This window comes from Klebsiella sp. BIGb0407, from assembly GCF_024807845.1.
In the GTDB taxonomy this organism is placed as follows: Bacteria; Pseudomonadota; Gammaproteobacteria; order Enterobacterales; family Enterobacteriaceae; genus JGM124.
This window is the reverse complement of record NZ_JANUEQ010000002.1, coordinates 403,700-630,616: the sequence shown is the minus strand read 5'-3', so window position 1 is coordinate 630,616 and position 226,917 is coordinate 403,700. Positions and strand designations below refer to the sequence as shown.

General features: G+C 46.8%; 204 protein-coding genes, 3 tRNA genes, 1 pseudogene and 1 riboswitch (1 of these 209 running past the window's edge). Of the genes and pseudogenes, 103 read left to right on the top strand and 105 right to left on the bottom strand.

Annotated features, from left to right (window positions below; genetic code table 11):
• The 3 genes from M2387_RS10050 to M2387_RS10040 all read right to left on the bottom strand — a co-directional run.
• On the bottom strand, positions 1-1,395 hold a 1,395-nt coding region (locus tag M2387_RS10050; RefSeq protein ID WP_259049011.1), incomplete at its 3' end, for a catalase family protein.
• Positions 1,396-1,834: 439 nt separating this feature from the next.
• Positions 1,835-2,104 (bottom strand): transposase, encoded by a 270-nt coding sequence (locus M2387_RS10045; protein ID WP_259049010.1) that lies wholly within the window; start codon positions 2,102-2,104, stop codon positions 1,835-1,837.
• 415 nt (positions 2,105-2,519) lie between these two features.
• On the bottom strand, positions 2,520-4,088 hold the full coding sequence (locus tag M2387_RS10040) for a catalase family protein (protein WP_259049009.1): 1,569 nt from the start codon (positions 4,086-4,088) through the stop codon (positions 2,520-2,522).
• 1,944 nt (positions 4,089-6,032) lie between these two features.
• On the opposite strand from M2387_RS10040, the gene M2387_RS10035 reads away from it, so the two are divergent.
• The 3 genes from M2387_RS10035 (at position 6,033) to M2387_RS10025 (ending at position 8,261) form a co-directional block, all read left to right on the top strand.
• Positions 6,033-6,293: a YdgH/BhsA/McbA family protein gene (locus tag M2387_RS10035; protein ID WP_259049008.1), complete on the top strand. Its 261-nt coding sequence runs from the start codon at positions 6,033-6,035 to the stop codon at positions 6,291-6,293.
• 249 nt (positions 6,294-6,542) lie between these two features.
• A complete protein-coding gene (locus M2387_RS10030; protein WP_259049007.1) occupies positions 6,543-7,145 on the top strand; it encodes an ester cyclase in 603 nt (200 codons plus the stop codon).
• A 129-nt stretch (positions 7,146-7,274) separates the two neighbouring features.
• Positions 7,275-8,261, top strand: coding sequence for an alpha/beta hydrolase (locus M2387_RS10025; protein ID WP_259049006.1), 987 nt, complete (start codon positions 7,275-7,277; stop codon positions 8,259-8,261).
• Here M2387_RS10025 and M2387_RS10020 read toward each other — a convergent pair.
• On the bottom strand, positions 8,202-8,906 hold the full coding sequence (locus tag M2387_RS10020; RefSeq protein WP_259049005.1) for an NAD(P)H-binding protein: 705 nt from the start codon (positions 8,904-8,906) through the stop codon (positions 8,202-8,204). The genes M2387_RS10025 and M2387_RS10020 overlap by 60 nt on opposite strands.
• Before the next feature lie 142 nt (positions 8,907-9,048).
• Between M2387_RS10020 and M2387_RS10015 the strand changes: the two genes are divergently transcribed.
• Positions 9,049-9,669: a LysE family translocator gene (locus M2387_RS10015; RefSeq protein WP_259049004.1), complete on the top strand. Its 621-nt coding sequence runs from the start codon at positions 9,049-9,051 to the stop codon at positions 9,667-9,669.
• A gap of 82 nt (positions 9,670-9,751) precedes the next feature.
• Here the strand turns inward: M2387_RS10015 and M2387_RS10010 are convergent, their stop codons facing one another.
• Positions 9,752-10,588, bottom strand: coding sequence for an alpha/beta hydrolase (locus M2387_RS10010; RefSeq protein ID WP_259049003.1), 837 nt, complete (start codon positions 10,586-10,588; stop codon positions 9,752-9,754).
• 171 nt (positions 10,589-10,759) lie between these two features.
• On the bottom strand, positions 10,760-11,554 hold the full coding sequence (locus tag M2387_RS10005; RefSeq protein ID WP_259049002.1) for an SDR family NAD(P)-dependent oxidoreductase: 795 nt from the start codon (positions 11,552-11,554) through the stop codon (positions 10,760-10,762).
• 108 nt (positions 11,555-11,662) lie between these two features.
• On the opposite strand from M2387_RS10005, the gene M2387_RS10000 reads away from it, so the two are divergent.
• Positions 11,663-12,709: an aldo/keto reductase gene (locus tag M2387_RS10000; protein ID WP_259049001.1), complete on the top strand. Its 1,047-nt coding sequence runs from the start codon at positions 11,663-11,665 to the stop codon at positions 12,707-12,709.
• A gap of 46 nt (positions 12,710-12,755) precedes the next feature.
• The gene (locus M2387_RS09995; RefSeq protein WP_259049000.1) at positions 12,756-13,346 is read left to right on the top strand and encodes a TetR/AcrR family transcriptional regulator; all 591 of its coding nucleotides are present in this window, start codon (positions 12,756-12,758) and stop codon (positions 13,344-13,346) included.
• A 78-nt stretch (positions 13,347-13,424) separates the two neighbouring features.
• Here the strand turns inward: M2387_RS09995 and M2387_RS09990 are convergent, their stop codons facing one another.
• A complete protein-coding gene (locus M2387_RS09990; protein ID WP_259048999.1) occupies positions 13,425-14,417 on the bottom strand; it encodes an FUSC family protein in 993 nt (330 codons plus the stop codon).
• A gap of 232 nt (positions 14,418-14,649) precedes the next feature.
• Between M2387_RS09990 and M2387_RS09985 the strand changes: the two genes are divergently transcribed.
• Entirely contained in the window at positions 14,650-15,831 is a 1,182-nt protein-coding gene (locus tag M2387_RS09985; protein ID WP_259049040.1) for an MFS transporter, read from the top strand.
• Complete coding sequence (gene yidZ / locus M2387_RS09980) at positions 15,800-16,759, top strand: HTH-type transcriptional regulator YidZ (RefSeq protein WP_259048998.1); 960 nt, start codon at positions 15,800-15,802, stop codon at positions 16,757-16,759. The genes M2387_RS09985 and yidZ overlap by 32 nt, the downstream gene beginning before the upstream one ends.
• A 78-nt stretch (positions 16,760-16,837) precedes the next feature.
• Here the strand turns inward: yidZ and M2387_RS09975 are convergent, their stop codons facing one another.
• From M2387_RS09975 to M2387_RS09960, 4 genes are all read right to left on the bottom strand, one after another.
• Entirely contained in the window at positions 16,838-17,149 is a 312-nt protein-coding gene (locus M2387_RS09975) for a cupin domain-containing protein (RefSeq protein WP_259048997.1), read from the bottom strand.
• 87 nt (positions 17,150-17,236) lie between these two features.
• Entirely contained in the window at positions 17,237-18,220 is a 984-nt protein-coding gene (locus tag M2387_RS09970) for a GlxA family transcriptional regulator (RefSeq protein ID WP_259048996.1), read from the bottom strand.
• 30 nt (positions 18,221-18,250) lie between these two features.
• Complete coding sequence (locus M2387_RS09965; protein WP_259048995.1) at positions 18,251-18,871, bottom strand: LysE family translocator; 621 nt, start codon at positions 18,869-18,871, stop codon at positions 18,251-18,253.
• A 104-nt stretch (positions 18,872-18,975) separates the two neighbouring features.
• Entirely contained in the window at positions 18,976-19,683 is a 708-nt protein-coding gene (locus tag M2387_RS09960) for a pirin family protein (RefSeq protein WP_259048994.1), read from the bottom strand.
• A gap of 105 nt (positions 19,684-19,788) precedes the next feature.
• On the opposite strand from M2387_RS09960, the gene M2387_RS09955 reads away from it, so the two are divergent.
• On the top strand, positions 19,789-20,679 hold the full coding sequence (locus M2387_RS09955; protein WP_259048993.1) for a LysR family transcriptional regulator: 891 nt from the start codon (positions 19,789-19,791) through the stop codon (positions 20,677-20,679).
• Between the two features lie 55 nt (positions 20,680-20,734).
• On the opposite strand, the gene mscM is transcribed toward M2387_RS09955, so the two are convergent.
• The 3 genes from mscM to rsgA all read right to left on the bottom strand — a co-directional run bounded on the left by mscM (position 20,735) and on the right by rsgA (position 26,180).
• Positions 20,735-24,061: a miniconductance mechanosensitive channel MscM gene (gene mscM, locus M2387_RS09950; RefSeq protein ID WP_259048992.1), complete on the bottom strand. Its 3,327-nt coding sequence runs from the start codon at positions 24,059-24,061 to the stop codon at positions 20,735-20,737.
• Between the two features lie 18 nt (positions 24,062-24,079).
• On the bottom strand, positions 24,080-25,012 hold the full coding sequence (gene asd / locus M2387_RS09945; protein WP_259048991.1) for an archaetidylserine decarboxylase: 933 nt from the start codon (positions 25,010-25,012) through the stop codon (positions 24,080-24,082).
• Positions 25,013-25,127: 115 nt separating this feature from the next.
• Complete coding sequence (rsgA, locus tag M2387_RS09940; RefSeq protein WP_259048990.1) at positions 25,128-26,180, bottom strand: small ribosomal subunit biogenesis GTPase RsgA; 1,053 nt, start codon at positions 26,178-26,180, stop codon at positions 25,128-25,130.
• Positions 26,181-26,292: 112 nt separating this feature from the next.
• Here rsgA and orn point away from each other — a divergent pair, with 112 nt between their 5' ends.
• The 4 genes from orn (at position 26,293) to M2387_RS09920 (ending at position 27,330) form a co-directional block, all read left to right on the top strand.
• Positions 26,293-26,835, top strand: coding sequence for an oligoribonuclease (orn, locus tag M2387_RS09935; protein WP_259048989.1), 543 nt, complete (start codon positions 26,293-26,295; stop codon positions 26,833-26,835).
• A gap of 196 nt (positions 26,836-27,031) precedes the next feature.
• Positions 27,032-27,107 (top strand) — tRNA-Gly (locus M2387_RS09930).
• A 35-nt stretch (positions 27,108-27,142) separates the two neighbouring features.
• A tRNA-Gly gene (locus M2387_RS09925) sits at positions 27,143-27,218 on the top strand.
• Between the two features lie 36 nt (positions 27,219-27,254).
• Positions 27,255-27,330 (top strand) — tRNA-Gly (locus M2387_RS09920).
• A 285-nt stretch (positions 27,331-27,615) separates the two neighbouring features.
• Here M2387_RS09920 and queG read toward each other — a convergent pair.
• Complete coding sequence (gene queG, locus M2387_RS09915; protein ID WP_259048988.1) at positions 27,616-28,755, bottom strand: tRNA epoxyqueuosine(34) reductase QueG; 1,140 nt, start codon at positions 28,753-28,755, stop codon at positions 27,616-27,618.
• Between queG and nnr the strand changes: the two genes are divergently transcribed.
• The 17 genes from nnr (at position 28,754) to M2387_RS09830 (ending at position 49,359) form a co-directional block, all read left to right on the top strand.
• Complete coding sequence (gene nnr / locus M2387_RS09910; protein ID WP_259048987.1) at positions 28,754-30,265, top strand: bifunctional ADP-dependent NAD(P)H-hydrate dehydratase/NAD(P)H-hydrate epimerase; 1,512 nt, start codon at positions 28,754-28,756, stop codon at positions 30,263-30,265. The genes queG and nnr overlap by 2 nt on opposite strands.
• A gap of 4 nt (positions 30,266-30,269) precedes the next feature.
• Entirely contained in the window at positions 30,270-30,731 is a 462-nt protein-coding gene (tsaE, locus tag M2387_RS09905; protein ID WP_259048986.1) for a tRNA (adenosine(37)-N6)-threonylcarbamoyltransferase complex ATPase subunit type 1 TsaE, read from the top strand.
• A gap of 13 nt (positions 30,732-30,744) precedes the next feature.
• On the top strand, positions 30,745-32,031 hold the full coding sequence (gene amiB / locus M2387_RS09900; protein WP_259048985.1) for an N-acetylmuramoyl-L-alanine amidase AmiB: 1,287 nt from the start codon (positions 30,745-30,747) through the stop codon (positions 32,029-32,031).
• Between the two features lie 33 nt (positions 32,032-32,064).
• Positions 32,065-33,927, top strand: a complete 1,863-nt coding sequence (mutL, locus tag M2387_RS09895; RefSeq protein WP_259048984.1) for a DNA mismatch repair endonuclease MutL — start codon at positions 32,065-32,067, stop codon at positions 33,925-33,927.
• Positions 33,920-34,867, top strand: a complete 948-nt coding sequence (miaA, locus tag M2387_RS09890; protein ID WP_259048983.1) for a tRNA (adenosine(37)-N6)-dimethylallyltransferase MiaA — start codon at positions 33,920-33,922, stop codon at positions 34,865-34,867. Before mutL ends, miaA begins: the two co-directional genes overlap by 8 nt.
• A 100-nt stretch (positions 34,868-34,967) precedes the next feature.
• A complete protein-coding gene (gene hfq / locus M2387_RS09885) occupies positions 34,968-35,276 on the top strand; it encodes an RNA chaperone Hfq (protein ID WP_259048982.1) in 309 nt (102 codons plus the stop codon).
• Positions 35,277-35,350: 74 nt separating this feature from the next.
• Positions 35,351-36,655 carry a ribosome rescue GTPase HflX gene (hflX, locus tag M2387_RS09880; RefSeq protein WP_259048981.1) on the top strand — a complete coding sequence of 435 codons (1,305 nt, stop codon included), beginning with the start codon at positions 35,351-35,353 and terminating at the stop codon, positions 36,653-36,655.
• Between the two features lie 54 nt (positions 36,656-36,709).
• Complete coding sequence (gene hflK, locus M2387_RS09875; RefSeq protein WP_259048980.1) at positions 36,710-37,957, top strand: FtsH protease activity modulator HflK; 1,248 nt, start codon at positions 36,710-36,712, stop codon at positions 37,955-37,957.
• Positions 37,958-37,959: 2 nt separating this feature from the next.
• Positions 37,960-38,967 carry a protease modulator HflC gene (hflC, locus tag M2387_RS09870; protein ID WP_259048979.1) on the top strand — a complete coding sequence of 336 codons (1,008 nt, stop codon included), beginning with the start codon at positions 37,960-37,962 and terminating at the stop codon, positions 38,965-38,967.
• A gap of 369 nt (positions 38,968-39,336) precedes the next feature.
• On the top strand, positions 39,337-41,340 hold the full coding sequence (locus M2387_RS25815; RefSeq protein ID WP_310572764.1) for a hypothetical protein: 2,004 nt from the start codon (positions 39,337-39,339) through the stop codon (positions 41,338-41,340).
• Positions 41,341-41,345: 5 nt separating this feature from the next.
• Complete coding sequence (locus M2387_RS09860) at positions 41,346-41,726, top strand: CDI toxin immunity protein (protein ID WP_259048978.1); 381 nt, start codon at positions 41,346-41,348, stop codon at positions 41,724-41,726.
• Positions 41,727-41,971: 245 nt separating this feature from the next.
• Positions 41,972-42,169 (top strand): DUF2065 family protein, encoded by a 198-nt coding sequence (locus tag M2387_RS09855; RefSeq protein ID WP_259048977.1) that lies wholly within the window; start codon positions 41,972-41,974, stop codon positions 42,167-42,169.
• A 102-nt stretch (positions 42,170-42,271) separates the two neighbouring features.
• On the top strand, positions 42,272-43,570 hold the full coding sequence (locus M2387_RS09850; protein ID WP_259048976.1) for an adenylosuccinate synthase: 1,299 nt from the start codon (positions 42,272-42,274) through the stop codon (positions 43,568-43,570).
• 595 nt (positions 43,571-44,165) lie between these two features.
• Positions 44,166-46,661, top strand: a complete 2,496-nt coding sequence (gene rnr / locus M2387_RS09845) for a ribonuclease R (RefSeq protein ID WP_259049039.1) — start codon at positions 44,166-44,168, stop codon at positions 46,659-46,661.
• 96 nt (positions 46,662-46,757) lie between these two features.
• Complete coding sequence (gene rlmB, locus M2387_RS09840; RefSeq protein WP_259048975.1) at positions 46,758-47,492, top strand: 23S rRNA (guanosine(2251)-2'-O)-methyltransferase RlmB; 735 nt, start codon at positions 46,758-46,760, stop codon at positions 47,490-47,492.
• Positions 47,493-47,738: 246 nt separating this feature from the next.
• Positions 47,739-48,017 carry a hypothetical protein gene (locus M2387_RS09835; RefSeq protein WP_259048974.1) on the top strand — a complete coding sequence of 93 codons (279 nt, stop codon included), beginning with the start codon at positions 47,739-47,741 and terminating at the stop codon, positions 48,015-48,017.
• A gap of 157 nt (positions 48,018-48,174) precedes the next feature.
• A complete protein-coding gene (locus M2387_RS09830) occupies positions 48,175-49,359 on the top strand; it encodes an acyl-CoA dehydrogenase family protein (RefSeq protein WP_259048973.1) in 1,185 nt (394 codons plus the stop codon).
• Positions 49,360-49,414: 55 nt separating this feature from the next.
• On the opposite strand, the gene M2387_RS09825 is transcribed toward M2387_RS09830, so the two are convergent.
• Complete coding sequence (locus M2387_RS09825; protein WP_259048972.1) at positions 49,415-50,326, bottom strand: LysR family transcriptional regulator; 912 nt, start codon at positions 50,324-50,326, stop codon at positions 49,415-49,417.
• Positions 50,327-50,418: 92 nt separating this feature from the next.
• On the opposite strand from M2387_RS09825, the gene M2387_RS09820 reads away from it, so the two are divergent.
• Positions 50,419-51,390 carry an NmrA/HSCARG family protein gene (locus tag M2387_RS09820; RefSeq protein WP_259048971.1) on the top strand — a complete coding sequence of 324 codons (972 nt, stop codon included), beginning with the start codon at positions 50,419-50,421 and terminating at the stop codon, positions 51,388-51,390.
• A gap of 204 nt (positions 51,391-51,594) precedes the next feature.
• On the opposite strand, the gene M2387_RS09815 is transcribed toward M2387_RS09820, so the two are convergent.
• Positions 51,595-51,870: a YdgH/BhsA/McbA-like domain containing protein gene (locus M2387_RS09815; protein ID WP_259048970.1), complete on the bottom strand. Its 276-nt coding sequence runs from the start codon at positions 51,868-51,870 to the stop codon at positions 51,595-51,597.
• A gap of 612 nt (positions 51,871-52,482) precedes the next feature.
• Between M2387_RS09815 and yjfP the strand changes: the two genes are divergently transcribed.
• The 5 genes from yjfP to rplI all read left to right on the top strand — a co-directional run bounded on the left by yjfP (position 52,483) and on the right by rplI (position 54,851).
• Positions 52,483-53,214, top strand: coding sequence for an esterase (gene yjfP, locus M2387_RS09810; RefSeq protein ID WP_259048969.1), 732 nt, complete (start codon positions 52,483-52,485; stop codon positions 53,212-53,214).
• Between the two features lie 195 nt (positions 53,215-53,409).
• The gene (gene rpsF / locus M2387_RS09805; protein WP_121266840.1) at positions 53,410-53,805 is read left to right on the top strand and encodes a 30S ribosomal protein S6; all 396 of its coding nucleotides are present in this window, start codon (positions 53,410-53,412) and stop codon (positions 53,803-53,805) included.
• Positions 53,806-53,813: 8 nt separating this feature from the next.
• The gene (priB, locus tag M2387_RS09800; protein WP_259049038.1) at positions 53,814-54,128 is read left to right on the top strand and encodes a primosomal replication protein N; all 315 of its coding nucleotides are present in this window, start codon (positions 53,814-53,816) and stop codon (positions 54,126-54,128) included.
• A 4-nt stretch (positions 54,129-54,132) separates the two neighbouring features.
• The gene (gene rpsR / locus M2387_RS09795) at positions 54,133-54,360 is read left to right on the top strand and encodes a 30S ribosomal protein S18 (RefSeq protein WP_000135199.1); all 228 of its coding nucleotides are present in this window, start codon (positions 54,133-54,135) and stop codon (positions 54,358-54,360) included.
• 41 nt (positions 54,361-54,401) lie between these two features.
• Complete coding sequence (gene rplI / locus M2387_RS09790) at positions 54,402-54,851, top strand: 50S ribosomal protein L9 (RefSeq protein WP_259048968.1); 450 nt, start codon at positions 54,402-54,404, stop codon at positions 54,849-54,851.
• A 79-nt stretch (positions 54,852-54,930) separates the two neighbouring features.
• Here the strand turns inward: rplI and M2387_RS09785 are convergent, their stop codons facing one another.
• On the bottom strand, positions 54,931-55,512 hold the full coding sequence (locus M2387_RS09785) for an OapA family protein (protein ID WP_259048967.1): 582 nt from the start codon (positions 55,510-55,512) through the stop codon (positions 54,931-54,933).
• Positions 55,513-55,706: 194 nt separating this feature from the next.
• On the opposite strand from M2387_RS09785, the gene fklB reads away from it, so the two are divergent.
• On the top strand, positions 55,707-56,327 hold the full coding sequence (fklB, locus tag M2387_RS09780) for an FKBP-type peptidyl-prolyl cis-trans isomerase (RefSeq protein WP_259048966.1): 621 nt from the start codon (positions 55,707-55,709) through the stop codon (positions 56,325-56,327).
• A 69-nt stretch (positions 56,328-56,396) separates the two neighbouring features.
• On the opposite strand, the gene M2387_RS09775 is transcribed toward fklB, so the two are convergent.
• The 6 genes from M2387_RS09775 to M2387_RS09750 are packed head-to-tail and all read right to left on the bottom strand — an operon-like array spanning position 56,397 to position 63,581.
• On the bottom strand, positions 56,397-57,488 hold the full coding sequence (locus M2387_RS09775; protein WP_259048965.1) for an alkylhydroperoxidase domain protein: 1,092 nt from the start codon (positions 57,486-57,488) through the stop codon (positions 56,397-56,399).
• Positions 57,485-58,531 carry a putative FMN-dependent luciferase-like monooxygenase gene (locus M2387_RS09770; RefSeq protein WP_259048964.1) on the bottom strand — a complete coding sequence of 349 codons (1,047 nt, stop codon included), beginning with the start codon at positions 58,529-58,531 and terminating at the stop codon, positions 57,485-57,487. The genes M2387_RS09775 and M2387_RS09770 overlap by 4 nt, the downstream gene beginning before the upstream one ends.
• A complete protein-coding gene (locus tag M2387_RS09765; protein ID WP_259048963.1) occupies positions 58,528-60,147 on the bottom strand; it encodes a dipeptide ABC transporter ATP-binding protein in 1,620 nt (539 codons plus the stop codon). Before M2387_RS09765 ends, M2387_RS09770 begins: the two co-directional genes overlap by 4 nt.
• Positions 60,144-61,004 (bottom strand): ABC transporter permease, encoded by an 861-nt coding sequence (locus tag M2387_RS09760; RefSeq protein WP_259048962.1) that lies wholly within the window; start codon positions 61,002-61,004, stop codon positions 60,144-60,146. The genes M2387_RS09765 and M2387_RS09760 overlap by 4 nt, the downstream gene beginning before the upstream one ends.
• Positions 61,001-61,945: an ABC transporter permease gene (locus M2387_RS09755; RefSeq protein ID WP_259048961.1), complete on the bottom strand. Its 945-nt coding sequence runs from the start codon at positions 61,943-61,945 to the stop codon at positions 61,001-61,003. Before M2387_RS09755 ends, M2387_RS09760 begins: the two co-directional genes overlap by 4 nt.
• 10 nt (positions 61,946-61,955) lie before the next feature.
• Entirely contained in the window at positions 61,956-63,581 is a 1,626-nt protein-coding gene (locus tag M2387_RS09750; protein ID WP_259048960.1) for a TIGR04028 family ABC transporter substrate-binding protein, read from the bottom strand.
• A gap of 440 nt (positions 63,582-64,021) precedes the next feature.
• Here M2387_RS09750 and cycA point away from each other — a divergent pair, with 440 nt between their 5' ends.
• Both cycA and M2387_RS09740 read left to right on the top strand, forming a co-directional pair.
• On the top strand, positions 64,022-65,431 hold the full coding sequence (gene cycA / locus M2387_RS09745) for a D-serine/D-alanine/glycine transporter (protein WP_259048959.1): 1,410 nt from the start codon (positions 64,022-64,024) through the stop codon (positions 65,429-65,431).
• Positions 65,432-65,811: 380 nt separating this feature from the next.
• Positions 65,812-66,750 (top strand): Rpn family recombination-promoting nuclease/putative transposase, encoded by a 939-nt coding sequence (locus tag M2387_RS09740; RefSeq protein ID WP_259048958.1) that lies wholly within the window; start codon positions 65,812-65,814, stop codon positions 66,748-66,750.
• Positions 66,751-67,123: 373 nt separating this feature from the next.
• On the opposite strand, the gene M2387_RS09735 is transcribed toward M2387_RS09740, so the two are convergent.
• From M2387_RS09735 to M2387_RS09715, 5 genes are all read right to left on the bottom strand, one after another.
• The gene (locus M2387_RS09735) at positions 67,124-67,966 is read right to left on the bottom strand and encodes a VOC family protein (RefSeq protein ID WP_259048957.1); all 843 of its coding nucleotides are present in this window, start codon (positions 67,964-67,966) and stop codon (positions 67,124-67,126) included.
• Between the two features lie 18 nt (positions 67,967-67,984).
• Positions 67,985-69,121, bottom strand: a complete 1,137-nt coding sequence (locus M2387_RS09730) for an amidohydrolase (RefSeq protein WP_259048956.1) — start codon at positions 69,119-69,121, stop codon at positions 67,985-67,987.
• A gap of 106 nt (positions 69,122-69,227) precedes the next feature.
• Positions 69,228-70,208, bottom strand: a complete 981-nt coding sequence (locus M2387_RS09725; RefSeq protein ID WP_259048955.1) for a DMT family transporter — start codon at positions 70,206-70,208, stop codon at positions 69,228-69,230.
• A gap of 80 nt (positions 70,209-70,288) precedes the next feature.
• Entirely contained in the window at positions 70,289-71,116 is an 828-nt protein-coding gene (locus M2387_RS09720; RefSeq protein WP_259048954.1) for an AraC family transcriptional regulator, read from the bottom strand.
• A 60-nt stretch (positions 71,117-71,176) separates the two neighbouring features.
• A complete protein-coding gene (locus M2387_RS09715; RefSeq protein WP_259048953.1) occupies positions 71,177-72,043 on the bottom strand; it encodes an SDR family oxidoreductase in 867 nt (288 codons plus the stop codon).
• A 91-nt stretch (positions 72,044-72,134) separates the two neighbouring features.
• Between M2387_RS09715 and M2387_RS09710 the strand changes: the two genes are divergently transcribed.
• Positions 72,135-72,533 carry a winged helix-turn-helix transcriptional regulator gene (locus M2387_RS09710; RefSeq protein WP_409039699.1) on the top strand — a complete coding sequence of 133 codons (399 nt, stop codon included), beginning with the start codon at positions 72,135-72,137 and terminating at the stop codon, positions 72,531-72,533.
• Positions 72,534-72,538: 5 nt separating this feature from the next.
• Here the strand turns inward: M2387_RS09710 and M2387_RS09705 are convergent, their stop codons facing one another.
• Positions 72,539-72,973 (bottom strand): helix-turn-helix domain-containing protein, encoded by a 435-nt coding sequence (locus M2387_RS09705; RefSeq protein ID WP_259048952.1) that lies wholly within the window; start codon positions 72,971-72,973, stop codon positions 72,539-72,541.
• A gap of 68 nt (positions 72,974-73,041) precedes the next feature.
• Here M2387_RS09705 and M2387_RS09700 point away from each other — a divergent pair, with 68 nt between their 5' ends.
• Complete coding sequence (locus tag M2387_RS09700) at positions 73,042-74,265, top strand: MFS transporter (protein WP_259048951.1); 1,224 nt, start codon at positions 73,042-73,044, stop codon at positions 74,263-74,265.
• A gap of 67 nt (positions 74,266-74,332) precedes the next feature.
• Here the strand turns inward: M2387_RS09700 and M2387_RS09695 are convergent, their stop codons facing one another.
• The 4 genes from M2387_RS09695 to M2387_RS09680 all read right to left on the bottom strand — a co-directional run bounded on the left by M2387_RS09695 (position 74,333) and on the right by M2387_RS09680 (position 77,166).
• Positions 74,333-75,184 (bottom strand): enterotoxin A family protein, encoded by an 852-nt coding sequence (locus M2387_RS09695; RefSeq protein WP_259048950.1) that lies wholly within the window; start codon positions 75,182-75,184, stop codon positions 74,333-74,335.
• Positions 75,185-75,456: 272 nt separating this feature from the next.
• Positions 75,457-75,792, bottom strand: coding sequence for a hypothetical protein (locus M2387_RS09690; RefSeq protein WP_259048949.1), 336 nt, complete (start codon positions 75,790-75,792; stop codon positions 75,457-75,459).
• 139 nt (positions 75,793-75,931) lie between these two features.
• Positions 75,932-76,120 carry a hypothetical protein gene (locus M2387_RS09685; RefSeq protein ID WP_259048948.1) on the bottom strand — a complete coding sequence of 63 codons (189 nt, stop codon included), beginning with the start codon at positions 76,118-76,120 and terminating at the stop codon, positions 75,932-75,934.
• 152 nt (positions 76,121-76,272) lie between these two features.
• Positions 76,273-77,166 (bottom strand): AraC family transcriptional regulator, encoded by an 894-nt coding sequence (locus M2387_RS09680; RefSeq protein ID WP_259048947.1) that lies wholly within the window; start codon positions 77,164-77,166, stop codon positions 76,273-76,275.
• A gap of 135 nt (positions 77,167-77,301) precedes the next feature.
• On the opposite strand from M2387_RS09680, the gene M2387_RS09675 reads away from it, so the two are divergent.
• The 4 genes from M2387_RS09675 to cysQ all read left to right on the top strand — a co-directional run bounded on the left by M2387_RS09675 (position 77,302) and on the right by cysQ (position 83,415).
• A complete protein-coding gene (locus tag M2387_RS09675) occupies positions 77,302-78,633 on the top strand; it encodes a glycoside-pentoside-hexuronide (GPH):cation symporter (RefSeq protein ID WP_259048946.1) in 1,332 nt (443 codons plus the stop codon).
• 83 nt (positions 78,634-78,716) lie between these two features.
• Entirely contained in the window at positions 78,717-80,396 is a 1,680-nt protein-coding gene (locus tag M2387_RS09670) for a glycoside hydrolase family 43 protein (protein WP_259048945.1), read from the top strand.
• A 477-nt stretch (positions 80,397-80,873) separates the two neighbouring features.
• Positions 80,874-82,454, top strand: coding sequence for a carbohydrate porin (locus tag M2387_RS09665; protein ID WP_259048944.1), 1,581 nt, complete (start codon positions 80,874-80,876; stop codon positions 82,452-82,454).
• Between the two features lie 214 nt (positions 82,455-82,668).
• Positions 82,669-83,415, top strand: coding sequence for a 3'(2'),5'-bisphosphate nucleotidase CysQ (gene cysQ / locus M2387_RS09660; protein ID WP_259048943.1), 747 nt, complete (start codon positions 82,669-82,671; stop codon positions 83,413-83,415).
• Here the strand turns inward: cysQ and M2387_RS09655 are convergent.
• A complete protein-coding gene (locus M2387_RS09655; protein WP_259048942.1) occupies positions 83,402-83,962 on the bottom strand; it encodes a YtfJ family protein in 561 nt (186 codons plus the stop codon). The genes cysQ and M2387_RS09655 overlap by 14 nt on opposite strands.
• A gap of 327 nt (positions 83,963-84,289) precedes the next feature.
• On the opposite strand from M2387_RS09655, the gene M2387_RS09650 reads away from it, so the two are divergent.
• On the top strand, positions 84,290-84,496 hold the full coding sequence (locus tag M2387_RS09650; RefSeq protein WP_259048941.1) for a DUF1107 domain-containing protein: 207 nt from the start codon (positions 84,290-84,292) through the stop codon (positions 84,494-84,496).
• Between the two features lie 52 nt (positions 84,497-84,548).
• Here M2387_RS09650 and paeA read toward each other — a convergent pair whose 3' ends face one another.
• A complete protein-coding gene (gene paeA, locus M2387_RS09645) occupies positions 84,549-85,883 on the bottom strand; it encodes a polyamine export protein PaeA (protein ID WP_259048940.1) in 1,335 nt (444 codons plus the stop codon).
• Between the two features lie 235 nt (positions 85,884-86,118).
• Between paeA and M2387_RS09640 the strand changes: the two genes are divergently transcribed.
• Positions 86,119-86,535, top strand: a complete 417-nt coding sequence (locus M2387_RS09640) for a lysozyme inhibitor LprI family protein (RefSeq protein WP_259048939.1) — start codon at positions 86,119-86,121, stop codon at positions 86,533-86,535.
• 53 nt (positions 86,536-86,588) lie between these two features.
• Here M2387_RS09640 and msrA read toward each other — a convergent pair whose 3' ends face one another.
• Complete coding sequence (gene msrA / locus M2387_RS09635; RefSeq protein ID WP_259048938.1) at positions 86,589-87,227, bottom strand: peptide-methionine (S)-S-oxide reductase MsrA; 639 nt, start codon at positions 87,225-87,227, stop codon at positions 86,589-86,591.
• Positions 87,228-87,429: 202 nt separating this feature from the next.
• On the opposite strand from msrA, the gene tamA reads away from it, so the two are divergent.
• From tamA to M2387_RS09615, 4 genes are all read left to right on the top strand, one after another.
• Positions 87,430-89,166, top strand: coding sequence for an autotransporter assembly complex protein TamA (tamA, locus tag M2387_RS09630; protein WP_409039694.1), 1,737 nt, complete (start codon positions 87,430-87,432; stop codon positions 89,164-89,166).
• Positions 89,163-92,927, top strand: coding sequence for an autotransporter assembly complex protein TamB (gene tamB / locus M2387_RS09625; protein ID WP_259048937.1), 3,765 nt, complete (start codon positions 89,163-89,165; stop codon positions 92,925-92,927). Before tamA ends, tamB begins: the two co-directional genes overlap by 4 nt.
• 2 nt (positions 92,928-92,929) lie before the next feature.
• Positions 92,930-93,274: a gamma-glutamylcyclotransferase family protein gene (locus M2387_RS09620; protein ID WP_259048936.1), complete on the top strand. Its 345-nt coding sequence runs from the start codon at positions 92,930-92,932 to the stop codon at positions 93,272-93,274.
• 383 nt (positions 93,275-93,657) lie between these two features.
• On the top strand, positions 93,658-95,208 hold the full coding sequence (locus tag M2387_RS09615) for a DUF1593 domain-containing protein (RefSeq protein WP_259048935.1): 1,551 nt from the start codon (positions 93,658-93,660) through the stop codon (positions 95,206-95,208).
• A 111-nt stretch (positions 95,209-95,319) separates the two neighbouring features.
• On the opposite strand, the gene ppa is transcribed toward M2387_RS09615, so the two are convergent.
• Positions 95,320-95,850: an inorganic diphosphatase gene (gene ppa, locus M2387_RS09610; protein WP_259048934.1), complete on the bottom strand. Its 531-nt coding sequence runs from the start codon at positions 95,848-95,850 to the stop codon at positions 95,320-95,322.
• Between the two features lie 258 nt (positions 95,851-96,108).
• Here ppa and M2387_RS09605 point away from each other — a divergent pair, with 258 nt between their 5' ends.
• Positions 96,109-97,668, top strand: a complete 1,560-nt coding sequence (locus tag M2387_RS09605; RefSeq protein WP_259048933.1) for a methyl-accepting chemotaxis protein — start codon at positions 96,109-96,111, stop codon at positions 97,666-97,668.
• A gap of 48 nt (positions 97,669-97,716) precedes the next feature.
• Here the strand turns inward: M2387_RS09605 and fbp are convergent, their stop codons facing one another.
• Positions 97,717-98,715 carry a class 1 fructose-bisphosphatase gene (gene fbp / locus M2387_RS09600; RefSeq protein ID WP_259048932.1) on the bottom strand — a complete coding sequence of 333 codons (999 nt, stop codon included), beginning with the start codon at positions 98,713-98,715 and terminating at the stop codon, positions 97,717-97,719.
• Between the two features lie 174 nt (positions 98,716-98,889).
• Here fbp and mpl point away from each other — a divergent pair, with 174 nt between their 5' ends.
• Positions 98,890-100,278 carry a UDP-N-acetylmuramate:L-alanyl-gamma-D-glutamyl-meso-diaminopimelate ligase gene (gene mpl / locus M2387_RS09595; protein WP_259048931.1) on the top strand — a complete coding sequence of 463 codons (1,389 nt, stop codon included), beginning with the start codon at positions 98,890-98,892 and terminating at the stop codon, positions 100,276-100,278.
• A gap of 132 nt (positions 100,279-100,410) precedes the next feature.
• On the opposite strand, the gene M2387_RS09590 is transcribed toward mpl, so the two are convergent.
• The 9 genes from M2387_RS09590 to M2387_RS09550 form a co-directional block, all read right to left on the bottom strand.
• Entirely contained in the window at positions 100,411-100,803 is a 393-nt protein-coding gene (locus M2387_RS09590) for a DoxX family protein (RefSeq protein WP_259048930.1), read from the bottom strand.
• A 205-nt stretch (positions 100,804-101,008) separates the two neighbouring features.
• On the bottom strand, positions 101,009-101,302 hold the full coding sequence (locus tag M2387_RS09585) for a YqjK-like family protein (RefSeq protein ID WP_259048929.1): 294 nt from the start codon (positions 101,300-101,302) through the stop codon (positions 101,009-101,011).
• On the bottom strand, positions 101,299-101,697 hold the full coding sequence (locus tag M2387_RS09580; RefSeq protein WP_259048928.1) for a phage holin family protein: 399 nt from the start codon (positions 101,695-101,697) through the stop codon (positions 101,299-101,301). The genes M2387_RS09585 and M2387_RS09580 overlap by 4 nt, the downstream gene beginning before the upstream one ends.
• 1 nt (position 101,698) lies before the next feature.
• A complete protein-coding gene (locus M2387_RS09575; protein ID WP_259048927.1) occupies positions 101,699-102,004 on the bottom strand; it encodes an ElaB/YgaM/YqjD family protein in 306 nt (101 codons plus the stop codon).
• Positions 102,005-102,056: 52 nt separating this feature from the next.
• Entirely contained in the window at positions 102,057-102,425 is a 369-nt protein-coding gene (locus M2387_RS09570) for a DUF1090 domain-containing protein (protein WP_259048926.1), read from the bottom strand.
• Positions 102,426-102,602: 177 nt separating this feature from the next.
• Positions 102,603-102,977, bottom strand: a complete 375-nt coding sequence (gene mzrA / locus M2387_RS09565) for an EnvZ/OmpR regulon moderator MzrA (RefSeq protein ID WP_259048925.1) — start codon at positions 102,975-102,977, stop codon at positions 102,603-102,605.
• Positions 102,978-102,986: 9 nt separating this feature from the next.
• Entirely contained in the window at positions 102,987-103,649 is a 663-nt protein-coding gene (yqjA, locus tag M2387_RS09560) for a DedA family general envelope maintenance protein YqjA (protein ID WP_259048924.1), read from the bottom strand.
• Positions 103,650-104,425: 776 nt separating this feature from the next.
• Positions 104,426-105,424, bottom strand: a complete 999-nt coding sequence (locus M2387_RS09555) for a Gfo/Idh/MocA family protein (RefSeq protein WP_259048923.1) — start codon at positions 105,422-105,424, stop codon at positions 104,426-104,428.
• A gap of 40 nt (positions 105,425-105,464) precedes the next feature.
• On the bottom strand, positions 105,465-105,965 hold the full coding sequence (locus M2387_RS09550; protein ID WP_259048922.1) for a M48 metallopeptidase family protein: 501 nt from the start codon (positions 105,963-105,965) through the stop codon (positions 105,465-105,467).
• 87 nt (positions 105,966-106,052) lie between these two features.
• On the opposite strand from M2387_RS09550, the gene rlmG reads away from it, so the two are divergent.
• Positions 106,053-107,189: a 23S rRNA (guanine(1835)-N(2))-methyltransferase RlmG gene (gene rlmG, locus M2387_RS09545; protein ID WP_259048921.1), complete on the top strand. Its 1,137-nt coding sequence runs from the start codon at positions 106,053-106,055 to the stop codon at positions 107,187-107,189.
• Here the strand turns inward: rlmG and M2387_RS09540 are convergent.
• Positions 107,186-109,204 carry an oxidoreductase gene (locus M2387_RS09540; protein WP_259048920.1) on the bottom strand — a complete coding sequence of 673 codons (2,019 nt, stop codon included), beginning with the start codon at positions 109,202-109,204 and terminating at the stop codon, positions 107,186-107,188. The two genes, rlmG and M2387_RS09540, sit on opposite strands and share 4 nt — an antisense overlap.
• A 364-nt stretch (positions 109,205-109,568) precedes the next feature.
• Here M2387_RS09540 and M2387_RS09535 point away from each other — a divergent pair, with 364 nt between their 5' ends.
• Positions 109,569-109,946 carry a hypothetical protein gene (locus tag M2387_RS09535; protein ID WP_259048919.1) on the top strand — a complete coding sequence of 126 codons (378 nt, stop codon included), beginning with the start codon at positions 109,569-109,571 and terminating at the stop codon, positions 109,944-109,946.
• Positions 109,947-110,006: 60 nt separating this feature from the next.
• Entirely contained in the window at positions 110,007-110,870 is an 864-nt protein-coding gene (locus M2387_RS09530; RefSeq protein WP_259048918.1) for an enterotoxin A family protein, read from the top strand.
• Between the two features lie 109 nt (positions 110,871-110,979).
• On the opposite strand, the gene M2387_RS09525 is transcribed toward M2387_RS09530, so the two are convergent.
• From M2387_RS09525 to lsrR, 3 genes are all read right to left on the bottom strand, one after another.
• Positions 110,980-111,390 (bottom strand): ASCH domain-containing protein, encoded by a 411-nt coding sequence (locus M2387_RS09525; protein ID WP_259048917.1) that lies wholly within the window; start codon positions 111,388-111,390, stop codon positions 110,980-110,982.
• Positions 111,391-111,520: 130 nt separating this feature from the next.
• Positions 111,521-113,095 carry an autoinducer-2 kinase gene (gene lsrK, locus M2387_RS09520; protein WP_259048916.1) on the bottom strand — a complete coding sequence of 525 codons (1,575 nt, stop codon included), beginning with the start codon at positions 113,093-113,095 and terminating at the stop codon, positions 111,521-111,523.
• Between the two features lie 43 nt (positions 113,096-113,138).
• Positions 113,139-114,110: a transcriptional regulator LsrR gene (gene lsrR, locus M2387_RS09515; RefSeq protein WP_259048915.1), complete on the bottom strand. Its 972-nt coding sequence runs from the start codon at positions 114,108-114,110 to the stop codon at positions 113,139-113,141.
• A 214-nt stretch (positions 114,111-114,324) separates the two neighbouring features.
• On the opposite strand from lsrR, the gene lsrA reads away from it, so the two are divergent.
• The 7 genes from lsrA to M2387_RS09480 all read left to right on the top strand — a co-directional run bounded on the left by lsrA (position 114,325) and on the right by M2387_RS09480 (position 121,283).
• Positions 114,325-115,824, top strand: coding sequence for an autoinducer 2 ABC transporter ATP-binding protein LsrA (gene lsrA, locus M2387_RS09510; protein ID WP_259048914.1), 1,500 nt, complete (start codon positions 114,325-114,327; stop codon positions 115,822-115,824).
• On the top strand, positions 115,821-116,855 hold the full coding sequence (lsrC, locus tag M2387_RS09505; protein ID WP_259048913.1) for an autoinducer 2 ABC transporter permease LsrC: 1,035 nt from the start codon (positions 115,821-115,823) through the stop codon (positions 116,853-116,855). The genes lsrA and lsrC overlap by 4 nt, the downstream gene beginning before the upstream one ends.
• Positions 116,856-117,857, top strand: a complete 1,002-nt coding sequence (gene lsrD / locus M2387_RS09500; protein ID WP_259048912.1) for an autoinducer 2 ABC transporter permease LsrD — start codon at positions 116,856-116,858, stop codon at positions 117,855-117,857.
• A gap of 1 nt (position 117,858) precedes the next feature.
• The gene (lsrB, locus tag M2387_RS09495) at positions 117,859-118,878 is read left to right on the top strand and encodes an autoinducer 2 ABC transporter substrate-binding protein LsrB (RefSeq protein ID WP_259048911.1); all 1,020 of its coding nucleotides are present in this window, start codon (positions 117,859-117,861) and stop codon (positions 118,876-118,878) included.
• Between the two features lie 12 nt (positions 118,879-118,890).
• Positions 118,891-119,775, top strand: coding sequence for a 3-hydroxy-5-phosphonooxypentane-2,4-dione thiolase (gene lsrF, locus M2387_RS09490; RefSeq protein WP_259048910.1), 885 nt, complete (start codon positions 118,891-118,893; stop codon positions 119,773-119,775).
• 2 nt (positions 119,776-119,777) lie between these two features.
• Positions 119,778-120,074: a (4S)-4-hydroxy-5-phosphonooxypentane-2,3-dione isomerase gene (lsrG, locus tag M2387_RS09485; RefSeq protein WP_259048909.1), complete on the top strand. Its 297-nt coding sequence runs from the start codon at positions 119,778-119,780 to the stop codon at positions 120,072-120,074.
• A 480-nt stretch (positions 120,075-120,554) separates the two neighbouring features.
• Entirely contained in the window at positions 120,555-121,283 is a 729-nt protein-coding gene (locus tag M2387_RS09480; RefSeq protein ID WP_259048908.1) for a hypothetical protein, read from the top strand.
• A 116-nt stretch (positions 121,284-121,399) separates the two neighbouring features.
• On the opposite strand, the gene M2387_RS09475 is transcribed toward M2387_RS09480, so the two are convergent.
• From M2387_RS09475 to proP, 3 genes are all read right to left on the bottom strand, one after another.
• Positions 121,400-121,972 (bottom strand): HdeD family acid-resistance protein, encoded by a 573-nt coding sequence (locus tag M2387_RS09475; RefSeq protein ID WP_259048907.1) that lies wholly within the window; start codon positions 121,970-121,972, stop codon positions 121,400-121,402.
• A 42-nt stretch (positions 121,973-122,014) separates the two neighbouring features.
• Positions 122,015-122,443 (bottom strand): TOBE domain-containing protein, encoded by a 429-nt coding sequence (locus M2387_RS09470; RefSeq protein WP_259049035.1) that lies wholly within the window; start codon positions 122,441-122,443, stop codon positions 122,015-122,017.
• A gap of 129 nt (positions 122,444-122,572) precedes the next feature.
• Entirely contained in the window at positions 122,573-124,078 is a 1,506-nt protein-coding gene (gene proP, locus M2387_RS09465) for a glycine betaine/L-proline transporter ProP (protein WP_259048906.1), read from the bottom strand.
• Between the two features lie 610 nt (positions 124,079-124,688).
• On the opposite strand from proP, the gene M2387_RS09460 reads away from it, so the two are divergent.
• Together M2387_RS09460 and cspE are read left to right on the top strand one after the other, a co-directional pair.
• The gene (locus M2387_RS09460) at positions 124,689-126,209 is read left to right on the top strand and encodes a methyl-accepting chemotaxis protein (RefSeq protein ID WP_259048905.1); all 1,521 of its coding nucleotides are present in this window, start codon (positions 124,689-124,691) and stop codon (positions 126,207-126,209) included.
• A 382-nt stretch (positions 126,210-126,591) separates the two neighbouring features.
• Complete coding sequence (cspE, locus tag M2387_RS09455; RefSeq protein ID WP_211992900.1) at positions 126,592-126,804, top strand: transcription antiterminator/RNA stability regulator CspE; 213 nt, start codon at positions 126,592-126,594, stop codon at positions 126,802-126,804.
• A gap of 93 nt (positions 126,805-126,897) precedes the next feature.
• On the opposite strand, the gene M2387_RS09450 is transcribed toward cspE, so the two are convergent.
• The 9 genes from M2387_RS09450 to M2387_RS09410 form a co-directional block, all read right to left on the bottom strand.
• On the bottom strand, positions 126,898-128,241 hold the full coding sequence (locus M2387_RS09450; protein ID WP_259048904.1) for a metallophosphoesterase: 1,344 nt from the start codon (positions 128,239-128,241) through the stop codon (positions 126,898-126,900).
• 460 nt (positions 128,242-128,701) lie between these two features.
• Entirely contained in the window at positions 128,702-129,760 is a 1,059-nt protein-coding gene (locus M2387_RS09445; protein ID WP_259049034.1) for an adenosylhomocysteinase, read from the bottom strand.
• Positions 129,761-129,964: 204 nt separating this feature from the next.
• Positions 129,965-130,957 (bottom strand): glycosyl hydrolase family 8, encoded by a 993-nt coding sequence (locus M2387_RS09440; RefSeq protein WP_259048903.1) that lies wholly within the window; start codon positions 130,955-130,957, stop codon positions 129,965-129,967.
• Between the two features lie 8 nt (positions 130,958-130,965).
• Positions 130,966-131,451, bottom strand: a complete 486-nt coding sequence (gene bcsD, locus M2387_RS09435) for a cellulose biosynthesis protein BcsD (protein WP_259048902.1) — start codon at positions 131,449-131,451, stop codon at positions 130,966-130,968.
• On the bottom strand, positions 131,451-135,473 hold the full coding sequence (locus M2387_RS09430) for a cellulose biosynthesis protein BcsC (protein WP_259048901.1): 4,023 nt from the start codon (positions 135,471-135,473) through the stop codon (positions 131,451-131,453). Before M2387_RS09430 ends, bcsD begins: the two co-directional genes overlap by 1 nt.
• The gene (gene bcsB / locus M2387_RS09425; protein WP_259048900.1) at positions 135,470-137,773 is read right to left on the bottom strand and encodes a cellulose biosynthesis cyclic di-GMP-binding regulatory protein BcsB; all 2,304 of its coding nucleotides are present in this window, start codon (positions 137,771-137,773) and stop codon (positions 135,470-135,472) included. Before bcsB ends, M2387_RS09430 begins: the two co-directional genes overlap by 4 nt.
• The gene (bcsA, locus tag M2387_RS09420; RefSeq protein ID WP_259048899.1) at positions 137,770-139,869 is read right to left on the bottom strand and encodes a UDP-forming cellulose synthase catalytic subunit; all 2,100 of its coding nucleotides are present in this window, start codon (positions 139,867-139,869) and stop codon (positions 137,770-137,772) included. Before bcsA ends, bcsB begins: the two co-directional genes overlap by 4 nt.
• Positions 139,870-139,887: 18 nt before the next feature.
• The gene (gene bcsQ / locus M2387_RS09415) at positions 139,888-140,691 is read right to left on the bottom strand and encodes a cellulose biosynthesis protein BcsQ (RefSeq protein ID WP_259048898.1); all 804 of its coding nucleotides are present in this window, start codon (positions 140,689-140,691) and stop codon (positions 139,888-139,890) included.
• A complete protein-coding gene (locus M2387_RS09410; RefSeq protein ID WP_259048897.1) occupies positions 140,682-141,635 on the bottom strand; it encodes a cellulose biosynthesis protein BcsO in 954 nt (317 codons plus the stop codon). Before M2387_RS09410 ends, bcsQ begins: the two co-directional genes overlap by 10 nt.
• Before the next feature lie 1,011 nt (positions 141,636-142,646).
• Between M2387_RS09410 and murQ the strand changes: the two genes are divergently transcribed.
• Positions 142,647-143,555, top strand: coding sequence for an N-acetylmuramic acid 6-phosphate etherase (gene murQ, locus M2387_RS09405; RefSeq protein WP_259048896.1), 909 nt, complete (start codon positions 142,647-142,649; stop codon positions 143,553-143,555).
• 2 nt (positions 143,556-143,557) lie between these two features.
• Complete coding sequence (gene murP / locus M2387_RS09400) at positions 143,558-145,009, top strand: PTS N-acetylmuramic acid transporter subunit IIBC (RefSeq protein ID WP_259048895.1); 1,452 nt, start codon at positions 143,558-143,560, stop codon at positions 145,007-145,009.
• A gap of 53 nt (positions 145,010-145,062) precedes the next feature.
• Here murP and nepI read toward each other — a convergent pair whose 3' ends face one another.
• Positions 145,063-146,244: a purine ribonucleoside efflux pump NepI gene (gene nepI, locus M2387_RS09395; protein ID WP_259048894.1), complete on the bottom strand. Its 1,182-nt coding sequence runs from the start codon at positions 146,242-146,244 to the stop codon at positions 145,063-145,065.
• Between the two features lie 274 nt (positions 146,245-146,518).
• On the opposite strand from nepI, the gene M2387_RS09390 reads away from it, so the two are divergent.
• Positions 146,519-148,204, top strand: a complete 1,686-nt coding sequence (locus M2387_RS09390; protein ID WP_259048893.1) for a methyl-accepting chemotaxis protein — start codon at positions 146,519-146,521, stop codon at positions 148,202-148,204.
• A 67-nt stretch (positions 148,205-148,271) separates the two neighbouring features.
• Here M2387_RS09390 and ubiK read toward each other — a convergent pair whose 3' ends face one another.
• Positions 148,272-148,538 carry a ubiquinone biosynthesis accessory factor UbiK gene (gene ubiK, locus M2387_RS09385; protein ID WP_259048892.1) on the bottom strand — a complete coding sequence of 89 codons (267 nt, stop codon included), beginning with the start codon at positions 148,536-148,538 and terminating at the stop codon, positions 148,272-148,274.
• Positions 148,539-148,658: 120 nt separating this feature from the next.
• Positions 148,659-148,813, top strand: a riboswitch (FMN riboswitch).
• Positions 148,814-148,906: 93 nt separating this feature from the next.
• On the opposite strand from ubiK, the gene ribB reads away from it, so the two are divergent.
• Positions 148,907-149,560: a 3,4-dihydroxy-2-butanone-4-phosphate synthase gene (ribB, locus tag M2387_RS09380; RefSeq protein WP_259048891.1), complete on the top strand. Its 654-nt coding sequence runs from the start codon at positions 148,907-148,909 to the stop codon at positions 149,558-149,560.
• Positions 149,561-149,744: 184 nt separating this feature from the next.
• Here the strand turns inward: ribB and M2387_RS09375 are convergent, their stop codons facing one another.
• Positions 149,745-150,242 (bottom strand): hypothetical protein, encoded by a 498-nt coding sequence (locus tag M2387_RS09375; RefSeq protein ID WP_259048890.1) that lies wholly within the window; start codon positions 150,240-150,242, stop codon positions 149,745-149,747.
• A gap of 283 nt (positions 150,243-150,525) precedes the next feature.
• Here M2387_RS09375 and ygiD point away from each other — a divergent pair, with 283 nt between their 5' ends.
• Positions 150,526-151,314 carry a 4,5-DOPA-extradiol-dioxygenase gene (gene ygiD / locus M2387_RS09370; RefSeq protein WP_259049033.1) on the top strand — a complete coding sequence of 263 codons (789 nt, stop codon included), beginning with the start codon at positions 150,526-150,528 and terminating at the stop codon, positions 151,312-151,314.
• 104 nt (positions 151,315-151,418) lie between these two features.
• Here ygiD and M2387_RS09365 read toward each other — a convergent pair whose 3' ends face one another.
• The 4 genes from M2387_RS09365 to tolC all read right to left on the bottom strand — a co-directional run bounded on the left by M2387_RS09365 (position 151,419) and on the right by tolC (position 156,519).
• Positions 151,419-152,444 (bottom strand): AbrB family transcriptional regulator, encoded by a 1,026-nt coding sequence (locus tag M2387_RS09365; RefSeq protein WP_259048889.1) that lies wholly within the window; start codon positions 152,442-152,444, stop codon positions 151,419-151,421.
• A gap of 640 nt (positions 152,445-153,084) precedes the next feature.
• Positions 153,085-154,245, bottom strand: a complete 1,161-nt coding sequence (locus M2387_RS09360) for a glutathionylspermidine synthase family protein (RefSeq protein ID WP_259048888.1) — start codon at positions 154,243-154,245, stop codon at positions 153,085-153,087.
• A gap of 6 nt (positions 154,246-154,251) precedes the next feature.
• The gene (locus tag M2387_RS09355) at positions 154,252-154,923 is read right to left on the bottom strand and encodes a DUF1190 family protein (RefSeq protein ID WP_259048887.1); all 672 of its coding nucleotides are present in this window, start codon (positions 154,921-154,923) and stop codon (positions 154,252-154,254) included.
• A gap of 177 nt (positions 154,924-155,100) precedes the next feature.
• Positions 155,101-156,519: an outer membrane channel protein TolC gene (gene tolC / locus M2387_RS09350; RefSeq protein WP_259048886.1), complete on the bottom strand. Its 1,419-nt coding sequence runs from the start codon at positions 156,517-156,519 to the stop codon at positions 155,101-155,103.
• Between the two features lie 214 nt (positions 156,520-156,733).
• Between tolC and nudF the strand changes: the two genes are divergently transcribed.
• From nudF to parE, 5 genes are all read left to right on the top strand, one after another.
• Positions 156,734-157,366, top strand: coding sequence for an ADP-ribose diphosphatase (gene nudF / locus M2387_RS09345; protein WP_259048885.1), 633 nt, complete (start codon positions 156,734-156,736; stop codon positions 157,364-157,366).
• 2 nt (positions 157,367-157,368) lie between these two features.
• Positions 157,369-157,794 carry a DUF1249 family protein gene (locus tag M2387_RS09340; RefSeq protein WP_259048884.1) on the top strand — a complete coding sequence of 142 codons (426 nt, stop codon included), beginning with the start codon at positions 157,369-157,371 and terminating at the stop codon, positions 157,792-157,794.
• Between the two features lie 74 nt (positions 157,795-157,868).
• Positions 157,869-158,696, top strand: a complete 828-nt coding sequence (gene cpdA / locus M2387_RS09335) for a 3',5'-cyclic-AMP phosphodiesterase (protein ID WP_259048883.1) — start codon at positions 157,869-157,871, stop codon at positions 158,694-158,696.
• Complete coding sequence (yqiA, locus tag M2387_RS09330; RefSeq protein ID WP_259048882.1) at positions 158,696-159,271, top strand: esterase YqiA; 576 nt, start codon at positions 158,696-158,698, stop codon at positions 159,269-159,271. Before cpdA ends, yqiA begins: the two co-directional genes overlap by 1 nt.
• Before the next feature lie 45 nt (positions 159,272-159,316).
• Positions 159,317-161,209 (top strand): DNA topoisomerase IV subunit B, encoded by a 1,893-nt coding sequence (parE, locus tag M2387_RS09325; RefSeq protein WP_259048881.1) that lies wholly within the window; start codon positions 159,317-159,319, stop codon positions 161,207-161,209.
• A 70-nt stretch (positions 161,210-161,279) separates the two neighbouring features.
• Here parE and M2387_RS09320 read toward each other — a convergent pair whose 3' ends face one another.
• Entirely contained in the window at positions 161,280-161,792 is a 513-nt protein-coding gene (locus tag M2387_RS09320) for a GNAT family N-acetyltransferase (protein WP_259048880.1), read from the bottom strand.
• A gap of 475 nt (positions 161,793-162,267) precedes the next feature.
• Between M2387_RS09320 and M2387_RS09315 the strand changes: the two genes are divergently transcribed.
• Positions 162,268-164,697 carry a M60 family metallopeptidase gene (locus M2387_RS09315; RefSeq protein ID WP_259048879.1) on the top strand — a complete coding sequence of 810 codons (2,430 nt, stop codon included), beginning with the start codon at positions 162,268-162,270 and terminating at the stop codon, positions 164,695-164,697.
• 80 nt (positions 164,698-164,777) lie between these two features.
• Here the strand turns inward: M2387_RS09315 and M2387_RS09310 are convergent, their stop codons facing one another.
• The 4 genes from M2387_RS09310 to qseB form a co-directional block, all read right to left on the bottom strand.
• Entirely contained in the window at positions 164,778-165,098 is a 321-nt protein-coding gene (locus M2387_RS09310) for a putative quinol monooxygenase (protein WP_259048878.1), read from the bottom strand.
• Positions 165,099-165,128: 30 nt separating this feature from the next.
• Positions 165,129-165,710, bottom strand: coding sequence for an NAD(P)H-dependent oxidoreductase (locus tag M2387_RS09305; RefSeq protein ID WP_259048877.1), 582 nt, complete (start codon positions 165,708-165,710; stop codon positions 165,129-165,131).
• A gap of 114 nt (positions 165,711-165,824) precedes the next feature.
• Complete coding sequence (gene qseC / locus M2387_RS09300) at positions 165,825-167,177, bottom strand: quorum sensing histidine kinase QseC (protein WP_259048876.1); 1,353 nt, start codon at positions 167,175-167,177, stop codon at positions 165,825-165,827.
• Entirely contained in the window at positions 167,171-167,833 is a 663-nt protein-coding gene (qseB, locus tag M2387_RS09295) for a quorum sensing response regulator transcription factor QseB (protein ID WP_259048875.1), read from the bottom strand. The genes qseC and qseB overlap by 7 nt, the downstream gene beginning before the upstream one ends.
• 158 nt (positions 167,834-167,991) lie before the next feature.
• Here qseB and M2387_RS09290 point away from each other — a divergent pair, with 158 nt between their 5' ends.
• From M2387_RS09290 to M2387_RS09270, 5 genes are all read left to right on the top strand, one after another.
• Entirely contained in the window at positions 167,992-168,396 is a 405-nt protein-coding gene (locus M2387_RS09290; RefSeq protein ID WP_259048874.1) for a YgiW/YdeI family stress tolerance OB fold protein, read from the top strand.
• A gap of 210 nt (positions 168,397-168,606) precedes the next feature.
• Positions 168,607-170,877, top strand: a complete 2,271-nt coding sequence (gene parC / locus M2387_RS09285; RefSeq protein WP_259048873.1) for a DNA topoisomerase IV subunit A — start codon at positions 168,607-168,609, stop codon at positions 170,875-170,877.
• 85 nt (positions 170,878-170,962) lie between these two features.
• On the top strand, positions 170,963-171,718 hold the full coding sequence (locus M2387_RS09280; protein ID WP_259048872.1) for a 1-acylglycerol-3-phosphate O-acyltransferase: 756 nt from the start codon (positions 170,963-170,965) through the stop codon (positions 171,716-171,718).
• 104 nt (positions 171,719-171,822) lie between these two features.
• Entirely contained in the window at positions 171,823-173,235 is a 1,413-nt protein-coding gene (gene ftsP / locus M2387_RS09275) for a cell division protein FtsP (protein ID WP_259048871.1), read from the top strand.
• Positions 173,236-173,360: 125 nt separating this feature from the next.
• The gene (locus M2387_RS09270) at positions 173,361-175,532 is read left to right on the top strand and encodes a YgiQ family radical SAM protein (protein ID WP_259048870.1); all 2,172 of its coding nucleotides are present in this window, start codon (positions 173,361-173,363) and stop codon (positions 175,530-175,532) included.
• 60 nt (positions 175,533-175,592) lie between these two features.
• On the opposite strand, the gene M2387_RS09265 is transcribed toward M2387_RS09270, so the two are convergent.
• Together M2387_RS09265 and M2387_RS09260 are read right to left on the bottom strand one after the other, a co-directional pair.
• Positions 175,593-176,918, bottom strand: coding sequence for a type II toxin-antitoxin system HipA family toxin (locus M2387_RS09265; protein WP_259048869.1), 1,326 nt, complete (start codon positions 176,916-176,918; stop codon positions 175,593-175,595).
• 4 nt (positions 176,919-176,922) lie between these two features.
• Entirely contained in the window at positions 176,923-177,219 is a 297-nt protein-coding gene (locus tag M2387_RS09260; protein ID WP_259048868.1) for a helix-turn-helix transcriptional regulator, read from the bottom strand.
• A gap of 438 nt (positions 177,220-177,657) precedes the next feature.
• Between M2387_RS09260 and M2387_RS25900 the strand changes: the two genes are divergently transcribed.
• Entirely contained in the window at positions 177,658-177,867 is a 210-nt protein-coding gene (locus M2387_RS25900; protein WP_409039727.1) for a DUF2798 domain-containing protein, read from the top strand.
• 119 nt (positions 177,868-177,986) lie between these two features.
• On the opposite strand, the gene dkgA is transcribed toward M2387_RS25900, so the two are convergent.
• Both dkgA and yqhD read right to left on the bottom strand, forming a co-directional pair.
• The gene (dkgA, locus tag M2387_RS09255; protein WP_259048867.1) at positions 177,987-178,817 is read right to left on the bottom strand and encodes a 2,5-didehydrogluconate reductase DkgA; all 831 of its coding nucleotides are present in this window, start codon (positions 178,815-178,817) and stop codon (positions 177,987-177,989) included.
• Positions 178,818-179,023: 206 nt separating this feature from the next.
• Entirely contained in the window at positions 179,024-180,187 is a 1,164-nt protein-coding gene (gene yqhD, locus M2387_RS09250) for an alcohol dehydrogenase (RefSeq protein ID WP_259048866.1), read from the bottom strand.
• A gap of 186 nt (positions 180,188-180,373) precedes the next feature.
• On the opposite strand from yqhD, the gene M2387_RS09245 reads away from it, so the two are divergent.
• The gene (locus tag M2387_RS09245; protein WP_259048865.1) at positions 180,374-181,258 is read left to right on the top strand and encodes an AraC family transcriptional regulator; all 885 of its coding nucleotides are present in this window, start codon (positions 180,374-180,376) and stop codon (positions 181,256-181,258) included.
• Positions 181,259-181,313: 55 nt separating this feature from the next.
• Here the strand turns inward: M2387_RS09245 and M2387_RS09240 are convergent, their stop codons facing one another.
• Together M2387_RS09240 and metC are read right to left on the bottom strand one after the other, a co-directional pair.
• The gene (locus M2387_RS09240) at positions 181,314-181,976 is read right to left on the bottom strand and encodes a DedA family protein (protein ID WP_259048864.1); all 663 of its coding nucleotides are present in this window, start codon (positions 181,974-181,976) and stop codon (positions 181,314-181,316) included.
• 163 nt (positions 181,977-182,139) lie between these two features.
• A complete protein-coding gene (gene metC / locus M2387_RS09235; RefSeq protein WP_259048863.1) occupies positions 182,140-183,327 on the bottom strand; it encodes a cystathionine beta-lyase in 1,188 nt (395 codons plus the stop codon).
• Between the two features lie 298 nt (positions 183,328-183,625).
• Between metC and exbB the strand changes: the two genes are divergently transcribed.
• Together exbB and exbD are read left to right on the top strand one after the other, a co-directional pair.
• Positions 183,626-184,360 carry a tol-pal system-associated acyl-CoA thioesterase gene (exbB, locus tag M2387_RS09230; RefSeq protein ID WP_259049032.1) on the top strand — a complete coding sequence of 245 codons (735 nt, stop codon included), beginning with the start codon at positions 183,626-183,628 and terminating at the stop codon, positions 184,358-184,360.
• Between the two features lie 6 nt (positions 184,361-184,366).
• Positions 184,367-184,801, top strand: a complete 435-nt coding sequence (exbD, locus tag M2387_RS09225) for a TonB system transport protein ExbD (RefSeq protein ID WP_259048862.1) — start codon at positions 184,367-184,369, stop codon at positions 184,799-184,801.
• Positions 184,802-184,880: 79 nt separating this feature from the next.
• Here exbD and M2387_RS09220 read toward each other — a convergent pair whose 3' ends face one another.
• Together M2387_RS09220 and M2387_RS09215 are read right to left on the bottom strand one after the other, a co-directional pair.
• A complete protein-coding gene (locus M2387_RS09220) occupies positions 184,881-185,267 on the bottom strand; it encodes a cytoplasmic protein (protein ID WP_259048861.1) in 387 nt (128 codons plus the stop codon).
• Position 185,268: 1 nt separating this feature from the next.
• Entirely contained in the window at positions 185,269-185,658 is a 390-nt protein-coding gene (locus M2387_RS09215) for a hypothetical protein (protein ID WP_259048860.1), read from the bottom strand.
• A 94-nt stretch (positions 185,659-185,752) separates the two neighbouring features.
• Between M2387_RS09215 and M2387_RS09210 the strand changes: the two genes are divergently transcribed.
• The 13 genes and pseudogenes from M2387_RS09210 to M2387_RS09145 all read left to right on the top strand — a co-directional run bounded on the left by M2387_RS09210 (position 185,753) and on the right by M2387_RS09145 (position 199,005).
• Positions 185,753-186,277, top strand: a complete 525-nt coding sequence (locus tag M2387_RS09210; protein ID WP_259048859.1) for an ESA_00282 family adhesion-associated protein — start codon at positions 185,753-185,755, stop codon at positions 186,275-186,277.
• A 298-nt stretch (positions 186,278-186,575) separates the two neighbouring features.
• Positions 186,576-187,664 carry a linear amide C-N hydrolase gene (locus M2387_RS09205; protein ID WP_259048858.1) on the top strand — a complete coding sequence of 363 codons (1,089 nt, stop codon included), beginning with the start codon at positions 186,576-186,578 and terminating at the stop codon, positions 187,662-187,664.
• Between the two features lie 87 nt (positions 187,665-187,751).
• The gene (locus M2387_RS09200; protein ID WP_259048857.1) at positions 187,752-188,270 is read left to right on the top strand and encodes a DinB family protein; all 519 of its coding nucleotides are present in this window, start codon (positions 187,752-187,754) and stop codon (positions 188,268-188,270) included.
• Between the two features lie 252 nt (positions 188,271-188,522).
• Complete coding sequence (locus tag M2387_RS09195; protein WP_259048856.1) at positions 188,523-189,533, top strand: LacI family DNA-binding transcriptional regulator; 1,011 nt, start codon at positions 188,523-188,525, stop codon at positions 189,531-189,533.
• A gap of 317 nt (positions 189,534-189,850) precedes the next feature.
• Positions 189,851-191,437: an FGGY-family carbohydrate kinase gene (locus tag M2387_RS09190; protein ID WP_259048855.1), complete on the top strand. Its 1,587-nt coding sequence runs from the start codon at positions 189,851-189,853 to the stop codon at positions 191,435-191,437.
• A gap of 41 nt (positions 191,438-191,478) precedes the next feature.
• Entirely contained in the window at positions 191,479-193,140 is a 1,662-nt protein-coding gene (locus tag M2387_RS09185) for a signal transduction protein (RefSeq protein ID WP_259048854.1), read from the top strand.
• Positions 193,137-194,069, top strand: coding sequence for a dihydrodipicolinate synthase family protein (locus M2387_RS09180; RefSeq protein WP_259048853.1), 933 nt, complete (start codon positions 193,137-193,139; stop codon positions 194,067-194,069). The genes M2387_RS09185 and M2387_RS09180 overlap by 4 nt, the downstream gene beginning before the upstream one ends.
• Positions 194,070-194,086: 17 nt before the next feature.
• A complete protein-coding gene (locus M2387_RS09175; RefSeq protein ID WP_259048852.1) occupies positions 194,087-195,139 on the top strand; it encodes a sialidase family protein in 1,053 nt (350 codons plus the stop codon).
• Between the two features lie 18 nt (positions 195,140-195,157).
• Positions 195,158-196,135, top strand: a complete 978-nt coding sequence (locus M2387_RS09170) for a tripartite tricarboxylate transporter substrate binding protein (RefSeq protein ID WP_259048851.1) — start codon at positions 195,158-195,160, stop codon at positions 196,133-196,135.
• A gap of 37 nt (positions 196,136-196,172) precedes the next feature.
• Entirely contained in the window at positions 196,173-196,634 is a 462-nt protein-coding gene (locus M2387_RS09165) for a tripartite tricarboxylate transporter TctB family protein (protein WP_259048850.1), read from the top strand.
• A gap of 20 nt (positions 196,635-196,654) precedes the next feature.
• On the top strand, positions 196,655-198,163 hold the full coding sequence (locus tag M2387_RS09160; RefSeq protein WP_259048849.1) for a tripartite tricarboxylate transporter permease: 1,509 nt from the start codon (positions 196,655-196,657) through the stop codon (positions 198,161-198,163).
• 381 nt (positions 198,164-198,544) lie between these two features.
• A pseudogene (locus M2387_RS09155) lies at positions 198,545-198,727 on the top strand (Rpn family recombination-promoting nuclease/putative transposase); the annotation flags it as partial.
• A 116-nt stretch (positions 198,728-198,843) separates the two neighbouring features.
• Positions 198,844-199,005 carry a hypothetical protein gene (locus M2387_RS09145; RefSeq protein WP_259048848.1) on the top strand — a complete coding sequence of 54 codons (162 nt, stop codon included), beginning with the start codon at positions 198,844-198,846 and terminating at the stop codon, positions 199,003-199,005.
• Positions 199,006-199,173: 168 nt separating this feature from the next.
• On the opposite strand, the gene M2387_RS09140 is transcribed toward M2387_RS09145, so the two are convergent.
• From M2387_RS09140 to M2387_RS09090, 11 genes are all read right to left on the bottom strand, one after another.
• Entirely contained in the window at positions 199,174-200,082 is a 909-nt protein-coding gene (locus tag M2387_RS09140) for a dihydrodipicolinate synthase family protein (RefSeq protein ID WP_259048847.1), read from the bottom strand.
• 14 nt (positions 200,083-200,096) lie between these two features.
• Positions 200,097-200,705, bottom strand: coding sequence for a dihydroxyacetone kinase subunit L (locus tag M2387_RS09135; RefSeq protein WP_259048846.1), 609 nt, complete (start codon positions 200,703-200,705; stop codon positions 200,097-200,099).
• 2 nt (positions 200,706-200,707) lie between these two features.
• Entirely contained in the window at positions 200,708-201,703 is a 996-nt protein-coding gene (locus M2387_RS09130) for a dihydroxyacetone kinase subunit DhaK (RefSeq protein WP_259048845.1), read from the bottom strand.
• Positions 201,704-201,852: 149 nt separating this feature from the next.
• Positions 201,853-203,367, bottom strand: a complete 1,515-nt coding sequence (locus M2387_RS09125; protein ID WP_259048844.1) for a tripartite tricarboxylate transporter permease — start codon at positions 203,365-203,367, stop codon at positions 201,853-201,855.
• 15 nt (positions 203,368-203,382) lie between these two features.
• Positions 203,383-203,820 carry a tripartite tricarboxylate transporter TctB family protein gene (locus tag M2387_RS09120; RefSeq protein WP_259048843.1) on the bottom strand — a complete coding sequence of 146 codons (438 nt, stop codon included), beginning with the start codon at positions 203,818-203,820 and terminating at the stop codon, positions 203,383-203,385.
• A 31-nt stretch (positions 203,821-203,851) separates the two neighbouring features.
• Positions 203,852-204,796 carry a tripartite tricarboxylate transporter substrate binding protein gene (locus M2387_RS09115; RefSeq protein WP_259048842.1) on the bottom strand — a complete coding sequence of 315 codons (945 nt, stop codon included), beginning with the start codon at positions 204,794-204,796 and terminating at the stop codon, positions 203,852-203,854.
• Complete coding sequence (locus M2387_RS09110) at positions 204,796-206,040, bottom strand: PfkB family carbohydrate kinase (protein ID WP_259048841.1); 1,245 nt, start codon at positions 206,038-206,040, stop codon at positions 204,796-204,798. The genes M2387_RS09115 and M2387_RS09110 overlap by 1 nt, the downstream gene beginning before the upstream one ends.
• A 387-nt stretch (positions 206,041-206,427) precedes the next feature.
• Positions 206,428-207,201, bottom strand: coding sequence for an FCD domain-containing protein (locus M2387_RS09105; protein ID WP_259048840.1), 774 nt, complete (start codon positions 207,199-207,201; stop codon positions 206,428-206,430).
• A 75-nt stretch (positions 207,202-207,276) separates the two neighbouring features.
• Positions 207,277-207,594 carry a PTS sugar transporter subunit IIB gene (locus tag M2387_RS09100; protein WP_259048839.1) on the bottom strand — a complete coding sequence of 106 codons (318 nt, stop codon included), beginning with the start codon at positions 207,592-207,594 and terminating at the stop codon, positions 207,277-207,279.
• Between the two features lie 10 nt (positions 207,595-207,604).
• Positions 207,605-209,032 (bottom strand): glycoside hydrolase family 1 protein, encoded by a 1,428-nt coding sequence (locus M2387_RS09095; RefSeq protein WP_259048838.1) that lies wholly within the window; start codon positions 209,030-209,032, stop codon positions 207,605-207,607.
• Positions 209,033-209,041: 9 nt separating this feature from the next.
• The gene (locus M2387_RS09090) at positions 209,042-210,376 is read right to left on the bottom strand and encodes a PTS sugar transporter subunit IIC (RefSeq protein ID WP_259048837.1); all 1,335 of its coding nucleotides are present in this window, start codon (positions 210,374-210,376) and stop codon (positions 209,042-209,044) included.
• A 165-nt stretch (positions 210,377-210,541) separates the two neighbouring features.
• Between M2387_RS09090 and M2387_RS09085 the strand changes: the two genes are divergently transcribed.
• The 4 genes from M2387_RS09085 (at position 210,542) to uxuR (ending at position 214,733) form a co-directional block, all read left to right on the top strand.
• Entirely contained in the window at positions 210,542-210,859 is a 318-nt protein-coding gene (locus tag M2387_RS09085; RefSeq protein WP_259048836.1) for a PTS lactose/cellobiose transporter subunit IIA, read from the top strand.
• A gap of 215 nt (positions 210,860-211,074) precedes the next feature.
• The gene (uxuA, locus tag M2387_RS09080; RefSeq protein WP_259048835.1) at positions 211,075-212,259 is read left to right on the top strand and encodes a mannonate dehydratase; all 1,185 of its coding nucleotides are present in this window, start codon (positions 211,075-211,077) and stop codon (positions 212,257-212,259) included.
• A gap of 77 nt (positions 212,260-212,336) precedes the next feature.
• On the top strand, positions 212,337-213,809 hold the full coding sequence (locus tag M2387_RS09075) for a fructuronate reductase (protein WP_259048834.1): 1,473 nt from the start codon (positions 212,337-212,339) through the stop codon (positions 213,807-213,809).
• Positions 213,810-213,959: 150 nt separating this feature from the next.
• A complete protein-coding gene (gene uxuR, locus M2387_RS09070) occupies positions 213,960-214,733 on the top strand; it encodes a Uxu operon transcriptional regulator (RefSeq protein ID WP_259048833.1) in 774 nt (257 codons plus the stop codon).
• Positions 214,734-214,770: 37 nt separating this feature from the next.
• On the opposite strand, the gene M2387_RS09065 is transcribed toward uxuR, so the two are convergent.
• On the bottom strand, positions 214,771-215,664 hold the full coding sequence (locus M2387_RS09065) for an ABC transporter six-transmembrane domain-containing protein (protein ID WP_259048832.1): 894 nt from the start codon (positions 215,662-215,664) through the stop codon (positions 214,771-214,773).
• Positions 215,665-215,755: 91 nt separating this feature from the next.
• Between M2387_RS09065 and M2387_RS09060 the strand changes: the two genes are divergently transcribed.
• Positions 215,756-216,328, top strand: coding sequence for a TetR/AcrR family transcriptional regulator (locus tag M2387_RS09060; RefSeq protein ID WP_259048831.1), 573 nt, complete (start codon positions 215,756-215,758; stop codon positions 216,326-216,328).
• A gap of 56 nt (positions 216,329-216,384) precedes the next feature.
• On the opposite strand, the gene M2387_RS09055 is transcribed toward M2387_RS09060, so the two are convergent.
• The 9 genes from M2387_RS09055 to M2387_RS09015 form a co-directional block, all read right to left on the bottom strand.
• Positions 216,385-218,043 carry an ABC transporter permease gene (locus M2387_RS09055; protein WP_259048830.1) on the bottom strand — a complete coding sequence of 553 codons (1,659 nt, stop codon included), beginning with the start codon at positions 218,041-218,043 and terminating at the stop codon, positions 216,385-216,387.
• A 204-nt stretch (positions 218,044-218,247) separates the two neighbouring features.
• Entirely contained in the window at positions 218,248-219,180 is a 933-nt protein-coding gene (locus tag M2387_RS09050; RefSeq protein ID WP_259048829.1) for an ABC transporter substrate-binding protein, read from the bottom strand.
• Positions 219,181-219,245: 65 nt separating this feature from the next.
• Positions 219,246-219,983, bottom strand: coding sequence for an ABC transporter ATP-binding protein (locus M2387_RS09045; protein WP_409039663.1), 738 nt, complete (start codon positions 219,981-219,983; stop codon positions 219,246-219,248).
• Positions 219,984-220,206: 223 nt separating this feature from the next.
• Complete coding sequence (locus tag M2387_RS09040; RefSeq protein WP_259048828.1) at positions 220,207-221,670, bottom strand: sulfatase family protein; 1,464 nt, start codon at positions 221,668-221,670, stop codon at positions 220,207-220,209.
• 74 nt (positions 221,671-221,744) lie between these two features.
• Complete coding sequence (locus M2387_RS09035) at positions 221,745-223,283, bottom strand: sulfatase (RefSeq protein ID WP_259048827.1); 1,539 nt, start codon at positions 223,281-223,283, stop codon at positions 221,745-221,747.
• A 3-nt stretch (positions 223,284-223,286) separates the two neighbouring features.
• Positions 223,287-224,366 (bottom strand): ABC transporter ATP-binding protein, encoded by a 1,080-nt coding sequence (locus tag M2387_RS09030; RefSeq protein WP_259048826.1) that lies wholly within the window; start codon positions 224,364-224,366, stop codon positions 223,287-223,289.
• A gap of 23 nt (positions 224,367-224,389) precedes the next feature.
• Complete coding sequence (locus M2387_RS09025; protein WP_259048825.1) at positions 224,390-225,235, bottom strand: carbohydrate ABC transporter permease; 846 nt, start codon at positions 225,233-225,235, stop codon at positions 224,390-224,392.
• Positions 225,235-226,152: a carbohydrate ABC transporter permease gene (locus M2387_RS09020; protein WP_259048824.1), complete on the bottom strand. Its 918-nt coding sequence runs from the start codon at positions 226,150-226,152 to the stop codon at positions 225,235-225,237. Before M2387_RS09020 ends, M2387_RS09025 begins: the two co-directional genes overlap by 1 nt.
• 6 nt (positions 226,153-226,158) lie before the next feature.
• Positions 226,159-226,917, bottom strand: the 3' portion of a protein-coding gene (locus M2387_RS09015; protein WP_259048823.1) for an extracellular solute-binding protein. 576 nt of this gene lie beyond the right edge of the window; only the last 759 of its 1,335 coding nucleotides appear in the window; its start codon lies beyond the right edge, outside the window; the stop codon is at positions 226,159-226,161.

The window sequence follows — 226,917 nt, the reverse complement described above, 5'->3', positions numbered from 1 at the left end:
GCCTCCGGTATTGCCGCCGGTATTGCCGCCGGTATTGCCTCCGGTATTGCCGCCGGTATTGCCGCCGGTATTGCCGCCGGTATTGCCGCCAGTATCACCGCCGGTATTGCCTCCGGTATTGCCGCCAGTATCACCGCCGGTATTGCCTCCGGTATTGCCGCCAGTATCACCGCCGGTATTGCCGCCGGTATTGCCACCAGTATCACCGCCGGTATTGCCTCCGGTATTGCCTCCGGTATTGCCGCCAGTATTGCCGCCGGTATTGCCGCCAGTATCACCGCCGGTATTGCCGCCAGTATTCCCGCCGGTATCACCGCCAGTATTGCCGCCAGTATTACCACCGGTACTGCCATCGTTGTTTAAGTTATAATGTAAGAAGCGGGTCGATCGAGGCTGTACGGGTTCTCCGATACTTTCACCATTGACATTACGACGAACCATTGCTGAGCTTTGATATACAACTTTTCTGGCTTCAGCGATGCTACCAACAGGCTCCATTTCAGGTAAGGTTCTAAAAATATTGAATGCTAATGACTCTCCATAAGCGAACTGCTTACGTGTTTGAATATTTTGCCGATATAATGTGAGGGTTGCTACTTTCACTGGTTTAGCTTCTTTTTCATCCCATAAACTACGAGCGCTAATAATCGATTGATTTTCAGGATTATTACGTTTTTGAATGTAAAAATTAAGAATGGCATTTCCATTCATCAGCCTTTCTGATAAGTCTTGAGCGAGATAGTCATTATTTCTTATATTGATAGTAGTGCTAGGATCGCTAGCAGCTTGATATTCTATAATATACTTGCAATATTCATCTCCAAATTTATATGGAATACAACTCCAATATTTTTCTGTTAAAAGGCTGGGAACCTCTTTTTCCATGCTGTCTAAGATCTCGGCTGACTCTGGATGCGCTTTTCGAAACGCCTCTAAATTACCGCTCATTGCAGCAGCTTTAAAGTCAGACATTTCTATTGCATCAGCAGCAAAAAAAACGGGGGTGTTTTGCAAAATAAAATCGACTGTTTTACCATCGGGCTCCTCTTCTAAAACTTTCTTACCAGAAACATTGAATACCTTAATACCCATTCCCACGGTGGTTTCAAAATCAGGATCAGTTTGTGCCGTGTCACTTGAATAACGAGCCCAAACGGTATAGCTCTTGGCTGGTTTAAATATTCCAATTTGATATTCAGTACCAATGTCATCATTAATTTGTAATATACCGTTAACAATACCATGTGTTTTTGCAAAGGCTGCGCGTTTTGCCGGTGTTTGATCTTGGGCAACGATACGCTTTACCTGCGTTTCATCAACGAACATCCGGCGAATATCCTCGATTGCCTCAGACATATTGCCAGCATTTAAAGGAGTTGATTTATGATTTTTCATATTACACCCTATTAAAAACTGTATATCACTAGTTTTTTATTCATTGAATTATAGTTATATATATATCTAAAGACATGCCAGCATAAAAATGTCACATTAACTTTTTTTCATTTCTAATGAAAAATATGTGGTTTGCATCAGGCTGTCCTGGCATGTTTATTCCTTAAGTTTAAACCAAGTTTAAGATAGACTCGGTAAACACGCTTGTTATTGAATAGATATCCTTTTAATCTTATTTGTTTATAACACATCCAAAATCCTGCATTGGGATATGTAATAAGAACTGATTGAATAGCCTCCATAATTTCTTTATCTTTTTCATGCCAGTTTTTGCTTTTACGATAAAAAGTCGCTCGTGATAATGACATTATACTACATGCTGTAATAACAGATAGGCCAAACTCTACTAATAAGATAGCGTAAGATTTTCTTTCAGAAATCAACAACTTTTTTTTTCGAATATCGCCTTCATTGCATTATTCTCAATGCTCATCTCAGTTAGCATTTTTTTTAGACGAATATTTTCAGCCTCGATCTTCTTAAGTTTATTAATGCTGTTAATAGACAGATCTCCATATTTAGATTTCCAATTGTAGTAGGTAGCATTACAAATCCCATGTTGTTCACAGATATCATTAACTTTCATACCTGAACTCACTAATTTTAAAACACTTACTATTTGCTCTTCAGTAAAATGAGTTTTTTTCATATACTCCCTTATTTCTTATGAAATTAAATATAACAGGCAATAAAAATATGTGGCAATACCATTAGAGATTAACAATATAAATAAAGTATCAATATATTAAAGTAAACAGCTATGTGCTGTCGGTATGGAAACAAAAAACTATCCTCATTTTATTAGCAGGCCAAGGACTAAATTTTCTCTTGAAATAAAAAACCATCTAAAAATGATATTGAATCTACATGGATATAAAAATCTATTTTATAGGGTGTAGTGTTAATTTTCTTTTAATAAAAACTAAGATGTCAGGTGTTAAATTTCATGGAGGTGTGTTTTTATGGTTGCTTCAATGTCATTGTATTTTAAATGTATAGAAGTAAACATATTAATATAATGTGCCTTTGTAGGGGAACGACAAAAAACACACCTTGATTAAATATCAGTTTGAAAATTTCATCTTCAAATTCTTTATTGCAAAGGCTACGGTTTGTTGAGTGAAGTTGAATGATAAAACAGTAAATGGAGAAATGTTTTTTAATATGACGGTTTCATTATTACCTGAATAATTAGATGTCTCTAAATTAAACTCGGAGCTCTGATTCTCTCTTGTTTCTCTAACATCTATAGATAAAGAGCCTGATAAGATTAAATCAAAAGAGACTTGTTGAATCGACTTGGGTTCAAAAACAAGACGAACAGCACCTGATGATGAAGCTGTATTTTCATAAAAGATACCTCCATTTATTGATGTGCTTCCTATATTTTTGTTAAATCCAATAAAAATAAATGTATCAGTTTCTATGTCACGGCCACTGACAGTAACATTATTGTAAGAACCATTCCCACCTCTTGCTATTTTATTTTCTCCTTTACTCGAGAAATCTTCTATTAAGTCATATTTAACATTGTCTACATCTGTACCTGTATCCAATATCTTCCCTGGAGGCCAAGGGTTATTTAGTGTCGGTGTAAATGAGTTATGATGTAAAAAACGAGTCGATCGAGGTTGTACGGGTTCTCCGATAGTTTCACCATTGACATTACGACGAACCATTGCTGAGCTTTGATATACAACTTTTCTGGCTTCAGCGATGCTACCAACAGGCTCCATTTCAGGTAAGGTTCTAAAAATATTGAATGCCAATGATTCTCCATAAGCGAACTGCTTACGTGTTTGAATATTTTGCTGATACAATGTGAGGGTTGCTACTCTCACTGGTTTAGCTTCTTTTTCATCCCATAAACTACGAGCGCTAATAATAGATTGATTTTCAGGGTTATTACGTTTTTGAATGTAAAAATTAAGAATAGCATTTCCATTCATCAGCCTTTCTGATAAATCTTGAGCGAGATAGTTATTATTTTTTACATTAATACTAGAACTAGGATTACTGGCAGTTTGGAATTCAATAATATACTTGCAATATTCATCTCCGAATTTATATGGAATACAACTCCAATACTTTTCTGTTAAAAGACTGGGAACCTCTTTTTCCATGCTTTCTAAAATTTCTGCTGATTCTGGATGAGTTTTTAGAAACTCTTCTAAATTACCGCTCATTGCAGCAGCTTTAAAGTCAGACATTTCTATCGCATCAGCGGCAAAAAAAACGGCGGTATTTTGCAAGATAAGATCGACTGTTGTACCGTCAGGCTCTTCCTCTAAAACTTTCTTACCAGGAACATTAAATACCTTAATGCCAATTCCCACGGTAGTTTCGAAATCAGGGGCAGTTTGTGCCGTGTCACTTGAATAACGAACCCAAACAGTATAGCTCTTGCCAGGTTGAAATATTCCAACTTGATATTCAGCATCAATATCATCATTAATTTGTAATACACCATTAACAATGCCATGTGTTTTTGCAAAGGCTGCGCGTTTTGCCGGTGTTTGATCTTGGGCAACGATACGCTTTACCTGGGTTTCATCAACGAACATCCGGCGAATATCCTCGATTGCCTCAGACATATTGCCAGCATTTAAAGGAGTTGAATTATTATTATCCATATGATACCTCGTTAACATGTGGTTATTTTGATAAGTACTATTGGTTATCTTGCCTTGCGGTGCATTATCCAGAATGGATTATTGATCTATCTTTGTTCTTGTTGGTAATAGTTAGTAACCTCTTTACAGCATCAGTCTTTCTTGCTCCAGTATAAAAGAGCATTATATATTCTTTGAGGTCACCTAAAGAATACAATAATTATTTCCCCGCTACTCAGAATTGATCTGTGATAAATGGTGAGATACCACTTCTATTAATTATCCATTTTGTTGTTATATTTAAAATTTAGTGGTTGGTTTAAATAAGATTAATCTGTTTGGATTATGTTAATATATTCAGTACGAGGTTCATTTAAATAAATTCCTTTGCATGCAATAAGCATGAGAGAAATGAATACCACAAATATAATCTTCATACATAGCCTCCTTAAGTTTAAGGGAGAACCGATTGAAATTAATTGGATAGTATCTTTGTATGTGTGCAAAACTATTTAATCACAATTAAAAAATTAGGCAATAATATTATTCAATAAAAATTATCATTTCATTATCTGTTATTTGATTTCTTTTCATAACCTGTTGTTAAAAAAGGATAAAATGTTTTTTTGTTATGATTTTTTTTGAGATCAAGATCAAAAAAATCAATTTATCTTAATTTTATTTTTGTCTAGATAAATGGTTATTTTTTTAATGAAAAATATTTTTAATATACAATGTAAAATGATATAAAAACTCAAGATTATTACCAAAAACAAGAACATTATAATATAGAGTGTTTTTGATGTATCACGGTGCCACCGATTTTATTGTATCCTCTTGATGTTCTATGTTTTTTCTCTTTGTTTTTTTATTTTTTAAAACTAGAATAATCTAATAATGAAAATTATTTTTATTTTTTTTTGTTCTTTATGTCTGAGATATTGATATGTTTTTATTACCATTAATCTAGACATATTATAGTGGAGTATTTGAAGACTTATCACTGATGATAAAAACCAAAGATAATGAAAAGATATTGGAGATATGAGTTACAGACTCTGTCTGTAACTCAGTGATGATGTCAGCAGGCCCGTTTTAGTTACCAGCAAACTATCTCTGTTGGCATAAATGCTCTCAGTGTCAGGACAGCTATGTTAAAAGCGCTGCTGAGTGAGGTACAGTTTGCGACACAAGACAACTTCAGCGCTGTAGGTGCCTGACGTATAGTTGAACGAAGCCGCCTTAACGGTCAGCTTCAACTCATCCAAAAACAATACGTTGGTGTGTCTCAACAGAGGCGCACCAACGGCTGTTCCATTCCGTAGATACTTAAATGTGGCAACCGCTACGACTTCCATTTCAGATTTCCCGTAGGTCGCTTGTTGTTCCGTGCATCTCTTGGTTGTGATTCTGCCCGTGGGGCAAGATTCATTTCCTCTCCATTACCTCTATTTATTTTCCTTATAAAAATATAGTATTGTCTCTATAAATAAGATAAATCCACTAGACAGAAATAATAACCTACTGCAAGGCGGACTCGGTCATTTGATATAAGAAATTTCCCTGAATTTTATATAGATCGTATTAATTACCCCATGAAAAATTAGCATGCTATATATATCTGGCTTTTTTATATGGAAATTATTTTTCTTTGATTATGATCATTAAAAATAAATTTACATCTTAATTTCTTTCTAAAATATAATCTCTAGCTTTCAAAAATATTAAAGGCTGCATTTAAAATATTTAACTGATGAATATATTTATATTTCCAATGGTTTCCAATGATTTTTAAATGTTTGATGTAAAAAATACAACCAATTGATATTTATTAACTAAATATTCGTATTTTCGCATTGTAAATGCGCTACAGACAAAAGATTACATAAACTTGATACTAATTTATTTCATGAGAGATTACTATGGCGGCGTTTATTACACACAACTAAATAAGGAAATTAAATAATGAAAAAGTTATTAATCCCTGCTGCTCTGTCAGTATTAATGCTGTCAAATGCAAGCTTTGCCGCTACTGAAATTGCAGGCTCAGAAGTAAATGGTTTAGCCTATGTTGGTGAAATATCCACCTCTGGCCGTACGTCTCTGTCTTGTACTAATAAACTCTCTAAAATTGCTGACTCTAAGGGCGCTGATTATTATCATGTCACTTCCGTTAGCCATCAAGGCCAGGATAATATTTCTTTCCAGGCTAAGCTTTATAAATAGTATCTGATCTGATATTAATTAAAATCCATAATATACAGTCTATGAAAAGCAATTATTTACATGTGGTTTCTATCTGAGATATAGATCCTTTCTATATTTAATGATAAGTGTAATCTCGTGAAGATAAATAAAATTATTGATGATAGATAATATATACTCCTTTTTATTAAAGGGCGTAACTGTATCTTATGATATCTTACATATCACTTAATACTTAATTGCTATTAAGTGATTATTATGAAAAATATTATGAATATTAAAAACACAATTATTTCAGCGAGTCTTTCAGCATTATTTCTTGTGAGTTTTTCTTCTGTATCTGCAGAGAATAAACCCGATGATTTCTCTTCAATGTCTGATGCTAAATCAGAAGAGCGAATCAATAAGTCATTGAGTGAATTCAAAAAAGAACGTGAAACTGTTGAAAAGAATCTTCGTAATTTTGATGATTTAGACTTCAATATCTATAGCCATCAAAAATGGGATGAAATGCATAAGAGTCATGCTCAGGATATTATTGTTCACTATCCTGATGGCACTGTGACTAATGGGCTCGAAGAGCATCTGGAAAGATCAAAGAAAATATTTGCATTTGCCCCGGATACTGAAAACCCTATTCACCATATTCGTATCGGTCAGGGCAACTATACCGCGGTGACAGGTGTCTGGAGAGGTACATTCACTGAGCCGATGACTCTCTCTAACGGTAAAGTGATCCAGCCTACTGGCAAGCGTTTTGAAATCGAAATGGCAACTATCGGACGCTGGAACCCAGAGGGTACCATGGACGAAGAATGGTTGTTCTATGATGACTATACGTTTATGAAGCAGTTAGGTCTGTTAGATAACTAATTGACTAATCGAGGAGGCCTTAAAAGGTCTCCTCGATTGCTATGTAACTGAATCGTCTGTTGTGTGGAGGGCAGGCCATATTTATCATATAGATTGACTGGTAAGCTTAGTTTTACAGGAGTCTAATTGGTGAATCTTATAGCCTCTGTAGCTCTTTTGAGCGCATGTCCATTTGTCAGTCTGGCGTCAATGTCTGTGACCTTTTCCGAAACCTTGCTGGAGGCTCCCGGGCCAAAAGGCCCTTTGAAAGGCACGTTACTCACCCCAAATTCAAAACCAATCGCAGCTGTCCTTATCGCCCCAGGCTCCGGACCTACCGATCGGGATGGAAACAACCCGCTGGGCGTGAATGCCTCGTCTTACCGGCTGCTGGCTGAAGGCCTGGCTGCCAAAGGCTTTGCAACGCTTCGTATCGACAAGCGTGGAATGTTTGCCAGCACAATGGCTGTCAAGGATGCCAATGCGGTGACGATTACTGACTATGTTGACGACGTTCGGGCCTGGGTAAAAGTACTTAGACGTGAGGTGCAAACTCCCTGTATTTGGGTTTTGGGGCACAGTGAAGGCGGTGTTGTAGCGCTGGTCTCGGCTCAAGAAGAGGATGTGTGCGGGGTGGTTCTTATTGCAACGCCCGCCAGGCCGATGGGCGAGGTGTTAAGGGAACAGCTGAAAGCTAATCCGGCAAACGCACCGTTATTAAAGGAGGCATTGCCGGTAATTGATGCGCTGGAGCATCGGCGGCGAGTCGATACAACGAATATACATCCGGCACTGCAAAGTCTCTTTCACCCTGCCGTTCAGGGATTTTTGATCGATGCATTTTCATATAACCCGAGTCAGCTGATTTCAACTATTTCCAAACCGGTGTTAGTGCTGCAAGGGCAGCGCGATCTCCAGGTATCAGAAGCAGATGCAAGGCAGCTTAAAGCCGCAAATCCTCAAGCGTCCTTGATTATATTGCCCAATATGAACCATGTGATGAAAGAGGTGACTTCGAACGATCCCAAGGCAAATATTGCTTCATACGCGGAACCCTCGCTCCCATTAGCTCCCAGTTTAATCGACTCGATTGGACATTTTCTGATTCACCACTGCAATCTTCCCCATCCTGACTAACTGCTCTGAAATCAGAACGACAACCCCTTCTGCGGCAGGTACACTTTTCACCAGCGCACGAGCAACCGCCAGAGGTTTGACAGGTTTGTAAGCTGCCGGAAGAACAGGGGCGAGCAGTTTAGCCAGGGGAATTGAAATTATCTCACCAAAGCGTATGGGTTGCCCGAGCCCACGACGGTAGTCAAGCAGTATAGAAGGCTGCGCAATGACCAGAGTAGTATAAGTCAACGCTTTGAGTGCTTCTTCCAGTTCACCTTTAACCCGGGTGTAAAATACGGACGATTTCGCATTCGCTCCGCCAGCGCTGACCAGTCCTATACGGCTCACTCCAGCTGAAACAGCTGCCCGTGCAACGGCCAGATTGGCATCAAAATCCACCGCGCGGAAAGCCTCTTTGCTACCCGCGACTTTTATTGTTGTCCCCAGGGCAAGATAGAGCTCATCCGCATGAGGAAGCGGTGGCAATGAAGTAAAATCGACCAAATGGACTTGTAGCTTCTGATGACTGACTCTGAGTGGCCTGCGGCTCAGAGCATGAATCGCGGTTACTTCCGGGTCATTGAGCAGGAGCTGTAATATCTGTCCGCCTACGAGCCCTGTGGCTCCTGCAAGCAATACAACACGGTTCTTTTCGGGATGTGTCATGATTCCTCTCTGAATTAGGGGATAGCTTTCCTGAGCGTTTCAAGGAGCCTTCATGTGTAGCGACTTAATCTATCAGAATGCTAAAAAATAGATTGATTGGGAAGCGACAAGTGAATAGCATCCACTCTTTCGGATAAAGAAAATGTCTGTTACCGATTCACTTCTTGCTTTCTCCTTCGCTGCTCTCTTACTGACTCTCACTCCTGGTCTTGATACCGCGCTGATCCTTCGAACTGCCTGTGCGGAGGGCGGTAAAAAAGCTTTTCAGGCGGCTCTTGGAATTGATACTGGCTGTTTCATCTGGGGAGCGCTGGTTGCGCTCGGCTTGGGGGCGTTGCTGGCCGTCTCAGAAGTCGCTTATACCGTACTGAAAATCTGTGGTGCGGCCTATCTGTGCTGGCTGGGCATAACGCTGCTGATGCGCCCGAGATCCTCTTTCAGCTATAACGATAACAAAACATCTTCACAGGAAAACTGGTTTGTCAGAGGGATGCTTGGAAACGTATTGAACCCTAAAATGGGGATTTTTTATGTCTCTTTCTTACCCCAGTTTATACCTGCCGGGCACTCCCCTTTAATATGGACATTTATACTGGTCAGTATTCATGTGGCTATCGGCACAATATGGTCGCTCACGCTTATTTTATCCACGCATTTTGCATCCGCGGTATTAAAGAAAAGCAGCGTAGTTCGCTTTATGGACAGAGCAACAGGGGGCTTATTTTTATGCTTTGCGGCTAAACTTGCCCTTAGCACGAAATAGCTTTACCGATACGGGTTGTTAGCCGTGCGTCTTGTTTCATTGTGATGAAACGAGACGCACCAATCTGTCACTATCATCACCGTCAGACTTTATTTTTAGCCTGTTCTTTTTCTAGCGCGTTCTTCATAAACAGCAGCTGATATTTTACGGCATTATCCCAGTAATCCCACGTATGGCCGCCAGGGCCTTCCTGGTAAGTATGCTTTATTCTTAAATCGAGTAAGCGTTGATGAAGTTTTCTATTAGGTTCAATAAAGAAGTCATCCACGCCACACTCAATGAAAATGGGTATATTCAGACTAATAAACTCGTGGGCATTATTGATAATTGCTTTTTCATTCCAGAATTTTGCATTATCGACAGGGTCCCCGAAGACTTTTTTTAGCCCCCAGTTTTTAGGGTAGTCACGGGGATCTACGCCACCGCTCATGCTTCCCGCTGCACCAAAAGTATCAGGATAATTTAAGACGATATTGAGCGCACCAAAGCCGCCCATGCTCAGACCGGTAATGGCACGGCCATCTTTGGCTGCAATGGTCCTGAAGTTCTTATCAATGAATGACGGAACATCGCTGCCAATATATTTTTCATAGTTACTTTTGGCGAGTACCGGGCTGTTTATATACCACTTATCATAGTCACCATCCGGCATCACGATAATCAGCTGATAGTCATCGGCAAGGGTAGCGACCTGGCTTTTTTTAGTCCAATCCTTGTCATCGCCGCTCCAGCCATGAAGCAAATATACCGTAGAATAGTTCTTATTCTCTTTAGCGTAGCTGTCTGGCAGGACTACTGTTGCATGTAATTTTTTATCGATATTATCACTGGCGATTTCTACACGTTTAATATCATAAGAGTAAGAGTTGAATGACACGCAGAATAAAAAGGCCAAAGCGATATTTTGTTTTTTTATCATTAAATCAGTCTCCTTACTAAGTATCAGTCCTAAGATATAGCTGATAATATCGAACGGGTCATTTCCCCTCTGTATTTATGTGATAAATATGGCAATAAAGAACGGGATTAATCAAATAATCACGGTCTCCCGTTCTATTTTCCTCAGGGTGAAGCAGTGAGTTTTAGCGCTTTATTTGGCCTCGACCCGGTAACGTGGTGCGGCATGTTCCTGAGCAAATTCACCCAGCATTGCCTGGCGCGACTGTTCATGATGGGTCCATAAAGCTTCTTCGTGCAGGGGAGGGATGGTTACAGGCTCCCGACTGTCAAAACCGCTCAGAGCCGCATCAACCAGTTCTCCGGCATCCATTACACCACTCATGGTATTGATATCTTTTCCAGAGCGCTCCCAGATTTCAGTACGCGTCACGGCAGGCAATACGGCCTGGATATAGACACCCTGCGGGCCAAGCTCAAGACTTAATCCTTGTGATAGGAACAGAACAAACGCCTTGGTCGCTCCGTACAATGCCAGCCCAAATTCTGGGGCCAGGCCGACCACTGAACTGATATTGATAATCGAACCGGTACCTGCTTTCGCCAGTCGCGGAGCAATCGCGCGAGCCAGGCGGGTCACCGCTACCAGGTTAACGGCTATCAGCCTGTCAATATCAGCGGGTGTTTGCGTGGTGAAGGTTCCCGGCAAACTCATACCCGCATTATTCACCAGTATCGTAATTCTGGTGTCAGTTTCGAGGCGTTTTGCAACGGTATCAAGCCCCGTTTCCTGCGAGAGGTCAGCGGGTAATACTTCCACTTCAACCAGGTACTGCGCCCGTAGTCGTGTCGCCAGTGCCTCCATGCGTATGGCATCCCTGGCAACAAGAACAAGGTTATGTCCGCGTTGAGCAAAACGGTCTGCATACACGGCACCCAGACCAGTTGAAGCGCCTGTTATCAGTACTGAAGCGGTTGTGTCAGTCATTTTTATTTCTCTCTAGTCAAAAGTAGTCGGGCTTGTTTTTTTAAATGATGTATGACATATATAATAAATGTCAATCGTCATTTATAAATAAACTGAGTGAGAAACACGATGCGATACACCACATTTGGCCGTAACACAGGTTTACGCGTATCGGAACTGGCACTGGGAACCGGCAATTTTGGTACCCAATGGGGATATGGTTCCGAAAAAGAAGAAGCCCGGGCAGTATTTGACGGATACGCCAATGCCGGCGGAAATTTTATCGATACAGCAGATGCTTACCAGTTTGGCCAGTCTGAAGAGATGCTTGGGGATTTTATTGCCGCCGATCGCGATCATTTTGTTATCGCGACTAAATACACCCTGAGCGCATCGCCGGATGCCGGGATTGGCATTACCGGGAATAGCCGAAGGAACATGATAGCCTCGGTTGAAAAGAGTCTGAGACGTTTGAAAACCGATCGAATTGAGCTTTTATGGGCGCATTTTGATGACCAAATGACGCCACTGGAAGAAATAGTCCGGGCTTTTGATGACCTGATTCGGACGGGGAAGATACAGTATGCTGGCCTCTCCAACTTCCCGGCATGGAAAATTGCACGAGCTGAAACGCTGGCTGAATTACGCGGCTGGTCGCGTATTGCCGGTATTCAGGTTGAATACAGCCTGGCTGAACGTACAGCCGAAAGAGAGTTGCTGCCGATGGCTGATGCTCTGGGTCTGGCTGCCACTATCTGGTCTCCACTGGGCGGCGGAATGCTGACTGGAAAATACCGTACCAGCCAGGAAGGGCGACTAAAAGGTTTCTCTGGTCGACTGGTACATACTGAGCAGGATCCAACGTTGCTCGATGAGGTTTTCAGTATTGCCAAAGAGTTGGATATCTTGCCAGTACAGGTGGCAATGGCCTGGCTTCGTCACAAGTCTGCACAGTTACAGACATCGCTGATCCCGATTATTGGTTCACGTACTACAAACCAATTAGCCGAAACGATTCTGGCGCTGGATATCAGACTCAGTGATGCGCAGGTAGCCCGGCTTGATACCGTCAGCGCTGTTTCCCCTGGTACCCCTCATAAACAGATTTTGGGGACTTTACCTCGTGCGCAGGGTTCAGGTGCTGAATATGTTAAGCTCACACCACCACGAGCCTGAGCAGGCGAGATATTTGTCAGAGCATACATAAGCAGCGAGAGGAAAAATGGCAAGAACCGGGCGAGTTTCCAAAGAGCAAAGTGATATTAACCGTAACAGTATTATCGCTATCTCATCTCAATTGTTCAGAGAGCGAGGCCTCGATGGCGTCAGCCTTAAAGATATTATGTCTGCTGCCGGGCTGACGCATGGAGGATTTTACGGGCATTTTAGCTCTAAAGATGAGCTGGAAGCGCTCGCCTGTGAACAAGCATTTGAGAACAGTCGTGCTGTGTTTGCAGAACAGGTTCCTGGTGATTTTTCACAATTGGTTGAACGCTATCTGTCTCCTGACCACCGGGACAGGCCCGCCAGTGGTTGCACCGTTGCTGCTCTTGCTACTGATATACAACGTAAAGGGCAGGATAAACCGGTTTATAAGACGTATATTTCTGGTGTCAAAGATATGGCTGAACATATCAAAAATATACAAGACAGCAGCTCAGATTCAGCCATGACTGATAAGCATCTGATGCAGTTTGCACTGATGGCTGGGGCATTGATGCTATCCAGGGCGACTCGTGGCGATGATATCTCTGAGCGTTTTCTTACCGCGGCTAAAACAGCTTTACTTGACAGTGAAAGCAACAATTCATAATCGTGAAACAGAGATAGCCAGTATGCTAAATACTGACTATCTCTGTAATGAAAAATGCCATATAAAACCAACTTATTCTCAGTTGGTTTTATGTTCTTCAAATATATCATCTTTCATAATCAATTTAATACAGTAACCAGAAATAATGGCAAATACACCACCGATCAATGTTTCCAGAATACGTTCAGATAATAAATGGTAGTTCGTGTTATTAAAGTAAATAGACATCTCTATTAATGATAACACCAGCCCGGTAAGGCAAACTGTCCCAAAGACGTTGTTTTTCTTCTTATTACTGACAGGAATAAGAAATGAAAACAGAAGGATTAACCCAAAGCCAATATAAGGCATTAACGCCGATGCGTTAAACGAGAAGTATAAGATTAAAACAACAATTAATGTGCCGATGACTCTGTCGCGCGTGAGTGAAACAATATTTTTTAGTTGAGGATTTAATACGAAAATAAAGGTCAATGGCGCCCAGAAGAAATGGTCAACATTTATTGCCCGTGATGATAAAACGCAGGCTAGCAGTCCGGCAGCATAGACAACTGACTGGCTTAGCAGGTTAAAATCCATTTTGTTCTTTTTCAGGGATAAATATTTCTTAATCTGAAACAATGATATCCTCTTACGGGAACTGAAGCCGTAACAAAATAACAAGGTTACCAGAGTACCTATAAGCAACCCTATCATATAGCCGTCAAACCCTGACTTGCTGAGCGTTGACCCGATAATAAAGAAAATCATCGAGTACTTAATCGACATGTCCAGTGAGGAGTCAATATTGTAAAACTGATAATAAAACAGGGGTGAGATAAATAAAATTACGAAGAAAAGTAAACCAACACCAATATAATACCCTAAAGCTGATGCGATAAAAATAAATGCTGAACAGAGTAATGAGTATTTAATATTTCTATACTGACTGGCTTTGTTAAAAATCGTATAACTGTGTAGTGTTGCCAGTGAACTCCATAGTGTTGCCTCGATACCTGCAACATAGTAAGTAATGATGAAGTTAATCATAATATAAAAAGATAAATAAAAGCTTTCTGCTAGCTTCGCCATAAATCTCTCCAGACGACTCAATCCATATGTTACTGATTGACTTTAAAACATTTATTATTTGATTTTAAAAGTATAGTGTCCTGTAGTTAGTTAGTCCAGAAGGAGTGTAATTCCTGTCCTCTCCCTCTTTTCGGTCTTTTCCTTTTAGGAAAAGACTGTTGTCTGAATGGCAATTCGCTCTCCAGGTACGCTTCTCTTATCCTTAGCGCTCTTTATCCCTTCCAGAGATATTATTGTGCGTTTTCTCATTTGTAGCTTTGCTCTCGTTTTACTCTATCCCACGGGTATTGATATGTATCTTGTTGGTATTCCTGAGATAGCACAGGATTTGAATGCCAGTGAGTCCCAGCTACACTTTGCTTTTTCTCTCTATCTGGCGGGTATGGCCTTGGCGATGTTTTTCGCTGGTAAAGGTGCCGACAGGTCAGGACGGAAACCTATCGCTATTGCCGGGGCGCTGATTTTTATTCTTGCCTCTGCGTTTTGTGTATTTGCTCAGTCAGGTTCGGCGTTTATTACCGGTCGTTTTGTTCAGGGGTTAGGTGCCGGGTGCTGTTACGTCGTTGCATATGCCATCATGCGCGATGTGCTTAACGATAAACGTCGTGAAAAGGTATTATCGTTACTTAACGGGATCATCTGCATTATACCGGTACTGGCTCCGGTGCTTGGTTACTTACTGATGCGTCATTTTCCCTGGCAAAGTCTGTTTTGTCTTATGTCCGCTATGGGGGCCATCGTTCTTATTTTGTCTGTTTTTATCCTGAAGGAAACCCGACAGGAACAATCAGTGACATTCATTTTTGAAGGTCCTGAAACAGAATCTCTTTCTGCTCGCTTTTTTATCAGCCGTGTGGTGATAGCAACACTCAGCATTTCTGTCATTCTGACTTTCGTGAATACTTCACCCGTTCTGTTCATGGAAAATATGCATTTTGAACGTAGTGAATATGCCTTGGTTATGGTAATAACCTCTGTCATTAGTATGATTATGTCGTTTTCCACACCCTTTATTCTAAATATTTTGCAACCCCGCACGTTAATGATTGCTTCTCAGGTATTATTTTTGACGGCAGGATTGATACTGATAATCAGCACGACTGAAGTGATGATTATTGTTGGTTTATTTATTCTTTGTGCAGGGTTTCCATTAGGGTTTGGTGTGACAATAAGCCAGTCCCTTGGGCCATTTTCCCGGCGTGCAGGAGCAGCGAGTTCGATCCTTGGCATTGCTCAGGTTTGCGGTTCGTCATTATGGATCTCATTCTCGGCAATGGCAGGTTTTGCATCATTGAATATGTTGATTAGCGTCTTGCTTGGTTGCAGCATTATGAGCCTTTTACTCATTCTTCTTTTTCCCCACAACAGGCCTCTACCTGACAATGAAAAAGCCCATTACCAGCCTCAATCTTAATTTGTTGTTATGTTTACAGCTTTTGATGCAAGAACGTAGCGTGAGTAGAGCGGCAAAGCTGATGAATGTGACGCCTTCTGCAATGAGTAAATCGCTCTCGAAACTCAGGGACTGGTTTGATGATCCTTTATTTGTAAATACGCCTCTTGGGATCTCTCCTACGGCGTTGATGGTGAGTATGGAAAAGGATCTTGCAGATTGGTTACAGAGAGGAAGTCAGCTGATTGATAAAGTAAACCATGATGCACCAAGTGGTCTCAGTTTTGAGATTGCTGCGGAGTCATCATTAATAATGATTATGTTTGGCTCATTATCAACGCAGATCCGTGAGCGTTATCCTCAGGCGGTGATAAAAATACGTAACTGGGATTATGACTCTCTGGATGCGATAACTCGCGGGGAAGTGGATATTGCACTGACGGGGAGAGAAAGTCACCCGCGGTCACGAGAATCACTCAGTTTGCTGCCGTTATCGATAGATCATGAAGTTCTGTTTTCTGATTTGCCTTGTGTCTGGCTTCGGGAAGATCATCCGGCATTACGTGATGAATGGAATCTGGAGACATTTCTGCGCTATTCACACATTAATACCTGCTGGGAACAGAACGATCGTTGGGCTCTGGATTATGTTTTGCAAGAAATGGGGCGCCAGCGACATCTGGCATTGAGTATGCCTGGATTTGAGCAATCTCTTTTCATTGCGGCTCAGCCAGACCATGAATTATTGACGATAGCACCGCGTTATTGTCAGCGCTATAACCAGCTCCACAACCTACCGCTGGTAGCTCGTCCATTACCTCTTGACCCAGAGCTGTCTGATAAATTAAGGGTTCCATTTACATTGCTCTGGCATAAACGTAACAGTCATAACCCAAGAGTTATTTGGTTAAGGAAAACGCTTAAGATGCTCTATAGCAACCTGCTTTAAAACCTATACATCTTGTCTCATTTCCGTGCAGTTTTACTACACGGAATATATTGTTCTCTGTTTTGTCACTACCCGAGCTTAAACAGAACCTTCTTTCTCAATCACCAGAACCCTTGCTGCACCCACCGGGTGGGCGATATGTTCTGTTCCGACGCTGGCATAAAAAATATCACCGGTCGATAACAGGACTGTCTTAATTTCGCCTGCTTCTTTGTAATGCATTTCAACTTCACCATCCATCACGGCAAAAACTTCCTGGCCATCGTTGATATGCCATTTATAGGGCTTATCTGTCCAGTGTAGTCTGACGGTAGTGCCATCAAAATTTGCGATGTCGGTTGCTCCCCAGGCCTTCTCGGCGGTGAAATTCTTACTGATATAGGTTTGCATGACATTCCTTAGCTGATGGATGAGAAAAAACAGCTACAACATATATCAGATGCAACGCCTGTCGCACAGGCGGTCAGAGAGATTTTGTCAGGATAAACGATTTATCTGCCGCCATCGTGCTGGAGGAGTACCGGTTCTGCGACTAAAATGCCGGCTGAAATGGGACGTATCGGTAAAACCGCAGTCTGCCGCAATTTGAGCTAATGTACGGGTTGTCCGTAACATCAGCCAGCAGGCGTAGTTGAACTTCATTTCGCTATAGAACTGGTGAGTGGTAAGCCCTGTTTCAGTAAACAGACAGCGATCCAGCTGTCTCCGGGATAGTCCGCAGCGATCGGCAATATCATCGGCGCTAAGATAAGCGTTAATATTTTTACGCATAAAAATCATCGCGTTTCTTACCGTGGCGGGCATATTCTGAAGATCGGCATGGTTCCAGGTCAGACTTGATGGTGGGGCAAAACCCGCAACCAGCATATCTGAAAGCCCTTTCATCGCTCTGCTACTCCCCAATCTTTTTTCCAGCAGAAAAGTGGCCAGTTCGATGGTCGCATTCCCCCCGGGGCATGAAACTATTGTAGTTTCCTCGTGCACATTTTTATCAGTAACAGGGGTAAGTAAAGGAAAGGCTTCTGTGAACTCGTTAGCATGCCGCCAGTGTACCAGAATGCTCTTTTTCACCATGTCGCAGGCTGCCAGCAAAAATGCCGCATTATCCACGCTAACCAGAGTAATACTTTTATTTCTGAGCTTTCTCAAAGCAGGACGATAAAGCGGCGCCTCTGTTATCACTTTGGCGGGATTATTCCCGCCAAAGATAACAAAGTAGTCGCAGATTTTTTGCGATATGTTCAAGTCATCAAGGGAGCTGTCAGGTAACAATATCGCACCACAGCTGGCCACTACCTGGGTTCCGGACAGCGATGCCAGGCTCCAGGTGCAGGTAATTTGCCGGCTGTAATCTTCATCATCTCCAGAGAATCTCAGCTTATCGAGAAACCCTCCTAAAGAGAGTAATGAGAAGCCAGGCATCAGCAGAAGTATAAATTTAACGGGATCCTGACCAGGCACCTTTTCCTCCCACAAATAATATTTGTACCGCTATAGTAGCCCGGTAAGCAGAACAATAACGCCGATGATGATAAAAAGTGCACCACAGAAAAAGCAGAAATATTGTCCATGTTTAGCCAGACTGGCACGAAAGCGTCCTGCGGTTAAATTAATGGCCATTTCGACAATAAATTCTGCCAGAGCAAAGGTAATGACCATAACAATAAACTGACTGAGCAGATCCTGGTGTGGATTAATAAATTGCGTCAGAAAGGCCGCAAAGAATAAGAAAACTTTTGGATTTGATGCGGCTGAGATAGCGCCCTGGGCGAACAGCGTTAATTTTGTTCCCCCACTTATGCTCGCAACGGGCTGATTGATGTCAATCTTGCGTAGCATCCACTGTCTTATTCCTAACCCAATAAGATAGAGACCACCACCTAGTTTGATATAACTGAGTGCAGCAGGATAGGCCTTCAGTAAAGCATCGATACCAAACAGCGAAATGACCATTAGTCCGATAAAGGACAGAACGCCTCCGGTAACCGTATAAAAGGCCACGGCAGGTCCGAACCTGACGCTGTGAGTCATCACCAGCATTGCATTGGGTCCTGGGGTCAGCGCGAGTCCAAAACAAGCAATAGCGAAGTAAAACCATACTGTAATTTCCACATTACCTCCTTTTTTTAAGGATCATAGAGGTAACGCGCAATCTGCAAAATGTATTATATGGACATAAAACAGCAGAAGCTGGACGTGAGTCCAGACTGCATTAATCACACCGTTAAAGCGGGCAAATCAATCAGCAGCGCTCTTAGCGGGGTGCTGGCTTCCAGAGTTACTTTCTGTTCGTCACAGATAAAAGCGCCATCACCACAGGTTAAATCGATGCCTCTTTCCGCAGCCGTTGCGGTGACTGTGCCATGAATGGACTGAAAATAAGCGTGTGATCCCTGCAATGAAATACTTTGCTGCTGACCTGCTTTCAGGTTCAGGTGATGCACTCTGATATTCTGGCGTAGCTGTAACAGCGTTTTTCCGCCATCAATAGCCGCAATCAGTTGCTGGGACTGATTATTCAGCGTAATTTTTTGGATTAAAGGGTTATCCCCTTCCGGACAGGCTTCCAGCCAAAGCTGCATACGTGTCAGCGAATTTTTCTTACTAATATTATGTTCGCTATAGCTGACCCCTGGCTGGGCTGATAATAATACCGCTTCGCCGGTTTTCACCTGGACATGATTTCCCTCGGTATCCCGATATTCCGCTTCTCCTTCCAGTACCAGGTTGAGGATATCGACTTTAGGATAACTTCTGGGTTGTAACGACGTGCCCGGGGCCAAAACCTCCTGGTTAAGTACACGCAGAGATGCATAGCCCAGTAATTTAGGGTCAAAATAGTGTCCAAAGGAAAAGGTATAGCGCGCTTTTAACCAGCCGTAATCGGCTTCGCCACACTGCTTAGCTGCTCTTATTGTGATCATTATTGATTACCTCTTTTTAAGCTATACTTATGGTAGAGGTATAGACGCCGTATTGTTAGCTAGTTAATCTGCACACTATCGTCAAATTTACTGAATGAGACTCAAATGGCAAAAGAGAGAGCATTAACGCTGGAAGCGCTGAGAGTAATGGACGCCATTGACAGGCGGGGTAGCTTCGCTGCTGCGGCTGATGAGTTGGGAAGAGTCCCTTCTGCACTCAGTTATACTATGCAAAAACTTGAAGAAGAGCTGGATGTCGTGCTCTTTGACCGTTCAGGACATCGAACCAAATTTACCAATGTTGGCCGTATGTTGCTGGAAAGAGGACGTATTTTACTGGAGGCCGCTGATAAGCTGACCACCGACGCAGAAGCCCTCGCGCGTGGCTGGGAAACGCATCTGACGATTGTCACCGAAGCGTTAATCCCGGCAGAGAAACTCTTCCCGTTAGTCGAAAAATTAGCAGAAAAATCGAAGACGCAGCTGTCTATTGTTTCTGAAGTTCTGGCTGGAGCCTGGGAACGTCTGGAACAAGGCCGGGCAGATATTGTCATTGCCCCGGATATGCATTTCCGTTCATCCTCGGAAATTAATAGCCGTAAATTATATAAATTAATGAACGTACAGGTGGCTGCTCCTGACCATCCTATTCATCTCGAACCGGAACCGCTCGCGGAAGCGACCAGAATAAAGTATCGCGGTATCGCGATAGCGGATACCGCTCGTGAAAGACCGGTGCTGACGGTAGAGCTGCTGGATAAACAACCCCGTTTAACCATTAGCTCGATGGAAAATAAGCGCCGGGCGTTGCTTGCCGGACTGGGTGTGGCAACCATGCCTTATGCACTGGTTGAACGTGATATTGCCGAAGGTCGTTTACGGGTTGTCAGCCCTGAAACAACCCATGAAATCGATATTATTATGGCCTGGCGACGTGACAGTATGGGAGAAGCGAAGGCCTGGTGTCTGCGTGAGATCCCTAAGATCCTGAAATAAATACCAGCCCCGATCGGTGACCTTTTAAAGCGTCACCGATCGTTTCTCTATGCCATTAAATACCCGGCATAGTGCCACCTTGAACCACAGATTTCAGCGCCTGAGTACGCAAAGTATCCATACGCATTTGTACCGGTGGGAATGGCATTTCGATATTATGCTCGCGGAACCCTTGCAGGATATGCTCGTGGATTTCATGACGCAGTGGCATACGATGCCCCATTTCCGCTGCAAAGATACGCAAATCGAAAATCTGAATACCTTGCTGAAGATTGACCAGGAAAGCTTCCGGCGGTGGGTTATCCAGCACCAGTGAACAGCGTTCTGCGGCTTGTAGTAAAATTTTTGCCACTTCCTCGGTATTTGCATCTGCCGGAGCCGGAATCGTCAGTACCACACGCGTCACTGAGTCAGAAAGCGACCAGTTGATGAACTGTTCGGTGATAAAGGCCTGGTTAGGTACGATAATCTCTTTACGATCCCAGTCACTGATGGTGGTAGCACGTGTATTAATACGTGCCACTGTTCCGGTTAAGTCACGGATCGTCACGGTATCGCCAATACGAATCGGTTTTTCAAACAGAATAATCAGGCCAGAAACAAAGTTGGCGAAGATCTGTTGTAAGCCAAAACCTAACCCGACGCTCAGTGCAGCGACCAGCCATTGCAGTTTCGACCACTCAATACCCACCAGCGAGAAGCCCACCAGACTGCCTATCAGCATCAGTAAATATTTGGTGATAGTGGTAATGGCATACCCGGTGCCTGGCGTCAGATCCAGATGCTGGAGAATAGCCAGTTCAAGCAAGGCGGGAAGATTACGTACCAGCTGAACGGTGATGATTAAGACCAATATGGCTATTAATACCGAACTGAGGGTAATCGGCTCAATGCTCTCAACCCCCTGTACGCTTGACGTGACATCCCATAAGGTAATATTACCGAGGAAGCCAAAAGCGGAGTGAATTTCCGACCACAGAACAATGACAGACAGCAAGGCAATTAAGGTCAGAATAGATCGAACCAGTTTTAACGACTGAACACTGATGGTATCGAGATCGACTTCTGTTTCATCAACATTGTCGATGGTGCCTTCTGTACTGTGAGAGTGCGTTGGATCTTCTTCACCCCGTGCTCGCTGAGCGAGGATCTCTGCGCGTCGCTGTCTTGCACGATCAAAAGCCAGGCGACGGCGCTGAATCAGCATCCAGCGGCGGATAATATGGTAGATAACCAACAGGGCAAACCAGATGGCGACAGAGGTTTCCATTCGCGCCAGCAGGGCCTGGGCGGTTGCCAGATAACCCACCAGAGAGGCCAGAATAGCGGCCAGCGGCGCGCTGATCATCAGGTTCCACAGCAGGGTGTTGATCAGATTTTCGCCATTCCCCTGTTTGTCGAGATAAAGCGGCAGTCCGGCACGTTTCAGGCTCAGGGTGACCATGGCTAATGCACCGCAGATCAGAATAAAGCATAGCCTGCCGAGCGTAGGCGAAAATTCCCGGTCATTGAGGTTATTGAACATGATAAGCGCCATTATCAGCGGCACAATAAAGCCGATGCTCATAATGTAGTAGCGCATAGCCCGGGCAACGCTTTCACGGCGCCAGCCAAAATGAACGATAAACAGTCCGTTCGGGCGGGCGAAAATAGCGCAAATCATCACGCCCCACAGCAGCGGAACCGTTGCCGTGACGCCTTCACCAATTGCCACCGCAGTAGGATAAGGCCAGGCCTCGCGTAAGCCATGTCCTAATGTTGCCCAGAGTATTGGCAAGGGCAGGGCAACCAGAATAGACCAGAAGACATTACGTAGCGTCAGGCTAAAGTGATCCTGAGTGACTTTACCGACTTTGGCGCTGGAGCGTTCAAGGAACTGGTTGAAATGGCGGCGCGAGCTGACGCTGAAGCCCACCAGAATGAGAGCGCCAAACAGAGGGGCTATCGTCTCTTTACTGGTTACCATCATGATAAAAGCTTTACCCAGCTGGCTGAAGGTATCCAGCGAAACCAGGCTGCGTAAAGCGTGCGCAATATCCAGCGGCCAGTCCAGACCAACGGGCCTGACATCCGATGTCCAGAACAGATAACGGTGAGTGGCTTCGTTGACCTCTTTAAGGGCATCCTCAAGCTGACTATTGGCGACTTTAAGTTTAGTCAGCTCAAGTATCAGGGTATCGCCACCTTTCAGTAAAGAGTCGAGTAGCCCGCGTTGAGTACGCAACTGGGCATTGAGAATACGGTTTTGTTCTGCGGTCAGAGGTTCGCCATCCGGCTGACGAGTCTGGCGTAATTCAGCCTGTTTATTCAGCAAATCTTCATAGTAGAGGCGTTGAACCCTGAGCTGAGCCAGCTCGGTATCTAACTGCTGAGGTTTAGGCATTTCAGGCAGACGTGCCACCTGGGCACGTAAAGCCTCACCTAATACGTTGGACATCCCCAGCCATTGGGCCTGTTCACGTAAGGTATTCAGAGCCTGACGAACCTGAACGGTTTGCGTATAGGCCTGACGCTGCTGGGAAGCGACGAGCTCCATACGCTGAGCTTGCTGATTCAGCGACTGGGAGAGTTCACGGTTAGTTTTAAACTGTTCAGTAATGGCTGGCGGTAAATTTTCACTGGCTTCTGCCAGTTGCTCGGTACTTTCCAGGGCCTGCTCTGCTTCACGCTGGCGCTGAGTATTGAGCTGATTACGCAGAGACTGAAGGTAGCTGTCCAGCAAAGTACTTTGTTTAGTCGCAAGCTCCGCACGCATCCGCGCGAGTTCCTGGCGATTATTGGCTGATAGTTGAGCCAGTTCCAGTTCATCAACCAGGGCTTTCAGGCGAGCCGCTTCTGCCAGCAATGATGTATGCTGGGCCTGAATCAATGCCGAGCCCGTGGCGGGCTGTGAACCGACGCGGCGGTCAATATCACTGAGCTGGCGACGAATATCCGTTTGTTGCTGAGGCAACTGGCCTAACGAGTCCGTGATATCGCGGACTCGCTCTTGTTCTTGCTGTGCAAGGCGGCTCTTATCCAGCAACTGGCTACTGACTTGCAGTATTTCCTGGTTTAAGGCGTCAGTGGACAAATTGGCAGGCGCTTTCTGCGGCTCATCCTGGATAGCTGCAATCTGTTTACGCAGGGTTTGTGACAGTTTTGGGAAATTGTCTATCGCCTGTTGATACTGTTCAGCGCGTTCGAGCGAACCTTTACGCTCTTCAAGCGCATTTTGGGCAGACTGCAGGGCCTCGACTATTTCCGCCTGATTAGGCGTATTATTCGCGGCTTTAGCTTGTTCAAGGTCTTGTGAAACCTGTTTTGAATCGGGGACGACAGCTGCGTGCGCCGCCCCCATACTGAGGCACAAGGCCATCAGGAAAACGATAATCGAGCGCACGTCAGCCTGCCTGTAAAATTATACTTCGCTGCTTTCGGAGGTCTGGTCGAGGGTTTCATCTACCGGAATCGCAGGTTCGCTGATGATATCGGTCGATATCGCCAGCGGCTGGCCAATCAGGGTGGAAGAAAGGCTCGCCAAAGATTCAACCAGATTGACTCTTCCTGGTGCGAACAGGTTAATCACGGTCGATCCTAGCTTAAACCGACCCATTTCCTGGCCTTTCAGTAACGCCACTGAACCTTCACTTTCACCCGCGGGCCAAGTTTTGCGTTTAATCACGCCCTCACGAGGAGGCGTGACGGTACCTGACCAGACGGTTTCGATACTGCCGACAATGGTGGCACCTACCAGAATTTGCACCATTGGGCCAAATTCGGTATCAAATAAGCAGATAACACGCTCATTACGGGCAAACAGGTTAGGGACGTTTTGCGCCGTTAAATGGTTTACTGAGAACAGGTCGCCAGGGACATAAATCATTTCACGCAGGATACCATTACAAGGCATATGAACCCGGTGGTAGTCGCGTGGTGACAGATAGGTGGTGACAAAACTGCCGTTACGGAACAGGTCAGCCATCTGGTAGTTACCTGCCAGCAGAGCCTCCAGGCTATAATCATGCCCCTTGGCTTGTAAAATCTTGTCGTCGTCAATCGGCCCTAACTGACTGATAACGCCATCTGCAGGCATCACCAGAACATTTGGGTCGGTATTCAGAGGGCGAACATCGTCACGCAGCGGGCGTACAAAAAAGTCATTAAAAGTACGATAGCTTGCGGTATCGGGCTTCTGCGCTTCTTTCATATCCACTTTGTAGAACCGAACGAACAGGTCGATAACCAGCTTAGTCAGCCATCCTGCTCGCTTGCTTGCACCCCAGCCAGCCAGGCGAGTCAGCCACAGTTTTGGCAAAATATATTGGAGCGAAAGTTTAATTTTGTTTAACAAAATAGCCTCCGGGCTAAATGTCTCAAATGAGAGAAGCTGGGCGTATACCACCCGTCATACTTCGAATGACTCAAAGTACAAAAGTGCACGATTTTAGTGATGCCCAGCTTAATTGTCAGTCTTTGCTATCAGAAAGGCCTTTACGTGTTTTTACTTCAGCCATGCTTTCCAGAATACGGTGATAGTTTTCAAAACGTATCTCGGCAATATCGCCACGTTCGACGGCTTCACGCAGGGCGCAACCCGGATCATTACCATGGCTACAGTCCCTGAATTTGCAGTGGCCCAGATAGTCACGGAATTCGACAAAACCTTGGGTGATTTGTTCCGGAGCAAGATGCCATAAACCGAATTCACGGACACCCGGGGAGTCAATAACATCGCCGCCGCCTGGGAAATGATAGAGCCGTGATGCGGTCGTGGTGTGCTGTCCGAGACCCGAGTTATCGGAAACGTCGTTGACCAGAATCTGATTTTCTAAGCCCAGCAGATTATTCAGTAAACTGGATTTACCTACTCCGGATTGACCGGCGAAGATACTGATACGTCCAATTAACTCCTGTTCAAGTTCTTTCAAGCCTTCAGCCTGGTAACTGGAAACCATCAGGACGCGATAGCCGATTTTGCGATAGATATCCATCTGCTCATCGACCCATGCACGTCCTTCATCATCCAGCAGATCTGTCTTATTCAGAACCAGCAGAGGTTCAACATCGAGGGTTTCACAGGCAACCAAATAGCGGTCGATAATATTTAAAGACAGCTCTGGCAAAATAGCCGATACGATGATGATTTGGTCGATGTTTGCCGCAATAGGTTTTACACCGTCGTAGAAATCCGGGCGTGTCAGTACGGATGTACGTGGATGAACCGCCTCAACAATCCCTTTCTTAGAGATTTGTTCAGCGTTTTCTTTCGCCGGGCGCCAGACCACTTTATCGCCAGTCACCAGGGAGCGAATGGTGCGTCGAATATTGCAGCGATGAACTGAGCCATCGGCTGACTCAACATCGGCATGCTGTCCAAAACGACTGATTACCGTTCCTTCACGCCCTTCATCAAACTGAGCATCATCCGTCTCGTGTTTCTCCACGGTTTTGACTAAACGGCGCTCATGGTTTGCACTTACCCGTCGTTGCTGGCCTTTGGAGAGTTTATTTTTGCTCAAGCGTACTCACTCCTGGTCGCCCATAATGGGCAAAAGCACTATGATACACACAATCTTACCCGAATTAACCCACCGTCATCGTTGGGTGGCTCACTGAAAGAAGGAAAATAGCATGAGTGGCAATGAAAACAATCTGATTTGGATTGATTTAGAAATGACCGGTCTTAATCCTGAACATGATCGTATTATTGAGATAGCCACCCTGGTGACGGATGCAAATCTGAATATTCTGGCAGAAGGTCCGGTTATTGCTGTACACCAGTCAGATGCTCAGCTCGGGCTGATGGATGAGTGGAATGTCCGTACCCATACGGGTAGCGGGTTAGTCGCTCGTGTGAAGGCCAGTACACTTGATGATAAAGCTGCTGAGCAAGAGACGCTGTCGTTTCTCAAAAAGTGGGTACCCGCTAACACTTCGCCAATTTGCGGTAACAGTATCGGCCAGGATCGCCGTTTCCTGTTTAAGTATATGCCAGAGCTGGAAGCCTACTTTCACTATCGCTACCTGGATGTCAGCACCTTAAAAGAGTTAGCTCGTCGCTGGAAACCAGAAATACTGCCAGGTTTCAAAAAACAGGGAACGCACCAGGCGATGGATGATATTCGTGAGTCGGTAGCCGAACTGGCTTACTACCGCGAGCACTTCATTAAGTAAACGACAATAGCAGATAAACGGTATGCGGGGCGACGAGGTTTTGGTGATTAAACGATCGATTTGTCGGTTAAATCATCAATTGAATAAAATTCTCGAAAAAAAGCGTTTAAAGGCTTGCGACAAAAACGAATTCTCGTATAATGCGCCTCCCGTACCGATGCAGAATTTGTTAAGCAAAAACTGTAGAGATACCAGAGCGGGAATAGCTCAGTTGGTAGAGCACGACCTTGCCAAGGTCGGGGTCGCGAGTTCGAGTCTCGTTTCCCGCTCCAAATTTGATTAGCGTTTGATACCATGCACCACCCAAGCGGGAATAGCTCAGTTGGTAGAGCACGACCTTGCCAAGGTCGGGGTCGCGAGTTCGAGTCTCGTTTCCCGCTCCAAAATTTGATTGGCGTTTGATGCCATGCACCACCCAAGCGGGAATAGCTCAGTTGGTAGAGCACGACCTTGCCAAGGTCGGGGTCGCGAGTTCGAGTCTCGTTTCCCGCTCCAAAATTTTTCCAATAAATAATAACTCATTTCAGCATCGGCTTACCGAACAGGTAACGCTAACTGGCTGGATTTCGTTCGTTATTTTTTTCTGCGCACAGATTTATCCACAGGCAGTCACTGATTTTTAACTTTCACAACAAAACCAACAATATTGATACAAATTAAATAACTTATTGATTTCAAATGCTTTAATTGGAATTTGAATTATTAAATAAGTATTTGTAGATTTCTGATTGCAGTTTGCTAACTGGAACTTTTAAATTTTATTCACAAGCTGTGGACATGTCAGGCATCGCGCGGTAATCCTTTCTCAATCACTCTCACCAGACGCTGTTTTTGCGGCAATTGCACCTCGACGTTTTGCTCTGTACGTCTCTGCAACTGCTGGTTAATGGCCCATTCAATATGCTCATCAAGCAGCGGATGCTCACCTTGTCGTTGCTTAAGCGCATTTAAATTCGCTTCATCCCAGGGAGCGTTACCCAGCGCAACAGCAATATTTCTTAACCAGCGTAAGTGACCAATCCGACGAATAGCTGAACCTTCCGTGATACGTAAGAAATGCGCTTCGGTCCAGGCAAAGAGATCTGTTAGCTGTGGAGAGTGCAGAGCCTGTCGTGGACTAAAATCATCTTCCTCACTGAGCTGTGAAAAACGATTCCACGGGCAGATCAGCTGACAATCGTCGCAACCATAGATACGGTTACCGATCAGAGGACGGAACTCTTCCGGAATCGCTCCTTCAAGCTCAATGGTTAAGTAAGAGATACACCGTCTGGCGTCGACGGTATAAGGCTCAACGATAGCGCCAGTCGGGCAAATTTTCAGACAGGCGACACAGCGACCACACTCTTCCTTCACCGGACCGTCGATTGGCAGTGGAATATCAACTAATAGCTCACCCAGAAAAAAGAATGAACCTGCCTCGCGGTTTAAGATAAGCGAGTGTTTACCCGTCCAGCCGAGCCCTGCTTTTTCAGCCAGTGGACGTTCTAATATCGGCGCTGAGTCAACAAAGGGTCTAAAATTCAGAGTGGTGCATTGTTCTTGAATTTTCTCACCGAGTTTTTTCAGTCTCTGGCGCAATACTTTATGGTAATCACGCCCCAGGGCATAACGGCTGACGTAGCCTGACTGAGGGTTTTTAAGCGTTGAGGCAAATGCAGCGTGGGTTGGCAGATAGTTCATGCGTACACTGATGACTCTGAGGGTACCTGGTTGCAATTCATGCGGGCGGGCACGCATCATGCCATGGCGAGCCATCCAGTCCATTTCGCCATGATATTGCTTATCCAGCCAGGCCTGTAATTTGGGTTCACTGGCAGAAAGATCTGTGTCGGTAATACCGACTTGCTGGAAGCCCAGTTCGATGCCCCATTGTTTAATTAATTGAGCTAACTGATTGTAATCGAGGGGGTGCGACATGACAGGCCATCATCTGAAAAAGTACGCGAAAAGTATACCACATTTAGTCTGGCCAGCCTCAGAGTTACGGCGAACAGAAAAACAGGCTACTGATAGTTTAGGGATAACGCTTTATGAGCTGATGCAGCGTGCCGGACAGGCAGCATTTGACGTCAGTCGTAGCCATTACCCGGATGCCCGTCACTGGCTGATTCTCTGCGGGGCGGGAAATAATGGCGGTGACGGCTATGTTGTCGCCAGATTATGTCGGGAGGCCGGAATTCAGGTCACTCTTCTGGCGCTGGAAAGTAGCAAACCGCTTCCTGAAGAGGCTTGCCTGGCGCGTCAGGCCTGGCTTGGTGTGGGGGGCGTTTCTCAATCCCTGCTGGCTCCCTGGCCTGAGTCGATTGATTTAATTATTGATGGATTGCTGGGGATAGGCCTGACCGACGCGCCGCGCGATGAAGTTACCCGTCTGATCACGCTTATTAACGCGCACCGAGCGCCGGTTGTTGCTCTGGATATTCCCTCCGGATTATTAGCGGAAACAGGTGCGACGCCAGGGGCTGTGGTTGAGGCCACGCATTGCGTGACCTTTATCGCGCTAAAACCAGGCCTGTTGACCGGAAAAGCGCGTGATGTGGTGGGGCAGCTACATTATGCCGGATTAGGACTGGAACCTTGGCTAGAGCAACATCCTGCCTCAATAAGGCGTTTCGATAGCCAGAATCTTGCTGACTGGCTAAAGCCGAGACGGCCCACGTCGCATAAAGGGGATAATGGGCGGCTGGTGATCATTGGGGGTGATAGCGGGACTGCTGGCGCGATTCGTTTAACCGGGGAAGCTTCGGTGCGGAGTGGGGCAGGGCTGGTACGTGTGCTGACCCGAGCTGAAAATATCACTCCCTTGCTTACTGCCAGGCCCGAGCTGATGGTTCATGAATTAACCCCAGAGTCACTGGACGATGCCTTAGCCTGGGCAGATGTTATTGCCATTGGCCCCGGGCTTGGGCAACAACAGTGGGGGCAGGATGCGTTAGAAAAGGTTAAAAAGAGCGATAAACCGATGTTATGGGATGCAGATGCACTTAACCTTCTGGCAATCAGTCCTGATAAGCGTCAAAATCGTATCATCACGCCCCATCCCGGTGAAGCGGCGAGGCTCCTGAAGTGTTCTGTTCCACAAATTGAACAAGATCGTCTGCTGGCAGCGCGTCAACTGGCCAAAAAGTATGGTGGTGTTGTAGTGTTAAAAGGTGCCGGGACAGTTGTTGCCAGTGAATATGATTTGGCTATTATCGATGTGGGTAATGCCGGTATGGGAAGCGGTGGAATGGGCGATGTTTTGTCCGGAATTATTGCCGCTTTACTGGCCCAGAAATTGACGCTATTCGATGCAGCAAGCGCGGGTTGTGTTGCCCACGGAAGTGCCGCAGATGTGATTGCTCAGCAAACCGGAATGCGTGGTATGTTAGCCAGTGATCTTTTTTCAACACTTTATCCATTTATTAACCCAGACTTGAATACCTGAAGCCATGATGAATCGAAGTTTTGAATTACCTGACGAAGCCTCAACATTAGCGCTGGGCGCACGCCTGGCTACCGCCTGTGAAGGCACAACGGTTATCTATCTTTATGGTGATTTGGGTGCCGGAAAAACCACCTTTAGTCGGGGTTTTTTACAGGCTTTGGGCCACAAAGGGAATGTGAAAAGCCCGACCTATACGCTGGTTGAACCTTATCAACTGGATGGCATCCAGGTGTATCATTTTGATCTCTATCGCCTGGCGGATCCTGAAGAATTAGAGTTTATGGGGATCCGCGACTATTTTGCCAATGATGCTATCTGTCTGGTGGAATGGCCGCAGCAAGGTGCAGGCGTGTTGCCCGAGCCTGATTTAGAGCTGCATCTCAGCTATCAGACTCAAGGACGTGAAGCATCGATTAACGCTGTTTCTGCATTGGGTGAGCAGTTATTAGCCCGGCTCGCCCAATAGCAAGGTGGAATGGATGATCTCTCGTGTTAAAAGTGGATTAATAGCGGCTCTGTTATTGGTATGTGCCTTACCCGGGCTCGCGGCAACGTTATCCGATATCCAGGTTTCCAATGGCGATAACCAGGCGCGTATTACCTTCAGTTTTTTAGGTGACCCGGAATATACCTTTTCACAAGACGGTAAGAGAAATGTGGTGCTGGATATTAAACAAACCGGCGTCATTCAAGGGTTACCGCTGGTATTCAGCGGTGCCAACTTAGTGAAAAGCATTCGCTCCGGGCAGCCTAAAGATGACCAGACAATACGCCTGATAGTGGATTTAACTAAAGCCGGTAAAGCGCGGGCGGTAAAGCAGAAGCAAGGCGCCAATGAGCTGGTAGTTTTCACTATCGATGCTGATGTGGTCGTACCCCCTGTTGTCATTCCTGTGGCTCCGGTAGTGGCTCCTCGTAGCAGTGAACCTGCGCGGAATCCGTTTGGTTCACCGAAAACGACGGATGCGATAAGCACTCAAAATACGATTCCAGCACCTGTGGCTCCGCCTCGCAACAGAACGTCTGATACCGTCGTTATTGCCATTGATGCCGGGCACGGTGGCCAGGATCCTGGTGCGATAGGTCCCGGGGGAAGCCGGGAAAAAAATATCACGCTCTCAATTGCGAATAAATTAAAGGCGCTATTGAACGCTGACCCGATGTTTGAAGGGGTGATGACCCGTAACGGAGATTATTTTATTTCCGTGATGGGGCGGTCTGAAGTTGCCCGTAAACAAAATGCTAACCTGCTTGTTTCGATTCATGCTGATGCCGCGCCGAACCGTGAAGCGAGCGGCGCGTCGGTCTGGGTGTTGTCGAACCGTCGGGCCGACAATGAAATGGCGGGCTGGCTGGAACAGCATGAGAAACAGTCCGAACTGTTAGGCGGTGCGGGTGATATGCTTGCCAATAACCAGGCAGATCCTTATCTGAGCCAGGCAGTTCTCGACCTGCAATTCGGTCATTCTCAGCGAGTGGGTTATGACGTTGCGGTACAGGTTCTGTCGAAAATGCAGCGAGTCGGTAGTCTGCATAAACGCCGCCCTGAGCATGCAAGCCTTGGCGTATTACGCTCACCCGATATTCCTTCATTGCTGATTGAAACCGGATTTATCAGTAACACCGCAGAAGAGAAACGGCTGAATAGCGCCAGTTACCAGCAAGAAATCGCTCAGGCGATTTATGAAGGGCTGCGCGCTTACTTTATCGAAAATCCTCTGCAAGCAGCGCCTGGCGGGCAAGCAGTGACAGCCTCGAGACCATAAGTAGCCAGATTACGACGAACTAAAGGAGAGGTTATGCCAATTCAGGTATTACCACCGCAACTGGCGAACCAGATAGCCGCAGGCGAAGTGGTTGAGCGTCCGGCGTCGGTCGTGAAAGAGTTAGTGGAAAACAGTATTGATGCCGGTGCAACACGTATCGATATTGATATTGAGCGCGGCGGCGCAAAGCTAATTCGTATTCGTGACAATGGTTGCGGTATTAAACAAGAAGAATTGGCGTTAGCCCTGGCGAGACACGCGACCAGTAAAATAGCTTCTCTGGATGACTTAGAGGCTATCATTAGCCTTGGATTTCGTGGCGAAGCCCTGGCCAGTATCAGTTCCGTATCACGCTTGATTCTGACTTCACGTACCGCAGAGCAGAGTGAAGCCTGGCAAGCTTATGCTGAAGGTCGCGATCAGGACGTCACGGTAAAACCGGCAGCCCATCCGGTGGGAACAACGCTGGAAGTTTTGGATTTATTTTATAATACCCCGGCGCGTCGAAAATTTATGCGTACGGAAAAAACTGAATTTAATCATATTGATGAAATTGTCAGACGTATTGCCCTTGCCCGTTTTGATATAGCGATTAATCTCAGTCACAACGGTAAAATGGTGCGTCAGTACCGTGCAGTTCAGGAAGGCGCCGGACGCGATCGTCGACTGGGAGCAATATGTGGTAATGCATTTCTTGAGCATGCGTTAGAGATTGAATGGCAGCACGGTGATTTAGCCATGCGTGGCTGGGTGGTTGAACCTGCGGCATCAACTCCTGCATTAGCCGAGATTCAGTATTGCTATGTGAATGGCCGCATGATGCGCGACCGTCTGATTAACCATGCCATTCGCCAGGCTTATGAAGAACAACTGGGCGTGGATCAGCAACCCGCTTTTGTTCTCTATCTGGAAGTGGATCCTCATCAAGTCGATGTTAACGTACATCCTGCCAAGCATGAAGTTCGTTTCCATCAGTCACGTTTGGTGCATGATTTTATCTATCAGGGGGTTTTGAGCGTACTGCAGCAGCAACAGCCGGAACAGCTCTCTGTCGAAGGCTCACCCGCGGTCAGTCCCGCCCGCCCGCCGGAGAATCGTCAGGCAGCCGGGCGCAATCAATTCGCCACCCCGGCGGCAGCGCGTGAGCCCTCTACCTCAGAACCGCGCAATGCATCACCCGCTCCGGGTAGCGGGCGCAGTTCTGCCCCTCCGCTTTGGCCCCATGCCGTTCCGGGCTATCAGAAGCAGCAGGGGGCGTTATATCAGCAGTTACTTGCCACGCCTGAGACCACAGAAACACGACCTGCACGGGCTGAGGAGCCGACCGCTCTGAATGGACACCTGCACAGCTTTGGTCGCGTACTGACGGTTCTGCCGCCGGATATGGCATTGCTGGAGCGCGATGGCAGGCTGACTTTGCTATCACTGGTTATTGCTGAACGCTGGCTTAAGCAAGCTCAGCTATTACCTGCCGGGGAAAGCTTACGTGCCCAGCCATTACTGATACCATTACGGATTAAAGTGACGCGTGAAGAACATGATGTTTTGGTTAAACATCAACCGCTTTTGCTTGGAATGGGTATCGAGCTGGATATTGAAGCCCAGCAGATAACAATTCGCGCTGTACCTTTACCTTTACGTAAACAAAATTTACAAATCTTGATTCATGAACTGACAAGATACTTAACACAACAGTCAGCGGTGACGCCTGACCACCTTGCTAGCTATATTGCACGCCATCTGGCCAGCGAATATGAGCAATGGAGTCAGTCTCAGGCAATTACCTTACTGGCGGAGGTTGAACGGCTTTGCCCGCATCTGGTGAAGTCCCCTCCCGGCGGTTTATTGCAACCGGTTGACTTACAATTGGCGATGAACGCCCTGAAACATGACTGAACTGAATAAAAGCCTGCCAAAGGCTATCTTTTTGATGGGGCCGACAGCCTCAGGTAAAACGGCACTGGCAATTAATTTGCGTAAAACATTGCCTGTAGAGTTGATCAGCGTTGATTCCGCCCTCATCTATCGGGGAATGGATATCGGGACCGCCAAACCGACAGCAGAAGAGCAAGCCCAGGCTCCTCATCGGTTACTGGATATTCTTGACCCGGCTGAATCCTATTCTGCGGCTGATTTTCGGCGTGATGCTCTGGCAGAAATGGCAGAGATTACTGCGGCAGGCAGGATCCCACTACTCGTGGGTGGGACTATGCTTTATTTTAAAGCGTTATTAGAAGGGTTATCGCCCTTGCCGCCAGCGTCCCCTGAGGTGAGAGCAGAAATAGAACAGCAGGCAGCAGAGCATGGATGGGAGTCGTTACATGAGCGACTTAAGGCCATCGATCCGGTTGCGGCAGCCAGGATTCATCCAAATGATCCGCAAAGACTTTCCCGAGCACTGGAAGTTTTTTTCATTTCGGGTAAAACTTTAACTGAGCTGACGCAAACGTCGGGAGAGGCTTTGCCGTATCAGGTGCATCAGTTTGCTATCGCACCTGCTAAGCGTGAACTGCTCCATCAACGGATTGAACAACGTTTTCATCAGATGTTAGCTTCAGATTTTGAAGCAGAAGTACGGGCTCTTTTTGCCCGCGGGGATTTACATCCGGATATGCCATCGATTCGCTGTGTTGGCTATCGACAGATGTGGTCTTATTTGAACGGTGAAATTTCGTACGACGATATGGTCTATAAAGGTATTTGTGCGACGCGACAATTGGCGAAACGCCAGCTAACGTGGTTACGTGGGTGGGAAGGGGTGCATGAGCTGGACAGCGACCTCCCTGAACAGGCCTACCGCAACGTATTACAGGTTGTTAGTGCGAAGCATGAATGAAAGTGTACAATTGATATGTCGACGTGCGCGGATTTTACGCAGTTTTTCTGAGCAAATTGCTCTTGAGTGACAAACAACAAACATATAAGGAAAAGATAGAATGGCAAAGGGGCAATCATTACAAGATCCGTTCTTGAACGCGCTGCGTCGGGAACGTGTTCCGGTTTCTATTTATTTGGTGAATGGTATTAAGCTGCAAGGACAAATTGAGTCTTTTGACCAATTCGTGATCCTGTTGAAAAACACAGTCAGCCAGATGGTTTATAAGCACGCTATTTCTACTGTGGTGCCGTCTCGTCCGGTTTCACACCACAGTAATAATACGGGACCAGGGACGTCTGGTAGCTACAACCAAGGCGCAGGTTCGCAGTCAGGTTCAGCGCAACAAGACGGCGACGACGCTGAATAGCATTGCGTGTTGTTTCCAGACCGGGGAACCAGTTTTGCTGCGTTCCCCACTGCTATTTTTGAGAGGTTATACGTTTGTTTGACCGTTACGATGCTGGTGAACAGGCGGTACTGGTACACATCTATTTTACGCAAGACAAAGACATGGAAGACCTGGTTGAGTTTGAATCCCTGGTCTCTTCTGCCGGCGTTGAAGCTCTTCAAGTTGTGACTGGTAGCCGCAAAGCTCCACACCCAAAGTATTTTGTTGGTGAAGGTAAGGCAATTGAGATTGCTGAAGCAGTTAAAGCCACCGGAGCATCAGTGGTGCTATTTGATCATGCGTTGTCTCCTGCTCAGGAGCGTAACCTTGAAGCACTCTGTGAATGCCGGGTCATCGATCGTACAGGATTAATTTTAGATATTTTTGCTCAGCGTGCACGCACCCATGAAGGGAAATTGCAGGTTGAACTGGCTCAGTTACGCCATCTGGCAACGCGTTTAGTGCGAGGCTGGACTCACCTTGAGCGCCAGAAAGGCGGAATTGGTCTGCGTGGCCCGGGTGAAACCCAGCTTGAGACCGACCGTCGATTACTGCGTAACCGTATTACGCTGATTCTCTCGCGCTTAGAACGAGTTGAAAAACAACGCGAGCAGGGAAGGCGTTCCCGCGCAAAAGCTGATGTGCCAACAGTCTCTCTGGTAGGTTATACCAATGCCGGTAAATCTACCCTCTTTAACCGAATTACCGCGGCTGATGTGTATGCTGCGGATAAGTTATTTGCCACTCTTGACCCTACGCTGCGTCGAATTGACGTTGCAGATGTAGGTGAAACCGTGCTGGCAGATACTGTCGGTTTTATTCGTCACCTACCGCATGATTTGGTAGCAGCGTTTAAGGCCACCTTGCAGGAGACACGTCAGGCAACGTTGTTGTTACACGTGATCGATGCGGCCGATTTTCGGCTTCAGGAAAACATTGCAGCAGTGGATACCGTACTGGAAGAAATTGAAGCGAATGAGATCCCAACGCTGTTGGTCATGAATAAAATTGATGCACTGGAAGATTTTGTGCCGCGCATCGATCGTAATGATGAGAATTTGCCTATTCGGGTCTGGCTTTCAGCTCAGACCGGGGTTGGTGTCCCACTGCTTTTTCAGGCTTTGACAGAACGTCTGTCTGGTGAAATTGCGCAGCATGAGTTGCGTTTACCTCCTAAGGCCGGGCGACTTCGGAGTCGTTTATATCAGCTTCAGGCAATAGAAAAAGAGTGGACAGAAGAGGATGGTTCCGTTGGGCTGGAAATTCGTTTGCCTATCGTGGACTGGAATCGTCTCTGTAAACAAGAACCGACATTAGTCGACTATATCGTCAATGCCGTCGGGTCACCCTTATCCTGAAGACTATTTCCCCATTGAGGGGATATCACCGCACAACAATTATGGAGCATAAACATGGCGTGGAATCAGCCCGGTAATAACGGACAGGACCGCGACCCGTGGGGAAGCAGCAAGCCTGGCGGCGACTCTGGGGGAAACAAAGGAGGTCGTGATAAAGGACCACCTGATTTGGATGATATCTTCCGCAAACTGAGTAGTAAGCTCAACGGATTTGGTAAAGGTGGGAAAAGCGGTGGAACCGGCGGCGGCTCATCAGAACCTAATAAGCCGGTGAGTGGACGTCTTCTCGGGATAGCTGTTGCTGCTATCGTTATCCTGTGGGCTGCAACCGGTTTTTATACTATCAAAGAAGCCGAACGTGGTGTTGTGACCCGCTTCGGTAAGTTCAGCCATTTGGTTGAGCCTGGTTTGAACTGGAAACCGACCTTTATTGATAGCGTAAGACCTGTCAACGTTGAAGCGGTACGTGAACTGGCGGCGTCTGGTGTCATGCTGACATCTGATGAAAACGTGGTCCGTGTCGAAATGAACGTACAGTATCGCATCACCGATCCTGAGCATTATCTGTATAGCGTGACCAGTGCAGATGATAGCTTGCGTCAGGCAACGGATAGCGCATTACGTGGCGTTATCGGTAAATACACCATGGACAAGATCCTGACTGAGGGACGTACGATCATTCGTAACGATACCCAGCGTGAACTTGAAGAGACCGTGCGTCCTTATAACATGGGTATTACCTTACTTGACGTCAACTTCCAGACTGCTCGTCCGCCTGAAGAAGTAAAATCTTCATTTGATGACGCGATCGCTGCTCGTGAAAATGAGCAACAGTACATCCGTGAAGCAGAAGCTTATACCAACGAAGTTCAGCCACGTGCTAACGGTAGAGCTCAACGTATTCTGGAAGAAGCGCGTGCTTATAAAACGCAGACAGTTCTCGAAGCTCAGGGTGAAGTTGCTCGATTTGCGAAACTGTTACCAGAATATAAAGCAGCTCCGGCGATTACCCGTGAGCGTCTGTATATCGAAGCCATGGAAAAAGTCCTTAGCAACACGCGTAAAGTGCTGGTTAACGATAAAGGCAATAGCCTGATGGTTCTGCCGCTTGACCAAATGTTGAAAGGGGGCGCTCAGGCACCTGCTGAGAATACCGGTAGCAGTGCGACAGAAAGTCTTTTACGTCTGCCGCCAGCATCCACATCAAGCACCAGCACTCGTGCCAGCACGACTTCGCAAACCCGGAGCGGCGATATCATGGATCAGCGTCGCGCCAATGCACAGCGCGCAGGGAGTGAATAACAATGCGTAAGTCTATAATTGCACTGATTATCCTCGTGCTGTTCGTACTCTTTACTTCGGTATTCGTGGTACATGAAGGCGAGCGCGGTATTACTTTACGTTTTGGTAAAGTGGTCCGTGATGACGAAAACAAACCTCTGGTATTCGAGCCGGGCCTGCACTTTAAAGTCCCATTCATCGAGTCAGTTAAAACGCTTGATGCGCGTATCCAGACTATGGACAACCAGGCCGATCGCTTTGTAACCAAAGAGAAAAAAGACCTGATCGTTGACTCCTACATCAAATGGCGTATCAGTGACTTTAGTCGTTACTACCTTGCTACCGGTGGCGGTGACGTTTCTCAGGCTGAAGTGTTGCTGAAACGTAAGTTCAGTGACCGTCTGCGTTCTGAAATTGGTCGTCTGGATGTTAAAGACATCGTTACTGATTCTCGTGGCCGTCTGACTCTGGACGTTCGTGATGCCCTGAACTCAGGTTCAGCAGGTACTGATGACGAAGTCGCGACACCAGGTGCTGATGACGCGATTGCCTCTGCAGCTGCTCGTGTGATGAAAGAAACTAACGGTAAAATTCCGGTAGTTAACCCGAATAGTATGGCTGCACTGGGTATCGAAGTTGTCGATGTCCGTATCAAGCAGATCAACCTGCCAGCTGAAGTGTCCGAGGCTATCTACAACCGTATGCGCGCTGAGCGTGAAGCGGTTGCACGTCGTCACCGTTCACAAGGTCAGGAAGAGGCTGAGAAGCTGCGCGCAACGGCTGACTATGAAGTGACGCGTACTCTTGCAGAAGCCGAGCGTGAAGGTCGTATCACTCGCGGTGAAGGTGATGCTGAAGTGGCTAAGCTGTTTGCTGAAACCTTCAGTCAGGATCCGGACTTCTATTCTCTGGTGCGTAGTCTGCGTGCCTACGAAAATAGCTTCAAGTCGAATCAAGACGTGATGGTTATGAGCCCGGATGACGATTTCTTCCGTCATATGAAATCGCCGGAAAAAACCAGCGGTCAGTAATTCGCAACAGAATAAAAAGAGCCGGGAAACCGGCTCTTTTTTTTGCCTGTCGGAAAGCAGGTGAAGTATATTGTTTTAAATAATTCAGATTAGTGAAATGATAAAGTATTTATTATGATGCGTGTTATGAATAATGGGGTTTGTCCCAGTTTAAATGTATTTGGTTCTCATCAGAAGTCCGATGATTAATAAGTTTTAAAAGCGAAAAGAATAATAAATAATTATTAATATAAATAAAATAATCCTGTGTGAACATCTTGTTATTACCTGACGGGAACTCAGGCGGGAATTAAACTCACCGAGGGTTTAAATAAAATATAGTCTGGAAGATATATAGCGGAATTGGACTCAGCTATTTAGGGATAAAATATGAATAATGGATTTCCAGGCAGTTTCACGCCTATGGGCAATAATATGGGTTTAACTTGCCAGCCTAATTTTAATAGCTCACAACCTGGGCATTGTGTGTTGCATCATGTGAATGCCGTACCTACTGCTAATATCAATCAACACATCGCCTCTGCACAAAATAGTGCGATGGCTTTTATGAGAGCGAATCAGGCTCAAGAGCAACAGGTTATAGCCAGAGTGGTGGCACAGCCACCTACTGCTCCAAAGGCAGTCCAAAACGAACCCGCTACTCCATTACCCCTCCCAACCAGGGGGCTCTTTTTGAAGCAACGGCGTGAGTCTATCATGAAGTTCAATCGTCAGCTTGAGCTGGAGCGACAGTTGTCTGAGGCTGCTGCCAAGGCTCAGGCAGCAAAGCCTGCTGCTAACAGCTCTGCCCCAGCGGCAAAGCCCGCAGCTCAAACCCCGGCATCCGCGCCCGCTGCTAAAGCACCAGAACTAGCAGCAAAGCCAGCTACCCATCCCCCAGCCCAACAGAGTGATAATTCTCTCTTATCCACTCTTGTCAACCATGACTTCCTGAGCAATGAACAACGGGTTCAGAAAAGTAAAGAGCTGGCTGAATGTCAGACCGCCCTGTGCGAAATTGGCAAAGAGGCGCAGTGGGCAATCACCGGCCTGACTCAGGGAACCAGCTTTGCGGCGGGAATGGTTGCCAGTGTTCCGGCCGGGCTGTATGAAACGGTCGACGGTATTGTAAAAACAGCCAGTAATCCGACTGAAGCTTATAGCGCGCTTAAGGCCTTGGTTCAAAATGGAAATATACTGGATAACCTGGACTCTGCAGTCAAACAGTCCTGGACAGACAGTATCGATCGCATGGAAGCGGAGTATCAAAAAGGCAGCATCAGCGGCTCGTTTAATGCTGGCGTTGAGGGCGGTAAACTCGCAACGGATATCGGCGGGCTGGTAATGGGGGGTGCCGGGCTGTTAAAAAGCGGCGTAGCCGCCACAGAGAAGGCCGTTGTTAAAGCCGCCAGTAAGGCTGAATCAGTAGCCAAAACGGGAACTGATATCGCTCTGCCACCCGTCGGTACTCCCGATCGTATGGCGGGGTATATGGCACCTAAAGTGGTTCCTGATACTTCTGAAGCCGCCAAGCTTGCCAGCCAGCAGACACTGAAAAACGCCCAGTTTATGACAATGCCGCCACTGGAGAACCCTTTCCTTGGTAAGGGGCTGGTGGAAAAATTGATGCTAGCCACTCCACAACAGACGAAAGTTGCTGAACAGTTGCTGGATATCGGTATCAAAGCGAGCATCACGGGTGTTACGGCGATGACGCTTAAGGATGTCGCAGACAGAGCTACTGCCGACGAACTGAACCATATTACTGCCCTGAGCGTTGCCGGGGATCATGTCATAACCGGTCGCTATCTGAGTTCACTGCAAGATAAGTATGCGCCAGCACATACTGGGAACTCTCAGCCAGCGGATACGACTCTGCGCAATACCGGTGGTAATCTGCCGTTAGCTCCCCAGGCGCCAGGGCATACCGGTAATAGTCAGATTCCAGTCTCGGGAGTCACCCATACCGGGAATACGGCGGGTGTGACGGATACCGGGATAAAGACTACAATAACCCCGATCCCGCTTGGGCCGAATATGGATGATTTGGCTTATGTTCAATCAAGAAGTAAGATTGAAATAACGCTTAAACCTGAAAAAAATTGGGAAAGTGCCCGAAATAAAGCGTTAGAAACAGTGGGTAACTTGGGGGCTGATTCTAAACCTGTTATTGGTAGATTAGAAGTGAGTGTAGGGAATGGGAAAGTTATCGGACGACAATCTAGCGATGGTAAAATTGGCTGGCGCGTTGATTATGATCCAAACCAAGGTACTCATATTAATATATGGGATTACTCTCAAGGAAAGGGGCCTGGTAAAGCAGTTAAGCGAGTCATACCTTTTGATGGTAATGAAGATTCTTTTGAAAAAATAATCAAACAGTTAAATAGGTAACGACAATGACTTTATTTGATGAATGTAAAAATGCATTGGATGCAGATTTTTCTTTAGTCGAAGGGCTGCGTGAAAGACAAGCTATGGATATATTAAAAGAATATCCTTTTCATTCAGGAAGTATTGAATGGAGTAAAATTTGTTTCACGGATTACGATGTTTTTGATGATGTATTCAGTAAGAAAGAAATAATAAACAATATGGTTTTCGTTTTTACTGATGATTCAAGTATTCCTATTTTTAGAAGTAATTTGAATCTTATTGCTGAAAATATTTATGATGTCACGGCATTATCACCAAAATTATTCATATTTAATAATGAAATAATTATACAACCACTATTCCCAACAGAAATATTTCGATTCGGTACAAAAGTTGATAGTTGATACATAGTTTCTTGATAAATATTATCTGTCGACTGTTTATGGTGAGGAGCGAGGGTGCCCACCCCATCCTCATCGCCCCTCAGTCTGAGTCTAGCACTCCGCCAGGCTCAGACTGGTTAGTTTCATTCTCAGATGGACATACCTGTAATAATTGAAAACGATAAAAATGTCGTGATTAAGGCTGGAAAGGGTACTATCAGCGCCGGAATAACTCTGTCTCCTTCTTGATGCAGGAATAACCTCATATGAATTCGACAATTTGGCTGGCACTGGCCTTAGTTTTGGTGCTTGAAGGACTGGGGCCGATGCTTTATCCCAAGGCATGGCGGCGTATGATCATCGCATTTACACAATTACCTGAATCTATGCTGCGTCGTTTTGGCGGTGGTCTTGTGGTTGCTGGGGTCGTTATCTACTATATGTTGAGTCGCAGCGCTGGTTGACTAAAAATCATTCATAAGAATACTAATTAGTGCACTAAAGTGGCTGATCATCATGGAAACCGGTGATAGAATCCATTTTTAAGCAAACGGTGATTTTGAAAAATGGGTAACAACGTCGTCGTACTGGGCACCCAATGGGGTGACGAAGGCAAGGGGAAGATTGTTGATCTCCTGACTGAACGGGCTAAATATGTTGTGCGCTACCAGGGTGGACACAACGCAGGCCATACTCTCGTAATTGACGGTGAAAAAACCGTTCTCCATCTTATTCCATCAGGCATTCTTCGCGACAATGTGACTAGTATCATCGGTAACGGTGTTGTACTGTCTCCTGCTGCGCTGATGAAAGAGATGACACAGCTTGAAGACCGCGGTATTCCTGTCCGCGAACGTCTGCTGTTATCTGAAGCTTGCCCGCTGATCCTCGATTATCACGTCGCGCTTGATGTTGCACGTGAGAAAGCGCGTGGTGCCAAAGCTATCGGTACTACCGGTCGTGGTATTGGTCCTGCTTACGAAGACAAAGTTGCTCGTCGCGGTCTGCGCGTTGGTGACCTGTTCGATAAAGCAACCTTTGCTGATAAACTGAAAGAAGTTCTGGAATACCATAACTTCCAGTTAGTGAATTATTACAAAGCAGAAGCGGTTGACTACCAGAAAGTACTGGACGATGTGATGGCGGTTGCCGACATCCTGACCAGCATGGTTGTTGATGTTTCTGATTTGTTAGACCAGGCACGTCAACGCGGCGACTTCATTATGTTTGAAGGCGCGCAGGGTACGTTGCTGGATATCGACCACGGTACCTATCCGTATGTAACCTCCTCTAACACCACCGCGGGTGGCGTAGCGACAGGTTCTGGTATCGGTCCACGTTATGTGGATTACGTTCTGGGTATCATTAAAGCTTACTCTACTCGTGTGGGTGCAGGTCCATTCCCAACCGAGCTGTTTGATGATATCGGTGAGTTCTTGTGCAAGCAGGGCAACGAGTTCGGTGCTACCACCGGTCGTCGTCGTCGTACCGGCTGGCTGGATATTGTTGCCATCCGTCGTGCTGTGCAAATTAACTCCCTGTCTGGCTTCTGTCTGACCAAGCTGGACGTACTGGACGGTCTGAAAGAAGTTAAAATCTGTGTGGGTTATCGCATGCCTGATGGCCGCGAAGTCACCACTACTCCGATGGCAGCGGATGACTGGGCAGGTATCGAGCCGATTTACGAAACGATGCCAGGCTGGTCTGAAACCACCTTTGGAGTAAAAGAGCGCAGTGGCTTGCCACAAACGGCTCTGGACTATATTAAGCGTATTGAAGAGCTGACAGGTGTACCGATTGATATTATCTCAACCGGCCCGGATCGGACTGAAACCATGATTCTGCGTGATCCATTCGACGCATAACATGTAAGGGGTGTGCTTTGCGCACCCCATTCACTGTATTCCCCACCATTTCCCCCTTCTTCCGTAAATAAATTAGCGGGTAACGTCCGGCTGGTTTATCATCAATATAGCTAACAGATAATTCTGTATCATGCGTTTATCCATCTAAGAAGCTGATGGTTATCTCTTTTTTTACCGGTTATATGTGTCAGATTTGCTTTATAAACGTTGTTACTCACCGCAAAAATGACTGGTAAGACTAAGATTAAAAAGACCATGACGTTTGGCTCACCCCAGTACAAGGGTGACATCATTAATCAACACGCCACCAGGGCTATCGGATACCGATACCTCGTGCGGGCAAATTTCCAGCCTTACCATTGAAAATGCTGAGGCTCAAAACCAAAAACTTCGCTTTAAAGCGAACAACAGCAATACTTTAGTCCTAAGATTTCAGCGTAATGTGTGAGACAGGACAGATGTAGGGGATGAGCGGTTTAGCGCTGCCGGCTAAAAGTAACCCGGCCCAAAATTAACCGACACCCATTGCTTGACCCATTTTGCTGGAACTGGCGCGATGCGCACCAGTCATCCAGATGACAACGGAGGAACCGCAATGTCAAAAGATCCTTTTCAGGAAAGAGAAGCCGGAAAATATGAAAATCCGATCCCAAGCCGGGAATTTATTCTCGATCTTCTTTCCCAGCGTGAAAAACCCGCCAGCCGAGAAGAGCTGGCAGAAGCACTAAATATTACTGACGAAGAGCAGCTGGAAGCGCTGCGTCGCCGTCTGCGCGCTATGGAGCGTGACGGACAACTGGTCTTTACTCGTCGTCAGTGCTACGCCTTGCCAGAGCGTCTGGATTTGCTCAAAGGCAAAGTTATCGGCCACCGTGATGGCTTTGGCTTCCTGCGCGTGGAAGGACGTAAAGACGACCTTTACCTCTCTTCCGAGCAGATGAAAATGTGTATGCACGGCGATATTGCTCTGGTACAGCCTTTAGGCGCTGACCGCAAAGGCCGTCGTGAAGCCCGTATTGTCCGAGTTCTGGAAACCAGAACCGGGCAAATCGTCGGACGTTACTTTACCGATGCCGGCGTCGGTTTTGTAGTACCGGACGACAGTCGCCTGAGTTTCGATATCCTGATCCCGCCTGAAAATATCATGGGCGCGCGTATGGGCTTTGTGGTGGTGGTGGAACTCACCCAGCGACCTACACGTCGTACCAAAGCTATCGGTAAAATTGTTGAAGTATTAGGCGACAATATGGGAACCGGTATGGCCGTGGATATGGCACTGCGTACCCATGAAATTCCTTATGTGTGGCCACCAAAAGTCGAAGAACAGGTAGCGGGCCTGAAAGAAGAGGTTCCGGAAGAAGCGAAAATCGGACGAGTCGATTTGCGTGATTTACCGCTGATGACTATCGATGGCGAAGATGCCCGCGACTTCGATGACGCCGTATTCTGTGAGAAAAAACGCGGTGGCGGCTGGCGCCTTTGGGTTGCTATCGCCGATGTTAGCTACTATGTACGCCCGCCAACCCCGCTGGATGATGAAGCACGTAACCGCGGAACCTCGGTTTACTTCCCATCGCAAGTGGTGCCGATGCTGCCGGAAGTGCTGTCCAACGGACTGTGTTCCCTGAACCCGCAAGTCGACAGACTCTGTATGGTTTGTGAGATGACGGTTTCAGCGAGCGGCCGTCTGACGGGTTCTAAGTTCTATGAAGCGGTGATGCGTTCCCATGCCCGTCTGACCTATACCAAGGTCTGGCATGTATTGCAGGGTGACGAAGAGTTGCGTGAGCAATATGCGCCGCTGGTGAAACATATTGAAGAACTGCATCATCTCTATAAAGCGCTGGAAGTCTCGCGCGTACAGCGCGGCGGGATCTCTTTTGAAAGCGAAGAAGCTAAGTTTATCTTCAATGCTGAACGTCGTATCGAGCGTGTAGAACAAACGGTACGTAATGATGCGCATAAGCTGATCGAGGAATGTATGATCCTCGCCAATATTTCAGCCGCGCGTTTTGTTGAAAAGAACAATGAACCTGCGCTGTTCCGCGATCACGACAGGCCTGGCAATGATGCTATTACCGCGTTCCGTTCGGTACTGGCTGAGCTGGGGCTGGAACTGCCGGGTGGGCAGAAACCAGAACCGCGCGACTACGCGGAGTTACTGACCTCAATTGCCGATCGCCCGGATCATGAAATGCTGCAAACTATGCTGCTGCGTTCAATGAAACAGGCGATTTACGACCCGGAAAACCGCGGTCACTTTGGCCTGGCATTGCAGTCCTATGCGCACTTTACCTCGCCAATTCGTCGCTATCCGGATTTACTGCTGCATCGCGCCATTAAATATTTACTGGCGAAAGAGCAGGGCCATCAGGGGAATAGCACCGAGTCAGGTGGCTGGCACTACAGCATGGAAGAGATGCTGCAACTGGGTCAGCATTGTTCGATGGCTGAACGCCGGGCTGACGAAGCCACCCGGGAAGTCTCTGACTGGCTGAAATGCGACTTTATGCAAGACCAGGTAGGTCAGGTATTTAACGGTATTATTGCCAGCGTCACAGGCTTTGGTTTCTTTGTACGTCTCGACGATTTATTTATCGATGGCCTGGTACACGTCTCTTCGCTTGATAACGACTATTACCGTTTCGACCAGGTCGGTCAGCGGTTGATTGGCGAATCAGGCGGCAAAACGTATCGCCTTGGCGATAAAGTCGAAGTGCGCGTTGAAGCCGTCCATATGGATGAGCGTAAAATCGACTTTGCTCTGATTTCCAGCCAGCGTGTACCTCGTGGTGAAGGGAAAACAGAAAAAGACCGGGCGAAGAAAAAACCAGCAGGTGCATCTTCAAAACGCCGTCAGGCCGGTAAGCGTCAGAACTTTGAGCCCGATAGCGCATTCCGTCCTGCGAAAGGAAACGGAAAAGGAAAATCTGAAAAAGCGGGTAATAGCGAGAAGGGCAGCGCAAAAGTGAAGCCTGAAAAAACGGGCAGCAAGCCGAAGAAAGCAAAAGCACCTTCGGATAAAACCCGTAAAATAGCGGCGGCCACTAAGGCTAAACGCGCAGCGAAAAAGCAGGCTACATCCGAGTAGCTTGACGTTATGATAGGTGTATCGTTATCCCTGCCAGAGCGTCTGGCAGGGTATAAATCAACACAGACACACCATGGTCTGAAATGAGTGAAATCAATGAGTGAAATTATTTACGGCATCCATGCGGTTCAGGCTTTGCTTGAAAACGCTCCACAACGTTTTCAGGAAGTGTTTATTCTGAAAGGACGTGAAGATAAGCGCCTGATGCCGCTTATTAAGGCTCTGGAAGCGCAGGGTGTCGTGATTCAAGTTGCTAATCGTCAGTGGCTTGATGACAAAGCAGAAGGTGCGGTGCACCAGGGTATTATTGCGCGGGTAAAACCGGGTCGTCAGTATCAGGAAAACGATCTACCTGATCTCCTGGCAGAACATGAACGTCCTTTCTTGCTGATCCTTGACGGCGTGACCGATCCACATAACCTCGGTGCTTGTCTGCGTAGTGCGGATGCAGCTGGCGTACATGCGATCATTGTGCCGAAAGATCGTTCTGCTCAGCTCAATGCCACCGCGAAGAAAGTTGCCTCTGGCGCTGCAGAAAATGTGCCGTTGATTCGGGTCACTAATCTGGCAAGAACGATGCGTCTGTTACAGGAAGCGAATGTCTGGATAGTCGGCACTGCCGGTGAAGCCACGCACACTCTGTTTGAGAGCAAATTTAACGGACCCATTGCTTTAGTTATGGGAGCAGAAGGTGAAGGTATGCGCCGACTGACCCGTGAACACTGCGATGAACTGATCAGCATTCCAATGGCAGGAAGCGTTTCTTCGTTGAACGTTTCGGTTGCTACCGGGGTTTGCCTGTTTGAAATTGTACGCCAGCGTATTTTATAGTTAATCGTACAGGGGTTCGGTAACTGAGCCCCTGTAGTACCGCCCATCTTCCCGCTATACCCTCAGACAGCAGATACCCTTATTTCTGTTCTGATATTCCACACTGATAGCTATTTTGGCTTACAACAATTCTGATTTTATAAAGCGATATTTCATATTTGTACTAAATCAAAACCGTATTAGCATAAATTGTTTCTATGAGCTATTCACAATAAAAAGCGCAATTTATCAGGTCCGGAGTTTACTATGCAAAACCAGCATGTACTTATACAAAATATGCAAAAAGATGATTTTTTTGTAGGGCTGGAGTTGCTTAAATCTTGCTTTCATTTAACTGCAAATAATGAACAGTACGATACATTAAAAACTCACTTTAATAGTGAAGTCCGCTATGGTGATTTTACTGTTTCAGATAACACGGCTGAGTACCCTCCCGAAGTCGGGAATCAAAGAGATATTAACCCTTTATTTATCGGAGTATCTGTCCCGATGATACTGCAAGTCGCCTGGGTATTACTTTCATGAGATACCTGAAAAAAGGTTAAAGTATTAATTTCAACCGAACCTTTCTCCGAAGTGAAAACTCTCGGTAAAAATAACTGAATAATAACTATATTGGCAAAGAAGCCTTAATTTCTGTCTGGTACTAACGCTGGCTTGAATAATAATGGAGAGTTTTACCGTGAACGATAAAGTGACGCCTTACAGTCATTATTATGAGATAGCCCGGCAGCTTGCAGCAAGCTTTATGCTTGATGCCGCAGAGCGAGATAAAGCAGGCGGTATTCCGTACGCCCAACTGACATTACTACGTGAAAGCGGCTTGCTGCACCTGGTAGTACCCAAGGTTTATGGCGGAGAGGGAGTACCCTGGTCAGTGTTATTACGCCTAGTGCGCATTATTTCACAGGCGGATTCCGCTCTCGGGCATCTGCTTGGTTATCATTATCTTGCTATTGCCTCAGCTAGCTACCGTTCTCATGCTAAACATGCTGAGTACTATTATATCTTGTCTAATAACCCGCAGATTTTTTGGGGCAATGCGGTAAATGCTGCCTCAAGAAGTTTAAAAGGAAAGCGCCAGTCCGACGGCGGTTATCTGCTCAACGGGGTCAGACCTTATTGTTCCGGTGCTCCGGGGTCAGATAATTTGATGATCTCCTGGGAAGATGACGAAAACGAAGTGCTATTATTTGGATCGATCCCCACTTCTCGCCCGGGCGTAAAGGTCAATGACGACTGGGATTCATTTGGTCAGCGCCAGACGGGCAGTGGCACTACAGAATTTACCGATGTGCGCGTTGAGCCGAGTGAAGTATTTGACGGAGAGGCCAATAGTGAACGGGCTTACGGTACGATAGGCCCTCTGCTATCACAAAGCGTCTTGCTCAATGTCTTTATTGGTTCAGCCCAGGGAGCTCTGGCTGAAGCGCGGGAATATGTCCGTGAGCATGCGCGCGCCTGGGGGACATCCGGGGTTGAAAAAGCGACCGACGATCCGGGTATCCAGCGTCAGTTTGGTGAGCTTTATACCCAGGTTGCCGCGGCAACAGCGCTGGCTGATAACGCTTTGGTTGCTCTGGATAATGCCTGGAGTCAGGGCGTGGAGCTGGGCGCCGAAACGCGTGGAGAAGCTGCCGTTGTTATTGCTACAGCCAACGTATTTGCTGGAGAAGTGGCACTCGAAGTGAGTAGCAAAATCTTTGCTATTATGGGAACCCGCTCGACGTTGCGTGAACGCGGGCTCGATCGTTTCTGGCGTAATGTACGCGTTCATACTCTGCATAATCCGGCGGAATACAAATTACGTAGCGTAGGCCGCTGGTATGCAACGGGTGCATATCCTGAACCGGGCCATTACTCATAACTGCGGGTATAAATCCAGAAAACGGGGCAGTCAATCTGCCCTGGTTCAAAATATGTCAGACACCACAGTTCTCTGCTATACGGGCAATTATTAACTCCCTCAGCCAGCGATGACCCGCATGATTATGGCTGCGTTCATGCCAGATCAGGCTCACTTCAAAACGCTCTTTAAGCCAGGGAAGTTCAGCAACAGATAGCTGGTTAAAGGGGGGCTGTATCAGTCGCCCGGGTACCAGGGCGACTAAATCACTGATAGCCACCATACCGGGAATAAACAGAAAAGATGCCGCAGAGACCGCTATTTCGCGCTTGAGGCCCGCTGTCGCCAGAATACTGTCAACCGGGGTGGTAAACCCGCCTCCGGAAGGAGAGACGATAATATGTTTCAATGTTGCGAAATCAGCCATCGTCAGATTGCCTTGCAGGCTGGGATGACCAGCACGCCCGACTAATACATAGCTTTCGTAAAACAGATGATACGCCCGTAAATGGGGCTGCATCGCCGAAGGGGTGGCAATCACCGCATCTACCTGACCTTCAATCAGCTGCTGTTCTACCCGGTCTGGATCATAGTGTTTGATAGCAGCACGTACGCCTGGTGCTGCTTCCTGTAGCTCTGCTACCAGCTGCATCATCACAGCCGCTTGTATATAGTCAGTACCCGCTAGCGTCACCGTCAGGCTGTCAGTTTCCGGCACAAACCCTTGGTGAGATTGCAACGTGACACGTATCTTCCCCAGCGCTTCACTGAGCGGAGCGACCAGTTCCAGGGCTTTCGCCGTGGGAGCCATACCGCGTCGGCCAGCAATAAACAGCGGATCCTGGAAGAGATCCCGCAGTCGATTAAGCTGAGCGCTGACTGCGGGCTGGCTCAGATGAAGGCGTACTGCGGCTTTCGTTACGTTTTGTTCAATCAGCAGCGCTTCCAGAGTCAGTAGCAGGTTCAAATCTATTTTTCTGGTATCCATAGGATGGATTCCTTGTCATAAAAGAATCGATTTCACTTATCTCTCAGCCATTTTGATAATGGTATCTCCACAGTTTAGAAGAGAAAGTGAAGATGTTATCTGACAATAAACTCCGTATTACGGTTTTTGGTGCCACGAGTAAACAAGGGCGCAGTGTGACCCGTACCCTGTTGGCAAGTCAGCGCTATCGGGTTCGAGCTCTGACACGTAATAGCCATTCTCCTGTAGCACAGGAACTGGTTCAGTTGGGCGCTGAACTTAAAGAGATTTCGCCGACAGCTGATAGCCAGCAATTGACTGAAGCCTTGAGCGGCTCTGACGGTGTATTCCTGATGACGCCGGGCTTTGCTCCAGAAGCGAGTGGCGCAGAAACGCCAGAAGCGGCTTTGGGATATCAGATGGCTGATGCGGCAGTGAAAGCAGGTGTAAAGCACATTGTTTTCAGTAGTCTGGAAAATATCGAAAAAATTACCGGCGGCCAGCTATGGGCTCCTCATTTCACGGATAAAGGTAAAATCGAGGACTATATTCGTACTTTACCTGTTAGCAGTTCGTTTATTCAGCTCGCCTTTTTCTACACTAATATTATTGAATATTATCAACCTTATCTGGATGGTGACGAGCTGATTTTCCCTCTCTATCTGCCGGAAGATTTTCGGGCCCCTTTCGTTGATCCGCTTACTGCAACCGGGCCAGCAGTACTCGAGATCCTGGATAATCCGAAAAAATATGCCGGACAGACATTACCGGTCATCGGCGAGTTTCTCTCCCCTCGCGAAATTGTTGAGATATTCTGTCGTGTTACCGGCAAAAAAGCCGTTTATCGTTCCGCTTTCACGCGTGATGAACTATTACATCATTTCCCGAGTTTTGTGGGCAGTGATGGCGTAGTGGATGAAATTAACGGCATGACCGAATATGCGGTTCGCTATGGCTACTACACAAAAGAGCGCGACGTGCGATGGAGTAGAGAAATTAACCCCAACACGCTTAGCTGGGAACAATTTTTACAGCAAACTGGCTGGCAGGGGGAAGGGCATTCTTTTTCGCAATCGGAGGATTAAAGGGTTGTGAGATAAGGCCGCGAGTTTGAATTAAATTAATATTCGACAGGCGCTGGAGGGCAACAGGCTGGTATAACCAGTGGGACATAAAGACTTAAATCGCTTACACCACCGATGGCCGGGACCGGTATTAAATGATGTTTAATCGGTTAATATCATTAAATACCTGTCTGACCGTGCCATGGGTGATGAAGCTGAAATTTTTCAGGCATAGATAATCACTTGTGCTTGCCAGCTTTCAGTCGGTAAATCTTCTTCAAGCTGGATAATACGGTAATAGGATGCCCCTTGTTGACTGGCTTTCAGGGCGATAACCTTTTCCACATCATACGGACTGCCTGTCATGTCATTGACAGACATTGTGCCAATTTCATTTAACCCGGTGACGCAGTCTGCAGCGACATCTTCAGCAGAACGAGCCATGGGCGGGAGTAGCCTCATAGATGAGAGCAAGGTCGTTAAGGCATTTGATCGTTTCATTGTCGGCTCCTTCTTATTCATATCCCGATAGCGCTGGACATTCCTTTGCAGAATTAAACTACGGTTCTTTCCTGAGCTCGCAGTTCATTGTGCACAATAAAGAATAAATCTGTGAAAGCATGTGTAAATATCAATAAATAATGTTTATTTATTAATAACTCACAGACATATCCATCAGAAATAAAGGCTTATCAATAACAGGGATAATGCTCGAAATGATACTGGCATCATTGCCGGTAAAACTTCTATCCTTCATTTTTCACGTTATTTAAATGTGAATAACGACAGATAGATTCGTTATATCTTTGTTAATGTATTCGGCTATATGTGACTTTCAATTAACATTTTTATTACAATTCAAGTTTAATGGCTTAAAATATAACGCTATTAATCAGTCAGCGATAACCGAGAGAGTTGCCTCTTCAGCCCCATTTCATCATGTTTTTATTATAGTTTGAATGTGTTTCCTGGGAGGATAAATGCCCGTTATTTGTTATCTTCGACACATTTTTTGATGAGTGAAAAATGAAAATTGCAAGCCAGATCTCATCCTGCTAATAATCGGTGGTGACGTTTGTTATTTTTGACAGCAAATATTGAGGATGGTGACCTGTGATAGAGATTAATCTCGATAAAATTGGCGGAAGGGAGTTTTTACACGCGACACCCTCCGGGTTACGTGAAACACCTCTACCCACCCTGTTTTTTTATCACGGATTTCTTTCATCGAAGCTGGTTTACAGCTATTTTGCCGTTGCCTTAGCGCAGGCAGGGTTCAGAGTCATTATGCCGGATGCCGATGAGCACGGTGCGCGCTTTAGCGGCGATGAAAATCGTCGTCTGGAGCAATTCTGGTCGATTCTGCAAACAAACATTGATGAATTCCCTGAACTTCATCAACTGGCGTTAGAAAAATCATGGATTGCGGACAATAAAATGGCGGTTGCCGGCGCGTCAATGGGGGGAATGACGGCGCTTGGCATTATGGCGCGTCATCCTGAGGTGCGTGCCGTTGCCTGTCTGATGGGTTCGGGCTACTTTTCTTCTCTGGCACAAACGCTGTTTCCACCGCTCCTGGCGGAGAATGACAAGGTGATAGCTGCATTAGCGCCTTATGATATTGAACACCAGCTTGCCAGACTAGGTAATCGCCCCCTGTTATTGTGGCATGGCGAAGACGATGACATGGTTCCTGTTACTGATACCCAGCGCCTGCAACAGGCACTCACCGCCAGGCAACTGGATACACAGCTGACCTGTATACTGGAGCCTGGCGTAAAACACCGCATTACTCCCTCGGCGCTGAGCGCAACCACGGCTTTTTTCGAACAGAATTTGAAATGATTTCTTCTTTAATTCAAAGCATTAAAGAATAGCCCCCGTTTTGCACAAAATTAATCCACTCAGACCTTGAATTTAGTCAGTGGTATAAGTATTATTACGCGTCAATTTTTCAGCCGCATTTCAAACAACGTTCCTTGCTTCCATGGGCCGCGGCTGCCCTGACAGGAGGCTGAATAATCCGTAAGGAGCAATTCGATGCGTCATTACGAAATCGTTTTTATGGTCCATCCTGACCAGAGCGAACAGGTTCCGGGTATGATCGAACGTTACACTGGTGCAATCACTGCAGCAGAAGGTACGATCCACCGTCTGGAAGACTGGGGCCGCCGTCAACTGGCTTACCCAATCAACAAACTGCACAAAGCTCACTACGTTCTGCTGAACGTTGAAGCTCCGCAGGAAGTGATTGATGAGCTGGAAACTAACTTCCGCTTCAACGACGCCGTTATCCGCAGCATGGTTATGCGCGTTAAGCACGCGGTTACCGAAGCATCTCCAATGGTTAAAGCGAAAGACGAACGCCGTGAGCGTCGTGATGATTTCGCTAGCGAAACCGCTGACGATGCAGATGCTGGGGATTCTGAAGAGTAATTCTGATGATGGCCAACCGGTTAGTGTTGTCTGGCATAGTGTGTAAGACACCGCTTCGTAAGGTCAGCCCCTCAGGAATTCCTCATTGTCAGTTCGTGCTTGAGCACCGTTCTGTACAAGAGGAAGCTGGTTTTAACCGGCAGGCGTGGTGCCGAATGCCAGTGATCGTTAGCGGGCGGACGAACCAAGCCATTACTCACAGTATAACGGTCGGCACGCAATTAATTGTTCATGGTTTTATCAGTTGTCATCAGACAAAAAATGGCCTGAACAAAATGGTATTGCATGCCGAGCAGATTGATTTGATAGATTCTGGAGACTAGCCATATGGCACGTTATTTCCGTCGTCGCAAGTTCTGCCGTTTCACCGCGGAAGGCGTTCAAGAGATTGACTATAAAGACATCGCTACGCTGAAAAACTATATCACCGAAAGCGGTAAGATTGTCCCAAGCCGTATCACCGGTACCCGTGCTAAGTATCAGCGTCAGCTGGCTCGCGCTATCAAACGCGCTCGCTACCTGTCTCTGTTGCCGTACACTGATCGTCATCAGTAATCGGTCACGGTCCATTAATACGACTTTGAGAGGATAAGGTAATGCAAGTTATTCTGCTTGATAAAGTAGCAAACCTGGGTAGCCTGGGTGATCAGGTTAACGTTAAAGCGGGTTATGCTCGTAACTTCTTAGTACCACAGGGCAAAGCTGTTCCTGCTACTAAGAAAAATGTGGAGTTTTTCGAAACTCGTCGTGCTGAACTGGAAGCTAAGCTTTCTGACGTTCTGGCTGCTGCCGAAGCACGCGCTGCGAAAATCACCGCACTGGAAACCGTAGTTATCGCTTCTAAAGCGGGTGACGAAGGTAAATTGTTCGGTTCTATCGGTACACGTGATATCGCTGATGCAGTTACTGCAGCTGGCGTTGACGTTGCTAAGAGTGAAGTTCGCCTGCCGAACGGCGTTCTGCGCACCACCGGTGAGCACGAAGTGGACTTCCAGGTTCACAGCGAAGTATTCGCTAAACTGACTGTAAACGTTGTTGCTGAATAATTAATTATTCACACCGTTTTTAACGCCAGCCTCGTGCTGGCGTTTTTATTTGTCGCGTAGTCAGAAAAAACCGTTAAGACTAACGTCCTAGCCTGAAACTACCGTCCTGCTGGCGAGTGAAATGGACTTGTCTGTTGTCTTTTTCATTTTCAATCGTTAATCCTGTCACCACCCCATCTTCATTCTCACGAATACGAACCGTCTGACCCGCTTGCAGATTGCTCAAGGCTTTATCACTTCCTTCGACTTGTGCCATGGCGTAGACATCTGTGGGAGGTAAATTATTATCGCGGAATAATTGTGCCATGGTTTGCCCCGGCGCAATCTGATAGGTACGCCATTGACTCTCTTCGTCATTATTCTGAAGGGCCGCTTCTGCTGGTGGAGTGGAAGTATTCTCTTGCGGTATCGACTGATTTTCACTGCTATCGTAAGAAGGCACCACCAGATTTGCCTGTAATGGCAGAGCTGCGTCGTTATTTAGCGTGATAGCCTGAGGCTTAGGAGGCGGTGCATCATCCGGCCATAAGAAGCAGACAGAGATAACTATCGCACAGGCAATTATCCCGCGACGGTGCGCCGGAGGGAGGGGATCCAGAATTCTGAAATATTCAGGTGCGTGCCAGATCTTTATCAACCAGGGTTTCACGGCGAATCGCATCGCTAACCTCCTCATATGCTCATAAATCCATTAAATAGTGCTGACTGCCTTATGCATTTTAAAAAATTTAAACGCACTGAGCCTGTAGAACACATTGTTCCTGTTTTAGCACCTGCGGGTCAATTGCATTTTACCGGGCAGGTATAACGCTGTTATGCTTGCCGCTGATATTCAAACCCTCAAAAGGATAATTCATGACAACTCCTGCTTTTGACAGCGTTGAAGCACAAGCAAGCTACGGTATTGGTTTACAGATAGGTCAACAACTGAGTGAATCTGGCTTAGAAGGTTTACTGCCAGAAGCTCTGCTGGCTGGCCTGACTGACGCACTGGAAGGTAATACTCCAGTAGTACCAGTAGACGTGGTTCATCGCGCTCTGCGCGAAGTGCATGAACGCGCTGATGCAGTACGTCAGGAACGTCAAAAAGAGCTAGCTGTTGAAGGCCAGAAGTACCTGGAAGCTAACGCGCAGAAAGAAGGCGTGAACAGCACTGAATCAGGCCTGCAATTCCGCGTGCTGACTCAGGGTGAAGGCACTATTCCTGCCCGTACCGATCATGTCCGTGTCCACTACACAGGTAAACTGGTAGATGGCACCGTATTCGACAGTTCTGTACAGCGTGGTGAGCCTGCTGAGTTCCCGGTTAATGGTGTTATCGCTGGCTGGATTGAAGCGCTGACATTGATGCCTGTTGGCTCTAAATGGGAACTGACTATCCCTTATAACCTCGCTTATGGCGAGCGTGGTGCCGGTGCTTCTATCCCACCATTCAGTACCCTGGTATTTGAAGTTGAACTGTTAGATATCGTCTAGCCTTTCATTTTCAAACGCCCAATAAAAATGGCCCTTTTGGGCCATTTTTATTGAATAAAACGCAGAATATTAATTAAAGGGTTCGCCCAGAGTCAGCATCAGACGGTTAGCCCAGGCAAAAAATGCCGTCGACTGTACTAAATCCAGCAGTTCTAACTCACTCAGACCTTGTTCTCTCAGAACCGCTACCTGTTGTGCGCTGGCCGTGGCTGGGGTTGCTGAAAGTGCGGCTGAAAAATTGATTTCTGCCTGCCAGCGTAAAGACTGGCCTTCACTTAATTGCAGGCCCGGCTGAATCGCCAGCAGCTTATCGATAGCCTCGCTCTGCTTGGCCAGTTGTCCTGCTTTTCGGGCGTGTACCGAGGCACAAAAGATACAGCCATTGATCTTGCTTGCGATAGTTGCGGCAAGTTCTCGCTCAGCCCGTGGCAGGCCGCCTGGCGTAAAGAATATGCCTTTATCGGTCAGGGTTCGTTGTTCCAGTACCGGGAGGTTACGCCCCAGTAAGCGGAAATAATCAGAGTCCTGATGGCCAAAACGCTTCAGGGTTTCTTGTTCATCAGGATTAAACTCGCTAAAGGCTTTTGCCGGTAACCAGGCTTCCCAGCCTAATTCGGCCTGAGTAAATGCCTGGGGTGCTGATTTGTCACTCAGAGTATGGGGTTGGTGATGCCATTCTCCTGCACCGGGAATGCGTTCTTGTTCACCGCTAACCGATTTGCCACCGAGTAAACGCAAACCGCGTAGCAGACGGCTCTGGAAAGCCACAAAACCAATGATCTGCGATAAGGTGACTATCTCTTCTTCATTGAACCCGGCTTCGAGCAAGGCTTCTATTCCTACCGAACTTGCCTGCACCGGCTGAAAGCTCAGGCGCTCTGCATGGTCGAGCAGGGCCGCAAAGCGACTGCTTGCAGGCTTTCCTGCAATGCGCTGATGATAATGTTCGGCAAGCTGGGTATCTTCATGCCACTCAGCAACCTGTTTTGCCAGAAGCAAACGTTCAGTGAGGGTCAAACCACTGACGCTGTCCTCACCAAATAAAGCCTGATAGCTTCCTTGTGCATGTATCGTAGACGCATGACGGGTTTCACGGGCCTCCAACAGAGCGCTGCCGGGGATAATTTCTGCCAGTTGGTTGAGTAAATCTGGGTGACTCATGCTGTCTCCTTAGTGGGTGTCGGCGTACGGGTGGAACGTGTCCCATGACTTGTCCAGCCGAATGCCGGGGCTACCTGCTGTGCCAGCAGTTCGATGGATCGCAAAATATAAGCATGGGGCGGATCGATAGAGTGAACCTGAAACGATAAATCGGTGACTCGGGATAAAGTACTGTCCCGCTCTAATGAGGCGATAACCTGTCGGGCATCACCGAGATGCACATCAAACAGGGCAATATGATCATCGAGGTTATTTCCTGAAAGCCTGTATCCCTGAAGCTGGAACTGTTCTGCCTGCTGGCGCAAACCCGGCACCGCTAATTGCCGTGCCAGTTCGCCGTCGTCAGTCACAAACCCGGTACGTGAGGCGAGGATCCGGGGCTCAACACCCTCAGGAAGGGCATCAAGATAGGCATCAATGATCGGGTTCTGAATAAAATCGAGCGGTGCATCGAGGGCATCAGCCGCGCGCGGCTGAGTTCGGGATAGCATTAAGCCGTCGCCAGCTTTACCTGCCCGGGCACCGCCATCAACCGAAAAGGTTGCCTGCCAGATACGTCGTGCAAGCTGAGGCGAGGATGGATAGAGATGATTATCTGTGCCGGACAGAGGTTCATCGTTCAGCGCCGCGCGCAATAGCGTCAGATTTTCAGCGTATGCTGTGCCACGTTCACTGCTTTGTAGCCCAAATGCAGGAAATGAACTTGGAGTGCCGCCCGATCCCACGCCTAGCTCCAGACGTCCTTTGCTGAGTAAATCCAGCACCACAGAGTCTTCTGCCACGCGCAGTGCGGACTCCATTGGTAGTGTGATAATTCCTGTTCCAAGGCCTATTTGCTGAGTTTGAGCCGCAAGGTAGCTTAAAAATACCAGTGGAGCAGGCAGTCCGCCTTCCGCTTCGTGGAAGTGGTGCTGAGCCACCCATGCGGTATCAAATCCTTGCCGTTCAGCGTGGATAATTTGCTCTGCGGCTAAACGGTAACGCTCACTGGCAGGAACATTGTCCAACAGGCGAGTAAAGAAACCGAGTCGTTTAATGGTCATGCGACGCTCCTTTCAGTGACTGATATCGTGGGAATAGCATTCAGTAATTGTCGGGTGTAATCACTGGCTGGGGAGTTAAAGACATCCGCTATCTGGCCGCTATCGACTAATTTTCCGGATTGCAGTACCGAGACGCTGTGTGCCAGCTGACGTACTGTTGCCAGATCGTGGGAAATAAACAGATAGCTCAAGCCCAGTTGCTGCTGAAGATTGTCGAGTAATTGCAGGATCTGAGCCTGAACCGTGACATCTAATGCAGAGGTCGCTTCATCGAGCACTAAAATTTGCGGTTCAAGTATCAGTGCCCGGGCTATCGCCACGCGCTGGCGTTGTCCTCCAGAGAGCTCACGTGGTTTACGCGTTAGAATCTCAAGCGGGAGTGCAACCCTATGGGTAATGGCTTCAACTTTTGCACGACGTTCAGCCTTCGATAACTTTCCGAAATTTTTCAGCGGTTCTTCAATCACCTGGAATAACGTCTGGCTCGGATCAAGCGAAGCAAAGGGGTTCTGATAGACCAGCTGAATTTTCTGCCGTAGCTGACGACGGGCTTCTGAACTGAGATGTGTGGTGTCGATACCATCAATTAACACACGACCGGCATCCGGTCTCTGAAAGCCGAGCAGAATACGAGCCAGAGTCGACTTACCCGAACCGGACTCACCGACTAAGGCATGAGTCGTACCTCTCTCAACGCGAAGCGAGACGCCATCCAGCACTTGAAGCGTTTGTTCATTGCCTTTACCGAGTGAAAAGCTCTGACTGAGGTTATCAATTTCAATCGCGGCGGTATGTGAGGCTGTTACCGGCCAGGGACGAAGCGTTTGCGATAATCCCGGTGCATCAGCAAACAGTTGTCGGGTATAGGCGCTCTGTGGGCGTAATACCACTTCAGCAGTCGGCCCTGCTTCCTGAATTCGCCCATCCCGGAATACCATTATTCGGTCAGCTCGTTGAGCTGCCAGCGCCAGATCATGGGTAACAAATAACACCGCAGTGCCGGACTCACGGCGCAAATTATCCAGCAAATCGAGGATACGTTTTTGAACCGTGACATCCAGTGCGCTGGTGGGTTCGTCGGCAATAATCAGTAATGGCTTGAGGGCGATGGCCATAGCTATCAGTACCCGTTGTTTCATGCCGCCGGAAAGCTGGTGCGGATATTGATTCACCCGTTGGGCGGGGTGGCTCAGGCCGACTTTTTCCAGCAATGATACAACCTGTGCATCGCGCAGCGATTTCGGTATCCGGGTATGAAGTTTCAAAACCTCAGCCACTTGCTCGCCTATGGTTTTGACCGGGTTTAATGCACTGCCTGGATCTTGTGGGATCAGGCTAATACTGGCACCGCGTAAGCCATCAAGCTGACGCTCGGACCAGCGGCTAATTGGCTGTCCGTTAAGTTGAATTTCACCTGACTCAATAATGCCGTTTTCACCGAGTAAGCCAATAATAGACTGAGCAAGCGTTGTTTTACCTGAGCCGGATTCACCGACCAGCGCCAGCACTTCCCCGGCATTGAGCTCAAAGGAGACATCATGTACCACCCGTTTGTGGGTTCTCTGTTGTCGCCAGGCAATATTCAGATCATTAATTTTCAATAGTGGCGCTGTCATGGATTTCTCCTGGCAAAATGGTGACTCAGACGATTAACCGCTAATACCACCGCGACGACGACCAGACCCGGGAAAGTGGATAACCACCATGCGGTTGCCAGATAGTTACGCCCTTCAGCTATCAGTAATCCCCATTCAGGCGTTGGGGGAGGTGTGCCATAACCGAGAAAACTTAAGGTGGACAGTGCCAGAATCGCGCTACCGAATTGCAGGGCTGCAAAGGCAAATACCGACGTCATGGCATTGGGCAGAATATGCCGCCACAGGACCTGGTAAAAGGTGGCTCCACTGCCAATGGCCGCTTCGACATAATCGAGATGGCGTATACGCACCACTTCCGCCCGTGCCAGACGGGTGAAGTTAGCGACTGAGGTAATCCCTACCGCAATCGCCGCATTCACGGTGCCAAACCCCAGCAGAATAATGATACTCAGAGAGAGTAACAGGCCTGGAATAGCGAGCAGGACATCGACACCACGCATCAGAATATTTTCTGTTTTACCACCAGTTGCACCGGCAATTAAGCCAAGGGCAACGCCGACAATCAGGCCCAGAGCAACCGCGACCAGAGCACCGGAAAGAGAATGGGAAGCTCCCCAGACAATACGTGCATAAAGGTCACGCCCTAACTGATCGGTGCCTAACCAGTGCCCTGCCTGAGGCGCAAGTCGTTGCGCGCCGGGCAGACCTTCTGTCGGGCTATAGTGGGTAAATAACCCAGGGAATAGAGCCCAACTGGCAACCAGCAGGACGATAAACCAGGCCAGCCATAAGCCGGGTTGAACCTCGAGATTTACTCTTAATAAGCGGCGCGAGGAGCGGCTGGCGAGTGGGGTATTAATATCAACGGTGCTCATGCGGTTACTCCCCGAATAGACTTGAGACGCGGATCGAGTAAGGGATAAATCAGATCAACCAGTAAATTAATCACTACAAAGCTCAGGGCTGAGATCATCACGACGGCTTGTAACACCGCACCATCCTGATTATTCACCGCCCGTTGCGTCAGTTGCCCCAGTCCGTTTAAACCAAATACGGTTTCGGTGACTAACGCTCCGGCAATTAATTCGCCCAGTAATAATCCCGCTACAGTCAGCACCGGTAATAAGGCGTTACGGGCGACATGTCGCCATAATACTCCGGCATGGCTTCCTCCTTTGGCCCGGGCAACGGCGACATAGGGTTGAGTTAATACCTGATCGATACTGCGCATTAATAGCTGCGCCAGCGGGGCACTGATAGGCACGGCCAGTGTGGCAACCGGCAGGACGAGCCCTTGCCAGAAACCCGGGTTAATCACCGGAATTAGCCGCCAGTGGAAGGAAAACAGTTGAATCAGGGCAATCCCCAGCCAGAAGGTGGGTACGGCAATAAACAGCGCGGGAAGATTAGCAAACAGAGACCGTAGCCAGCGCAGGGGTGTCAGGGTTGAAGCGGCTGCAATAATCACGGCCAGCACAATAGCTGAGATAAAACCCAAAGCTGCCAGCCGCAGTGTCGGCGGCAGATTAGTACTGATAAGCTGGCTGACAGAGACGCCTGCTTCAACGGAATACCCAAAGTCTCCGCGCAGCATATTGCCAAGGGTAGTCAGATATTGCTGCCAGACCGGGGTATTGTCGCCATAGGCGGCACGAATATCCTGAATTTGTGCCGCACTTAGCCCTAAGTCCGGGCTTTGAAATTTAATCAAAATCGCATCAGCAGGCAAAAACTGTAGCAGGATGAACGACAGGCTATAGGCCGCCCATAACACCAGTATTGCCTGGCCCAATCGGCCAGCCAGATAACGTATCATTCATCGCTCCCTAGTTTTTCTCAAGCCAGGCGGTATAGAAGGACGGGCGACCGACGGCTTCAAAGGCAATACCTTTTAACGCAGGGGAGCCGGCATAGACCTGAGGTTCTTCAAAAATAGGAATGACGTAGGCCTGTTCCAGCAGATAGCGTTGAGCATCCCCTGCCAATGTCAGTCGTTTCTGCGGATCGACTTCAGAAGATATACCGACCAGTAGGTTATTCAGCTTGTCATCACTGAACTGCGAACTACCGCTGAGCCCGCCTTTTTGCAGTAACGCGTCGCGGTTAGCGGGGTGAAACTGACTTTTAATCACATCAGGATCGGCACGCCCCACCTCAATGACATGGACCGGCGTTTTTTGTGGATCGACAGTATCAATCGCATGGCTACCGGCGTCTCCTGAACGAATAGTCAGACCGACACCCAGGGGTTTCCACTGCTGGGCAACCAGCTGTAAGACTTCTTTATTCTGTGGCTGAGGCAGGGACTCATAGATAGTCAGGCTCAGAGTCTTACCGTCTTTTTCACGCAGGCCGTTGCTGCCTTTTTTCCAGCCAGCTTCATCCAGGAGTTTATTGGCGAGAGCCGGATCGTATTTCAACTGGTCGCGCAGATCGACATAGCCTGCCGCGGTGGTGGCTACAACAGACGTGGCAACCGGATAGTTGGGTGAGAAGAGGGTATCGGCAATTTGCTGGGCATTGGTGCCGTGCAACAGGGCCTGACGTACACGTAAATCAGAGACTAATGGGTTATCAGGGCGTAAAGCGATACCATCATTAATCCCACGGGTCGGCGCGGCATAAACTGGGAAATTTTGATCGCTGGCCTGTTTTTCATCATAAGCCTGGATCTGACGAATAAAATCGGCTTGTCCTGCGAGTAAAGCGCCAATACGTACACTGTCTTCCGGCGTCACGAGGATCTTGATGCTATCGAGGTTAGCCGGGCCTTGCTGAGGACTATTTTTCGGCCCCCACTGGTAGTCTTTACGGGCCGCTAAGTCCACTTCTCGTCCCAGTACTTCATTTTGAACCACAAATGGGCCGGAGCCGATAATATTGCGGGCATCACCCAGCTCATCAAAACTGCGGCCGAGAGTTTTTACTGACACTAGTCCGGAACCGATAGTTGCAGTTCCTTGCAGGAAACCGGGTGAGGGTTTTTTAAAGTAGAACTTCACCGTCAGGGGGTCGATAACTTCACTGTGGTCATAGTTATTAATCACTTCGGAAACGGGTAAACGTAGTGCCTTATTACCCAGCCCGTAGGTATCAAAGTTTTTTGCAACCGCAGCGGCATCCAGCGGGGTGCCGTCAGAGAAAGTGACCCCCGGACGTAATTTAAAGGTGTATTCCGTTTTATCCGGGTTACTGGTCCAGGACTCTGCTATCCAGGGCTCAACCTCGAGTGTTTTTGGGTTTTGCCAGGTCAGCTTGTCAGTAATTTGGTTCAGGATCCCGCCGTTAGGATAAAACCCGCCGGCAGGCGGGTACAGGTTGGTATGTGCCTGCTGTTCCAGATAAACCAAATCCCCCCCTTTGACTGGGGCGGCAAAGCTATTCAATGTCGTTAAAGTGGTAGCCAGCGCCAGACTATGGGCCAGCAGGTTACGACGAGGGAATAATGGCATGGTATTTTCCTTTATATGATCCGGCGAGTTACGGCGCTATCTGCGACTTGAGTTCCATAACATCGCAATCGATAAAGGATGAGAACTAAGAAAAATGACTAACGATGTTTAAAAATTAACTTAACTTGGTGAATTGTTCGCAAATTGATACGGAAGTGTTACTGGCAGGGGGCGGCTGTCATATGAAAAATAGCTTATAGATTCAGAGAGGTTAATTTGTTTTGACTCGTTATCTTTTATGCTGAAAGATTCTATAGCTTGCAATGCAAGTGAGAACCCGTAGCCAGAAATAACAAAAAATTAACATTCCGGCTTGTTATCAGTATTCAACTTGTCGATTACTACCTACTATCAACAGGGTTTAATCCTTAATACAGCGATAAAAACCGTAATAATAAGGCCATCAGAGCCTGAAATCAGACAGGTACAGGGAAACAAACATGGGAAACCAGATAAAAAGCTCGAGTGAAGCGGGAGCTTCCGCCGAGCCATCGCTACAACGTAATCTTACTAACCGGCATATTCAGCTGATTGCTATTGGTGGAGCCATTGGTACCGGGTTATTTATGGGGTCAGGCAAAACGATTAGCCTTGCCGGGCCGTCGATTATCTTCGTGTATATGATAATCGGCTTTATGCTGTTCTTTGTGATGCGAGCGATGGGGGAGCTGCTGCTCTCCAATCTTGAATATAAGTCATTCAGTGATTTTGCCGCAGATTTACTCGGGCCTTGGGCGGGTTACTTTACCGGCTGGACCTATTGGTTTTGTTGGGTGGTAACCGGAATGGCGGACGTTGTCGCGATTACCGCCTATGCGCAGTTCTGGTTTCCCGGGCTGTCGGACTGGATTGCTTCTTTAGCGGTAATATTACTGCTGCTGGGCCTGAATCTGGTCACCGTGAAGATGTTCGGTGAGATGGAATTCTGGTTTGCGATGATCAAAATTGTCGCCATTGTCGCCCTGATAGTTGTCGGGCTTACGATGATCCTGACGAGTTTTCATTCGCCATCAGGGGTTGAAGCCTCTGTCGCTAACCTCTGGAATGATGGCGGCTGGTTCCCGAAAGGGCTCAGCGGGTTCTTTGCTGGCTTCCAGATAGCCATCTTTGCCTTTGTCGGTATTGAGCTGGTGGGAACGACCGCCGCTGAAACCAAGGATCCGGAAAAATCGCTGCCACGCGCGATTAACTCGATTCCATTACGCATCATTATGTTCTATGTCTTTTCACTGATTATTATTATGTCGGTGACGCCATGGAGTTCAGTGGTTCCGGATAAGAGCCCGTTTGTTGAGCTGTTTGTGCTGGTGGGTTTACCTGCAGCGGCAAGTATCATCAATTTTGTGGTTCTGACATCAGCGGCCTCTTCAGCCAACAGCGGTATTTTTTCTACCAGCCGTATGCTCTATGGCCTGGCGCAGGATGGCGTAGCGCCGAAAGCCTTTGCCAAGTTATCTAAACGTTCTGTCCCGGCAAAAGGGTTAACCTTCTCCTGTATGTGTTTACTGGGCGGCGTGGTGATGCTGTATGTGAATCCAGACGTTATCTCCGCATTCACGATGATAACCACCGTATCCGCGATTCTGTTTATGTTCGTCTGGACTATCATTCTGTGTTCGTATTTGGTCTACCGTAAACGCAGGCCTCAATTACACGCCAGTTCTATCTATAAAATGCCGCTTGGCAAACTGATGTGCTGGGTCTGCATGGTGTTCTTCGCGGCGGTACTGGTGCTCTTAACCCTGGAAGATGACACCCGTGAGGCACTTATCGTGACACCGATATGGTTCATTATATTGGGGATAGGCTGGTTCTTTTTATCGAGAAAAAATCAGCGTTCAGTAAGATAGGGGCGAAAAGCAGAATAGTGAATTCTATTCTGCTTCAGACTGACTCCAGAAGTTCTGGCCTGCGGGCCAGAATTTATTTCTGGAAAGTAAAATTAATATCTATGATATTAATCGTTTTTATAATTAAATATAAAAATTATATCTTAATGACTCCTTGACATTTAATGCTCGGAAAGATTATATGTTGCCTCTATTTCATCTCAGTACAATCATCGTAATATAACTATTTGAATAATATCCGGCATAATTAAAATACCTGGTTTTTTATCGCTAATTAATAGAGCTCTTTATTTGAAGTCGTAACTGTCTTAATAGATTTAATTTATTCGGGCTGGCATTTTGATTTAATCCGGGTAATAACTGAAATAATGGAGAAAGAGATGGCTGCAAGGAAAGCAAAGGGAAGAGCGCAGGGTGCTTCGACCCCACATGACTTGATATTTAAACAGTTTCTGACACATCACGAAACGGCACGGGATTTCATGCAATTACATCTGCCAGCAGAATTGCAGGCTGTCTGTGACTTCAGCACTCTCAGGCTGGAGTCAGGAAGCTTTGTCGAAGAGAGTCTGCGCCCCTACTTTAGCGACGTGCTCTATAGTCTGAGCACCATAACCGGTGATGATGGTTATATTCACGTACTTATCGAACACCAGTCCACTCCTGATAAACATATGGCGTTCAGGCTGCTTCGTTACTCTGTTGCCGCCATGCAACGCCACCTGGATGCAGGACATAAAAAGTTGCCGCTGGTGATACCCGTATTGTTCTATACAGGAAGGCGCAGTCCCTATCCGTATTCAACTCGCTGGCTGGACGAGTTTAACGATCCCGGGTTAGCCGAAAAGCTATATAACGGTAATTTTCCTTTGGTTGATGTGACTGTCATACCCGATGAAGAGATTATGGAACACCGGCGTATGGCGGCCTTGACGCTGCTACAGAAACATATTTATCACCGAGATCTGTCAGAGTTGCTGGATAATCTGGGCGCCTTATTGCTGACAGAAAACATGACGGGACAGCAACTGGCTTCACTGATAAACTATCTTATACAGGTAGGAGAAACCTTAGATGGAGAGGCCTTTGTGCGTAAACTGGCCCAACGGGCACCACAACATGAGGATCAACTTATGACCATCGCAGAACAGCTTGAACAGAAGGGCATGGAGAAGGGCATGGAGAAGGGCATTGAAAAGGGTGGGCGTGAAGCTACGCTTAAAATTGCCAGTACTATGCTGCAGAAGGGCATTGACCGCGATAGTGTTATGGAGATGACCGGTTTGGCTGAAGATGATATGGCGCAAATAAGCCATTAGTGAGTCATTTTTTCCGGTACTCAGTAAAATAATTTCATAAATAATAAAAACACTCACATCTATTATCACATTAGTTAATAGAGCCTGATTTAAATAAATTCGGCATAATAAATAGTTATTGATATGCTTAATTATAAGCACTCCGGTAATCAATAGAATAACTAGAAAGTAAACAGAAGGTATTAAAAAAGGTGAGCGTAAAACCACCATTAATAATCCTTTTTTGATATTTCGTAAATGCTGGTGTGGCAGAGGAATATCGCCCTCAGACTCTGTCTGCCACATTCACCAGATCACCCAAAAAATAGGGTTTGTCATTACACTGAAGCAGAATAGTTAATCCTATTCCGCTTTTTTATACCTGAGCCTCAATTTAGATATGGAACCGCAGCGCCAGGTTAAACGCCTGGTCAGGAGCAACAATAATATCCCCCTCTTCTTCACGGAAGGGGATATCTCCGTGAAGCAAACTGGTTTTCACCTGAGCCAGACTCTCAACCAGAAAACTCAACCCCACCATACGCGGCGTGCCGTCGTAATCCTCAGGCAGCGTGCCGAAACGCCGACGGGCATAGTCTTCTGAAGCGATACGAACCGTCGCTTTACCTGCTTTAAGAACTAACGCACCGTCATGGGATGCCTGGATACGATGTTCGCCAAATAGCTGGCTATATACCCGTGTCGCTCGGGCAGGGTTTTGCGCGGAAATCACAAATTCACTGATATTTTTCACCCCGTTAGGATGCCTTTGCCAGTCAGCCTGCCAGACAGCCTCTGGCGTTTCGTGCTGACAGAAAAAACTATAACCATTGGGAATAAGTGAACGACGCAGTTTTACCGTTTTGAATCGTGCCTGGGTCTCATGACCCTCCGGAAGACGGACAGGGCGATGAAACGAGGCCGGAGGGGCTTCATCCAGCCCTTGTTGCTCAAGATGGATAAATTCATCAGCAGCACTTTGTGTTTTCCATACTAATCCGCTCAGCCCTAAAGGTGCGTCCCAGATATTCTTTCGTTTATCTCCACGTCCTTGTTCGAAACCCAATAATTCAAGGTAGTTTTCATTAAAAATGGCCAAGTGATTACTGGAGCCCAGACTGTGGTGACCACGCTCTGAGAGCTGAAAACCCAGTCTGCGATAAAGCGCGCTGGCTTCATCAAGCTGATTCGCGACATTAATGACTACATGATCGAGTACAGGTACAGGGAGCGTCATTGCATATATCCTTTTTTCTCAAAGGCCTGCCACCAGATTAAGCGCACGGGGTGCGAGCTCGGTAAAGTAATTGACGGCGGGTTCGATAAGACCCTCATCAGGGCAGAATTTGGGATGGTGTAACCCGGCGTCGCTGGCACTGCCAATATTGATAAAAACGCCCGGAACATGATGTAAATAGAAGGCAAAATCTTCGCCCCCCATTCCCGGTGAGGAGAGGGCGGTGCTATAGCCGCTATTCTGCGCAAGCTCAAGAGCAAAATCAGCCCATTGCGGCGTATTGATCAGTGCCGGAGGTCCGGCAATCCATTCAAGAGAAGCAGTCGCGCCAAAACCTGAGGCGATGCCCTGAATTAAGGCGCGTATCTTCTCGGGGATAGCGCCACGAATAGCGGAGTCATGGGTTCGTACGGTTCCTTCCAGTTCAATCGTATCCGGTAGGACATTCCAGGTATTGCCAGCACTAAAGCGCGTGACGCTGACAACCACTGAGTCGAGTGAGTTGAACATGCGTGCAGGGATAGTTTGCAGGGCGAGAACAATTTGACTCCCGACGACGATACTATCGACGCCTTCCTGTGGTTTTGCTGCATGGGCTCCCTTACCCTGAATGCGAATGACAAAGCGGTCAACATTGGCGTAAAGCGCTCCGCCTCGGGTGCGAAAATCACCCAGCGGAAGCTCCGGAGCATTATGCATTCCAAAAATCGCCTGAACATCATTTAGCGCGCCCGCATCGATCAGCTGCTGCGCGCCGTTAAAGGTTTCTTCGGCTGGCTGGAATAAAATGCGTACCCGGCCGGGCAGATGTTCTTCTTGTTGCTTCAAGCGATGAGCAACGCCAAGCATCACGGTAGTATGGATATCGTGGCCGCAGGCATGCATAACGCCCGGGGTCTTTGAGGCCCACGGACGCTGGGTTTCTTCAACGATTGGCAAGGCGTCGATATCAGCGCGCAGGGCAATAAGGGGTTCGCCGTAGCCGATTTCAGCGACTACGCCGGTCTTTAAATTCAGCGGCAGTAGACGGATATCTCCTTGTTGCAGCCAGCGGGTAATACGTTCGGTGGTGGCAAATTCCTGATTGGAAAGTTCCGGATTCTGGTGCAATTCACGTCGCCAGTTAATCAGTTGTTCTGTATTGCATGGGTGCATGAGGATAAGTTTCTTTGTTATTAGACCTTATCGTCGATCATCCTATGAGTGCTTCCTTGCGTGAACTAACGATTTGAGAAAAGCTTATCCGCTGAGAATAAATAGATTAACGCCTGCCCGGTGATTCGGATGTCAGGGCTATATCCTGTTTTTCGGGTTTGGCGGTAATTGCCAGTATTACACCAATAATCAGGCATAAAATACCTGTTAGTGTCAGTAGAGGTGGAAAGCTTTGGCGCAGTATAAAGGCATAAGCCAGACCGGTCAGGATCTCAAATACCATCAGCGGCCCGGCAATAACGGTTGGCAGACGCTGACAGGCGATATTCCAGCACAGGTTTCCGACCCAGGAGCAGAGTATCGCGATGGCCAGCATCAGGCTGATAAAGACCAGTGGGCGTGGGCCAAAAGGCAATGCAAAACCACTGTTATCCTGTGCGGTCCAAAGGCATACCGCAATATAGCCAGCCAGTGATAAAGGCAGGGTCGATAATCCTTGAGCGGTTGCCCACATCATCGGATTTTTGTCCGGATTCTCTCGTAGCCAGCGGGCATTACGTAGTGCATACCATGCCCAGCAAACCACCGCCACTAGCGCCAGCAGGATACCGCTGATATAACTCCACCAGCTAAAGTCAGGCGACTCATCACCGTCCAGCTCGGCGACATTGACCATAATAAGCCCGGCAGCAATAGCGACAAGGGACGGGGCAAGACGACGCCAGGGCAGTTTGCCATCACGTTTGCTATACAACAGATTGGCAAAAATAGGGATAACCACTGGCAGAGTACCGATAATCATGGTCGCAATCGGCGCGCCGGTACGCTGAATCGCACTGGCGAGGCAGAGGTAATACACCAGATTACCAAAGGTCGAGAGTTTCATGGCCGTCCACCAGTCTGCGCGGTTTAGGGTGCGCAGACGCTGGCGTCCCAGCCAGGCGATGGGAATGGCAATCAGGCCGAGTGCCAGATAACGACCGGTAGACTGAAAGGCAGCTGAGTAGTCCGGGACTATCACCGGGCCGACAAAGATAAGTCCCCACATCACGCCCGCCAGCAGCGCGTAGAGTACGCCAGTTAACATCTTCTTAATCCAGAATAATGACAATATAGCGCTAGTGTAGGGGGGAAGGTGTCAGAGATATTGTACCAGGTTGCGCTTTTCTATGTGCGGGCGACCTGTTTTTGATAGCGCACCGGAGTAATACCGTAACGTCGGGTAAAGGCTTTCGTCAGATGTGACTGATCCGTCAGCCCACAGCGAGCAGCAACTTCGGCCGCAGGCATGCCGGTGGTGAGAAATTGTTTCGCGTGCCAGAGCCGAATCGCCATCAGCATCTGGTGCGGTGTCACATGATAATGGGCTTTAAACTGGCGCTGAAAGTGATAGGGGCTGAGAGAGAGCAGAGCGGATAGCGTCTCCAGAGTAATGGTATGCATATAGTTATCGTACAAATATTCCCGGACTCGCAGAAAACGGTTTGCCGCATCTCTTACATGTCCTGGCGAATGACGAGCATATGGACGGAAGGTATCAACCAGATGGAGCAGCAGACCTTGCTGGGCGAGGGTATCCGGAACCTGCCATAAACCGCCAATAAGCTGAGAAATCTGCCGCGCCCGCAGCGGGTCATGGTTAACGGCGGCATTAAACCACCAGTTTCGTTCCCCGGTCAGGGATTCCAGAAAGTCTGGCTCAAGATAAATCATCCGGTACTGCCAGCCATCATCGCTGGCGGACTCACCGGTATGCAGTTCATCAGGATTCATCAGTACCAGAGAATCCGCAGGAGCAACCAGCTGCTCGCCGCGGTAACGAAAACGCTCCGCTCCCCCTGTAATCGCTCCAATACCAAAAGCCTCATGGGTATGAGGCTCAAAAGCATATTTGGTGATATGGGCGTGATAAAGCTCAACGCCAGCCAGCTGTGGCAGATGGCGGAATTGAGCGCTGTCTCGTTCATCACTGAAAGACGCAGGAACACCTTGCACTATATATCTCCTCTGGGCTCTTCCCCACAGTGTAAGGATATCCGTGGGGAGAACCAGAGATTAAGCGCTTTTCAGTGCAGATAATGCTTCTTTAACGCTGACGCTCAGTGGGACGGTTGGACGGCCAATTAACTGACTAAGCTGACGTTTATCATCAAACAAGCCGCCTTTTGACGCTCCGGTATCGGAATCAGCCAGCACGCCCGCCAGTCCTTCAGGTAAACCTGCATTCAGTAATGCCGCCTTAAAATCAGCCTCACTCAGATTCTGATAGTGCAGCTCGCTTGCGGTTTGCTTAGCCACTTCTGCGGCCAGTTCGCTTAACGTCCAGGCATCATCACCTGCCAGCTCATAGACTTTACCTGCCTGGTCATCCAGAGTCAGGACTTTAGCGGCAGCAGCGGCATAATCCGCACGCGGCGAGGCGGAGATTTTGCCTTCACCTGTGCTACCAATAAATACGCCATGTTCCAATGCCGGTGGCAGGGAAGCGAGATAGTTTTCGGTATACCAGCCATTACGCAGCAAGACGAAGGGAATACCTGAGTCAGCCAGCAGCTGTTCGGTTTCGATATGTTCAGCGGCGAGTGCCAGCGGAGAATCAGTCGCGTGCAGCAAGCTGGTATAGGCGATCAGTTTAACGCCTGCCTGTTTTGCAGCCTCAATCACCTTGCGGTGTTGTGCTACGCGCAGCCCGACTTCACTGGAAGAGATCAGCAGCAGTTTTTCTACGCCCGCAAAGGCGGCTGTCAGTGCTGTCTGATCATTATAATCTGCCGCCCGAACCACGACGCCGGATTGGGAAAGATCTGCCACTTTGGCCGGATTACGGACTACAGCAACCAGCTTTTCAGCTTCAACATAGGTAACTAACTCTTCAATAACCAGACGGCCTAATTGACCGGATGCACCTGTGATTGCAAACATTTTGACTCTCCTGCGTGATGTTTTAGTGATGTTGTGTCACACTAACACCCTAGCTAACTTTTAGTAAGTACGTACAAAAAGGTAAGTATCAATGAGTGATTTAATGGTGCGACCCCGTCTGATATCTGAACTACAACGTGATGGTGATTTATTTGCCGCAGCCTGCCCTTCCAGGGAAGTACTAAAGCATGTCACCAGCCGCTGGGGGGTTCTGATCCTTATTGCTTTACAGAGTGGAACCCATCGCTTCAGTGAGCTAAGACGTAAGATGGGCGGAGTCAGTGAAAAAATGCTGGCGCAAACTCTGCAATGGCTGGAGGCGGATGGCTTTGTTACCCGTCATTCTTATCCGGTTGTTCCTCCTCATGTGGAATATACTTTAACGCCATTGGGAAATGAGGTGGCCGAAAAGGTGGAAGCATTAGCCGACTGGATAGAAATTAACTTACCGAAAGTGATGGCTTCCCGTAAGCAGCCAATTGATGAATAACTGCATTATTTCGATGTTGAGCCGGGAGTTTTGCTACGTGGCTTACGGCGACTTTTTCCTGTGACTTCAACCAGCCGTTTAAAAGTAGGGCACTCCATATGGGAAGGCGCAGGGCAGTCTGCTACATGACGTAACGTGTCTCGCAGTGCGGCAAGTTTATGGATTTGCTGGTCTATTTGATCGGCTTTTTGATGCAGCAGGTCACGCGGTAACTCAGGTACCCCCTGGTGACCAAACATACTGGCAATTTCTTCCAGTGAGAAACCGGCGGATTTGCCCATAGCAATCAGTTTTAGCTGGAGTACAACATGGTGCGGGAATTGCCGACGCAGCCCATGACGAGAGCCTGAAGAAATCAGTCCTATTTTTTCGTAATAGCGTAACGCCGAAGGTTTCATCCCTGTTTGCTTAGCCACTTCACCAATATCGATAAATTTCATACTTGACCTCAAGCTGACTTTAACTTGTATCATCTACCCGGACCCTATTTCAGGCAAGAGAGAAAAACATGCAGCAGGCTGAAATCCCTTTAGTCGACAAGAACCAGGCTGGGATCACTATTACTTTAGCACTATCCATGCTACTGGCATCCCTCGGCACCAGTATTGCGAATATTGCCTTACCGACATTGAGTATTGTGTTCTCTGCACCTTTTGCTCAGGTGCAGGCGGTGGTGGTGGCCTATCTTGTCGCTTTGACTATTACTGTCGTGATTGCCGGTCGGCTTGGTGACCGTCATGGACTAAAGCCTATGCTGATGACAGGTCTGATCATTTTCGGTATGGCTTCGCTACTCTGTAGCATTGCATCGAATTTATGGTTACTGGTGGGAGCAAGGGCGCTCCAGGGTATAGGCGCTGCTTTTTTGATGACGCTGGCGATGGCGCTTGCTCGACAGACGGCAGGTAAAGAACGGATCGGACGCGCGATGGGGTTACTCGGTACCGTTTCGGCATTAGGGATGGCTATCGGCCCTTCACTGGGTGGATTACTGATTGAACTGGCAGCATGGCGTAGCCTGTTCTGGTTGCAGTTATTATTAGCCGCAGTGGCCTTTATCTTTGCAACAGTGACGTTACCTGGGCAACAGGGTAAGTCTGGGGTGGCTAAAGTTACTCTCTGGTCAGTACTGGACCGACATCTGGCACCCAGCCTGGTGCTTAACTTACTGGTATTTGCGGTTATGATGACCACCCTGACGGTCGGGCCTTACTACCTGAGCCTGGGTCTGGAACTTCAGGCCACGCAGGTCGGGATGATTATGGCAGCAGGCCCGGTTATCTCTATTTTAAGCGGCATTCCTTCCGGGCGACTGGTGGATCGCTGGGGAAGTCATCGCGTACTGCTTCTCGGACTTGGCCTGTTAACCGCAGGTGCCTTCCTTTTCGCATTTCTGCCCAATATGCTGGGGGTCAGTGGTTATGTGCTGGCGATTATTGTTCTGACACCGGGCTATCAGCTGTTCCAGGCGGCCAATAATACCGGCACATTGCTAGCTATTCCTAAAGAACAACAAGGAACGGTATCAGGGCTGCTTAACCTGTCCCGTAATACTGGTGCTATTCTCGGAGCTGCCGGTCTGGGAGCGGTATTTGCATCAGGCGTCGGGACGGCTGAATTAGCTGAGGCCAGCGCAGTGGCTATTGCTAACGGGCTGCAACTGACGTTTCTGGTGGCTGGTTGTATGATGATTTGCGCTATTGTGATGGCGAGGAGCTCGGGGAGGGTATAAAGCAGTAACCGTTTCCCCGACCAGGATTAATCAACAAGTCATATCTGCTATGAACAATAATAGACTTTTATTGTTGTTCAAGCAGAGAAAGAATTTTCCTGCGTAAGGGAATATCATAAATAACACGTTTAATATTCATATGTAGATCCGCCGGGCAGGTATCATTTGAAGATTCATGTCGCATACTATTAGGACCTAGCATATCCAAAGCACTACATGTGAATCTTAAGTCAATCTCGGATAGCTCTCGTTCAACTACGTACATTGTCCCATTAAGCCTTACAATGTCTTCATAAAACTGATTATTCCCGGTATCAGAGTCATAGGCAGGATTGTACCCGCTATAGGGTTCCCAACGAGACTCCCAGAAATTTGCATCAAATATTTGGTTGCCAAATGTTTGATACATTTCATACGTTAAGTTGATATGCGCCATTATCCTTTGCTGTGAAAAACCGCGCCATGCCACCCATTCTTCCCAATCAAGGTAATGATCGATAAGAGTATTTAACCTGGATGTTCGTATCAGATCTGTGGAGGTATTTCTGGCATGTCTAAATGATTCATCAAGGTCGTAAAAATTTGAGTTTGGTCTAATCATATAGATACTGGCACTAAAATCTGGACGATAATTGCCATCCGCACCAACGAGCTCCCCCTGTATGTGGTCAATAGCCAGTTGCAATGATGTTGTTGTTGATACAAAGTTGCTTACACGGCCAATAATTGCCTGACCGCTAAAGTGATTTGCTAAATCATCATCAGGAATACCAGTTGAAAATGGCCACATCCCTTCAGCCTCTTCAATTTCAGTAATACTTCTTAAATCCGCACGATAAACAATATTAGCTGGATTAATTCCCCATGATATTTGTATGGAAGAAAATAACAATAGAATTATATAAATAACATTTCGCATTAAACACACTCCCTTCTCAATTTTTTTTGGCGTGAAGTTATCTTTTAATTGCTCTGATGAACCTCGGTGAAAAATTAATTTTTTATTAGGGTGGGAACTAATTAATATAATTAAAAAATCACTGTTTCTATCCATTTAATAAAATAAATATCGACGTGGGATTTAAATGTTCAATGAATAATCTTATTAATTTTTATTAATGGATTTTGGATGCATCCAGATATCTTTGAGGTTTTATTGACGAACATTATTATTATTCATATTGATGAATATTAACTTGACGGTATGGCTATACTATCAAGGAAGTGATCATTAACAACACGAATTGTCACTGTTTGCCCTAAAATAAAGGCACCATAAATAGCGTTCATCTTGACTGTTTTGGCTTCCTCGACTTGAACGCACGCTTCACGACGTGTTGTAGAGTCTCTAAATACATAGTTTATTCTATGATAATCATCGGTGTGGATTAATCTTGTAAATACTCCTTCGTAAATACCATTGTTCATAAGAGCGGGGCAATGCAGATCGTTTGCGATGGCAGGGGAAGTAACAATACTCAAAGCATATATAGATAAAGTTAATGTTTTTTTTAAATATTTGGTCATATAATATTCCTCACTGTTTTTATAACTCAAGTCTATTTGATATCATCCCCGATGATAATTTCTTGAATTATATAGTCTATTTATTCCTACTGACCCTATGAGTTGATTGTTTACAGGAAACTTGAATTTTTTATATATGCTATTTAGCAATGTAACTTTTATTAAACTCAGTACGTAAAGCTTTATAGGTTGTTTCAAACATATCGCGGATGACCGTTTCAGGTGATTCTTTTGGGTTTGCTGCTAAGTATCCAGATAATAAATTCGTGGTTTGGCTAAATAATAATGTAATTTTTTCGTCAGCATACATTTTATCTTCAGTAGACATAATATCACCTCATGTATTAATTTTATTTGATGTTATGGATATAAATCAGAAAGCTAAGTATGCACTTATCTCTAAGTACATATCTATTCGCAGTGAAAAAAATATCATGCTCTTTTTTATTTTAATGTGATGTTGCTGGCAAATATTTCATTCTATGAAATACTATTACTGGGATGGACCATATCAGGTAGGATTTGCCCCTGCAGGGTATCATGGCGGAAGGTTAACGGGCTGTATCCCATTACCCGTTTAAACTTCATACAGAAGTAGGCGCTGTCGGTAAATCCTGCTGTCAGCGCAATATCAGAAATGCTCATATCAGAGGACAGCAAGAGTCTGATTGCATATCTTATTTTTCGTAATAAAAGATATTCTTTAAAGGTCATAGAGAAGTGTTTTTTAAAGGTTCGGGCGAAATATGACGTTGACCATCCGCAGAGAGAGGCGGCATCTACAGTAGCGACTTCATAATGGCTGGTATTTTCTAGATGGTATAAATACTTAATAAGCGTATCGATATTCGTATCGGGCTGATGTTTTATCTCAGTATCTTGATGATATTCACGAGAGAAAACAAATTCCAGTAATACTGAGAGTAATTTCATTCCTAGTGCAGAATATTTATTCTTCTGACACTCTTCAATACTCCATGCGAATGCGCTATTTATTCGCTCAGCAGTGGTATCGTCTAAATAACAAACTAAGGGTGAACTATGTTGCGATGATAAAATAACGTCACTATTCTGCTGAAGGAAATAGGGCTCAAACTGAAAAAGGTAACGATCGTGCTGCGATTCTGAGAATAATAACATATCGTGAATCATCAGTGCCGGAACAAAAATAAGAGTATTATTCTTTATTTCATACTCTTTATTATTAATAGTGAAAACCCCGCAGCTTTCTCTGAACCACATCACTTCATGCATAAAATGATAATGGGGTACCGCGTAACAACCGATGAAGTCGTTTATTTTATCCCGCCTGAAATTATATAGCTCAGTTACCGGTGTGCCGATAATTTCATAAATGGGACGCTCATCACTCATGTTGTTCACTCTAGTTATATTTTATATTTGAATTTATACATACCTGTTTAAAGCATATCAATACAATTAATTTCTCGGTACTCACATTATGTGATCTGAATCTCCTAATAATAATTGTAGACAGGTGGTAGTGATATGTCTGAAAGTGTTGTTTCCACACGTGAAAAAATAGGCTATGGCCTTGGGGATACTGCGTGTAATTTAGTCTGGCAAACGGTCATGTTATTTATGGCTTATTTTTATACCGATGTATTTGGTCTTTCCCCGGCACATATGGGGACAATGTTCCTTGCCGTGCGAGCTATTGATGCCGTACTCGATGTTTGTATTGGTGCCATTGCTGACCGTACCCGTACTTCGCGAGGCCAGTTCAGACCTTATATTATGTGGTTTGCGATTCCCTTTGGTGTGGTCTGTACGCTGACCTTCTATACGCCTGACTTCGGTTATACCGGAAAACTCGTGTATGCCTATGTTTCATATGCTCTTCTTTCCATCATCTATAGTGCTATTAATGTTCCCTATTGTGCGATGATCAATAACATCAGCAAGGATTCCCGTGAACGTGTCTCACTGCAATCATGGCGCTTTGCCTTCAGCGCACTCGGAGGACTGATCGTCTCAATCGCCGCACTCCCCCTGGTTAAATACATAGGAAAAGGCAATATTCAGGAAGGCTATTTCTATACCATGATGATTATTGGCTCCCTGAGCATCGTCTTTTTCTATATCTGTTTTTCCACGACGCATGAACGTTATATTTCCCCTCTTGATGAAAACAAAACCAGTATCTGGGCAGATTTAAAGACGCTGTGTAAGAACAAAGACTGGCTGATTATGTTTATCCTGAATATTGTTAACCTGGTAGCCGTGTTATTTAAGGGCGGGAGTATTATTTACTACTGTAACTATGTTCTGAAATCTCCGGAGTTAAGTAGCTGGTTTATGTCCGCAATTATCATTGCCAGTTTCTTTGGCGCCGTCTGTTCCAGTCAGCTATTCAAGGGTATTGATAAAGTAAAAGGCTTTAAATATGCCATGCTGCTTGAAGCCCTGCTCTTAGTTTTGATCTACTTTATTCCGCCGACAATGATCTGGCTTATTTTCGCCTTAGCAATCGCGATTAACTTTATTCAGGCGGCCGCTACGCCATTGCAGTGGAGCATGATTTCAGATGTGGTCGACTGCCTTGAAAAGGAAAGTGGCAAAAAACTAAGCGGCATCGTCTTCTCCACTAACTTATTCGCTATCAAGCTGGGTATCGCCATCGGCGGGGCACTTATTGGCTGGATACTGGCATGGAATGGCTATATCGGTGGCGTTACCGAGCAGTCCGAACAGGCAAGCCAGGCCATATCACTGCTGTTTACCGTTTATCCGGCAATTCTGGTCGCGCTGCTGGTACTGATAATGAAAAAGTACTCGCTGAATGACCTCAAAGTTAATGCTTTGGCCAAAGCATTATAGGCCATCGCTTTAGTCAGATTACTCAAAATGAAACGGGCTGGTGCTCTTCAGCCCCGCTATTGGACTATTCGTAACAGGAATCCATGATGATCCAGAATCCTATTTTTAAAGGTTTTAACCCCGATCCGTCCATTTGTCGCCGCAATGATGACTATTACGTTGCCGTCTCCTCGTTTGAATGGTTTCCTGGCATTCCTATTTATCATTCGAAAGACTTAACGCACTGGGAGCTGCGTACCCACGCACTCAATGACGATCGTGCCGTCAATCTCAGAGGTTTGCCCTCGGCCAAAGGAATTTGGGCACCTTGCCTGACCTGGTGCGAAGAAGATCAGCTGTTTTATGTTATCTATGGCGTTATGAACTCCATGCACGGACGTTATTTTGATGTTGATAACTACCTGATAACGGCTCCTGATATTACCGGCCCCTGGAGTGAGCCTGTTTATCTTCACTCTTCAGGCTATGACGCCTCTATTCTGCATGATACTGACGGCAAAAAGTGGATAGTCGCGGTGGACTGGGAAACCCGTGAAAACCATAGTGGGGGTATCTGTCTGGTGGAATATTCGGTTGAGCAGCGTGCAGTGGTGGGATATCCGAAACGGATCTGGTCCGGAGTGACGGGGCTTGGCGCTGAAGGACCTCATCTGACACGTAATGGCCGTTACTACTACCTGATGGGCGCGGAGGGAGGCACCGGATACGGCCACTGCGTGACGATGGCGCGTGCAGAAAATATTTGGGGCCCGTATGAAAATGACCCGAATAACCCGATTCTCACTTCTGTGGGTGCCGATGATTTTGACAAAAAACTCAGTGATTATGAACACCCTGACTTCTCTGTGCTGAACGTAAAAGACTATCTGAGAGTTGAGTGTTTTAACCCGGATCTGCTGCTACAAAAAGCCGGTCACGGTAGCTATGTGACAACGCCTGAGGGTGAAGTTTATATGGTACATCTCTGTGGTCGTCCGCTGCGACCGGAGCTGTGCTGCCCACTGGGGCGTGAATCTGCTATTCAGAGGATGCGCTGGACGGAGCAGGGCTGGCTGCGCATGGATGCCGAGGATAATCTGCCGAAAACCTATGTTGAGCCGCCCCGTCTCCCGGCTCATCCTTTTGAGATTGAACCTGAGGTGGACAACTTTGACTCCACCGTTCTACGCAATAGTTATTACGCCCCGCGTATTAGTCCGACCTCATTCACTGATTTAGCTGTCCGCCCCGGCTATGTGCGACTGCGTGGCCAGGAATCGCTGAGTTCTGTCAATCAGGTCAGCCTGTTAGCCAGAAAGCTGACCTCGGTGTATGCCACGTTGAAAACCAAACTGGACTTCACGCCTGAGGTCTTTCAGCACAGCGCCGGGTTAGTGCTCTACTACGATAATATGAATTATCTCTATCTGTGTAAGCATTACGATGAGGCGAAAGGAAGCGCTGCGCTGTCAGTTATCCATATGGATAATGGATTTAAGCGCGAGGATCACAGTGCCGATGTGTTGCTGGATCCGCGGGAAGTGTATCTGGCGCTGAATATTAGCGGGCGTTCGATTACTCTGAGCTGGTCATATCAGGACGTTGACTATAAGCCCGTGGGCAAATCCTATGAGACCTGGCGATTCTCTGATGAATATAGCGAGCATGGTGAGTTTACCGGATGCTTTATCGGTATAGCCTGCGTTGATAGCCTGTTGCACCGGCATTCAGCAGATTTCGATTTCCTGAGCTATCAGGCCGATGAAATGCGTGAGATAGACTGAAGTCTCATGAACGCGTGCTGACCTGATATTTGCAGTGAAGGGTTTTTCACAGAAATTAATCAGGTCACAATGAATTAAATGTAAGTTACATCACAGATTACTCATTGAGAATAAAAACTGATTGCAGTATCAGCCGCTAGTAAGACAGAATTAGTTCGTTATGAAATGGCTCGATGCTTATTTCGTTAATATGACCATAGGATTGCTACTGTTTTCCAGATTCTGGATAACAGGCAAAACCTGAACAGGCTCCCTTCGCATTGTTTAATGCCCGGGAATCGGTTCAGGTTTTTTTTTGCTTGAAATAAACCTATCCGTGAATGGGATAAAGGAACGAATAACAGAACCAAATAAATGTATTAGTTAATAACATCGTGCTGATGAAAATCATCAGTACCTAATATTTGCTCGTTATTAATATAACCGGCAAGGACTCAGTTCGCTTAAATATAATAATATTATCGGGGATAACTCATAATGAAAAAACATTCTCTGAAACTGATAGTAGTTTTAATGAGTGCCGCACTTTTCTCAAATCATGCTATTGCTGCTAAATTAACCCTTGAACAACGTCTGGAATTACTCGAACAAGAGCTACAGAAAACTAAAACAGAATTCAGCGAGTATAAGGCACAGCATCAGGTTTCAGTGGCAACCCAACCTGAAGTGGCACAAAATTCATCGACTGCAGCGAGCGCAGTTCCGGTGACTGCCAGCTCGACGATTAATGTTGCCAGTACTACTGCCGCGGGTAACAGTAACCAGGCTGTCAGTATTAAAGATCTCAGCCAGTATGTTAAAGACGAGATTGGTTTCACCTATTCGGGCTATTTGCGCAGCGGCTGGGCAACCAGCAACCGGGGTGCACCGCAGTCCTATGCTATCGGTTCAGTCGGTCGTTTTGGTAACGAACACAGTGGCTGGTTCGATCTGCTGTTAAAACAGCGAGTCTATAACCAGAACGGCAAATCGGCTGAAGCGATTGTCCAGTTAGACGGTAACGTGACCCAGCAGTACGGATCGGGCTGGTTTGGCGATAATCCCGGTAACGAAAATTTACTCCAGTTCTCTGATATTTATCTGAATACCAAAGGCTTCCTGCCGTTTGCACCGGAAGCTGACTTCTGGGTTGGTCGCCATGGTTTAGTGAAGTATGAAATTCAGATGCTTGACTGGAAAGCGGCGGTGTCCACCATCGGCGCCGGTGTGGGTATCGAAAATCTCGACGTGGGTCCTGGTAAGCTCGACCTGTCACTGACGCGTGAAGATATGGATGTTTACTCACGTGACTTGGCCAGTAAGACCCAAACGAATACCAACGTTATCGAGGCTCGCTATAAGGATCTTCCTCTGTGGGATACCGCCTCACTGACTCTGATGGGAAAATATTCGGCAGCTAATAAAACCGATACCCAAAAAGAGAACGAAAATAATAACAGTTTCTATAACCTGAAAGATGCCTGGCTGGGTACCGCTATCGTGCGTCAACAGCTGAGCAACAAAGGCTTTAATGATTTTGCTCTGCAAGCGGGTAATAACTCCTACGCCAGCAGTTTTTCTAACTACAACGGCGCCAGTTCTAACGTCAGCAACAATGGCTACTATTATGGTGACCATACCAATGGTACGGCATTCCGCCTGATATCCCAGGGGGAAATGTACTTTGGTGAGAAGATTATCATGGCTAATGCGCTGGTCTATTCACATGGCAGCGATGTCTACAGTTATGAGAGCGGCGCGCACAGTGATTTTAACAGTATACGTACCGTAGTACGACCAGCATGGATTTGGGATAGCTACAATCAGACCGGTGTTGAACTGGGCTGGTTCACGCAAACCAATAAACCTCAGGCAGGTGAGGATCTGAAAGAGTCTGGTTATAAAACCACGCTGTATCATGCGCTGAAAGTGGATACCAGTATCCTCAATTCACGTCCTGAGATCCGTTTCTACGGCACCTACTTGCATATACTGGATAACGAATTGTCCAAATTCAACTTCCAGGATCAGAAGAACGATCAGTTCTCTCTGGGCGTTCAGGCAGAAGTTTGGTGGTAATTTTTACTCTCTAAAACGATGCTAGTTATCAGGCAAGATATTTCCTCTCTATTGGGGAATATCTTGCTGTAAGTATCAAATTCCGCACCATTATTCATACTTCCTGATTCTGAAAGCAGCATCTCTGTGCTCACCGATAGCGTATCCTGGCGCGATGGGTTATAAATAAAAAATCGGATAAATACGCGATACCCGGACATTACAGAGGTGAACAATGCTAGATAAAATTTGCCAGTTGGCCCGAGAAGCAGGCATTGCTATTATGCAAGTCTATGATGGGAAATCCCCACTCGACGCCGTTAAAAAGTCAGATGACTCACCTGTGACTGCGGCAGATATTGCTGCTCATGGCATTATTGTCAAAGGACTACAGGAACTGACACCTGATATCCCCGTATTATCAGAAGAGGATCCCCAGGACTGGGAAACCCGAAAAAACTGGCAGCGCTACTGGCTGGTTGACCCCTTAGACGGGACGAAAGAGTTTCTCAAGCGTAATGGTGAGTTCACCGTGAATATTGCGCTTATTGATAAAGGTAAAGCGGTACTTGGCGTGGTGTATGCTCCGGTACTGAATGTCATGTATAGCGCGGCGGAAGGTAAAGCCTGGAAAGAAGAACAGGGACTTCGCAAAGCGATTCAGACCAAAGATGCTCGTCCTCCTTTAGTGGTGGTGAGCCGCTCGCATTCGGATAGCGATGCAGAACTGAAAGAGTATTTACAGCTGCTGGGTGAGCACCAGACAACTGCTGTCGGTTCTTCACTGAAGTTTTGTCTGGTTGCTGAGGGTCAGGCTCAGCTTTATCCGCGCTTCGGACCGACCAATATTTGGGATACCGCCGCCGGTCATGCCGTTGTTGTTGCCGCTGGTGGTCATGTTCATGACTGGGAAGGTCGCGTGCTTGACTACACTCCTCGCGAATCCTTCCTCAATCCTGGTTTTCGCGTTACGGCTTATTAAGTAAATCATGCAGCAGGCTCATCACCTGCTGTATCTCTTGCGGGCTCAACGCTCCGTCTTTAGCAAACTGAATACGCCCGTCTTTACCCAGAACGACAATGGCTGAACCTGCTGGTATTAGCTTCCAGGCTTTAGCGGCAACGCCTTGGTCATCAACAATAAACTGGGACCAGGGGAACTGCTTCTTACTGTCCTCAATACTATTTTTCACAAAAATACCGCTACCGATAATGGCATCATCCACATTAATGATGGTGGTGGTCTGGTATTGGTCATGGGGCAGGTTAGCGGCTTTTATCGCTTCAATTAACGGCGCATTTTGCTCTTTAGCGCTTGAGCGGCCAGCGATGTGCTGTAAAACCCGTACCTTTCCGGGTAACTGGGCCGTATTCCAGTTTTTATAGCTCAGCTCATTATTATCCAGAATTAACTCACCCTTATCCGCAATGCCAACAGGGAGTAAGCGTTGTTTTTCTTCAAAATTATGGGCTGAAGCGATAAGCGGAGCCAGTAATATCAGTATTAACATGGGGTTACGTAGGTACATATGTTACCTCTTATCGGAGTGAAAAGGTTCCCGAGTACTGAGTGTGACTATGTTAACAATATGTAGAAAGTTATCGCAGATAGCGAATTGGACTTACCAGTTTGTGGGCAACAGCACAGGTCGATGAGTGATTAGTCTCTATATTGAGGCTCGGCGATTTTTCGTGAAGATTTTTGACACTTTGTCATCATTAAGTAAAAAAACTTATACACACTCGATGCCGACTTGTTTCTGAACTATAGTTTTCGTGCATCAACTTTTTCGTCTCATCTCGTTGGACCAAGTGTGGTCTGCGGAGACGACAATATTGCAGGAGAGAAAGATAAAATGAAAATTTTCCAACGCTACAACCCCCTACAAGTGGCTAAGTACGTTAAGATCCTGTTTAGAGGACGGCTGTATATCAAGGATGTCGGTGCATTTGAGTTCGATAAGGGCAAGATCCTTATCCCAAGAATTAAAGACAAGCTGCATTTGTCAGTGATGTCTGAAGTTAACCGCCAGGTTACGTTAATGCAGGCTGAGGCTGTGTAGTGATATGAAAAACGGCCCGTAGTGGGCCGTTTTCGATTGCAGAGTAAGACGATTATTCAGTCGGGGAAGAGGCATCCGGCAGCTTAGGCATCGCTGAACCCGTCTTAGTATCAATTCGTGTAACCAGTAGCTGATCAATTCGGTAGTTATCAATATCAACTACTTCAAATTTATAACCCGCCAGTAGCACTGAATCAGTACGTTTCGGTATCTTACGCAGAATAAACATCATGAAACCGCCGATAGTTTCATAGTTACCTGACTGCGGAAACTCATCGATATCCAGAACACGCATCACATCTTCTATCGGTGTACCGCCTTCAATCAACCATGAATGTTCATCGCGAGCGACAATCTGCTCTTCCATTCCCTGACCGACCAGGTCACCCATTAGCGTCGTCATTACATCGTTTAAGGTAATGATCCCGACCACTAAAGCGTACTCATTCATGATGATGGCGAAATCTTCAGCCGCGCTTTTAAAGCTTTCCAGCGCCTCTGAGAGCGTTAGCGTATCTGGCACAATCAGAGCATTATGCAGAAGTACTCCACTATTGAGCGCCATACTTTGATTAGCCAGTACGCGATTCAGTAAATCTTTGGAGTCAACATAGCCCAGGACATGATCGATATCGCCGTTACAGACTAAAAATTTTGAATGGGGATGTTCAGCAATGGTTTCTTTCAGATGTTGCTCATCAGCATGCAAATCGAACCAGATCACATTTTCACGCGCGGTCATTGATGAGGGAACGGTACGGGATTCCAGCTCAAACACGTTTTCGATTAACTCGTGCTCCTGTTTACGCAGTACACCCGCCAGCGCGCCCGCTTCAACCACGGCATAGATATCATCTGAAGTGATATCTTCTTTTCGTACCATCGGCAGTTTGAAAAGACGAAAAATTGAATTAGCTAAGCCATTGAAAATCCAGACTAATGGCTTAAATACATATAAGCAAAAACGCATAGGATTGATGATGCGAAGCGCAATCGCTTCCGGGGATACCATTGCAATACGTTTTGGTGTCAGGTCGGCAAACAGAATAAACAGGCTGGTTACTAAGGTGAAAGATAAAATGAAGCTCAGCTGTTCAGACAGTTCGGGTGATAAAAAGCGTTCCAGTAACATTTGGATAGCGGGTGAAAAAGCAGCATCACCGATAATACCACCAAGAATAGCCACGGCATTCAGGCCAATCTGTACCACGGTAAAAAAGGTACCCGGTGTTTCCTGAATTTTGAGCACGTGTCTGGCATTGATATTGCCTTCATCGGCCAGGAGTTTAAGTTTTATTTTGCGAGATGCGGCAAGTGAAATCTCAGAGATTGAGAAAAAGGCACTGATGGCGATCAGAATAAGTATTATCAAAATACTGTTTAACATAATTTATCTGACTATTGGGGTCAGATCCTCTGGAAGATAATGGATAACTAATAAGTTAATATTTGTCTAACTACGTTTTACTGGCTCAAGGTGATAATTTTAACCATCCAGAGTATAGCCTAAAGAACAAATTCGTCGCTACCGTTCAGATATGATGTTTTTCTATCCATTTTGACCGAATCTGTTGAGGAGATTACTCTTCTTTCTATAACTCTTCTTTTATACGGGAAATCCTATGCAGCTGAAACCGGTCTTTTTTTTGCTCTTAGCCAGCTACACTTTGCCGGTGTTTGCAGAGTCCCCGGCAGATAAAATTGATGCCGCGCTTGAGCAATGTCAGAACAAGGCACAGACCACAATCGATTCCAGTGAGTGTTATGGCCAGGCGATGGCCGCCTGGGACAGCGAGCTGAATACGCAATATCAGGCATTACTGAAGGATAATCCTGAAAGCGTACGCAAGGCGCTACGCGCTTCACAGCGCCAATGGATTAAGTATAAAGATTCTTATAATGAAGCGACTAATGAATTCTATCGCCAGGAGCAGGGCACTATCTGGGGGATTATTGCTGCCGAAACCAGGATGAATGTCATCAAAGACAAGGCGTTAAGCCTGTATCGTTTACGGCAAAGCACTCAATTAGGTAACTAGCTTGAAGCAGTAATAGCCCGGTAGGGCTATTACTTTAAAAAGCGATGCTGAAATTAACGTTCAAGCGGCAAGCAAATACCGATACCGCCCAAGCCACAGTAGCCAGTCGGGTTCTTGTAGAGATATTGCTGATGGTCGTCTTCTGCATAGTAGAAGGTGCTGGCCGGGGTGATTTCAGTGGTTACCTGACGGACATCACCTGACTCTTTCATCGCGGCCTGGAAACGTTCTAAACTGGCGCGTGCAGTCGCATCCTGCTCGGGGGTCAAAGGATAGATAGCTGAGCGGTACTGGGTACCGATATCACCACCTTGACGCATTCCCTGGGCTGGGTCATGATTTTCCCAGAAAGCTTGAAGCAACTGTTCAAAGCTGACAACTTGCGGGTCATAAACCACTTTGACGACTTCGGCGTGACCGGTCTGGCCAGTACAGACTTCGTGATAGCTTGGATTGAGCGTATAGCCGCCGGAATAGCCTGCTGCTGTGCTATAAACACCGGGTATTTCCCAGTATAAACGCTCTACGCCCCAGAAACATCCCATAGCAAACAGGGCAGTTTCCATGTTATCTGGTACATTTGTCATAGAATGACCATTTACAGCATGGATCCCGGCAACAGGCATAGGATCATTCCGGCCTGGTAAGGCGCTGGCCTGTGATACGGCTTGCGTTTTGTCAAACAAAGGCATCTGTCTGTGTCTCCACTATAATGGAATGAGTCTATCAGGGTTGCCATAAAGGGCGTAATGGCTGACGATATATGTGAATGATAAGATTTTAAAGAGATATTAAGGCGAGTGAGCCATTTTCAACGTCTCTGCTGACGCGTGAGGACTCCGCGAAGTAGCGTGAATGTTTCCGTTCAGGAAAATAAGGAATTCAGGAGGAAACGTGCCAGCTATCCGTATCTTATGTATTACCAGTCTTTGCATGGCAAGTGCATGGGCTACTGCAGCAAATATCCGATTACAGGTTGAAGGGTTGAGCGGCGAATTACAGAAAAACGTACGTGCTCAGCTATCTACCATTCAAAGTGATGAAGTGACCCCCGATTTGCGCTTCCAGTCTCGCGTTGATGATTCTATCCGCGAGGGTTTGAAAGCCCTGGGCTATTTTGAACCGACCATCAAATTTACGCTTTATCCGCCGCCGGTGGGTAAAGGTCGTCAGGTTTTGCGTGCTGATGTCTCACCGGGTGAACCTGTGCTTATCGGTGGAACCGATGTGGTATTAAGTGGCGGTGCGCGAACTGACGAGAAATATCTCGCACTGCTTAAAACCCGGCCGAAAATAGGCACGATACTGAATCAGGGTGATTACGACAGCTTTAAGAGTGGGCTTTCAAGCCTGGCATTAAGTGAAGGCTATTTCGACAGCGAGTTTATTAAAAGTCAGCTTGGCGTGTCGCTGGCAAGACATCAGGCATTCTGGGATATCGACTTCAACAGCGGTGAGCGCTATCGCTTTGGAAAGGTCACCTTCCAGGGCTCGCAGATCCGTGATGATTACCTGCAAAGCCTGATCCCCTTTAAAGAGGGGGATGTCTATCAGTCAAGTGACCTGGCAGAATTGAACCGTCGTTTGTCGGCCACAGGCTGGTTTAACTCGGTCGTTGTGGTACCTGAATTTGATAAATCACGTGAAACCAAAGTATTACCACTTGATGGCGTCGTGACGCCGCGTACACAAAACTCAGTCGAACTGGGGGGCGGGTATGCCACTGACGTCGGGCCTCGTTTGCGAGCTTCGTGGAGAAAACCCTGGGTTAACGAATATGGCCAAAGCCTGACGGCCACGACTACGCTGTCGGCGCCCGAACAAACGCTTGATTTTAGCTATAAAATTCCACTGCTTAAAAACCCTATCGAACAGTATTACCTGGTACAAACAGGTTTTAAACGTACTGATTTAAACGATACCCGTTCAGATTCTACCACTACAGTTCTCTCACGTTACTGGGATTTATCGAGCGGCTGGCAGCGCAATATTAACCTGCGCTGGAGTCTGGATCACTTTACCCAGGCAGATGTCACTAATACCACTATGCTGCTCTACCCGGGCGTAAACCTCAGCCGTACACGTTCCCGTGGTGGCCTGATGCCGGTATGGGGTGACTCACAGCGTTATTCGATAGATGTTTCTAACACTACCTGGGGCTCTGATGTCGATTTCGGTATCTTCCAGGCTCAAAACGTCTGGATCCGTACGCTTGCGGAAAAAAATCGCTTTGTGGTTCGCGGCACCGTTGGCTGGATAGAAACCAATGATTTCTCTCGTGTTCCACCGGATTTGCGCTTTTTTGCCGGCGGGGATCGCAGTATCCGTGGTTATAAATACAAATCTATCTCACCACGTGACGATAACGGAAAGCTGATAGGCGCCTCAAGAATGGTGTCGGGTTCACTGGAATATCAGTACAACGTCACCGGGAAATGGTGGGGGGCGGTGTTTGTTGATAGCGGTGAAGCGGTTGATGACTTTACCCAGAGCGACTTCAAAACCGGTGCCGGGATTGGTGTCCGCTGGCAATCGCCGGTCGGGCCAATTAAGTTAGATTTTGCAGTGCCCGTCGCAGATAAAGATGAGAAGGGTTTACAGTTTTACATCGGTTTGGGGCCTGAACTATGAGTCGCTGGAAAAAGATAAGCCTCGCAGTATTGATTGTGGTGTTAGTTCTTGTTGGTTCGGTGGGCTTCCTGGTCGGAACCACATCGGGCCTGCATCTGTTATTTAATGCGGCTAACCGCTGGGTACCAGGTCTGAATATCGGCCATGTTGACGGGGGGTGGCGTAATCTGACGATTAAGGATTTACGCTATCAGCAACCAGGCGTCGATGTTAAAGCCGGGACTGTCCATCTGGAGGTTGACCTGGGATGCCTGTGGGACAGTAGCCTGTGTGTGAATGATTTATCCCTGGCAGATGCTGATATTGCTATCGACACCAGCAAAATGCCACCGGCTGCACCGGTTCCGGAGGACGATACCGCGCTTAACCTGTCTACCCCTTATCCCCTGAAACTCAGTCATGTCGGGCTGAAAAATATCAGTCTGAGTATCGACGGCACCTCTGTCGCACTCAGCGAGTTCTCTTCAGGCTTGCAGTGGCAAGACATTAATTTGACCTTACTGCCAACCACCCTGCAAGGCCTGCAAATAGCACTGCCAAAAACGCCGGTGGTGGAAACGGCTGAAGAGCTTGAGCCGCCAGCGGTTAGTGAAGAAGAGCCACTGAGTGAAACGCTGAATAAACTATTTGCCGAACCTTTTCTACCGCAGATGGCTGATGTTAACCTGCCGCTTAATCTCGATATTCAGCAGTTTACTGCCACAGATCTGCGTCTGAGGGGCGACACTGAACTTACCGTTCACTCTCTGTTGCTCAAGGCCAGCAGTATCAATGGTGATATCAAGCTTGATACCCTCAGGGTTGACTCGTCTCAGGGTAAAGTTGATGCCACAGGAACCGCCAGATTACAGAACAACTGGCCGGTTAATCTGAGTCTGAACAGCACGCTAAATATCGAACCTGTTATCGGTGAACAGGTCGCGCTCCAGGTCAGCGGTGCGCTGCGTGAAACACTGGATATTGACCTGGCGCTATCCGGGCCCGTCAATGTGAACCTGAAAGCGCAGACAGAGCTTGCCGAGGCAGGATTGCCGCTTAATCTTGCTGTCGACAGCAAGCAGTTGTACTGGCCACTAAGCGGAGATAAGGCCTACCAGGCTGATGATTTTAAATTCCGTTTTAGCGGCAAAATGACCGACTATAAACTGTCCTTGAAAAGCGCTCTCCAGGGTAAAGATCTCCCTGAAGCGACTCTGTTCCTTGATGGTCAGGGTAATACCGAACAATTTACTATTGATAAACTGCGTCTGGCTGCCTTGCAGGGTAATACCGAGTTAACGGGCATTGTTGACTGGTCGAAAGCCATTAGCTGGCGTGCTGACCTGACTCTGGCAGGTATTAATACCGCCAAGCAGTTTCCTGAATGGCCGGCAAAACTCGACGGAAAAATTAAAACTACCGGTAGCCTCTATGGCGGAAGCTGGCAGATAGATATTCCGGAACTGAAACTGGCAGGTAACGTTAAAGAGAATAAAGTTAACGTTCAAGGGCAGATTCGGGGCAACAACTATATGCAGTGGAATATCCCGGATTTGCGTTTAGAGCTGGGACGTAACAAGGCAGATATCAAGGGTGAATTTGGCCAGAAAGATCTCAATCTGGATGCTATCATCAATGCCCCTGGTCTCGATAATATCCTGCCAGGACTGGGCGGGGCGATTAAAGGCTCAGTTAAAGTTCGTGGTGAGGTAGATGCCCCGCAAGTACTGGCTGATATTAATGCCAGTAACCTGCGTTTTCAGGATTTCTCGGTTGCGCGTATTTTAGTGAAGGGTGATGTCGTTTCTCACGATGTTATTCGCGGTGATATGGATCTGCGAATGGAGCGGATTACGGTTCCTGACCTCAATGTTGCCCTGGTGACGGTGGGTATTAAAGGGGAAGAGAAGAACCATAGGTTACAGCTCCGTATTCAGAGTGAACCGGTATCCGGACAGCTAACATTGTCAGGTAACTTCGACAGAAAACTGGAAACCTGGACCGGGCAACTCAGCGATACCCGTTTTGATACACCTGTCGGACCATGGCGTCTAAACCGGGCTATGTCGCTTGCGTTCAGTAATGAGAAACAGCAAGTGGAGATAGGCCCTCATTGCTGGATTAACCCGGACGCTGAACTTTGTGTGCCACAACCGATAGAAGCCGGGGCTAAAGGTCATGCGGCGGTTAATCTCAACCGTTTTAACTTGAACATGATCAAACCTTACTTGCCGGCAGAAACTCAGGCGGCAGGCATCTTCTCTGGTAAGGCGAATGTGAGCTGGGACAGCGAAGCCGGTGGCTTACCTCAGGGTAAAGTGACGCTGAATGGCCAGGGCGTAAAAGTAACCCAGGACGTCAATGGACAGTCTCTGCCATTGGCTTTTGAGCAATTAAATCTGAATGCTGAGATTAAAGATAATCTTGCCCAGGCAGGCTGGTTTATCAAGCTAGTCAATAATGGCCAGCTTGATGGTGAAGTGAAGGTAAGTGACCCTCAGGGGAAACGTAACCTCGGCGGAAATGTGAACATCCGCAATCTCTCACTGGATATGGTTAACGCAATCTTTACCCGTGGCGAGAAAGTTCAGGGCCTGCTGAATACTAACCTGCGTCTGGGCGGTAACCTCCAGCGTCCGCAAGTCTACGGCCAGTTACAGCTGAATAATCTGGATATTGCGGGTAACTTTATGCCAGTTGAAATGCAACCTAGCCAGATGGCGGTTGAATTCAATGGCATGAACTCTGTGCTACAAGGTACGCTGCGTACCCGTCAGGGGCAGATAGTCCTTAACGGTGATGCTGACTGGACTGTCATCGATAACTGGCGCGCACGTATTGCTGCCAAGGGTGACAAACTCCGTATCACTGTTCCGCCAATGGCGCGTCTTGATGTTTCACCGGATGTTGAGTTTATAGCAACGCCAAGCGCTTTTACCCTCAATGGCTATGTCGATATCCCTTGGGCGCGAATTACGGTTCATGACCTGCCGGAAAGCGCAGTCGGTGTCTCCAGTGATGTGGTGATGCTGAATGAGAATTTGCAGCCGATAGAGACTCGTACAGCCTCGATACCTATTAACAGCAATTTAAAAATTCGTATTGGGAATAATATCTGGCTGAATGCGTTCGGACTCAGGGCGCGCTTAACCGGTGATCTTGCTGTCACTCAGGACAAACAGGGGCTGGGTCTCAATGGGCAGATTTCAATTCCTCAGGGCCGTTTCCGTGCTTATGGTCAGGATTTGATAGTCCGTAAAGGTGAATTATTATTCTCCGGCCCACCGGAGCAACCCTATGTTAATATCGAAGCTATCCGTAACCCACAATCGACTGAAAACAATGTTATAGCGGGTGTCAGAGTGTTAGGACTGGCTCCGGAACCTTCGGTGCAACTGTTTTCAGTTCCGGGAATGTCACAGCAAGAAATTCTGTCATATTTACTGCGCGGACAGAGTTTAAGTAACTCCGGGGGTGACGGCGATGTGATGACCTCAATGTTAGTGGGCCTGGGGGTTGCACAAAGTGGTCAGATTGTGGGTAAAATCGGAGAGACGTTCGGTGTCAGTAATCTGACGCTGGATACCGCAGGAGTCGGAGATTCTTCTCAGGTGGTTGTCAGCGGCTATGTACTACCGGGTCTACAAGTGAAGTATGGCGTAGGTATTTTTGATTCTTTAGCGACGTTAACCCTGCGCTATCGCTTAATGCCTAGGCTATATCTGGAAGCGGTGTCTGGTATTGATCAGGCGCTAGATCTGCTCTATCAGTTTGAGTTTTAGCAATGCGAATATTTGTTTACGGTAGTTTACGACGCAAGCAAGGCAATAGTCATTGGATGACCAATGCTCAGTTGATGGGCGAACATACGGAAAAAAACTTCGTGTTATATAGCCTTGGGCACTACCCGGGCGCCGTACCTGGCGAAGGGGGGGTCATTGGTGAAGTCTACCGAATTGATGCATCAACATTGTCGGAGCTAGATGCGCTTCGTACCCAGGGAGGGGAATATAAGCGCCATCTCATTCAAACTCCTTACGGGAGTGCATGGATGTACGTCTATCAGCGTCCGGTGGACGGGCTGACAAGAATTGAGAGCGGAAACTGGCTGGATAAAGACAAGTATTGATGTTGTTATGCCGGGAATAGTCCCAGCGGCTGCGTGATAAATAAAAACGCCGCCATCTGGCATAATGCTTGTCAGTCAAGCTCTTACAGGAGGCCGCAACGGTTAACGTTGCGGCCTCTTTTTTGCCCGTACCATTGGAAAGTGGTCGTGCAAACTGTCCGGGAAAGTAAGAGTAATCCGCCAGGCCTGGAGCGATGTCACATTTACAGGCCATCACTCTTGTAAATAAAATTATCCGTGTTGTACATTGGTTTTAGTGGATTGCTACTGCTTTCGCAGGCAAAACCTGGTTTCTGAAATTTGAACTTTGTTCTTTTTTCAGAGCCAGGTTTTTTTGTTTTTGGGGAAAGTACTCTATAAAAAGAACTATTGAGGTCAACATTGTGAATTTACATCGCAGTAGATTAGTACAAAGTATCTGTCTGGCTTTAACGGGTGTTCTGGCAATATCCGCACCCTTAGCCGTCGCTGCCGCTAGTGCTGATACCGCAGCCAGCCAGATGGCAACTAAAGTTCTGCCCTATCAGGCTAAACCACGCGTATTCGTCCTGACCGACATTGGAAATGAGCCTGACGATCAGATGTCGCTGACCCGTTTTCTGCTGTACGCCAATGAGATGGATATTGAAGGACTGGTGGCTACCACCTCGACCTGGCAGAGAGAAAAGATTAATCCGGATATGATTAACCTGGTGCTGGGTCACTACGGTGAGGTGCAGCCGAACTTACTGAAACACTCAGCAGATTTCCCAACAAAAGCCCAGCTGGCCACCGTCGTTGCTCCGGGAATCGCCGGGTATGGACTGGCGGCGACTGGCAAGGGTAAACAGACTGCTGGCTCCGACTTGCTCGTCACTGCGATAGAAAAAAGCACCGATCCTAATCGCCCCTTGTATATCAACCTGTGGGGTGGGGCCAATACACTCGCCCAGGCACTAAAAGATTTAAGCGCCAAACATCCGGCTGGTGCCGTGAAAGCTTTGAGTAAAAACCTGGTTGTCTATGCTATTTCCGATCAGGATGATGCCGGTTTTTGGGTACGTGAAAATTATCCTGAAATCACCTGGATCGGCGATCCTTCCAGTCAGAATGGCGAAGACTATGCCCGCGCGACCTGGACGGGTATCAGCGGCGATCGCTTCTATCGTAATGCGCCAGGCGCTGATTTCACGACGGTATCCCAGAGCTGGCTGGATAAAAATATCCGTAGTAAAGGGCCCTTGGGTAAAGGCTATCTGCAATATCTGTTTATCATGGAAGGCGATACGCCTTCGTTCCTCGGACTGATTCGTAACGGCCTTAACAGTGAGCGTAACCCGGGCTGGGGCGGCTGGGGCGGACGCTATATTGTGCGTCAGCCACAACATGAAACACGACCATTTTGGAGCAACGGCGGCGATTTTTATCCCGGAAACCTGAACGCCGCTGACACTGTAAAGGGTATCGATGGTCAACAGTACACCTCTAATCAAGCAACCGTCTGGCGCTGGCGCGATGCTTTCCAGCATGACTTCGCGGCAAGAATGGACTGGAGTATTAAGGATTATGCCTCGGCCAACCATAATCCAGAGGTAGTGGTGAACGGCGATAAGGGGCAGGAAGCGATTTTCCTTACCGCGAAAGTCGGTGAAACACTCACCCTTGATACCGAAGGCAGTAAAGATCCTGATGGGGATAAGCTCAGTTACCGCTGGTTCCTCTACCCGGAGGCAGGAGCGACTCAGGCGCAGCCCGTTCCGTTTAACGAAGTGCAGGGACGTCTTGGTGAAGATTTCCTGCAGGCGCCGCCAATGCTTGAAATTGTCGAAAACACGCAGTCTAAAGCTGAAGTTAAAGCACTTCGCGCAGGAACCATGCACCTGATTCTTGCTGTGACCGACAATGGTCAGCCTTCATTAACCTCTTACCGGCGGATTATCATTAACGTCAAATAATGTTCATGGGGGGGAGGAAAGCATAAAAAAATCCGTAATCTCTGAGAGATTACGGATCCTTATAAAACAACCGGGAAGTTCAACCGATCGTTTTTATCTTAACGGGCAAGACTATTTTTTAGCCGCGCGCTCGAAAGAAGCGATAATTTCAGCTTTAGCAGCTTCAGCATTATCCCAGCCGTCAACTTTAACCCATTTGCCTTTTTCGAGATCTTTGTAATGTTCGAAGAAGTGAGTGATCTGGGCTTTCAGCAGTTCTGGCAGATCGTTCACATCTTTAATGTGTTCGTACTCTTTGCTCAGTTTGCTATGAGGAACGGCAACCAGCTTAGCATCTTCACCTGACTCATCGGTCATTTTCAGAACGCCAACTGGACGGCAACGGATAACGGAGCCAGGCTCTAACGGGTATGGAGTCGGGACTAAAACGTCAACCGGATCACCGTCCAGAGACAGAGTATGGTTGATATAGCCATAGTTGCATGGATAGAACATAGCACTGGACATAAAACGGTCAACAAACAGCGCACCGCTATCTTTGTCCACTTCGTATTTAATTGGATCAGCGTTAGCAGGGATTTCAATTACGACGTAGATATCTTCCGGCAGGTCTTTTCCAGCAGGAACGTTGAGTAAACTCATGTCTGTTTCCTTTAATCAGGTCTATTTCAAGTGTCGGCTATTATAGCCAACTGGACTTAAATGTCTTTTGCTCTTTTTATCCTGGTGATGGTGTGAACCACGTAGCCAGTGCCCTCTGGCTTTATAAGTCTATTTAAATTAATTATTTATTAACAATAAGTTAAATTTATTAAAACTAAATTTGTCTAAATATTCTTCGTCAGATGCCGATAAACAATCCACTTCTTTTTTCAGACGATATGAAACCAGGGCTTGAGCATGTTGAAGAGTTTGTCTATTCGTACCGGATTGCTGTCGCTATTAGCCGTAATGGCATTTCTGTTACTGGTTGTGAGTAGCTTAGGCCTGTATGCCTTGCAACACAGTACTTCCTCGCTGGAAAGAATGAATCATCTGCAAAGTGGACAGATAGCACGCCTGAATGAAGGGTATATTTCTTTACTACGCGCGCGTAATGAGGCCGGGCAGGCTGTTCGACAGATGGAAATTGGCTTACTGGATGATGCCCAGACTACCGTAAGAAACATTGAGATGGGCGTTATGCGAGCCCGTCAGGAGATAACTGAGGCAATTCTTAGCGGCGCAGAAGGGGATGATGAGACAGGTAAGCAGTTACTGACCAGTCTGATTAGCGACTACAATACCTTTATGGCAGAGGGTATTGAGCCGATGATCGTTGTGCTGGCAAATAATAATGTTGACGGCTATTACGACCTGCTGGAAAGTCATCTGACGCCTCTGGGAAAACGACTGGATGATTCAGTACAAACTTTCCAGAGCTGGGGAGATGAGCGTGGTAGTAATGATGTCGCAGAGATCCAACTGCAAAAAAATATTGTGTTCGGACTGATTGTTCTGGTTGCCGCTATTGCTGCCGCGGTCATTGTTATGGGCTGGCTGGCATTACGCCATTTACTGCTAAAACCGCTTAATAATTCGATTGCCCAACTGGAGTTTGTCGCACAGGGCGATCTGACTCAGGCTTTACCTCCGGCCGGGAAAAATGAGTTCGGTCGCCTGACCGGGGCGATTACCACGATGCGTAATTCTCTGGTGGAGTCTATTAGCCAGGTACGGGATGCCACCTCACAGATTGATATTGGTAGCCGGGAACTGGCGACAGGCAATCAGCACCTGTCGAGCCGCACTGAGTCAACGGCAGCATCGCTGGAACAGACCGCTGCAAGCATGGAGCAAATCACCGCTACGGTACGACAGAATGCGAGCAATGCCGAACAGGCCCATCAAATGGCGGGGACGGTATCATCGACGGCCGATAAAGGCAGCGAAATCGTCTGCTATGTGATTGAAAAAATGCGTGATATCTCCAGTAGTTCTGACAATATCGCAGATATTCTCGGCGTGATTGATAGCATTGCCTTCCAGACCAATATTCTGGCATTAAATGCTTCCGTTGAAGCAGCTCGTGCTGGTGAACAAGGCCGCGGGTTTGCCGTAGTAGCGAGCGAAGTCCGTACCCTTGCCAGCCGTAGTGCCGATGCTGCGAAAGAAATTCGTGCCTTGATTGCCAGTTCCCGCGTTCACGTTACCGAAGGCCATAAACTGGCTAATCAGGCGGGTGAGACAATGGATGAAATTGCTGAGGACATCATGCGGATGACAAAAATCATGCGGGAAATTTCCCAGGCATCTAATGAACAAAGCAGCGGAATTGAGCAAATCAGTATTGCTGTCAGTCAGATGGATGAGGCGGCCCAGCAGAATGCGGCGTTGGTTGAAGAGTCTGCGGCGGCGACGCGTTCACTTGAAGATCAGTCCCAGCACTTAGTCAGGGCGATAGCCTCCTTCCGCTGTTAGTCCCCGTCACTAAAAGGATAGCCCGTTCAGGGCTATCCTCACTAAGCTTTACGCGTCAGGATATTCGCGGATAAAGCGTTCTACATCTTCGACCATTTTCGCAGTACCCACGAAGAATGAACGACGCTGATGCAGCTCGGTCGGGATAATATCCATAATACGTTCTTTACCGTCGCTCGCCTTACCACCCGCTTGCTCAGCCAGGAATGCCATTGGGTTACCTTCATACAGTAAACGCAACTTACCATCAGGATGGCTTGCGGTACTTGGGTAAAGATAGATCCCGCCTTTCAGTAAGTTACGATGGAAATCTGCAACCAGAGAACCAATATAACGTGAAGTATAAGGACGAGAGGTCGCCGCATCTTCTTCCTGACAGTATTTAATGTACTTCTTCACACCGTTCGGGAATTTAATGTAGTTACCTTCGTTGATAGAGTAAGTATTCCCCTCTGCCGGGAAACGCATACGTTCCTGGCAGACACAGAACACACCTAAAGAAGGATCGTAGGTAAAGGCATGCACGCCACAACCGGTGGTATAAACCAGCATGGTTGAAGAGCCGTAGACCACATAACCCGCAGCAACTTGTTTATTACCCGGTTGCAGGAAGTCTTCTTCAGTTACCGGCTGACCAACAGGTGTGATACGGCGGTAAATAGAGAAAATAGTCCCAACAGAAACGTTAACGTCGATATTTGAAGAACCATCCAGCGGGTCCATCAGAACAACGTATTTTGCGTTCTCACAACCGTCAAAGGCGACAAAATCGTCTTCTTCTTCGGATGCGATACCCGCCACAATCCCACGAGCCTTCAATGCTGCTTTTAGTTTTTCATTCGCAAACAGATCAAGTTTTTGCTGAACTTCACCCTGAATATTTTCAGCCCCGCTGGCTCCCAAAATATCAACCAGACCGGCTTTGTTGATATCACGATGGATTATCTTGGCGCCCAGCTTTATTGCCGACAGTAAAGCAGTGAGTTCACCTGTTGCATGAGGAAACTCGTGTTGCTTCTCGACAATAAATTCACCTAACGTTTTCATGTCTTTTTTCCTGGATAGGGATGTTGGTTTCAAAAACTAAAACAATACTAACAAAAATTCAAAACATTGTGCCTAGGTGAATCGCGCCAGCAAAATAACTTATCTCCAGAAAGGCGTTTCTTACCACCCGAGCATGCGGTTAGAATATACAGCAAATTGAGAAAGGATTTTTTTATGCGCATTCATATTCTTGGGATTTGTGGCACTTTTATGGGTGGACTGGCACTACTGGCGCGCTCTTTAGGCCATGAAGTGACGGGCTCTGATGCTAATGTTTATCCACCGATGAGTACCTTGCTGGAAAAACAAGGGATAGCTCTGATAGAAGGTTACGACCCGGCTCAGCTCGACCCAAAACCCGATTTAGTGATAATCGGCAATGCGATGACACGCGGCAACCCTTGCGTGGAAGCGGTGTTAGAACAAAATATCCCTTATCTGTCTGGTCCTCAGTGGTTGCATGATTTTGTCCTGCGGGATCGCTGGGTGATTGCGGTGGCAGGAACGCACGGTAAAACAACCACTGCCGGTATGGCGGCCTGGATCCTGGAAGCTTGCGGTTATAAGCCTGGCTTTGTGATTGGCGGCGTACCGGGCAATTTTTCTGTTTCGGCACGTTTAGGTGACAGCGACTTCTTTGTTATTGAAGCCGACGAGTATGACTGTGCGTTTTTTGATAAGCGTTCTAAATTTGTTCATTACTGCCCGCGTACCTTAGTCCTCAATAATCTTGAGTTCGATCACGCCGATATTTTTGATGACTTAAAAGCGGTACAGAGACAATTCCACCATCTGGTTCGCATTGTTCCAGGTTCTGGCAAAATTATCTGGCCAGAAAATGATACCAACCTGAAACAGACCCTGGCGATGGGTTGCTGGAGTGAGCAGGAGCTGGTGGGCGGAGAACAAGGTCACTGGCGTGCCGAAAAGCTGACGACGGATGCTTCTTCCTGGCGCGTCTATCTTGATGGCGAGGCGGTAGGTGAAGTGAACTGGCAGCTGGTCGGTGAGCATAATATGCATAACGGCTTGATGGCTATTGCGGCAGCCCGCCATGTGGGCGTGATGCCCGCGGACGCAGCAGCAGCACTGGGTCAGTTTATTAATGCCCGGCGCCGTCTTGAATTACGGGGTGAAGCATACCAGGTAGCGGTCTATGATGACTTCGCCCATCACCCAACAGCGATTTTAGCCACCCTGGCGGCTCTGCGTAGCAAAGTCGGCGGTACCGCGCGTATTCTGGCTGTGCTGGAACCACGCTCAAATACCATGAAAATGGGTGTCAGTAAGGACGATCTCGGGCCATCACTCGGCCGGGCAGACGAAGTGTTTATTCTGCAGCCGCAAAATATCCCCTGGCAGGTGATTGATATTGTGGAAACCTGCGTTCAGCCTGCTCACTGGAGTGCGGATATCGACACTCTGGTGGATATGATTGTAAAAACAGCCCTGCCGGGCGATACCATCTTAGTGATGAGTAACGGCGGTTTTGGTGGTATTCATCAGAAGCTACTGGATGCGCTGGCGCGTAAAGAAGAGCTGCAGAAAGCACGAGAAATATAACGGTTGATCGGTAACTCGTTATAGAAGTTAAGTTTTATCAATAGCAAAGAGGGAACACATTGTGTTCCCTCTTTGCTTTATCGGCCAGGTCAGTTAAAACGATATTTGACCTTTTAAGATAGTAATTTCAACTTACCAGTTTTTCTTCAACAGACGGTCGATACTGAACGCACCTGGACCAATCAGAGCAAGCAGTAAGTAGCCACCTGCAATGGTCATATTTTTCATGAACATCAATGAGTTCATGCCTTCAGCGAAGTTGCTGTGGAATAAGACTGCGGTCAGTAAAGTAAAGATTGCGGTAATCAGCGCGGTAGTACGAGTCAGAAGACCGAACAAAACTGCCAGACCACCACCAAACTCAAGCAGAATAGTCAGGGGCAGCAGTGCTCCCGGAACACCCATTGCTTCCATATATTGCTGAGTACCAGCATAACCGGTGATTTTCCCCCAGCCTGCGCTAATGAACAGAATTGGCATTAAAATACGAGCAACCAGGATGCCGATATCTTCTAATTTTTTCATCTTACTCTCCAACGATGTTTTTTTGATTTGATACGGCTTGGGCAAAATATGTCTGAAATTCAGCGCAAAATTGGGCGGTTACCGTCGATGGAGAGAAGAATAAAGCTGAACGGAGATAATTGTAAGCAAGGAAAATTGTCAAACTTGTTCAAATATATTGTTTTAAGGGGGGGAATAAAAACGCCGCTTAAGCAGCGGCGTTTGATTATTTAAATAATGTTCTGTTGAGACTGGTGCGAACCACACGCCAGGTACTCCAGACGCTGAATCCACGTTTTACCAGCCGCATCATTTTGCCCGGACGGCGAACATTCCAGACGGCAAGGACGCTGCCTGCCACAACAAAGTAACGACGCAGGCTAACCAGAGTATGCCAGCCCTTGTCATAGGGTGCTGTAACCTCTAACCATTGATATTTAGCAATAGAGAGGCTGAGCCGTTGCTGCTGAATCTGATTGAGCAATTCCGTTTTGCGCTGCTCACGCTCGATGTCCTTCACGACTTATCCTCATCAAGCAAGGCTCTGTCACTGGCTAATTCATTACGTGTATGGCGTAGCAGTGTGGATTCCCGTGATTTTTTCAGTGTCCACAAACCGCATACCAGTGCACAGAACAGCAGTGTCACCGTCGTGCCTATCATTACGTGTAGCCGATACTCAGCATCAACAACCCAGATAACGAGTATCATCAGGCTCATTAAGCCAAACGCCATGAACAGCATCGTCAGTCCCAGCATCAAGAGTAGCTGGATAAGATTTGCTTTTTCTTCTTCAAGTTCAACGACGGCAAGGCGAATACGAGTTTCGACCATGCCGACGATGATAGTTATCAGTCGCTGGCCCATGCCGAGCACACTTTTGCCCGGCCCTGGGGTTTGACGAGAGTCATTCATATTAGCGACGTGCGAGCAGGATACCCAGCACGACACCAACAGCAGCACCAATACCTACGCCAGTCCACGGATTATCACGTACATAGGTATCCGCTTTAGCGGCCGCTTCACGTGTCTGCTGGCTAATGGCATCACCTGCGTTATTCAGGCGAGCACGGCTGTCGCGTAGTGTTTGCTCTGCTTTGCTACGTAGCTTGTCCAGCTCAGTTTTTGACTTTTCGGTGGAGGTGTCCAGGACATCTTCCAGGGTATCTGCAAGGGATTTCAGTTCTGCGCGCAAATGTTCTGATGTGTAATCTTTAGACATAATTCTCTCCGAATAGTTGAGGATGACCTTTAAGATTTCTTGGCCTTCGCGGTTAGTACTGCCGCTTTTCCAGTGATTTCAGTTCAGATTCTGCTTCAGCAAGTTTCTGTTCACGCTTTGCTATTTTATCAGCATCACCTTTCAGACGGGCTTCTTCGAGGTCTGATTGACGCTCAATAATTTCCCTTTTCTGACTGGCGATTTTCTCCTGATGGTCGGCAATCAGTTTGCTATCAGTACAGTGTGCCTGCACTTCACTCAACGCTTTCTTCAGGCCAGCAACTCGATGTGGGTTGTTGTGCTGCTCAGCATGGCTTATCTCGCGTTGAATATTTTGCTCTTTTTCAGCGCAAAGTGAGCTAGCTTGCGCGGCAGGTACCAGAATCAGCAGAGAAAGAGCGAATGCAGCAACATGTTTCATGACAGTAAACCATCCCATAGTTTTAGCGTGACACAAAGCTTTACTGAGAGAGACCTTATTTGTGCAACGACATGAAAAATTTAACTTAACTTTCAAGTAACGCTTTTACAGCATAGCCAGGAATTCACCAAAGCCCAAGTGATGTAAGCAAAATTCAGATAGTTTGAAGTTTTGCCCTTAAGCGTGGTTGTGGTCAGAACGCAAAATAGAAAGCCACGTCATAGCATTCTGATTGTTACTCTCTTGCTGATCGATAACATAGCCACCAGGTAAGGCGCGATGGAGTACCTCTTTCGCAGCATTACTCTGTGCACTGGATGCAAAAGTTATAAGTAAGTTGTTGTTTTGAGGCGTAATGCTTTTGAATCTTATACCGTGAGCATCCAAGTGATGCCATACATAAAAGCCATCAGGCAGGCTATTACCCTGCCGGGCAACGCTAATCTCTATCGTGGTATCTTTTGATGGTATACCTGACCAGATGGTGAGAGAAGCGATAGCAATAATACCGAATAAAAGTGCCGTCCGGAGATGGCACGAAAAAAATTTCATTTTGTACTCCTAACCGCGTGAGCTGCGTTTTTTACGCCAGTACACAATTAATGACCCGACCAGACCAATAACGAGCAGTACCACTGGTAACAGCATCAGACAGGACATTAGCGCCTGTTCATACTTCATGAAAATTGACGTATTTCCTAACAGATAACCAAGTGTAGTCAAAATTATGATCCACAGGAATCCGCTCATCCAATTGAAGAATTGGAAACGTGCATTACTCAAGCCTGATAGCCCGGCAATGGTGGGAAGCAGGGTACGTACAAAAGCGATAAACCGGCCAATAAGCAATGCGGACAGGCCATGTTTATGGAATAACTGGTGCGCGCGCTGATGGTAGCGTGGTGGCAGATGCGAGAGCCAGTTCTGAACCGTGGCTGAATTTCCAAGCCATCGTCCTTGAACATAACTCAGCCAGCAACCTAGGCTGGCTGCGACCGTCAGAAGAATCACGGTCTCAGGAAAGCCCATTGCTCCCTTGGCAATTAATACCCCAACCAGCACTAACAGGCTGTCACCCGGCAAAAATGCTGCGGGAAGTAATCCATTTTCCAGAAAGATAATCATGAATAAGACGAAGTAAAGCATGCCCACCATCGAAGGGTTAGCAAGCGTTTCGAAATCCTGGCTCCAGAGAGCGTTAAGCAGTTGCGTCAGTAGTTCCATTCAGTGTTCCTGGCACTTCGTTTAGCGGCCACCGTATTAAAAACGGATGAGTAGAATGCCGTACTGTTTTTTGTAATGTATCAATGACAACTCACTACCCATTTTTCAAAGTCCTGGCAAAATCTGGCGATAAAGCATCAAGACAGGCCTGTCGGCTGTAGAATTGCATTTAATTGTAACAAAGCTCCGCGCAGTACGTCACAGAATTTGCATCTATCATCACGTGATTTTGCTCATTGGAGGTAGTGCTGGCGAGGGTATTTACACACTCTGACACTATTCCTTGTTTGCTTACCCTCGGGGGAGAAAATGACTTTTTTTGACTATTCGCAGTGCTATCGATATGAACATGCGAATTTTCAGAGAATCGCGAGGTATAAGTTTGCTCCTGCGCCACCACGTGCTGCATTACTGCGCAGGAGTCATTGCTCTTTAATATACGCGGATATTGTGATTTTACAATGTTAACTCATATTGAAATCAACAGCTTGGTAGTTTTTTGTTATAGCTGTCCGGCAAATATGTTAAGGCTATTAAATAATTCGGCAAAGTAACCCTATAAATGACTCTGAACGGACTAATATCGCCTCTTTTGATACATTTGTTGTTGAGTATTTATCCTCATCTGGCAGGGAAATTATTGACGCATTTTTGCCGCCAGTCATTATCCTGGTTTCGCTGTTACTGCCCTTGATGCATAATTTATGTCTTGAAACAAAAAACGGCTGACGTCAGAAGACGCCAGCCGTTTTTGCTTACAACTGGAAGCAAAAATTTTACCTTGCCGGGTCTTCGGCTAACTCATCGGCTGGAAATTTTACCCCCGTTTGGCGGCGAATCTCTGTTGCCAGCGCAGAGGTAATTCGTGAAACCTCCAGTGCCGGGTGGCTGATATGCTGGTTTTCTATCAGGTCAGCAAAAACTTCTGCTTCGTACAGCATCGTATTGATGTGCTGGGTCTGAGTCAGATTTTGCGGTTTTTCACCTCGTGGTATAAACGTAATTTTCTGACATTCAGATACTTTTTCGATAACCAGTGAACCGGCTTCGCCTTGAATTTCACTGGCCAGCACGGAATCGCTCACTTTCGAGTGCAGCAGAGTGACATCAAAGTCGCCGTAATTCAGCAGCACTGAGCCATGGGCATCGACACCGCTATCAAGTAACGAGGCGCTGGCCAGAACGGTTTTAGGCTGGCCCCAGAGAGTGACCGCAGAAGCCAGAACATAAAAACCAATATCCATAATTGAGCCATTTGAGAAGGCCGGATTAAAGGTATTTGGGTTCTCGCCGTTCAGATACCGTTGATAGCGTGATGAATACTGGCAATAACTTAGCGAGACCTTACGAATTTTACCAACTTTAGGCAGCGCCTGCTGCAAGGCAATAAAGTTTGGCAGGCTGGCAGTTTTAAAGGCCTCAAATAATACCACCTGATTTTCACGGGCACAGGCTATAGCGGCCTCGGCTTCACGCAAATTAGAGGCAAACGGCTTCTCACAAATCACATGCTTTTTGTGACGCAGGAATAGCATGCTTTGTTCAGCATGAAATGAGTTCGGGCTGGCGATATAGACCGCATCGATAGCGTCGCTGGCGGCCATTTCTTCCAGAGAGGTGAACAGATGCTCCACCGGATAGTCGCTGGCAAAGGCTTGTGCCTGCTCCAGACTGCGAGAATAAACTGCATTAAGTTTGTACTTGCCACTTTCATGGGCAGCATCAACAAACTGGCGGGTGATCCAGTTTGTGCCAACGACAGCGAAACGTATCATAGACTGGGATATTCTCCGTAAGATTGAAAATAATGAGTCATCAGGCCGTACTATTTAACGATAACTGAGTGAGCCAAAGACGTGTATCAAACTCTAACTGGTGATACTGCGGTTCCATATGACAACACAAGGAGTAGAACGCTTTGTTGTGATCTTTCTCCTTAAGATGTGCTAATTCATGTACCACAATCATTCGCAAGAAGGGTTCGGGTGCCTGACGAAAAATGGTCGCCACGCGAATTTCTGCTTTTGCTTTTAACTTATTACCCTGAACTCTTGAGAGAGCAGTATGCAGGCCGAGTGCATTCTTTAATACGTGGATTTTACTATCAAAAACCACTTTATTAATCGGGGATGCATTACGCAGATACTGACTCTTTAGTGTCTGAGTATACTGGTAAAGCACTTTGTCGGTCGTAATATCATGGCGTTCCGGATAACGTTTATCCAGTACCGCACCAAGACGCTGTTCGGCAATAAGCGTACGAACCTGAGAAAGTAACTGTTCAGGGTAACCATTCAAATAGATCAATTCGCTCATGCTTTTCTCAGACTAAGAGGGAAAAAAGGGTATACTCTCGCCCCGTTCCAGGGACATATATCCAAACTTTACCATCCAGGAGGGCCGATGAGCCAATTAGACAGCGGTTTTCGTTCACTAACGCTAAAACGTTTCCCGCAAACGGACGACGTTAACCCATTGCAAGCATGGGAAGCCGCAGATGATTACCTGCTACAGCAGGTGGACGAGCTTAAACCTGTCGGTCCGGTACTCATTTTTAATGATACTTTCGGGACACTCGCCTGTGTGCTGGCCGACTACCAACCTTTCAGTATCGGTGACTCTTATCTTAGCGAGCTGGCGACCCGACAGAATCTGAGCGGCAATGATATTGCTGAAAATAGCGTAACCTTTCTCGATAGCACTGCCCAGTATCCGGCAGCTCCCGAGCTGGTGCTGATCAAAATACCCAAAACTTTGGCTTTGCTAGAGCAACAGTTACGCGCATTGCGTAGTGTGATTACGCCAGAAACGCGGATTATTGCCGGGGCTAAAGCGCGTGATATTCATAACTCCACGCTGGCACTGTTTGAAAAAATCATTGGCCCTACCACCACGACACTGGCGTGGAAAAAAGCTCGCCTGATTAATGCAACTTTCAGTAATCCTGAACTCAAGGATGCACCAGAGACGCTGAGCTGGCCGTTAGACGGCACTTCATGGACGATTCATAACCATGCTAACGTCTTTTCCCGTACAGGACTGGATATTGGCGCGCGTTTCTTCCTTGAGCATCTTCCCAAGGATCTGGAAGGTGAGATTGTTGATTTAGGCTGTGGCAATGGCGTTATTGGCCTGACTTTACTGGAAAATAGCCCTCAGGCTCAGGTGGTATTTGTCGACGAGTCGCCGATGGCCGTGGCATCCAGCCAGCTGAATGTTGAAACTAACATGCCTGACGAAATAGACCGCTGTGAATTTATGATTAACAACGGACTGTCAGGTATTGAGCCTTTTCGTTTCAATACGGTACTGTGTAACCCGCCATTCCACCAGCAACATGCGCTGACGGATCAGGTTGCCTGGGAGATGTTCCACCATGCCCGCCGCTGCCTGAAAATCAACGGCGAATTGTATATCGTGGCCAACCGTCACCTGGACTATTTCCGTAAACTGAAAAAGATTTTCGGTAACTGTGACACCGTCGCCAGCAATGCAAAATTTGTGGTACTGAAAGCGGTGAAGGTCGGACGTGCTCGCTAGATAGTCAGTGCCAGATGGGTGCCCTGCGCAATCGCTCGCCGGGCATCTATTTCTGTCGCCACATCTGCCCCGCCAATAATATGCACCTTTTTCCCCATCGCACGTAACGGCTCAGCGAGCTCGCGTCTTGGCTCCTGCCCGGCACAAACAATAATATTGTCCACCGCCAGGCACTGTGGCTCACCGTTCACCAGGATATGAAGCCCCTCGTCGTCGATACGCTGATACCGCACACCGCTGACCATTTTCACCCCACGGACTATTAGCGTCGCACGGTGGATCCAGCCGGTTGTTTTACCGAGTCCTTCTCCCGGGCGGCTATTCTTGCGTTGTAATAGCACTATCTCGCGTGGGCTGCGTGCTGGTGAGGGCTTCTGTTTACTCAGGCCGCCAGCCTGTTGCAGGTCAGTATCAATTCCCCATTCTTCACAGAATTGATGAATACTCTGGCTGCTGGACGTACCGCTCTGACTTAAATACATGGCGATATCAAACCCGATCCCTCCGGCCCCAATAATAGCGACCCGCTGGCCCACCGCCGCTTTATTCTGTAATACCTCAGGATAGCTCAGTACCTTAGAGTGGGTGATGCCTTCAATATCGGGCAGGCGAGGTTCAATACCGCTGGCGAGGATCACCTCATCGAAATTCGCCAGCATCGGGGCGGTAACATACCGATTTAACGCCAGGGTCACACCCGTCTTAGCCAGCATCTGGCGGTAATAACGCAGGGTTTCAGCGAACTCCTCTTTACCCGGAATCTGCATTGCCAGAGTAAATTGCCCGCCTATCTCGGATCTGGCATCAAACAAGGTGACGTGATGACCGCGAGCTGCAGCATTAATCGCGCTTGCAAGGCCCGCAGGCCCGGCACCAATCACCGCCAGTCGTTTCGCCTGTACCGTTTGTTGTATCGGCATCAGGGTTTCATGGCAGGCGCGCGGATTAACCAGACAAGAGGTCACTTTCCCGGCAAAAATCTGATCAAGGCAGGCCTGATTACAGCCGATACAGGTATTGATTTCATCGGCCAGTCCGGCGGCGGCTTTGGTCATAAACTCCGCATCAGCTAAAAAAGGGCGGGCCATAGATACCATATCCGCATCACCTGAGGTCAGAATATCTTCAGCAGTGGCGGGCGAGTTAATGCGATTAGTGGTAATTAAGGGCAGGGAAACATACTGTTTTAGCTTCCGGGTCACCCAGCGAAAGGCACCGCGTGGAACCGAGGTGGCAATGGTGGGGATGCGTGCTTCATGCCAGCCGATACCGGTATTAATTAATGTCGCACCTGCCTGTTCAATAGCTTGCGCCAGCTCTACGGCCTCTTCAAAATTGCCGCCACCTTCAACCAGGTCAAGCATCGACAGACGATAGATAATAATAAAATCATCGCCTGTCTGTTCTCGCACCCTACGGACTATCTCAACGGCAAAGCGCATTCTCTGCTGATAGCTTCCGCCCCACTCATCGTCCCGCTGATTGGTACGCAAGGCTAAAAACTGATTAATCAGATAGCCTTCAGAACCCATAATTTCCACACCGTCGTAACCCGCATCACGGGCGAGGCTGGCGCAATGAGCAAAATCATCAATCAGCGTCAGGATCTCTTCATGGCTCAGAGCATGGGGCGTAAAAGGATTGATTGGGGCCTGGATCGCAGACGGGGCAACCAGCTGAGGCTGATAGCTATAGCGCCCGGTATGCAGAATTTGCAGGGCAATTTTACCGCCTTCGCGGTGTACCGCATCGGTCACAACACGATGCGATGCCAGCTGATCTTTATTATTGAGTACTGCCCCGTGGCTCACCGTGACGCCAGAAGGAGAGGGCGCAATCCCCCCGGTAACAATCAACGCAACGCCATGACGCGCACGCTCGGCATAGAAAGCGGCCAGCCTTGTTTCACCCCCAGCCAGTTCTTCCAGGCCAGTATGCATTGATCCCATCAGCATGCGGTTCTTGAGCGTTGTGAAGCCTAAGTCCAGCGGAGCAAACAGCGATGGATAGCGCATAGTCCCTTCCTGTAAGTTAAATTATTGTTATGTGGTCGGATGAGTTGCTAATTTAGCTTGCGTACAGAAAAAGGGAAAAGAAGAGTGCGCTGAATGTGATGGGATTCAAATTTAGCACGAATAAATCGCGCTATGTTCTCAGTTTACGACGGATGTCGGTTGACGGGTATTCGCAATTGACGAACCGTATCGAATAATCTTTGATACAACATATATAATACAATTTTTTTTGTAACTAAAGAAAACTATTAATTAAATATGAGGTGTATTATTTTTAATATTGAATAGATATTCGTTTTACAGGCAGCTATATCATCTCTATTTTTAGATAAAAACCTCAGGAAGATAAAAACAGGAAAAATTAATGCTAAATAAAACAATTACAACCTTATTTTTTATATTGTTATCGACATGCTCATCTGTGTCTATTGCATCAAATCCAAGTCTACGTGACGTATGTAAAGCAAATAATGGCATAATAGTTACTGGGTATATTGCTCAGGCTGGTTTAAGTCATGGCAAAGATAATACATGGCCAGCCCTGCATATTAAATTCCATGATACTAATGGAATTGATAGTTATTATTTTTTTACGGAAGGGAAAAATGGTAGAGGGGACGGGCTACTTCAGTCGTTCTACAATTTAACATCTCAATCACGCTATCTTCGTGAGAAGGTTGATTTATGTATTTCGGCAGATGATAAGAACGAAATATTAGGAATAGAAAACTACCCTCTCTGAGATATGCCGTCAAAGATAGATATCATTATAAATAATAAAATTTTATGAAGAGTATATTTAATGCGATTAAGAATATTTTCTCTGACTATCTGCATGTTGTGTATGGTAACTACGAGTTACGCAATTGAGTCTGTAAAGGTTGTTTATCGGGTAGATGACAGACCTATAGATGCCATCGCTGCTACGGGGGGGATGCATCCCTGGGCCGGAGAAAGAGATACTGACCTTATGCATCATTTTGAAGGTGAATCTATTGAGCATAGAGTGAGTTCTTTCGTCTCTACTAGCGCGAGTTTAAGGCAGGTAATTGAACATGCCGCGTCTTTAGCAAGATCTAATAGTGAAGAACCCTTTAATAATGAATATATAACCTATATATATGCTATAAGGCCAAATGAACAATTTTATGACGTCAGGCATTCACTGCTGGAGGCGAGAGAAACTTCTCAGGATGATATTCAAAGAAACCGACTTACTCGTTTGATTCATGACTATGCAGACATGGACGAAATTGTCGCAGTCAACGGTTTCAGAGCTGACAGATTGATAAGATACGCTGAGTTGACAGGTAATATGTTAAATACGTTCTATGATACAGGTCAGCTATTTTCGGAAGTGTTCTGGAGTGGAAGGTGGACAGATAATACTGCATATAATCATGCCTATGATACAGGTGCAAGTAACACAGAATCTTATCGGAATATCGGTAGTGCTACTGGTAGTATTACCCTTGTATCAAATAGCAATGCATCTTCTTCACTATTAGGTATCACTTGTCTGGGTGCACCAGCTTCGTCATCAGGATCCAGGGCTGAGCGTTCAATTGTTTCAGTCTCAAATTCCTGCATATCGTATAAACTGGCTAATACCAGGAGAGTTATTTATGATAGAAAGATACTGGCAATGGTATTTTTTCTGATTTAATTTGTATTAGCTCAGATAATCCGTGGCTGGCATAAATAAAAATGTTATCGCTTTTTCTTAATGCGATAACATTTCTGTTTTTACGAAGACGTCAGGGAAGCTGAGGACGTTAAAATACTTCAATCAGCTCAAATTCTTCAGCTACCAGCTCCATCGTCTCGCTAAAGTTGCCTTCTCTTTGAAAAAACTCTTGATGAACTTGCTGCCAGTAACGAAGGCTACGGTCTCCTTCACCTTCTTTCCGGGCGTGATCTTCAGTGACATCACAGAAGCGAACCAGACGTAAAGCGACAAGTCGGATAACGCAGACCGGGTTACCCTGGCCATCGAGGATAATGTTGTAGCAGCCAACTGAAGGCGGCTGTTCTTCACTTTGCAATGAGGCGAGCGATCCGCAGCTGGCCGTTTTGATCCCTTTACTCACCAGTTCAGCGAGTTCGTTTGCCAGTTCAGGGCTGTCACCAAATGCCCATGCAAGCGCGCCTGGGTATTTAATTTTTACGTTATCAATAGTGCTCACAATGAAATCCAGTCAGAGAGATCTTAGGGTACGGCGCTAGCATATAAAAAAACAGCACCTCAATCTACTGACAGAGCAGCCTTTGATATGCCGTTGATTACACAGAAATTAGACTGTTTTCAATATGCCATCAGGCTCGGCGTATAAGCCCTGGCGCCTGCCACATCGAGGTGGTTAAGCCACTGTCGACCAGCGAAAGCTGCCCGGCGTAGACTTTAAGCCACTTCTGCTTCATTTCATCATAGAGTTCACGATGTGCCGGGTTCGGCTGGTACTCACGTTCCCACTGCACCAGCTGCTCGCCACTTTCGGCCAGTGAGCTAAATAAACCAGCCCCCACACCGGCGGCAATAGCACAGCCCAGAGCGGTGGCTTCTTTTACCACCGGAACGCGTACCGGGAGTCCGGTGACATCACTGAGGATCTGGCTCCATAAACGGCCTTTTGAACCTCCTCCGGCAAACACCAGTGAGTCAAACTGTACCCCGGAGAAGTTAGAAATTAATTCAAGATTACAGGCCGAGACGATGGCAGCATTCTCTTCCAGCGCCCGGAATAGCGCCGCTTTATTGCATTTCTCAGGGTCAATCGAGAGGTTAATAAACGAGGGTGCTGCGTGATACCAGTGTTTAAAATGCATCGCGTCAGAGAAAATCGGCATAATGCCGTGTGCGCCAGCGGGAACCCGACTGGCCATATCTTCCATCAGGGCATAAGTATCCACCCCCAGCCGTTCGGCGATAAGTTTTTCTTCAGCGCAGAATGCGTCCCGGAACCAACGCATTGTCAGGCCTGTGAAGAAACTGATCGATTCCGCTTGTACCATGCCTGGAATAACATGCGGATTAACGCGAATATTCATCTCAGGATCGGTTTTGATCGTGGGCAGGTTAACCACTTGCTGCCAGAAGGTTCCTCCCAGCACTGCGGTTTGCCCCGGACGCACCACCCCTAACCCTAAGCAACCTAACTGTACATCACCGCCACCCATTACGACCGGAGTACCCACCAGCAACCCGCTTTCTTCGGCGGCTGCCGGGGTGATATATCCCAGCACTGTTCCGGTTTCTTTCACCGGGGAGAGCATATCAGCTCGCAATCCGGCCATATCCAGCAGGGAAGGTCGCCAGTCGCGGGTGGCGAGGTCAAGCATACCGGTTGTACCGGCATTGGAAGGATCAACCGCCAGTTCACCAGATAGTCGGGCTGCCAGCCAGTCACTGATCATCGTCATAGTGGCAGCTTTACGGTAAATATCGGGGCGATGGTGCGCCAGCCATAACAGGCGAGGCATGGCACTTAAGGCCAGGGTCTGGCCAGAAATATGGTAAACCTCTGATTCAAACTGATAGTCGTGAATTTCTTTTAATTCACTGACTTCCCGGCTGGCACGAGCATCAACATTAGCGCAGGCCCAGATAGGTTCGCCGCTGGCATCATATAACACGATACCCTCGCGCATTGAACAACAGGCGACAGCTTTGATGTCTCTGGCACTAATCGCGGCTTTTTGCAGTGCCTCACGAATACAGTGGCAGGTAAGTTGCCAGTTAATATCGAGAGAGAACTCCATGGATCCCGGAACATCTTTGATGCTCAAATGCTTCCATTCCGCCTGGCCCACTGCTATCTGCTGGCCATTAGTATCAAAGATAACCGCCCGGATACTGCCTGTTCCGGCATCTAACGCAAGGAGATAACTCATTTGCTGACCTCTTATGTTTTGCGCAGCGAGCCTGAAGTTTGTGTTACTCCATCAATGCCAGTACCGCCCGCGCCGTTTCTTCTTCCGTCACTAATCCGTTGATATAACGCCCGGTCAGTGCAGCATAGATAGCATTCGCTTTATCTTTACCGCCTGCGACACCAATAATGGTCGGAAGCTGCGCAAGGTCATGAAGCCGAACACCCAGTAACTCACGATGAATTTCCAGTCCTTCCACCAGACTGCCGTCAGCTTGCAAAAAGTAGCCGAGGATATCGCCGACAGCACCCTTGCGGGCATACATCAGTTGCTCTCCTTCGCTGATATATCCTGAACGTAAAATAGTGGCATCACGCCGCTGATCGATAGCGCCGATCCCGACGACGGCAACATCTGCCGCCATTGCAGCCAGAATAACGTCTCTGACGCTGGCCTCTTTTCTGAGGATCTCTGCCACATCAGGCGAGGAAACGCGTAATGGAGCCGGGATCATGCTGACGCTACAGGCAGCATCCAGCTGACTGACGCCTGTCATATAAGGGCCGACACCGCCGGAAAGCGTCACCAGCCGAATTTGCTGCGAACCGATAAAACCACTCAAATGCTGCAGACAGTTCATGGTGGTTTCACCAAAGCCGACAGCTAATAGCTGACCTGGCTCCAGGACCCCCATCAGTGACTGAGCTGCACCAATCCCAAGCCTTGTACTCATTGGTGGCGTATTGTGAGCAGGTAATACGCGCGCCAGCTTGAGGTTAAAGCGTTTTTGTAGTTCGGTTTCCAGCGCCAGGCAGCCTTCATAGCGCGAGTTTATCTGGACCCGAATCACCCCGGACTGCCGTCCTTTCTCCAACAAGCGAGAAATTTTAAGTCGTGGCAAACCAAGCCGTTCACCAATGTCATTCTGAGTTAAGCCGTCGTGGTAGTAAGACCATGCCACCCGTGCCAGTAACTCTTCTTCTGCCATTGGTAGCCCATAAAGATGACTCTCTTCCGTTGCTCTTTTATCGCTCATAGGTGAACTCTTATCTTAATCTAGAACAATTGTTCTAAATAGTCTGGGAATAAAATGTGAAGCTTGTGGCAAAAAAGATCTTTTTAATCTCAATGAATCGTAGATTATTTTTTTAAAAGATTTGTGATCCTTGTCCGGTTGTAATTATAACTCTTAGCCTACTATTTTGAACATTATTAATTTAAAAATTCTTTTGTTCAAATGCGGAGGCGAGATGCCCAGCACCATTCCACTGATTCAGGTACATAAGGTCGGAAAGCAATTCTCCGGCGTCAGTGTATTGAAAGGTATAGATTTTATGCTGCTTCCTGGTCAGGTTCATGCCTTGATGGGTGGGAATGGCGCAGGAAAATCAACGCTGATGAAAATCATTGCCGGGGTTGAAACCCCCGACAGCGGGGAGCTGGAGCTCTTTGGTAAACGTTACTCACGTCTGAAACCGGGTCAGGCCCATGAGCTGGGGATCTATCTGGTTCCGCAAGAGCCGATGCTGTTTCCCAATCTTACGGTGCAAGAAAATATCTTATTCCGCCTGCCGCGTGCGGCAGATTTGGTGCAACGGTTAGAAGAAAAAATGCGTCAGTTAGGGTGTGAGATAACGCTCAGCGCTGCAGCGAGTACGCTTGAGGTGGCCGACCAGCAAATGGTGGAAATTCTCCGTGGCTTGATGCGTGACGCCCGAATCTTAATCCTCGATGAACCTACAGCTTCGCTCACCCCTGGCGAAACTGAACGTCTGTTCCGCCAGATCCGCGCCTTACAGGCATTAGATGTCGGCATTATTTTTATCTCACACAAGCTGCCGGAAATTCATCAGATAGCCAGCCATATCTCGGTAATGCGTGACGGCGCGGTCGTGCTGCAGGGTGAAACGGCTTCTTTTAGTGATAAAGAGCTGATTAATGCCATGACGCCGGCTTATCGCCAGCATGAATTAAGCGATACCCAAAAACTGTGGCTCGGGCTGACAGGCAATCGTCGTACTGAACCGCAGGACTTTCCGGTGCTGCGCGTAGAAGAACTGACCGGTGAAGGGTTTATTAATCTCAGCTTTGAACTGCATGCCGGTGAAATAGTGGGGCTGGCCGGATTAGTAGGTTCCGGTCGGACCGAACTGGCGGAAACCCTCTATGGCCTGCGTCCGGTACGTCATGGACGGGTATTTCTTGAAAGTAAGGAGATAACCCATAGCAGCACCAAATCCCGGCTGGATAGCGGGCTGGTGTATTTACCCGAAGACAGACAGGTTTCCGGGCTGTTTCTCGATGCCTCTATTCGCTGGAATACCGTTTTACTCAATGAGCCGGATCTGTGGCTACAGCCTAAGCGTGAAGCCGCCGTGGTAGAACGCTATCACCGGGCTTTGGGCATTAAATTAAATCATGCGGATCAGCTGGTACGTACGCTTTCGGGAGGCAACCAACAGAAAGTTTTGCTGGCACGCTGCCTTGAAGCGAACCCGCTATTGCTGATTGTCGATGAGCCAACGCGCGGGGTCGATGTTGCCGCCCGGGCAGATATCTATCAGTTAATCAAAAGTGTCGCCAAACAAAACGTTGCCGTCCTGATGATCTCAAGCGACCTGGACGAGTTCTCCCCGTTAGCCGACAGAGTTTTTGTCATGCATCAAGGGGCGATGAACGGCGAGTTACAACGGGCAGATATCACGGTCGACAGCATGATGGCGATGGCATTTGGTGGAGGTAGTGCATGAAAAAATGGCTGAAAAATCGTGAACTCAGCGCATTTCTGGCAATTATGGCGCTGTTTGCCGTGCTGGTGGCGATAAACCATAGCTACTTCAGCGCCGAAACCCTCGGCATGATCTTTAACAGTGCGCAGATCCTGATTTTGCTGGCAATGGGTGCCACCCTGGTGATGCTGACTCGTAATATTGACGTCTCAGTCGGCTCCACCGTGGGGCTCTCCGCGATTGCTGTCGGAGTAGCACTTAATGCCGGTTATAGCCTGCCGCTGGCGATGTTATTTGCTTTAGCGATTGGCGGGCTGGCCGGTTTTTTCAACGGTGTTTTGGTGGTCTGGCTGCGTATTCCCGCCATTGTTGCCACGCTGGGTACGCTCGGTTTATATCGCGGCGGTATGCTGCTATGGACCGGTGGTAAATGGATTGAAGGGCTTCCCGCCAGCCTGAAATCACTCTCTGAGCCCCTTATTTTTGGCCTCTCACCTTTCGGTATTCTGGTCATTATTATCCTCGGCATTGCGACCTGGCTGCTGGCCAAAACCGCCTTTGGCCGTGATTTTTATGCGGTTGGTGATAACCTGGCGGCAGCGCGTCAGCTGGGTGTGGCGGTCAATCGCACCCGTTTACTGGCCTTCACTTTTAATGGTCTGTTTGCTGCCCTGGCTGGCATTTTGTTTGCTTCACAAATTGGTTTTGTTCCCAATCAGACCGGTAGCGGGCTGGAGATGAAAGCGATTGCTGCCTGTGTACTGGGGGGCATTTCATTATTGGGGGGAACAGGCACGGTTATCGGTGCTTTCCTCGGAGCCTTCTTCTTAACCCAAATCGATACCGTACTGGTGTTGTTCAAACTTCCGGCCTGGTGGAACGACTTTATCGCCGGTCTGGTACTGCTGGGCGTGCTGGTGCTTGATGGCCGTTTACGTCAGGCCTTGGTGCGTAACCAGCGCGCACAAAAGTATAGCCGTTTTGTTCCCCCGCAACCGGAGGCTAAGAGCGCGACATCCTTTCCTCCAGAAAAGAAAAAGGAGGTCGCGTAAATGAAACGTCGTCTTAACTGGGAAACCACATTACTGCTGTTGCTGGTCGCTGAAATTCTGTTATTCGGTGCGCTTAATCCACGCATGCTGGATATCAATATGCTGCTGTTTAGCACCAGTGACTTTATCTGTATTGGCATTGTCGCCCTGCCGCTGACGCTGGTGATTATTAGCGGTGGGATTGATATTTCACTCGGTTCGACCATCGGTCTGTGTGCTATCGGACTGGGCGTGATGATGCAGGCGGGATGGCCGTTACCGGTGGCGATTATTTTAACCCTGGTGCTCGGTATGCTGTGCGGTTTTATCAACGCCGCCTTAATCAACTACACCGGGATCAGTCCGCTGGTTATCACGCTTGGCACGCTGTATCTCTACGGTGGCGCTGCGTTGTTGCTATCCGGTATGGCCGGTGCAACGGGTTATGAGGGCATTGGTGGGTTCCCGGAAGCCTTTACCCAGTTCGCTAATTTCACTCTCTTGGGGCTGCCGGTTCCGCTGGTGATGTTCATGGTCATTACCTTGTTATTTTGGCTGCTGACTCATCGTTCACGTTTTGGGCGTCATATCTTTCTGATTGGCCAGAATGCGCGTGCCGCCCGCTATGCCGGCATGCCGGTCAACAACATGCTGTACGGCATCTATGGGCTGGTGGGGCTGGCATCGGCCATTTCGGCAGTCATCCTCGTTTCTTACTTTGGCTCGGCTCGCTCCGATCTCGGACGCGATTTGCTGATGCCTGCGCTGACCGCGGCGGTATTGGGTGGGGCAAATATCTACGGCGGGTCAGGGTCAATTTTAGGAACCGCACTGGCAGCACTGCTGGTGGGGTATTTACAGCAGGGACTACAAATGGTTGGCATCCCTAATCAGGTATCGAGTGCGTTGTCCGGTGCGTTACTGATTGTGGTGGTCATAGGTCGTTCGGTGAGTTTACACCGCGAAATGATTCGGACGGCCTGGCGCCGTCTGCGCGGGCAAAGAAAATTAACAGGAGCTTAGTATGAAGCAAACAGCAAAACACGCACTGAAACTGAGTGCACTGATTTTGGCGACCCTGGTGACCTCTGTGCAGGCAGCGGACAGAATTGCTTTTATTCCCAAACTGGTGGGTGTCGGTTTTTTCACCAGCGGCGGTAATGGCGCACTGCAAGCAGGAAAAGATTTAGGCGTGGATGTGACCTATGACGGCCCGACCGAACCCAGCGTGTCAGGCCAGGTTCAGCTGATTAATAACTTCGTAAACCAAGGCTATAACGCAATTATTGTCTCGGCAGTATCACCGGATGGCCTTTGCCCGGCGCTGAAACGGGCGATGCAGCGTGGCGTTAAAGTCCTGACCTGGGACTCAGATACTAAACCAGACTGCCGCAGTATCTACATTAACCAGGGTACGCCGCAGCAACTGGGTAGCATGCTGGTCGAAATGGCCGAAAAACAGGTCACCAAGCCAAAAGCAAAAGTCGCATTTTTCTACTCAAGTCCGACGGTAACAGACCAGAACCAGTGGGTTAAAGAAGCCAAGGCGAAGATAGAAAAAGATCACCCAGAGTGGGAAGTGGTCACCACGCAGTTTGGCTATAACGATGCCACTAAATCGCTGCAAACCGCTGAGGGTATCCTGAAAGCTTATCCGGACCTGGATGCGATTATTGCCCCTGATGCCAATGCGCTCCCGGCCGCAGCACAGGCCGCAGAAAACCTTAAGCGTAACGATGTCGCTATTGTCGGTTTTAGTACGCCAAACGTGATGCGCCCTTATGTGGAACGCGGGACCGTGAAAGCGTTCGGCCTGTGGGATGTAGTACAGCAGGGGGAAATTGCCGTCAACGTGGCGAATACTCTGTTGAAAAAAGGCGACCTTAGCGTCGGCGATGTAGTCGAAGTTGAAAAAATAGGGCCACTGAAAGTAGAGCCGAATAGCGTACAGGGCTATGAGTATGAAGCTAAAGGTAATGGCATTGTACTGTTACCAGAACGTGTCGTTTTCACTAAAGAAAACATTGATAAATATGACTTTTAAGAGGATGAGTTAATGGCAGATCTTGATGATATTAAAGACGGAAAAGATTTCGGTATTGGTCGTCCTCAGCAGAACGGAGCATTTTATCTGAAAGGCTGTGGTGCGCTGGACTGGGGAATGCAGTCCCGTCTGGCGCGCATCTTCAGCCCGAAGACCGGACGTACGGTGATGCTGGCTTTTGATCACGGTTACTTTCAGGGGCCGACCACCGGGCTTGAGCGTATCGACTTGTCGATTGCACCACTTTACCAGGAAACCGATGTTCTGATGTGTACGCGCGGTATTTTGCGCAGCGTGGTTCCGCCAGCGACCAATAAGCCGGTGGTACTCCGTGCTTCCGGGGGGAACTCTATTCTGACTGAACTCTCCCGGGAAAGCGTTGCGGTGACCATGGAGGATGCACTGCGCCTGAATGCCTGTGCGGTTGCTGCTCAAATTTATATTGGTAGCGAATATGAGCATCAGTCGATCAATAACATTATCAAGCTGGTCGATGAAGGTTCACGGTATGGTATTCCGACCCTGGCGGTCACCGGGGTAGGTAAAGATATGGCGCGGGATGCCCGTTATTTTTCGCTAGCCAGTCGTATTGCCGCTGAAATGGGGGCGCAGTGCGTTAAGACCTACTTTGTTGATGAGGGTTTTGAAAAAGTGGCCGCCAGCTGTCCGGTGCCGATTGTGATTGCCGGAGGCAAAAAACTCCCGGAACTCGAAGCCCTGGATATGTGTTTCCGGGCAATAGATCAGGGAGCTGCTGGCGTTGATATGGGACGGAATATTTTTCAGTCAGAAGCGCCGCTGGCGATGCTTCAGGCGGTGAAAAAAGTGGTCCATGAAAATATCTCTGCTCGTGAGGCTTACGAATTCTGGCTCGAGGCTAAACATCAGGAAGGTTAAATATGAATGTGACGCTGGTAGAAATTAATATTAAGTCTGAATATGTCGATGATTTTTTAGATGTATTCCGTGCTAATCATGAAGGGGCGATTAAGGAACCGGGCAACCTACGCTTTGATGTTTTGCAAGACCCGGATATTGCTACTCGTTTTTTTATTTATGAGGCGTATCAGGATGATGAGGCGGTACTGGCTCATAAAAAAACGCCGCACTATCTGGCTTGTGTTGAAAAACTGGACCATATGATGTCCTCGGCACGCAAGAAACAAAGCTTTATTGGTTTATTGCCGAAGTCATAAGCTGGGCTATTAACTAAGGGGAAACAGGTTCTTTCCCCTTGTTATACCGCCTATGGCAAATAGCACTGCCAGCATCATCGACATCGTCATAATGCTGACCACCGGCTCAGTGATAAACACATAACCCAGAATAAACAGGACCCCCACCAGAGTACTCAGTGCGGCACCTGAGGCTATTTCTGATATCTCTGCTCTTATTTTTCTTCACTATTAATTCATCAGCAATATAATAAAAACCTATTCGAGTTTCTTATAGATAAAATATAGGGATATCGATAAGTTGAAATAATATATGATTTTATTAAATAGCATTGTAATTAATCAGGAGTAAATCTCGATTGTAAATGCAAATATCTTTTTTTGATAGATTAAATAGCATTTTATCTACAAGATAAAAATACTCCACGCTCTTACAGTTTATGTGGGGTTCGGCCATGCTGGCTAACAAAAAGTGCTACTTTAATTAAAATAGGTTTTATAATGCTAAATAATGTATCGTTCAACATGACCTCTCCTGTAATTACACCACCTTATACCCAGCAACCTCCTGAAGATAACCACCAGAAGATTATCAGTAATTTAACTAAAATATATAACCAACCGTTACAACTCAATATGACTTCGACCGAAACAGGCTCATGCACCGCATCTTTACTTAATTCTGTTCATGGTGAAGCAAATGGAAACAGTAGGTTAGATAAGGCTTCAATTATTCATCAGCTTGAAAGTAAAACAGATAATAACTTATTAAAGACGCTAAGAGATATTTTGGTCGTTGGGCCTGGTAAGCACTCAGACTGTCGCAAATACGGAGTTTCAATAGAATACACGATTCACAATTTATCGAAAGATGATAAGGATATATTGTCAAAATTTTCAGATTTAATGTTTTATTCTCCACTTAATCATCATCATCACATGATATTCGACACATATCGTGGTGGTGGTGATGAATCTATCACATGGCTCTCAAATATAACAACAAAAGAAAATTTAGATACGTTTATGAAGTCATTGGATGCCATGTTTAATAAATCTAAATATGAGCATAAGTTTGTGTTATCAGTAATAGCCTACAGATTGATAGAAGAGTTTAAGGTTAATACACCTGAACCTTTAATGAACGAGGATCTTACCCCGTATAAATCTCAATACCCAAAGCTGTTTAACACGGGTGAAATTATTCATAATCACTTAACCTCAGGGTAACCGGCTTTTGGTCTCTGTAGTCGTCATGTGGTATTTGAAAGAAAGGGCTGCCATAAAGTAGTTCAGGGTTATTACCAAGGGGAAAACAGGTTTTCCCCTTGGTATTATCGCGTTGATTAACGATTAGAACGGAACAGGCTGGCAATCTGGAAGATAGCAAAAGAGCTGAACAGCAGTTCGATACCGACCACGACAGTGACCAGAGTAAACGACATTTCCGGATTAGCGGTTATCAGCATCATAGCAATCACCAGGTCTAAAGCCCCGATGATAATCTGCAGCCATGAGCCATTTGCTCCTTTCATCTTAAAGCCGACAGACAAACGAAGAATACCGCCGATGGCAAATAATACAGCCAGCATCATCGACATCGTCACAATGCCGACCACCGGGTCAGTAATAAACACATAACCGAGAATAAAGTAGGCTATTCCCAGCAGAATACTTCCCAGCATCGGCAGAAAGTTATGGCTGCGGTTAATGACCATACCGCTAATTAACGCCACGCCGCTCAGAATAAACAGGAACCCTACCAGAGTACTTAGCGCGGCACCGGAGGCAAAAGGATTAATCAGACAGAAAACTCCGCCCAATAGCAGCAGGAAGGCAAGCACCAGCATTAAGGTGCGTTGTTTTTTTATAAAGTCTGGATCCAGGTTAAGGATTTTTTTGCGATCGATATTTAGCATAGGTAGTACCTTATTATTATACGGCCTGTAGCCCTAAAAACGTTAAACGCGCGTCGCCAGAATCACGCTGGATGCTTTCACCAAGGCAATGACTTCATTACCTTCATGCAGTTCCATTTCATCGCGACTTTCGTTGGTAATAACGGCTGTTAGCGCTAAACCTTTTTCTGTTCTGAGGTGAACGGTACTGTTAATCGCACCGTTAACGATTTTACTGATTTTGCCACGGAACTGGTTACGGGCTGAAAAACGCAGACCACTATCAACACTTGCCAGAACAACCCAAGGCGCTTTGATAATCGCTACGGCCTCTTTGCCTTCGCGAATATCTAAAGTTTCACAGCTCTCTTTAGTGATAACGGTCGTTAATACTTCACCCTGCTGGAGGGTAATTTCAACTTCATTATTAACCGCACCGGTTACGATACGCGTCACTTTACCGTCGAGTTGGTTACGTGCAGAAACTTTCATCATTTGAACTATCCTCTGTGGAGATTATGCTTACAGGATAGTCGCTTTGTCTTATAACAGCCTTGCGCTGTGATAAATAAATGACAAAGCCTGAGGAAAACTCCCCAGGCTTTGATTTCAGACGGTGATTTATTCGTTAATACGCGGATGTTGATCGACTAAATTGGTCCGTTTTTTCTGTAGATCTTCAATTTCTTTATCTAAATCTTCGATCTTCTGCTCGATATTGTCGTAATGCTCCTGCACGATTTCACGTGCTTCGGCAATATCTGACGCCGCAGGCGTGGCCCCTTTTAACGGTTTGTTGGCGGTTTCTTTCATGGTGATGGCGGTGATAAAACCAATAACCGCGACGACCATCAGGTAATAGGCAGGCATCAACAAATTATTGGTTGCTTCAACCAGCCAGGCTGCTGCAGTAGGCGTCAGACCAGCTACCAGTACCGAGATATTAAAGGCACTGGCCAGGGCACTGTAACGGATATGGGTCGGGAACATAGCAGGCAAGGTTGAGGCCATCACCCCAGTGAAGAAGTTAAGCAGTACCGCCAGCATTAACAGACCAAAGAATATCAGGACAATAATGTCACTGTTAATCAGCATAAAGGCTGGAATCGCCAGGAAGAACAGACCAATACTTCCCATAAACACAAAGATTCGGCGACCAAAACGGTCACTGAGCAGCCCGATGATTGGCTGTACAAACAGCATACCAATCATAATGGCGATAATAATCATCACCCCATGATCTTCGGAATAGTGCAGGTTATGAGAAAGGTAGCTTGGCATATAGGTGAGTAGCATGTAGTAGGTGACGTTGGTGGAAATCACCAGACCTACACACACCAGTAAGTTACGCCAGTGTTTTGTCACTATCTCTTTAAAGGAGACCTTAGGTCCTTCTGCCAGTCCCAGGCGATCATCTTGCTCCATTTTCTCTACATGCTGCTGGAACGCAGGGGTTTCTTCCAGAGCGTGACGGAGATAAAGGCCAATAATACCCAGTGGCAAGGCGAGGAAGAACGGAATACGCCAGCCCCACTCGAGGAAGCTTGCCTCACCGACAATCGATGAAATCAGAACAACAACACCTGCCCCGCAGACAAATCCGGCAATCGAACCGAAGTCGAGCCAGCTGCCCATAAAGCCACGTTTTCGGTCAGGTGAGTATTCTGCGACAAAAATAGAAGCGCCTGTATATTCACCGCCAACCGAGAAGCCCTGAATCATTTTTGCCACTAACAGCAAAATCGGCGCCCAGATGCCAATGGTGGCATACGAGGGTATCAGGCCGATGGCAAAGGTACTCAGGGACATAATAATAATGGTTATCGACAAGATTTTCTGACGACCATATTTATCGCCGAGCATGCCGAAGAACACACCGCCGAGTGGGCGGATCAGGAAGGGAACAGAGAAGGTACCGAGGGCGGCAATCATCTGTACACTCGGGCTGGCATCAGGGAAGAACACTTTCCCCAGCGCAAAGGCGACAAAGCCATAGACCCCAAAATCGAACCACTCCATCGCATTGCCTAAAGAGGCTGCGGTGATAGCTTTTTTCAGACGAGCATCATCAATAATCGTAACGTCACTGACCTTAATAGGTCTGACTTTCTTTTTTCTTCTTAGCATGTTTTATCCTCAATTATTCTCCGGGCAAGGCCAATCCTTGGAATTCCTTACTAAGTGTAGCGTGATGCGGATGAAGTGCCGTATGAATATCTGCATCGAGTGAGGAACAGGGAGACAATAAGTTTAAAAATGGTAACAACATGAAACTATTTGCTATGTTGTTAAGTTCGAGCATCCAGGACGTTATATTAGTAAGTCTAAACTGTGATGGCTATCAAAGTTTTGACTTAAGATAAAATTTTGCCATATGAAATCTTTAGTTTTGAAGAGTGATTCACTGAGTAAGGTCTTATGGATAGCGGTTATAGCTGCCTGAAGGTTACAAGATACACCATGAATATATTTTAGCTGATGGCACGATTTTAGTTCGGCTACAGACCTGAAAAATTCTCATTATTTGATATTAACGATGCCCACTGCAGCGATGAGTTTTTTGCATCATACCAATGCGGTCACCTGCAATTTTGTTAATTGGAAACACTGGTAATGTTATGGTTATTGGTCAGAAATGTGACAGTTATCGACATTTTGACTTAAAGTAAAATTTTTCTATGCCGAAATACCTAACTCCGAAGAGTAAACCATGGATAACCTCTTAAAGGGAGTTGCTATGCCTGCCCGCCAATCTGTCACACAGTATGAATTTATGCTGGATGATGACACGACTTTAATGTCAACCACTGACCTGAAAAGCTACATAACACATGCTAACGACGAGTTTGTTCAGGTGAGTGGCTATGAATTACATGAACTGCAAGGTTCGGCACATAATATTGTGCGACATCCGGATATGCCGAAAGAGGCATTTGCAGATATGTGGTTCACCTTACAACAAGGAGAGCCATGGACGGGAATTGTCAAAAATTACCGTAAAGATGGCGGCTACTACTGGGTAAGAGCAAATGCTGTGCCTTTGGTCCGCCTGGGAAAAACGACGGGTTATATGTCGATTCGAACGAAAGCAACCCGTGAAGAGATTGCCGCTGTCGAACCATTATACCAGGCCATGAATGAAGGCCGCAGTAAGCGAAAAATCTTTAAAGGCTTGGTTTTACGTAAAGGCCTGCTTGGTAAGTTGCCAGCGATGTCACTTCGTACCCGTATTCGTAGCATCATGAGTTTTTTGCTGATGATGTTACTGGCATCAGCCTGGCTCTTCCAGTTACCCCTTCAGCATTGGCTGATTAGCGGATTTGCTACAGTACTGATAGGCGGGCTGTTGGAATGGCAGGTAGTTCGCCCGCTGGAAAACATCGCCCGGCAAGCGCTTGAAGTTGCAACAGGTAATCGTCATCGCGTGCAGCATTTGCAACGTAGTGATGAAATTGGAATGATTTTACGTTCTGTCGGTCAGCTAGGCTTGATGTGCCGCTGGCTAATTAATGATGTCAGTGGTCAGGTTGCTAATGTTCACAGTGGCAGTGAAGCCATGGCTAAGGGAAATGAGGATCTGAATACCCGTACCCGCCAGACGGTCGAGAATGTCCAGCAGACGGTCGCCACGATGAACCAGATGTCTGCTTCGGTACAGGCCAATTCAGATACGGCATCGGCCGCAGATAAACTCTCCAGTTCAGCCAGTGAGGCTGCTTCTCATGGTGCTGATGCTATGGAAACGGTTGTCACTACGATGGACGATATTTCTGACAGCACCCAACGTATCGGCTCGATAACGACGTTGATTAATGACATTGCCTTCCAGACCAATATCCTGGCGTTAAATGCCGCCGTTGAGGCAGCCCGTGCAGGCGAGCAGGGTAAAGGTTTTGCTGTTGTCGCGGGTGAAGTGCGTAGCCTGGCTCAGCGGAGTGCCAGTGCTGCGAATGATATTCGTAAATTGATTGATGCCAGTACCAGTAAAGTGAAGTCGGGCACAGTTCAGGTTCATGCGGCGGGGCAAACAATGCAGGATATTGTCGCTCAGGTACAGAATGTAACTCAGTTACTGGGGCATATTAGTCAGGCAACGGCAGAACAGGCGGATGGTCTGGCTGATGTCACTCGCGCAGTGGCAGAACTGAGTGCTATCACACAAAAAAATGCCGAACTGGTAGAGAATGGAGCCCGGATTTCAGCGATGGTAAAATATCGTGCAACCCGTTTACAGGATGCAGTGACAGTCTTAGGCTAGGGCTTGGACAGCAAAAGCAGATTGGCGATCGGTCTGCTTTTAAAAGATCTTCCATTTTTATTTTTAGTGATTTTCGCCTCATTTATGCCCCTTATTACTATTTTTTTCGACAGTTAACCGTTAAATTACTTCCTGTTATATCTCTTATGTTGTCAGTTCGAAAAATTAGCATTGCTAAAAGCTTAGAGATATGAGTAAATAGCGGCGGTTTGGAACACAGACCTTATGAAAGCAGTTTTAGTAAAGCAGTCCTCAGTTCAAGCGCTATCTTAGATATCCCTTTTTCTCGAGTCTCCTCCTAAGTGCCAGATTAAGTCCAACTCTGCTGAACAGACCGTGTTCGCCGCGTATAGTGGCTAAGAAAATGAAAAAGGTAATATTTATGTCTAACAAAATGACTGGTTTGGTAAAATGGTTCAACGCTGAGAAAGGTTTCGGCTTCATTTCTCCAACTGATGGCAGCAAAGATGTATTCGTACATTTCTCTGCAATCCAGAGCGACAGCTTCAAAACTCTCGACGAAGGCCAGAAAGTTGAGTTCACCATCGAGAATGGTGCTAAAGGCCCTGCTGCTGCTAACGTTGTTGCGCTGTAATTCAGCCCTCGTTAAGTAAGCTAAAAACCCGCCAAGGCGGGTTTTTTTGTATCTGTGATTTGGCGAAAAGCTGCTTCTCTCAACATCTGACCATTAACCACATATACCATATAAATCTTTTATTTTTCGAGGATCGCCAGACAGACCGTTATAGACTGATACATCAATACATTTTCCCTTAACTTTTACGAACAAATAATCCCCTTGATATAAAGCCCCGCTATTATAATGTTTTACTCCAGATAGAAAATTATCCGTCGTTTCGCTAGCGTGATGGGAATGTCCGGAGAATATGGCGATAACATTATATTTCTTTATTATTTCTTCTAATCTAATTTTGTCTCTTTCATTTGTATTTTTTCTAAAATGATGATAGGCATCATGAAAATTTAAAATGGTTGCTTTTCCTCGTGAGAAGGCCTTTTTTAAATCCTCTTCCAGCCAATCTATTGACGGAGTAATATAGATACTTTTATTTGCATAATGGTCAAGTTCCACCTGATAGGTTGGATAATTATTCAACTGAACAAAGTGCATAGGACCTATACTCCAGGAATATCCAAGGCTTCCTGTTTGATTCTTTTTATCATAGTCGGAAGAGAAATCACTTAATAGGTGCTCGTATTTATCAATCCTCTTACTGAGGTCAAAGACAGAGTCTCGTGCACAAGCATTCATACTAAAATTGGACATCAGGGGGTCTGCACAATCATTAACATTATTGGCATAATCGTGATTACCTAACCCTATAAGTAACGGGAAAGGAATTTTATGAGTATAGACCGCATCGAAACTACTTCGTGTAGCTCTTCTGCCAAACTCAGTGATGTCGCCATTGACGATACCAAACATGAAATGATTAGTACTATTTAGTAAATTGATACTCTTTACGACTTTTTGATTTACCGATTCCCATTGAGACTTGTCTTTATTAGGATTATTACCGGCTATATCTAATCTCCAGGCCTGAGGGTCTGACATGATAAGAATATTATAATTTAAAGAGTTTGTTTTTTGATTTACATAGATAGTGAAATCATTTGTATTACAACCATAGCAATATATATCATAGAGTTGTTTTTGGTCATTTGTCACAACATAATGGTTTCTCCGGCCCCAATGAGTATAATCCCAATAGATTTTGAAAGAACCGGCGTAAATAGAGTATTCAACGGTTCCTTCTGTACCTGCCAGAGAGGTTCCCCTGCTGATAAAGTGGTCTCTGCCATATTCAGGAATAACAGAAGATGGCTGTTTCACCCATCGCCCCCACGAAAGATTTTTATTTATTACCGCAAGGCTATATTCCGTGTTATTGACAACGGTGGTTCTTACCTGTTCTTTTGTTCTTAATTCAGGATAGTTATCATCAAGAACACTACAGCCAGATAAAAGTGTAATATTTATAAATAAAATAAAGTGGAGTAATTTTTTCATTGCATTCCCCATTATTAATTGTTTTAGTAATAAAATAAGAATATATCTATGATAATGAATTTTTTAATTAAATTATTTTATAAATGGGAAGAGATTATTGATAACAACTTTTTTTGAAAGAGAAACTTCACGAAATATATTAATAGTTCCAGCTCATCAGAAATCGATGCTGAAATTATAGAGTGATAATAATGTTACTGGCGAATGGGAACAGTGTAGCCATACTATTTTGACTAACCTTATTTTGGGATTGTAGGAGCCTTATGGAAATTATCAAGCGTTTTTTTGAGGATAAAGACAATAACTACAAAGTTGCTGTTAAATTGAGATGTTGTTCAAAAAACGCAGGGCTGCCGGGTTTGCTTGCGGAAAATGACAATTTCAGAAGCAAGTGATTATCGCTTCTGAAATCTCTATGCCGCTCTCGTTTTATGAAGGGACAGTCAGGCTTGGAATAATACTAAAGCGCCTTTTCCCAGACCCCTTGGGGCAGTAAATAGACAGCAGGTTCTGCCGTTTGCCCTTCGGTAACGATATGTTTGATGCCGCTGGCCATAACGGCAAGTGTGACATCAAAAGCATTCAGGCTGTCACCAAATCCGGCGGTAAGGTTCAGCATTGAGCCGTTAGCCATTAAATACAGCGTCTTACCCTGCAAGCTATAAGCATTAATAAACGGCATCACTTCCTGGTTGGGATATTGCTTCAGGTATTCACAGTCAATCTCTTCGGCAACATGACCGACGTTCAGTATGAAGACGCCGTCTTTTGCCTGGTCGAGCAACGTGGCATTCAGAACCTTTTTAGCGCCGGTCGCGGTCGCTATGACATCGGTTGTGGTAATCACGTCTTCTATTTCAACCACATGCCAGCCATCGTATGCAGCCTGTAAGCGACGGGCCGGGCAACGCTCTGCCACCATCACCTGTCCTCCGTAGGCTTTCGCCGAAGCGGCAACGCCTTGGCCTACCAGACCATAGCCAATCACCAGGACTCTTTTTTCATGAAGGGTCAGGTGCGTGGTCTGGAAGAAGGTTTGCCAGGCGGTTAAACCGACCATATGGCGGTTATGCAGGCCTTCTTTAACCGGTAAATCATCCCAGTTAAAGATAGGGTAGCCTGGACGTGAAGAGGGCAGGCGGCTGACCCCGGAACCTGTCGCTTCCAGGCAGGCAACAACATCGCCAAACTTGCCACGCTGATGTAGCAGAGTCGTGATATCAGCTCCCATTTCACACAGATGCGTTGGACGCCAGTCAATCGCTTTTTCCCAGGAGTCATGCCAGTCAGCATCGCTCATATTACGCCAGGCGCAGGCTTCAGCGCCTGCAGCAACCAAATAAGCCACGACATCGTCTTGTACGGTGGTTGGGTTGCAGGTCGTTAAAAAGACACGTGCATTTTTCTTCAGTAATCCCTCTACTAACGGGATCATTTTTAAGTCGAGATGCATGTTACAGGCGATACGGACATGGCTAAGGTCGGGGAGCGATTCAACTTGTTTCAGGGTGCGGGTCATATGCAGGCAGGACCACTGAATCTCTTTGATAAACTTCTCGTTATGGGTGCTCAAGGTAATTCCTTACAATATGTTATTTGCAGAAGTGTTGATGCGAAGAATCAGGTCTGGATGGCTGTGCAGGCTGGCATCATTGATGACAGGTGAGCGAACGCTATCAGATGATAGCGCAGCTCATATCAAGCGGAAAAAGCACTGAACACGTTATTGATAAGCCAGCCATACCAGCATACTCAGGCTTGCTGAGTAATAGTCTTCTTTAGTGGTGATTACTGGTTCAGTTAAACTTTCACCCATGGTTAAGTCACGTACTGCTAGCAGTCCGCCAGCCATCATATAAGGGGCTTTTTCGTTATTGACCACGTTCACCCAGGCCGGTGTTTCCAGACGACTGAACTGACCGAACCAATTACGCCATGGCTGGAGTAGCGGGGACTGTTTATCATACCAGTAGAGGTAGAGCGGGATACGTATCGCATCGTAACTCATCCGCGGTGGCCAATCTTTCGCGGGTGATAGCTGTCCGTCAGCGCGCAATGCTACCCAGTCAGTCGGTAAATTAGCCACACCCAGTCCCATATGACCTAACAAGGTCTGGCTGTCTTTCATCAGCGTTTGCCAGACTTGTAAATGACTACGTTTTGCAAAGGCATTCCAGGCCGGGAAAACAAAATAGGATGGATTAAGAATCACTTCACTGTTGTGATTAAAGCCGTCTTTACCAGGAAGCATTACCTTATAACCCGCGTAATCAATAACCATATGCGCCAGCAGAGATTTGGTTATTTTATCTGACTCTTTGCCATATTGCTTATCATGCCAGCGAGCTTCCGCCTGCAATAATGCCCAGGCAATCAGGGTATCACCATCAGTGGCATTATTTTTATCAACAATAGGATCGGCAGAGGCGGGATTATAACGCCAGTAAAACAGACCACTGTCTTTATTCTGAAGCGTTTGCTTGGTCCAGAGCCATAACTTATCAAAGGCTTCTCTGTCGTTATTGGCAACGGCACCCAGCATGGCAAAACCTTGCCCTTCACTGTGCGAAATATTTTTATTACCCGTATCAACTATACGCCCGTCAGGCATTAAAAAACGGGCTTTATAGACATCCCAGGCGGTGCCAGCCTGGGCAAATACAGAAAACAGAAGCGTCATCACCAGGATTAATGCAGTCCGAAACGGGGTTCGCATAGTCAGGCTCATTGTGGATTATGATAGCGGAATTGAATCTCAGATAATGAAAGTACGCTATCACGTGTAACAATGACGTGAGCTTCTCCCCCTTGTTGCTGTAACCAGCGCGAATAAACACCTTCCAGAATGGTACTGAACGCATTACACCAGCGATTTAACCGCTCTTCGTCCTGGTCATGGCTGACAGGTAGAGCCTGGTGATGCAGCATTAATGCGGTTTCTGTCGCCGTAATATCAACACAACCCCAGCCAAAATGACTTAGATGCTGGTTGATATTGTTTTCCAGTTCAGCAACGGTTTCCGAGGTGCTTAACGGATAGCGCTGAGCTAACTTATCGCCCATTTGCAATAAGAAAGGGCGGCTTTGTTGTTCGCTGGCGTTATCAGCCATGGAATCAATCATAATTGTTAATAGATCGAACCAGCCTGGTGGCGTTTGCTGGCGCTGGATCCATGCCAGTAATGCACTATTATCAATATTCAATGTCATTAATTTCTTCCCAGCATATAACGGAAATAAACACCCGCAGTGCTCTCGTTATAACTACCAAAGGTGTCATAGCCGACTTCACCGCCGATTGTCATATCTTTATTCAGGTTGTAATCCAGCCCTGCTTTCATTGAGTATCCCATACCATTTTGTGTGGTGCCATTATGGCGAGCTTCCTTAGCGAAACCGCTTTGAGCCGCACCCTCTAGCGTATCCTGCCAGACTTTATTCGTCGGGAAGTAATCACTGCCATCCTGAGTATAAGATTGATAGCCCAGAGAGCCGCCTAATCTTGCTTTTACGTTATTGAAGGTTTGGCTGTACTCCACAGGAAACGCAATACTGATATAGTTTTGCGGGCTGAAATAACCGCCCTGACCAAAGGTAAAGTAGCTCAGGTCTTTAGAGTAATTCATCCAGCTTACGCTTAACCCGGTTTGTAACTGGCGATAATTATCATGATATGGGCGCAGATAAACCCCCGCCCCGGCATCGACACTGGTATTGCTGGCGACATTTTCACCCTGATAGCTGTAGCCGCCGCCACCCGCATAGAAACCGGCATCGCCATCATCATAACTGAGTTGCAGACTACCGCCGTTTTTGGTGACACGACCCCAGGTTTTACCAGAGTAGCTATCTTCCAGACCCACATAAGACAACAGGCTGTCTTTTACTGCCCGTCGTTCAGCAGTGAGGATCAGCGACAGGTAATCAGTGAGTTTCGGTGCCCATCTTATTCCACCGACTACGGTATTGAGATCTTGTCCTAATGGCGTAGTCCCGATATCCGCCCGGTAATTATCGCCGGTTAAGGCCATGCTCAATTCGACGCCGCTGGCATTTTTTGAGTCAGTTGATGAATCCCCAGGCTGATTCACATTAGGCTTAAGGTTTGAGGCTTTCAGATACTGGGCGACTCTACCTTCATCATACCCGAGCAGATTTCTCAGACTATTTAAACCATCTGCGCTGGCCAGGTTGAAGTCTTTGTTGTCTATTGGTGCCATTTCGGATAGGGCTTTCGCACCAGGATTTGCAGCAAAATACTCTTCTCGCTGCACATCCGTCATGGTTGCGGTAGCTGTTGCGATAGCTTTCTGTTCACTCGTAATGGTAGTTAGCATGTTCGATGCTGCATTTGACAGCGGGTTGGAACCATAACGGCGCCAGGCATCACCGGCCGCATTACCACTACTGAGTACCACTGGCGTGGCCGTGAATTCAAAGCGTGACTCACCAAAGGGAACCGCCGACCAACTGATAGGCGCTCTGGCTTCCGTCAGTTTACTGGTGCCGGACTCACCATCACGCCCGCGAACATTGATACCACCCTGGAGCCACATTCCCGTTGTTTGGTCGAGTTCTTTCATCATCTCGTCGACCTGGCGTAGCATGCGATTCTGAGCAGTATCCAGTGGCAGGTCAGGACGCATAATGCCCGGTAATACCGTGCCAGGATCCGCGGCTTTCTGTGTAACTTGCCATGGCAGGGCATGGGTTACCGGTAGACTGCTACCAGGACTATTGCCGATAAATGGATTATCTGCCAGTAGCACTCCGTCGACCATTGGCGTGGCATCGCTGCCGCCTAATTGCATACCTAACAATCTGCCACGAGCGCTACGCAGATAGGTCAGTGCCTGCTGGTGATTACCTGTGGCTTCAGCCAGGCGAGCTAACAGGAACAGGCGCTCGGGCGATTGGTCTGTTTTTAAACCTATCGACAGTTGTTTGGCGCGTTCAATGTTATTTTCAGCTAATGCGATATTTATCGCTCCCACACGGGCAGCTTGATCCGGAGTATCGTGGGTCATCAGGTAGTCATAGACGACACCCGCTTCTTTATTCATTTTCCCGGACTGATAGAGTCGCGCCATGGCAAACATCAAGTCAGTATTTTTCGGATCGTTTTGCAGGGCACCGATCAGCTTATCATAGGCCGCAGCATAGTTACCCTGTTCACGCAGGGTATCAGCTTCGTTAATAACATAGCCCATACGTGCATCGGCCAGCTGTGTTGGCGTACTACGCGCTTGTAATGCCGGATTAGAAACAAAGCGCTGGGCTTCACTGGTCAGGCCAGCTTGGTTAAGCACCGCTATCTGATCGGCATAATCGCCGACGTTACCCTGTACGCCTTTTTGCATATTACCGCGAACCACTGCGATAGCACTGGTTACATCACCACTCTTGGCTAGCAATTTAGCCAGTTTACCCGCATCAACCGGACTCTGTGGCGGGCGGGATGCTAGTGCTTTCAAGGTATTGGCTGCCGCAACAGTATTACCCTGAGCAAGGTAGTTTTCTGCGGTGGCAATATTCAGGTTGTAGTTAACGCGTTGTGATAGCTCACGCATCTGCGCACTTTGTGCCGAAGCCGGGATCCTGGATAGCAGGCCCTGTGCCTGCGGCCAGGATCCATTCTCACTGGCAAACAGCGCTGAGGCATATAACGAATTGGTATCTGCGCCGACACGAGATGCGGGCTGCATAATGGTCGCGGCTTCACCGTCATAACCTGATTTTTGTAATAAGCGGGCGAGACTCAGACGCATCCAGGGATCGTTAGGGTAACGTGTCACGCCTTGACGTAGCGTAGCAATAGCCTCAGTGGTATTACCCGCAGCGGCCAGACGTTCACCTTGTTGACGAATAGGGTCACTCGGTAAGCCGGTTACTACCCGAGGCTGGAGTCTGGCTTGCACTGTTGCAGGCAGAGTCCGTAATACGGTATCGGCTTCGGCGGTTTTATTTTGCTCTTTAAGCACGTAATACAGGTTTTCACGTGCCTGGGCATTTTGCGGCTGAAGACTGATAATATCGCGAAACGCCAGCTCGGCTTGCGGGTAATCTTTACTCTGGCGTAAGACATCGGCACGAAACAGTTTCGCCGAGACGCCTTGTTCTCCTGCGGCCTGTGTCAGAGGGGCCGACAGCGTTAGTGCCTGGCTGACATTACCCGCCTTGAAAGCTTGCTGAGCCTGGGATAACTGGCCATAGAATAATGCGTCATCAGCCTGTTTCTTACGTTCTGCGGAAGCCTCTCCCCCGAGGCTGGCTGAACGGCTTAAATATTGTGAGGCAGCCTGATAGTCACCGCTACGCTGGGCGAGATAACCCATACCTGCCAGGGCATCAGCATCTTCTGGGTTACTCTGAAGTGCTTGTTCAAACTGGCTCTGTGCCTGGGCATTATCCCCGCTATTGAGGGCATTATAGCCCTCAGTTTTAGCGGCAGCGCCCAGCGTATCACGGTAGTGCGCCTGCACCTCTTTATCTTGCGGATGTCGCTGGATAAAGGTTTCATAGGACTGAGTGTCGTTGGTGGTCGGGGCCAGCCAAAGCAGCGCCTGGCGCAGGCCATCGTCTGCCTCTTTATTGCCGCTGGCCGTTTGCTCGAGCAAAGAGATACCGTCGCGTCGCGTTCCTTCCCGCCAGGTCAGCATTTTACCCAGGGCGACACGGGCAGATAGATCGCCTGGATTCTGCGCTGTAAAGCGCTGTAACTCTGCAACCGCCTCGGAATAGCTCGCGTTATCACTCCCCTTGGTGAGGTAATATTCTGCCGCCAGACCAGGAGGGGGAGTATCGCCAGTAAACAGAGTATGCCAGGTTGCCATCGCCGCTGGAATATTACCGCTGCGTGCTTGTTGGCGGGCAAGAGCAAGGGATCCGGCTGGAATTTGCTCTATCTGTTTAGCATTGTCGAGCTCTTGTAACAGCGAGCTATTAGGATCGGTTTTTGCCAGGCGAGTACGCCATTGGCTGGCTTCCTGTAGATTGCCGTTTTGCTGTGCCCAGAGCGACATTAAGTAGAGCGCCTGAGTATTATTCGGGTCAACCATTAGCACTTTATTCAATGACTCGCTGGCCCGGTCATTATGTGCTTTTTCATGCCAGTAATTAGCCTGATCAAACAGTGCCTTAAGCGCAGCATCGTTTTGTGACGTTTGAGCCGAAGCACTAAACCCTATCATTCCGGAGATAAGAATGGCCGACGGTACGGTTATTTTTTTCATTTATTCTTTCCCTCGCCCTGGCTCAGACGCTCACGTGCACGTTTCTTCAATCCTGCATACATAAATAAGCCAAAAATGGTGCTGAATATAAGCGCGGCAAATGCCAGTAACACCGCATGCTGGTTGGCATACCAGACAATCATCATATGACCCGGCATTTCTCCACTTGGATACTGCCCTCCGACGCGGAAACTACGCACACCATTCTCATCGGTAATGATTGCAGCATCACCCCGGATACCTGCGTTGATTTTTGCTGAGTTTAAATCAACAGGCAGACGTGATAGCTGATCATCATTGCTGCCAACTATCAGTACTACCAGACGATCGCTGTTCCATTGAGAAGGGAAACTAATAAATCCACGCCAGTCAGCATTCGATGAGAAATAGCGGTCTGCTTCTATATTGTCAGCACTCCAGTCTCCTCCCAGCCAGCGCAAGGTTTTTTGCCAGAGAGTGGGCTTGTTCGCCATCAGGCTATTATCCCGGGTTCCGAACGGCGAGCGGCTTAATAGCGTCTGATTAAACAACGATTGGGTCATATTACTGACCGCCAGCACATCACGGTTACGCAGCATTTCCAGACCTGAACCCCCGGCTGGGATACCGAACATCACGCGGTTATTCGCCAGTGCAGTACCGGTCGCATTACCTGAGCGTGCCACCATATCAAGCACAGTAGTTATCTGGGTCTCGGTTGGGTTATCAGGAAACAGCAGTACCGTTTGTGAGAAGTCAGCCAGGCGTGTGAAAGGGAATGACGCGCCGACAAAAAACGATAAGTTAGGTAACAGCGCAAAGTGACGGGTATGGCTCAGGTCGATGGTCGAGGTATCGTCAATCCGGCTTTTAATATTATTATTCAACAGCACGCTACAAGGCGCATCTTCCTGTGGAGTGATATGAAAATAGAGTGACAGCTGGTTATCACCATAAATCTGGTAAGGTTCAATAGGAATATCAGCCTGTTCCTGACGCGCATCGCCGCCCATTTTACGCCATAAGGTTTCCAGTGCACCTTGTTTATTGATTGGCAGATTCAGCAAGAAGTTACTGTTCAGCGTCACACTCAGCCAGGAGCGGCTTTCATCGATCCAGTCTTCGGCTGGAAAACGATAGTTGATATGCATAGGAATGCTTCCGCCATCCCATAAAAACAGATCGGGTGCAGCGCGGAAGGCGATATTCAGAGGTTCATGCCAGATCCCGGTTGTCGTCAGGGTTTGATCTTTGCGTAGCAACTCGGACAATTTTACCGGACGATCGGTTGGGATCCAGCGCGGTGCGTCATAGGGTTGGCTGACGGGAATCGCTTTAGTTTCAACCTTCAAACTGGCGGTTTGTGGCTCGAACTTATTCTGTGTCAGACGCCAGGCGGCCATACGCAGAGCCGTTTCATCTCTTCCGACGACCAGCAATAATTTATAAACCGGGTTAATCGGATTATCGATATATTGCAGGAAGGGTCCGTCACTCTCAGGTAAGGTGACACCGCCAATGGTTTCACCCGGATGGCCTATCAGAATGCCGTTTTTTTCTGGCAGTACGTTATATCTGGTATCGAAATTGATGCCACGATAGTCAGCCTCAATACCCAGCCAGGAGGCCAGTAATGCTGCGGCACTGACGGCATCGCTGCTTACTGTTTCCGGGAATGAAAATGACACCGTGGTGGCTGACATCTGCATGCTATCGAAGAATGGGCGAGGGAAATTAATCAGCTCATTACCGATATTTAACTGCTGTCCTTCAAGCTCAAAATGAGAATCTGGCAGAATGGTGACCCGGTATTCTCCATCAGGATCGCGCCGGCACTGTAGCGCATTCGCATCGCTGATTTTAAAGCTCAGGTTATTGACCGAAACCAGTAAGGCTGCCGGAACATCAAGCTGAAAACGAGATGTATCGCTATCTGCGGCACCCAATGGCACTGAGCCTAACGGCTGTCCATTGAGCATTAATTCCAGGGTAGTATTCTGCTCAGCCATAGCTGGAGAAACGTTTAAATTCAGAATCAACCGTGCGTTTGTTATTACCTGGTCGAGAGGCAGGGTAAAGGTTATCCCGCCTTGTTGCTGGCCTCCGCCCATCACAACACCGCCAGGCTGTCCCATTTGTGCCACTCGTAGATTACTGACTAAAGCGGGTGTCAGAGTCGGAGGTGCTACAGCTGCCGCTACCGGTGAAACCGGAGCGGGCAGATTAAAGGGCAGCAATGCATCGATAGTTGCTTCTTCCCCATAAAGTGGGGAGGTAAAGAATACGCCTGCAAGTAAAGCCGTCGATATCAGTTGCTTCATGCATTGCCATCCTGTTGAGCCTGAGCGCGAAGACGACGATTTTCACGGCGTGACTTCCACGTCAGCCAGAACAAATCAAAGACACACTGGATAATCATCATCATCGAACGTAATGGATTATCTTGTGGTTTAGGCGGATGGATCCAGGCATCAGCACGGGCCAGTACTACACGAACCAGTTCACGACGGCGAGCCAGAGGGATATCTTCAAACATTAACCTGATTGAATGTTCATCTGCAGCGATGAAGGTGACCGGAATACTGATACCACCTGATTCCAGCAGTAATTCAACCTCTTCAATTGGATCGTTCAGGTGCCTGTCATCGGGTGGCGTGATTTGGCAGCCACCCATAGATAAGTCGATTGACTGGCTACGTGAGGAGATACCGCTGGCATAGTGAATAATCACCGGAATAGCGGCATCAATACGAATGCTTTTACGTGTCTGTCGAGTTTCACGTGCTACTGCTATCGCGCCCAACAGGAATATCAGGCTGTAGACACCCCAGCCGACGTTCAAGGCCATAACTTTCGGGTCGACGCTGTAATAGTCATGGGCAAAGGCTCGGACAATACCGGCAATAATCCCCGCAACCAGCAATAGCGCAACAATAAGGTGAGGTCTTACGACAGTGAAGTCAAAATACCCGACATTCAGTAAGCCGCCTTTATCGGTCACGTTAAACTTCCCGCGTTTTGGGAACAGCATCGTGACTGCGGTAGGCATCAGGATATGGAATGCCAGTACCAGGTCGTATATCTCACCCCAGAAGCTATAACGATAACGTCCGTTTAAGCGTGAAGTAACATAAATAGCGACGAACAAATGCGGCAAGGCATAGGCAAATACCAGGCCTGCGGAAGAGTAAATAATATTCAGGTTAAACAGCAAATAGGCCAGCGGTGCCACCAGGAAGATGATGCGCGGTAAGGCAAACTGGTAATAGAGCATGGCGCTTAAATAGCATAGCCGCTGTGGAAAAGTGAGCCCTCGCCCAAATAGTGGGTTATCGAGACGGAAAATCTGCGTCATTCCCCTGGCCCAGCGAGTACGCTGAATCACATGGAGAACCAGACGTTCCGTTGCCAGACCAGCAGCCAGTGGAATTCCGAGGAATGAGGTATTCCAGCCACGACGCTGTATCTTCAGAGCGGTATGGGAGTCTTCGGTGACGGTTTCAACCGCAAATCCACCAATCTCTTCCAGCGCGGTACGGCGAATAACGGCACAAGAACCACAGAAAAACGCAGCATTCCAGTAATCGTTACCTTGCTGAAGCGGGCCGTAGAACAGAGCCCCTTCATTAGGAATATTACGCCCACCAGACAGGTTACGTTCAAAGGGATCGGGTGAGTAAAAGTAGTGAGGTGTTTGTACCAGAGCCAGTTTTGGGTCAGTCAGGAACCCCCCGACCGTCGCTTGCAAGAAGATACGGGTGGCAACGTGGTCACAGTCAAAAATGCACAGCAGTTCACCCTTGGTCACTTTCATCGCATGGTTGAGGTTACCGGCTTTGGCGTGGGAGTGTTCACTACGCGTGATATAGCCTACCCCGACATCAGAGGCGAAAACCGCAAACTCTCGTCGCTTACCATCATCAAGGATATAGATATTAATTTTATCAGCAGGATAGTCGATGCATTGCGCTGCCAGTACGGTATCGCGAACCACATCCAGGGATTCATTGTAGGTCGGAATATAGACGTCAACGGTTGGCCATTTCGACATATCCTCCGGAAGAGGAATAATTTCACGCTGGAGTGGCCAGAGACTCTGTAAATAGCCGAGGATCAGCATCACCCAGACGTAAACTTCGGCGCAAAACAGCGCCATACCCAGAATAGTTTCAATTTCTGAGTTGAAGTGCAGGGTTTGTGTCAGCCGGAAGTACATATAGCGGGTTGACATCAAAAATGACATCACCACCATGATTACCGAAATACTCCGCTTCTTACTCCAGCCCATTAAGAAAAGCAGACCGATACTGATCAAGCCAAACATATACTGCTTTTGGCTATCCATTGGCGTGATAATCACCAATACGGCGACAGGAAGAATGGCCAATGCCATGAGAACGTAAAGCATCTTTTTCATAATTAGGGCCGAATTAGATTAAGTTCCCGACATCCGCGGAACAGAGTGAACGGTGCCGTCGCCGACTTGAACGCCGAGGATCCCAACGACTTTTTTAGCGATAAGCTCAATATCAAAAGCCGCGGCAGATACCGGGTTAAAATCGAAGATGGATTGTTGTAGAGCATTTGCTTCAACGACGCTTTCATCACGATGCACCATGCCGAGCAGCTGGTCGCCAAGACGCTGTTCCATAAAACCAGCGACATCACGACTCACCTGACGGCGGTTATCACTTTTGTTCAGAATAAAGAAATGGCCAGCTTTTTGATTTAATACTTCCCCGGTCAATCGCTGATTCTCGATATAGGGCAGCATCGAGAGTGAGGCGGTATCAGCCTGAAGTACAACAAGGTGTAAGTCAGCAATCGGGGATACGGCTTTCAGTGCCGGAGAAGGCCCTGGCGGACAATCCGCGATAATGATCAACCCCGGATAGTTCAGTAGCGTGTTGATCCCGCGGCTCAGAAATTGTTTATCCTGAGTGAGTGCATCTGAAAATAATTGGCTCTGCATCTCGGTCGCTTCGCCGTAAGGGAGCAAAAACAGATTGCTTCCTATCGTCAGCACCGACTGACTCCAGTCAGAAAACTCGGTTGCTTTAGCAACATAACCACGAGTTTCAGACAGCGGGACACCAAAATGTAAGCGCAGCGCATTTTGCACATCAAAATCCAGCGCCAGAACTTTATAGCCTGCGCGTACAAGAGTATGGGCAAGGTTCGCGGTCAGAGTGGTTTTGCCGACTCCTCCCTTAGGAGAACAAACGCATATTAACGGCATGTTGCGATTCTTTTTAACAGTGATTGCAGAGGAGCCTCTTTTTCCACCACTGGCGTATCATCCACTGGAGCGGCAAAGAGATGCGAAAAGTTAGCCTGTGACTGAGCTACAGGTTGCGACTGAACAGCGGGCTGCGGCTGATATTGTGGCTGTGCCTGAGAAGCGGGCTGCGGCTGATATTGTGGCTGTGCCTGAGCTGCTGGCTGCGGCTGATATTGTGGCTGTGCCTGGGCCGCGGGCTGCGGCTGATATTGTGGCTGTGCCTGAGCTGCTGGCTGCGGCTGATATTGTGGCTGTGCCTGAGCTGCTGGCTGCGGCTGATATTGTGGCTGTGCCTGGGCCGCGGGCTGCGGCTGATATTGTGGCTGTGCCTGAGCAGCGGGCTGTGGCTGATACAGTGGCTGTGCCTGAGCAGCGGGCTGCGGCTGAAATTGTGGCTGTGCCTGAGCAGCGGGCTGTGGCTGAAATTGTGGCTGTGCCTGAGCAGCGGGCTGCGGCTGATATTGTGGCTGTGCCTGAGCAGCGGGCTGCGGCTGATATTGTGGCTGTGCCTGAGCAGCGGGCTGCCGCTGAACCTGTGACTGCATTTCTGCCATGATCGGTGATAATGACTGAACTTCAGTCTGGAATGTTTCCGGGCGATTAAGCTGCATGCCCACATCTTTGAGTAATGACATCGTACTAGCCGTAGGGTTAGCTCCGGTCGTCAAGGGGGCTAAATGAACAGGATCCGGAGCCTTGTTCATTACTGACGGATTGAGGACCTGAGAAGGTTGGTCTGGAGTTGTATTGTTAACCAGCGGAGCATTGTCACTGGCAAGTTGTTGCACAATAGACCATTGCCCATGATTCACTTCTTTATTCTGTTTCGTGAAATCAACAAAACGTATTGATTTCATACGGGTTTTTTCACGAAACTTTTGCAGATCTTCATACTGGTCCATACTTGTTCTCACATTATTCAGAAGTTTTATATCAACAAGTCATATACCAATAAAGCTGTGAGCTACAATAATTTTAGTATCAACTTCATGATAAATATGGTTTTTATGACCAACTCAGGAAGATAAGAACGGATATCTCATATACTATACGGGAAATATTCTCGCGTTGAATCATATTATTTTTCAAGTTGAGAGACTATGATTCTTAACACAATTAAGCACTTTTCAGTTATATCTGACCACAATTATTATGTGGATTTAGCTCATTGAGTTCAGATCATTTTTCACGTATGTCCAGATTCTGCCATTCGGTTAGTTAGACAGGTAACACACCTGACTAAACTAAGACTTAAAGAGTGAGCTCACCGTTTCAGTCCGTTCGTATAGTGTCTTATCCTGCCGCACGAAGAGCACTCTACCCCGCGTTAATACATTATTTAACAATATAGCTAAAAATTTTGATTTTTTTCTAAAATTAAAGACATTTTGACATACACAGCACTTACATTTATTTACGCAGTAAATGTCTCTGAAATTCATGGGTTACCATGGGGTATTAACGTCAGTATCAGTAATGAGATATTTTGTCGTTAAATAGTATTTAAAATACAATAAGTAAGGCTATATAAAGATTGTTTTTATATCTTTTTTAAGTGGTTTTTAAATTATTAATATTTCTTAAATGCTACCTGCATAATTCACATCTATCATCATTCAACCTATTGAATCATCGTGTTTGTATGACATCGTCGATGAACTGAACCCTGTATGAATAAGCTATTTGACCTGTTTAAGTGGTTTATCGGAAGTTTTTATAAACTAGATATCATCAGCTAATAATTTATTCCTCTACTACTCCCATTTATGTTGCGAATTTATTGTTTTTTTTATTTAAAGTCGTGATTTTTGTTCTTTAAATTAATGTATTTAATGTTCTTTGTGATAAGTGTCACATCAATGGAATAAAATATTCCATATTGTTACAAAATGTACAAACTGATGGATATTTCCATGAAAATTAATCTTAACCAGATGGTGACAGAAAGCCGTAATCCGGCTAGTGAGCAGATAGATACTTTATCAACATTAGAAATGCTCACTATCATCAATGATGAAGATCAAAAGGTTCCTCTGGCAGTCAAAGCGACTCTGCCGCAACTGGTTGAGCTCGTCGAAAAAGTGGCTGTGGCTTTTTCTCAAGGTGGAAGGCTTATCTATTGCGGAGCAGGCACTTCGGGTCGATTAGGTATTCTTGACGCAAGTGAGTGCCCGCCAACTTATGGTACACCTCATGAGCAAGTGATAGGGCTCATTGCGGGTGGCCATCAGGCCATTTTAAAAGCAGTTGAAAATGCAGAAGATAACTGGGAAATGGGCGAACAAGATCTCCGTAATATCCATTTCAATAGCCTGGATGTATTAGTCGGTATTGCAGCGAGCGGACGTACTCCTTATGTCCTCGGGGCGATAGCCTATGCCAAAAGTTTAGGTGCAACAGTGGCCGCTATTTCCTGTAATCCAGGAAGTGAAATAGGGAAGGCCGCAGATATTGCGATTGAACCCGTAGTCGGGCCGGAAGTGGTGACGGGATCATCCAGAATGAAAGCCGGAACCGCTCAGAAACTGGTACTTAACATGATAACCACCGGAGCCATGATTCGCAGTGGCAAGGTGTATGGCAATTTGATGGTCGATGTTGCTGCTTCCAATGCCAAGTTATTACAGCGTCAGGTCAATATTGTGGTTGAAGCGACCGGATGCAGCCAGGAAGAAGCTGAAAGCGCGCTTAATGACTGCCAGCGGCATTGTAAAACGGCCATTTTAATGGTGTTAAGCGGTTTGCCTGCCGATAAGGCCAGCGCATTACTGACTGAACATCGAGGATTTATTCGCAACGCATTGCAGGGGATAAATAGATAATCATGGCAAAAATTACCGACTCGATGATAGAGCAAATTCTGCACCTTACCGGAGGCCGCGACAATATTCTGGTCTGTGGCAACTGTATGACCCGTTTACGTTTGACCTTAAAAGACAGGGATCGCGTTCAAAATGATGAATTAAAGAAAATTCCCGGAGTTATGGGGGTGGTCAATGGTGACACGCAGCTACAAATTATTCTCGGTCCGGGTAAGGCACAAACCGCCAGCGATATGATGAATGAGTTGCTGAAGTCTGACGCTCAGCCGAGCTCCTCCTCAGAAAATGATGCCGATCTGCGTACGCTTGCCAGTCAGAATAAAAAACAGATGAAAGCAAAGCAGAATAGTGCGGTTCATAACTTTCTGACCAAATTTGCCACCATCTTTACCCCGTTGATCCCGGGGTTTATTGCGGCAGGTTTATTACTGGGGATAGCAACGCTTTTACAGCAAACGCTGATTGTTGAGGGTATGACGCCTGCTGTCTGGCTGACTCAACTGATAGCCTATATGAAGGTATTTAGTATCGGGTTGTTCACCTTCTTAAGTATTCTGATTGGTTTTAACACTCAGAAAGCCTTTGGGGGAACCGGTGTTAACGGGGCGATTATTGCCTCACTCTTTATTTTGCGTTATGTCCCGGAAGGTACCGTTGGCTATTACAGCGGTATGGAAACCTTTTTTGGATTAGCCATAGATCCGCGCGGCAATATTATCGGTGTTTTACTCGCTTGTATGGTGGGTGCCTGGGTTGAACGTCAGGTTCGACGGGTTATTCCGGATAATCTGGATATGATCCTGACCTCAACCATTTCATTACTGATTACCGGGGCAATTACTTTTGTCGCCATCATGCCGATTGGCGTGGAACTGTTTAAAGGAATGTCGTGGCTGTTCTTGCACCTGAACGGTAACCCGTTTGGTACTGCGATTCTGGCTGGGTTATTCCTGATTGCGGTGGTATTTGGTATTCATCAGGGCTTTGTACCGGTTTATTTTGCGCTGATGGATGTTCAGGGCTTCAACTCCCTGTTCCCCATTCTGGCGATGGCTGGAGCTGGGCAGGTGGGTGCTGCGCTGGCATTATTTGTTCGTTCACCGCGTGGTTCAGTACTGAGAACACAAATTAAAGGCGCTATCATCCCTGGTTTTCTGGGCATTGGTGAACCCTTGATTTACGGTGTCACGCTCCCACGACTTAAACCATTTATTACTGCTTGTCTGGGTGGTGCTGCGGGTGGATTCTTTATAGGACTGGTCGCCTGGCTTGGTTTGCCGGTGGGGCTGAATACCGTATTTGGTCCGTCAGGACTGGTGGCTATTCCGTTAATGACATCAGGTCAGGGTATTTTTGCCGGTATGGCGGTTTACGTTGCCGGTATCATTATTTCTTACCTGGCGGGTTTTGTGATGACCTGGTTCTTTGGCAGCAAAAATGTTGATTTAAGCTAAGCGAAAGTACGTCACCTGTTCGGCTATTCAGAACAGGTGACTCAGACTTTCAGCTAAGCACGTACTTTCGATGCCACTAATATTGCCGTCAGAAGCATTAGCGTTCCGGATAAAATCAGAGGTGCCAGTAAGCCAAGGCTATCCAGAGCTAGTCCGCCGACAGCAGCCCCGCAAGTATTTGCTAGCTGAATCACGGCAACCTGGATAGAACCTGCCTTTTCAGCCTGATCGGACAGGGAACGGGTAATCCAGGTTGACCAGCCGACCGGAATAATCGCAAAACAGAATCCCCAAATAATTGCCACAGCACTGGCAACTCGCTGATCGCTTCCCCATAAAATTAACGATAATGCACTGAGCGCTAGAATAAAGGGTGCCACGGTTAAGACGTATTTTAGCGAACGTTTTAAAAAGACGGAGGACAGTGATGTTCCGACAAAGCTCGCGATACCAAAACTTAACAGGACTAATGTCAGACCACTGACATCGAACCCGGCCAGAGTCATATAAATCGGGCGAATATAGGTAAAGAAGGAAAACTGTCCGGCAAAGGCCATAAAGATGGCCAGCATACCGGCCATCACTCCCGGGCGTTTGAGCAGGCCAAACATATTTTGTTTTTTCTGCTCGGAGGTACCGGGGAGCGAGGGTAGAACCCGCCAAATCCAGACAATACAAATAACGCCCATCAGCGCCGCGCCATTAAACACATTACGCCAGCCAATGATACTCCCCAGAAAGCTTCCCAGAGGAGCCGCTATTACCAGAGCGATAGAAACAGCGCCAAAAATTACCGAAAGTGCCTTAGGGACAGTGCGTGTCGGTACGAGGCGTAACGTGAGAGAGGCCGACATTGCCCAAAAACCACCGAGAGCCAGACCAAGGCAGGCACGACCCAGCAGTAGCAGCATAAAGTTATTAGAGAATGATACCAGCACACAGGAAAGTGTCAGCAGTACGGCAAACAGCAATACCACATGGCGTCGGTCGCGGGTGCCGATGATATGTGTCACAAACAGGCTGCTAAACATGGCAACAAATGCGGTAACTGTAACGGTCTGACCGGCAAGCCCTTCTGAAATACCTAAATCGATGGCCATCGGAGTCAACAGACTGACTGGCAGAAACTCAATAGTGATAAGACAGGCTACGCAAAAAGCGATTGCGAAAACGGCTGACCAGTTTGGTCGGGTAACGGCATCATTTATAGGAAGGTGATGCGATGCATTATCCATCTTTTATGTCCTGATCTGCGGGTTATAGGAAGCCGAGCAGTCTATCATCGTCATCAACAGGGGTTTAACTTTTTTAGCGCTTTCAGGTAACAGTGGCTTATTGAGAGCACGAATTTCATATTCAGATGAAAAAAAATTTAAAGATAGGGGCGATCGATAGGAGGGCCCAGGTGCCTGGTTTTGCCCTGAACCACGAGTTTTACCTGCTAAAAATGAGTAAAGTTTTCTTGGCGCTAGCCGATGATCCGGCATCTTTCCCGGGGAATCAAAGGTCATGTTAAACCGTATGAAAATTGTTAAAAAAATACTGATAGTACTTGGGTTGTTTGGTCTGCTGCAGATAGCCTGCGGCGGTTTGTTCTTTAATGCCTTGAAACAAGAGAAAGATAATCTCCATGTACTGAAAACGCTTCGGGAAAAGCAAGAATCCCTGAATGATAGCTGGATTGCATTACTGAGTACCCGGAATACCTTAAACCGCGCGGGATCCAGCTATGTCATGCTACAAAGCCAGATGGATAACAGTATGGCTAATACCAGAGCGGCTGATGATCTGACATCGATGGCAGCCACCTCTCTGGCTATCGCAGAGAAGGAGTGGAAAAACTATGAAGCCACCCTTACGACGCAGGATAATGATGCAGACAGTAAATTAATCAGACAAAAATATGATGCGCTTTATGGGGCATTGAGCGCGCTGGTGAAAATGTTAAAAGAGGGCGATCTGAAGAGTTTTTACGATCAGCCGACTCAGGCTATTCAGGATGAGTTTCAGAAGCAATTTGGCCTCTATACCGATAAGCATGCTGAGCAGTATCAGCTTGCCATTGATAACAGTGAAAGCTCCTACCAGATGGCCATTGGGGTGCTCGCGGGCGTTCTGATAGGTTCCATCATACTGATTCTGTTTGTCTGGATAGGTATTCGTACCACGCTGATTAACCCGCTGAATCATCTTATTGAAACTATCCGTCATATCGCTGGTGGCGACTTGATGCGTAAAATTGATGTTCATGGTACCAATGAAATGGGGCAACTGGCTGAAAGCCTGCGCCATATGCAGGGCGAACTGGCGCGTACTGTCGGTGATGTGCGTAATAGCGCAAATTCTATCTACAGCGGAGCCAGTGAGATTTCTATTGGCAATAACGATCTCTCTTCACGTACTGAGCAGCAGGCTGCCTCTCTGGAAGAAACCGCAGCCAGTATGGAACAGCTGACTGCCACGGTTAAGCAGAATGCTGAAAATGCGCGTCAGGCAAGCCAGCTGGCACTCAGTGCTTCTGAGACAGCTCGTCGTGGTGGCAAGGTAGTGGATAACGTGGTGCAAACCATGAATGAAATTGCCGGAAGTTCTCAGAAGATTGCCGATATTACCAGCGTGATTGATGGTATTGCCTTCCAGACCAATATCCTGGCGTTGAACGCGGCTGTAGAAGCTGCGCGCGCAGGTGAGCAGGGACGTGGTTTTGCCGTGGTAGCGGGAGAAGTGCGTAACCTTGCGCAGCGTAGTGCTCAGGCGGCGAAAGAGATTAAACTGCTGATTGATGACTCTGTTAGCCGGGTTGATACCGGTTCTACTCTGGTTGAGAGTGCCGGAGAAACGATGGGCGAAATCGTTAATGCAGTTACCCGTGTGACTGACATTATGGGAGAAATTGCTTCGGCTTCAGATGAGCAAAGCCGTGGTATTGACCAGGTTGGTCTGGCCGTCGCTGAAATGGATCGCGTTACACAGCAAAACGCAGCGTTGGTCGAAGAGTCAGCCGCAGCCGCAGCTGCACTGGAAGAGCAGGCCAGCCATCTGACACAAGCGGTATCCGTATTCCGTATTGTGGCAGACCAGCAGCCAGCACAACGTCAGGAAGTGGAAACCAGTATAGCTCCACGCGCTCCTGTGGCGGTGGTACGTAAAGCACCTGTGGAATCGACATCAGACGATAACTGGGAAAAGTTCTGATTCAGTTACTGATTGATAACTAACACAGTAGAACAAACTTATCCTCCCGGGACGGGAGGATAAGTCATTATTCAGAGTCAGAGGATGTTTGTACCGTACGGCTTTCCAGTTCGTTCAGACGCTGTTCCAGCAGGGCGAGTTTTTCACGCGTACGTAGCAAGACCTGCGTTTGTACATCAAACTCTTCCCGACTGACCATATCCAGACGTGTCAGTTGTGACTGAATCACCTGACGTACTTTCTTTTCAACATCATCCCCTAAGTCACGTATACCCTTCGGCATGGACTCATGGACCTGACGAGCGATCTGTTCAATTTTCTTTGGATCAATCATGGCGCTTTCCGTTATCTGGGTTATTGAATTGATTGTAATGCCAGAATCGCAGGGTATAAACCAGAAATGTTATATGCGATGACGTTGCCGGACGAAATTATTAGCGGTATAGTAAATACGCTTTATTCTCAGGGCGGGGTGTAAGTCCCCACCGGCGGTAAATCAGTAACTCAAATTACTGAAAGCCCGCGAGCGCTTCAGATAACCTCTGAAGGTCAGCAGATCCGGTGTAATTCCGGGGCCGACGGTTATAGTCCGGATGGGAGAGAGTAACGGTATCGTCAGGCCACGGCCTGTCCGCGTTATTTTTTTAGCTCCTAAGACTGCCCTGATTCTGGTAACCATATATTTAATGAGGTTTTATTACCATGAATCAGACGCTCCTTTCTCCATTTGGCACATCTTTAGAACGTGTCGAGCGCGCACTTGAATCCCTACGTGAAGGCCGCGGTGTTATGGTTCTCGATGATGAGAATCGTGAAAACGAAGGCGATATGATTTTCCCGGCAGAAACCATGACGGTTGAGCAAATGGCTCTGACTATTCGTCATGGCAGCGGCATTGTTTGCCTGTGCCTGACGGAAGAACGTCGTAAACAGCTGGACTTGCCTATGATGGTCGACAATAACACCAGCGCATTCGGTACTGGTTTTACCGTCACTATTGAAGCGGCAACCGGTGTAACTACCGGCGTTTCTGCTGCCGACCGTATCACCACCATCAAGACGGCGATTGCCGACGGCGCTAAACCTTCTGACCTGAACCGTCCCGGACATGTCTTCCCACTGCGCGCCCAGCCTGGCGGCGTATTAACGCGTGGCGGACACACCGAAGCGACGATTGACTTAGTCACTCTGGCCGGTTTCCGTCCTGCTGGCGTATTATGTGAACTGACCAATGATGACGGCTCTATGGCCCACGCGCCAGAATGCGTCGAGTTCGCTCAGAAACATAATATGGCCGTTGTGACTATCGAAGACCTGGTTGAATATCGTCAGCTGCACGAGCGTAAAGCGAGCTAAGATCTTTTATAGATTCTGAGTCGTTTTAAGTGATAAAACCCGGTGAAGTGATACCGGGTTTTTTATTGGATATTATCATGCTTCATGACTGAATTTTTCCGGGATTTTTTTCTGAAAAAAGTCATGGCTCTCTTTCATACGGGCAGCTTTCAGTTGAAGAGCCTCTTCTAATGTTAAAGGTTTTTTACGCGTTCTTTTTGGCTTTGAATTTAATAGCATACCCTCTTCCTTCTGGTTCCAAATGCGTGTGAACTTTATCTATTCTGTCACTAAATCTCAATTTTAGAGTGATAAGTATACGTCTATAAAGTCTTGATAAAGCTGGAGTATGGGCTAAAAATGAGTAGCAATACGGTTGATGTCTATTGTAGTGGTAGAGAATAGCCTGGTCAATTATCGTACTTAACTTGTCAGGATTTTGTGATTTGGGTGCTTTGAAGCTTTTTCCTGTTTTGATGTTACTGACAAGATCGAAGGCTATCTCATAGCATCCCCCTATTTGATTCAGGAGCATTGGTCTCACGCCAGTGAGAATGCCGTCTGGAATCTCTAAAAGAGAATCATCATAATCAACAATTTCATCGAACTGTATTTCATAAACTTCAGGTGGAGTTCCTATGGCATACAACATTCGATGCCTGCCATCAGGCATGATTGCTTGTAGTTTATTGATAAAATTCATTATTTGTAATTTTTAACGCCCAAGATAATTATATTATGGTGTTCCATCAGACACATCTCTTTGTAATACATATGAAATGTGATGCCAGAATGAGGGAGAAGTATTGGCCAAGTGTCATTATTCTATTTCAATCCGTTCAGGAATCTATCAGTAAACGGTAGTGAAATTTTTCGTTATTCATCAAAATTCCTGAATAACTACATCATGTTTATCCCGGTTATTTCTGCGACAATTAAGCGTAATCTACAGACAGAAAATAATAACCCTCTTTAAGGATTCCATGATGACAAACCAGCGTATGCCTGCGTTGTTTCTTGGGCACGGCAGCCCAATGAATGTTCTGGAAGATAATCTGTATACCCGTTGCTGGCATCATTTAGGTGAAATACTACCGCGCCCGAAAGCGATTGTTGTGGTCTCTGCCCACTGGTTCACTCAGGGTACCGGCGTTACGGCAATGGAAAAACCAAAAACGATTCACGACTTTGGTGGTTTTCCTCAGGCGCTATATGACACCCATTATCCGGCACCTGGCTCCCCTGAGCTTGCTCAGCGTTTACTTGAGCTACTGGCCCCGACGCCTGTGGCATTAGACAAAGAAGCCTGGGGCTTTGACCACGGCTCCTGGGGCGTATTGATTAAGATGTACCCTGATGCCGATATCCCAATGGTACAGCTCAGCGTTGATAAAACCAAACCAGCCGCATGGCATTTCGAGCAAGGGAAAAAACTGGCAGCATTACGTGATGAAGGCGTGATGATCGTTGCCAGCGGCAACGTAGTGCATAACTTACGTATGGTGCGCTGGCAGGGTGATAGTCAGCCTTACCCGTGGGCAGAATCTTTTAACGATTATGTGAAAGAGAATCTGACCTGGCAGGGACCTGTGGATCAGCATCCATTAGTAAACTACCTTTCCCATGAAGGTGGATTACTGTCGAACCCGACCCCGGATCACTATCTGCCGCTACTGTATGTTTTGGGTACGTGGGATGGTAAAGAACCGGTGACGCTTCCGGTGGACGGGATAGAGATGGGTTCTCTGAGTATGCTGTCTGTGCAGATAGGCTAAGTGCAAAAAAGGGAAAACCAATGCGTTCTCCCTTAAGGCAGATGAAAAAGTCCTGACCCTGAGATCAGGACTTTTCTCCAATAAGACATAAGGCTAAAAAACAATCAACTTGCCTCCTTCGGCTTTTGGCGACGGAGTGCCAGGGCTGGTAAGGTCTGAACGATCAGCATTCTTATAATATGGTTCGCCATCACAAATCCAGCGTCGGCTTTTAAGGTTAATGCTGCGAAAGACATTGATTCCACGCTGCCAGGTACCCATGAAAGTATCAATAAATACAGTGGATAACCGAGCAAAGTAGATGTACCAAAAGCTATAACGAATGTTACCGTCAGACTTAGAGCTATAAGTTGAAGCGATGCCCATAGGTGACGCATAAATTCGGTTATTGAAAACGCGATAAAATGACATCCAATAAGGATTCCCATTAATCCCATGCTCAGTTGATTCACGATATCCGGGAAATGTAGCGGTTGAGGTGCCAGGGTATGAAAGTATGCTGAACAAATAAGCGAAGTCATCATAAATGGAGCCGGGAGATGCCAGCGTTCCAGATACTTACCAGAAATAAAGCCTGTTATTCCTATGCCTGCCAACCATATCGTATTTTGCGTGGAACCAAAATCTGGCCATGATAAGGAAAGACTGGGATGCATCTTACCGCCTGCAATAAAGCCTGCAAGCATGGTCAGTGTAATCAGTCGTAAGGCGTGAGAGATAACTATTTTCTGTGGCGGTGTATTGATATGGGTCGCAAGGGCTAGCACTGCAGCCATTGCTCCCGGAACTGAGCCCAAAATAGCTTCGTCTTTGCTCCAGCCTAAGTGGCGGATACACCATTGATAATTGGTAATAAATTGCAAAAATAAACATAAACACAATAGGCTGAGTAGCGCAAACAGACTGCCAGTTTCCCCGAAAGACATTCCGCGAAACATCAGACCGATAGAGATGCCAAGTGATAGCTGGATAAAGGTAATACTGCCGGGTATGGCACGTATGGATATCCCCCAGCGTTTGAGTATCATCACCACGATGAGAGGACCGAACATCATACCTAAAGGTACGCCGCATAGTGTTAAAAACCAGCCAGTTACTATACACAGCAGAAAGCCGACTATAAATTTCATGCTACTCTCCCACTATAACCATCCTGAGGAGGCATCGTGCCAGCGGCTTTCCACTGCCAGCTGGCCCGACTATGAAACACATCAATATTTCCTACCCTGCATTCAGGAGACATAGCGAATAAGGGTAAATAAAATATATAGCTATAGAATACATTAAGATAAAGTAAATTATTAAAATAGAGGAAGGTTAATAGCGATTTTTATAAAAGCCACAGCGACATAATTCTTAAAACCTATAAACCGTTACTATTAATAATAAAATTAAATTCATATTTCTATACTAGAAAACTCATGTGTTAAGTGTCAATGAAATCCAATCCTGACAGTTTATTTAGGATTTTACGCAGGTATCTATTCCCGGCAATTAATATACCTGTAATTATTGGGTATACTTTATTTTATGAATCATAAGGATCATGCTTCTCGTCATGAAAATATATCTGACTTCGAGCAAGTTGCTGTTCAAATTCTTTAATACGTTGTTCTGGGGAAAAAGGAATTGAACATCTTGGTTCATCACATTTTCCTCAGAGTTTGAGTTAAATGTGTCAACGCTATTTAGGACGGGTCAGATACAAAAAGGGAAAACCGTTAAGTTTTCCCTTTTTACGTTGTTCACTGTTAGCGAGTGAACGCTGTCTTATTCGACAAAGACATGCGGATAGAAGCGAGAGAGATCCTGAGTGATCAGCGCTTTATCTTCTCGAATACCAATGCCTGCGGGCTGGTCGTTGATAAGCCAGCTGCCTATTAGCGTGTAGCTATCACCGAATTTCGGTAACTGCCAGAACTGCTGGACTATCATGCCTTCTTCGCCATAAGGTCCTTCTGCGCGGGCAATTTCTTTACCGTTTTCAACTATCGTCACGTTAGCACCTTCACGTGAGAACAGAGGTTTAACGACGTATTTATCCATTGGTGGATAGTCGTCTTCGGCAAAATAAGCCGCAAGCAGGTTAGGATGATCCGGGAACATCTCCCATAACATCGGCAATAATGCCTTGTTAGAGATAATGCTTTTCCAGGCAGGCTCCAGCCATCTGACGCCAGCATCTTCCAGCTTAGTGGAGAACACTTCACGCAGCATATATTCCCAGGGGTAGAGCTTAAACAGGCTACTGATTACCTGATCCTGAAGATCGGTAAACTGTCCGCGCTCGCCCAAGCCGATATCTTCGAGATAGAGGAAATCACTGGCTAAATCAGCTTCTGCCGCGCAGTCTTGCAGATACTGAACCGTGCCTCTGTCTTCCACGGTATCTTTGCAGCAGGTAAAGTGCAGCAGGCTGAAACCGTGCTGTTCTTTAAGCTCGGCAAAGCGCTCAATAAGCTTTTCTTGCAGGCTATTGAACTGATCCGCGCCTGCTGGCAGGTTACCCGCCTGGAGCTGATCTTCGAGCCAGATCCACTGGAAGAAAGCCGCTTCATATAAAGATGTCGGGGTATCTGCGTTATTTTCCAGCAGCTTTGGCTCGCCAACTCCGTCCCAGGCAAGATCAAGACGGGAATAGAGCGACGGTTGCTGGCTGCGCCAGGACTGACGAACAAATTCCCAGGTGTGCTTTGGAATACGAAAACGGGTCATCAGCTCATCGCTGGCAACCACTTTTTCTACCACCTGCAGGCACATCTGATGGAGTTCGGCAGTCACATCTTCCAGACGCTCAACCTGAGGCAATGTCAGCTTGTAGTAGGCATCCTCACACCAGTAGGGCTCACCATACATAGTGTGAAAATTAAAGCCGTACTCTGTTGCCTTCTCGCGCCAGTCCGGGCGCTCACTAATATTGACTCTTTCCATTATTTATCAGCCGCCCATTGAACGGTTGCTATTGGTACCAGATGCGCTGCTACGCTGCATGGCGGATTGTTTGGCAACAGAATCGCCAAATCCACCACGGGTCACCGTTGAAGTGGTCGCAGGTTTAGGTGCCATCGCGGTTTTTGGTACCGTCATAGAACGGCCTGGAGTTGCTGCACCATAGCTTTTACCGCTGGCATCGGCATATTTGCCGTAAGCCGGGCTGGCTGGGTTTTTGGAAGAGAACAGCGGTTGCTGGGCACCACCGCTCATCATACGACCCATCATATAACCGGCCATCAGAGGCATCCAGAAGCTACCGCTGCTCTGACCCTGAGCCTGGGTTTCACCGCTGCCACCCAGACTTGCCTGAGCTGGAGCCTGCTGGCACTGGCCTTCGCCAAATTCAGCAACACAGGCTTCGCGTGAATCATATTTTGGTGCAGTGCGCTCTGCTTCTTTCAGCGCATTGTTATATACGGTAGTACATTCTGCACTTTTGCCCGGATGCGCTACAGAACAGTCATCAGCATTCTGGTACATGGAGACTGTTTCATCACTTTGTTCACAGCCTGACAGCATAAAAACTGCCGAAATAGCGATGGCTACCGGCGTTAAGTGGCGTGCATTCCAGCTTTTGCGGAACGATGAATGATTTATTTGTTTTGTCCGTTTCATTTTATCAGTCCTGATCCCAGTAGGTTTGTTGCTAAGAGTAAGGTATGAATGGTCGAAATTAAAGCAAACTGGCGCATTTGGCAGGAAATCTTTACGTTGCCTTACGTTTAGTGCCAAAGATAAAAGAAAAAAGGCGCAAATTGCGCCTTTTTAGCTATCGATAATTAATATCGATTCCTATCTGCTGGCTGCTGGAGTGGCAGCGTAACCATCAGCACGTGCATTCTGTTCTGGCGTTAAGGGAGCTGTGGCATCAGGTCGGGTGGAAACCGCTTTACCCAGCGTGTTGTTCAGCGCGACCAAATCTTGCTCATTCAGCGTACCCAGCGCAGATTTGATATTTAGCTCATTAATTAAATAGCTATAACGTGCATTGGAAAGCAGCTGTTTGGAGTTATACAGCGAGCTGGTTGCCGTCAACACATCAACAATGGTACGGGTACCGACCGAATAACCGGCTTCCATCGCATCTAAAGAGCTCTGCGCAGAAATTACAGCCTGCTTATAGGCGTTAATAGTACTGATGGAGGCGTTCATATTGTTAAATGACGAACGAACGGTTTGCACAACGCTACGGTGCGCGCCTTCCAGCTGCTCACTGGCACCGGTAAAGTTATACTGGGCTTGTTTGACCTGGGAGCTAACTGACCCACCCTGGTAAAGCGGCAGAGAGAAATTCAGACCGACTTTGTTCTGGCCCGCGTAGGAGTTATTGTACTGATTATTTCCTGACGTTTTAGAACCGCTATAGTCGGTGTTAGAGACGCCGGTAGACGCTGTCAGACTCAGTGTTGGCAGATGACCATCCTGTGCCAGACGAATTTGTTCCCGAGCTAAGTCTTGACTCAGACGCGCCTGCAGCAGTGACAGGTTACGTTTTTCTGCATCTTTCAGCAGGTTACTGACCGCATCAGGCTTATTAGTTTTAAAACCATCAACATTCAGCGACGCCAGACTCAGATAATCGTTACCGGTGATCTGACGTAACGCTTCAACGGTATTATCGACGTTATTACGTGCGGTCACTTCGTCTGCCAGCACGGTATCGTATTGTGCACGGGCGTTCTGGACGTCAGTGATAGCGACTAAACCGACGTTAAAGCGCTGTGTTGTCTGGTCTAACTGGCGGTATACCGACTGCTTTTGTGCTTCAGTAAACGACAGTGAGTCAATCGCATTCAGAACGTTGAAATAGGCGGTTGCGGTATTTAAAATCAGCGCTTGCTGGGCATTTTGATAAATGACGTCCTGAATACCTGCGGTTTTTTCTTGCAGGCCAAGGGCACGCCATTTTGACATATCAAAAATACTTTGCGTTAACTGTAACGAAGCGCTGGTAGCATTAGAGTTAACGCCATTGCTGTCACGGTAACCGTTGCTGTAAGCGTAGTCAGCACCTAAACCAAGCTGTGGCAGCAATGGGCTACGTGTTTCGTTGATTTTTTCGAATGCAGAATCACGGTCAGCGGCAGATTTACGCAGGTCCGGGTTACTGGTACGGGCCTGTTGATAAACCTGTAAAAGGTTTTCTGCCTGGCTCATGGCGCTGAAGCCTGTCAGGCTAAGGCCGATAAGGATGGGGAGCAGTTTCTTCATTTGCATTCCTTGTTGTGAAGCAGAATTATTTTATTTAACGCTGACAATGAGTCGAAAAATGAATGCTGATTCTACCGAGTCTGTAAGCCAGCCAGATTGGCGTAATGTGCCATCGGTGCCAAATTTGCACCAATCTATCATATCAAACACCAAACGGCAGTCCGTGAGCGGATAATTTCCTCAGGTTCCATGCAATGATTATCGAGGCATCATTATGAGTCAGTCAGAAAAACAAAACGTTACATTTACCAAAAAAGATGTAGAAATTATCGCACGGGAAACGCTGTATCGTGGTTTTTTTTCTCTCGAATTGTACCGTTTTCGCCATCGCTTGTTTAATGGTGAAATGAGCGGTGAGGTAAAACGAGAAATTTTTGAACGCGGCCATGCTGCCGTGTTATTACCCTATGACCCGGTTCGTGATGAAGTGGTACTGATTGAGCAAATTCGTATTGCTGCTTTTGATACCAGTGAAACACCCTGGCTGTTAGAAATGATCGCGGGCATGATTGAAGAAGGTGAAAACGTCGAAGAGGTCGCACGACGCGAAGCTCTGGAAGAAGCAGGTTTGCAAGTGGGACGTATTAAACCGGTATTAAGCTACCTGGCAAGCCCTGGCGGCACCAGTGAAAGATTATCGATTGTGGTTGGTGAGGTTGATGCTACTCTTGCCGAAGGTATCCACGGCCTTGCCGAAGAGCTCGAAGATATTCGCGTGCAGGTGGTCAGCAGGCAGCAGGCTTATCAGTGGGTCGAAGAAGGGCAAATTGATAACGCAGCTTCGGTTATTGCTCTGCAATGGCTGCAGTTGAATCACGAAAAGTTACAAAAAGAGTGGAATCATTGATAATGAAGCGCTACGTACCTGATTTTCCGGAAATGATGCGTTTGTGTGAAACGAATTTTGCACAGTTACGCCGCTTGCTACCAGGTGATGATGTACCGGGAGAGAGCATCACTTATCAGGTTAATGGCGCTCATTACCGGCTTACTATTGCGGAATCTACACGTTACACGACACTGGTTAAGATAGAACAAACTTATCCGGCCGTTAGTTACTGGAGCCTGCCTTCAATGACTATCAGACTATACCATGATGCAATGGTGGCGGAAGTGTGTTCAAGTCAGCAGATATTTCGTTTCAAAGCGAGTTATGATTATCCTAATAAAAGGTTGCATCAACGCGATGAAAAGCATCAAATTAATCAGTTTTTAGCGGACTGGTTGCGCTACTGTCTGGCACATGGCGCAATAGAGATTCCCATTTATATCTAATTTTCAAGAGTGTAAAATACAACGCTCTGAATGATGGAAGGCGTGTAAGTGTGCGTTAAACCTAAGGATATCCTTTGGAAAGCCTGTTAAACCTTCCTGTGACCGCTGATGGTCGAGTCAGGATACTGCAAATAACCGATACCCACCTGTTCGCAGGAAAGAACGAAACACTGCTTGGTATCAACACATGGGAAAGCTATCAGGCAGTGCTTGCCGCGATACTTGCCGGGCAGTGTCACTACGATCTGATTGTGGCAACGGGGGATTTATCACAAGATCATAGTGTGGAGGCATATCAGCATTTTGCTGAGGGCATCTCACAGCTGGCCGCACCTTGTGTGTGGTTGCCGGGTAATCATGATTTTCAGCCCGCGATGTTTGATACACTCTATAAGTCCGAAATTTCACCGGCTAAACGCGTTTTTGTCGGTGAACACTGGCAGATACTGTTACTGGATAGCCAGGTGTTTGGCGTGCCGCACGGCGAGCTGAGTGAGTATCAACTGGAATGGCTGACGCGTCATCTGGAAGCTAATCCGGAACGACATACCTTGGTTCTGCTGCACCACCATCCACTTCCTGCGGGTTGTAGCTGGTTGGATCAGCATAGTCTGAGAAATGCAGCAGCACTTGATGAGGTTCTCCAAAATCACCCGCAGGTAAAAAACCTGTTGTGTGGTCATATTCATCAAGAGCTGGATTTAGACTGGAATGGCCGCCGGATGATGGCAACGCCTTCTACCTGTGTGCAATTTAAGCCCCACTGCGCGAATTTTACCCTTGATACCATTGAACCCGGGTGGCGCTGGTTAGAATTACATCCGAATGGTGAACTGACGACGCAAGTATGTCGCCTGAATGGCACGGTCTTTAACCCTGATACTGATTCTGAGGGATATTAATGACCCGGCTACTGTATCTACACGGGTTTAATAGCTCACCACGTTCAGCGAAGGCCGTTGCCTTGCAGCAGTGGCTGGCAGAACACCATCCGCAGATTAACTTGCTGGTACCGCAACTGCCCTGTTATCCGGAGCAGGCGGCAGAGCTGCTGGAGTCTCTGGTTCTCAAGGGCGACGAAAGCATAGCTGGTGTGGTTGGTTCTTCACTGGGAGGGTATTATGCGACCTGGCTATCCCAGCGTTTCATGTTGCCTGCGGTGGTTGTGAATCCAGCAGTACGTCCCTTTGAGCTGCTGGTGGATTATCTCGGTCACAATGAGAATCCCTACACAGGGCAGCAATATGTGCTAGAGTCTCGCCATATTCGCTTTCTGAAAGAAATGCATATTGACCCGCTGGAAGCACCGAATCTTATTTGGTTGTTACAACAGACGGGAGACGAAGTGCTTGATTATCAAGAGGCAGTCGATTACTACGCCGCGTGCCGCCAGACGGTTGAAACTGGGGGTAATCATGCTTTTATCGGTTTCGACAGTTACTTCACACAAATTGTCGATTTCTTCGGCCAGCCTTAAGGCCTGATGGCCGATTCCTGTTTTTTATCTGAATGAATAAGAGCTATGACTCAATCTTATAATGCCGATGATATAGAGGTACTCACCGGGCTCGAACCTGTTCGCCGCCGCCCGGGAATGTACACTGACACCACGCGCCCTAACCATTTAGGGCAGGAAGTCATCGATAATAGTATCGATGAAGCGCTGGCCGGACACGCGAAGCGTGTCGAAGTTATTCTGCATGCCGATCAGTCGCTGGAAGTGATTGATGATGGCCGCGGAATGCCTGTGGATATCCATTCTGAAGAAAAAGTCCCGGCTATCGAATTGATCCTTTGCCGCTTGCATGCGGGTGGGAAATTCTCCAACAAAAACTACCAGTTCTCTGGCGGCTTACATGGCGTTGGGATCTCGGTGGTCAATGCGCTGTCCAAGCGTGTTGAAGTCACGGTTCGCCGCGACAGTCAGGTGTACCGTATCGCTTTTGAAAATGGCGATAAGGTTCAGGATCTTGAAGTGATTGGCACCTGTGGCAAACGTAATACCGGAACCAGCGTCCATTTCTGGCCGGATGAAAGCTTTTTCGATAGCCCACGCTTTTCGGTCTCACGCCTCAGCCACTTATTGAAAGCTAAGGCTGTACTATGCCCTGGTGTTGAAATTATCTTTACCGATAAGGTCAATAATACCGAGCAACGCTGGTGCTATCTGGACGGGCTTAATGATTACTTGTGCGAAGCGGTAAATGGTCTTATTACCCTGCCAGAAGCACCTTTTATTGGTAATTTCTCCAGCGATACTGAAGCTTTAGACTGGGCGTTATTATGGTTACCTGAAGGCGGCGAGCTATTAACGGAAAGCTACGTTAACCTGATCCCGACTATGCAGGGCGGTACCCATGTTAATGGTTTGCGCCAAGGCTTGCTGGACGCAATGCGTGAGTTCTGTGAATTCCGCAACATCTTACCGCGTGGCGTGAAGCTCTCAGCAGAAGATATCTGGGAACGCTGTGCTTATGTGTTATCAGTCAAAATGCAGGATCCGCAATTTGCCGGGCAAACCAAAGAGCGCCTCTCTTCTCGCCAGTGTGCGGCCTTTGTTTCTGGTGTAGTAAAAGATGCCTTCAGTCTGTGGCTGAACCAAAACGTTCAGGCAGCAGAACAACTGGCAGAACTGGCTATCTCCAGTGCCCAGCGCCGGATGCGAGCTGCCAAAAAAGTGGTCCGTAAGAAGCTCACCAGTGGCCCGGCATTACCAGGTAAGCTGGCGGATTGCTCGTCACAAGATTTAGCCCGGACAGAATTGTTCCTGGTGGAAGGGGACTCAGCGGGCGGATCTGCCAAACAGGCGCGCGATCGTGAGTTCCAGGCGATTATGCCGCTTAAAGGTAAGATCCTTAATACCTGGGAAGTTTCATCCGATGAAGTGCTGGCTTCGCAAGAAGTGCATGATATCTCTGTGGCAATAGGAATCGACCCGGATAGTGACGATCTCAGTCAGCTGCGTTACGGTAAAATATGTATTCTGGCTGACGCCGATTCGGATGGACTGCATATTGCAACGCTGCTGTGTGCCTTATTTGTGCGCCACTTCCGTAAGCTGGTTGAAGATGGCCATGTCTATGTTGCTATGCCGCCGCTCTACCGTATTGATCTCGGCAAAGAAGTGTTTTATGCCCTGGATGAAGAAGAGAAAGCGGGCGTACTGGATCAGCTAAAACGCAAAAAAGGGAAACCGAACGTACAGCGCTTCAAAGGCCTGGGTGAAATGAATCCGCTGCAATTACGGGAAACGACGCTCGATCCTAATACTCGCCGTCTGGTACAGCTAACGCTTAGCGATGAGAGCTATCAGCATACTTTTGCCAAAATGGATATGCTGCTGGCGAAGAAACGTTCTGAAGACAGGCGTAACTGGTTGCAAGAGAAGGGCGATTTAGCGGATATCGAAGTATAGATCTGCAATATCCTCGAGTATTAATAATAAGGCCCTGTTAAGCAGGGCTTTATTATTTTAGCTACGGGCACTAAATATTCATACCCATCACATGTATTGTTGATTGTTGTGATTCAGTTTTGAATAGGGTGTCCTTAATAAACGTCATCCCCTGCTGTTCATAGAACTTACGTGCCCGTGGATTCTGCTCCAGTACTTCCAGCCAGAAAAAAGTCTGCTTCTGTTTTTTGGCCTCTCGAACCAGATATTCAAACATCACTTTGCCGTACTTTTTACCCGTCACAGCTGCGTTCAGATAGAGTTTATTGAGTAATACGCCTGACAGGTTAGTATCGGGTATAACACTGTCTCTGGTCAGTTTGGCAAAGCCAATAGGGGCGTTATTATACGCTACAAACCAGCCTACAGCAGGATCCTTTAAGCTTTTGGTCAGGATCGATTCAGAGTATTCACTCACGAGATAAGCCTCCATCTCCTCGGCTGAATACCACAGATGGGAAAAATGTTCGCGATAAATGTCGGGTGCTAATTGGCTCAGTAACGGGATATCGTTAATGGTAGCGGGTCTGATACTAATAGTCATAAGAGATTTATTCATATTCAATTAATTATTCTAATAAGTATTTAATTTTGATGAATTACAATTCAGTAAGATAAATATTCAATTTTTTCTTGGAATTAAAAAGGTTAAACTAATTATTTTTAATAAACTGGTTTTTTATTTTTTATTTATTTTCTCTGTTGTATTTGGTAATAATTGATATAGTATCGAAACATACAGAAGTATATCTTATTTGGTCAGTGCTGCCAATATCACTTCTATTTTTCACGAGAAAAATAATAAATATTTACCCGAGCGATTTCTTGTTTTTTTATCCGTAATAATTGTCGTTATTTCAATATGCCTTTCTTTCTATATATTGAAGATATTTTCAATTCTGGTTATGTGCTGACAAAGTAATCTATTTGAATATTGTGCATGATAATATTATTAACTGTATTAATAATAATGAATTTTCTCACTCCCATTTATTCTTAATAAAATCAGGATGTGTATTATGGACGGTAATGTTTATACTATTTACGCTCGTGGTTATCCAAGAGTGCGTGCTGATAAAGACAAGCGGAATCATACCTGGAGCCCATACCAATTTGTTCCTTTTTATATACAAAAAGGACAGGTTCTGAATATTGTTGTCTCTGGAAAAACAGAAGAGAACGTTTTTTCGGTTATAGGAGTACCGAGTGATAGCGAAAATTTTTCTACCTATTCTTTAGTTGAGGGTAATAATACATTCTCTGCTAAAAATGATGGAGTGTTAAGCTTTACTAATCATAATGAAAGTAATGATGTTTTTCTTGAGGTTAAGTCATCCCATCAACGAATCCCTTCATTTGAATTATATAAAAATTCAAATGAAGATTGGAATAATGAAATGGAAAGATACGATAATGCACCCTATGTCATTTTAAGTAATAGGCTGTCAGATATAGTTGTGGCGTATTCAAGCGCTAAAGAATATATTAAAGATGTTTATAATTTGATGAAAAACAATGAACTTGTTATTAATATACAAAATAGTGTAGCAGGTTTGATTGAGAATGGTAGAGCTGACTACAAATTAGATAATAATCGAAATTTGCATCTTGAATCCAATAAATATTATATGTATGCCACAAATGAATATACAGGTTATAACAGAGCTAATGGGGCAATGCCTCAGCTATTAGGTTTTTCAAACGATCGGTTTGGAATATGGCATGAGAATGGACATCAGAGACAACAATTTCCATGGCAGTGGTCAGCAGGCTCGGGACTAACGGAAGTGACAGTTAATATTTTCTCTCTATTTACACAAGAGCAAATTATGGGCAGAGCGACTAACTTTGATGATCATTATTCTAAAATGAAAGCTTTTCTCGCTAAGCCAGTAAAGTCATATGATGATGCAGATTTATTTGTTAAGCTGGGGCCTTTCTGGCAATTAAGGCTGGCGTTTACCGATCAGTTCTACCCCCAGCTTTTTCAACTTTACAGACTTATGAATGATACGCCGTCACAAAATGAGCATCATAAACAAAAACAATTATTTATTCTCACTGTTTCTCATTTAGTTAATATTAATCTTGAACCATTTTTTACCATGTGGGGAATTTATTCTGATTTAAATACGTTGGTACAATTATCTTTTTTACCGACTTTAACCAAGCCTATCTGGGAATATAATAATGATAATTATATTCGATTGCCGATACCAGAACCTAAATATATTCCTGAGTTAATATATTTGAAAAATAGCATTAGCAATGTCGTGATAAAAAGTGATTTTATCTCATTTACAATTGATAAAGATTGGTATAGTCCTTATCATTATGTGTTTATGATTAGAGGGAAGTATTTTGGTGAAGTTAAAAATGGTAAAGTATATTACGCCTCATCAACATTAACCAGTCAAGGCTATAAGATTGAGAGAGTGCTGGATGAAAGTGATGGTGCACCTTTTACCGATGACGATATATTAAGCATAGAAGTTCGTCATCAAGGTGAATATATTGCATACTTTTCTAGTAACAGGATTAACACTCTTTTTGACGATGTTTGTAAAATATACGTTGATGATAGTTTTACGTCATTATCACCAGCAACGAATCAGCGTACTTTAGATGATTTATGGCAAAGATATCATCAGTCTAAAAATGAATATACTACTTTTATAAAAAATAAAATATTATTGGCTCAGCAATTATTACTGCATGAGACAATTAAAAATGATAAGCGAAATGAAACATACTACACGGTTGAGTTTGCTAATGCATCATTCAAGGATTATACCTATTTAGCGCGTTCATCTGGTCAGTTACTTGGAGAGCTAAAAAATGGCCAGCCTGTACTCTCGGATACGATAAATGGAACCGCGTGGAAAATTCCTGCGGATAGATATAAATACGAAGGAATCGATATTATAGCTATTTTTGATGGGGGCGAATTTCTAATCAGAAGAGTTTTCTGGGAAGACTTTGCCCTGAGAAATAAAATAGGATATTTATCGGGTGATGGCGATGGTCGATTTGACGAAAATAATATAAGTCAGAAGGATATAGATAATCTAAGAAACGATATTTTAAATAGTGACTTACCCTACTGGACAAGAATGTCCCTGATAAGTGATTTAGATATTATTCAGCAGCAATATTTAACAAATACAATATCGCATACTTATACATCTGATAAAGATGTCAATATTGTTTTTAATGATAATACAATATTCCGTAATTACAGATATATGCTAATGTACGATGCGGGATATATCTCTGAGGTGTCTTATGGGAATGCTTATTATTCCTATTTACGCAATTATACTTGGGTAAGTAAAGTCACTGAGGAACAGTTAAATTCTTTATATATAACCGCTTATGTAAATGATATCTGGTATACGATCTATAAATTTTCAGATAAAACAGACAGGATTATTTTTGACTGGCCATAAGATTTTTTAGAACTACATTCGGTATCTTATTCAGCCTGAGCTCGATGGGCTATCGGCTCAGGTTATTTAATTTCTTACTCTTAAGACTTCACTGCATCTTCCAGAATACGGATATGTACATCCAGCACGCTGTCTTTTACACGTTCGCTATGTTCTTGCATATGAACAGTTTTCAGATGTGCTTCTAAATGGGCAACAGTTTCCCATTGCTCTACCATAAAAATGGAGTCCGGGGCGGTTGCCTGAAATGCCACGTGAGCGGCATGGTCAACCAGCGGCTGATAGCCGTGGCAGCCTTCTTCTTCTAATACCAGAGGCACTGCTATAGCAAATGAATCAATCACCGCCTGGCGATGGTGGCTGCCAGGGCGGGTACGTATTTCAGCGAGTACGGTTAACATGGTTTACTCCTTTTATTAGCAGATAACCAGTTAAGCAAAAATTTGCCCGAGGTGCTTGCGATATTCTGCTAAATAATGCGGAACGTCGGGTTGCTTCATCACATCGTTAGCAATAAATGTCGGCAAGGCTTCCATACCCAGGAACTGGTTCGCTTTATGGAATGGCAGATAAACACCATCGACGCCTACGCCATGGAAAAATTGTTCGCGGTCGGTAAAGGCTTCCAGAGGTGCATTCCAGGTAAGAGACAGCATATAGGTTTTGCCCTGAATCAGGCCGCCTGAGCCATATTTTTTGCTGTCATCAGAGCGCGTTCTGCCATCGCTGCCATACAGTTTTCCGTGACCAACGGTGAAAACGTCATCGATATATTTTTTAACAGTCCAGGGTGCACCCATCCACCAGCCGGGCATTTGCCAGATAATGGTGTCGGCCCATAAGAATTTTTCCACTTCGGCTGAAGCGTCATACTCACTATCGGCGCGGGTGACCTGAACATCATGGCCAAGCTCGCGTAACGACAGTTCGGCTGCCTCTGTCAGAGTGTCGTTTAGCTGACCGTTAGAGTGGGCAAATTTCTTCCCACCATTGATAATAAGTATTTTGCTCATAATTAGCCTCTGATAATGATATGGACTCACTATAGCCAGAGACGATGAGTAGAAAAATAGTCAAAATGTACAAAGACTTTTGCTTTTAAAGCAATAATCCTTCCTTTTCCAGAATTACCAGTTCAGGCGGACTTCAAAACCACCTTCCTCAGTATTACTGAAACTCGCCCGCATATTGTGCAAGGCTGCAATACGGCGAACAATTGACAGCCCTAAGCCGCTGCCGGTTTTCACCTGACCCGGTGGACGGAAAAAACGTTCTCCGAGAGAGGTTAAATATTCCTGACTGACGCCCGGGCCATTATCAATAAAGGTAAGCATGTTATCCGCTAAGGTTATCGTTACCATGCTGCCAGCAGGGCAGTAGCGAATGGCATTATCGAGAATATTGCGTAGCATGACCTCAAGCAGTAAAGACTGTCCGTGAAGAGTCACCGGGGCATCTTGCATCTCAAGGTGAATATCAATGCCTGCTCGTTGTGCCACATGCCAGACATTCATCACGCTTTGTTGCAGCAGACTCTGAAGTGGTACCGTTTGCATATCATCCAGTCTGGCCGAAGAGTCCAGGCGCGACAGCATTAATAGCTGTTCAACCAGACGTGATACACGGTCGATTCCTAAGTGAAGATTGGCCAGCGCAGCCTCCCGCACGGGGACATCATTTTCTGCCAGTTGAGCAACCTCAGCCTGAACTTTTAGTGCAGCCAGCGGGCTACGCAATTCATGGGCAGCATCAGAAATAAAGCGCCGTTCGTGTACCATTAATTCATGAGTACGGGCAAAAAGCTGATTGAGGGCATTGATCAGCGGGAGGACTTCTTGTGGCAGAGATTTTGTTTCTAAAGGGCGTGAATCATCAGGTGCACGATGGCGGAGCCTTTGAGCCATGTTTCGTAAAGGGCGCAGTTCATAACTGACCAGCCAGATAAGCAGCACTAGCATGAGCGTCAGAACTATCAGCCATGGCATTAGCTGGGAATAGACAATATCCAGGGCTAGATCATCGCGATATTCCCATTCCTGTCCCACCACAATACGATAACGACCATCTGGCGTCGTTAGCCAGACCAGTCGCCATAGTTCATCGTCCAGTTTTCTATCAACGAATCCATCTCTTTGCCAGCTATAACTGAGATCTTTACCATTGTCTCCGTCGTTTAATACCTGGCGTCCATCAACGTTAAAAATAGCAAAGGCAAGGGTGTCGTCATCCATTTTTCCACGGTGTTTTTTCAGTAAACTTTTACTGCGGGGAAGCTGGGTATTTTCATGTGGGATGATGTCAAAATTCAGTATGCTTAATCGTTTGGCGAATAATAATTGTTGAGTATCGAACAGTTTGTTTAATGACTTGCGTGACTCATGCCAGGCGAAAGTACCGGCGCAGACGGCAGCAATTATCGTCAGAATAATAAAAGCCACACTGAGGCGGGCACGGAGGCTTTTTGCCAGGATATTTAGCATGGCTCACCCAGGGTATAACCAATACCGTGGACGGTACGAATAAAATCACTTCCCAGTTTTTTACGCAGATGGTGAATATGAACCTCTAAGGCGTTACGCGATACCTCTTCATCCCAGTTATAGAGTTTTTCTTCAATTAATGTTCGTGGCAGGACGCGATCTGCGTTACGCATGAGCAGTTCCAGCAATGCAAACTCTTTGGGTTTAAGCGCCACGGGTTCTGCGTTTAGCATCACGGTATGGTTAGCGGGATAGAGAATAACGTTACCATGTGTCAGTTCTGGCTGGGCGTGACCGTGGGTTCGGCGAATCAGAACTTGCAGGCGTGCCGATACTTCGGCCAGAGCAAAAGGTTTACACAAATAGTCATCGGCACCAGAGTTTAGCCCGGTGACACGTTCATCAAGAGAATCCCGGGCAGTTAAGATCAAAACAGGTTCACTGCGCCCTGCTTTTCGCCACTGTCCAAGGATATCCAGCCCGTCGATACCGGGCAAGGTTAAATCCAGTATGACCGCATCATAGGGGGCCTGAGCGAGGGCATTTTTACCGACGATGCCGTCATTGAACCAGTCAACGGTATAGCCCAGCTTAACTAAACCTACTTTGATCCCATCGCCAATCAACGGGTCATCTTCAATTACCAGTATTCGCATCTCTTTTCCCTTATATGCTCCAGGGTAAAGTAAATACTGGAAATGTCGTGGTGTACAGGCGTTCTTTGCTTCAGGAAACATAAAATAAGTTCTTAAGATTTCGTTAAGCTTTATGGTGTTTACTAGACTTAGTAATCCATATTGAGGAGATAAAAAGAATGAAAAGAACAGCAGCATTGTTAGCTATTATGGCATTAACTACAGGCCCGGTATTCGCAGCGCAAACCGGCGGTTTTGTTGACCCGAATGCGAAAACTACGGTGAGTGAGACGGCACCGGCCGCCGGCGGTTTTAACGGACCTTCGGGTAATAAAGCAACCGTTAAAGAAGCGAAAGAATTTTCTGATGATACCTGGGTGACGCTGACTGGGAAAATTGAAAAACGTATTGGCGGGAATGATTATATTTTTCGTGACGGTACCGACAGTGTCAATGTTGAAATAAGCGATAAACGCTGGAATGGCCAGACAATCACGCCGCAAGATACCGTTGAAATTCAGGGTAAAGTGGATAAAGACTGGAATTCCGTTGAAATTGAAGTGAAGAAAATAACCAAGCAATAATGGGTTAGCTATAGCCTTGATAATTTGCATGGTGAGTGCTGAATTGCCATAAAACCCCGTCCTTTTGCACTGCCCCCTATAGTTAGTAACTTAACTGACGGGGGCAGGCTGCAGTCAACTGTATGACTCTACCGTTCAGATAAGGTACTATCGCCTCCAATTACGTCGACTGTAACGCAGTTGACTCGTCAGTTTGAGGATGAATGAGTAATGAGCGATTTAACTCATGATGGTGCTGAGCGCCTTGCGCTGCACGAATTTACGGAAAATGCGTATCTCAAATATTCCATGTACGTCATCATGGATCGTGCCTTGCCGTTTATCGGTGATGGCCTTAAACCGGTCCAGCGTCGTATTGTGTACGCAATGTCAGAGCTGGGCTTAAACGCCAGCGCAAAATTCAAGAAATCAGCGCGTACGGTAGGTGATGTGCTGGGTAAATACCATCCACATGGCGATAGCGCATGTTATGAAGCGATGGTTCTTATGGCCCAGCCGTTTTCATATCGCTATCCGCTGGTTGATGGCCAGGGTAACTGGGGTGCTCAGGATGATCCTAAATCCTTTGCAGCTATGCGTTATACCGAATCACGCCTGTCAAAATATGCAGAATTACTGTTGGGTGAGTTAGGGCAGGGGACGGTTGACTACGCGCCAAACTTTGATGGCACGATGCAAGAGCCTAAGATGCTCCCAGCGCGGTTACCCAATATCCTGCTTAACGGAACCACGGGTATTGCCGTCGGTATGGCGACCGATATTCCACCGCATAACTTGCGTGAAGTTGCCAGTGCGGTCATAACCCTGATTGATAAGCCAGAAACTACTCTTGATGAGGTTCTGGATATCGTGCAGGGGCCGGATTACCCGACCGAAGCAGAAATTATTACGCCACGCACTGAAATCCGTAAAATTTATCAGAATGGTCGCGGTTCTGTTCGTATGCGTGCGGTCTGGAAGAAAGAAGAGGGTGATGTGGTTATCACCGCCCTGCCACATCAGGTTTCTGGCGCTCGCGTACTAGAACAAATCGCTAACCAAATGCGTGCCAAAAAATTGCCGATGGTGGAAGATTTACGCGATGAGTCCGATCACGAGAATCCTACCCGTCTGGTGATTGTGCCGCGCTCTAATCGCGTGGATATGACTCAGGTCATGAACCACCTGTTTGCGACCACGGATTTGGAAAAAAGCTATCGTATTAATTTGAATATGATAGGTCTTGATAGCCGCCCGGCAGTGAAAAACTTGCTGGAAATCCTCAATGAGTGGCTGGTTTATCGCCGTCAGACGGTGCGTCGTCGTCTTAATTTCCGTCTGGAGAAAGTGCTTAAGCGCCTTCATATTCTCGAAGGTTTACTGGTAGCGTTTCTCAATATCGATGAAGTGATAGAGATAATCCGTACTGAGGATGAGCCAAAACCCGCTTTGATGTCACGCTTTGAAATCAGCGAAACCCAGGCTGAAGCCATTCTTGAGTTAAAGTTACGCCATCTGGCTAAGCTTGAAGAAGTGAAGATCCGCGGTGAACAGGACGAACTGGCGCAAGAGCGCGATCGACTACAAGGTCTTCTCGCTTCAGAGCGTAAAATGAATACGCTGTTGAAAAAAGAGTTACAGGCTGACGCCGAAGCTTATGGCGATGCTCGCCGCTCACCGCTGCAAGAGCGTGAAGAGGCGAAAGCCATGAATGAGCACGATATGCAGCCTTCTGAGCCAGTCACCGTCATTCTGTCGCAGATGGGATGGGTGCGTAGTGCCAAGGGCCATGATATTGATGCAGAAGGGCTCAGCTACAAAGCCGGAGATACTTATCTGGCAGCGGCGAAAGGAAAGAGCAATCAGCCAGTTGTGTTTATTGACTCAACGGGACGCAGCTATGCTCTGGATCCTACCACCTTACCTTCTGCGCGTAGCCAGGGAGAACCGTTAACCGGTAAACTGACGCCTCCACCTGGAGCGGTGGTTGAACATGTGCTGATGGCCGCAGAGGACAGAAAACTGTTGATGGCTTCTGATGCTGGCTACGGTTTTGTCTGCACCTTTAATGACTTGATCTCACGTAATCGCGCCGGAAAAGCGCTTATTTCACTGCCTGAGAATGCTCGAGTTCTGCCGCCGATTGAAATTAATAGCGCTGATGATATGTTACTTGCCATTACTGCTGCGGGAAGAATGCTGATGTTCCCGGTGAGTGATTTGCCTGAACTTTCAAAAGGGAAAGGAAATAAAATTATTTCTATTCCTTCTGCGGAAGCGGCAAAAGGCGAGGATAAACTGGCGCATCTCTATATTCTGCCAAAACAAAGCACGCTGACCTTACATGTTGGTAAACGAAAAATAAAACTGCGCCCGGAAGAACTCCAGAAGGTACAGGGTGAACGAGGTCGCCGCGGAACCTTAATGCGCGGTTTACAGCGTATTGATAGTGTCGATATAGACTCACCTGTATCTGCGGGCTCCGCAGACAGCGAAGAATAATCGTGACGGCGGCTTATGCTGCCACCACGATAGATATCCACGCTAAAGCCGGCAGTGATTGTCGGCTCAGGCTTAAGAGGTCGTTATGTTAGCTATTGTTCGTTTTATTATCGCGATTATTTATTGCATTCTGGTCTGTATTTTAGGATCGATTTATTGCCTGTTTAGCCCGCGAAATCCACGTCATGTGGCCACTTTCGGTCACCTTTTTGCCCGTCTGGCACCGGTTTTTGGCCTGAAGGTTGAGTATCGACTACCTGCAGGTGCAGAATCACATCCACCGGCTATCTATATTGGTAACCATCAAAATAATTACGATATGATCACCGCTTCGGGCATGGTTCAGCCGCCAACCGTGACTGTAGGAAAGAAAAGTCTGTTATGGGTTCCTTTTTTTGGCCCGCTGTACTGGATAACCGGAAACCTGCTTATCGACCGTGAGAATCGTGCCAAGGCTGTAGGTACTTTGACCCAGGTGGTGGAGCAAATACATAAGCGCAAGATTTCTATCTGGATGTTTCCTGAAGGAACAAGAAGTAGAGGTCGTGGTTTGCTGCCATTTAAAACGGGTGCATTTCATGCGGCGCTTGCTGCAGGTGTACCCGTTATTCCGGTATGTGTGTCTTCCACCCACAATAAAGTGAAGTTGAATCGCTGGAATAATGGCCTGGTGATTGTTGAAATGCTGCCGCCTGTTGATATTAGCGGTTATGATAAAAACGAAGCCCGTAAACTGGCCACCTATTGCCGTGATTTAATGAGAACGAAAATTGAGGAACTGGATAAAGAAGTTGCGGAACGGGAAGCACAGAATAAAGTGACGAAACATCAGGCTAATTAAAGCCGATACCCAATATTATTCGAGTTGTCGCGAAGTTAACGCATAAGCTTGAAATATGACGGGTATATGCCCGATTACGCTATTCAGTATTACATGGAGCAATTATGTCATTCAGTCGCCGTCAGTTTATTCAGGCATCCGGACTGGCCATTTGTGCCAGTGCATTGCCAGCGAGGGCTAACGCGGCAGGACAGCAACAGGCCTTACCTATTCCGCCCTTGCTTGAATCGCGGCGTGGTCAGCCGCTGTTTCTGACGTTACAGCGTGCTCACTGGTCATTTAATGGTGGTCCTAAAGTCCCTATTTGGGGCATTAATGGTCATTATCTTGGACCGACCATCCGTGTCTGGAGTGGCGACGACGTTAAAATGATTTACAGCAACCGTCTGACGGAAAGTGTCTCGATGACGGTAGCTGGGCTTCAGGTTCCTGGAGCATTAATTGGCGGTATTGCTCGTATGATCCCCCCTGGAGCTGACTGGGCACCTATCTTACCCGTTCGCCAACCTGCGGCGACGCTCTGGTATTATGCTAATACACCCAACCGCACGGCTCAGCATGTCTATAACGGACTGGCAGGGATGTGGCTGGTTGAAGATGACATAAGTAAATCGCTCCCCATTCCTAATCACTATGGCGTCGATGATTTCCCTGTCATTATCCAGGACAAACGCCTGAATAATTTTGGTGCACCAGAGTACAAAGAGCCCAGCAGCGGTGGATTACTCGGTGACATCTTACTGGTCAACGGTGCGCAAAGCCCTTATGTTGATGTTTCGCGCGGCTGGGTACGTCTGCGTTTGCTGAATGCGTCTAATGCCCGTCGTTATCTGTTACAGATGAGCGATGGGCGAAAAATGCATGTTATCGCTGGCGATCAGGGTTTCTTACCGGCACCAGTTTCAGTTCAGCAGCTATCTCTGGCGCCTGGGGAACGACGTGAAATTTTGGTAGATATGTCCACCGGTAAAGAAGTCTCTATTACCTGTGGCGAAGCTGCGGGGATTATGGATCGTATTCGTGGTCTCTTTGAGCCCTCATCTATTTTGCAATCCACGCTGGTGCTCACATTACGCCCGACCGGGTTATTGCCGTTAGTCACGGACCCTTTGCCAGCTCGTCTGCTCTCAGAAGAAGTGATAGCAGGCAGTCCGGTGAGAAGTCGTGAAATTACTCTTGGCGATGATCCTGGCATTAATGGTCAGCTCTGGGATATCAGCCGGACGGATATTCACGCGCAACAAGGTACCTGGGAAAGATGGACGGTACGGGCAGATATGCCGCAGCCATTCCATATTGAAGGGGTGCGTTTCCTGGTGCGTAATGTCAATGGCGCGATGCCATTTGGTGAAGATCGTGGCTGGAAAGATACCGTTTGGATAGACGGCCAGGTTGAGTTACTGGTCTATTTCAACCAGCCATCCTGGACCAATTTCCCCTTCCTTTACTCCAGTCAGACTCTGGAAATGGGCGATCGTGGCTCTAAAGGTCAGTTAGTCGTTCAACCCGCGCCTTAAATATTCACCCTTTCCTATTCGGGAAAGGGAAAAGACCACTTCAAATAAAAGCCTTTAGCTTATTGTGGCTAAAGGCGTATAATCCGCCCCCCTTGTTCACTTAATAATCGCTATTACGGAATACTATGTCTGTCAAAAGTTTGATCCAGCCTGATCGGGAACTGTTTGCATGGCCGCAATACTGGGCTGCCTGCTTCGGCCCGGCTCCTTTTTTACCTATGTCTCGTCAGGAGATGGATGAGCTTGGCTGGGATAGCTGCGACATAATTCTGGTTACCGGCGATGCTTATGTCGATCATCCCAGCTTTGGCATGGCGATTTGTGGGCGAATGCTTGAAGCACAGGGTTTTCGCGTGGGGATCATTGCCCAGCCAGACTGGACCTCAAAGCAGGACTTTATGCGCCTGGGTAAACCTAATCTGTTTTTTGGGGTGACTGCGGGCAATATGGACTCGATGATCAACCGCTACACCGCGGATCGTAAATTGCGCCATGATGATGCCTATACGCCAGATAACGTTGCCGGCAAGCGTCCGGACAGAGCCTCGATGGTCTATACTCAGCGCTGTAAAGAGGCCTGGCGTGATGTCCCCGTCATTTTGGGCGGGATTGAAGCCAGTTTGCGGCGTACCGCGCACTATGACTACTGGTCTGATACCGTACGTCGTTCGATTCTGGTTGATGCCAAGGCCGATATGCTGATTTTTGGCAATGGCGAACGCCCGCTAGTGGAAGTGGCGCACCGTCTGGCTGGCGGTGAAGCAATTACCGATATTGATGATGTGCGTAATACCGCGATGATGCGTAAACAGGCTCTACCGGGGTGGAGTGGGGTGGACTCAACCCGACTGGACTCGCCGGGGCGCATTGACCCTATTCCGCATCCTTATGGAGAAGATCTCCCTTGCGCTGAAGGGACTAAATTTGACGCCTCAGAGCAGCAGATGAAAGTTCAGCAGGTGGTCGTTCAGCCACCCAAGCCTAAGCCATGGGAGAAAACCTATGTGTTGCTGCCCTCGTTTGAGAAAGTCAAAAACGACAAGGTGCTGTACGCTCACGCCTCGAGAATTTTACATCATGAAACCAACCCCGGCTGTGCACGCGCTTTGATGCAGAAACACGGTGACCGCTATATTTGGATTAACCCTCCTGCGATCCCTCTGTCGACCGAAGAGATGGACAGTGTTTTTGCGCTGCCTTATCAGCGTGTACCGCATCCTTCCTACGGCAAAGCACGTATTCCTGCCTATGAGATGATCCGTTTCTCGGTCAATATCATGCGCGGTTGTTTCGGCGGCTGTTCATTCTGTTCTATCACTGAACATGAAGGACGTATTATTCAGAGCCGTTCTGAAGAGTCGATCATTCAAGAAATTGAAGCGATGCGCGATACTGTTCCTGGTTTTACCGGCGTCGTGTCAGATTTAGGCGGACCGACGGCCAATATGTATATGCTACGCTGTAAATCTCCGCGCGCTGAACAGACCTGCCGCCGCCTTTCCTGCGTCTATCCGGAAATTTGTCAGCATATGGATACCAATCATCAGCCGACGATCGACCTTTATCGCCGGGCACGTTCTCTGAGCGGGATTAAAAAGATCCTTATCGCTTCCGGAGTGCGTTATGACCTCGCTGTGGCTGACTCTCGTTATATCAAGGAACTGGCGACTCATCATGTCGGCGGTTATCTGAAGATTGCGCCAGAGCATACCGAGCAAGGGCCGCTGGCGATGATGATGAAGCCAGGTATGGGGAGCTATCAGCGTTTTAAAGAGCTGTTTGATACCTATTCTAAGCAGGCAGGGAAAGAGCAGTATCTGATCCCTTACTTTATCTCAGCTCATCCCGGAACCCGGGATGAAGATATGGTTAACCTGGCGCTCTGGCTGAAACAGCATCGTTTCCGTCTCGATCAGGTGCAGAATTTCTATCCTTCGCCGCTCGCGAACTCGACCACCATGTATTACACCGGTAAGAACCCGCTCACTAAGGTGAGTTATAAAAGTGAGGATATCGTGGTACCTCGCGGGGATCGTCAGCGCCGGCTGCATAAAGCGTTATTACGCTATCACGATCCTGCCAACTGGCCGTTGATCCGTGAAGCATTGGAAGCTATGGGCAAAAAACACCTGATTGGCGGACGCCGTGAATGTCTGGTTCCCGCCCCCACGCTGGAAGAAATCCGCGCGGCGCGCAGAAATAATCGTTCAATGCGCCCGGCACTGACGCGACATACTCCGCAGGCACATCAGCGTGGAGCAAGCACTGGCGTTAAAGGTAAATCAACTCAGAAGTAACCCGCAGACTGCCACTAAAGAGAAGCTATCAGGATTGGATAGCTTCTCTTTATGCTCTGACTATTTTCTTGCCAGACGTTCACACTGCTGCTTCATGCCATTAAAAATACATTCAGCCAGTTCTTGCGGGAACTCAGTCGGAAGCATTGAGCCAGCACGTTCAATGACGTGAGGTGTTTCGGATATGACTTCATCAATAATTAACTCAATCTGTCGTTTATTCAGTCCGGTCAGCTCTCCATGTTTAATCCAGTGCCGTCTTTGTATTCTGCTAAGAAGGTAGTAATTACTGCTGCCGCGGACAGCCATCGCCAGTTTGCCTTTCTGCCAGGATATCTGATTGTATCCGTTGCCGATGAGCGGCCATGCCGATAAAACATCATAAAGAGGGGTAAGATGATAATGACCTTGAGGTCCTATCGAGATACTGAAATTTTTGGCATGACCATCTGTGGCTGCCAGTAACCAGAAAATAATCTGTGCTTTGAAAAACCGTCGTCTGTCATCTTCGGCGTTGTCTGAATGACTCAGAATTTGCATGATATCAGAGATCCCTGGCCCACCATCGGCCTGGTATTTTCGTAATGGAGAAACCCCCATAGCCTGACACATATCCTCCTGAGGTAATCGAATGATCCATTGCCGGTTTGTAGACCATTTTCTATCAAAACGTTCAACCACCAGTGCCTTCTGATCTTCAAATTGGGCTATCTGCGTTCTTGCTACAGGAATGTTGTAGTGCTCAAGAAGTACTGAACAGAGCCATTCGTTTTCAACGGACGTGCTCATGTCCGCTTTCATATTTCCGACTAGCCCCAGCGGTAACTTGAAGATATGTGTCGTCGGCGTATGACCTTCAGGTAAGCACCACTGCTCATCGCACCATAATAAAGCTGTTTTTTCCTGTGCGCCTGCAATCGATAAACGTAAGTCATCATTATCATCCTGCCTGCCGGGTAACAATGCCTCAGTTGTGTTTCGCAATGTTGTCGCAATTTCTGATTCAGAAAGCGGGCGATATTTTACGGAATATAAATCTGTGGGCTCTTCGTCAGTATTCAGTAGCTGTATAGCACCTACGCAGTCTTTTCCCAGTTCAGTTAGTAGATCAAAAGGATCCAAGCTTTCGGCCTGGTAACGCATTGCCAGACGCCGACGGATCCCTTCACTGTCCGGTAATAAATTATCAAAATAGTCACGTACAACATTTCCGCGCCAGGTCTGGTCCCCAGGGGTGAAAGGCAAAGACAGCGATAAAGGTCTCCCTTGCTCATCAGAGCTCCATTGCGGAAGATATCGCAATGAATCTTCTCCTTTACTCTTTTCCCAGAATCCAACCAGGATGCCGTTCATCCAGATTGCTAAACGCTGTTGTTTTCGACTCATATCGTCACCATTTCTCACGTCTGGCAGGCGAGCTTGCTAGCTTATCATTTGCTTCAGTCGGCTCCATTGCTGATGAGAATGATGCCGAGGAGAGATTGATTTCTACTCCAAGCACGGTAAACACTCTAAACAGACGTTCAATGCTGGCACTGGAAGGGTTAGCCTCGAGGCGAGCATAAGTTTGCTGGGTTACGCCTAGCCTTTCAGAAACGTCTTTTTGTGTCAGTCCATTTGCTTTGCGAAAGCCAATGAGTAAGGGACGCAACTGACCGAGCGTTTTTACCGGATAAAGAGATTTCATAATGATCCTAACTGTTATAATTGGCTACAACACACCCTGTGAGCTGTATTTTCAAAATACACCCGATAGGTTGTAAAATCAACAATACAGCTTATAAGCTGTTAATTGTATTTAACAGAATCAATGGCGGACGTAGTGAATGTAGGGTTCCTGAGCTGGAACAGAAAGAAATCTACACTGCATACAGAGATAACGAGCGGGTTTCCCCTAAGAGGAAGCTACCAGAGCTTAATGATTTTCCCTTCGCGATTAACCGATTTCATCCATTCTCTCTTCTCTGTTTACGCGGATCTTTGACATTGCTGAAAAGAAAAAATAATGTATATTATTTCCCCGCTCGTGTTGCGTTTTTGTTAAATCTCGACATGTAAAAGACACTATTTTTTGCAGTATGTTTTGGAGTATTTTTTGAAAAGAGCCAAGCTTCATCCCAGATTTATGAAATTTGTTATGCCGGGAATAACCTCATTTTTTATGAGCGGTGTGATTTCAATGATCAATTTATTAATGAATATTGGGTTTACCACGAGTGTTTTTAAATTATGGCCTGGTTCCTGGTTAATATCATGGATGGTCGCATTCCCGGTGATTGTTTTTGTTTTGCCGTTATCACGAAAAATTGCTTTATTTTTTGTCAGGGAACACTGATTTTATGAGGGTGTATATTAATTAATATTCTAATAACTGACATATCTCTCAATAAAAAAAGAGGGAGATTCATCCCTCTTTTTATCTGATACTCAATCCTGAATTAACAGACTGTTAGCTTACACTCTTTCATAGGTATCAGGGTTAGGTCCCAGGCGTTTTCCGATATCCAGACCCGCGATTTCATTCAGTTCGTCTCTGTCGAGGCGGAAGTCAAATACGGCAAAGTTTTCTGCAATACGTGACGGAGTGACGGATTTAGGGATCACTACCAGACCACTATCCAGGTGCCAGCGAATAACAATCTGTGCCGGGGTCTTGCCATATTTATCCGCTAAATTACGAATAATTTTTTGGTCAAATACGCCTTCGCCACCCTGAGCCAGTGGGCTCCAGGACTCTGTCTGAATTTTATGGGTATTATTCCAGGCATGTAACGGGCGCTGTTGTAACAGAGGATGAAGCTCAATCTGATTGATAACAGGAATGACGCCTGTTTCATCCAGCAGACGCTGGAGATGGCTTTCATGGAAGTTACAGACCCCAATACTTTTGATTAGTCCCTGTTTTTGCAGCTCGATTAGCCCTTTCCAGGCATGAACATAGTTATCGGCTTTAGGGACTGGCCAGTGGATCAGGTACAGATCCAGATAATCCAACTGGAGTTTCTTCAGGCTTTCTTCTAGCGCTTTTTCCGGATGCAGGTGCGAGTCATTCCACAGCTTAGTGGTAATAAACAGATCTTCACGCGGTACGTCAGTTTGCACTAAAGCATGGCCGACGCCTTCTTCATTCTGGTAAATGGCAGCGGTATCGATAGAGCGATAGCCGACGTCCAGTGCTGTTTCAATTGCGCTCTGAGCCTGCTCATTAGTGGCTTGCCAGACACCCAGTCCCAGCTGTGGTATCTGGTTTCCATCATTCAGGGTAATTAAGGCCTGTTGAGTCATAATATCTCCTTTAAAGCGTAGGGTTCAGAAAGAGGCCGGCGGTTAGCGCGGCAAAAGAGAGTACTACGTCCTGGTGAGGACATCCTGATTACAGCTTGCAAGCAGGAGAGACTGCGAAAAAAGAACTTAACACGCTGTATATCAGACAGACGACAGCGTATTAAGTTTAGTCAAATCAGCATTAACAGGGTAAAAGAAACCGAACTTTACCGTGCAGCTTCATAGATGCGACGGCTGACATCCAGGGTAATGTCCTGATGTTCGCCCAGTTTAGTCAGACCTTTTTCCTCAAGTTTAGCCAGTAAACCTGGGATTGAGCTGCCATCCAGACCATAAGCAGAGAAGCGCGTTCCGGTTCCCATTTGCTCAAAGAAGTTACGCGTTGCGTTAATCGCAGCGTCAATACGTTCTTCTTCGCTGCCTTCAGTGATATTCCATACTCGCTCACCATACTGCAGCAGTTTGGCGTGTTTCTCATTACGCTTTTCATTCAGCAAAGCAGGTAACACGATAGCCAGAGTCTGAGCATGATCAAGGCCATGCATTGCGGTTAACTCATGACCCAGCATATGGGTTGCCCAGTCCTGAGGCACACCGGCACCAATCAGGCCATTGAGCGCCATAGTTGCTGCCCACATCACGTTAGCACGAACATCATAGTTTTCTGGCTCAGCTAACGCTTTAGGGCCTTCCTCAACTAAAGTTAGCAGCAAACCTTCAGCAAAGCGGTCCTGCACTTTTGCATTAACCGGGTAGGTTAAATACTGTTCTATGGTATGAACAAATGCATCAACCACACCGTTCGCCACCTGTACAACAGGCAGAGTATAGGTATATACCGGGTCGAGGATGGCAAATACGGGCTGTACGAAATCAGACATAAATGCCTGTTTATCACCTGTCGCACGACGGGATACGACTGCGCCAGAGTTAGACTCTGAGCCAGTTGCCGGAAGTGTCAGTACAGAACCCATAGGAATAGCGCTGGTTACATCATTTCCGCGAGTCAGTAAGATATTCCACGGATCTTTATCTTCAGGATAATGAGCGGCTGCGGCAATAAATTTGGTGCCATCCAGCACTGAACCACCACCAACAGCGAGTAAGAAAGTGACTTTTTCAGCGCGAACGAGCTCAACCGCTTTCATTAATGTTTCATAAGCCGGGTTAGGTTCGATACCGCCAAATTCCAGGACATCAAGACCTTCCAGTGCCTGATAAACTTGATCCAGAACACCGGTTTTTTTGACGCTACCGCCGCCATAAGTAATCAGCACACGGGCTTGTGCGGGGATCTGTGCACGCAACTCAGCAATTGCCCCTTTACCAAACAGAATACGGGTAGGGGTATGAAGGTTGAAGTTATTCATAATAGTTTTCCTGTTCTTCAAATGGACAATACGACACATTGCAATGGCAGTTATTTTGGTAGCTACCCGGCAATCTCTCAATGCTTATTCCTGCTTTTGTCTTGCCTATTTCTCTCGAGCTATGGAGAAATAAGGATATCGAGCGCACAATGCTAAAGATGAAAGTGAGAAGAGGAATTATTGCCAATGAATCGCCAGACTGTCTGTCAGCAGCTTACGAATAAGATTAAGTTACTGACTTCAAATGAAAATAATAAAATATCTATTCCGGGTATTCATCTTTTATACGGCACTACACCTCGAGAGCGGTCTCCTGTGATGTATGAGCCGGGTATAATATTTCTCTTTTCAGGTCATAAAACGGGATATCTTAATGGTCGGGTATTTCACTATGATGCCAATGAGTATCTACTCCTGACCGTCCCGTTACCTTTTGAATGCGAAACCAGGGCGACACCTGAAGAACCCCTGGCAGGGATGCGCATTAACATCGACTTGCTCCAGCTTCAGAACCTGGTGATGGATATTGGCGAAGATGACAGTTTTTGCCCGCAGGCATCGGCAGACGGCATTAACTCGGTCGAACTTTCAGAAGATATCCTTTGTGCAGCCGAGCGTTTACTGGATGTGCTTGAGCACCCGCTGGACGCTAAAATTCTGGGTAAACAAATCATTCGTGAGCTCCTGTACCAAGTATTAAGAGGGCCACGGGGTGGGGCATTATTAGCCCTGGTCACCCGACAGACGCATTTTAGTCAGATAAGCCGGGTTATCAGGCGTATAGAAACGCGATACACGGAAAACCTTACCGTGGATCAACTGGCCGCCGACGCTAATATGAGTGTCTCAGCCTTTCATCACAATTTTAAGTCAGTCACCAGTACTTCGCCACTTCAGTACCTGAAAAGCTATCGCCTGCATAAAGCACGCTTATTAATGCTACATGATGGTATGAAGGCGAGTACTGCTGCGATTCATGTCGGCTATGAAAGTGCGTCACAGTTTAGTCGTGAATTTAAACGCTATTTTGGCGTGACGCCGGGTGAGGAGTCGGCTCGTATCAGAGCCTGATAATCGTGCGGCATAGTCTGGTGTAGCTTTACACCAGACTATTGAACATGATGAGTCACTTACTGGTGGAGAACTTTTTTCTTACCACCATGATGATGGTGCCAGTTAAACCGATCGCCAGCAATGCCATCGGGAGAATAACCAGAAAGGTCATTACCTGGTCTTCATGGCGTTTAACGAAGGGGATCATACTTAATATATAGCCGAAACTGGTTATCAGTAATACCCAAAGGAAGCCACTCAACCAGTTAAAAAATTGAAAACGACGGTTACTTAAACCTGAAAGACCGGCAATGGTCGGCAGCAATGTCCGTACAAAAGCAATAAACCGCCCGGCTAATAAGGCGACCAGACCATGACGGTTAAACATATGATTGGCTTTGTCATGATAGTGTTCAGGAAGCTGATGTAACCAGCCTTTCACCACCCGTGTGTTGCCCAACCAGCGTCCTTGAAGGTAGCTTAACCAGTAGCCAAGGCTTGCGGCAATCGTCAGAAGAACTAATGTCGGAACAAATCCCATTACCCCCTTGGCTATGAGTGCACCGGCAAGAACGAGTAAGCTATCGCCGGGTAAAAAGGCTGCCGGAAGTAAACCATTTTCAAGAAACAAGGTAACGAACATCACGAAATAAACAATGTTAATAACGTGAGGGTCGGATAACGCAGCGAAATCATTATTCCACAGCGCCTGAGCAATCTCGTGTATCACAGCCATGACGGATCCTGTTGAACCACTAATTCGTGAGATGCCGGATGGTGTACCCATCACTTCGACTTATCTCTGTAGATCTTATTGTAACTAAAAATACGCGTAACATCTCAAATGGTGATTCAACAATATGTATCTGAGGTCAAAAAACTCACGATTTTAGGCTTTTTTAAGTAATCCTTTGGAAACCAGACTCCAGATCGGCGATTAAATCATCAACATTTTCCAGACCGATATGAATACGTACCAGCGTACCGGTAAAATCGACGCCACTGACCGGGCGAATGGCTGCCAGCTCTTCTGGCTGGCTGGCAAGGATCAGTGACTCAAAGCCACCCCAGGAATAAGCCATACTGAAGTAGTTAAAATTATCGAGGTAGTCAGCATACTCGGTACTATTAAGACGTTTTTTGAGTATGAAAGAAAATAGCCCGCTGGAACCGGTAAAGTCACGCTGCCAGAAGGCATGTCCTTTACTGTCAGGAATAGCCGGGTGGTTTACTCGTTCAACCTGCGGATGCTGAGCAAGCCACTGAGCTACCTTCAGGCTACTTTCCTCGTGCTGGCGTAAACGTACTCCCAGGGTACGTAAACCACGGCTGGTCACATAGGCCGTATCAGCATCAACCATTTGACCCATTAAATAGGCATTCTCACGCAGCGTATCCCAGCAGCGTGCATTGGAGACAGCTGTACCTATCATTGCATCTGAGTGACCGACCAAATATTTAGTACCAGCCTGAATAGAAATATCGATATCAAAATCCAGCGCTTTAAACAGCACGCCAGCCGCCCAGGAGTTATCAATCATGATAATAACGTCGGGTGCAACGCTTCGTACTGCTTTAACGATGGCAGGGATATCGCAGAACTCCATAGTAATTGAACCGGGAGATTCAAGAAAAACTATCCTGGTATTGGGCTTAATCAGATTTGCTATACCAGCACCTGTCATCGGGTCGAACCAGGTGGTGGTGACGCCAAGTTTAGCCAGAATACCGCGGCTAAAATCCTGGGTCGGTTCATAAGCGCTTTCCGTGACCAGAATATCGTCGCCTTGTTCAACAAATGCCAGAATAGTATTCGCGACAGCAGCAGCCCCGCAGGGAAACAGTGCACAACCGACACCACCTTCCAGTTCACACATGGCTTCCTGAAGAGAAAAATGCGTCAGCGTACCCCGGCGACCATAAAACAACTCACCTTTAGCCCGGTTTTTAGTGGCCTGTTTCTTATCAGCAACGCTATCAAAAACTAAAGATGACGCTCGCTGGATAACGCTGTTAACCGAACCATGAGTGAATTTTTTTCTGCGTCCGGCGTGAACCAGCGTTGTTTCGATATGCTTTTCTGTCATCTTTACTCGTCCTGTTTAACCATCTGGATGTCCAGACATAACGTATCATGATTATTATCGGTTTCATCATGGCGTTTTTTCAGTTTGCTAAAATAATGTCACTTGCTGACGTATCTCCCCGTGATACTTCAATTTATCGAATTAGTAGGGGTATAACCCATTAAGGTATAATCCTATTAAAAGTAAGGTTAATAACTGTTAGTATGCAAATAGTAATGAGAACTACTATCAATTCGGTGTTTTTTTGCTATTATTATCGTCAGTATTTGTATCTATTTTTGCTGGAGCGTAAGACGTGGTGACAAATGATTTGATGCAAACGGATCTGTCCGTTTGGGGTATGTACAGCCATGCCGACATCGTCGTTAAGCTAGTGATGATTGGCCTTGTTCTGGCCTCTGTGGTGACCTGGTCTATTTTCTTTAGAAAAGTAACGATGCTGATTGCTTATAATCGGCGATTAAAGCGTGAACAACAGCAACTGGCTGAAGCGCGCACTCTAAATGACGCTAGCGCCATTTCAAAAGCATTCGGTGCAGGCAGCATCACTGTAGGATTGATTCACGAAGCGCAAAACGAGCGTGAGTTGTCTGAAGGTAGTGAAGATAACGAAGGAATTAAAGAACGTACTGGTTTCCGCCTTGAGCGCCGAGTGGCAAGCGTAGGGCGCTATCTGGGACGTGGTAACGGTTTCCTGGCAACTATTGGTGCTATCTCTCCCTTTGTCGGTCTGTTTGGTACCGTCTGGGGCATCATGAATAGCTTTATCGGTATTGCACAGTCGCAGACCACTAACCTTGCAGTCGTTGCTCCCGGCATCGCCGAAGCACTGCTGGCAACCGGTATTGGTCTGGTCGCTGCGATCCCAGCTGTTGTTATCTACAACGTCTTCTCACGAATGATTGGTAACTATAAAGCAGGTCTGGGTGATGTTGCTGCTCAAGTTCTTCTGCTCCAGAGCCGTGATCTTGACCTGGAAGCCAGCGCAGAGGTTCGTTCAGTAAGAACCGCTAAACAATTACGAGCAGGTTGATACGTTATGGCCATGCGCATGAATGAAAACCTCGATGACAACGAGGAAATGCATGAGATTAACGTCACACCCTTTATCGATGTCATGCTGGTGTTACTGATAATCTTTATGGTGGCCGCTCCGCTGGCAACGGTTGATGTTAAAGTGAACCTTCCGGCATCGACCAGTGAGCCACAGCCGCGTCCTGAGAAGCCGCTCTACCTGTCGGTAAAAGCAGATCGTGAGATGTTTATAGGTAACGATCAGGTGACAAAAGAGACCTTGGTTGATGCGCTTACTGCTGCAACCGAAGGTAAAAAGGACACCACCATCTTCTTCCGTGCAGATAAAACGGTAGATTATGAAACGCTGATGGATGTGATGGATATACTGCATAAAGCAGGTTATCTGAAAATTGGCCTTGTTGGCCAGGAAACCACTGCTCCAGCTCCAGCAAAATAACTGCGTTCTCCTCTCCTTCACCGGAGAGGAGCTTACTTTCTAATCCCCTTAATACCACCCTTGTTCAATCCTCTCTTGATTACAGAATCGAACCCTGCCAGCAGCCCTCAGCCAGACTTCGGGTTATTGAAAGCGTCTGTGCCTCTTCTGCTTTAATACGCTGATAATGCTGTTCAAGTCGTTGGTTAATCTGATGCTGAAGCTGTGGATGCCTTTTGACGATTTCAGCCAGCACCGTGCCATAGATTTCTTCTTTGACTAACCATGGGTGAAGATCCTGGCGATTCATCCACTTTAAGTTCACTAGCGCTGAGGTAATATCGGTTGTTTCCTGCGTTTGTCTGGTGATATTTATATTTTTAATTTCAATTAAAGCAGCAATATTTTCACTTAAATGAAATTTTTGGTTTTTATTATCACCAGAGTCAGATTCTGCAGAAATATTGTTTATTGTATTGCTCATCATTTTATCCTTCAAATGAGTAATATAGCGGGCCATTTATTTCCTGGGTGAGTTGATTCAGCCAGATAGCCTGTTGTTTAGCAGTGATAAAATCAGTTTTATCATTGAGTAACTCTTGCAATTGTAGCTGGTTGATAACCTCTTCATTTACCAGCTCATTAATAAGATTATGCAAAACTTCTATTCTAATTGCGCATAATAAACGAGCCTTTATATGCCTGTCTGTTTCTTCAAGTAGCCTGTTGCGAGACTGCCCCGCGTAATGGCTTCCACTCAGAATTTTTTTCTCTAATGCTGATAATTTATCGTTAACAGCGTTGAGCGAAATAGATTTTTCCGCATCATTCAGCGCTGCAGGAGCAAAATCTTTGCTGATAAAGGAGTCAGGTAACATTGAATGTAATCCTTTGCTTTCTAGAAAAAACTCAGTATCGTCATGCCTGTGATATGATGCCCGAAAGATTAAATAAAAAAAACAGGCTTTGTTTATGAGCACTATATTTGACGTTATGCTGATAGTTTTAGTCTTGCTCTGTATTGTGTTGCTTTTTCGCGGTCTGCATAGAAATAAGAAAATTTCTGACCAACAAGATGATGCATTATCAGCTAGCAATAATGAAGATCATTTTGGTTTATTAATTTCTAAAATTACGCCGCCATTCTACTGGCGAGTGCATAATGAATATAATGATTTTGTCCAGGCGACAATAAAAAAAATGACGGTTGATGAAATTATTTCACAATCAGCATTATTCAATGCCCAGCGTCGCTGTAGTGACTTAAATTCAGCGGTATATCGATACTATGAAAACATTAAGAAACGTTGCGCTGAGGGGGAAAAAGTCTCTACCTCTGATATCGAGGTCATTAATCTTCGGCAATGTTTTAATGAGCTGAGTTGTCAGGCTTATCCTGAGTTAGTGGCGTTAATCTGGCCCGAATATCAGTGCCCGGAGATTAAACGTGAGAATGTCATGAGTATGCAACAGGTACTCCAGTTGGATGCGAGATAGAATCACGTCATTTCTCTGTCAGCAAGGCTGTGAGGTGCTTCTCAGCAATTCATGGGGGAAGCGTCATACTTGAGACTGTCGGGCATTGCTCTGGTTTTGTACCTGTTCCTAATATCCATCCGTTATTCGAATCAAAACAAGTTCTTGATATTTAATTTTTTCAGCGAGATAACAATAACTGTACTAGGCTGGAAGGAGTTAAAGGCCACATATCATAGCAAAATTTATATTGTCACTATCAGCAGACATATTCGTTATTAAGGTGAAATTTGCTATACAATAATTGAGGAAATGTAAAATGAAGTTAAACAAGATATTGAATTGCATGCTGTCGGCACTATTAGTTACCTCATTATCTAGCGCGGCATGTTCCAGCTTAGCTATCACCGATAAACAGAATAACATCTACCATGGTAGAACGCTGGAACTAACAGCCGATCTTCCTTCCTGGATAACCTACTACCCTAAAAATACCCATTTCCAAAAGAAAACACCAAACGGGAAAGAGGGGATTAGCTATGATGCAAAATATGAAATACTGGCTATTAGCACAGAAATCTATAATGACGGTGATGACCATAATATTTTCCAGGGGCTGAATAGCGGCGGATTATCATTTAGTGCCAATATGGTACCGGAAGCCAATTTAACCACTCCGGATGAAAAATATTACGATAGAGCAATTCCGGTCACTGCGATAGGCGAGTGGGCATTAGCCAATTTCTCAACGGTTGAGGAAGTTAAGCAGGCTGTAGAGAATGGCTATTTTTGGTCACCTGTGCTGAAAAATTTCGGCGATTTAAAATCACCCCTTCACTATGCTTTCTATGATAAAAAAGGGGGCAGTATCGTCGTTGAGGCGCTGGATGGAAAACTTCATGTCTATGATAACCCAACCAGGGCGATGACCAACGGTCCTGATTTCCCGTGGCATTTGAAAAACCTGAATAACTACAGTCAACTGACTAACGTGGACAGATCATCGGCTAAACTTGGAAATATTCAGGTAACACAGCCAGATAGCGGTATCGCAAGCGCTGACTTACCTTCTTCTGATACCTCTGTAGGGCGTTTCGTTCGGGCAGTATACTATTCATCTTACGCCATTAAAGGTGACTCTCCAGAAGAGTCGATGAATACCTTAGCGCATATCATGAACCGCTTCGACCGCACTAAAAATATTACCGTAGATGTCATGGGTGAGAGCCAGTCGGCCAGCAAGGTACCTCAGTCAGAATACACCGTCTGGACCAGTATGTCTGATTTGAGTAATGGTATAATGTCCGTCCGTGGTTATAACGATATTAATTATAGCGAATATTCACTGGCACAGTTTAAAGACTCCAGTAAACCAGTATTCCAGCAAATAAATACCATTAAAAAATAACGTTAATTGCTTTTAAAAAAGGGCTGAAATATTTCAGCCCTTTTTGTCAGATAATCATGCTGATTGTTTTTCACTATGGATGAAAATATGAGTTCACTCAAAATTCATTTTAATATTCTGGCAGGCTACAACGCGTGGGCGAATGAGTGTTTATATGCCTGCGTTGGACAGATCGATTCAGATGCCTATCGTAAAGACTGCGGTGCTTTTTTTGGGTCTATCGAAGCAACGCTGAATCATCTTCTTGTGACGGACAAGATATGGCGACATCGGTTAAGCGTATTACCCGAACCAGGATATCGCCTGGACCAGATCCTGTTCGATAATGATTTTTCAGGTTTAGCGCTGGCACGAAAAGAAGAAGATGAAAAGATCGTTAATTTTATCCTCGGGCTGTCAGAAGCCGACTTAGATAACACTATTTCCTATCGCCGAGCTTCAACGCCAGAACTTAAGCAGCAGGTAGTCTGGTCTGCTTTAGCTCATTGGTTCAATCATCAGACCCATCATAGAGGGCAGGTCCACGCGATGTTATCTCGTGTTTCAGGAAAAGCCCCCGAACTGGACTTACTGATATATCAAAGGCTACAGACAAGCAGCCATTAGCGCTATATGCATTAAAGAGTTATACGGAATTGAGCCATTTCCGTTACCTCATGGGAAGGAGAGTAATATGGATATCTTCCCCATTACGTATATATTCCCTCTACACCTCGGTACTTTGAGTACGTCAGCCGGACTGCAACGTATTTTCTGTTCTTTCCGATCGCTTACTGACCCATCATAGATTAAAAATGTATTGCTAACTCGAATTAGTTTATGATTGTTGAGTATGGATTGTGATGAACATGAGGACGTATGGCCAAAACCGTTGAGCAAGTCGCTAAGGCACTGAATATATCGATTACTACTGTCCGCCTGGTGCTGGGAGGAAAAGCTGACCAGTACCGCATCAGTACCAAAACTCAGCAACGCATCAATGACTATGTTGCTGAAAATGGCCTGGTTGTTAATCATATTGCCCGTAGCCTTAAGCTGAATAAAACGGAAACCTTAGGTCTGGTTATTCCTCGTTTATCTAACTTGTTCTTTTCTACGCTGGCTGAAAAACTCGAGGCCTGCTGCCGGCAGGCAGGCTATCAGCTGATGATTGCCTGTACCTACAGCGACAGTGAACACGAAAATAGTCTGGTGGAAGGGTTACTGGCACGTAATGTCGACGGGCTGTTTGTTGTGCCCTCAAGTCTGCAGACACAACTGCATCATCAGCAGGTTGCACGCAAGCGGCCGCTGATTATTCTGGACCGTGATTTTGGCGAAAATGATGTTTCGCTGGTTGTCAGTGATAACTATAACGGCAGTAAAAAACTGGTCCAGGCGATGACGCAGTCTATTGATACATCTCCCTTTTTCTTTATTGCCGGTGATACGCAGCAACCCTCGATTCAGCGCCGCTTACAGGGTTATCTGAGTGAGTTTCCTGATGCACAGGAGTGGATCCTCTCTGCCAGCCATAACCGTCAGGAGGAGGGGAGACAGCTGATGCTTAACTTCCTGAAACAACATCAGAAGCCGCCAAAAGCTTTCATTGCGTCCTCACTACCTATCCTTGAAGGAACCCTCAGTGCTCTCAGGGAAACCTACGGTTTTATTCCCTCAGATATCCCGATAGGCACTTTCGATGAACATCAAATGCTCGGTTTTTTACCTAATGCGGTCTGGTCTATGCGTCAGGATGAAGATTCCTGGGCACAACATGCATTTCACCTGATGAACAAGAAGCTTCAGGGAGAGCATGCGGATGTAAAAATTACAGTGCCAATGACCCTGATTCATCGTCCTTTGTCAGTAGAGCAACGAAAAGGTTGAACCACAGAAAATAGACGGCTGGGTAACTCTGCCCCGCTGTCTGTCTACCTGACTTATCTCGCACTAAAACTGATTAGCAAAAACATGCCATTTTCGGCATGGCCCCGACTCTCAATCGCTGATATCTTCGCCGTTATGCTGTTTTTATATTCAGAAAAAGGCTGAAATTCACAAAAAAAATGCCATTAAATATCAAATAATTAACATTATTGAATTCGATCTGTATCACAATACCTCATTGAGACGATTGTTTTTACCTCATGGACTATTTATTTTGCTAACTCGAGTTAGCATTTTGAGTGATGAGGCGATTTTCCATGGAAGAGCAATATTTTATTGGTGTTGATGTGGGTTCAGCCAGCGTCCGTACTGCTGTGTTTAACAAAACGGGTCAGCGTTTAGGCTTCTCTGTACTGCCTATTTCGCAATTCAGACCAAAAACGGATCATGTTGAACAATCGGCAACCGAAATTTGGGCGCAAGTATGCCAGTCTGTTCGTACTGCAGTTCAGCAATCAGCCATTAACCCTCTCCATGTAAAATCTATTGGCTTCGACGCAACCTGTTCTCTGGTCGCCGTGGGGGCTAATCACGAGCCGGTCTCTGTTTCATCAAATGGGCAGCCTGAACAAGATATTATTATGTGGATGGATCACCGGGCAGCCGTTGAAACCACCACCATCAATCTCACCAATGATCCCGCACTACGTTATGTCGGCGGCGAAGTGAGTATTGAGATGGAGTTACCCAAGATCCTGTGGTTGAAGAATCATTTCCCTGAGCGTTATAACGATGTCTGGCGTTTCTTCGATTTAGCCGATTTCTTAGTCTGGAAGTCGACTCAGGCCGATGTTGCCAGTGTCTGTACACTGACCTGCAAATGGAACTATCTGGCTCATGAAGCAGAGTTCAGCCAGGGCTTATTAGCAGATATCGGCCTCGATGACTTATTAGCTAAGATCCCAGAAACCATTTTAGATTTAGGTAAACCTGCGGGTTATCTGACAACTGAGACAGCCGATGCATTTGGCCTTCATAGTCAGGTTGTAGTGGCTTCCGGTATTATTGATGCCCATGCCGGTGGGCTGGCGTTAACCGCTGAACAGCCGGAAGGTAGCCTGGCGATTATCAGCGGTACCTCTAACTGTCATATGATAGTCAGCCGGGATCCGGTGATGGTTCCAGGCGTTTGGGGACCCTATTTTGGTGCCATGTTACCGAGCCTGTGGCTGAATGAAGGTGGGCAAAGTGCAGCAGGATCTTTGGTTGAGTGGACTCTCCGTCAGCATGAAGCCTGGTCTGACTTGCTGGCTGAATCCACTGCCAAAGGCATCAATTACTATCAGTTACTGAACGAAGCTGTTGCCGAATTACGTTTAACTGAACAGCATCCTACGGCCCGTTTTCATGTCCTTGCCGATCATCATGGCAATCGTTCACCTCGCGCTAATCCTGATGCCAGAGGTATGGTCAGCGGTCTGACGCTCGAAAATGGGCGAATTTCCCTTGCTCGCTACTATCTGGCGACTTTGCAATCCATTGCCTATGGCACGCGACATATTATTGATTCTCTTGAAGAAGCCGGACACAAGATTAACCGTATTGTGATGTGCGGCGGCGCGACCAAAAACCCTCTCTGGCTTCATGAATACGCCAATGTTACTGGCCGGGAAATTCATCTGGTAGAGGAAGAAGATGCGGTGAATCTGGGGGCGGCATTATTAGGTGCTGTCGCTTGCGGTGCGTTTAGTCACTTTTCTCAGGCAGCCAATGCGATGGTACGCGACGGCGATATTATTCGTCCTGATACCTCAAGTTATGCATTCCATCAGGCGAAGTATCAGGTCTATCTGCAAATGTATCAGGATCAGCAGAATTATAACGACGCCATGTCCAACTTTTAATCATTGCCATATTAACTACCCTTTTTTGACTGGAGATATTTATGTTGCAAGTGAATTTACCTGAGTTACCTGTCAAATATCACGCTGCTGAAAATGAAATATTACTGGTTGCTAATGCTGACTTGCGTGAGCCTGCAAACGTCACCTGCTGGCCGGTACAAAAACAATTTGAAGATAAACTTGCCGTCGCGTTAGAAAAACTCGGTTATAACCTTAAGCGCGCCCATGATATTAATGAGTCACGCGGACATGGTTTTATTAGCAGCCAGCGTGAAGGAAGCGATATATTTGCCGAAATAGATCCTGATGCGCCGGTGATTGTATTGCTGACCGCGTGGCAATATTCTCACCATATCGCCCCTTCACTGACTCATCACCGTGGCCCTATTTTATTATTAGCTAACTTTGATGGTACCTGGCCGGGCCTGGTAGGCATGCTCTGTATGGCAGGCACTATGACCAGCCTGGGTAAAAACTATTCACGCCTGTGGTCGGCTAACTTTGACGATGAATTTTTCGAAAATGGCCTGGCAACATGGCTACGTTACGGTTCACTTCAGCATGATTTAAGTTATCTGAAAGATGTTCCGGCAACTCACCCTGTGATGGCAACTGAAGCCGGTGCTGTGGGTCGTCAGGTGGGCGAGTTTATCTTAAGAAAAAAAGAGATCATCGGCTTATTTGATACCTTCTGCATGGGCATGATTAACGGCGTATTCCCTCAACAAGCGATGGTGAATATCGGTATGCCGATTGAATCACTGTCACAGTCAGCCTTGTTAGTTGAAATGGCAAAAGTGCCTCAGGAATTACGTGAAGCGTGTCTGAACTGGTATGAAAACCAGGGAATGACATTTATGTTTGGCGAAGACGGTAAAACGGAATTAACCCGCGAGCAGGTATTAGGCCAGTGCGCAATGATGATTGCGATGGCGCGTTTTGTGAAACGTTTTGGTTTATCTGCCGTCGGCGTTCAGTATCAGCAAGGCTTAAAAGATTGTTGTCCGGCTTCTGATTTTGCCGAAGGCGCGATTGGTTCAACGGCGCGTTTCCCAATCCCTGATGAAAACGGTGAAATTATCTGGCCTGATGCCCCTATCCCTTGTATCAACGAAGTGGATATGGGAACCGCGATACCGCAAACCATGTTGTGGCGTCTGCTGACTACATTAGGACTGCCAGCGGAAACGACGCTGCATGATGTTCGCTGGGGCAGTGAATATGACGGCACCTTCTACTGGGATATGGAAATTTCTGGCGCAGTGCCTTTTGAGCATCTTAAAGGCGGTATCAAGGGTGCTACCGGATACCGTCAGCCAGCGATGTTCTTCCCGTTTGGTGGATCGACGATTGCCGGGCAGAGTAAAGCAGGGCGTCTGGTATGGGCTCGCGCGCACTATGAAGGAACCGAGGTTATCATGCATATCGGAACCGGAACTGCGGTGGAGTTACCTGAAGCTGAGTTTGAGCGCCGTCGCCGGGGTACGAACTATGAGTGGCCACTGCTCAACTGCGTCCTGGATGGCGTCACACGGGATGATTTAATGGCCGGGCATCAGAGTAACCATGTTACCCTCGCCTATGTTGATGAAGATAAACTGGAATTTGTGCTGCAAGCTTTCGTCGCACAAGCACTGACCCAAGGCATCCGCGTGAAAGTTGCTGGCGATGCTGCTCAACACTTACAAGGGCAATCATCATGAGCCAACAAAAATATGGCGGCGTCTGGCCGGTAATGCTGACGCCATTCGACTCACGCGGTGAAATTGACTGGCCGGCATTAGCCCGTTTGATTGACTGGTATATTGATTCGGGCGTGCACGGTTTATTTGCGGCCTGCCAGTCCAGCGAAATGTTCTACCTGAGCGATGAAGAGACACAAACCCTGGTGAAATTTGTCGTGCGCCATGTTAATGGGCGGGTGCCGGTTGTTGCTTCCGGCCATACGGCAACCGGTTTAAGCCAGCAAAAAATACAGTTACGAGCGATTGCTGATACCGGTGTTGACGGTGTGATTATGATCAGTAATCGCCTTGCGCTGGCCGGTGACTCTGATGCCCAGGCGCTGGCAACATTACAGGAGCTTACTGCAGCACTGCCTGCCAGCGTTGATTTGGGTATCTATGAATGTCCGTATCCGTACAAACGTCTGTTATCAGATGAGATAGTCAAATGGTGTGCGGACAGCCAGCGTTTTACCTTTATTAAAGATACCTGCTGTTCATTACCGGTCATTGAGCGTCGCCTTGCATTAACCGAAGGCAGTCGTTTAAATATCGCTAACGCCAATAGTCAGACATTATTAGCATCCTTACGTGCAGGGTGTACGGCATATAGCGGTATCATGGCTAACTTCCATCCTGAGTTATATGTCTGGTTATATGAAAACTGGAAAACTGACGGTGAAAAAGCAGATAAGCTCGCTAATTATCTGTCCACTTCAGCCCTGGCTGAAACATTAGATTATCCGGTCTGTGCCAAATATCATCAGCGTAAAATCAATAATTTTACTTCGATCTATAGTCGCACACGTAATAGTCAGAACTTTGACTCTTCATTTTTCCCTGGAGCGATCGATAGCATGATCGAATTAGGTGAAGAAATGAAAAAAACGCTCTCTTTATCCCGATAATAGTTAAGGATCGTGCAATGTCTTTTATCGCCCAAAAAATGCAATTTATTCTGGCTGAAGATCATACTCTTTTCCATAACTGTCATGCTTCAACAATTGTTAAAGTCCCAGGAACAGAGCGGCTGCTGGTAGCGTTTTTTGCAGGCGATAAAGAAGGTAGCGGGAATACAGCTATCTGGCTGGCAGAGAAAGAGAGGAATAACTGGGAAAATATCCGACCAATTGTTGAAAAACAAGACGTTGCGCACTGGAATCCTGTCCTACATGTGGATAATGTAACCGGAAATATTTGGTTATTTTATAAAGCAGGACCCGATGTTCATCAGTGGACGACCAGATATGTTATCTCAACCGACGGAGGAAAAAATTGGAGCGAATCTTATCCTCTGGTGGCTGGCGACAATACGCCTCGTGGCCCGGTAAAAAATAAAGTGCTGGTAATGAGTAACGGTGAATGGCTGGCGCCGGGTTCGGTTGAAGATAATCAATACTGGGACGCTTTCGTTGATATTTCAAACGATCGCGGTGAGCACTGGCAGCGGGTTGATATCCCACTGGTTCATCGCCATGAGGCGAACAGTAATCAGGATGTCTGGCAGGGTTTAAAAAACGATGCGCTGTGGGAAACCGATCTTACTACAGTATTTCAGTGGGACGGGGTAATACAGCCAACGTTGTGGGAATCAAAACCCGGACATGTGCATGCGATGATGCGCAGCAGTCGTAATTATATTTATCGTAGCGACTCTGAGGATTATGGCCGTAGCTGGTGCCCGGCGTATCAAACAGTATTACCTAATAATAACAGTGGCATTGATATTATTACCTTGGCAGATGGATTATTGGTACTTGTTTATAACCCGGTATCAGGGAACTGGAGTCGGCGTTATCCAATATCTGTCAGTACCTCATCTGACAATGGTAATACCTGGTCTGAGCCATTAGATTTATTAGATGGTGAAGGCGAATTTTCATATCCGGCCATAATTGCTGAACAGGGAACCCTACATATTACTTATACATGGAATAGAAAAAATATTGTCTATCAGCAATTATCGGTAAATAAATAATTTGTGGAGAAAGGTCTGATGAAAAAGAATCTACTGGTAGCCTTAGCCATCACTGCAACTCTGGGCATGAGCTATTCAGCAATAGCTGAGCAATTAACCTACCCGAAAAAAAATATAGACGTTGTTATTCCTAAAAATCCAGGTGGTGGTACTGATACTTCAACCAGAACAGTACTTGAATACGGTAAAGATATGATGCCGGAAGGCCGTATTTTTGTTCCGGTAAATAAACCTGCCGGTAATGGTCTGACCGGATTAATTGAAGTGGCGAAAGCCAAGCCGGATGGTACTAAATTAGTGATGACGACCGTTGAGCTGGCGATGTTCCCTCATCAGGGTAAATCACCGGTGACCTATAAAGATTTTACCCCTATTGCCACAACGATTGCCGATCCTGTGGTATTGGTGGTCAATGCGGATTCACCTTATAAAACGCTGCAAGAATTTATTGATGCGGCAAAAGCTAACCCAGGTAAGCTGAAAGTGGGTAACTCTGGGATGGGGGCTATTTTCCACCTGGCAGGTGTTAATATTGAGCGTTTGACCGGAACTAAATTTAACCATATTCCATTTAATGAAGGCACCGGGCCTTCTATTGCTTCCCTGGTAGGTAATCATATTGATGCGACCCTGACGACTCCAGGTTCAGTAAAGGCTCAAGCTGACGCTGGAATACTGCGTATTTTAGGCGTAATGGATGAGCAGCCTTTCCCACTGTTCCCATCGGTTCCGACTTTTAAAGAAGCGTTAAATTTAGATACTAACGTAAAAATGCGTGCCTGGGCGGTTCTGGCAACCACTGCTGGCGTGCCTGAAAATGTGAAAAAAGAACTGGTTGATGCCTTTACCGTCGTAGTTGAAAAGCCTGAATATCAGGAAGCGTTAAAGAAACAAGGTATTATGCCAACGGTCATTGTGGGTGAAGATGCGTATAATATGATGAAAGAAGATCACGATATGTATGCAGAATTAATTGCTGAAACATTAAAGAAATAGATAATTATGAGGCCATGGACGGCTCAGGATATAAAAAATGAATAAAATCAATATGATCATTGGTGTTATTTCAATTGCATTCGGACTACTCATTATTTATTTCTCACGTAATATGAGTATGTTCGATGAATATGGTGTTCCTGGTGAACGTTTTTGGCCATTTGGGGTGGCGCTATTATTTATATTTTTAGGTGTGCTGCAATGTCTTAATGCGATTATAGATAAAATGAAGCATGTTGTGCAAAGCGTTGATTTATCTTCAACTGCAGTGACACGTTCCTATTTTCTAAGTGGGCTGACTGTTATATATGCAATTGGTCTCTATTATCTTGGCTTCATTATTTCATCTCTTATTTTTATTCCTATTATCATGTGCATGATGAATGAGCGGAAAATTAAAATGCTGGTGCTGGCTTCCGTTGGCATTGTCAGCTCAGTATATGTATTTTTTGATATCGTTTTTAACTCTTCACTACCTGTTTCTATTTTTCTGGACTAAAGCAACAAAGGAGACGTACGATGGAAGTTTTAGACGCTTTTCTTATTGTTTTTAGCCCGGAAACAATAACGATAATATTTTTAGGGGTATTTGGTGGTATTATTATCGGTGCTCTGCCCGGCTTAACGGTCAATATGGGGATTGCATTGTTGCTGCCACTGACATATTCCTTTCAGGGAATGACAGGGATCCTGTTATTGCTCGCGGTATATTGTGGTGCTGTATACGGTGGGTCGATTACCGCGATACTTATCAGTACACCAGGTACTCCTGCATCAGCGGCAACAGTACTGGATGGCTACCCGATGGCGAAAAAAGGCCAGGCAGGAAGAGCGCTTGGACTGTCGACAATGGGCTCCATGTTTGGCGGTATTTTCAGTACCATTGCGCTGATTTTTATTGCCCCACAACTGGCTAAAGTCGCTACTGGATTTTCTGCCGCCGAGTATTTTGCCCTGGCGGTCTTTGGGATCAGTATTATTACCAGCGTATCATCCCACTCAATAATAAAAGGACTGATGGGCGGCGCTATTGGTTTGGCTATAGCGACCGTTGGTCTGGATCCCATGACATCGGGTATGCGCTTTACGTTTGATTCAATTTATTTAATGGGTGGAATATCATTTATCCCCATCCTGGTAGGGCTGTTTGCATTCTCGCAAGGGTTGATTAGCTTTGAAGAAGACTATCGTGAGCGCAGTCAGAAAACATTAAATAAAATCAAGGCAAATATTGACCGCATATTACCCACTAAGGCTGATTTTAAACGTGTATTACCCACTTTCTTACGGTCATCAGCAATAGGAACGGGTATTGGTACCATTCCTGGGATTGGTGGGGATATCTCCTCGTTTATTGCTTATAACGAAGCAAAACGTTGGTCTAAACATCCGGAAGAGTTTGGGAAAGGTTCACCTGAAGGTGTGGCTGCACCTGAGGCTGGGGCTAATTCAGTCACTGGCGGATGCATGGTACCGCTTATGACATTGGGTATACCAGGCGACGGTGCCACGGCGATTATTATGGGTGCCTTTATGGTGCAGGGGCTGGCACTCGGACCTCAGATGTTTACCAATAATCCTATTGAAGTAAATAGTATTTTTATCGGTCTGATGGTTGCCAATATCTTACTGGGGATTTTAGGTTTCCTCTGTATGAGAGTCTTTGTCAAAGTCATGGATGTGCCAAGACGTCTCCTGGTTCCGATCATTCTGCTGCTGTGTTGCGTGGGCGCTTATTCAGTCAACCATGACATCACTGATGTATTTGTTATGATTGGTGCCGGAATACTGGCCTATATATTGATAAAACTTGATTTCTCCATGTCGCCGATTGTTATCGGTATTATTCTCGGGCCGATGGCAGAGTCTAATTTACGCCGGGCATTGACCATGTCTCAGGGGGATTTATCGATTCTCTATACCCGCCCTGTGACTGCGACCTTTTTAGCCATTGCCTTACTGACGCTGTTGTTACCGATCATTGGCCCGGCAGCGAAGCAGTTATGGAAAAAACTGAAGAATAAATAATCCTCGGCGTATTACCGTTTAATCTCCTGCTAATTAGGTTAGCAGGAGATTTTTTGCTTTTAGTTCTCATGGGATTAATATCAATGATATTGATTGTGATGTGATTAAATATAAAAATAATATCTCAATGAGATGTTGATGTTTTATTTTAGGAAAATTCATATATTGTCTCTGGTTTCCCTTGGTGCAATTATTGTAATGTAGCTGCCTGAATTAGATGTGGTAGCATTAAAATACTTGGTTTTTTATCGCTAATTAATGGATGTGTTTATTTGAAATGGTAGTTTTCTTAATAGAAGTTAGCATATCAATATAGATTTAATTTATCCGGGTTGGCATTTCGATTTAATCCGGGTAGTAACTGAAATAATGGAGAAAGAGATGGCTGCAAGGAAAGCAAAGGGTACTCCGACCCCACATGACCTGATATTTAAACAGTTTCTGACACATCCCGAAACGGCACGGGATTTCATGCAATTACATCTGCCAGCAGAATTGCAGGCTGTCTGTGACTTCACAACCCTCAGACTGGAGTCAGGAAGCTTTGTTGAGGAGATTATGAGGCACCGGCGTATGGCGACTCTGACGCTGTTACAGAAACATATTCATCACAGGGATCTGTCAGACCTGATGGACAATATGAGCCCCCTATTACTGACAGAAAACATGAGGATCAACTTATGACCATCGCAGAACAGCTTGAACATAAGGGCATGAAGAAGGGCGAGCGTGAAGCGACTCTTAAAATTGCCAGTGCCATGCTGCAGAATGACATTGACCGCAACGCCGTTATGAAAATGACCGGTTTGATTGAAGATGATATGGCGCAAATCAGCCATTAGTGAGTCATCTTTTCTGGTACTCCGTGAATGATGATATAGCAGAGGATATCGCCCCCAGATTCTGTCTGCACATTCCCTAGAGCACAAAAAAGTGCGGTTTAGCATCACTCTGAAATGTCCGGTAAGTTGAACTTACCGGACATTTGATCTGTTACAGCCAGTTGTAGATTAGGCGCTAAAACTAATTCCCGTGCTCTCACACAGTTGCTTCAGTGACGCTTCCAGCTCTGCATACTCTTCTGGTAACAAGTCCAGCTGCGGTAAACGCATATGGCTTTCAGTCAGGCCACGCATTTTCAGCGCCGCTTTGAAAATAGCCATATTAGAGCCTGATTTTAAGGCATCGCTGAATTTGACGCACACTGTCTGCCAGTGTTTCGCCGCTTGCAGGTCATTGCTAGTGTAGGCGCTGTACATATTCACGAAAGGCTCCGGGAATACGCAGGCACAGCCTGATACGGTGCCATCACAGCCGGCATCCAGCAGGCCCATAAACATCTTGTCGTAGCCATGCAATACAGAGAAATTATCAGCAACAGCGATATAGCTCAGAGTGGTATTGTTGTCAGCGAAGCTGTATTTAATGCCAATCACGTTTTTGCATTGCTGCTGAACGCGAGCGGCGAGTTCTGGTTTGATATTATTCGCGGCGCATTGTGGAATATTGTACAGATAGACCGGGAAGCCAGCCGGTACGCTATTCGCAACAGTAACAAAGAAGTTCTCTAATTCACGGTCATTGGCAGAGAAGAATTGCGGGGTCACCACACCAATACCATCAGCGCCAGCGCTGGCAGCGTGTTGTGCTAAAGCGATGGTATCTTTTAATGTCATGGCTCCGACATGAATAAAGACCGGTAAACGACCTTTGGCGGTGTTAATCACGGTTTCGGCAACGGTTTTTCTTTCTTCGACGGACAAACGCAGCATTTCGCCCGTAGTGCCGCAAGGGTACAGACAGCTAACGCCTTTAGTGACCAGCATCTCTGTTAATTCAGCCAGGGCTGCTACATTCACATTATCATCTGAATCGAAAGGTGTGGTCATTGCCACGGTAACACCGAAAAGTTTTTTCATAATCAGGCCTTTAATTAAATAGCTTCAACAATAACTTTAATGGCTAACATGCCAGGATCGTCTAACCCAATGGATTTTTCAGGGAACATACGTGCTCGCCCTAATAAATTAGGTTTTTGACGGAATTCATCCAGCGTATTATTTACGCTGGTAATAGCGGTGGTTTTTAATTCACTGGCAGAAAGCGCTGGAGCCAGGGCTTCAGATAACTGATAGATAATATCCAGCACTGATTTTTGCCCTAATTCCCCTTTACCACGCGCCATCATGCTCTGATAAGCAACCGTAAGCAGAGGGGCGATATCGCTGGTTGAAATCTCGCTCAGCTGTTTTTCTTTGCAATATTTCGCCATTGCCATAAATGCGGTGGCTTGTAAGGTGCCGAATGAGGACGCGCAGGCTTTTTGCAGGGATTTACTGCACTGAAATAACGCCTGGCTTATATCATCCGGCCAGTTTTCGGAATCCTCAGCAATTTGTCGCCAGCCTTTATCCATGGTCAGGCCTAAATCACCGTCACCCAGACGACTATCTGCTTCACACAACATCTCTTGTGATTGCTGGCAAGCGGCAGCAATACGCTGGCCTGCTAGCTTTAAATCATTAACGGTAAAAGTGGTCATGATTACACTCTCCAGAAAGCACAGTGAGCAGGGGCATTCATCAATTGCTCAAGCTCGTTATCGAGTTTGCACAGTGTCAGGCTGGCACCGGTCATTTCCATTGAGGTGGCATAACGGCCAACCAGAGGCTGAACAATGCGAGCCCCTTTCGCCAGGATCAGTTTTTCGATTTTCTGATAGAGGATGTAGAGTTCTTCAAGCGGTGTGGCACCCAGCGAGTTAACTAATACGGAAACCGCATCACCTTCTGTTAACTGGAGTTCACTTTGCAGGCGCTCGAACATCTCTTCGGCAATTTCATCAGCTGTGCGTAACTCGGCGCGCCAGATCCCCGGTTCACCGTGGATCCCCATGCCCATTTCCATCTCATTTGCGCCAATATCAAAAGTCGGGCGGCCCACGGCAGGTAAAATACAAGAAGTCAGGGCGCAGCCGATGGTGCGGGTATTATTCATGGCTTTACTGGCAACACGGGCGACTTCATCCAGCGATGCGCCTTCTTCCGCTTTGGCTCCGGCTAATTTGAAGCCGTAGATCATGCCGGCAACGCCGCGGCGTTTGGTTGCTTCTTCCGGGGAGGCTGAGGCGACATCATCGGCTGCCAGAACGGTGGCACAGCGGATATCGTCTTCAAAATCGACGGTTTCGGATGCCATATCGAAGTTCATAACATCGCCGCCGTAGTTGCCATACAGCAATAACACGCCTTGCCCGTTATCTGCGGCACGGATCGTTTCTGCCATCAGTTCCGCTGAAGGGGAGGCAAATACATCACCGACGGCAGCAGCGTCCAATAGGCCTTCACCCACATAGCCGGTAAATACCGGTAAATGACCAGAACCGCCACCGGTAACAATACCGACCTTACTGGTATTTGTTTTTTGAGCTCTGGTAATTAAACGCGGCTGTGGCTGATGATAAATATGGCTATGAGCAGCACATAAACCCGCTAACGTTTCATCAACATAAGATTCTGGTTTATTCAGTATTTTTTTCATGCGTATTTCCCGACGTTAAATCAACCGATGAGAGGTATCATAATTAAAGTTATTGATTCGAGGTTCACCGAATCACATTATCTGATTCGGTGAACTTTATTCCGTAATTACAAACTTTTTGTGCAGTATTGTCTTTTATTCATCTGATATTATGGCTGGTGGCTATGCACTGGTTTTTTATCTTTAAATGCCGTCCTGATTTGCATAATCACAATACACAGGAAGGCGGTCGCCAGAACCATAGATACCGGGCGGCTGACAAAGTTAAGATAGTCACCATCAGATTTCATCAGGGATGATAATAAATTTTTTTCTAACATTGGCCCCAGTATCAGACCGAGTATTATCGGTGATATCGGGAAGTTTCGTTCCTGTAAGAAATAACCAATAACGCCCATTACCAGCATCACGACAACAGAAGAGATAGTATTGGTAATCGCATAGGAACCGACAATACTGAATAAGATAATAACCGGGTAGATAATGGCGCTATCGATAGCGACGATTTTCTTCAGTAAATTAACAACGAAAAAGGCAACCGGTAACAAAATAATATTGGCGATAAAGAAGATGATAAAGACGGCATACAGTTTATCCGGGTTGAATAAAAACAGCGTTGGTCCCGGTTGCATATCTTTCATATACAGCACACCGATAATAATCGCCGCAGCTGAATCGCCAGGAATACCGAATACTAAAGTGGGGATCCAGCTTCCCGCCAGGCTGGCATTGTTACTGGTTGAAGCACTGACAATCCCTTCTTCCGATCCTTTGCCGTACTCTTGAGGTTTTTTCGAGAATTTTTTCGAAACGGCGTAAGAGATCCAGGCGGCAATATCAGCCCCGGCACCCGGTAAAGCACCAATTAAGGTTCCGATCGCGCCGCCGCGCATAACGCTGGTTTTACGCTTAAGAAGAACGCCGCCGACACCTTTAAATAAGTTATAAGAACGTTCATCACCTTCGACAACTTCTACTGACTGCCCTTGAGTTTTACGGCGATCAACATAGTATTTAATCGCACCTGAGATGGCGAACAGACCGATCATTGCCGGAATAAAGCTGACGCCCTGCATCAAAGATACTTGATCAAAGGTGAAGCGTGCCTGGCCGGTGAACTCATCAAAGCCGATGGTTGCCAGGGCGATACCAAACAGCATTGCCAGAATACTTTTGCTGATATTACTGCCAGAAACGATGGTTGCGCAGCTTAAGCCAATTAATGACAGCCACATATATTCATAAGAACTGAAGTTTAAGGCAAAATCAGCCAAAACCGGGGCAGTAAAGGCCAGGACAATGGTACCAATCACACCGCCAATGACGGAGGTGGTCAATGACAGACCCAGCACGCGGTTGGTTTTACCCTGTTTTACCATCGCATGCGCATCATTCGTGTAGGCTGCTGATGCAGGGGTACCTGGAATATTCAGTAATGCGCCAGGTATATCGCCGGCAAAAATAGAGGATGCGCCGAGCGATATCATCAGTGCCAGAGCCGGGATAGGGTCAAGAAAAAAGGTAAATGGCACCATTAATGCGATGGCCATTGTCGATGTTAATCCAGGGATAGCACCAACAAACAGACCGAATAAGCACGCTCCGATAATCACCAGAAATGTCGTGTAATCAAGGTAGGCAAGTGCACTTATTAATATGTCCATACTATTTTTCCTGCTCTATGAGAAAAACTGCGGTAACGGGACTAAAAGCACAGCGGTAAACAGATAGTACACACCTACTACAACCCCTAATGAAATAATCAGACTATATATCGCTTTGGCTCTGGCATATTTCATCATTAACGGCGCAGTGATAATCAGCCCGGTCAAAATAAAGCCTAAGTAGTCGACAAAAAGTATGTAGAAAATAATTAATCCACTAACGATTAAAACAAACTTAATTTCATGCCAGGTCACTAATGGAACATCATCTTCATTCTTACGTGACAGCATATCGGTAAGTGAAAAAAGAATAATTCCGGCTCCGACTACGGATGGCATAAAGGCAGCACCATACTCACTAAAATCACCTAATGAATAGGTACTGTAGCCAATAAGAAACAAGCCGAAAAAGAACATGACTAAAGAAACAATATGACGATTTAGCATAGGCATTTAACGGCCGGGTTAGCGGCCGTCTCCTTCATTATTTCTTCAGGATTTCACCGAACTTTTTGTCTTCGTCTGCCATAAAGGCATGAGCATCATCACCGTATAACTCAATGACCTCAAAACCTTGTTTATTAGCAAATGACGCTAATTCACCTTTGGCATACACCTTCTTCATTGCTGCCATCAGTTTGTCCTGAACATTTTTATCAAGCCCAGCCGGCGCAACCAGCATATTCCATGCTTGCAGTTCCCAGTCATTAGGCGTGGCTTCTTTAAATGTCGGGATATCGGCATAGAATGGCGATCTCTCGGCTGACATGATGGCAAGATTATTTACCAGGCCTGCTTTTACCATGCTGTCAGCTTCACCCGGTGATGAAGTCACAATATCAATACCGCCGGAGGCCAGTTCTTGTAAGGCCGCGCTGGCTCCCTGCGTTGGGATAAAGCGAATCGCATCATCTTTTAAGCCCGCTGAGCGCAGCATGCCAATATTGTTCAGATGCCAGATGGAGTTGAGGCCGCTGCCTGACGCTTTCAGTTTGCCCGGGTTCGCTTTAGCGAACTCAATCACTTCCTGGGCATTTTTAAACGGTGAGGACTTACTAACTTGTAATCCACCATAGATAACCGCCAGGCGAGTAATCGGGGTGTAGTCTTCATAAGTGAGCTTAGTCATACCCTGATGGTGCATTAAGGCAATTTCTACTGTTGCGATACCCAGCGTATAGCCGTCGGGTTTAGCGCTTTTTACTGCATCATGACCCACAACGCCGCTACCGCCCGTTTTATTGACGACGTTAACGTTCACACCCAGTTCTTCTTGCAAACCTTTTGCGGCAAGTCTGGCGACAGTATCGGTATTACCACCGGCAGCCCATGGAACGATGATAGTGATGGGTTTTTCAGGCCATTCAGCTAAAGCTACGCCTGGAATTAATGTGCCACATAGGGTAAATGCGAGGAGGACTTTTTTCATTATAGGTACCTTTTCTCATTGCTGATAACTTGAGGTCTAGAGTGTTTTATGTAGGAATCTAAACGTGCCTGTACTTGGGTTAAATCAGGCATAGCGGTAACGCCTTTCTTTTCAATAAAGGCAGATAAAAACGCATTGGCAAATTGAACGCTGTCATGCAGGGTACAGCCTGCTGCTATTTTAGAAACAAAAGCGCCATTAAAGGCATCGGTTGCCGCCATGGTATCAACGCGCATAGAGGGCATCGGCGGCAGGTGGAATGATGAATGGCCATCATGGAAAACAACACCAAGGAGATCTAAACAAATGATGACTTTCTTATTTTCATCACCGGAAATTATCTTCAATGCTTGCTGAGCATCGTTAATATCGCGAATAGATATTTCTGCCCAACTTGAAGCCTGGTGCAAATTCAGCGTAATAATATCAACATAAGGATAGAGCGATTTTAATGACGGATGATAAGGGGCGACATTTAAGATAACCGTCTTTTTAATTTCATGGGCAAACTGCGCCGCCCGAAGATTAGCATCAATATTGATTTCACCTTGCAGCAGTAAAACGTCTGCCTCTGCAACATAAGGTAAAGAAATACCAATCTCTTGCTCGCCAAAAGTATTGTTGGCACCCAGATAGGTAGCTGTAATATTGTTATGTGTTTCGTTAGCTAAATAGCTAATAGAGCTGCCGGTTGGTTCTGCTTCCGTCTGGAAGACAGTAAATGATTCAATGCCGCTAGCTTGTAAGTATTTATAGGCATATTTACTGAAATGGTCTTCACCGACTTTAGTCAGTAAGTGGACTTTAGCAGAGCAACAGGCTGCCGCCGTCGCTTGGTTAGTACCTTTTCCGCCAGGACTAAAGTTGTTACTGGTGGAGTAAATAAGCTCACCAACCTGCGGAAAAGATTCCACATTAGCAATAATATCGACGACAAAAGAACCCAGCACACAAACCTTACCCATCATGGTTTTTTGCTGTGGTTTTTGCATAACCAAAAAGTCATGCAATAAACAGGAGATATCAAAATTATCGCTAAACTTACTGAGCTTTTTGATCTCTTGCTGGCCCAGAATAGCACCACCATGGCAGCGCTGAATCAGGCCTTCACCCTCAAGATATTTTAAGTCGCTGCGGATAGTTTCCAGAGTGACACTAAATTTTTCAGCCAGTTGCGCCACTTTGACTTTTTTCTGTTCCCGGATAACCGAGTAAATTGCCTGTCGACGCTCTTCTGAAAACATGAATAAATCCCTCCGCAGTAATGTTGATAAGGATAGAGAGTGTCGGGGTCTGAATCTGCGATTGCATTCAAAACAAAAATCAAAAAACAAAAACAAAACCAAATTGGGGCTACTTAAATCACACTTTTTAACATGGAGACAACATATTGATGCCGGAAGTGTGAAACAGCGGACACAAATAGCTGATTCAGCCACCTTAATATGACTTAAGTCACTGAATTCATGGGGAGCTAAGGATTAGAGGTGAGGTCAGGCGAGATGTTGAGTTGTAAAGATAGTTTCATAGCGCAGGATAAAATAATCTGCTGCGCCAGAATCAGTTCAAGCTATCAGAGCAGAAAGAAAGCATAAATACTTAATCAGAGTGATGACCGAATTGAATCAGTATTACATCAGTTTTCCTTTGAAAATTGTCACTGATTCAAACAGATAACCGTCGAAGTTAGGGTCATTAGAATCGGATAGTTCAAGAAGCGTATTTTTTACATTTTCTAAATGTTGCCATGTCGCTTGCCATGCTCCTATGGCGTCTCTACGGCGAAGTGCGGCAAGGATAGTCTGATGATCGCCCAGCCACTTAAGACGATAGGCCCGGGTTTCAAACTGGGCACGCAACTGCTGCCATACCGGGTTGGCATCGTGATGGTGCCAGATACTTGTCACGGTATTCAGCAGCATTTGATTATGCGTCGCGCGGGCGAGGAATAAATGGAACAATTTATCGTTGTCCTGGCTATTGTCGCTCAGCGCAATGGCGCGTTGTTCTTGCTCCAGAGTACGGCGTAAGTTCTCAATGTCCGCTTTTGTTGCCATCTTGGCGGCAAAAGCGGCGATATTGCTTTCCAGTAGCTGTCGGGCTTGTAACATCTCGAAAGGGCCGACGTCACTGTGAAAAAACTCCTCTTCTGAATCGTTGCTTTTGGAAGGGATTTGTAAAACATAAACCCCTGAACTTTGGCGGATATCGACCGTTCCTTCCAGCTCCAGCATCAGTAAAGCCTCACGTACAATCGTTCGGCTTACACCCCAGGCCTCTGCCAGTTGCCGTTCTGGCGGTAGGCGTGAACCAATGGGGTAATGACCGTCGATAATCTGCTGGCGTAGATTATGACCAATTTCCTGATACTGTTTTTTTTCTTGTGATATATCGGCCTTTTCCACACTCTAATCCTTTCATATCATGGCGCAAAGGTTCCAGCTTCCAAGTGCAAGCTGAAACCTATCTGTAATCTATTTCTAGTTTACCAAAGCCAGCGCCTGATCGAGTACCTTTCCACCATTCAATGTTCCATATGCCAGGGTATCAATGACAGCAATAGGTAATTGATAGCTGTCGGTCAGCTTTTTATTTTCCTCTAATTTAAAGCGAACCTGTGGGCCGAGCAGGACAACTACAATTTCATTGCCATAATTCTGTAATTCTTCGCGCAGATTCTGTTCCGGAATCGCATAAATTTTATATTCAAGACCACGCGATGCGGCTTCTTTTTCCATCCGGGTCACGACCATTGAAGTAGACATTCCTGCGGCACAAGCGAGTACGATTCTTTTCATATCAACCACCTTATTTAAATTCATCATCAATGCTGACGGTTAGTTGCTGGCTATCACGTAATTGACGAAACCAGTGCGCAGACTTCTTCATGCGGCGGTTACGCTTATCCTCAAGATCAATTTCAATCAATCCATAGCGATTTTTAAAGGCATTCATCGGAGATACGTTGTCAGTAAAAGCCCAGAGCATATAGCCCTGACAATTACAGCCAGCCTGACTTGCGAGTAGGGTCTGGTGGATATGCTCGGCAATAAAAGTAATGCGGTAGTCATCCTGAATCTCACCTTGTTCATTCTTAAAGCGAGCTTCGTTTTCAATTCCCATACCACTTTCAGCGACAAACCATGGCAGATTGCCATATTCTTCTTTCATCCTCTGAGCCATATCAAAAATGATACGCGGCTGAATTTCCCAGCCGCGCGAGGTATTCACGCGGCGTCCCGGAAGGTCGAAATGTTCATAATAATAAGCAGGATGAAACGGCGTATCCGGGTGCCAGGCGCGTGAGGGCGCTTTTACCCGGTGTGGATAGTAGAGATTAAGCCCTACTTCATCGACAGTGTTAGCGGCGATAATCTCCAGTTCTTCGGGGGTGGCTACCCATTGAATCTGATGTTTATCAAGCAGCTGCAATAGCTCAGCGGGATATTCCCCTTTAATCGCCGGGTCGAGAAAGACGCGGTTATAAAAGAGATCATAAATTCTGGCAGCATTAACGTCATGTATCGCCGTGGATCGAGGATAAGTGACCTCAGGATTAAGAATAGTGCCAACGGTTCCCGGATAGCCTTGCTGGCGGAATAGCTGAACAACTTTCGCCGTGGCAAGATTTTTATGATGATTCCACTGCATCCATTTATGGGTATTTTGCTCATACGGCCAGCGTAATGCATCCAGATAAACGCGGGTTTGCACGACTACTGGCTCATTGAAAACAAACCAGCGATTAACTTTCCCGGCATAACGGGCAAAAACCTGAGCGGCATAGCGGGTAAACAGTTCCACGACATGCTTTGACTGCCAGCCACCATACTGCTCCAGTAATTGAGCGGGCAGTTCGTAATGTTCCAGACACAGCATCAGTTCAATGCCGTTGCTATGCAACTCATCAATTAACTCATCATAATAGCGGGCATATTCTTCATCGACTGTCGCATTTTCATAGTCAGTCAGGAAACGTGACCAGTTAATTGAGGTGCGATAATGCGTCAGACCCGCCGCTTTCATTAAGGCGACATCTTCGCGGAAGCGATTGATAAAGTCGGTAGCAACGGCGGGGCCATAGCCGTTATGCCAGACATGCCTGTCATTTTTGTACCAGAGATCGAGATAGGAATCCTGGCCTGCTTTTTTTCCGCTCCACCCTTCGGTTTGCCAGGCTGAGGCGGCCGCACCGAGAATAAATCCTTCGGGTAATTGCAGGTGATGAATGCTCATAGCGGTTCCTTATTTTGCTGATAAGTTCTGTTGAATATTTTTCTGATCCATCGCTTCAGCACGGCGTGCCGCTATTTTGACAAATGGAAAGTAAATTAAGACCGAGACACAAATACAGATAATTTGCGTGACCACCGCACCCATCGAACCTGCGGTAGAAAGCCAGGCATTGATAATAGGTGGCGTTGTCCAAGGCACCATTACGACGGCTTTACCGGCAAAGCCCATCACGGTGGCGAAATAACCAATTGAGCCCGTAACCAACGGAGTAATAATGAAAGGGATAGCCAGAATAGGGTTCAGCATAATTGGCATACCAAATATAACCGGTTCATTAATATTAAAGATCCCCGGCCCGAATGACAGTTTAGCGATTTCCCGCATTTCTTTACGCTTAGTTGCCAGCATCACCGCAATCAGAAGACCGATAGTCAGCCCCGATCCGCCGATACTCATATAGACATCCCAGAATGGCATAGTGATGATATTGGGTGCTTCCAGACCCTGTTCGAAAGCATTCATATTGACCAGAATTGCGCCCAATAAGAGTGGCTCGCGAATCGGCTTTATCATCTGATTACCGTGTATGCCGATAACCCAAAAAAGCTGGGCGACAAACATTAATAGCAAGATTCCCCACAGGCTCTGCACCACGGATTCTAATGGCTGCTGTACCACTTTATAGACGGCGTCATAGAGGTACATTCCGGTGACTTTATGGAAAATAAAGCCGAAAGAAGCGATTAAGGTCACGGTGAGAATTGACGGGATTAGGGCTGAAAACGAAGCCGATACGTTAGGTGGAACGGTATCGGGCATTTTGATCTTCAGTCTGTCGACATTCTCAAGCCGGCAGTATATTTCCACGGATAAAATGGCAATAAACATACCTAAAAACAGACTCTTAGTATCTGAGAATTGTTTCGCCAGTACATCGGTCACCAGCATCATCTGACCATCGACCATCAACTGAAGTGTCGTCGGTGTCACTGAGATAAAGCAGATAATCGCCAGCAGGCCGGGGAATAAGGTTTTGACGCCGTTGATTCGTCCCAGCTCAATACCGATAAGAAAAACGGCACCAATGTTAAGGAAGCTTAACGTCGCGTAGCTAATGCTACTGGTGATGACCTTTAAATCTGCCAGGAATGCCAGGGACTCAAAGCTGGCAAGACCGTTCTTGGCATCGAACACCATATTCGAAATTAATACAGAAAAAGCACCTACGATAATGACGGGCATTAACGTAATAAAAGAGGCTTTGATCGCCATGATATAGCGGTAGCTATTAAAGCGAGTGGCAAAGCTACCTAAAGAATCGATAAGACGGTCCTGTAGAGACATAGGTCAACCCTCAGCAGTTTAGATGGGTGTTTCAGGGCACTTTATTTGGTATGCCAAAATGACGGTAATTAGAGTTTATTTCTGTGATCTTATTCTCAGAACTCTTTTTTGGTATTCCGGTAGCATTAAAAATGTGAATTTGGCATACCAATAAGAGGGTTTTGTATGGATTTTGAACAAACAGTGATGGAACTATTAATCAATGCCGGTGAAGCAAGATCCCAGGCCATGATTGCTATCCAGCAGGCACGTGAGGGTAAGTGGAGCGAGGCTGATGCCGCTTTAGCCGCATCAGACGAAGCCATCAAAGCCGCACATAAGGTCCAGACCGCGTTGATTAGTGAAGATGAAGGAGCGGGTAAGATCCCTGTGACACTGATCCTGGTTCATGCTCAGGATCATCTGATGACAGCCATGCTGTGCCGGGATTTAGCGGGTGAAATGGTGCTATTGCGCAGGGAAATACAGGGCCCAAAAGGATAATAACCCCGGTCAGAGATGACCTGTTTTGGTTAATTGATATAAGTCACAAGCATGTCAACCAATTTGATTATTTTGGTTGACATGCGGTAGGGGAAGTAGGAATTTATACCGCATACAGTCAGCGTGGATGTGCATTCAGTCCGCCAGATAATCACTATCACTCAGGTTATGGCCCATGTGTCAGTAAACCTAAAATCGAATAATGAGGTAAGGGTATGGAGCAGACATGGCGCTGGTATGGCCCCGATGATTCAGTGACGCTGGCTGATGCCCGCCAGGCTGGCGCAACCGGTATTGTCACGGCATTGCACCATATTCCGAACGGTGAAATATGGCCAGTTGCAGAGATTCAGCAGCGCAAAGCGATAGTAGAGCAAGCGGGGCTGGTATGGTCGGTTGTCGAAAGTATTCCGATTCATGAGGATATCAAGACGCACAGTGGTGAGTACGCTAAGTGGATAGCTAATTACCAGCAAAGCCTGCGTAATCTGGCCCAGTGCGGGATTAAGACGGTCTGTTATAACTTTATGCCGGTACTGGACTGGACGCGTACTGACCTGGAATATCTTCTGCCGGATGGTTCCAAAGCTCTGCGTTTTGATCAGATTGAATTTGCTGCATTTGATATTTATATTCTGCAACGACCAGCCGCTGAAGCAGATTATACTGAAGAGGAAATTGAGCAGGCGAAACAGTGTTTCATTATTCTGGGTGAAGAAGGTAAAATGCGTCTCACACGCAATATCATTGCTGGTTTGCCAGGTGCAGAAGAGGGTTACACCCTGGAAAGATTCCGTGCTCATCTTGCCACTTATCAAGAGATTGATAAGGCAAAACTGCGTGAGAATTTTGCCTTTTTTCTGAAAGCCATTATTCCTGTTGCTGAAGAAGTCGGTGTGCGAATGGCGGTGCATCCTGATGATCCACCGCGCCCAATCCTCGGTTTACCGCGGATTGTTTCCACTGCAGAAGATATGCAGTGGATTGTCGATACCCTCAGCAGCCCGGCAAATGGTTTTACTCTGTGTACCGGCTCTTATGGCGTGCGTGCGGATAATGATTTAGTGGCAATGATTAAACGATTTGGCTCACGTATTTATTTTACCCATTTACGCTCTACCTTACGTGAGGCAAATCCGAAGACCTTCCATGAGGCCGCTCATCTGAATGGTGATGTGGATATGTATGAAGTGGTTAAGGCGATAGTTGAAGAAGAAGTGCGCCGCGAAACCGAAGGCCAGGCTTCTGCTATCCCTATGCGTCCGGATCACGGCCACCAAATGCTTGATGACCTGAAAAAGAAAACCAATCCTGGCTATTCTGCCATCGGTCGCCTGAAAGGGCTGGCTGAAGTGCGTGGTGTTGAGCTAGCGGTACGACGGGCTTTCTTTAATCAGTAAGCTGACTGATATGACATTGGTTGTATGAGTTTTTTCTCTTTTCTGTCCGCGTGCTGCGGCTGACCCTGGAGTTTTTGATGACCACCACTATTGCCAACGGCACCCTCTCTGTCTCTCGTCCTTCATGGGATAATACGCGTCTGGAATCCCGTATTATTCATCTGGGATGCGGGGCATTTCACCGTGCTCACCAGGCAGTCTATACCCACCATCTGCTGGAAGTGGCAGAGGGTGACTGGGGACTTTGCGAAGTGAACCTGATGTCGGGTAACGGGCAGAAGTTGATTGAAAACCTGAAAAAACAGCAGCTGCTCTATACCGTGGTAGAAAAGGGTGCTGAGACCACTGAATACAAAATTATTGGTTCAATAAACGAAGTTTTGCATCCAAAAGCCGATGGTATTGATACCGTCCTGAAAGCGATGGCGCGCCCACAAACCGCAATTGTCTCATTAACCGTGACCGAAAAGGGCTATTGCATTGATGCCGCCAGTGGTCAGTTCGATATTAATAACCCTCTGATTCAAAATGATTTGGCCAATCCACACGCACCAAGCTCAGCGATTGGTTATATTGTTGAAGCTTTACGTCTGCGTCGTGAGCAAGGGTTGAAAGCTTTTACCGTGATGTCCTGTGATAACCTGCGTGACAACGGTCATTCGGCTAAAGCCGCGGTGCTGGGACTGGCATTAGCACGCAGCCCGGAGCTGGCTGAGTGGATTGAAGCTAACGCCAGTTTCCCTTGTACCATGGTTGACCGTATTGTCCCGGCAGCGACTCCTGATACTTTGCAAGAAATCGCTGACAAGCTTGGCGCTTTTGATCCCTGTGCTATTGCCTGTGAGCCATTCAGCCAGTGGGTGATTGAAGATAATTTCGTTAATGGTCGGCCGGAATGGGACAAAGTTGGCGTTCAGTTTGTTGCTGACGTTGTGCCTTTTGAAATGATGAAATTACGCATGCTGAACGGGAGCCACTCTTTCCTGGCCTATCTTGGATATTTGGGTGGATATGAAACTATCTCCGCCACGATGGAAGATCCTGCTTACCGTAAAGCCGCATTTTCGATGATGTTGCAGGAACAAGCTCCGACCTTATCTATGCCAGAAGATATCGATCTTCGTGCCTACGCGACCTCACTGATTGAGCGTTTCAGTAACCCTTCCTTATGTCACCGTACCTGGCAGATTGCGATGGATGGTAGCCAGAAATTGCCACAACGCATGCTGGACTCCGTACGTTTTCATCTGAATGCAGGTAGTAACTGGCAGCATTTGGCTCTAGGTGTGGCAGGGTGGATGCGTTATACCCTGGGTGTTGATGAGAAGGGACAATCTATTGAGGTTGTCGATCCTTTATCAGCGGAGTTCCAGCGTATTAATCAGCAATATCAGGGTGTCGACCGTGTTGCCGGATTACTGACCCTAACGGCTATTTTTGGGCAGGATCTGCCACAGAATGCGGCATTTGTATCTGCTGTAACTCAGGCTTATCAGCAGCTTATTGAGCAAGGGGCTCGCGCTTGTGTCAGTAGTTTAGCTGCGGTCTGAGCTTAATCAATATATCGCGCGATTTAGCGCGGTATATTTATGCCCTTTGGTTAACCACTTCTCTATTTGTCGGTATGATGGCTGTTTATTCTACCGGCAAATATGCTAGTTTATGACTATTAACTCACTGTATTGTATGGGCGTAATCAAATGAAACCTGAACCATCTCAGCAAAGACCCTATCAGGATGTGGGAATGATGATCCAGGATTTGATCATCCAGACTCCTTATCTGCCAGGCACGCGTTTACCCCCTGAGCGTGAAATTGCCGAGATGCTTAATGTGACCCGCACCGTAGTGCGTGAAGCTTTGATTATGCTGGAAATTAAAGGCTTGGTTGATGTTCGCCGTGGTGCGGGTATCTATGTTCTGGATACCCTAAACGAACCCGCCAGTGAAGGAATAAATAACCCGGCGTTTAATGACGCGGGTCCGTTTGAAATGCTACAGGCGCGTCAGTTACTGGAAAGCAATATCGCTGAATTTGCAGCGCTCCAGGCAACAAGGGAAGATATCATCAAAATGCGCCAGGCACTGCAACTCGAAGAGCGAGAGCTGGCATCCAGTGACCCGGGCGGTACTGAAAGTGGTGATATGCAGTTCCATCTGGCGATTGCTGAAGCGACCCATAACAGTATGCTGGTTGAGCTGTTCCGCCAGTCCTGGGAGTGGCGTGAAAATAACCCGATGTGGAGTCAATTACATCGCCATCTTCATGATACTGATTACCGCAAAGAGTGGCTGGTTGACCATAAACAGATCCTCGCTGCCCTGATAAAGAAAGACTCGCGCGCCGCTAAGCTTGCGATGTGGCAGCATCTGGAAAACGTTAAACAGCGCTTACTGGAGTTTTCAAATGTTGATGATATCGACTTTGATGGCTATCTGTTTGACTCCTGGCCGCTCAATTCCTCCCTGTCCTGATTGAGCTAAGATCCCCTTATGACTAAGGGGATTACCATTAAATCATCCCGGTATTAACGCGACGACCCACTTCTTTCAGCTGAGAATATTTTTCCAGCAGTGACGGCGTATCATCGAGACTCATGGCAAACATCCACAGATAAGTCATGACCGAATAGATGTGCCCGGCGCTGATCCCTTCTCTGCCTGCCATCATAAAAATAGTCATGCCAAAAAGTAGTGCTGCGGCAATGCCTATCAGTAAAAACCCAATCGCTTCACGGTCAGACAGGCGGATACGAACCTGCGCCAGGAACTGATAATGGCGATGGAGTTTCTCTTCTCGGGCACTGCTGACAAACGCCACTTCTTTTTCCAGTCTGTCATTAAGTCGTTCAATTAGCTGCTCATTCTTGCGGGTATAGCCGGGCAGTAAGCAAAAGAAAAAAATCAAAATCGCTAAACAGATAATACCGGCTATGGGTTCGATAGTGATAAGCATCACTACCGCACCACAAACAGAAGCGACAGAGGTGATAAGCATCGGCAGATGGGTTTCAAAAAAATCGACAAATTGCCGCGAGAGTGTCACCCGGGCAGCTATCGTTGAATGGCTGTTTTCCTCTCTGCGTTGAGCGAGGATCAGCGGTACTGCCAGTTTGGCATAAATGCGGGCAAAGGTTCGGGTATCCACGCTGCGACGAGCAGCACCAATAACCCACATTCCCAGTACTAACATGGCGTAAAACAGCGCATGTAGCGTGTTTCCTTGTAAGATGGCGTTGATCGCAAAACCCGCCAGCAAAGGATAAAGCAGGTACACGACATTCTCGGCAATCACTAATAACAGGGTAAAAATCAGCCTTTTGTTATTACGCCGGGCTAATGTCTTGAGAGTATTGAGTGCGTTAGGTGAGACTACAGGTGTTATTTTTTCAGGTATGATTTGCATGAGATTATTCACAACGAAAGAATTTGAGCAAATGCTCAAAAATCATAAAAATTCTAATTGAGCGATTGCTCAAAGTCAACGAGAGTCAGAGATGAAAGAGACCCGTTCGGCGCTAAGGGAGAAAATCCTCGAAGCGGCTGTCGCGTTGTTTATTGAGAAAGGGCTGGAGAATGTTAAAACTCGGGAGCTCACGACATCCTTAGGGCTTGCTCGCAGCCATATTTATCACTATTTCCCTGACTGGGCGAGTTTGTGCCTTGAAGCCTGTCACTATTTTGCCAGCAAAGATTTAGCTGCATCTAAGGCTGAGATCCAGCATTTACTGCCCCGGGAACGGTTAAATGCTTCTGTCAGTAATTACCTGACTGTTGAACCTGATGCCACCTGGCAGCTTTACAGTTCGATCTGGAATAAAGCGACCGTTGAACCGGCTTATGGGGAACTGGCAGAGAATGTCGGTCAGCAGTGGGTTGACTGGAGCGTGGATATCATCAACGAGGGGATCAGTTGTGGTGATTTTCGTCAGGCAGATAGCGAACAGGTTGCCCGCCAGCTGGGAGCAATGTTAAACGGTTATGCCGATAATTTGATTGTGTCTCAAAGCCTGGAAGAGCGGGATCAATCGATTGCCGATATAAAGAACTTTCTTAAGCTGGTGTTATGAACTCTGACCACAGAAATGTCAGATACACCCCATCGTCGGGTGTATCTGACCGACGCTTATTGATGCTGGGTGCGTTGCTGCAATAGCTGTGCTGTGAGCATCAAACTCAGGCTTATTAAAACTGCCAGACAGGCCATCGCCATACCGCTGCCAATCGATCCCTGCTCAAACTGCCGCCAGACATAAATAGAGACGGTTTGCATGCCCGCCGGAGCCAGTAACAGAGAAGAAACTAGCTCTCTTGAGGCTACAGCAAAAACCAGCATCATCGCAGCCAGTAAGCTGGGCATCACCAGCGGGAAGAGAATCAGGCGTAATGTGGTGATAGCGCTGGCTCCGTGCACTCTTGCCGCATCCGCTAAACTATCGCCTATTTGCGTCAGGGCAGCGCTGCAATAACGTACCGGATAGGGCAGTAATAAGCAGCTATAGGCCAGCAGCAGGATCCACCAGGTATGGTACGGCGTGACCGGCCAGAAGGGCTGATTCCAGGCGAGGATCAGGCCAACGGCGATAACAATCCCCGGAATAGCGACCGGCAATAAAGACAGCGCATCAATAATAACGGCTCCTCTGATACGCTGCGAAACCACCAGCCAGGCAGATAAAAAGCCCAGAAGACCTGTCAGAATGGCGGTTGCTGTCGCCAGTGATACGCTGGTGAACAGAGCATCCAGTGCCTCTGTCTGGGTATCAACCAGTCCGGCAAAGTGGCGTAAGGTTAAGTTATCAAATGCCAGTCCACCGGAAACGGTTGAGGTAAATGCGGTTCCGAACATCGCCAGCAAGGGAATGCCTACGGCAAAAAAGGCCACCAGGGCAAATACACCTATCACCGGCCAGCGCCAGTGACCGAGCGAGCGGGTAACCACTGCCGCAGCTTTACCTGTGGTGGTGGCCACATTACGCCCTGAGACTAACGATCGTTGAAGCGTGTAGGCAAATAGCGCAATACTCGCCAGCAGCAGTGAAAGAGATGCCGCTCCGGGTAAATCAATCGGCCAGTCACCTAATCGTTGCTCAATGGCGGTGGTAAACACGCGGATACCATTGGGTGTGCCCAGCGCGGCTGGAATGCCGTATTCCTCAATCGATAAGGTGAAGACTAATAAGATTCCAGCGGCAATTGACGGTAAAGACAACGGAAAGGTGACTCTGAAGAAGGCTTGCCAGGCTGAGGCCCCATGAACGCGAGCCACGTCAGCGAGACGGTTACCATTGGCTGCCATACTGCGCGATACCGCGAAGTACAGCACCGGGAATAAATTGAGCGCCATAATGCAGATTATGCCACCCAGTGAAAAAATAGCTTCACCGGGACTTATCCTTAACAGCTGCCAGGAATAACCGTTGGGCTGGAGCGTGAGCATCCAGGATAGCCCGGCAATATAAGGTGGAATAAGAAAGGGGATAAGGAACAGCAAATCCCAGAGACGAGCAAAAGGGAGATTAAATAATCCTCTTAATGCCCCTAAGGGAATAGCGATCAGTGCACTTAGCGTCGCAACACCGAGGCCCAGTAATAAAGTATTTCCTAATAGCGGCGGTAACTCAGGGTCGCTAAATAAGTTTATTATCGGTGCGAATGGCTGGCTAAAACCTTCGGTGGCTAATGACGGGAAAATCGATTGTAATATAATGAAAAATAATGGAATCAGAACAAGAATAGTTAATGCGGCAATAATAATAAACGGAAGAAAGCGAATTCTTATCATCAGAATCAATGCTCCTGCGGGATATTTATATACCCAGCGCGGTCTTATTAAGAGCCAATCCCATAGGCTATTTTATTTGCCATTTTGGCCCAGGGCAGTGCTCAAAATCCCCACGTACTGGTGGTACGCTCCGGTTTTTCCGCGCTGTCCTGCTCCAAACTGGCTGCAATAATGTACGCCTGGTGGGATAGGCTCTAAAAAATATTAGCGGAAAATAGCATTAAAACGTGACAAGACGTCATTACGTTCAGCGCTGTCAGTGGTGGCTTCAGGCAGAATCGTTAACATGGAGAAATCCGGGCGTTTACCCTGAATATCTGTTCTGGCGGGCATTAACCAGGCATTGGCAACAATGGTCTGTCCTTCCGGGGACAGGACATAATCGACAAAGGCTTTCGCTTCGGCTTGCTGCTTACTGCTGTTTAAAATCATCATTGGGCGTGGAGCAATAGCCGTGCCGCTTTTCGGGAAAATAACCTCGATTGATTCACCGCTGGCAATACTGCTATAGGCAACATAGTCCACTGCGCCAAATACTGCGGCTTTGGCGCCTTGTAATACTGGCGTCAGAGCCTGTGCGTTGGGGCCGGAAATCACCATGCCATTCGCTTTTAAATCCGTGAAGAGTTTCCAGGCTTCAGCTTTCTTGGCGTTTTCCAGACCTAATACTAAGTCAAGTGAGGCGCCTGATAATGCAGGATCGGGCATCGTGACTTTATTTTGAAATGCCGGTTTGGCCAGGTCACTCCACTCAGCCGGTTTCGGGGTGTCACTTTTGGTATTCCAGACAATACCTAAGGCTGAGATCCCTTGGGCGACATAATAAGGCGTTTTAAAACGCGTGGGCACTTGAGCGGCATTCGGGCTTTCATAAGCCAGTAACCAGCCTTTTTTCTGCAAATCAACCGCGGTATCCCAGGAGGCTGAAATTAGCACATCGGCACGAGGATTAGCTTGCTCTGCTTCCAGGCGCGCCATCACCTTTCCGGTGGTGGCCTGGAAGACATCCACTTTTACGCCAGTCTGCTGCTCATAACCCGCAGCCAGTTGTTTTGCCATAGCACCAGGGCCTGCGGTATATACCGTCAGAGCATGTGATGATGCTGAAAAAAGTGCACAGGAAAGACCCAAAGTCATCGATATTCCTTTCAGTGATGGAGTAGCAAACTTCTTCATTAAATTTGGCATCAGATTATCTCTCTTCATAATGTTGTCAGACTTTCAATTTTCCCGGACTGCATATGCGCAATCTGATGGGCGAGTGCAGTGGCTTCCGCAGGATCATGGGTGACATACACTGCGGTAATACCTAATGTTCTTAATAGCTGGGCCATTTCTTCACACAGCGATTTGCGCAGTGCGATATCCAGGTTTGAAAGCGGTTCGTCAAATAACAAAATTTCTGGTTCAGCAATAATGGCGCGCGCCAGAGCAACACGTTGCTGCTGACCACCTGATAAATCTGCTGGTTTTCGTTTTGAGAAATCCGCTAAGCCAACGCGTTCTAGCGCGGCATCAACCCGTTCCTGTATGGCATGTCGAGGAGTGCCCCGCATACGCAAAGGAAACGCGACGTTCTGGGAAACGGTCATATGAGGCCAGAGGGCATAATCCTGAAATACCATGCCAAGATTACGTTGCTCCGGAGGAACCAAGTGATGCGAACTGGCCACTAAGCGGTCGCCGAAATGAATCGTACCGTCAGTCGGTTGTAACAGGCCGGCAAGTAATTTAAGCAGTGTGCTTTTACCGCAACCTGAAGGGCCTAGTAACGCCAGAATGGTGCCTTTTGATACCTGAAGATCGATACCATTAAGGACATATTGGTTTGAAAAAGCCTGAGACAAATTCTGTATTGAGATCATGGGTGGGCTACCCGCAGCGGAAGCTGCCGGTAATTCACCCACGCTCCGGTTTAATGGAGAGAGAGCTTGTTGCATAAATTGTTATCCTCTTTGGGACTTAATCGCTGCCGAGGATACTACGAGACAAATAAGACAGATTTATTACGGTTTTGTGATGGCAGGGTGAAAGGATAAACTAATGGAAACTCTTTATTCTAAAATGGCGTTAGTACTATGACTTATTAAAATAGAAACTAACGCAATTATATTTTTTATTGGACTGGCATGAAAAAAGATATTCAATCTGAAATTCTACTGATTAAAAATCACTTATTCTCTCAGAACCAGTGCCGCTAATTTTCATCATTGCGGCAAAATGCTGATGAATTAATTCGGCTTTTTGTTGTGTAAATTGCGGATCGTGCCAGCGATCGTGAAACTCACCAGGATCGGTTGCTAAATCAAATAACTCACCCTCTTCGGCATCATGATAGACATTCAATTTAAAGCGGCCATCATAGTACATACTGCCTCTGGAACCGACGCTGTTAGAGAAAGAGAGAGCATCAAAATATTCAGATAAGATATAGGGCTTATGCTGGTGTAAGTCGCTCTTGCCTGACAGTAAAGGATATAACGATTTACCCTGATTTTGACTCGGGATCTTTAGTTCTGCCGACTCTAGCAGGGTGGCAGGTAAATCGACTAACTCTACCAGGGCAGTTGAACGCCTTGCCGGCGCAAACTGTTGAGGCCAGCTAATAATTAATGGCACATGTACCAGCCCCTCATAGAAGCGGCATCCCTTGTAGAGTAAACCATGATCGCCCAGCATCTCTCCATGATCGCTCATAAACAGGATCAGCGTATCTTCACGTTGCCCGGTTTCATCTAATCGGCTCAGTAAGTTACCGACAAAATCATCTATCTGCGTGATCATCGCAAAATAGGCCGCTCGGATGGCTTTAATATCATAAGAATCCGGCGGCGTATCATGGCTGCCATGTAAAACTTCTCCCGGTTCATTTCTCGGTGTCAGAGTGGGATCAACGGCTTTTTTGGCTTGTTGATCGACACCGTGAAAACGTGCCTGATGAGCGATATCACTTTTAGCAAACAAGGGTGGGCTAATGGCATCGGCATCAATACGTTCTAAATAGTGAGCGGGTGGATCAAACGGAGGATGGGGATCGAAGAGATTTATACTGAGAAACCAGGGCATATTTTGGTGACGGGAAATAAACTGCTCTGCGCGTTGAGTCGCCCATGTTGTCTGGTGATAAGCAGGGTCTACTCCGGGATAGATTGCACCCTGTGCATGGGCGTATAACTTTTGTGGATCAACACCTTGCTCAGTCAGCCAGTTCTGATAATCATGGCCCTCAGGCCAGTCAGGGTGTGGATGCTGGCTCCAGTAGAACTCATCATAGCCATCATTGGGCCGCTTTTCTACACCATGCTGGCTCGCGGAAAGATGCAGTTTACCTATCAATCCGGTTCGATAACCTGCTTGCTGGAATGAATGCGGAAGTAAATCTAAATGTGTCGGAAATTGTGCATTGCCATTACGTTGTACCTGATGTGCAATCGGATACATACCGGTCAAAAATGACGCCCGACTAGGCGTACATATTGGGCTTTGAGCATAAGCGCGTTCAAATAATATTCCGCTCTCTGCAAGGGCATCAATATGGGGCGTTTGAGCTCCAGGATAACCAAGGCATGACAGGGTATCCCATCGCTGCTGATCGGTACAAATCCATAATATATTTGGCTTTTTCATTATATGTCACTTTGGTTTAATGAAATATTGATACGGGCTATACGCATTAATAACCCGTATCAAAAGAGCAAAAATTAGTTACTGGTTACCAGCCGCGTATCCACGTCTAGCCCAAGCCTGTCAAAAGCTTCTGCTGGAGCATCATTAGCGCTCATCAACCCGGTCATTAACGTCGTTAGCTGTTTCTCAGTCTGCGGGGAATTAAGCGGAGAAAGTTGTCCGGGATCTTCGGCAAGGTCGTAAAGACGCGTCTCTTTTTCTAATAAACTACCAGGGCCATAATTGTTATACATGGGAGAAGTGTTGATAACCGGGACTTTTAATAATGGAACGCCTTTCGTGAAAGGAAAGGGGGCTGACAGGCTGGCATCGGTCAATTCTTCGGTACTGAAGCGGGAAGTAATATGTGTCGGCATCAAAGTGTATTGGTAGATTTCCTGCTCACTGAGATTTTCAGGGTAGCGATGGTAGGTATAGCGCCCATCGGTGACATTAACGGCTCCACCAAAATAGCCAAACAGGATACCGTCCCGCAGAGGTTTATCTTCTTTTAATATAGGTAATAGTGAGTGTCCCTGCATTTCTTTCGGGCGTGGGGCGCCATAAATATCAAGGAAAGTTGCGGCCAGGTCTGGCGTTTGCGTGAGCGTCTGACGCCGCTCACCGGAAACATTGGCATAGTCCGGATGATGGACAAAGAGAGGAATATGCGAGACTTCTTCATACATATTCATTCTGTTTTTTGCCCAGAAATCATGTTCTCCCAATAAGAAACCATGATCGGTCGAGAGAACGAGTGCGGTGTCTTTCCACATATCATGTTTATCAAAATAGTCGAGCACATCGCCAAGCAGTGAATCGCATAAAGCTACCAGCCGATAATAGTTGGCGCGGAGCTCCTCGCACTCCTCCGGCAATTCATCGACACGGCCGTAGCGAGGCCAGTCCAGTACCGGACCATTCCAGTCGGTATTCACTGAGTTATAAAAACGTTCAGGAGAAGTAAAAGGTTCATGTGGATCGAAGGTTTCAATTTGCAGGAACCAGTTATCCGCATGGCGGTTTGTTTCCAGAAACTCCAGACCCAGAGCAAAGCATTGCACTGACGGGAAGTCTTTTTCTTCGCGAATGTATTCGCGGTTAATGATATTTTTTGCCTTTAAATCACGACGACCGTCAGAGAATTGCGAAGGATGATACTTCTCTCTGAGCCTTTCCCAGTGCGGTTGAACCATCGCTTTCCATGGGTCTCCTTCCTGACCACGGACAAATTCAAATGAGTCATAACGGTTATGATAGGTGCCACCGCCATCCTCAAAATAATGGTTATGGTCGGTGATTAAATGGCTGTAGATTCCTTGCTGATAGAGTAATTCCGGGAAGGAGTTATCGAAAGGTTCCAGCGGACCCCAGCTGCGATGTAAAAAACTCAGACGCCCGGTCTGCATATCCCGACGGGCAGGCATGCAAGGCATACTGCCGACATAATGCTTATCGAACGTGACCGTGCGACGAGCCAGACGATCAAAATTAGGCGTGGGGACATGCTTACCGCCGTAGGGAGATAAGGCCAGACGATTTAATGAATCAAATAATAGAAATACTGTACGCATGATTTATTGCTCCTCAGAAAAGGAAATTCGCTGACCACTGGTAGCATCAAACAGGTGAATATGTCGGCTATCTGGCAAGATTGAGATCCTGTCTCCTGGCTGTAGCTCGAGTCGTTGTCGGAAGGTACAGGTCAGGCTCTCTTCGCCTAATTTAAGTGCGAGTAGTGTTTCAACCCCGGTAGGTTCAGTTACATCGACCACCGCCGTTAAGCCATCGGCGCTATCGAGAAGAAAGTGTTCTGGTCTTACGGCATACACCAGCCGCTGCCCGGCAAGATGTATAAGATTTTTTCCAAGCGGTAAGATGACGCCGCTGGTGCAGGCAAAATGATGGCCATCCGTTGTAACGGTTCCATGTAGTCGGTTGATTTCTGGTGAACCAATAAAAGAAGCAACGAAAAGATTATTGGGGCGGTCATAGAGCGCTAAAGGTGTATCAACCTGTTCAATACGTCCATGATTCATAATGGCAATACGATCGGCCAGAGTCATGGCCTCGATTTGATCATGAGTGACATAAATCATGGTGGCATCAAGTTGCTGATGCAGCTTCTTTATCTCAAGACGCATATCAACCCGCAGTTTGGCATCGAGGTTTGAAAGTGGCTCATCGAATAAGAAAACTTGCGGATTGCGTACCATTGCCCGACCTATAGCAACCCGCTGACGCTGTCCTCCAGAAAGCTCTTTCGGATGACGAGCCAGCAACGGCGTTAACTGCAATGCCTCGGCGGTAGCATTTACTTGCTCAGCTATCTCTTGTTTGGCAAGGCCTTTGACTTTGAGCGAGAACCCCATGTTTTCCGCCACATTCATATGGGGGTAGAGCGCATAGCTCTGAAATACCATGGCGATATCACGTTCACTGGCAGGAAGCGTATTGATATCACGACCCTGTAAGAGAATTTGTCCGTTTTCGATATCTTCCAGCCCGGCTATCATTCTCAGTAGCGTTGATTTCCCGCAGCCTGACGGGCCAACCAGTACGATAAATTCCCGTTTTTCAATAAGCAGGGAGATATTCTGTAGCACCTGAGTGTGACCGTAGGTTTTGTTGACACTTTCGATAGCAACTGCACTCATTGATATATCCTTTTGAATAAGTCTTACTTCACCGCACCGGAGAGTAGGCCTTTGACGATAAAGCGCTGACCCACGATGAGCAGCAGCAGAACCGGGAGCGAAACCAGTAATGACGAAGAAGCCATTTCCGCGTAACGGATTTGTTCATTTTGCGAAAATGCGGTGATGTAAACCGGTAGCGTTCGAGCCTGTTCCGAACTGAGGATCAGTGCGATAGGAAAGTCATTCCAGACAAACAGTAAGACCAGGATAGTAGTCGCAGTCATACCTGATTTTATCAGTGGAACAAAGACATAACGGAATCTTTGCCAGTGCGTACAGCCGTCAACGGTTGCCGCATCAAGTAACTCTTTGGGGAGTTCTCGTGCAAAGGTAACGCCGAGCCATAGCGCCATGGGTAACCATGCTGCGATGCTGGCAATAATGATGGCTATTCTGGTGTCATAGAGCCCTAACTGGCGGAATAGGTTGAACCATGAACCCACAAAAGTGATAGCGGGTAACAGGTTAAATAGCAGACACCAGCCAAGTAAAATGGCGCCTAACGCTGCGGGGAGCTGGCGTACGGTGGTTAGGGCATACGCGGATAATAAAGTGACAACTACAATCACTGCGGTAGTTGCCAGGGTGATGACTACGCTATTAATAAAATAGGTGCTAAACATGGAGCTGGGATCAAATAGCAATTCATGCAAGGTATCGAGCGTTGGTGTAAAGATAAATCGCGCCAGTAAAATATCGATTTGTTTCTTAAATGCAGTACTGAGTAACCATAAAAAAGGGAACAGTACGATGGCTGCGTAGAGAATAATGACGGCGCCACGGCTGACGATATAAAGTCTGTCGCGCCCGGGTGATGATCGCAGCATTAGTTTTTCCTCCGCTTACGAAGATTGGTAAGTACCACCAACAACAGTGCGACAATAAAAAAGGTAAACAGCGACATGACTGCGCCTAGCCCTTCTCTGTCCTCAATGAAAAAGGCACGATAAATCGAGTAGCTGACCATCTCAGTTGCAAGCCCTGGTCCGCCTTTCGTCAGAAGATAAATTTCATCGAAGACTTTGAACGAAAAAATGATGCGTAACATCAGGGTGATGAGTAGAGCAGGCCACATCATCGGCAGCGTGACAAAACGAAAACGCTGCCATCTTGAGCAGCCATCCAGCTGTGCGGCTTCGAGAACTTCATGCGGGAGCGCTTTGAGACCCGCTAATAACAACAGGAAAGAGAATGGTGTCCAGTGCCAGACATCAACAACAATCACGGAAAGAAAAGCGAGTGATGGCGTACCCAGCCAGTCTGGGGGTAAAATATCCAGCTGGCTTAAGACGACATTTAAAACACCTGAATCATTGTTCAGAATAAGTCGCCACATAGCACCAATAACTATCGGTGAGATAACAATGGGCAGCAGTAAAATAGCAGTAAGTAAACGCTGCTCCTTTTTCATATCATTGACGGCCAGTGCCAGTGCGAATCCAATCGCGACTTGCAGTAATACGGCAATAACAGAAAATATCAGCGTATTAATCAGACCTGGCCAGTAGTAAGGATTGTTGATAAAAGCACGGATATTATCCAGCCCGACAAACTTAGTGACGGCTTGTCCATCCTGCCAGCTGACTTCCCGGGGAACTAAACTAAACAGGTTAATAACGGGCATCACCATCAGTGTTAAAACAATGATGATTAATGGTGCCAGGGCTAGCCAGGGCCACCAGTCGCCGCGTTTGCGGCGAGCAAGTGTCGAGGGTCTGGCAATAAGCAGATCCTGGTCAGACATCAGCGATTATCCTTTCTTACCAGTATCAGCCGGGAGATCGGCCAGAAGCTTTGTCTGATAGCCAGCGCCGGACATAATCTCATGTACCTGATGAGCTGCTGTGTTGAGAGCTTGCTCAGCAGACTGCTCGCCAGTGAGTGCCTTATAGAGCTGCAACCCTAAAAGAGCATTAATTTGTGCAGCTTCTTTTACCGGGCTGATCACTTCTGCACTGGCTGTGGCATCTCTCAGGGCAGGTAAGAAGTTTAATGGGTCTTTGGCGACACCGACCAAGTCTGAGCGTACCGGAACACCACCTGCCTCATAGAGATAGACCTGGTTTGGCTGCTCTTCGTACCATTTAAAAAAGTTCAGTGCAGCTTGCTTGTTAGCAGCTGGAATATTTTGTGGGATACCACCAACCCAGTGACCCGCAGCATAAATACCTGTTTTTTCTGCAGGGTGTGGGATCACGGTAACGGCGTACTTATCGGTAACAATGGAGCTATCAGGATTACTGAGTGGACCACGTGCAGCGGCAACAATATTGGCCTGAGCAGCTTTTCCTGTTGAGAACAGTTGAATTAACTCGCCTTGAGTTAATGCACCGGGATTACTATAGCCAGATTTTGCCAGGTCAATATATTGCTTCAGCCCATTAAGTGTTTCCGGGCTATTTAAAATAATATCAAAGTTACCTTCTTTCGGATCTTTAAAAATCCCGCCACCTGCGGAGAGTAAGAAGGGAGAAATATCAAAGACAATATCTTGTGGGCCACCGCGGAT

Bases quoted from the DNA above. Each gene is read 5' to 3' on its own strand.
- M2387_RS10045 (WP_259049010.1), bottom strand. From the start codon at position 2,104: ATGAAAAAAACTCATTTTACTGAAGAGCAAATAGTAAGTGTTTTAAAA.
- M2387_RS10040 (WP_259049009.1), bottom strand. From the start codon at position 4,088: ATGGATAATAATAATTCAACTCCTTTAAATGCTGGCAATATGTCTGAG.
- M2387_RS10035 (WP_259049008.1), top strand. From the start codon at position 6,033: ATGAAAAAGTTATTAATCCCTGCTGCTCTGTCAGTATTAATGCTGTCA.
- M2387_RS10030 (WP_259049007.1), top strand. From the start codon at position 6,543: ATGAATATTAAAAACACAATTATTTCAGCGAGTCTTTCAGCATTATTT.
- M2387_RS10020 (WP_259049005.1), bottom strand. From the start codon at position 8,906: ATGACACATCCCGAAAAGAACCGTGTTGTATTGCTTGCAGGAGCCACA.
- M2387_RS10015 (WP_259049004.1), top strand. From the start codon at position 9,049: ATGTCTGTTACCGATTCACTTCTTGCTTTCTCCTTCGCTGCTCTCTTA.
- M2387_RS10010 (WP_259049003.1), bottom strand. From the start codon at position 10,588: ATGATAAAAAAACAAAATATCGCTTTGGCCTTTTTATTCTGCGTGTCA.
- M2387_RS10005 (WP_259049002.1), bottom strand. From the start codon at position 11,554: ATGACTGACACAACCGCTTCAGTACTGATAACAGGCGCTTCAACTGGT.
- M2387_RS10000 (WP_259049001.1), top strand. From the start codon at position 11,663: ATGCGATACACCACATTTGGCCGTAACACAGGTTTACGCGTATCGGAA.
- M2387_RS09995 (WP_259049000.1), top strand. From the start codon at position 12,756: ATGGCAAGAACCGGGCGAGTTTCCAAAGAGCAAAGTGATATTAACCGT.
- M2387_RS09990 (WP_259048999.1), bottom strand. From the start codon at position 14,417: ATGGCGAAGCTAGCAGAAAGCTTTTATTTATCTTTTTATATTATGATT.
- yidZ (WP_259048998.1), top strand. From the start codon at position 15,800: ATGAAAAAGCCCATTACCAGCCTCAATCTTAATTTGTTGTTATGTTTA.
- M2387_RS09975 (WP_259048997.1), bottom strand. From the start codon at position 17,149: ATGCAAACCTATATCAGTAAGAATTTCACCGCCGAGAAGGCCTGGGGA.
- M2387_RS09960 (WP_259048994.1), bottom strand. From the start codon at position 19,683: ATGATCACAATAAGAGCAGCTAAGCAGTGTGGCGAAGCCGATTACGGC.
- M2387_RS09955 (WP_259048993.1), top strand. From the start codon at position 19,789: ATGGCAAAAGAGAGAGCATTAACGCTGGAAGCGCTGAGAGTAATGGAC.
- orn (WP_259048989.1), top strand. From the start codon at position 26,293: ATGAGTGGCAATGAAAACAATCTGATTTGGATTGATTTAGAAATGACC.
- nnr (WP_259048987.1), top strand. From the start codon at position 28,754: ATGACAGGCCATCATCTGAAAAAGTACGCGAAAAGTATACCACATTTA.
- queG (WP_259048988.1), bottom strand. From the start codon at position 28,755: ATGTCGCACCCCCTCGATTACAATCAGTTAGCTCAATTAATTAAACAA.
- tsaE (WP_259048986.1), top strand. From the start codon at position 30,270: ATGATGAATCGAAGTTTTGAATTACCTGACGAAGCCTCAACATTAGCG.
- amiB (WP_259048985.1), top strand. From the start codon at position 30,745: ATGATCTCTCGTGTTAAAAGTGGATTAATAGCGGCTCTGTTATTGGTA.
- mutL (WP_259048984.1), top strand. From the start codon at position 32,065: ATGCCAATTCAGGTATTACCACCGCAACTGGCGAACCAGATAGCCGCA.
- miaA (WP_259048983.1), top strand. From the start codon at position 33,920: ATGACTGAACTGAATAAAAGCCTGCCAAAGGCTATCTTTTTGATGGGG.
- hfq (WP_259048982.1), top strand. From the start codon at position 34,968: ATGGCAAAGGGGCAATCATTACAAGATCCGTTCTTGAACGCGCTGCGT.
- hflK (WP_259048980.1), top strand. From the start codon at position 36,710: ATGGCGTGGAATCAGCCCGGTAATAACGGACAGGACCGCGACCCGTGG.
- hflC (WP_259048979.1), top strand. From the start codon at position 37,960: ATGCGTAAGTCTATAATTGCACTGATTATCCTCGTGCTGTTCGTACTC.
- M2387_RS25815 (WP_310572764.1), top strand. From the start codon at position 39,337: ATGAATAATGGATTTCCAGGCAGTTTCACGCCTATGGGCAATAATATG.
- M2387_RS09860 (WP_259048978.1), top strand. From the start codon at position 41,346: ATGACTTTATTTGATGAATGTAAAAATGCATTGGATGCAGATTTTTCT.
- M2387_RS09855 (WP_259048977.1), top strand. From the start codon at position 41,972: ATGAATTCGACAATTTGGCTGGCACTGGCCTTAGTTTTGGTGCTTGAA.
- M2387_RS09850 (WP_259048976.1), top strand. From the start codon at position 42,272: ATGGGTAACAACGTCGTCGTACTGGGCACCCAATGGGGTGACGAAGGC.
- rnr (WP_259049039.1), top strand. From the start codon at position 44,166: ATGTCAAAAGATCCTTTTCAGGAAAGAGAAGCCGGAAAATATGAAAAT.
- rlmB (WP_259048975.1), top strand. From the start codon at position 46,758: ATGAGTGAAATTATTTACGGCATCCATGCGGTTCAGGCTTTGCTTGAA.
- M2387_RS09835 (WP_259048974.1), top strand. From the start codon at position 47,739: ATGCAAAACCAGCATGTACTTATACAAAATATGCAAAAAGATGATTTT.
- M2387_RS09825 (WP_259048972.1), bottom strand. From the start codon at position 50,326: ATGGATACCAGAAAAATAGATTTGAACCTGCTACTGACTCTGGAAGCG.
- M2387_RS09820 (WP_259048971.1), top strand. From the start codon at position 50,419: ATGTTATCTGACAATAAACTCCGTATTACGGTTTTTGGTGCCACGAGT.
- M2387_RS09815 (WP_259048970.1), bottom strand. From the start codon at position 51,870: ATGAAACGATCAAATGCCTTAACGACCTTGCTCTCATCTATGAGGCTA.
- rpsF (WP_121266840.1), top strand. From the start codon at position 53,410: ATGCGTCATTACGAAATCGTTTTTATGGTCCATCCTGACCAGAGCGAA.
- priB (WP_259049038.1), top strand. From the start codon at position 53,814: ATGGCCAACCGGTTAGTGTTGTCTGGCATAGTGTGTAAGACACCGCTT.
- rpsR (WP_000135199.1), top strand. From the start codon at position 54,133: ATGGCACGTTATTTCCGTCGTCGCAAGTTCTGCCGTTTCACCGCGGAA.
- rplI (WP_259048968.1), top strand. From the start codon at position 54,402: ATGCAAGTTATTCTGCTTGATAAAGTAGCAAACCTGGGTAGCCTGGGT.
- M2387_RS09785 (WP_259048967.1), bottom strand. From the start codon at position 55,512: ATGCGATTCGCCGTGAAACCCTGGTTGATAAAGATCTGGCACGCACCT.
- fklB (WP_259048966.1), top strand. From the start codon at position 55,707: ATGACAACTCCTGCTTTTGACAGCGTTGAAGCACAAGCAAGCTACGGT.
- M2387_RS09775 (WP_259048965.1), bottom strand. From the start codon at position 57,488: ATGAGTCACCCAGATTTACTCAACCAACTGGCAGAAATTATCCCCGGC.
- M2387_RS09770 (WP_259048964.1), bottom strand. From the start codon at position 58,531: ATGACCATTAAACGACTCGGTTTCTTTACTCGCCTGTTGGACAATGTT.
- M2387_RS09765 (WP_259048963.1), bottom strand. From the start codon at position 60,147: ATGACAGCGCCACTATTGAAAATTAATGATCTGAATATTGCCTGGCGA.
- M2387_RS09760 (WP_259048962.1), bottom strand. From the start codon at position 61,004: ATGAGCACCGTTGATATTAATACCCCACTCGCCAGCCGCTCCTCGCGC.
- M2387_RS09755 (WP_259048961.1), bottom strand. From the start codon at position 61,945: ATGATACGTTATCTGGCTGGCCGATTGGGCCAGGCAATACTGGTGTTA.
- M2387_RS09750 (WP_259048960.1), bottom strand. From the start codon at position 63,581: ATGCCATTATTCCCTCGTCGTAACCTGCTGGCCCATAGTCTGGCGCTG.
- cycA (WP_259048959.1), top strand. From the start codon at position 64,022: ATGGGAAACCAGATAAAAAGCTCGAGTGAAGCGGGAGCTTCCGCCGAG.
- M2387_RS09740 (WP_259048958.1), top strand. From the start codon at position 65,812: ATGGCTGCAAGGAAAGCAAAGGGAAGAGCGCAGGGTGCTTCGACCCCA.
- M2387_RS09735 (WP_259048957.1), bottom strand. From the start codon at position 67,966: ATGACGCTCCCTGTACCTGTACTCGATCATGTAGTCATTAATGTCGCG.
- M2387_RS09730 (WP_259048956.1), bottom strand. From the start codon at position 69,121: ATGCACCCATGCAATACAGAACAACTGATTAACTGGCGACGTGAATTG.
- M2387_RS09725 (WP_259048955.1), bottom strand. From the start codon at position 70,208: ATGTTAACTGGCGTACTCTACGCGCTGCTGGCGGGCGTGATGTGGGGA.
- M2387_RS09715 (WP_259048953.1), bottom strand. From the start codon at position 72,043: ATGTTTGCAATCACAGGTGCATCCGGTCAATTAGGCCGTCTGGTTATT.
- M2387_RS09710 (WP_409039699.1), top strand. From the start codon at position 72,135: ATGAGTGATTTAATGGTGCGACCCCGTCTGATATCTGAACTACAACGT.
- M2387_RS09705 (WP_259048952.1), bottom strand. From the start codon at position 72,973: ATGAAATTTATCGATATTGGTGAAGTGGCTAAGCAAACAGGGATGAAA.
- M2387_RS09700 (WP_259048951.1), top strand. From the start codon at position 73,042: ATGCAGCAGGCTGAAATCCCTTTAGTCGACAAGAACCAGGCTGGGATC.
- M2387_RS09695 (WP_259048950.1), bottom strand. From the start codon at position 75,184: ATGCGAAATGTTATTTATATAATTCTATTGTTATTTTCTTCCATACAA.
- M2387_RS09690 (WP_259048949.1), bottom strand. From the start codon at position 75,792: ATGACCAAATATTTAAAAAAAACATTAACTTTATCTATATATGCTTTG.
- M2387_RS09685 (WP_259048948.1), bottom strand. From the start codon at position 76,120: ATGTCTACTGAAGATAAAATGTATGCTGACGAAAAAATTACATTATTA.
- M2387_RS09680 (WP_259048947.1), bottom strand. From the start codon at position 77,166: ATGAGTGATGAGCGTCCCATTTATGAAATTATCGGCACACCGGTAACT.
- M2387_RS09675 (WP_259048946.1), top strand. From the start codon at position 77,302: ATGTCTGAAAGTGTTGTTTCCACACGTGAAAAAATAGGCTATGGCCTT.
- M2387_RS09670 (WP_259048945.1), top strand. From the start codon at position 78,717: ATGATGATCCAGAATCCTATTTTTAAAGGTTTTAACCCCGATCCGTCC.
- M2387_RS09665 (WP_259048944.1), top strand. From the start codon at position 80,874: ATGAAAAAACATTCTCTGAAACTGATAGTAGTTTTAATGAGTGCCGCA.
- cysQ (WP_259048943.1), top strand. From the start codon at position 82,669: ATGCTAGATAAAATTTGCCAGTTGGCCCGAGAAGCAGGCATTGCTATT.
- M2387_RS09655 (WP_259048942.1), bottom strand. From the start codon at position 83,962: ATGTACCTACGTAACCCCATGTTAATACTGATATTACTGGCTCCGCTT.
- M2387_RS09650 (WP_259048941.1), top strand. From the start codon at position 84,290: ATGAAAATTTTCCAACGCTACAACCCCCTACAAGTGGCTAAGTACGTT.
- paeA (WP_259048940.1), bottom strand. From the start codon at position 85,883: ATGTTAAACAGTATTTTGATAATACTTATTCTGATCGCCATCAGTGCC.
- M2387_RS09640 (WP_259048939.1), top strand. From the start codon at position 86,119: ATGCAGCTGAAACCGGTCTTTTTTTTGCTCTTAGCCAGCTACACTTTG.
- msrA (WP_259048938.1), bottom strand. From the start codon at position 87,227: ATGCCTTTGTTTGACAAAACGCAAGCCGTATCACAGGCCAGCGCCTTA.
- tamB (WP_259048937.1), top strand. From the start codon at position 89,163: ATGAGTCGCTGGAAAAAGATAAGCCTCGCAGTATTGATTGTGGTGTTA.
- M2387_RS09620 (WP_259048936.1), top strand. From the start codon at position 92,930: ATGCGAATATTTGTTTACGGTAGTTTACGACGCAAGCAAGGCAATAGT.
- ppa (WP_259048934.1), bottom strand. From the start codon at position 95,850: ATGAGTTTACTCAACGTTCCTGCTGGAAAAGACCTGCCGGAAGATATC.
- M2387_RS09605 (WP_259048933.1), top strand. From the start codon at position 96,109: ATGTTGAAGAGTTTGTCTATTCGTACCGGATTGCTGTCGCTATTAGCC.
- fbp (WP_259048932.1), bottom strand. From the start codon at position 98,715: ATGAAAACGTTAGGTGAATTTATTGTCGAGAAGCAACACGAGTTTCCT.
- mpl (WP_259048931.1), top strand. From the start codon at position 98,890: ATGCGCATTCATATTCTTGGGATTTGTGGCACTTTTATGGGTGGACTG.
- M2387_RS09590 (WP_259048930.1), bottom strand. From the start codon at position 100,803: ATGAAAAAATTAGAAGATATCGGCATCCTGGTTGCTCGTATTTTAATG.
- M2387_RS09580 (WP_259048928.1), bottom strand. From the start codon at position 101,697: ATGAATGACTCTCGTCAAACCCCAGGGCCGGGCAAAAGTGTGCTCGGC.
- M2387_RS09575 (WP_259048927.1), bottom strand. From the start codon at position 102,004: ATGTCTAAAGATTACACATCAGAACATTTGCGCGCAGAACTGAAATCC.
- M2387_RS09570 (WP_259048926.1), bottom strand. From the start codon at position 102,425: ATGAAACATGTTGCTGCATTCGCTCTTTCTCTGCTGATTCTGGTACCT.
- mzrA (WP_259048925.1), bottom strand. From the start codon at position 102,977: ATGAAATTTTTTTCGTGCCATCTCCGGACGGCACTTTTATTCGGTATT.
- yqjA (WP_259048924.1), bottom strand. From the start codon at position 103,649: ATGGAACTACTGACGCAACTGCTTAACGCTCTCTGGAGCCAGGATTTC.
- M2387_RS09555 (WP_259048923.1), bottom strand. From the start codon at position 105,424: ATGATACGTTTCGCTGTCGTTGGCACAAACTGGATCACCCGCCAGTTT.
- M2387_RS09550 (WP_259048922.1), bottom strand. From the start codon at position 105,965: ATGAGCGAATTGATCTATTTGAATGGTTACCCTGAACAGTTACTTTCT.
- rlmG (WP_259048921.1), top strand. From the start codon at position 106,053: ATGAGCCAATTAGACAGCGGTTTTCGTTCACTAACGCTAAAACGTTTC.
- M2387_RS09540 (WP_259048920.1), bottom strand. From the start codon at position 109,204: ATGCGCTATCCATCGCTGTTTGCTCCGCTGGACTTAGGCTTCACAACG.
- M2387_RS09535 (WP_259048919.1), top strand. From the start codon at position 109,569: ATGCTAAATAAAACAATTACAACCTTATTTTTTATATTGTTATCGACA.
- M2387_RS09530 (WP_259048918.1), top strand. From the start codon at position 110,007: ATGCGATTAAGAATATTTTCTCTGACTATCTGCATGTTGTGTATGGTA.
- lsrK (WP_259048916.1), bottom strand. From the start codon at position 113,095: ATGAGTTATCTCCTTGCGTTAGATGCCGGAACAGGCAGTATCCGGGCG.
- lsrR (WP_259048915.1), bottom strand. From the start codon at position 114,110: ATGAGCGATAAAAGAGCAACGGAAGAGAGTCATCTTTATGGGCTACCA.
- lsrA (WP_259048914.1), top strand. From the start codon at position 114,325: ATGCCCAGCACCATTCCACTGATTCAGGTACATAAGGTCGGAAAGCAA.
- lsrC (WP_259048913.1), top strand. From the start codon at position 115,821: ATGAAAAAATGGCTGAAAAATCGTGAACTCAGCGCATTTCTGGCAATT.
- lsrD (WP_259048912.1), top strand. From the start codon at position 116,856: ATGAAACGTCGTCTTAACTGGGAAACCACATTACTGCTGTTGCTGGTC.
- lsrB (WP_259048911.1), top strand. From the start codon at position 117,859: ATGAAGCAAACAGCAAAACACGCACTGAAACTGAGTGCACTGATTTTG.
- lsrF (WP_259048910.1), top strand. From the start codon at position 118,891: ATGGCAGATCTTGATGATATTAAAGACGGAAAAGATTTCGGTATTGGT.
- lsrG (WP_259048909.1), top strand. From the start codon at position 119,778: ATGAATGTGACGCTGGTAGAAATTAATATTAAGTCTGAATATGTCGAT.
- M2387_RS09480 (WP_259048908.1), top strand. From the start codon at position 120,555: ATGCTAAATAATGTATCGTTCAACATGACCTCTCCTGTAATTACACCA.
- M2387_RS09475 (WP_259048907.1), bottom strand. From the start codon at position 121,972: ATGCTAAATATCGATCGCAAAAAAATCCTTAACCTGGATCCAGACTTT.
- M2387_RS09470 (WP_259049035.1), bottom strand. From the start codon at position 122,443: ATGAAAGTTTCTGCACGTAACCAACTCGACGGTAAAGTGACGCGTATC.
- proP (WP_259048906.1), bottom strand. From the start codon at position 124,078: ATGCTAAGAAGAAAAAAGAAAGTCAGACCTATTAAGGTCAGTGACGTT.
- M2387_RS09460 (WP_259048905.1), top strand. From the start codon at position 124,689: ATGCCTGCCCGCCAATCTGTCACACAGTATGAATTTATGCTGGATGAT.
- cspE (WP_211992900.1), top strand. From the start codon at position 126,592: ATGTCTAACAAAATGACTGGTTTGGTAAAATGGTTCAACGCTGAGAAA.
- M2387_RS09450 (WP_259048904.1), bottom strand. From the start codon at position 128,241: ATGAAAAAATTACTCCACTTTATTTTATTTATAAATATTACACTTTTA.
- M2387_RS09445 (WP_259049034.1), bottom strand. From the start codon at position 129,760: ATGACCCGCACCCTGAAACAAGTTGAATCGCTCCCCGACCTTAGCCAT.
- M2387_RS09440 (WP_259048903.1), bottom strand. From the start codon at position 130,957: ATGCGAACCCCGTTTCGGACTGCATTAATCCTGGTGATGACGCTTCTG.
- bcsD (WP_259048902.1), bottom strand. From the start codon at position 131,451: ATGACATTGAATATTGATAATAGTGCATTACTGGCATGGATCCAGCGC.
- M2387_RS09430 (WP_259048901.1), bottom strand. From the start codon at position 135,473: ATGAAAAAAATAACCGTACCGTCGGCCATTCTTATCTCCGGAATGATA.
- bcsB (WP_259048900.1), bottom strand. From the start codon at position 137,773: ATGAAGCAACTGATATCGACGGCTTTACTTGCAGGCGTATTCTTTACC.
- bcsA (WP_259048899.1), bottom strand. From the start codon at position 139,869: ATGAAAAAGATGCTTTACGTTCTCATGGCATTGGCCATTCTTCCTGTC.
- bcsQ (WP_259048898.1), bottom strand. From the start codon at position 140,691: ATGCCGTTAATATGCGTTTGTTCTCCTAAGGGAGGAGTCGGCAAAACC.
- M2387_RS09410 (WP_259048897.1), bottom strand. From the start codon at position 141,635: ATGGACCAGTATGAAGATCTGCAAAAGTTTCGTGAAAAAACCCGTATG.
- murQ (WP_259048896.1), top strand. From the start codon at position 142,647: ATGAAAATTAATCTTAACCAGATGGTGACAGAAAGCCGTAATCCGGCT.
- murP (WP_259048895.1), top strand. From the start codon at position 143,558: ATGGCAAAAATTACCGACTCGATGATAGAGCAAATTCTGCACCTTACC.
- nepI (WP_259048894.1), bottom strand. From the start codon at position 146,244: ATGGATAATGCATCGCATCACCTTCCTATAAATGATGCCGTTACCCGA.
- M2387_RS09390 (WP_259048893.1), top strand. From the start codon at position 146,519: ATGTTAAACCGTATGAAAATTGTTAAAAAAATACTGATAGTACTTGGG.
- ubiK (WP_259048892.1), bottom strand. From the start codon at position 148,538: ATGATTGATCCAAAGAAAATTGAACAGATCGCTCGTCAGGTCCATGAG.
- ribB (WP_259048891.1), top strand. From the start codon at position 148,907: ATGAATCAGACGCTCCTTTCTCCATTTGGCACATCTTTAGAACGTGTC.
- M2387_RS09375 (WP_259048890.1), bottom strand. From the start codon at position 150,242: ATGAATTTTATCAATAAACTACAAGCAATCATGCCTGATGGCAGGCAT.
- ygiD (WP_259049033.1), top strand. From the start codon at position 150,526: ATGACAAACCAGCGTATGCCTGCGTTGTTTCTTGGGCACGGCAGCCCA.
- M2387_RS09365 (WP_259048889.1), bottom strand. From the start codon at position 152,444: ATGAAATTTATAGTCGGCTTTCTGCTGTGTATAGTAACTGGCTGGTTT.
- M2387_RS09360 (WP_259048888.1), bottom strand. From the start codon at position 154,245: ATGGAAAGAGTCAATATTAGTGAGCGCCCGGACTGGCGCGAGAAGGCA.
- M2387_RS09355 (WP_259048887.1), bottom strand. From the start codon at position 154,923: ATGAAACGGACAAAACAAATAAATCATTCATCGTTCCGCAAAAGCTGG.
- tolC (WP_259048886.1), bottom strand. From the start codon at position 156,519: ATGAAGAAACTGCTCCCCATCCTTATCGGCCTTAGCCTGACAGGCTTC.
- nudF (WP_259048885.1), top strand. From the start codon at position 156,734: ATGAGTCAGTCAGAAAAACAAAACGTTACATTTACCAAAAAAGATGTA.
- M2387_RS09340 (WP_259048884.1), top strand. From the start codon at position 157,369: ATGAAGCGCTACGTACCTGATTTTCCGGAAATGATGCGTTTGTGTGAA.
- yqiA (WP_259048882.1), top strand. From the start codon at position 158,696: ATGACCCGGCTACTGTATCTACACGGGTTTAATAGCTCACCACGTTCA.
- parE (WP_259048881.1), top strand. From the start codon at position 159,317: ATGACTCAATCTTATAATGCCGATGATATAGAGGTACTCACCGGGCTC.
- M2387_RS09320 (WP_259048880.1), bottom strand. From the start codon at position 161,792: ATGACTATTAGTATCAGACCCGCTACCATTAACGATATCCCGTTACTG.
- M2387_RS09315 (WP_259048879.1), top strand. From the start codon at position 162,268: ATGGACGGTAATGTTTATACTATTTACGCTCGTGGTTATCCAAGAGTG.
- M2387_RS09310 (WP_259048878.1), bottom strand. From the start codon at position 165,098: ATGTTAACCGTACTCGCTGAAATACGTACCCGCCCTGGCAGCCACCAT.
- M2387_RS09305 (WP_259048877.1), bottom strand. From the start codon at position 165,710: ATGAGCAAAATACTTATTATCAATGGTGGGAAGAAATTTGCCCACTCT.
- qseC (WP_259048876.1), bottom strand. From the start codon at position 167,177: ATGCTAAATATCCTGGCAAAAAGCCTCCGTGCCCGCCTCAGTGTGGCT.
- qseB (WP_259048875.1), bottom strand. From the start codon at position 167,833: ATGCGAATACTGGTAATTGAAGATGACCCGTTGATTGGCGATGGGATC.
- M2387_RS09290 (WP_259048874.1), top strand. From the start codon at position 167,992: ATGAAAAGAACAGCAGCATTGTTAGCTATTATGGCATTAACTACAGGC.
- parC (WP_259048873.1), top strand. From the start codon at position 168,607: ATGAGCGATTTAACTCATGATGGTGCTGAGCGCCTTGCGCTGCACGAA.
- M2387_RS09280 (WP_259048872.1), top strand. From the start codon at position 170,963: ATGTTAGCTATTGTTCGTTTTATTATCGCGATTATTTATTGCATTCTG.
- ftsP (WP_259048871.1), top strand. From the start codon at position 171,823: ATGTCATTCAGTCGCCGTCAGTTTATTCAGGCATCCGGACTGGCCATT.
- M2387_RS09270 (WP_259048870.1), top strand. From the start codon at position 173,361: ATGTCTGTCAAAAGTTTGATCCAGCCTGATCGGGAACTGTTTGCATGG.
- M2387_RS09265 (WP_259048869.1), bottom strand. From the start codon at position 176,918: ATGAGTCGAAAACAACAGCGTTTAGCAATCTGGATGAACGGCATCCTG.
- M2387_RS09260 (WP_259048868.1), bottom strand. From the start codon at position 177,219: ATGAAATCTCTTTATCCGGTAAAAACGCTCGGTCAGTTGCGTCCCTTA.
- M2387_RS25900 (WP_409039727.1), top strand. From the start codon at position 177,658: ATGAAATTTGTTATGCCGGGAATAACCTCATTTTTTATGAGCGGTGTG.
- dkgA (WP_259048867.1), bottom strand. From the start codon at position 178,817: ATGACTCAACAGGCCTTAATTACCCTGAATGATGGAAACCAGATACCA.
- yqhD (WP_259048866.1), bottom strand. From the start codon at position 180,187: ATGAATAACTTCAACCTTCATACCCCTACCCGTATTCTGTTTGGTAAA.
- M2387_RS09245 (WP_259048865.1), top strand. From the start codon at position 180,374: ATGAATCGCCAGACTGTCTGTCAGCAGCTTACGAATAAGATTAAGTTA.
- M2387_RS09240 (WP_259048864.1), bottom strand. From the start codon at position 181,976: ATGGCTGTGATACACGAGATTGCTCAGGCGCTGTGGAATAATGATTTC.
- metC (WP_259048863.1), bottom strand. From the start codon at position 183,327: ATGACAGAAAAGCATATCGAAACAACGCTGGTTCACGCCGGACGCAGA.
- exbD (WP_259048862.1), top strand. From the start codon at position 184,367: ATGGCCATGCGCATGAATGAAAACCTCGATGACAACGAGGAAATGCAT.
- M2387_RS09220 (WP_259048861.1), bottom strand. From the start codon at position 185,267: ATGATGAGCAATACAATAAACAATATTTCTGCAGAATCTGACTCTGGT.
- M2387_RS09215 (WP_259048860.1), bottom strand. From the start codon at position 185,658: ATGTTACCTGACTCCTTTATCAGCAAAGATTTTGCTCCTGCAGCGCTG.
- M2387_RS09210 (WP_259048859.1), top strand. From the start codon at position 185,753: ATGAGCACTATATTTGACGTTATGCTGATAGTTTTAGTCTTGCTCTGT.
- M2387_RS09205 (WP_259048858.1), top strand. From the start codon at position 186,576: ATGAAGTTAAACAAGATATTGAATTGCATGCTGTCGGCACTATTAGTT.
- M2387_RS09200 (WP_259048857.1), top strand. From the start codon at position 187,752: ATGAGTTCACTCAAAATTCATTTTAATATTCTGGCAGGCTACAACGCG.
- M2387_RS09195 (WP_259048856.1), top strand. From the start codon at position 188,523: ATGGCCAAAACCGTTGAGCAAGTCGCTAAGGCACTGAATATATCGATT.
- M2387_RS09190 (WP_259048855.1), top strand. From the start codon at position 189,851: ATGGAAGAGCAATATTTTATTGGTGTTGATGTGGGTTCAGCCAGCGTC.
- M2387_RS09185 (WP_259048854.1), top strand. From the start codon at position 191,479: ATGTTGCAAGTGAATTTACCTGAGTTACCTGTCAAATATCACGCTGCT.
- M2387_RS09180 (WP_259048853.1), top strand. From the start codon at position 193,137: ATGAGCCAACAAAAATATGGCGGCGTCTGGCCGGTAATGCTGACGCCA.
- M2387_RS09175 (WP_259048852.1), top strand. From the start codon at position 194,087: ATGTCTTTTATCGCCCAAAAAATGCAATTTATTCTGGCTGAAGATCAT.
- M2387_RS09170 (WP_259048851.1), top strand. From the start codon at position 195,158: ATGAAAAAGAATCTACTGGTAGCCTTAGCCATCACTGCAACTCTGGGC.
- M2387_RS09165 (WP_259048850.1), top strand. From the start codon at position 196,173: ATGAATAAAATCAATATGATCATTGGTGTTATTTCAATTGCATTCGGA.
- M2387_RS09160 (WP_259048849.1), top strand. From the start codon at position 196,655: ATGGAAGTTTTAGACGCTTTTCTTATTGTTTTTAGCCCGGAAACAATA.
- M2387_RS09145 (WP_259048848.1), top strand. From the start codon at position 198,844: ATGACCATCGCAGAACAGCTTGAACATAAGGGCATGAAGAAGGGCGAG.
- M2387_RS09140 (WP_259048847.1), bottom strand. From the start codon at position 200,082: ATGAAAAAACTTTTCGGTGTTACCGTGGCAATGACCACACCTTTCGAT.
- M2387_RS09135 (WP_259048846.1), bottom strand. From the start codon at position 200,705: ATGACCACTTTTACCGTTAATGATTTAAAGCTAGCAGGCCAGCGTATT.
- M2387_RS09130 (WP_259048845.1), bottom strand. From the start codon at position 201,703: ATGAAAAAAATACTGAATAAACCAGAATCTTATGTTGATGAAACGTTA.
- M2387_RS09125 (WP_259048844.1), bottom strand. From the start codon at position 203,367: ATGGACATATTAATAAGTGCACTTGCCTACCTTGATTACACGACATTT.
- M2387_RS09120 (WP_259048843.1), bottom strand. From the start codon at position 203,820: ATGCCTATGCTAAATCGTCATATTGTTTCTTTAGTCATGTTCTTTTTC.
- M2387_RS09115 (WP_259048842.1), bottom strand. From the start codon at position 204,796: ATGAAAAAAGTCCTCCTCGCATTTACCCTATGTGGCACATTAATTCCA.
- M2387_RS09110 (WP_259048841.1), bottom strand. From the start codon at position 206,040: ATGTTTTCAGAAGAGCGTCGACAGGCAATTTACTCGGTTATCCGGGAA.
- M2387_RS09100 (WP_259048839.1), bottom strand. From the start codon at position 207,594: ATGAAAAGAATCGTACTCGCTTGTGCCGCAGGAATGTCTACTTCAATG.
- M2387_RS09095 (WP_259048838.1), bottom strand. From the start codon at position 209,032: ATGAGCATTCATCACCTGCAATTACCCGAAGGATTTATTCTCGGTGCG.
- M2387_RS09090 (WP_259048837.1), bottom strand. From the start codon at position 210,376: ATGTCTCTACAGGACCGTCTTATCGATTCTTTAGGTAGCTTTGCCACT.
- M2387_RS09085 (WP_259048836.1), top strand. From the start codon at position 210,542: ATGGATTTTGAACAAACAGTGATGGAACTATTAATCAATGCCGGTGAA.
- uxuA (WP_259048835.1), top strand. From the start codon at position 211,075: ATGGAGCAGACATGGCGCTGGTATGGCCCCGATGATTCAGTGACGCTG.
- M2387_RS09075 (WP_259048834.1), top strand. From the start codon at position 212,337: ATGACCACCACTATTGCCAACGGCACCCTCTCTGTCTCTCGTCCTTCA.
- uxuR (WP_259048833.1), top strand. From the start codon at position 213,960: ATGAAACCTGAACCATCTCAGCAAAGACCCTATCAGGATGTGGGAATG.
- M2387_RS09065 (WP_259048832.1), bottom strand. From the start codon at position 215,664: ATGCAAATCATACCTGAAAAAATAACACCTGTAGTCTCACCTAACGCA.
- M2387_RS09060 (WP_259048831.1), top strand. From the start codon at position 215,756: ATGAAAGAGACCCGTTCGGCGCTAAGGGAGAAAATCCTCGAAGCGGCT.
- M2387_RS09055 (WP_259048830.1), bottom strand. From the start codon at position 218,043: ATGATAAGAATTCGCTTTCTTCCGTTTATTATTATTGCCGCATTAACT.
- M2387_RS09050 (WP_259048829.1), bottom strand. From the start codon at position 219,180: ATGACTTTGGGTCTTTCCTGTGCACTTTTTTCAGCATCATCACATGCT.
- M2387_RS09045 (WP_409039663.1), bottom strand. From the start codon at position 219,983: ATGCAACAAGCTCTCTCTCCATTAAACCGGAGCGTGGGTGAATTACCG.
- M2387_RS09040 (WP_259048828.1), bottom strand. From the start codon at position 221,670: ATGAAAAAGCCAAATATATTATGGATTTGTACCGATCAGCAGCGATGG.
- M2387_RS09035 (WP_259048827.1), bottom strand. From the start codon at position 223,283: ATGCGTACAGTATTTCTATTATTTGATTCATTAAATCGTCTGGCCTTA.
- M2387_RS09030 (WP_259048826.1), bottom strand. From the start codon at position 224,366: ATGAGTGCAGTTGCTATCGAAAGTGTCAACAAAACCTACGGTCACACT.
- M2387_RS09025 (WP_259048825.1), bottom strand. From the start codon at position 225,235: ATGCTGCGATCATCACCCGGGCGCGACAGACTTTATATCGTCAGCCGT.
- M2387_RS09020 (WP_259048824.1), bottom strand. From the start codon at position 226,152: ATGTCTGACCAGGATCTGCTTATTGCCAGACCCTCGACACTTGCTCGC.